223 protein-coding genes and 1 pseudogene (2 of these 224 only partly in view) are annotated in these 222793 nt (G+C 74.8%); 106 read left to right on the top strand and 118 right to left on the bottom strand.

Features of this window, described 5'->3' with window-relative positions; genetic code table 11:
• The 6 genes from ACA361_RS18790 to ACA361_RS18765 form a co-directional block, all read left to right on the top strand.
• On the top strand, positions 1-127 hold the 3' portion of the coding sequence (locus tag ACA361_RS18790; protein ID WP_366617368.1) for a pseudouridine synthase. The gene continues 605 nt to the left of window position 1, outside the view; only the last 127 of its 732 coding nucleotides appear in the window; the start codon falls outside the window, past its left edge; it ends in the stop codon at positions 125-127.
• Positions 128-182: 55 nt separating this feature from the next.
• The gene (aroH, locus tag ACA361_RS18785; protein ID WP_375013325.1) at positions 183-545 is read left to right on the top strand and encodes a chorismate mutase; all 363 of its coding nucleotides are present in this window, start codon (positions 183-185) and stop codon (positions 543-545) included.
• A 60-nt stretch (positions 546-605) separates the two neighbouring features.
• Complete coding sequence (locus ACA361_RS18780) at positions 606-1697, top strand: prephenate dehydrogenase (RefSeq protein WP_375013323.1); 1092 nt, start codon at positions 606-608, stop codon at positions 1695-1697.
• Positions 1698-1823: 126 nt separating this feature from the next.
• Positions 1824-2486 carry a (d)CMP kinase gene (cmk, locus tag ACA361_RS18775; RefSeq protein ID WP_375013321.1) on the top strand — a complete coding sequence of 221 codons (663 nt, stop codon included), beginning with the start codon at positions 1824-1826 and terminating at the stop codon, positions 2484-2486.
• 94 nt (positions 2487-2580) lie between these two features.
• Positions 2581-3966: a ribosome biogenesis GTPase Der gene (gene der, locus ACA361_RS18770; RefSeq protein ID WP_375013319.1), complete on the top strand. Its 1386-nt coding sequence runs from the start codon at positions 2581-2583 to the stop codon at positions 3964-3966.
• A gap of 127 nt (positions 3967-4093) precedes the next feature.
• The gene (locus ACA361_RS18765; RefSeq protein ID WP_375013316.1) at positions 4094-4297 is read left to right on the top strand and encodes a hypothetical protein; all 204 of its coding nucleotides are present in this window, start codon (positions 4094-4096) and stop codon (positions 4295-4297) included.
• On the opposite strand, the gene ACA361_RS18760 is transcribed toward ACA361_RS18765, so the two are convergent.
• Positions 4294-4983: a hypothetical protein gene (locus tag ACA361_RS18760; RefSeq protein WP_375013314.1), complete on the bottom strand. Its 690-nt coding sequence runs from the start codon at positions 4981-4983 to the stop codon at positions 4294-4296. The two genes, ACA361_RS18765 and ACA361_RS18760, sit on opposite strands and share 4 nt — an antisense overlap.
• Before the next feature lie 196 nt (positions 4984-5179).
• Between ACA361_RS18760 and ACA361_RS18755 the strand changes: the two genes are divergently transcribed.
• The 5 genes from ACA361_RS18755 (at position 5180) to ACA361_RS18735 (ending at position 10254) form a co-directional block, all read left to right on the top strand.
• On the top strand, positions 5180-5566 hold the full coding sequence (locus ACA361_RS18755; protein ID WP_375013312.1) for a molybdopterin-binding protein: 387 nt from the start codon (positions 5180-5182) through the stop codon (positions 5564-5566).
• Positions 5563-6333 (top strand): molybdate ABC transporter substrate-binding protein, encoded by a 771-nt coding sequence (gene modA / locus ACA361_RS18750; protein WP_375013310.1) that lies wholly within the window; start codon positions 5563-5565, stop codon positions 6331-6333. Before ACA361_RS18755 ends, modA begins: the two co-directional genes overlap by 4 nt.
• Before the next feature lie 4 nt (positions 6334-6337).
• Complete coding sequence (locus tag ACA361_RS18745) at positions 6338-7153, top strand: ABC transporter permease (RefSeq protein WP_375013308.1); 816 nt, start codon at positions 6338-6340, stop codon at positions 7151-7153.
• A gap of 95 nt (positions 7154-7248) precedes the next feature.
• The gene (locus tag ACA361_RS18740) at positions 7249-8244 is read left to right on the top strand and encodes an ABC transporter ATP-binding protein (protein WP_375013568.1); all 996 of its coding nucleotides are present in this window, start codon (positions 7249-7251) and stop codon (positions 8242-8244) included.
• A gap of 171 nt (positions 8245-8415) precedes the next feature.
• Entirely contained in the window at positions 8416-10254 is a 1839-nt protein-coding gene (locus tag ACA361_RS18735) for a phosphoenolpyruvate carboxykinase (GTP) (protein WP_375013566.1), read from the top strand.
• A 58-nt stretch (positions 10255-10312) separates the two neighbouring features.
• On the opposite strand, the gene ACA361_RS18730 is transcribed toward ACA361_RS18735, so the two are convergent.
• Positions 10313-11185, bottom strand: coding sequence for a GNAT family N-acetyltransferase (locus tag ACA361_RS18730; RefSeq protein WP_375013307.1), 873 nt, complete (start codon positions 11183-11185; stop codon positions 10313-10315).
• Between the two features lie 67 nt (positions 11186-11252).
• Between ACA361_RS18730 and soxR the strand changes: the two genes are divergently transcribed.
• Complete coding sequence (gene soxR, locus ACA361_RS18725) at positions 11253-11810, top strand: redox-sensitive transcriptional activator SoxR (protein WP_375013305.1); 558 nt, start codon at positions 11253-11255, stop codon at positions 11808-11810.
• Between the two features lie 21 nt (positions 11811-11831).
• Here soxR and ACA361_RS18720 read toward each other — a convergent pair whose 3' ends face one another.
• Both ACA361_RS18720 and ACA361_RS18715 read right to left on the bottom strand, forming a co-directional pair.
• The gene (locus ACA361_RS18720; RefSeq protein WP_375013303.1) at positions 11832-14255 is read right to left on the bottom strand and encodes a glycoside hydrolase family 65 protein; all 2424 of its coding nucleotides are present in this window, start codon (positions 14253-14255) and stop codon (positions 11832-11834) included.
• Positions 14252-14998, bottom strand: a complete 747-nt coding sequence (locus ACA361_RS18715; RefSeq protein WP_375013301.1) for a beta-phosphoglucomutase family hydrolase — start codon at positions 14996-14998, stop codon at positions 14252-14254. The genes ACA361_RS18720 and ACA361_RS18715 overlap by 4 nt, the downstream gene beginning before the upstream one ends.
• Positions 14999-15138: 140 nt before the next feature.
• Between ACA361_RS18715 and gndA the strand changes: the two genes are divergently transcribed.
• The 4 genes from gndA (at position 15139) to ACA361_RS18695 (ending at position 20437) form a co-directional block, all read left to right on the top strand.
• Positions 15139-16566, top strand: a complete 1428-nt coding sequence (gndA, locus tag ACA361_RS18710) for an NADP-dependent phosphogluconate dehydrogenase (RefSeq protein WP_375013299.1) — start codon at positions 15139-15141, stop codon at positions 16564-16566.
• Positions 16567-16613: 47 nt separating this feature from the next.
• Positions 16614-16928 (top strand): hypothetical protein, encoded by a 315-nt coding sequence (locus ACA361_RS18705; protein ID WP_375013297.1) that lies wholly within the window; start codon positions 16614-16616, stop codon positions 16926-16928.
• A 178-nt stretch (positions 16929-17106) separates the two neighbouring features.
• Entirely contained in the window at positions 17107-19620 is a 2514-nt protein-coding gene (locus tag ACA361_RS18700) for a DEAD/DEAH box helicase (RefSeq protein WP_375013296.1), read from the top strand.
• A gap of 16 nt (positions 19621-19636) precedes the next feature.
• Positions 19637-20437 carry a carbon-nitrogen hydrolase family protein gene (locus ACA361_RS18695; protein WP_375013294.1) on the top strand — a complete coding sequence of 267 codons (801 nt, stop codon included), beginning with the start codon at positions 19637-19639 and terminating at the stop codon, positions 20435-20437.
• 4 nt (positions 20438-20441) lie between these two features.
• Here the strand turns inward: ACA361_RS18695 and ACA361_RS18690 are convergent, their stop codons facing one another.
• From ACA361_RS18690 to ACA361_RS18680, 3 genes are all read right to left on the bottom strand, one after another.
• Positions 20442-20612, bottom strand: a complete 171-nt coding sequence (locus ACA361_RS18690) for a hypothetical protein (RefSeq protein ID WP_375013292.1) — start codon at positions 20610-20612, stop codon at positions 20442-20444.
• A 38-nt stretch (positions 20613-20650) separates the two neighbouring features.
• Positions 20651-21139 (bottom strand): cupin domain-containing protein, encoded by a 489-nt coding sequence (locus ACA361_RS18685; protein ID WP_375013291.1) that lies wholly within the window; start codon positions 21137-21139, stop codon positions 20651-20653.
• A 65-nt stretch (positions 21140-21204) separates the two neighbouring features.
• Positions 21205-21906 carry a TetR family transcriptional regulator gene (locus ACA361_RS18680; RefSeq protein WP_375013289.1) on the bottom strand — a complete coding sequence of 234 codons (702 nt, stop codon included), beginning with the start codon at positions 21904-21906 and terminating at the stop codon, positions 21205-21207.
• Between the two features lie 74 nt (positions 21907-21980).
• On the opposite strand from ACA361_RS18680, the gene ACA361_RS18675 reads away from it, so the two are divergent.
• Positions 21981-22853, top strand: coding sequence for an alpha/beta hydrolase (locus ACA361_RS18675; protein WP_375013288.1), 873 nt, complete (start codon positions 21981-21983; stop codon positions 22851-22853).
• Here ACA361_RS18675 and ACA361_RS18670 read toward each other — a convergent pair.
• Entirely contained in the window at positions 22825-23661 is an 837-nt protein-coding gene (locus ACA361_RS18670) for an alpha/beta fold hydrolase (protein WP_375013287.1), read from the bottom strand. The two genes, ACA361_RS18675 and ACA361_RS18670, sit on opposite strands and share 29 nt — an antisense overlap.
• A 144-nt stretch (positions 23662-23805) precedes the next feature.
• Between ACA361_RS18670 and ACA361_RS18665 the strand changes: the two genes are divergently transcribed.
• From ACA361_RS18665 to ACA361_RS18655, 3 genes are read left to right on the top strand one after another with little or no spacing between them, the layout of a single operon-like run.
• Positions 23806-24282: a DUF2975 domain-containing protein gene (locus tag ACA361_RS18665; protein ID WP_375013286.1), complete on the top strand. Its 477-nt coding sequence runs from the start codon at positions 23806-23808 to the stop codon at positions 24280-24282.
• Positions 24282-24503, top strand: a complete 222-nt coding sequence (locus ACA361_RS18660; RefSeq protein ID WP_375013285.1) for a helix-turn-helix domain-containing protein — start codon at positions 24282-24284, stop codon at positions 24501-24503. Before ACA361_RS18665 ends, ACA361_RS18660 begins: the two co-directional genes overlap by 1 nt.
• Before the next feature lie 57 nt (positions 24504-24560).
• Positions 24561-25400 (top strand): alpha/beta fold hydrolase, encoded by an 840-nt coding sequence (locus tag ACA361_RS18655; protein ID WP_375013283.1) that lies wholly within the window; start codon positions 24561-24563, stop codon positions 25398-25400.
• Positions 25401-25526: 126 nt separating this feature from the next.
• Here ACA361_RS18655 and ACA361_RS18650 read toward each other — a convergent pair whose 3' ends face one another.
• On the bottom strand, positions 25527-25685 hold the full coding sequence (locus ACA361_RS18650; protein ID WP_375013281.1) for a DUF397 domain-containing protein: 159 nt from the start codon (positions 25683-25685) through the stop codon (positions 25527-25529).
• An 82-nt stretch (positions 25686-25767) separates the two neighbouring features.
• On the opposite strand from ACA361_RS18650, the gene ACA361_RS18645 reads away from it, so the two are divergent.
• A complete protein-coding gene (locus tag ACA361_RS18645; protein WP_375013280.1) occupies positions 25768-25896 on the top strand; it encodes a hypothetical protein in 129 nt (42 codons plus the stop codon).
• Between the two features lie 27 nt (positions 25897-25923).
• Here ACA361_RS18645 and ACA361_RS18640 read toward each other — a convergent pair whose 3' ends face one another.
• The gene (locus tag ACA361_RS18640) at positions 25924-26331 is read right to left on the bottom strand and encodes a RidA family protein (RefSeq protein WP_375013279.1); all 408 of its coding nucleotides are present in this window, start codon (positions 26329-26331) and stop codon (positions 25924-25926) included.
• A gap of 75 nt (positions 26332-26406) precedes the next feature.
• Between ACA361_RS18640 and ACA361_RS18635 the strand changes: the two genes are divergently transcribed.
• On the top strand, positions 26407-27048 hold the full coding sequence (locus tag ACA361_RS18635) for a TetR/AcrR family transcriptional regulator (RefSeq protein WP_375013278.1): 642 nt from the start codon (positions 26407-26409) through the stop codon (positions 27046-27048).
• Here ACA361_RS18635 and ACA361_RS18630 read toward each other — a convergent pair whose 3' ends face one another.
• The gene (locus ACA361_RS18630; RefSeq protein WP_375013277.1) at positions 27049-27930 is read right to left on the bottom strand and encodes an LLM class flavin-dependent oxidoreductase; all 882 of its coding nucleotides are present in this window, start codon (positions 27928-27930) and stop codon (positions 27049-27051) included.
• 123 nt (positions 27931-28053) lie between these two features.
• On the opposite strand from ACA361_RS18630, the gene ACA361_RS18625 reads away from it, so the two are divergent.
• Positions 28054-29370, top strand: coding sequence for a ferric reductase-like transmembrane domain-containing protein (locus ACA361_RS18625; RefSeq protein WP_375013276.1), 1317 nt, complete (start codon positions 28054-28056; stop codon positions 29368-29370).
• Between the two features lie 123 nt (positions 29371-29493).
• Here the strand turns inward: ACA361_RS18625 and ACA361_RS18620 are convergent, their stop codons facing one another.
• The 12 genes and pseudogenes from ACA361_RS18620 to ACA361_RS18565 form a co-directional block, all read right to left on the bottom strand.
• Positions 29494-29976 (bottom strand): MarR family winged helix-turn-helix transcriptional regulator, encoded by a 483-nt coding sequence (locus tag ACA361_RS18620; RefSeq protein WP_375013275.1) that lies wholly within the window; start codon positions 29974-29976, stop codon positions 29494-29496.
• Positions 29977-30038: 62 nt separating this feature from the next.
• Complete coding sequence (locus tag ACA361_RS18615) at positions 30039-30668, bottom strand: LysE family translocator (RefSeq protein ID WP_375013274.1); 630 nt, start codon at positions 30666-30668, stop codon at positions 30039-30041.
• 19 nt (positions 30669-30687) lie between these two features.
• Positions 30688-31068, bottom strand: a complete 381-nt coding sequence (locus ACA361_RS18610) for a VOC family protein (RefSeq protein ID WP_375013273.1) — start codon at positions 31066-31068, stop codon at positions 30688-30690.
• Positions 31069-31154: 86 nt separating this feature from the next.
• Positions 31155-31622, bottom strand: coding sequence for a peroxiredoxin (locus ACA361_RS18605; RefSeq protein ID WP_375013272.1), 468 nt, complete (start codon positions 31620-31622; stop codon positions 31155-31157).
• Between the two features lie 18 nt (positions 31623-31640).
• Positions 31641-32693 carry an NAD-dependent epimerase/dehydratase family protein gene (locus ACA361_RS18600; protein ID WP_375013271.1) on the bottom strand — a complete coding sequence of 351 codons (1053 nt, stop codon included), beginning with the start codon at positions 32691-32693 and terminating at the stop codon, positions 31641-31643.
• A 136-nt stretch (positions 32694-32829) separates the two neighbouring features.
• Positions 32830-33069, bottom strand: a pseudogene (locus ACA361_RS18595) (zinc ribbon domain-containing protein); the annotation flags it as partial.
• 12 nt (positions 33070-33081) lie between these two features.
• On the bottom strand, positions 33082-34011 hold the full coding sequence (locus ACA361_RS18590; protein WP_375013270.1) for an RNA-guided endonuclease TnpB family protein: 930 nt from the start codon (positions 34009-34011) through the stop codon (positions 33082-33084).
• Positions 34012-34082: 71 nt separating this feature from the next.
• On the bottom strand, positions 34083-34580 hold the full coding sequence (locus ACA361_RS18585) for a Clp protease N-terminal domain-containing protein (RefSeq protein WP_375013269.1): 498 nt from the start codon (positions 34578-34580) through the stop codon (positions 34083-34085).
• Between the two features lie 113 nt (positions 34581-34693).
• Positions 34694-35236: a Clp protease N-terminal domain-containing protein gene (locus ACA361_RS18580; protein WP_375013268.1), complete on the bottom strand. Its 543-nt coding sequence runs from the start codon at positions 35234-35236 to the stop codon at positions 34694-34696.
• 5 nt (positions 35237-35241) lie between these two features.
• The gene (locus ACA361_RS18575) at positions 35242-35475 is read right to left on the bottom strand and encodes a helix-turn-helix domain-containing protein (protein WP_366617308.1); all 234 of its coding nucleotides are present in this window, start codon (positions 35473-35475) and stop codon (positions 35242-35244) included.
• Positions 35476-35506: 31 nt separating this feature from the next.
• Positions 35507-36529, bottom strand: a complete 1023-nt coding sequence (locus ACA361_RS18570; protein WP_375013267.1) for a CNNM domain-containing protein — start codon at positions 36527-36529, stop codon at positions 35507-35509.
• Positions 36526-37911, bottom strand: coding sequence for a hemolysin family protein (locus ACA361_RS18565; RefSeq protein WP_375013266.1), 1386 nt, complete (start codon positions 37909-37911; stop codon positions 36526-36528). Before ACA361_RS18565 ends, ACA361_RS18570 begins: the two co-directional genes overlap by 4 nt.
• A gap of 184 nt (positions 37912-38095) precedes the next feature.
• Between ACA361_RS18565 and ACA361_RS18560 the strand changes: the two genes are divergently transcribed.
• The 4 genes from ACA361_RS18560 to ACA361_RS18545 all read left to right on the top strand — a co-directional run bounded on the left by ACA361_RS18560 (position 38096) and on the right by ACA361_RS18545 (position 43635).
• Positions 38096-39064 carry an MBL fold metallo-hydrolase gene (locus tag ACA361_RS18560; RefSeq protein WP_375013265.1) on the top strand — a complete coding sequence of 323 codons (969 nt, stop codon included), beginning with the start codon at positions 38096-38098 and terminating at the stop codon, positions 39062-39064.
• An 8-nt stretch (positions 39065-39072) separates the two neighbouring features.
• Positions 39073-40674, top strand: coding sequence for an FAD-dependent oxidoreductase (locus ACA361_RS18555; protein ID WP_375013264.1), 1602 nt, complete (start codon positions 39073-39075; stop codon positions 40672-40674).
• A gap of 69 nt (positions 40675-40743) precedes the next feature.
• Positions 40744-41709 (top strand): hypothetical protein, encoded by a 966-nt coding sequence (locus tag ACA361_RS18550; RefSeq protein ID WP_375013263.1) that lies wholly within the window; start codon positions 40744-40746, stop codon positions 41707-41709.
• A 129-nt stretch (positions 41710-41838) separates the two neighbouring features.
• Positions 41839-43635 (top strand): GMC oxidoreductase, encoded by a 1797-nt coding sequence (locus ACA361_RS18545; protein WP_375013262.1) that lies wholly within the window; start codon positions 41839-41841, stop codon positions 43633-43635.
• Here ACA361_RS18545 and ACA361_RS18540 read toward each other — a convergent pair.
• From ACA361_RS18540 to ACA361_RS18505, 8 genes are all read right to left on the bottom strand, one after another.
• Entirely contained in the window at positions 43591-44412 is an 822-nt protein-coding gene (locus ACA361_RS18540; protein WP_375013261.1) for an acyl-CoA thioesterase, read from the bottom strand. The genes ACA361_RS18545 and ACA361_RS18540 overlap by 45 nt on opposite strands.
• Before the next feature lie 34 nt (positions 44413-44446).
• Entirely contained in the window at positions 44447-45208 is a 762-nt protein-coding gene (locus ACA361_RS18535; protein ID WP_375013260.1) for a DeoR/GlpR family DNA-binding transcription regulator, read from the bottom strand.
• Between the two features lie 56 nt (positions 45209-45264).
• On the bottom strand, positions 45265-45546 hold the full coding sequence (locus tag ACA361_RS18530; RefSeq protein ID WP_375013259.1) for an HPr family phosphocarrier protein: 282 nt from the start codon (positions 45544-45546) through the stop codon (positions 45265-45267).
• Between the two features lie 24 nt (positions 45547-45570).
• Entirely contained in the window at positions 45571-46005 is a 435-nt protein-coding gene (locus ACA361_RS18525) for a zinc-binding dehydrogenase (protein ID WP_375013564.1), read from the bottom strand.
• Positions 46006-46016: 11 nt separating this feature from the next.
• Positions 46017-46250 carry a hypothetical protein gene (locus ACA361_RS18520; protein WP_375013258.1) on the bottom strand — a complete coding sequence of 78 codons (234 nt, stop codon included), beginning with the start codon at positions 46248-46250 and terminating at the stop codon, positions 46017-46019.
• A 266-nt stretch (positions 46251-46516) separates the two neighbouring features.
• Positions 46517-47026 carry an HU family DNA-binding protein gene (locus tag ACA361_RS18515; protein ID WP_375013257.1) on the bottom strand — a complete coding sequence of 170 codons (510 nt, stop codon included), beginning with the start codon at positions 47024-47026 and terminating at the stop codon, positions 46517-46519.
• Positions 47027-47106: 80 nt separating this feature from the next.
• The gene (locus ACA361_RS18510; RefSeq protein WP_375013256.1) at positions 47107-48321 is read right to left on the bottom strand and encodes a helix-turn-helix domain-containing protein; all 1215 of its coding nucleotides are present in this window, start codon (positions 48319-48321) and stop codon (positions 47107-47109) included.
• A 111-nt stretch (positions 48322-48432) separates the two neighbouring features.
• Entirely contained in the window at positions 48433-49185 is a 753-nt protein-coding gene (locus ACA361_RS18505; protein WP_375013255.1) for an IclR family transcriptional regulator, read from the bottom strand.
• Positions 49186-49305: 120 nt separating this feature from the next.
• On the opposite strand from ACA361_RS18505, the gene ACA361_RS18500 reads away from it, so the two are divergent.
• Together ACA361_RS18500 and dmpG are read left to right on the top strand one after the other, a co-directional pair.
• Positions 49306-50205, top strand: coding sequence for an acetaldehyde dehydrogenase (acetylating) (locus tag ACA361_RS18500; RefSeq protein WP_375013254.1), 900 nt, complete (start codon positions 49306-49308; stop codon positions 50203-50205).
• Between the two features lie 71 nt (positions 50206-50276).
• The gene (dmpG, locus tag ACA361_RS18495) at positions 50277-51290 is read left to right on the top strand and encodes a 4-hydroxy-2-oxovalerate aldolase (protein WP_375013562.1); all 1014 of its coding nucleotides are present in this window, start codon (positions 50277-50279) and stop codon (positions 51288-51290) included.
• Here the strand turns inward: dmpG and ppk2 are convergent.
• Positions 51280-52083: a polyphosphate kinase 2 gene (gene ppk2 / locus ACA361_RS18490; protein WP_375013253.1), complete on the bottom strand. Its 804-nt coding sequence runs from the start codon at positions 52081-52083 to the stop codon at positions 51280-51282. The genes dmpG and ppk2 overlap by 11 nt on opposite strands.
• Positions 52080-52748, bottom strand: coding sequence for a TetR/AcrR family transcriptional regulator (locus ACA361_RS18485; protein WP_375013252.1), 669 nt, complete (start codon positions 52746-52748; stop codon positions 52080-52082). The genes ppk2 and ACA361_RS18485 overlap by 4 nt, the downstream gene beginning before the upstream one ends.
• A gap of 72 nt (positions 52749-52820) precedes the next feature.
• On the opposite strand from ACA361_RS18485, the gene ACA361_RS18480 reads away from it, so the two are divergent.
• The 3 genes from ACA361_RS18480 (at position 52821) to ACA361_RS18470 (ending at position 54717) form a co-directional block, all read left to right on the top strand.
• A complete protein-coding gene (locus tag ACA361_RS18480) occupies positions 52821-53606 on the top strand; it encodes an ABC transporter ATP-binding protein (RefSeq protein WP_375013251.1) in 786 nt (261 codons plus the stop codon).
• Positions 53607-53628: 22 nt separating this feature from the next.
• Positions 53629-54384, top strand: a complete 756-nt coding sequence (locus ACA361_RS18475) for an ABC transporter permease (RefSeq protein ID WP_375013250.1) — start codon at positions 53629-53631, stop codon at positions 54382-54384.
• A 96-nt stretch (positions 54385-54480) separates the two neighbouring features.
• On the top strand, positions 54481-54717 hold the full coding sequence (locus ACA361_RS18470; RefSeq protein ID WP_375013249.1) for a hypothetical protein: 237 nt from the start codon (positions 54481-54483) through the stop codon (positions 54715-54717).
• Here the strand turns inward: ACA361_RS18470 and ACA361_RS18465 are convergent.
• From ACA361_RS18465 to map, 3 genes are all read right to left on the bottom strand, one after another.
• A complete protein-coding gene (locus ACA361_RS18465) occupies positions 54696-55115 on the bottom strand; it encodes a hypothetical protein (protein ID WP_375013248.1) in 420 nt (139 codons plus the stop codon). The two genes, ACA361_RS18470 and ACA361_RS18465, sit on opposite strands and share 22 nt — an antisense overlap.
• Positions 55116-55185: 70 nt before the next feature.
• Positions 55186-55854, bottom strand: a complete 669-nt coding sequence (locus ACA361_RS18460; RefSeq protein WP_375013247.1) for a class I SAM-dependent methyltransferase — start codon at positions 55852-55854, stop codon at positions 55186-55188.
• Between the two features lie 311 nt (positions 55855-56165).
• Positions 56166-56933 (bottom strand): type I methionyl aminopeptidase, encoded by a 768-nt coding sequence (gene map / locus ACA361_RS18455; protein ID WP_375013246.1) that lies wholly within the window; start codon positions 56931-56933, stop codon positions 56166-56168.
• A gap of 62 nt (positions 56934-56995) precedes the next feature.
• Between map and ACA361_RS18450 the strand changes: the two genes are divergently transcribed.
• Entirely contained in the window at positions 56996-57265 is a 270-nt protein-coding gene (locus ACA361_RS18450) for a helix-turn-helix domain-containing protein (protein WP_375013245.1), read from the top strand.
• Between the two features lie 96 nt (positions 57266-57361).
• On the opposite strand, the gene ACA361_RS18445 is transcribed toward ACA361_RS18450, so the two are convergent.
• The 13 genes from ACA361_RS18445 to ACA361_RS18385 all read right to left on the bottom strand — a co-directional run bounded on the left by ACA361_RS18445 (position 57362) and on the right by ACA361_RS18385 (position 70366).
• Positions 57362-57730 (bottom strand): group 1 truncated hemoglobin, encoded by a 369-nt coding sequence (locus ACA361_RS18445; RefSeq protein WP_375013244.1) that lies wholly within the window; start codon positions 57728-57730, stop codon positions 57362-57364.
• A 117-nt stretch (positions 57731-57847) separates the two neighbouring features.
• On the bottom strand, positions 57848-58693 hold the full coding sequence (locus ACA361_RS18440; RefSeq protein ID WP_375013243.1) for an SMP-30/gluconolactonase/LRE family protein: 846 nt from the start codon (positions 58691-58693) through the stop codon (positions 57848-57850).
• Positions 58694-58754: 61 nt separating this feature from the next.
• On the bottom strand, positions 58755-59942 hold the full coding sequence (locus tag ACA361_RS18435) for an aldose epimerase family protein (protein WP_375013242.1): 1188 nt from the start codon (positions 59940-59942) through the stop codon (positions 58755-58757).
• Positions 59943-59984: 42 nt separating this feature from the next.
• Entirely contained in the window at positions 59985-61241 is a 1257-nt protein-coding gene (mmsB, locus tag ACA361_RS18430) for a multiple monosaccharide ABC transporter permease (RefSeq protein WP_375013241.1), read from the bottom strand.
• Positions 61238-62830, bottom strand: a complete 1593-nt coding sequence (gene mmsA / locus ACA361_RS18425) for a multiple monosaccharide ABC transporter ATP-binding protein (RefSeq protein ID WP_375013240.1) — start codon at positions 62828-62830, stop codon at positions 61238-61240. Before mmsA ends, mmsB begins: the two co-directional genes overlap by 4 nt.
• Positions 62831-62836: 6 nt before the next feature.
• Complete coding sequence (chvE, locus tag ACA361_RS18420) at positions 62837-63964, bottom strand: multiple monosaccharide ABC transporter substrate-binding protein (RefSeq protein WP_375013239.1); 1128 nt, start codon at positions 63962-63964, stop codon at positions 62837-62839.
• 73 nt (positions 63965-64037) lie between these two features.
• The gene (locus tag ACA361_RS18415) at positions 64038-65015 is read right to left on the bottom strand and encodes a hypothetical protein (protein WP_375013238.1); all 978 of its coding nucleotides are present in this window, start codon (positions 65013-65015) and stop codon (positions 64038-64040) included.
• On the bottom strand, positions 65015-66028 hold the full coding sequence (locus ACA361_RS18410; protein ID WP_375013237.1) for a zinc-binding dehydrogenase: 1014 nt from the start codon (positions 66026-66028) through the stop codon (positions 65015-65017). The genes ACA361_RS18415 and ACA361_RS18410 overlap by 1 nt, the downstream gene beginning before the upstream one ends.
• The gene (locus ACA361_RS18405; RefSeq protein WP_375013235.1) at positions 66025-67185 is read right to left on the bottom strand and encodes a mandelate racemase/muconate lactonizing enzyme family protein; all 1161 of its coding nucleotides are present in this window, start codon (positions 67183-67185) and stop codon (positions 66025-66027) included. The genes ACA361_RS18410 and ACA361_RS18405 overlap by 4 nt, the downstream gene beginning before the upstream one ends.
• Positions 67186-67302: 117 nt before the next feature.
• Positions 67303-68286 carry a LacI family DNA-binding transcriptional regulator gene (locus ACA361_RS18400; protein WP_375013560.1) on the bottom strand — a complete coding sequence of 328 codons (984 nt, stop codon included), beginning with the start codon at positions 68284-68286 and terminating at the stop codon, positions 67303-67305.
• Between the two features lie 266 nt (positions 68287-68552).
• A complete protein-coding gene (locus ACA361_RS18395; RefSeq protein ID WP_375013234.1) occupies positions 68553-68840 on the bottom strand; it encodes a hypothetical protein in 288 nt (95 codons plus the stop codon).
• 102 nt (positions 68841-68942) lie between these two features.
• Positions 68943-69797, bottom strand: coding sequence for a M23 family metallopeptidase (locus tag ACA361_RS18390; RefSeq protein ID WP_375013233.1), 855 nt, complete (start codon positions 69795-69797; stop codon positions 68943-68945).
• A gap of 26 nt (positions 69798-69823) precedes the next feature.
• The gene (locus ACA361_RS18385) at positions 69824-70366 is read right to left on the bottom strand and encodes an ArsR/SmtB family transcription factor (RefSeq protein ID WP_375013232.1); all 543 of its coding nucleotides are present in this window, start codon (positions 70364-70366) and stop codon (positions 69824-69826) included.
• 154 nt (positions 70367-70520) lie between these two features.
• On the opposite strand from ACA361_RS18385, the gene ACA361_RS18380 reads away from it, so the two are divergent.
• The 14 genes from ACA361_RS18380 (at position 70521) to ACA361_RS18315 (ending at position 89822) form a co-directional block, all read left to right on the top strand.
• Positions 70521-74828 (top strand): tetratricopeptide repeat protein, encoded by a 4308-nt coding sequence (locus ACA361_RS18380; RefSeq protein ID WP_375013231.1) that lies wholly within the window; start codon positions 70521-70523, stop codon positions 74826-74828.
• A gap of 89 nt (positions 74829-74917) precedes the next feature.
• Positions 74918-77263 carry a phosphoketolase gene (locus ACA361_RS18375; RefSeq protein ID WP_375013230.1) on the top strand — a complete coding sequence of 782 codons (2346 nt, stop codon included), beginning with the start codon at positions 74918-74920 and terminating at the stop codon, positions 77261-77263.
• A gap of 55 nt (positions 77264-77318) precedes the next feature.
• Complete coding sequence (locus tag ACA361_RS18370; RefSeq protein WP_375013229.1) at positions 77319-78407, top strand: acetate/propionate family kinase; 1089 nt, start codon at positions 77319-77321, stop codon at positions 78405-78407.
• Positions 78408-78514: 107 nt separating this feature from the next.
• Positions 78515-79465 carry an ATP-binding cassette domain-containing protein gene (locus ACA361_RS18365; protein WP_375013228.1) on the top strand — a complete coding sequence of 317 codons (951 nt, stop codon included), beginning with the start codon at positions 78515-78517 and terminating at the stop codon, positions 79463-79465.
• A complete protein-coding gene (locus ACA361_RS18360) occupies positions 79462-80634 on the top strand; it encodes an ABC transporter permease (RefSeq protein ID WP_375013227.1) in 1173 nt (390 codons plus the stop codon). Before ACA361_RS18365 ends, ACA361_RS18360 begins: the two co-directional genes overlap by 4 nt.
• The gene (locus ACA361_RS18355; RefSeq protein WP_375013226.1) at positions 80631-81806 is read left to right on the top strand and encodes an ABC transporter permease; all 1176 of its coding nucleotides are present in this window, start codon (positions 80631-80633) and stop codon (positions 81804-81806) included. The genes ACA361_RS18360 and ACA361_RS18355 overlap by 4 nt, the downstream gene beginning before the upstream one ends.
• A gap of 119 nt (positions 81807-81925) precedes the next feature.
• The gene (locus ACA361_RS18350; RefSeq protein ID WP_375013225.1) at positions 81926-82273 is read left to right on the top strand and encodes an NADH-quinone oxidoreductase subunit A; all 348 of its coding nucleotides are present in this window, start codon (positions 81926-81928) and stop codon (positions 82271-82273) included.
• Positions 82264-83457: a hypothetical protein gene (locus ACA361_RS18345; protein ID WP_375013224.1), complete on the top strand. Its 1194-nt coding sequence runs from the start codon at positions 82264-82266 to the stop codon at positions 83455-83457. Before ACA361_RS18350 ends, ACA361_RS18345 begins: the two co-directional genes overlap by 10 nt.
• Complete coding sequence (locus tag ACA361_RS18340; RefSeq protein ID WP_375013223.1) at positions 83450-84355, top strand: NADH-quinone oxidoreductase subunit H; 906 nt, start codon at positions 83450-83452, stop codon at positions 84353-84355. The genes ACA361_RS18345 and ACA361_RS18340 overlap by 8 nt, the downstream gene beginning before the upstream one ends.
• Before the next feature lie 14 nt (positions 84356-84369).
• Positions 84370-84876, top strand: a complete 507-nt coding sequence (locus ACA361_RS18335) for an NADH-quinone oxidoreductase subunit J (protein ID WP_375013222.1) — start codon at positions 84370-84372, stop codon at positions 84874-84876.
• Positions 84873-85178 carry an NADH-quinone oxidoreductase subunit NuoK gene (gene nuoK / locus ACA361_RS18330; protein WP_375013221.1) on the top strand — a complete coding sequence of 102 codons (306 nt, stop codon included), beginning with the start codon at positions 84873-84875 and terminating at the stop codon, positions 85176-85178. Before ACA361_RS18335 ends, nuoK begins: the two co-directional genes overlap by 4 nt.
• Positions 85175-87001 carry a proton-conducting transporter membrane subunit gene (locus tag ACA361_RS18325; protein ID WP_375013220.1) on the top strand — a complete coding sequence of 609 codons (1827 nt, stop codon included), beginning with the start codon at positions 85175-85177 and terminating at the stop codon, positions 86999-87001. The genes nuoK and ACA361_RS18325 overlap by 4 nt, the downstream gene beginning before the upstream one ends.
• Positions 86998-88470 (top strand): NuoM family protein, encoded by a 1473-nt coding sequence (locus tag ACA361_RS18320; RefSeq protein ID WP_375013219.1) that lies wholly within the window; start codon positions 86998-87000, stop codon positions 88468-88470. The genes ACA361_RS18325 and ACA361_RS18320 overlap by 4 nt, the downstream gene beginning before the upstream one ends.
• On the top strand, positions 88467-89822 hold the full coding sequence (locus ACA361_RS18315; protein WP_375013218.1) for an NADH-quinone oxidoreductase subunit N: 1356 nt from the start codon (positions 88467-88469) through the stop codon (positions 89820-89822). Before ACA361_RS18320 ends, ACA361_RS18315 begins: the two co-directional genes overlap by 4 nt.
• 10 nt (positions 89823-89832) lie before the next feature.
• Here the strand turns inward: ACA361_RS18315 and ACA361_RS18310 are convergent, their stop codons facing one another.
• The 5 genes from ACA361_RS18310 to ACA361_RS18290 form a co-directional block, all read right to left on the bottom strand.
• The gene (locus tag ACA361_RS18310) at positions 89833-90261 is read right to left on the bottom strand and encodes a ChaB family protein (RefSeq protein ID WP_375013217.1); all 429 of its coding nucleotides are present in this window, start codon (positions 90259-90261) and stop codon (positions 89833-89835) included.
• A gap of 78 nt (positions 90262-90339) precedes the next feature.
• Positions 90340-90843 (bottom strand): flavin reductase family protein, encoded by a 504-nt coding sequence (locus ACA361_RS18305; RefSeq protein ID WP_375013216.1) that lies wholly within the window; start codon positions 90841-90843, stop codon positions 90340-90342.
• Between the two features lie 85 nt (positions 90844-90928).
• Positions 90929-91918, bottom strand: a complete 990-nt coding sequence (locus ACA361_RS18300) for a zinc-binding dehydrogenase (RefSeq protein WP_375013215.1) — start codon at positions 91916-91918, stop codon at positions 90929-90931.
• A gap of 210 nt (positions 91919-92128) precedes the next feature.
• Positions 92129-93889: an ABC transporter ATP-binding protein gene (locus ACA361_RS18295; protein WP_375013214.1), complete on the bottom strand. Its 1761-nt coding sequence runs from the start codon at positions 93887-93889 to the stop codon at positions 92129-92131.
• Positions 93886-95562 (bottom strand): ABC transporter transmembrane domain-containing protein, encoded by a 1677-nt coding sequence (locus ACA361_RS18290; RefSeq protein ID WP_375013213.1) that lies wholly within the window; start codon positions 95560-95562, stop codon positions 93886-93888. The genes ACA361_RS18295 and ACA361_RS18290 overlap by 4 nt, the downstream gene beginning before the upstream one ends.
• 111 nt (positions 95563-95673) lie before the next feature.
• On the opposite strand from ACA361_RS18290, the gene ACA361_RS18285 reads away from it, so the two are divergent.
• Positions 95674-96171, top strand: coding sequence for an HIT family protein (locus ACA361_RS18285; RefSeq protein WP_375013212.1), 498 nt, complete (start codon positions 95674-95676; stop codon positions 96169-96171).
• Between the two features lie 43 nt (positions 96172-96214).
• Entirely contained in the window at positions 96215-96820 is a 606-nt protein-coding gene (locus ACA361_RS18280) for a TetR/AcrR family transcriptional regulator (RefSeq protein WP_375013211.1), read from the top strand.
• Positions 96821-96854: 34 nt separating this feature from the next.
• Here the strand turns inward: ACA361_RS18280 and ACA361_RS18275 are convergent, their stop codons facing one another.
• The 3 genes from ACA361_RS18275 to ACA361_RS18265 are packed head-to-tail and all read right to left on the bottom strand — an operon-like array spanning position 96855 to position 100158.
• Complete coding sequence (locus tag ACA361_RS18275; RefSeq protein ID WP_375013210.1) at positions 96855-97682, bottom strand: enoyl-CoA hydratase-related protein; 828 nt, start codon at positions 97680-97682, stop codon at positions 96855-96857.
• Between the two features lie 14 nt (positions 97683-97696).
• Complete coding sequence (locus tag ACA361_RS18270; protein ID WP_375013209.1) at positions 97697-98905, bottom strand: DegT/DnrJ/EryC1/StrS family aminotransferase; 1209 nt, start codon at positions 98903-98905, stop codon at positions 97697-97699.
• Between the two features lie 14 nt (positions 98906-98919).
• Positions 98920-100158 (bottom strand): amidohydrolase family protein, encoded by a 1239-nt coding sequence (locus ACA361_RS18265; RefSeq protein ID WP_375013208.1) that lies wholly within the window; start codon positions 100156-100158, stop codon positions 98920-98922.
• 127 nt (positions 100159-100285) lie between these two features.
• Between ACA361_RS18265 and ACA361_RS18260 the strand changes: the two genes are divergently transcribed.
• Entirely contained in the window at positions 100286-102397 is a 2112-nt protein-coding gene (locus ACA361_RS18260; protein WP_375013207.1) for an acyl-CoA dehydrogenase, read from the top strand.
• Here the strand turns inward: ACA361_RS18260 and ACA361_RS18255 are convergent.
• Both ACA361_RS18255 and ACA361_RS18250 read right to left on the bottom strand, forming a co-directional pair.
• Positions 102394-103245: a DUF72 domain-containing protein gene (locus ACA361_RS18255; protein ID WP_375013206.1), complete on the bottom strand. Its 852-nt coding sequence runs from the start codon at positions 103243-103245 to the stop codon at positions 102394-102396. The genes ACA361_RS18260 and ACA361_RS18255 overlap by 4 nt on opposite strands.
• Positions 103246-103255: 10 nt before the next feature.
• Entirely contained in the window at positions 103256-104488 is a 1233-nt protein-coding gene (locus ACA361_RS18250) for a cytochrome P450 (RefSeq protein ID WP_375013205.1), read from the bottom strand.
• Positions 104489-104568: 80 nt separating this feature from the next.
• Here ACA361_RS18250 and ACA361_RS18245 point away from each other — a divergent pair, with 80 nt between their 5' ends.
• From ACA361_RS18245 to ACA361_RS18235, 3 genes are all read left to right on the top strand, one after another.
• Positions 104569-105483 carry a polysaccharide pyruvyl transferase family protein gene (locus tag ACA361_RS18245; RefSeq protein ID WP_375013204.1) on the top strand — a complete coding sequence of 305 codons (915 nt, stop codon included), beginning with the start codon at positions 104569-104571 and terminating at the stop codon, positions 105481-105483.
• A gap of 44 nt (positions 105484-105527) precedes the next feature.
• Entirely contained in the window at positions 105528-106271 is a 744-nt protein-coding gene (locus tag ACA361_RS18240) for a ZIP family metal transporter (RefSeq protein WP_375013203.1), read from the top strand.
• 109 nt (positions 106272-106380) lie between these two features.
• Positions 106381-107499 carry a S1 family peptidase gene (locus ACA361_RS18235; RefSeq protein WP_375013202.1) on the top strand — a complete coding sequence of 373 codons (1119 nt, stop codon included), beginning with the start codon at positions 106381-106383 and terminating at the stop codon, positions 107497-107499.
• A gap of 2 nt (positions 107500-107501) precedes the next feature.
• Here ACA361_RS18235 and ACA361_RS18230 read toward each other — a convergent pair whose 3' ends face one another.
• From ACA361_RS18230 to ACA361_RS18220, 3 genes are all read right to left on the bottom strand, one after another.
• Positions 107502-107951 (bottom strand): protein-tyrosine phosphatase family protein, encoded by a 450-nt coding sequence (locus tag ACA361_RS18230; RefSeq protein ID WP_375013201.1) that lies wholly within the window; start codon positions 107949-107951, stop codon positions 107502-107504.
• Positions 107948-108535: a CGNR zinc finger domain-containing protein gene (locus ACA361_RS18225; RefSeq protein WP_375013200.1), complete on the bottom strand. Its 588-nt coding sequence runs from the start codon at positions 108533-108535 to the stop codon at positions 107948-107950. Before ACA361_RS18225 ends, ACA361_RS18230 begins: the two co-directional genes overlap by 4 nt.
• Positions 108536-108606: 71 nt before the next feature.
• The gene (locus ACA361_RS18220) at positions 108607-109422 is read right to left on the bottom strand and encodes an SAM-dependent methyltransferase (RefSeq protein WP_375013199.1); all 816 of its coding nucleotides are present in this window, start codon (positions 109420-109422) and stop codon (positions 108607-108609) included.
• Between the two features lie 120 nt (positions 109423-109542).
• On the opposite strand from ACA361_RS18220, the gene ACA361_RS18215 reads away from it, so the two are divergent.
• The 3 genes from ACA361_RS18215 to ACA361_RS18205 all read left to right on the top strand — a co-directional run bounded on the left by ACA361_RS18215 (position 109543) and on the right by ACA361_RS18205 (position 113229).
• Positions 109543-110376: an MOSC domain-containing protein gene (locus ACA361_RS18215; RefSeq protein ID WP_375013198.1), complete on the top strand. Its 834-nt coding sequence runs from the start codon at positions 109543-109545 to the stop codon at positions 110374-110376.
• Between the two features lie 82 nt (positions 110377-110458).
• Complete coding sequence (locus ACA361_RS18210; protein ID WP_375013197.1) at positions 110459-111427, top strand: TIGR03557 family F420-dependent LLM class oxidoreductase; 969 nt, start codon at positions 110459-110461, stop codon at positions 111425-111427.
• Between the two features lie 191 nt (positions 111428-111618).
• A complete protein-coding gene (locus tag ACA361_RS18205) occupies positions 111619-113229 on the top strand; it encodes an SLC13 family permease (RefSeq protein ID WP_375013196.1) in 1611 nt (536 codons plus the stop codon).
• A 22-nt stretch (positions 113230-113251) separates the two neighbouring features.
• On the opposite strand, the gene ACA361_RS18200 is transcribed toward ACA361_RS18205, so the two are convergent.
• The gene (locus ACA361_RS18200) at positions 113252-113776 is read right to left on the bottom strand and encodes a TrmH family RNA methyltransferase (protein WP_375013195.1); all 525 of its coding nucleotides are present in this window, start codon (positions 113774-113776) and stop codon (positions 113252-113254) included.
• Between the two features lie 307 nt (positions 113777-114083).
• On the opposite strand from ACA361_RS18200, the gene ACA361_RS18195 reads away from it, so the two are divergent.
• From ACA361_RS18195 to ACA361_RS18170, 6 genes are all read left to right on the top strand, one after another.
• Positions 114084-116606 (top strand): ATP-dependent Clp protease ATP-binding subunit, encoded by a 2523-nt coding sequence (locus ACA361_RS18195; protein ID WP_375013194.1) that lies wholly within the window; start codon positions 114084-114086, stop codon positions 116604-116606.
• Between the two features lie 51 nt (positions 116607-116657).
• Complete coding sequence (locus tag ACA361_RS18190; RefSeq protein WP_375013193.1) at positions 116658-117323, top strand: TetR/AcrR family transcriptional regulator; 666 nt, start codon at positions 116658-116660, stop codon at positions 117321-117323.
• A gap of 68 nt (positions 117324-117391) precedes the next feature.
• Entirely contained in the window at positions 117392-118009 is a 618-nt protein-coding gene (locus ACA361_RS18185) for a TetR family transcriptional regulator (protein WP_375013192.1), read from the top strand.
• Positions 118006-118215, top strand: a complete 210-nt coding sequence (locus ACA361_RS18180) for a ferredoxin (RefSeq protein ID WP_375013191.1) — start codon at positions 118006-118008, stop codon at positions 118213-118215. Before ACA361_RS18185 ends, ACA361_RS18180 begins: the two co-directional genes overlap by 4 nt.
• A gap of 1 nt (position 118216) precedes the next feature.
• Positions 118217-119488, top strand: coding sequence for a cytochrome P450 (locus ACA361_RS18175; RefSeq protein ID WP_375013190.1), 1272 nt, complete (start codon positions 118217-118219; stop codon positions 119486-119488).
• A 35-nt stretch (positions 119489-119523) separates the two neighbouring features.
• Positions 119524-120141 (top strand): TetR/AcrR family transcriptional regulator, encoded by a 618-nt coding sequence (locus ACA361_RS18170; RefSeq protein WP_375013189.1) that lies wholly within the window; start codon positions 119524-119526, stop codon positions 120139-120141.
• Between the two features lie 15 nt (positions 120142-120156).
• On the opposite strand, the gene ACA361_RS18165 is transcribed toward ACA361_RS18170, so the two are convergent.
• The gene (locus tag ACA361_RS18165; protein ID WP_375013188.1) at positions 120157-120843 is read right to left on the bottom strand and encodes a TetR/AcrR family transcriptional regulator; all 687 of its coding nucleotides are present in this window, start codon (positions 120841-120843) and stop codon (positions 120157-120159) included.
• Between the two features lie 124 nt (positions 120844-120967).
• Here ACA361_RS18165 and ACA361_RS18160 point away from each other — a divergent pair, with 124 nt between their 5' ends.
• From ACA361_RS18160 to ACA361_RS18135, 6 genes are read left to right on the top strand one after another with little or no spacing between them, the layout of a single operon-like run.
• Positions 120968-121885, top strand: coding sequence for an SDR family oxidoreductase (locus tag ACA361_RS18160; protein WP_375013187.1), 918 nt, complete (start codon positions 120968-120970; stop codon positions 121883-121885).
• Entirely contained in the window at positions 121882-122736 is an 855-nt protein-coding gene (locus tag ACA361_RS18155; protein WP_375013186.1) for a MaoC/PaaZ C-terminal domain-containing protein, read from the top strand. Before ACA361_RS18160 ends, ACA361_RS18155 begins: the two co-directional genes overlap by 4 nt.
• A gap of 27 nt (positions 122737-122763) precedes the next feature.
• Positions 122764-123936 (top strand): acyl-CoA dehydrogenase family protein, encoded by a 1173-nt coding sequence (locus ACA361_RS18150; RefSeq protein ID WP_375013185.1) that lies wholly within the window; start codon positions 122764-122766, stop codon positions 123934-123936.
• A complete protein-coding gene (locus ACA361_RS18145; RefSeq protein ID WP_375013184.1) occupies positions 123933-125099 on the top strand; it encodes an acetyl-CoA acetyltransferase in 1167 nt (388 codons plus the stop codon). The genes ACA361_RS18150 and ACA361_RS18145 overlap by 4 nt, the downstream gene beginning before the upstream one ends.
• The gene (locus ACA361_RS18140) at positions 125096-125500 is read left to right on the top strand and encodes a Zn-ribbon domain-containing OB-fold protein (protein WP_375013183.1); all 405 of its coding nucleotides are present in this window, start codon (positions 125096-125098) and stop codon (positions 125498-125500) included. Before ACA361_RS18145 ends, ACA361_RS18140 begins: the two co-directional genes overlap by 4 nt.
• Positions 125497-127608 (top strand): acetate--CoA ligase family protein, encoded by a 2112-nt coding sequence (locus ACA361_RS18135; protein WP_375013182.1) that lies wholly within the window; start codon positions 125497-125499, stop codon positions 127606-127608. The genes ACA361_RS18140 and ACA361_RS18135 overlap by 4 nt, the downstream gene beginning before the upstream one ends.
• Positions 127609-127635: 27 nt before the next feature.
• On the opposite strand, the gene ACA361_RS18130 is transcribed toward ACA361_RS18135, so the two are convergent.
• Positions 127636-128265 carry a TetR/AcrR family transcriptional regulator gene (locus tag ACA361_RS18130; RefSeq protein WP_375013181.1) on the bottom strand — a complete coding sequence of 210 codons (630 nt, stop codon included), beginning with the start codon at positions 128263-128265 and terminating at the stop codon, positions 127636-127638.
• A 97-nt stretch (positions 128266-128362) separates the two neighbouring features.
• On the opposite strand from ACA361_RS18130, the gene ACA361_RS18125 reads away from it, so the two are divergent.
• Positions 128363-129394, top strand: coding sequence for an oxygenase MpaB family protein (locus ACA361_RS18125; RefSeq protein WP_375013180.1), 1032 nt, complete (start codon positions 128363-128365; stop codon positions 129392-129394).
• Positions 129391-130296, top strand: coding sequence for an oxygenase MpaB family protein (locus ACA361_RS18120; protein WP_375013179.1), 906 nt, complete (start codon positions 129391-129393; stop codon positions 130294-130296). Before ACA361_RS18125 ends, ACA361_RS18120 begins: the two co-directional genes overlap by 4 nt.
• Here ACA361_RS18120 and ACA361_RS18115 read toward each other — a convergent pair.
• Genes ACA361_RS18115 through ACA361_RS18100 form a run of 4 tightly spaced genes read right to left on the bottom strand, consistent with a single transcriptional unit; the run spans position 130269 to position 132988 of the window.
• Complete coding sequence (locus ACA361_RS18115; RefSeq protein WP_375013178.1) at positions 130269-130712, bottom strand: DUF3237 domain-containing protein; 444 nt, start codon at positions 130710-130712, stop codon at positions 130269-130271. The two genes, ACA361_RS18120 and ACA361_RS18115, sit on opposite strands and share 28 nt — an antisense overlap.
• Positions 130713-130725: 13 nt before the next feature.
• The gene (locus tag ACA361_RS18110) at positions 130726-131181 is read right to left on the bottom strand and encodes a MaoC family dehydratase (protein WP_375013177.1); all 456 of its coding nucleotides are present in this window, start codon (positions 131179-131181) and stop codon (positions 130726-130728) included.
• Positions 131178-132062: an amidohydrolase family protein gene (locus tag ACA361_RS18105; protein ID WP_375013176.1), complete on the bottom strand. Its 885-nt coding sequence runs from the start codon at positions 132060-132062 to the stop codon at positions 131178-131180. The genes ACA361_RS18110 and ACA361_RS18105 overlap by 4 nt, the downstream gene beginning before the upstream one ends.
• A gap of 2 nt (positions 132063-132064) precedes the next feature.
• Positions 132065-132988 carry an SDR family oxidoreductase gene (locus tag ACA361_RS18100; protein ID WP_375013175.1) on the bottom strand — a complete coding sequence of 308 codons (924 nt, stop codon included), beginning with the start codon at positions 132986-132988 and terminating at the stop codon, positions 132065-132067.
• Positions 132989-133074: 86 nt separating this feature from the next.
• Between ACA361_RS18100 and ACA361_RS18095 the strand changes: the two genes are divergently transcribed.
• Positions 133075-133548 (top strand): MarR family winged helix-turn-helix transcriptional regulator, encoded by a 474-nt coding sequence (locus ACA361_RS18095; RefSeq protein WP_375013174.1) that lies wholly within the window; start codon positions 133075-133077, stop codon positions 133546-133548.
• Here ACA361_RS18095 and ACA361_RS18090 read toward each other — a convergent pair.
• Positions 133545-134960, bottom strand: a complete 1416-nt coding sequence (locus ACA361_RS18090; RefSeq protein WP_375013173.1) for an Nramp family divalent metal transporter — start codon at positions 134958-134960, stop codon at positions 133545-133547. The two genes, ACA361_RS18095 and ACA361_RS18090, sit on opposite strands and share 4 nt — an antisense overlap.
• Positions 134957-135898, bottom strand: a complete 942-nt coding sequence (locus ACA361_RS18085; protein WP_375013172.1) for a shikimate dehydrogenase — start codon at positions 135896-135898, stop codon at positions 134957-134959. The genes ACA361_RS18090 and ACA361_RS18085 overlap by 4 nt, the downstream gene beginning before the upstream one ends.
• Before the next feature lie 94 nt (positions 135899-135992).
• On the opposite strand from ACA361_RS18085, the gene ACA361_RS18080 reads away from it, so the two are divergent.
• On the top strand, positions 135993-136667 hold the full coding sequence (locus ACA361_RS18080; RefSeq protein ID WP_375013171.1) for a TetR family transcriptional regulator: 675 nt from the start codon (positions 135993-135995) through the stop codon (positions 136665-136667).
• A gap of 24 nt (positions 136668-136691) precedes the next feature.
• On the opposite strand, the gene ACA361_RS18075 is transcribed toward ACA361_RS18080, so the two are convergent.
• The 8 genes from ACA361_RS18075 to ACA361_RS18040 form a co-directional block, all read right to left on the bottom strand.
• Positions 136692-137729: a hypothetical protein gene (locus tag ACA361_RS18075; protein ID WP_375013170.1), complete on the bottom strand. Its 1038-nt coding sequence runs from the start codon at positions 137727-137729 to the stop codon at positions 136692-136694.
• Between the two features lie 52 nt (positions 137730-137781).
• Complete coding sequence (locus tag ACA361_RS18070) at positions 137782-139272, bottom strand: cytochrome P450 (RefSeq protein ID WP_375013169.1); 1491 nt, start codon at positions 139270-139272, stop codon at positions 137782-137784.
• A gap of 2 nt (positions 139273-139274) precedes the next feature.
• Positions 139275-139907 (bottom strand): ATP/GTP-binding protein, encoded by a 633-nt coding sequence (locus tag ACA361_RS18065; RefSeq protein WP_375013168.1) that lies wholly within the window; start codon positions 139905-139907, stop codon positions 139275-139277.
• On the bottom strand, positions 139888-140259 hold the full coding sequence (locus tag ACA361_RS18060) for a DUF742 domain-containing protein (RefSeq protein WP_375013167.1): 372 nt from the start codon (positions 140257-140259) through the stop codon (positions 139888-139890). Before ACA361_RS18060 ends, ACA361_RS18065 begins: the two co-directional genes overlap by 20 nt.
• Complete coding sequence (locus ACA361_RS18055) at positions 140256-140681, bottom strand: roadblock/LC7 domain-containing protein (protein ID WP_375013166.1); 426 nt, start codon at positions 140679-140681, stop codon at positions 140256-140258. Before ACA361_RS18055 ends, ACA361_RS18060 begins: the two co-directional genes overlap by 4 nt.
• 4 nt (positions 140682-140685) lie before the next feature.
• Positions 140686-142113 carry a sensor histidine kinase gene (locus ACA361_RS18050; protein WP_375013164.1) on the bottom strand — a complete coding sequence of 476 codons (1428 nt, stop codon included), beginning with the start codon at positions 142111-142113 and terminating at the stop codon, positions 140686-140688.
• A 263-nt stretch (positions 142114-142376) separates the two neighbouring features.
• Positions 142377-143711, bottom strand: a complete 1335-nt coding sequence (locus ACA361_RS18045; RefSeq protein ID WP_375013163.1) for a cation:proton antiporter — start codon at positions 143709-143711, stop codon at positions 142377-142379.
• A 6-nt stretch (positions 143712-143717) separates the two neighbouring features.
• Positions 143718-144851: a 3-deoxy-7-phosphoheptulonate synthase gene (locus ACA361_RS18040; RefSeq protein ID WP_375013162.1), complete on the bottom strand. Its 1134-nt coding sequence runs from the start codon at positions 144849-144851 to the stop codon at positions 143718-143720.
• A gap of 276 nt (positions 144852-145127) precedes the next feature.
• On the opposite strand from ACA361_RS18040, the gene ACA361_RS18035 reads away from it, so the two are divergent.
• The gene (locus tag ACA361_RS18035; RefSeq protein ID WP_375013161.1) at positions 145128-146558 is read left to right on the top strand and encodes an NAD(P)/FAD-dependent oxidoreductase; all 1431 of its coding nucleotides are present in this window, start codon (positions 145128-145130) and stop codon (positions 146556-146558) included.
• A gap of 15 nt (positions 146559-146573) precedes the next feature.
• Here the strand turns inward: ACA361_RS18035 and ACA361_RS18030 are convergent, their stop codons facing one another.
• The 10 genes from ACA361_RS18030 to ACA361_RS17985 all read right to left on the bottom strand — a co-directional run bounded on the left by ACA361_RS18030 (position 146574) and on the right by ACA361_RS17985 (position 157251).
• A complete protein-coding gene (locus ACA361_RS18030) occupies positions 146574-147890 on the bottom strand; it encodes an AMP-binding protein (protein ID WP_375013160.1) in 1317 nt (438 codons plus the stop codon).
• A complete protein-coding gene (locus ACA361_RS18025; RefSeq protein ID WP_375013159.1) occupies positions 147887-149107 on the bottom strand; it encodes a cytochrome P450 in 1221 nt (406 codons plus the stop codon). Before ACA361_RS18025 ends, ACA361_RS18030 begins: the two co-directional genes overlap by 4 nt.
• Before the next feature lie 26 nt (positions 149108-149133).
• Positions 149134-150213, bottom strand: a complete 1080-nt coding sequence (locus ACA361_RS18020; RefSeq protein WP_375013158.1) for an NAD(P)/FAD-dependent oxidoreductase — start codon at positions 150211-150213, stop codon at positions 149134-149136.
• Positions 150210-151115 (bottom strand): hypothetical protein, encoded by a 906-nt coding sequence (locus tag ACA361_RS18015; RefSeq protein ID WP_375013156.1) that lies wholly within the window; start codon positions 151113-151115, stop codon positions 150210-150212. The genes ACA361_RS18020 and ACA361_RS18015 overlap by 4 nt, the downstream gene beginning before the upstream one ends.
• 132 nt (positions 151116-151247) lie before the next feature.
• On the bottom strand, positions 151248-152192 hold the full coding sequence (locus ACA361_RS18010; RefSeq protein WP_375013155.1) for a fumarylacetoacetate hydrolase family protein: 945 nt from the start codon (positions 152190-152192) through the stop codon (positions 151248-151250).
• 18 nt (positions 152193-152210) lie between these two features.
• The gene (locus ACA361_RS18005) at positions 152211-153149 is read right to left on the bottom strand and encodes a VOC family protein (protein ID WP_375013154.1); all 939 of its coding nucleotides are present in this window, start codon (positions 153147-153149) and stop codon (positions 152211-152213) included.
• A complete protein-coding gene (locus tag ACA361_RS18000) occupies positions 153146-154153 on the bottom strand; it encodes an amidohydrolase family protein (protein ID WP_375013153.1) in 1008 nt (335 codons plus the stop codon). The genes ACA361_RS18005 and ACA361_RS18000 overlap by 4 nt, the downstream gene beginning before the upstream one ends.
• Positions 154150-155277, bottom strand: coding sequence for an FAD-dependent oxidoreductase (locus ACA361_RS17995; RefSeq protein WP_375013152.1), 1128 nt, complete (start codon positions 155275-155277; stop codon positions 154150-154152). The genes ACA361_RS18000 and ACA361_RS17995 overlap by 4 nt, the downstream gene beginning before the upstream one ends.
• A gap of 7 nt (positions 155278-155284) precedes the next feature.
• A complete protein-coding gene (locus ACA361_RS17990) occupies positions 155285-156244 on the bottom strand; it encodes a cyclase family protein (RefSeq protein ID WP_375013151.1) in 960 nt (319 codons plus the stop codon).
• Positions 156244-157251, bottom strand: coding sequence for a fumarylacetoacetate hydrolase family protein (locus ACA361_RS17985; RefSeq protein ID WP_375013150.1), 1008 nt, complete (start codon positions 157249-157251; stop codon positions 156244-156246). The genes ACA361_RS17990 and ACA361_RS17985 overlap by 1 nt, the downstream gene beginning before the upstream one ends.
• Before the next feature lie 84 nt (positions 157252-157335).
• Between ACA361_RS17985 and ACA361_RS17980 the strand changes: the two genes are divergently transcribed.
• Positions 157336-158268 (top strand): LysR family transcriptional regulator, encoded by a 933-nt coding sequence (locus ACA361_RS17980; RefSeq protein WP_375013149.1) that lies wholly within the window; start codon positions 157336-157338, stop codon positions 158266-158268.
• Here ACA361_RS17980 and ACA361_RS17975 read toward each other — a convergent pair.
• From ACA361_RS17975 to ACA361_RS17955, 5 genes are all read right to left on the bottom strand, one after another.
• Positions 158265-159011: an IclR family transcriptional regulator gene (locus ACA361_RS17975; RefSeq protein WP_375013148.1), complete on the bottom strand. Its 747-nt coding sequence runs from the start codon at positions 159009-159011 to the stop codon at positions 158265-158267. The genes ACA361_RS17980 and ACA361_RS17975 overlap by 4 nt on opposite strands.
• Before the next feature lie 24 nt (positions 159012-159035).
• Entirely contained in the window at positions 159036-160007 is a 972-nt protein-coding gene (locus ACA361_RS17970) for a PDR/VanB family oxidoreductase (RefSeq protein WP_375013147.1), read from the bottom strand.
• Complete coding sequence (locus ACA361_RS17965) at positions 160004-160195, bottom strand: hypothetical protein (protein WP_375013146.1); 192 nt, start codon at positions 160193-160195, stop codon at positions 160004-160006. Before ACA361_RS17965 ends, ACA361_RS17970 begins: the two co-directional genes overlap by 4 nt.
• Before the next feature lie 20 nt (positions 160196-160215).
• Positions 160216-161253: a Rieske 2Fe-2S domain-containing protein gene (locus ACA361_RS17960; protein ID WP_375013145.1), complete on the bottom strand. Its 1038-nt coding sequence runs from the start codon at positions 161251-161253 to the stop codon at positions 160216-160218.
• Positions 161254-161392: 139 nt separating this feature from the next.
• Positions 161393-162754, bottom strand: coding sequence for an MFS transporter (locus ACA361_RS17955; RefSeq protein ID WP_375013144.1), 1362 nt, complete (start codon positions 162752-162754; stop codon positions 161393-161395).
• A gap of 136 nt (positions 162755-162890) precedes the next feature.
• Between ACA361_RS17955 and ACA361_RS17950 the strand changes: the two genes are divergently transcribed.
• The 6 genes from ACA361_RS17950 to ACA361_RS17925 all read left to right on the top strand — a co-directional run bounded on the left by ACA361_RS17950 (position 162891) and on the right by ACA361_RS17925 (position 169850).
• The gene (locus ACA361_RS17950) at positions 162891-163634 is read left to right on the top strand and encodes an IclR family transcriptional regulator (protein ID WP_375013143.1); all 744 of its coding nucleotides are present in this window, start codon (positions 162891-162893) and stop codon (positions 163632-163634) included.
• A 116-nt stretch (positions 163635-163750) separates the two neighbouring features.
• Entirely contained in the window at positions 163751-164713 is a 963-nt protein-coding gene (locus ACA361_RS17945) for a PDR/VanB family oxidoreductase (RefSeq protein ID WP_375013142.1), read from the top strand.
• A 17-nt stretch (positions 164714-164730) separates the two neighbouring features.
• Entirely contained in the window at positions 164731-165924 is a 1194-nt protein-coding gene (locus ACA361_RS17940; RefSeq protein ID WP_375013141.1) for a cytochrome P450, read from the top strand.
• Positions 165925-166027: 103 nt separating this feature from the next.
• Complete coding sequence (locus ACA361_RS17935) at positions 166028-167854, top strand: glycoside hydrolase family 3 protein (RefSeq protein ID WP_375013140.1); 1827 nt, start codon at positions 166028-166030, stop codon at positions 167852-167854.
• Between the two features lie 225 nt (positions 167855-168079).
• On the top strand, positions 168080-168601 hold the full coding sequence (locus ACA361_RS17930) for a lytic polysaccharide monooxygenase auxiliary activity family 9 protein (protein ID WP_375013139.1): 522 nt from the start codon (positions 168080-168082) through the stop codon (positions 168599-168601).
• A 73-nt stretch (positions 168602-168674) separates the two neighbouring features.
• Positions 168675-169850, top strand: coding sequence for an NADH:flavin oxidoreductase (locus ACA361_RS17925; protein ID WP_375013138.1), 1176 nt, complete (start codon positions 168675-168677; stop codon positions 169848-169850).
• Here ACA361_RS17925 and ACA361_RS17920 read toward each other — a convergent pair.
• Positions 169832-170455, bottom strand: coding sequence for a TetR/AcrR family transcriptional regulator (locus ACA361_RS17920; protein WP_375013137.1), 624 nt, complete (start codon positions 170453-170455; stop codon positions 169832-169834). The two genes, ACA361_RS17925 and ACA361_RS17920, sit on opposite strands and share 19 nt — an antisense overlap.
• A gap of 88 nt (positions 170456-170543) precedes the next feature.
• Here ACA361_RS17920 and ACA361_RS17915 point away from each other — a divergent pair, with 88 nt between their 5' ends.
• Together ACA361_RS17915 and ACA361_RS17910 are read left to right on the top strand one after the other, a co-directional pair.
• Complete coding sequence (locus ACA361_RS17915; RefSeq protein ID WP_375013136.1) at positions 170544-171491, top strand: ABC transporter ATP-binding protein; 948 nt, start codon at positions 170544-170546, stop codon at positions 171489-171491.
• The gene (locus ACA361_RS17910; protein ID WP_375013135.1) at positions 171488-172267 is read left to right on the top strand and encodes an ABC transporter permease; all 780 of its coding nucleotides are present in this window, start codon (positions 171488-171490) and stop codon (positions 172265-172267) included. The genes ACA361_RS17915 and ACA361_RS17910 overlap by 4 nt, the downstream gene beginning before the upstream one ends.
• A gap of 11 nt (positions 172268-172278) precedes the next feature.
• Here the strand turns inward: ACA361_RS17910 and ACA361_RS17905 are convergent, their stop codons facing one another.
• Complete coding sequence (locus ACA361_RS17905; RefSeq protein WP_375013134.1) at positions 172279-172596, bottom strand: DMT family transporter; 318 nt, start codon at positions 172594-172596, stop codon at positions 172279-172281.
• A 167-nt stretch (positions 172597-172763) separates the two neighbouring features.
• Positions 172764-173780 carry a S1 family peptidase gene (locus tag ACA361_RS17900; RefSeq protein WP_375013133.1) on the bottom strand — a complete coding sequence of 339 codons (1017 nt, stop codon included), beginning with the start codon at positions 173778-173780 and terminating at the stop codon, positions 172764-172766.
• Between the two features lie 334 nt (positions 173781-174114).
• Here ACA361_RS17900 and ACA361_RS17895 point away from each other — a divergent pair, with 334 nt between their 5' ends.
• The 6 genes from ACA361_RS17895 (at position 174115) to ACA361_RS17870 (ending at position 179958) form a co-directional block, all read left to right on the top strand.
• Complete coding sequence (locus ACA361_RS17895) at positions 174115-174927, top strand: SAM-dependent methyltransferase (RefSeq protein ID WP_375013132.1); 813 nt, start codon at positions 174115-174117, stop codon at positions 174925-174927.
• A 283-nt stretch (positions 174928-175210) separates the two neighbouring features.
• Positions 175211-175798: a hypothetical protein gene (locus ACA361_RS17890; RefSeq protein WP_375013131.1), complete on the top strand. Its 588-nt coding sequence runs from the start codon at positions 175211-175213 to the stop codon at positions 175796-175798.
• On the top strand, positions 175795-176703 hold the full coding sequence (locus ACA361_RS17885) for an ABC transporter ATP-binding protein (RefSeq protein WP_375013130.1): 909 nt from the start codon (positions 175795-175797) through the stop codon (positions 176701-176703). The genes ACA361_RS17890 and ACA361_RS17885 overlap by 4 nt, the downstream gene beginning before the upstream one ends.
• Positions 176693-177499, top strand: a complete 807-nt coding sequence (locus ACA361_RS17880) for a hypothetical protein (RefSeq protein ID WP_375013129.1) — start codon at positions 176693-176695, stop codon at positions 177497-177499. The genes ACA361_RS17885 and ACA361_RS17880 overlap by 11 nt, the downstream gene beginning before the upstream one ends.
• Positions 177500-177661: 162 nt before the next feature.
• Positions 177662-178897, top strand: coding sequence for an aromatic acid exporter family protein (locus ACA361_RS17875; RefSeq protein ID WP_375013128.1), 1236 nt, complete (start codon positions 177662-177664; stop codon positions 178895-178897).
• 185 nt (positions 178898-179082) lie between these two features.
• The gene (locus tag ACA361_RS17870; protein ID WP_375013127.1) at positions 179083-179958 is read left to right on the top strand and encodes a hypothetical protein; all 876 of its coding nucleotides are present in this window, start codon (positions 179083-179085) and stop codon (positions 179956-179958) included.
• 36 nt (positions 179959-179994) lie between these two features.
• Here the strand turns inward: ACA361_RS17870 and ACA361_RS17865 are convergent, their stop codons facing one another.
• Complete coding sequence (locus tag ACA361_RS17865) at positions 179995-181338, bottom strand: sensor histidine kinase (protein ID WP_375013126.1); 1344 nt, start codon at positions 181336-181338, stop codon at positions 179995-179997.
• A gap of 60 nt (positions 181339-181398) precedes the next feature.
• On the opposite strand from ACA361_RS17865, the gene ACA361_RS17860 reads away from it, so the two are divergent.
• The gene (locus tag ACA361_RS17860; RefSeq protein WP_375013125.1) at positions 181399-181914 is read left to right on the top strand and encodes a hypothetical protein; all 516 of its coding nucleotides are present in this window, start codon (positions 181399-181401) and stop codon (positions 181912-181914) included.
• A 15-nt stretch (positions 181915-181929) separates the two neighbouring features.
• Here the strand turns inward: ACA361_RS17860 and ACA361_RS17855 are convergent, their stop codons facing one another.
• From ACA361_RS17855 to ACA361_RS17835, 5 genes are all read right to left on the bottom strand, one after another.
• Positions 181930-182607 carry a response regulator transcription factor gene (locus ACA361_RS17855; protein ID WP_375013124.1) on the bottom strand — a complete coding sequence of 226 codons (678 nt, stop codon included), beginning with the start codon at positions 182605-182607 and terminating at the stop codon, positions 181930-181932.
• 59 nt (positions 182608-182666) lie between these two features.
• On the bottom strand, positions 182667-183290 hold the full coding sequence (locus ACA361_RS17850) for a DUF305 domain-containing protein (protein WP_375013123.1): 624 nt from the start codon (positions 183288-183290) through the stop codon (positions 182667-182669).
• Positions 183275-184063, bottom strand: a complete 789-nt coding sequence (locus ACA361_RS17845) for a lytic polysaccharide monooxygenase (protein ID WP_375013122.1) — start codon at positions 184061-184063, stop codon at positions 183275-183277. The genes ACA361_RS17850 and ACA361_RS17845 overlap by 16 nt, the downstream gene beginning before the upstream one ends.
• A 121-nt stretch (positions 184064-184184) precedes the next feature.
• On the bottom strand, positions 184185-184592 hold the full coding sequence (locus ACA361_RS17840; RefSeq protein WP_375013121.1) for an STAS domain-containing protein: 408 nt from the start codon (positions 184590-184592) through the stop codon (positions 184185-184187).
• A gap of 222 nt (positions 184593-184814) precedes the next feature.
• The gene (locus ACA361_RS17835) at positions 184815-185702 is read right to left on the bottom strand and encodes a LysR substrate-binding domain-containing protein (protein WP_375013120.1); all 888 of its coding nucleotides are present in this window, start codon (positions 185700-185702) and stop codon (positions 184815-184817) included.
• A 77-nt stretch (positions 185703-185779) separates the two neighbouring features.
• Here ACA361_RS17835 and ACA361_RS17830 point away from each other — a divergent pair, with 77 nt between their 5' ends.
• Together ACA361_RS17830 and ACA361_RS17825 are read left to right on the top strand one after the other, a co-directional pair.
• A complete protein-coding gene (locus ACA361_RS17830; RefSeq protein WP_375013119.1) occupies positions 185780-186490 on the top strand; it encodes an aspartate/glutamate racemase family protein in 711 nt (236 codons plus the stop codon).
• 79 nt (positions 186491-186569) lie between these two features.
• Positions 186570-188099: a HEAT repeat domain-containing protein gene (locus ACA361_RS17825; RefSeq protein WP_375013118.1), complete on the top strand. Its 1530-nt coding sequence runs from the start codon at positions 186570-186572 to the stop codon at positions 188097-188099.
• Between the two features lie 7 nt (positions 188100-188106).
• Here ACA361_RS17825 and ACA361_RS17820 read toward each other — a convergent pair whose 3' ends face one another.
• Both ACA361_RS17820 and ACA361_RS17815 read right to left on the bottom strand, forming a co-directional pair.
• Positions 188107-188574 carry a hypothetical protein gene (locus ACA361_RS17820; RefSeq protein ID WP_375013117.1) on the bottom strand — a complete coding sequence of 156 codons (468 nt, stop codon included), beginning with the start codon at positions 188572-188574 and terminating at the stop codon, positions 188107-188109.
• A gap of 26 nt (positions 188575-188600) precedes the next feature.
• Positions 188601-189806, bottom strand: a complete 1206-nt coding sequence (locus tag ACA361_RS17815; RefSeq protein ID WP_375013116.1) for a low temperature requirement protein A — start codon at positions 189804-189806, stop codon at positions 188601-188603.
• 197 nt (positions 189807-190003) lie between these two features.
• Between ACA361_RS17815 and ACA361_RS17810 the strand changes: the two genes are divergently transcribed.
• The 6 genes from ACA361_RS17810 (at position 190004) to ACA361_RS17785 (ending at position 194271) form a co-directional block, all read left to right on the top strand.
• Positions 190004-190753, top strand: a complete 750-nt coding sequence (locus ACA361_RS17810; RefSeq protein ID WP_375013115.1) for an SDR family oxidoreductase — start codon at positions 190004-190006, stop codon at positions 190751-190753.
• 37 nt (positions 190754-190790) lie between these two features.
• The gene (locus tag ACA361_RS17805) at positions 190791-191411 is read left to right on the top strand and encodes an ATP-binding cassette domain-containing protein (protein WP_375013114.1); all 621 of its coding nucleotides are present in this window, start codon (positions 190791-190793) and stop codon (positions 191409-191411) included.
• Positions 191408-192889, top strand: a complete 1482-nt coding sequence (locus ACA361_RS17800) for a DUF6297 family protein (RefSeq protein WP_375013113.1) — start codon at positions 191408-191410, stop codon at positions 192887-192889. The genes ACA361_RS17805 and ACA361_RS17800 overlap by 4 nt, the downstream gene beginning before the upstream one ends.
• A gap of 60 nt (positions 192890-192949) precedes the next feature.
• Positions 192950-193366, top strand: a complete 417-nt coding sequence (locus ACA361_RS17795; RefSeq protein WP_375013558.1) for a helix-turn-helix domain-containing protein — start codon at positions 192950-192952, stop codon at positions 193364-193366.
• A 9-nt stretch (positions 193367-193375) separates the two neighbouring features.
• Positions 193376-193786 (top strand): VOC family protein, encoded by a 411-nt coding sequence (locus tag ACA361_RS17790; RefSeq protein ID WP_375013112.1) that lies wholly within the window; start codon positions 193376-193378, stop codon positions 193784-193786.
• Positions 193787-193914: 128 nt separating this feature from the next.
• Positions 193915-194271 carry a hypothetical protein gene (locus tag ACA361_RS17785; RefSeq protein WP_375013111.1) on the top strand — a complete coding sequence of 119 codons (357 nt, stop codon included), beginning with the start codon at positions 193915-193917 and terminating at the stop codon, positions 194269-194271.
• A gap of 33 nt (positions 194272-194304) precedes the next feature.
• Here the strand turns inward: ACA361_RS17785 and ACA361_RS17780 are convergent, their stop codons facing one another.
• The 4 genes from ACA361_RS17780 to ACA361_RS17765 all read right to left on the bottom strand — a co-directional run bounded on the left by ACA361_RS17780 (position 194305) and on the right by ACA361_RS17765 (position 202845).
• The gene (locus ACA361_RS17780) at positions 194305-199785 is read right to left on the bottom strand and encodes a biotin carboxylase N-terminal domain-containing protein (RefSeq protein ID WP_375013110.1); all 5481 of its coding nucleotides are present in this window, start codon (positions 199783-199785) and stop codon (positions 194305-194307) included.
• Positions 199786-199962: 177 nt separating this feature from the next.
• Entirely contained in the window at positions 199963-201102 is a 1140-nt protein-coding gene (locus tag ACA361_RS17775; protein ID WP_375013109.1) for a hypothetical protein, read from the bottom strand.
• A 61-nt stretch (positions 201103-201163) separates the two neighbouring features.
• A complete protein-coding gene (locus ACA361_RS17770; RefSeq protein ID WP_375013107.1) occupies positions 201164-201928 on the bottom strand; it encodes an ABC transporter permease in 765 nt (254 codons plus the stop codon).
• Positions 201925-202845, bottom strand: a complete 921-nt coding sequence (locus tag ACA361_RS17765; RefSeq protein WP_375013106.1) for an ABC transporter ATP-binding protein — start codon at positions 202843-202845, stop codon at positions 201925-201927. Before ACA361_RS17765 ends, ACA361_RS17770 begins: the two co-directional genes overlap by 4 nt.
• A gap of 143 nt (positions 202846-202988) precedes the next feature.
• Between ACA361_RS17765 and ACA361_RS17760 the strand changes: the two genes are divergently transcribed.
• The 3 genes from ACA361_RS17760 (at position 202989) to ACA361_RS17750 (ending at position 205143) form a co-directional block, all read left to right on the top strand.
• Positions 202989-204101, top strand: coding sequence for a sensor histidine kinase (locus ACA361_RS17760; protein WP_375013105.1), 1113 nt, complete (start codon positions 202989-202991; stop codon positions 204099-204101).
• Between the two features lie 14 nt (positions 204102-204115).
• Complete coding sequence (locus ACA361_RS17755) at positions 204116-204754, top strand: response regulator (RefSeq protein ID WP_375013104.1); 639 nt, start codon at positions 204116-204118, stop codon at positions 204752-204754.
• Positions 204755-204837: 83 nt separating this feature from the next.
• Positions 204838-205143, top strand: coding sequence for a hypothetical protein (locus tag ACA361_RS17750; RefSeq protein WP_375013102.1), 306 nt, complete (start codon positions 204838-204840; stop codon positions 205141-205143).
• 30 nt (positions 205144-205173) lie between these two features.
• On the opposite strand, the gene ACA361_RS17745 is transcribed toward ACA361_RS17750, so the two are convergent.
• Entirely contained in the window at positions 205174-206037 is an 864-nt protein-coding gene (locus ACA361_RS17745) for an alpha/beta fold hydrolase (RefSeq protein ID WP_375013101.1), read from the bottom strand.
• 332 nt (positions 206038-206369) lie between these two features.
• On the opposite strand from ACA361_RS17745, the gene ACA361_RS17740 reads away from it, so the two are divergent.
• Entirely contained in the window at positions 206370-206786 is a 417-nt protein-coding gene (locus ACA361_RS17740; protein WP_375013100.1) for an STAS domain-containing protein, read from the top strand.
• A gap of 74 nt (positions 206787-206860) precedes the next feature.
• Here the strand turns inward: ACA361_RS17740 and ACA361_RS17735 are convergent, their stop codons facing one another.
• Positions 206861-207469, bottom strand: a complete 609-nt coding sequence (locus ACA361_RS17735) for a DUF488 family protein (protein WP_375013099.1) — start codon at positions 207467-207469, stop codon at positions 206861-206863.
• Positions 207470-207947: 478 nt separating this feature from the next.
• Here ACA361_RS17735 and ACA361_RS17730 point away from each other — a divergent pair, with 478 nt between their 5' ends.
• Positions 207948-208871 carry a hypothetical protein gene (locus ACA361_RS17730; protein WP_375013098.1) on the top strand — a complete coding sequence of 308 codons (924 nt, stop codon included), beginning with the start codon at positions 207948-207950 and terminating at the stop codon, positions 208869-208871.
• Here ACA361_RS17730 and ACA361_RS17725 read toward each other — a convergent pair.
• Both ACA361_RS17725 and ACA361_RS17720 read right to left on the bottom strand, forming a co-directional pair.
• Positions 208840-209640 (bottom strand): ABC transporter permease, encoded by an 801-nt coding sequence (locus ACA361_RS17725; RefSeq protein WP_375013097.1) that lies wholly within the window; start codon positions 209638-209640, stop codon positions 208840-208842. The genes ACA361_RS17730 and ACA361_RS17725 overlap by 32 nt on opposite strands.
• Positions 209633-210649, bottom strand: coding sequence for an ABC transporter ATP-binding protein (locus ACA361_RS17720; RefSeq protein ID WP_375013096.1), 1017 nt, complete (start codon positions 210647-210649; stop codon positions 209633-209635). The genes ACA361_RS17725 and ACA361_RS17720 overlap by 8 nt, the downstream gene beginning before the upstream one ends.
• 100 nt (positions 210650-210749) lie before the next feature.
• Here ACA361_RS17720 and ACA361_RS17715 point away from each other — a divergent pair, with 100 nt between their 5' ends.
• The gene (locus tag ACA361_RS17715; protein WP_375013095.1) at positions 210750-211457 is read left to right on the top strand and encodes a TetR/AcrR family transcriptional regulator; all 708 of its coding nucleotides are present in this window, start codon (positions 210750-210752) and stop codon (positions 211455-211457) included.
• Between the two features lie 39 nt (positions 211458-211496).
• On the opposite strand, the gene ACA361_RS17710 is transcribed toward ACA361_RS17715, so the two are convergent.
• The 3 genes from ACA361_RS17710 to ACA361_RS17700 form a co-directional block, all read right to left on the bottom strand.
• A complete protein-coding gene (locus tag ACA361_RS17710; RefSeq protein ID WP_375013094.1) occupies positions 211497-213149 on the bottom strand; it encodes an alkaline phosphatase D family protein in 1653 nt (550 codons plus the stop codon).
• 118 nt (positions 213150-213267) lie between these two features.
• Positions 213268-217644 carry an HAD-IC family P-type ATPase gene (locus ACA361_RS17705; RefSeq protein WP_375013093.1) on the bottom strand — a complete coding sequence of 1459 codons (4377 nt, stop codon included), beginning with the start codon at positions 217642-217644 and terminating at the stop codon, positions 213268-213270.
• 28 nt (positions 217645-217672) lie between these two features.
• Positions 217673-218368, bottom strand: coding sequence for a TetR/AcrR family transcriptional regulator (locus ACA361_RS17700; RefSeq protein WP_375013092.1), 696 nt, complete (start codon positions 218366-218368; stop codon positions 217673-217675).
• An 81-nt stretch (positions 218369-218449) separates the two neighbouring features.
• Here ACA361_RS17700 and ACA361_RS17695 point away from each other — a divergent pair, with 81 nt between their 5' ends.
• Entirely contained in the window at positions 218450-219430 is a 981-nt protein-coding gene (locus ACA361_RS17695) for an alpha/beta hydrolase (RefSeq protein WP_375013091.1), read from the top strand.
• On the opposite strand, the gene ACA361_RS17690 is transcribed toward ACA361_RS17695, so the two are convergent.
• Complete coding sequence (locus tag ACA361_RS17690; protein ID WP_375013090.1) at positions 219324-219641, bottom strand: putative quinol monooxygenase; 318 nt, start codon at positions 219639-219641, stop codon at positions 219324-219326. The genes ACA361_RS17695 and ACA361_RS17690 overlap by 107 nt on opposite strands.
• A gap of 184 nt (positions 219642-219825) precedes the next feature.
• Here ACA361_RS17690 and ACA361_RS17685 point away from each other — a divergent pair, with 184 nt between their 5' ends.
• A complete protein-coding gene (locus tag ACA361_RS17685; protein ID WP_375013089.1) occupies positions 219826-221103 on the top strand; it encodes an MFS transporter in 1278 nt (425 codons plus the stop codon).
• Positions 221104-221169: 66 nt separating this feature from the next.
• On the opposite strand, the gene sigJ is transcribed toward ACA361_RS17685, so the two are convergent.
• Positions 221170-222108, bottom strand: a complete 939-nt coding sequence (gene sigJ, locus ACA361_RS17680; protein WP_375013088.1) for an RNA polymerase sigma factor SigJ — start codon at positions 222106-222108, stop codon at positions 221170-221172.
• Between the two features lie 151 nt (positions 222109-222259).
• On the opposite strand from sigJ, the gene wrbA reads away from it, so the two are divergent.
• Positions 222260-222793, top strand: the 5' portion of a protein-coding gene (gene wrbA, locus ACA361_RS17675; RefSeq protein ID WP_375013087.1) for an NAD(P)H:quinone oxidoreductase. 75 nt of this gene lie beyond the right edge of the window; the window shows 534 of its 609 coding nt (coding positions 1-534); the start codon lies at positions 222260-222262; the stop codon falls past the right edge of the window.

Raw genomic sequence — 222793 nt, 5'->3', positions numbered from 1 at the left:
GTTTCCGGTCCAGCAGCTGGCCCGAATAGAGTTCGGGCCGATCAAGCTGGGCCAGCTGAAGCCCGGCGGGCTGAGGGCGCTGACCGTGAAAGAGGTCGGCGAGCTGTACAAGGCCGTGGATCTGTAGGCGAGCTGTACAAGGCCGTGGATCTGTAGGGCGGAAGAGCGGGGAGGACGAGAACGTGGCGGTACGCGCGGTCCGCGGGGCGACGCAGGTCGACGCCGACGACCGGGACCAGATCCTGGCGGCGACCACCGAGCTGGTCAGCGAGGTGATGAGCCGGAACGGGCTCACCACCGACGACGTGATCAGCGTGCTGTTCACCGCGACACCGGACCTGGTGTCGGAGTTCCCGGCGCTTGCCGCGCGCAAGCTCGGCTTCCACGAGGTGCCGCTGCTGTGCGCGTCCGAGATCGCGGTGCCGCACGCGCTGCCGAGGGTGATCCGGCTCATGGCGCACATCGAGACGGCCCGGCCGCGGGCCGAGATCCAGCACGTCTACCTGCGCGGGGCCACCGCGCTGCGGCTCGACATCGCCCAGTAGGGCGCCCGACGGGTCCCGCGGCCGGACGGGGCCGTACGCCCGGGCCGCTACGCTGGTGGGGTGGCTGAAAAGGGCATTCCAGCGCGCGTCACCGTGATCGGGACGGGCCTGATCGGCACGTCGATCGCCCTGGCGATGCGCGAGCGCGGCACCGAGGTGCTGCTGACCGACCGGGACGCCGCGTCGCTGGCGATGGCGGTGGAGCTGGGCGCGGGCGAGGCGCTGCCGGACGGCGCGGCCGGCGCGCCCGCCGACCTGGCCGTGCTGGCGGTGCCGCCGGCGGCCGTCGCGGTGACGCTGCTGGACGCGCAGAAGCGCGGCCTGGCCACCGCCTACACCGACGTCGCCAGCGTCAAGGCGCTGCCGCTGCGGCAGGCCGCCGAGCTGGGCTGCGACCTGAGCACGTTCGTGGCGGGCCATCCGCTGGCGGGCCGCGAGCGGTCCGGGCCGGCGGCGGCCCGCGGCGACCTGTTCCTGGGCCGGCCGTGGGCGCTGTGCCCGACCGAGGCCGCGGCGCCCGAGACGATCGAGGCGGTCACCGCGCTGGCCCGCGCCTGTGGCGCCGAGCCCGTCGTGGTGGACGCCGAGCACCACGACCGCGCCGTCGCGCTGGTCTCGCACGGCCCGCACGTGGTGTCGGCCGCCGTCGCGGCCCGGCTGACCGCCGCCGACGACGTGGCGCTCGGCCTGGCCGGGCAGGGCGTGCGGGACGTCACCCGCATCGCCGCCAGCGACCCGCGGCTGTGGATCGGGATCCTGTCGGCCAACTCCGCGCCGGTCGCCGACGTGCTGGAGGCGGTGGCCACCGACCTCGCGGTCGCGGCCTCGCTGCTGCGCGACGGCAGCGAGGAGGCCGCCACGCACGTGGCGGACCTGCTGCTGCGCGGCAACGCCGGCCGGGCGCAGATCCCGGGCAAGCACGGCGGCGAGGCGTCCTCCTACAGCGTCGTCCAGGTCGTGATCCCGGACCGTCCCGGCGAGCTGGCGATGATCTTCCAGGCGGCGGGGATCGCCGGGGTCAACATCGAGGACGTGACGATCGAGCACTCGCCCGGCCGCCCGCTGGGCGTGCTGGAGCTGTCGGTCAAGCCCGACGCGGCCGAGAAGCTGGCCGCGGAGCTGCGCGCCCGCGGCTGGTCCGTACCGGCCTGAGGCCCGCCGCGCGCGGGCCCCGGCGGTGCCGCGGCAGCGGTAGCCTGGCACGTCGGGAGCCGCTCGGTTCCCGCATGATCTCCGGGCCGCCAGGTGCCCGCCCCCGCCGCTGAGAAAGGGAGCATCGTGCCGCTCGTCATCGCCATGGACGGCCCCTCCGGGTCGGGCAAGTCCAGCGCCTCCAAGGGAGTGGCCCGCGCGCTCGGCCTGCGCTACCTCGACACCGGCGCGATGTACCGCGCCATGACGTGGTGGATGCTGAACGCGGGCGTTCCGGTGGAGGACGCGGCGGCCGTCGCGGCGCGGGCGGCCGAGCCGGTGATCGAGTCCGGCACCGACCCGGACGGCCCCACGATCACCGTGGACGGCGCGGACGTGTCGGCCCCGATCCGTACCCGCGAGGTGACCAACGCGGTCAGCGCGGTCAGCTCGGTCCCCGAGGTGCGGGCGCGGCTGGTGGAGCTCCAGCGTGAGATCATCGGGGCCGGGGGCATCGTGGTGGAGGGCCGCGACATCGGCACGGTCGTGGCGCCGGACGCGGGGGTCAAGGTCTACCTCACCGCGAGCGAGGAGGCGCGGGCCGCGCGGCGGGCCAGGGAGCTGGCCGCGGACCCGGGCGCGTCGGTGACGGTGACGCAGGCCGAGCAGGCCCGCCGGGACCGGCTCGACTCCACCCGGAAGGCGTCCCCGCTGGCCAAGGCCGGCGACGCCGAGGAGATCGACTCGACCGAGCTGAGCCTCGGCGAGGTCATCGAGGCGGTAGTCCGCCTCGCCAAAGAGCGCGACTGAGACGCCGGGCGGCGCCGGATCCGGTGCCTGAAGGCGTTCCCGCAGGTGGCGGGATTCATCGTGCTGCGGGGCTTGCCCCCGCGGGTACACGGAGATGACGAAGACAGTGAGCGAGTACGAGATCGAGACGGCCGCCGCGCCGGAGGCCGAAGAGGCGCCGGCGCCGGTGGTGGCCGTGGTCGGGCGGCCCAACGTCGGCAAGTCGACGCTGGTCAACCGGATCATCGGGCGGCGCGAGGCGGTCGTGGAGGACGTGCCGGGGGTGACCCGGGACCGGGTGGCCTACGACGCGACGTGGAGCGGGCGCCGGTTCACGGTGGTGGACACCGGCGGGTGGCTGCCGGACGCGTCCGGGCTGGCCGCCGCGATCGCCGAGCAGGCGCGGCTGGCGGTGGACCTGGCGGACGCGGTGATGTTCGTGGTCGACGCGACCGTGGGCGCCACCGACGTCGATGAGGCCGTGGTGGAGATCCTGCGCCGGTCCGGCAAGCCGGTGGTGCTGGTGGCCAACAAGGTCGACGACGTGGCCGCCGAGGCGGACGCGGCGATGCTGTGGGGGCTGGGCATCGGTGAGCCGCACCCGGTCAGCGCGCTGCACGGGCGCGGCAGCGGCGACCTGCTGGACGCGGTGCTGGAGGCGCTGCCCGAGGAGGCGCCGGCCGAGTCGTTCGAGGAGTACGCGGGGCCGCGCCGGGTGGCGCTGCTGGGCCGTCCCAACGTCGGCAAGTCGAGCCTGCTCAACCAGCTGGCGGGGGAGAACCGCGCGGTGGTGGACGCGGTCGCGGGCACCACCCGGGACCCGGTCGACGAGATGATCGAGCTGGGCGGGAAGACCTGGCGGTTCATCGACACCGCGGGGATCCGGCGGCGGCACCGGGAGAACCAGGGCGCCGACTTCTACGCCACGCTGCGGACCCAGTCGGCGCTGGAGCGGGCCGAGGTCGCGGTGGTGCTGATCGACACCACCGAGCCGCTGGCCGAGCAGGACCTGCGGATCATCTCGATGGTGATCGATTCGGGCCGCGCGCTGGTGATCGCGTACAACAAGTGGGACCTGCTGGACGAGGAGCGCCGGCACTACCTGGAGCGCGAGATCGACCGGCAGCTGCACAACGCGCGCTGGGCGCCGCGGGTGAACATCTCCGCCCGTACCGGGCGGCACATGGAGAAGCTGGTGCCGGGCATCGAGACGGCGCTGGAGGGCTGGGGGCACCGGGTGCCGACGTCCAAGCTCAACCAGTTCTTCGCCGACCTGGTGAACTCGCACCCGCACCCGATCCGGGGCGGCAAGCAGCCGCGGATCCTGTTCGCGACGCAGGCGGGCGTGCGGCCGCCGCGGTTCGTGCTGTTCACCTCCGGGTTCCTGGAGGAGGGCTACCGCCGGTACATCGAGCGGCGGCTGCGCGAGGAGTTCGGGTTCGAGGGGACCCCGCTCGACATCACGATGAAGATTCGCGAGAAGCGCGGCAAGCGCAAGTAGCGATGATCGTTCGGCCCGCCCGGTCTTCCCCGGGCGGGCCGACTCGTGTCACCATGCAGTAATCGTCCGTGGTGTAACCTACCGCTTACTTGGTTCGGTGTTGCGGGTCGCGCTGTCGAGGGGTGCCATGAAGCTGCTGCTGCTGATGACGGTCGCACTGGGGTGCCTGGCCCTGGCCTTCGTCTGGAAGGAGCCGTGGATCGGCGGCGTCGGCCTGCTCGTGGCGTTCGTCGCGATGTTCACCGACCGCGACGACGTGCGGCTGGACGACGAGCGCGGCACCTACGAGACCCACAAGTCCGTCCGCAACATGCGCTCCAGGAATCGCTAGCGCGGCTCCCTGCGCTCCCCGGCGACGCGCTGGTCGTACGGGTCCGGCTCCTTCGGCTCGAACGGCCCCCGCTCCTCCCGGGCGTGCCGCGCGTAGCGGCCCTGGGCCGGGATCGGCTGCGTCGTGCCGCTTGAGCCGTCCGTACCGTCCGTACCGTCCGTGCCGTCCGCGGGGGCGCGCCCGCCGTACGGCTCGTGCGCGCCGTGCGGCGCGGCCTCGCGCATCCCGGCCTCGCGCACCCCCACCACGGCCATCCGGCCCAGCGCGAGCGCGGCGAGGAACACCACGACCACCCCGAGCCCGGTGAAGCCGGCCAGCTGCTCGGCCAGCCGCCGCCCCTCGCCGGTGCCCAGCGGCGCGCCGGCGCCCTGGACGTCCCAGAGCGCGGCGACCGGGCCGCCGACCGCGAACCAGGCGCCGCCCAGCGCGGCCAGCCAGGCGCCCACCATCGCGACCGCGCGGTTGGCGACGGCCAGCACGATCAGGCCGCCGAGCACGGTGGCCGCCGCCGGGGCGATGCTCAGCTGGAGCCGGTCGGTGGTGTAGACCCACGGCTCGTCGGGGGTGAAACCGAAGTCCACGTACGGGCCGGCGAAGGGAAGCAGCCCGCCCCACAGGCCGAGCAGCACGAGCAGCGTCCCGCTGAGGGCGCCGCGGCTGCGCGGTACCCGCATTGTCCCAGTCATGACCCTTTCCTCCTGACCGGGTGATGTATTGGATTTGGCGGCCCTTTACCCGCCTCGTACCGCCTCAAGCGCCCCGCGTGCGAACGTGCCCGTATCCGCGCGCCTTGCTGTTGCGATGGTTTCGGCCGAGCCTCCTTGCAAGTGCAAGGCTTTATTCGCTCTGGAGCTTGCGGATGCGGCACGCTAGGGTGGCCCGGTGACGACCTTCAGGATCAGCGAGGCGGCCGCGCTGCTCGGGGTGAGCCCGGACACCGTCCGCCGCTGGGTGGACGGCGGGCGGCTGCCGGCCGCCCGCGACGCGCACGGGCACCGGATCGTCCCGGCCGCCGAGCTGGCCGCGTTCGTCCGCGCCGAGGCGGGGCAGGCGGAGCTGCGCGCGTCCTCGGCGCGCAACCGGATGCGCGGCATCGTCACCGAGGTCGTCAGGGACGGCGTGATGGCCCAGGTCGAGATGCAGGCGGGGCCGTTCCGGGTGGTCTCGCTGATGAGCCGCGAGGCCGCCGACGAGCTGGGGCTGGCGCCCGGGGTGGTCGCCGAGGCCGTCGTGAAGTCCACCAACGTCGTCGTGGAGGTGGCCGGATGAGGAGCGTCCCCCTGGGTGCCGCGGCTCTCGCGGCGCTGCCGCTGGCCCTGGCGGGGTGCGGTGACACCGGTACGGCCCGGGAGGGCGCGGGCGGCGGGACCCTGACGGTGTTCGCCGCCGCGTCGCTGACCGAGGCGTTCACCGCGCTGGGCAAGGCGTTCGAGAGCGACCACCCGGGCGTGAAGGTCCGCTTCAACTTCGGCGGCAGCTCCGCGCTCGCCCGCCAGATCACCGAGGGCGCCCCGGCGGACGTGTTCGCCGCCGCCGACACCGCCACGATGGGCCGCGTCGTCGGCGGTGCCGTCAAGGCGGGCGGGACGCGGGTCTTCGCGCGGAACCGGCTCGTCATCGCGGTGCCCAGGGACGGCGGCACCGGGGTGCGCGGCCTGCGCGACCTGGCCCGGCCCGGCCTCAAGGTCGTGGTCTGCGCCGAGCAGGTCCCGTGCGGCGCGGCGGCCGGGAAGGCGCTCGGGGCCGCCGGGGTACGGCTGCGTCCCGCGTCCCAGGAGCAGGACGTCAAGGCGGTGCTCACCAAGGTCAGGCTGGGGGAGGCCGACGCGGGCCTGGTCTACCGGACCGACGCGAGGTCGGCGGCCGGCGAGGTCCGGGGCGTGGAGTTCCCCGAGTCGGCCAGGGCCGTCAACGACTACCCGATCGCCGCGCTGGACAGGGCGCCGCGGCCGGAGCTCGCCGCGGACTTCGTCCGGCTCGTACGGTCCGAGCAGGGCCGCGGCGCCCTCGCGCAGGCGGGGTTCGAGACCCCGTGAGGCCGTGCGCCGCCCGCTGAGGGAGGGCCCGCCCGGGCGCCCGCCGTGGATCCTGCTGGTCCCGGCGCTGGCCGGGCTGGCCTTCCTGGTGCTGCCCCTCGCCGGGCTGCTGTTCCGCGCGCCGTGGTCGACGCTGGGGACGCGGCTGGCCGAGCCGCACGTCCTGGAGGCGCTGCGGCTGTCGCTGGTCAGCGCCACCCTGGCCACCGCGCTGTGCCTGCTGTTCGGCGTCCCGCTGGCCTGGCTGCTGGCGCGGGTGCCGTTCCGGGGCGCCCGGCTGGTGCGGGCGCTGGTGACCGTGCCGCTGGTGCTGCCGCCGGTGGTCGGCGGCGTGGCGCTGCTGATGGTGCTGGGACGCCGCGGGCTCGCCGGGCAGTGGCTGGACGCCGCGTTCGGGATCACGCTGCCGTTCACGACCGCCGGGGTGGTGCTGGCCGAGACGTTCGTCGCGATGCCGTTCCTGGTGATCAGCGTGGAGGGGGCGCTGCGCGCCGCCGACCTGCGGTACGAGGAGGCGGCCGCGACGCTCGGCGCCGACCGCTGGACCACGTTCCGCCGGGTCACGCTGCCGCTGGTCGCGCCGGGCGTGGCGGCCGGAGCGATCCTGTGCTGGGCGCGGGCGCTGGGGGAGTTCGGCGCGACGATCACGTTCGCGGGCAACTTCCCGGGCCGGACGCAGACGATGCCGCTGGCGGTCTACCTGGCGCTGGAGTCCGACCCGCAGGCCGCCATCGTGCTGAGCCTGGTGCTGCTGGCGGTCTCGGTGCTGGTCCTGGTCGCGCTGCGGGACCGCTGGGTCGGCGCGGGAGGCTCGGCGTGAGCGGCGAGCCGGCGCGGCGGGGCGGACCCGACGAGAGGCTGGACGAGGGGCTGGACGCGCGGCTCGTCGTCCGGCGCGGGACGTTCGACCTGGACATGGAGCTGGCCGCCGCGCCCGGCGAGGTCGTCGCGCTGCTCGGCCCCAACGGCGCCGGCAAGAGCACCGCGCTGCGCGCCCTCGCGGGCCTGACGCCGATGGCGGGCGGGGCCGGGCGCGTCCGGGTGGACGGCGCGGCGATCCACGCGCTGCCGCCCGAGAAGCGGGGGATCGGCATGGTCTTCCAGGACTACCTGCTCTTCCCGCACCTGAGCGCCCTGGAGAACGTCGCGTTCGGGCTCCGCGCCCAGGGGACCGGCCGCCGCGAGGCGCGCCGGCAGGCCGCCGGATGGCTGGAGCGGGTCGGCCTCGCCGAGCACGCGGCCGCCCGCCCCCGCGCGCTCTCGGGCGGGCAGGCGCAGCGGGTCGCGCTGGCGCGGGCGCTGGCCGTGCGGCCGCGCCTGCTGCTCCTGGACGAGCCGCTGTCGGCCCTGGACGCCCACACCCGGCTGGAGATCCGGGCGGCGCTGCGGCGGCACCTGGCCGGATTCGGCGGGGCGGCCGTCGTGGTCACGCACGATCCCCTGGACGCCATGGTGCTCGCCGACCGGCTGGTGGTGCTGGAGGGCGGCCGGGTCGTGCAGGAGGGGGAGCCCGCCGAGGTGGCCCGCCGGCCCCGTACCGGATACGTCGCGCGGCTGGTCGGCCTGAATCTTTACCGTGGCCATGCCTCGGACGGCACCGTCACCCTCCGTGACGGCGGTGGCCGCCTGGATACCGTGGATCGCCTTGAGGGTGAGGTTTTCCTGGCCTTCGCGCCATCGGCGGTGGCGCTCTACCGCTCCCGGCCGGACGGCAGTCCCCGCAACCTGTGGCGGGCCCGGGTGGCGGCCGTGGAGCGCCAGGGCGACCGCGTCCGGGTCCGTCTCGACGGCCCGCCGCTCGCCGCGGCGGCGGACGTGACGCCCGGCGCGGTCGCCGAACTCGAATTGACCGAAGGAAGCCGGGTATGGGCCACGGTCAAGGCAACCGAAACGCACGTTTACCCCGCGTGAACTTCGTCATACCCCGGTCATGGGCAGGTCACCGCTTCAAGACCCGGACCGGTGATGTCAGTCACATAAGGCGGGCGCAAGGCCCGAAAACCGTCCCGATTGGTCCAGACCAAATGGCAAAGACGTCGCCTTTTGTTCATGATGCAGAGATCCTGCGAAGAGCTGAAGGAGTTGCCCGTGTCCAACCAGGTCACTGCGTCGTCGGCCCCCGGTCGCGACCAGGCCCCCACCAGTCACGCCGCGCTGCTTGACTGGGTGCGCGGGATCGCCGAGCTGACCCAGCCCGATCGGATCGAATGGTGCGACGGGTCCGAGGCCGAATGGGAGCGCCTCACCGGCCTCCTCGTGGAGCAGGGCACGCTCAAACGCCTCAACCCCGAGAAACGGCCCAACAGCTTCTACGCCGCGTCCGACCCGAGTGACGTCGCGCGAGTAGAGGACCGGACCTACATCTGCTCCGAAAAGGAAGCGGACGCCGGCCCCACCAACAACTGGATCGCGCCCGCCGAGATGCGCGAGACGTTCGGCGAGCTGTTCAAGGGCTGCATGAAGGGCCGCACCATGTACGTGGTGCCGTTCTGCATGGGCCCGCTGGGCGGCAAGATCTCCCAGCTCGGCGTCGAGATCACCGACTCCGCCTACGTGGCGGTCTCGATGAGGATCATGACGCGGATGGGCGCCGAGGCGCTGCGCCTCATCGAGGAGCGCGGCCAGTTCGTCAAGGCCGTCCACTCGGTCGGCGCGCCGCTGGAGCCGGGCCAGGCCGACGTGCCCTGGCCGTGCAGCTCCACCAAGTACATCTCGCACTTCCCCGAGACCCGCGAGATCTGGTCGTACGGGTCCGGCTACGGCGGCAACGCGCTGCTGGGCAAGAAGTGCTACGCGCTGCGCATCGCCTCGACCATGGCGCGGGACGAGGGCTGGATGGCCGAGCACATGCTCATCCTCAAGCTCACCCCGCCGCAGGGCGAGACCCGCTACGTCGCCGCCGCGTTCCCGTCGGCGTGCGGCAAGACCAACCTCGCCATGCTGGAGCCGACCATCCCGGGCTGGAAGGTCGAGACGATCGGCGACGACATCGCGTGGATGCGGTTCGGCGAGGACGGCCGGCTGTACGCGATCAACCCCGAGGCCGGGTTCTTCGGCGTCGCGCCGGGCACCGGGGACTCCACCAACGCCAACGCGGTCAGGACGCTGTGGGGCAACAGCATCTTCACCAACGTCGCGCTCACCGACGACGGTGACGTGTGGTGGGAGGGCCTCACGGACGAGCCGCCCGCGCACCTCACCGACTGGAAGGGCAACGACTGGACGCCGGAGTCCGGCGTCCCCGCCGCCCACCCGAACGCGCGCTTCACCACCCCCGCCGGCCAGTGCCCGATCATCGCCGACGAGTGGGAGGACCCCAAGGGCGTCCCGATCTCGGCGATCCTGTTCGGCGGCCGCCGGGCCACCGCGGTGCCGCTGGTCACCGAGTCGTTCGACTGGCAGCAGGGCGTGTTCCTGGGCGCCAACGTGGCGTCCGAGAAGACCGCCGCCGCCGAGGGCAAGGTCGGCGAGCTGCGCCGCGACCCGTTCGCGATGCTGCCGTTCTGCGGCTACAACATGGGCGACTACTTCGGCCACTGGCTGAAGATCGGCAAGTCCACCGACGCCGAGAAGCTGCCCCGCATCTACTACGTGAACTGGTTCCGCAAGGACGCCGACGGCCGGTTCATCTGGCCCGGCTTCGGTGAGAACAGCCGCGTGCTCAAGTGGATCGTGGAGCGCCTCAACGGGCAGGCCGACGCCGTCAAGACGCCGATCGGGCACCTGCCGACCAAGGAGGCGCTCGACACCGACGGGCTGGAGCTCGCCGACGCCGACCTGGAGATGCTGCTCTCGGTCGACACCGAGGTCTGGAAGGAGGAGGCCGCGCTGGTGCCCGGCCACTTCGAGACCTTCGGCGACCACCTGCCCAAGGAGCTGTGGGACGAGTACAACGCCCTGGTGAACCGCCTGGGTCACTGAGTCCTTCGCAGGGGGAGCGGGCCGTGCCGGGGGCGACCGGCACGGCCCGCTCCGCGTCTTACCGTACGTAGGTCACGTTACGGCCCGCACGGCGGAACCCCACGGACGCGTACGTGGCGCGCGCCGACGGGTACGCGTCGTCGCCGCGCGCCGCGACCCGGGCCGTCTCCATCCCCAGGTCGCGGGCCGTGCGCAGGGCCGCCAGGATCGCGGCGCTCGCCAGGCCGCGCCGCCGGTGGCCGGGATCGGTCCCGACCGGTTCGAGGACGGCCTCCCGGTTGTGCTCGTCCGCCCAGACCAGGCAGAACGCGGCGGGCGTGCCGCCGGGCGCCTCGACCAGCCAGTCCAGCTCGTTCCGGTACGGCCAGATCCCCATCAGCCGCTCGTACGCGGCGCCGGTGACCTTCGACGGCGCGCCCGGCCGCGAGAACGCCGCCCGGTGCGCCGCCGCCCGGATCCCGGCGTCCCGCGCGTCCCGTACGTGGCGGAGCGTGTAGCCGGCGGGCACCCGCGGCTCGGGCAGCGCGGCCAGGGCGCGGCGCAGGTGGACGAAGAACGGGCCCGGGGCGGTGTCCTCGCGGTATCCGTGCCGCCGCAGCGTCTCGATGAGGCCGGTCTCGGCGTCCAGCACCACCACGGTGCGGCTGTCGCCTTCGGCCACCTCGTCGAACCAGCGCAGGACGTCCTCCACCAGGCCGGGGTGCGCCGGGTCGTGGTGCAGCTTGAGCTCGGCGGGCCGCTCCAGCCACGCCCAGGCGGCGACCTCGCCGTCCCGCTCCCAGAGGGCGGTCGGCAGGGACGCGTCGCGGCCGGGGTGCTGGTGCCGGTCCCAGACCAGCTCGCCGATGTGCCAGCGGGAGCCGCGCGGGCCGAGGCGCTGGGTGAGGGCCTGCATCGCGCGCAGGTCGGAGGGGCCTGAGTAGGAGCGCATGGCGCGGACGGTATTCGATCACCCTCGCGACCTCAACCATAATTGAGGATGGGCTAGGCTGCCCGGCATGACGCGCTTGGAGTTCAGGGTGCACGAGCTGACGGTCGGTCAGCTCGCCGAACGCAGCGGGGTGGCGGTCTCCGCGCTGCACTTCTACGAGTCCAAGGGGCTGATCAGCAGCCGCCGCACCGCCGGCAACCAGCGCCGCTTCACCCGCGACACGCTGCGCCGGGTCTCCTTCATCAAGATCTCGCAGCGGGTCGGGATCCCGCTGGCCGAGATCAAGAAGGCGCTCGCCACGCTGCCGGAGGAGCGCACCCCCACGGTGGACGACTGGGCGCGGCTCTCCGAGACCTGGCGGGCCGACCTGGACACCCGCATCGCCCAGCTGGAGCGGCTGCGCGACGACCTCACCGACTGCATCGGCTGCGGCTGCCTGTCGATCAACAAGTGCGCGCTGGCCAACCCCTACGACGAGCTGGGCGACCAGGGCCCCGGCCCCCGCCGCCTCATGGTCGAGTGCGCCCGCCCGGACGACGGCGACCCGTGCGCCGGGAGCGGGAAGGCGGGCGGGGGCGGGACGGTCGCCGCGGACGCCGGCCCCTGCGTGCCCGCGGACCGCTGACGGCCCGGCGGCCCGGCGGTGTCAGGCCGCCGGGCCGCGCGCCGGGTCGTCCTGCCCGTCCCGCGTGTGCGGGTCCGACCGGCGCGGGATCGGCTCGCGGCCGTGCGGCTGCGCCACCCGCGGCGGCGCCGGCGGCTGCTTGATCGGCCGCTCCGCCGGCTCGCCGGGCGCCAGCGTGAACTCCTCCCCGTGGTGCCGCAGCCGCAGCCCCGGGCCCTCGCGCAGCTCGTACACCGCGCTCTCCGGCCGGACGGTCACCCGCAGCCGGTTGCCCCGGTAGCGCATCCGGAACGCCAGCCGGCTGATCCCCTCGGGCAGCCGCGGCGCGAATGCCAGGCACCCGTCGGCGGCCCGCATCCCGCCGAACCCGGCGACCAGCCCGCTCCACGCCCCGGCCATCGAGGCGATGTGCAGCCCGTCGCGGGTGTTGCGGTTCAGGTCGTGCAGGTCCATCAGCGCGGTCTCGCCGAGGTAGTCGTGCGCCAGGTCCAGCTGCCCCACCTCGGCCGCCAGCACGGCCTGCGACTGCGCCGACAGCGAGGAGTCCCGTACGGTCAGCGCCTCGTAGTACTCGAAGTTGCGGCGCTTCTGCTCAGGCGTGAACGCCTCCCCGCACAGGTGCATCGCCAGCACCAGGTCCGCCTGCTTGACGACCTGCTTCCGGTAGAGGTCGAAGTACGGGAAGTTCAGCAGCAGCGGGTAGTGGTCGGAACTCGTCCCGGGGAAGTCCCACTTCGCGTAGTTGGTGAAGCCCTCGCTCTGCGGATGCACGCCCAGCCGGTCGTCGTACGGGACGAGCATCGCCGCCGCCGCGTTCCGCCACGACGCCGCCTCCTCGGTGGTCACCCCGAGCCGTTCGGCCAGGTCGGGGTGGCGCATCGCCATCCGCGCCGCCTCCTGCATGTTCCGGCGCGCCATCAGGTTGGTGTACACGTTGTTGTCGACGACGGCGGTGTACTCGTCCGGGCCGGTCACGCCGTCGATCCGGAACACGCCCTCCACGTCGTGGTGGCCGAGGCCGCGCCACAGCCGGGCCGTCTCCACCAGCAGCCGCAGCCCGATCTCGCGCTCGAACCGGTCGTCCTGCGTGGCGTCCACGTACCGGACCACCGCGTCCGCGATGTCGGCGTTGATGTGGAACGCGGCCGTCCCGGCGGGCCAGTAGCCCGAGCACTCCTGGCCGCGGATCGTCCGCCAGGGGAACGCCGAGCCGCTCAGGCCGAGCTGCCGGGCGCGCTCGCAGGCCATCGGCAGCGTCATGTGCCGCCAGGCCAGCACGTCCGCCGCGGCCGCCGGATGGGTGTACGTCAGCACCGGCAGCACGAACGTCTCGGTGTCCCAGAACGTGTGCCCGTCGTACCCGGGGCCGGTGAGCCCCTTGGCGGGGATCATCCGCCGCTCCGCCCGGGCGCCCGCCTGGAGCACGTGGAACAGCCCGAACCGGACCGCCTGCTGGATCTCGGCGTCCCCGTCCACCTCCACGTCGGCGCCGCGCCAGAAGTCGTGCAGGTACTCGCTCTGCTGCTCCAGCAGCCCGTCCCAGCCGGTGTGCCGCGCCGCCGCCAGCGCCCCCACGACCTGGTCGTGCAGGGCGGGGCGGGACCGCCGGGAGGACCAGCCGTACGCGATGTACTTGACGATCCGCAACCTCTGCCCCGGCTCCAGCTCCGTCGCCACCGTCACCCGGCCGACGTCCGGCGAGCTCTCGGCGTCGACCGCCATGCGCTCCGGCCCGTCGATCTCGTGGCTCATCGCGGCGGCCATCCGGAGCCCGCTCCCCTTGGTGGCGTGCACGAGGACGACCTTGGTCCCGTTGTGCACGTGCTCCTCGCCGACCAGCGGGCTCTCCAGCACGGCCGCCACGCGCGGGTCGTCGCCGAGGTCGGGCAGCGTCTCGTTCGCCACCAGCTCCGACTGGATCACGATCCGGACGGCCTCGTTCACCGGCTCGACCTCGTAGCGGATCGCCGCCACCGCCCGCTGGGCGAGCGACACGATCCGGGTCGAGGTGATCTTGACCCGGTCGTCGGCCGGCGAGCTCCACTCCACCTCGCGGGTCAGCGTCCCCGCCCGCATGTCGAGCACCCGCTCGTGCCGGTGCAGGCGCCCGTACCGGACGTCGAACGGCTCGTCGTCCACCAGCAGCCGGATCAACTTGCCGTTGGTGACGTTGATGACCGTCTGGCCCTCCTCCGGGTAGCCGTACCCGGCCTCGGCGTACGGCAGCGGCCGGTTCTCGAAGAACGAGTTGAGGTACGTGCCGGGCAGCCCGTGCGGCTCGCCCTCGTCGAGATTGCCGCGCAGCCCGAGGTGCCCGTTGGACAGGGCGAACACCGACTCGCTCTGCGGCAGCCGGTCCAGCCGCAGCTCCGGCTCCCGCACGCACCACGGGTCCACCGCGTACACGGGGCGCTCGGCGGCGGTCCGCGACTCCGGCTCGGTCATCGGGCCTCCCTCTCCAGCAGCTCCGCGAGATCGTCCACGACCACGTCCGCGCCGCGCTCGGCCAGCGCGGCGGCGTGCCGCCGGTCCACCCGGTTGACGCCCACCACGTACGCGAAGCCGCCGGCACGGCCGGCCTCCACGCCGGCCAGCGCGTCCTCGAAGACCGCGGCGCGTTCGGGGGCCGTCCCGACCGCCTCGGCGCCCGCGACGAACATGTCCGGGGCGGGCTTGCCGGGCAGGTCCCGCTCGGCGGCGATCACCCCGTCGATCCGCGCGTCGAACAGGTCGGTGATCCCCACCGCCCGCAGCACCTGGACGGTGTTGGCGCTGGACGACACCACGGCCGTCCTGAGCCCGGCCGCCCGCGCCCGGCGCACGTAGTCGATCGAGCCGTCGAACGTCTCCACGCCCTGCTCGTCGATCAGCTTCAGCACGAGCGCGTTCTTGCGGCTCCCCAGCCCGTGGATCGTCTCGCTCTCCGGCGGGTCGCCGGGCGTCCCCTCCGGCAGGACGATCCCGCGCGACTCCAGGAAGGACCGCGTCCCGTCCTCGCGCCGCTTGCCGTCCACGTAGGTCGCGTAGTCGGTGACCGGGTCGAACGGCACGAAACCGGCGCCGTCCCGTTCCCGCAGGTAGCCGTCGAACATCTCCTTCCACGCCGCCGCGTGCACCGCGGCGGTGCGGGTCAGCACCCCGTCGAGGTCGAAAAGGCATGCCTCGGTCTCATCCGGCAATCCCAGCATCGCTCCCCTTTTTTCGCGATACACGTGAGCTATCCACGATCCGTGCACTTCCCTGACGGAACAAGGGCATGCACGGGCCGAACGGAGCAGTGTTGCCCCTCGTACAACCGGGGTAGGGCCCCGATCAGGGAGGAATCCACATGGAAAAGGCGCGCATCGGTGTGACCGGGCTGGCGGTCATGGGCCGCAACCTCGCCCGCAACCTGGCCCGGCACGGCCATCCGGTCGCGGTGCACAACCGCACCCCGGCCCGGACCAAGGCCCTGGTGGAGGAGTTCGGCGGTGAGGGCACGTTCGTGCCGGCCGAACGGCCCGAGGACTTCGTCGCCGCCCTGGAACGGCCCCGCCGGCTGGTGATCATGGTGAAGGCCGGCGAACCGACCGACGCGGTGATCGAGGAGTTCGCGCCCCTCCTGGAGCCCGGCGACATGATCGTCGACGGCGGCAACGCCCACTACCTCGACACCCGCCGCCGCGAGGCCGCCCTCCGCGAGCGCGGCCTGCACTTCGTGGGCACCGGCGTCTCCGGCGGCGAGGAGGGCGCCCTGAACGGGCCCAGCATCATGCCCGGCGGCTCGCCCGAGTCGTACGAGGCGCTCGGCCCCCTCCTGGAGGACATCTCCGCGCACGTCGACGGGACGCCGTGCTGCGCCCACGTCGGCCCCGACGGCGCCGGCCACTTCGTGAAGATGGTCCACAACGGCATCGAGTACGCCGACATGCAGCTGATCGCCGAGTCGTACGACCTGCTGCGGCACGCCGCCGGGCTGTCCCCGGCCGAGATCGCCGAGGTCTTCCGGACCTGGAACACCGGCCGGCTGGAGTCGTACCTGATCGAGATCACCGCGGAGGTCCTGGCGCACACCGACGCCGCCACCGGGAAGCCGTTCGTGGACGTCGTCCTCGACCAGGCCGAGCAGAAGGGCACCGGCCGCTGGACCGTCCAGTCGGCCCTCGACCTCGGCGTCCCGGTGGGCGGCATCGCCGAGGCCGTCTTCGCCCGCTCGGTCTCCGGCCACGCCGGCCTGCGCGAGGCGTCCCGCGGCCTGCCGGGCCCGTCCCGGTCGGGCGCGCCCGACGCCGCCGGCCTTCCGGCGGCGATCGAGCAGGCCCTCTACGCCTCCAAGATCGTCGCGTACGCGCAGGGCTTCCACCAGATCCAGGCCGGCAGCGCCGAGTACGGCTGGAACATCGACGCGGGCGCCATGGCCACCATCTGGCGCGGCGGCTGCATCATCCGGGCCCGCTTCCTCGACCGGATCCGCGCCGCCTACGAGCGCGACCCGGAGACGCCCACGCTGCTGACCGACGACGACTTCGCCGAGGCCCTCGGCGCCGCCCAGGATTCCTGGCGCAACGTCGTCGCCACCTCCGCGCGCCTCGGCATCCCGGCGCCCGGCTTCTCCACGGCCCTGGCCTACTACGACTCGCTGCGCGCCGACCGCCTGCCCGCCGCGCTCACGCAGGGCCAGCGCGACTTCTTCGGCGCCCACACCTACCGGCGGACCGACCGCGACGGGTCGTTCCACACCTTGTGGGGAGGAGACCGGACGGAGACCCCGGCCTGAGCCGTACTTGCCGAGATGATCAGCAGTCCGGCTCCGCGGGGGCGCGCATGAGCCAGGTCCTCAAGATCGCCTACCTCACCGCGCACGTGGCCGCCTCCGCGTTCACGCTCGCCCTGATCTTCATGGGCTTCGAGATGGTCCACATGCGCGACGGCAGCGACAACAACCCGGGCGCCACCATCGCCGGCTTCCTGACCCTGCTCATCAGCGCCCTGACGGCCATCCCCCTGATCGCCGCCGTGGCCACGAAATGGGTCAACCGCTGGTGGCTGGCGGCCCACTGGGTCCTGGGCGCCGCCGCCGTGCTCCTCACCGTCTACGCGATCCTCTTCGAGGAGCCCGGCTCCGCCGACCGCGGCTGAGGCCGGGCCGTCGGCCACCATGATCAGCGGAGCCAGCGGGGCCAACGGGGTCAGCGGAGGGTCCAGAGGAGGGGGCGGAGCTCTCCGGCGGGGGAGGTGGCGCGGCCGACGGCCTGGCCGCGGTCGTTGATCGCCAGGGACGGTACGGGCAGTGTGCGATCGGGGGCAGGATGGAGGGGTGAACCTTCTCGATCTGCTTCCCTCCGGTACCGACGCCGATCCCGACTCGCTGTACGAGGCGTTCGAGCGATGGGTGTCCGGGCGCGGGATCACGCTGTACCCGGCCCAGGAGGAGGCGCTGATCGAGGCGGTCTCCGGCGCGAACGTGATCCTCGCGACGCCGACCGGGTCGGGCAAGAGCCTGGTCGCGGCCGGGGCGCTGTTCGCGGGGCTGGGGCGCGACGAGGTCGGGTTCTACACGGCGCCGATCAAGGCGCTGGTGTCGGAGAAGTTCTTCGACCTGTGCGAGATGTTCGGCCGCGAGAACGTCGGGATGATGACCGGCGACGCCAGCGTCAACGCGGACGCCCCGATCATCTGCTGCACCGCCGAGGTACTGGCCAACATCGCGCTGCGGGACGGCGCCCAGGCCGACATCGGCCTGGTCGTCATGGACGAGTTCCACTTCTACGCCGAGCCCGAGCGCGGCTGGGCCTGGCAGATCCCGCTGCTGGAGCTGCCGCAGGCGCGGTTCCTGCTGATGTCGGCGACGCTGGGCGACGTCACGTTCTTCCAGAAGGACCTGACGCGGCGGACCGGGCGGCCCACGGCGCTGGTGACCTCGGCGGAGCGGCCCGTACCGCTGATCTACGACTACCGCCTCACGCCGCTGCACGAGACCATCGAGGAGCTGCTGGGCGAGCGGAAGGCCCCGATCTACCTGGTGCACTTCACCCAGGCGGCGGCGATCGAGCGGGCGCAGGCGCTGATGAGCATCAACGTCTGCACCAAGGAGGAGAAGGCCCGGATCGCCGAGCTGATCGGCGGCTTCCGGTTCACCACGAAGTTCGGCCGCAACCTGTCGCGGTTCGTCCGGCACGGGATCGGCGTCCACCACGCCGGGATGCTGCCCAAGTACCGGCGGCTCGTCGAGCGGCTCGCGCAGGCCGGCCTCCTCAAGGTCATCTGCGGGACGGACACGCTGGGCGTCGGGGTGAACGTCCCGATCCGCACCGTGGTGTTCACGGCGCTCAGCAAGTACGACGGGCACCGCGTGCGGCGGCTGCGGGCGCGGGAGTTCCACCAGATCGCCGGGCGCGCCGGCCGGGCCGGGTTCGACACCGTCGGGTACGTGGTGGCGCAGGCCCCCGAGCACGTCGTGGAGAACGAGAAGGCCCTCGCCAAGGCGGGCGACGACCCCAAGAAGCGGCGCAAGGTGCAGCGCAAGAAGCCGCCGGAGGGCTTCGTCGGCTGGGACGAGGACACCTTCCGCAAGCTCCAGGAGGCCGAGCCGGAGATGCTGAGGTCCCGGTTCCAGGTCAGCCACGCGATGCTGCTGTCGGTGATCGCCCGGCCCGGGAACGCGTTCCAGGCGATGAAGCGGCTGCTCACCGACAGCCACGAGGACCGCGCGGCGCAGCGCCGGCACATCTCCCGGGCGATCGCGATCTACCGGTCGCTGCTGGCCGGGGGAGTGGTCGAGGTCCTGGACGAGCCGGACGAGCAGGGCCGGTACGCGCGGATCACCGTCGATCTCCAGGAGGACTTCGCGCTCAACCAGCCGCTGTCGACGTTCGCCCTGGCCGCGTTCGAGGTGCTGGACCCGGCCTCGCCGAGCTACGCGCTGGACGTCCTGTCGGTGATCGAGGCGACCCTGGACGACCCGCGCCAGATCGTCGCCGCGCAGCTCAACAAGGCGCGCGGCGAGGCCGTCCAGGAGATGAAGGCCGAGGGCATCGAGTACGAGGAGCGGATGGAGTTGCTCCAGGACGTCGACTACCCCAAGCCCCTCGAAGAGGAGCTGGAGGCCGCGTACGAGATCTACCGCGCCGGCCATCCGTGGGTCGGCGACCACCCGCTGCGGCCCAAGTCCGTCGTGCGGGACATGTACGAGCGGGCGATGACGTTCACCGAGTACATCGCGTACTACGAGCTGGCGCGCGGCGAGGGCCTGGTGCTGCGCTACCTGTCGGGCGCGTACAAGGCGCTCCAGCAGACCGTCCCCGAGTCGATCAAGACCGACGACCTGATCGACCTGATCGAGTGGCTGGGCGAGCTGGTCCGCCAGGTCGACTCCAGCCTGCTGGACGAGTGGGAGCAGCTCGCCAACCCGGCCGACGGGCCGGACGCGGAGAACGCGGTCATCGAGGAGCGGGTCACCAAGGTCACCGCGAACGCCCGCGCGTTCCGCGTCCTGGTCCGCAACGCGCTGTTCCGCCGCGTGGAGCTGGCCGCGCTGGAGCGGTACGGCGACCTCGGCGAGCTGGACCCCGAGTTCGGCGCCGACGGCTGGCGGGAGGCGATGGAGGGGTACTGGGAGGAGCACGACGAGCTCCGGACCGGCCCGGACGCGCGCGGCCCGAAGCTGCTGCAGATCGAGGAGGTCCCCGAGGACGCGCTGTGGCGCGTCCGGCAGGTCTTCGACGACCCGGAGGGGCACCGCGACTGGGGCATCACCGCCGAGGTCGACCTGGCGGGCTCCGACGAGGCGGGCGAGGCCGTCATCAAGGTCGTGTCGGTCGACCGCCTCTGACCACCGAGGAGGACACATGGTGCAGATCGCCGTGGCGCAGCTCGCGCCCGGGCAGGACAAGGAGCGCAACCTCGCCGACGCGGCCCGCCTGGTGGCCGACGCCGCCGGGCGCGGCGCGCGGCTGGTGGTCCTCCCCGAGTACGCGATGTTCACCGCGCCCAAGATGGACGAGCGCTTCGCCGAGACGGCCGAGCCCTTGGACGGCCCCTTCGTCAGCGGCCTCCTGCGGCTGGCGCGCGAGCACGGCGTCCACGTGGTGGCCGGCGTCAACGAGACCGTGGACGTGCCGGGCCGCGCGTCCAACACCCTCGTCGCGGCGGCCCCGTCCGGCGAGATCGCGGCGACGTACCGGAAGCTGCACCTGTTCGACGCGTTCGGGTACACCGAGTCGGACTTCGTCCATCCCGGCGACACCGCGGCGGCGCCCGAGACGTTCGAGGTCGGCGGTGTCGTGTTCGGCCTCCAGACCTGCTACGACGTGCGCTTCCCCGAGGTCACCCGGCGGCTGGTCGACGCCGGGGCCGACGTCCTCGCGCTGCCCGCCGCCTGGGTGCCCGGCCCCCTCAAGGAGGACCACTGGCGCACCCTCGTCCGCGCCCGCGCCATCGAGAACACGATCTACGTCGCCGCCGCCGGCCAGTGCGCCCCCACCGGCGCCGGAAACAGCATGATCGTCGACCCGATGGGCGTGACCGTGGCGTCCCTGGGCGAGGGCACCGGCATCGCGGCCGGCGAGATCTCCGCCGCCCGCGTCGCCGAGGTCCGCAAGAAGAACCCGGCCCTGACCCTCCGCCGCTTCGGCGTGTCCCCGCTCTAGACGGTCAGACCGGGTACCGGGTGGCCTCGTCCAGCGGGGTGATGCCCGGTTCGGCCACGGCCTGGGGCGTGGGCGGAACCTCGTGCCCGGCCACCAGGTCCTCCAGGGGTGTGCGCGGCGGCAGGGCCCGCCACTTGGCCTCCGCCGCGCGCTCCGGGTGCTGATCGTCGCTCATGCGTCCATCATGCACGGACATGTCCGGAGTCGACAGGCTCAGACCATGTACTGGTCGTGGCGGCGCCAGAACTCGGTCCACTCCTCGTCCGAGAGCTCACGGCCGGACGCGGCGATCTCGGCCATCCCCTCGAAGTACGCCTCGCGCGGGGCGCCGGGCGCGAACATCAGCAGCATCGACGCCGGCTCGCCCGACTCGTTGCGGAACGCGTGGATCCCGCCCTCGGGAACGTGGAGGAAGTCGCCGGGCCTGGCGTCCACCCACCCGTTGCCGTCGTACAGCCGTACCGTCCCCGAGAGGACGAAGAACGACTCGGTGATCGTCCGGTGGAAGTGCGGCGCCGGCCCGGACGGCCGCGGCCCCATGTCCCACCGGTAGAGCCCGAACTTCCCGTCCGTCGACGCACCGGTCCTGAGGTAGTGCACCTCGGTGGTCGACGTCGTCAGGTCGGGAGCGGCGTCGGCCCGCCGCAGCACCCCGCTGGTCTCACCCTCATCGCCGAAATAACGAGCCTCCGGATATGACATGCGTTCCACCCTAGAACGGCGTCGCGCGGCCTGGAACCGGACGTCTCAGAACCTGCGTCTCAGAACTAAGTTTTGAGAATTCGGTAGACGGTGGCGCGGGAGACGGCGAAGCGGGCGGCGAGCTCGGCCGGGGAGTGGCCGGCGGCGTGCAGGGCGCGGGCCTGCTCGGCCTGGGCCTCGGTCAGCGCCGGCGGGCGGCCGCCGCCGGTGCGGGCGGCGGGGCGGGACGGTTCGGGCGAGGCGTCCAGGAGCGTCCACGCGCCGTCCAGGATCAGGCGCCTGAGTTTGGGCGCCGGCACGTCGTGGAAGGCGACGATGGGGTCGCCCAGGCCCGCCACCACCTGGGCCGCGCGCACGCGCCGCTCCAGGCGCCGGTCGGGCCCGCAGACCAGGTCGTTCGCCAGGAGCAGGACGGCCTTGAAGCGTTCCGCGACCGGGGCCTGGACGAGCAGCGTCATGTCCCGGACGAGCATGACGAGGGTCTGGCGGTGGCGGAGGCTGACGTCCACGTAGCCCTCGATGGCGCGGCGCCGCACCGTCTCGGGGTCGTCGTGCCGCTCGGCCTCGGCGAGGACGGCCTCCAGCTCGTCCAGCAGGGGAAGGGTGAGGTCGCGCAGGAGCTCGTCCTTGGACCCGAAGTGGTAGTAGAGGGCGGCCTTGGTGATGCCGACCTCGTCGGCGATGGCCTGCATCGAGGTCGCGCGGTAGCCGCGCTGGGCGAACAGGGTGCTCGCCGCGTCCAGGATCCGCCGTGGCGTCTCGGTCACTCGCACTCCCCTTACCGCTGGTCTAAAACGATGCTAATCTCCTGACCATCGGTAAGGGGACGGGGAGGTCCGGCATGGCGGAACGCATCACCTTCGACGGGCGCGCGGGGCGGCTCTTCCTCCCGGAGGGCCGTACGGGGAGCGTTCCGTGCGTGGTGCTGTGCCACGGGTTCAGCGGCACGATGGACCGGCTGTTCCCGCAGGCGGAGGGGTTCGCGGCCGCCGGGTTCGCGGCCCTGGTGTTCGACTACCGCAACTTCGGGGAGAGCGAGGGCGAGCCGCGGCAGCTGGCCGACATCGACGGCCAGCTGGAGGACCTGCGGGCGGCGGTCGCGTACGCGCGCGGGCGCGCGGAGATCGACCCGGACGGCATCCTGCTCTGGGGCAACTCGCTCGGCGGCGCCCACGCCATCAACGCCGGAGCGGACGATCCGCGCGTCGCCGCGGTGGTCGCGCAGATCCCGTTCAACGGGTTCCCGCGCAAGGTCGAGGGCCGGACGGCGTGGCAGACGCTCCGCCTCCAGGGCGCCATCCTCCGGGACGCCCTGCGCGGGCGGCTCGGCCTGAGCCCGTCCTACATTCCGATGGTGGGCGCGCCCGGCACGCTCGCCGTGGTCGCGACCCGCGAGGCCGAGCAGCACATCAGGACGCTGTCCGGGGACGGCGGCCTGTGGCGCAACAGCGTCGCGCCGCGCGCGTTCCTGCGGATGGCGCGCTACCGCCCGGCCCCCGAGCGGCTCCGCGTCCCGCTGCTGGTCTGCATCGCCGCCGACGACCGCGAGACGCCGGAGGAGACGACGCGCGTGCTCGCCGAACGCGCCCCGGACGGCGAGCTGAAGCGCTACCCCGGGACGCATTTCGGCTTCTACGACGACCCCGCGACGAGGGAACGGGTCATGGCCGACCAGATCGCGTTCTTCACCGCCCGCCTGAGAGAAAGGCGCTGAGCGCGGGCGCGAGCCTCTTCGGGGCCATCGCGACCGCGCCGTGGTTGAGGCCGGGCAGCGTACGGTGCTCGGCGTCCGGCAGCACCTCCGCCAGCGCCCGCGCGGCGGCGTGGAAGCCGGCGGGGCTCTTCCCGCCGGTCAGCACCAGGGCCGGGCAGGCCGCCGACGACCATTCCGCGGGGTCCAGCGGGCGGCCCCGCTGCGTGTCGCCCATGACGGCGATGTCGTACGGCAGCGTCCGCGCCATGCCCTTCATCGCCGCCCAGGGGCCGGGGATCAGCCGCATCGCGTTCACCATCAACGCGGGCATGCCCTGCGCCTCGGTCATGAACGCCTTGACGGCCCGGCCGTGCTCGCCGCGTTCGAGGAGCGCCCCGATGCGGTCGCCGAAGCCCTCCGGCGGCCCGAACCCGGACGCGTCCACGGCGAACGGCGGCTCGTACAGCGCGAGCCGTTCGACGTCCAGTCCGGCCGCCGCGGCGCGCAGCGCGAGCACCGCGCCGGAGGAGCTCCCGAAAAGCGCCGCCGGGCCGCCCGCGTGCCCGATCAGCGCGGCGATGTCCTCGATCTCGCGCTCCACGGCGTACCCGGCCGCGTCCCCGCTCGCGCCCCGGCCCCGCCGGTCGTAGTTGATCACCGTGCGGCCGGCCGCCGCGAGCAGGCGCGCGAGCCGCCGGGCGTCGGACCGGTCGGCGAGCGCCGAGGCCACCAGGATGACCGCCGGCCCGCTGCCGAGCCGCTCGAACGCGATCTCCGTCCCGTCCGCGGAGGTCACCGTCGTGTCCGTCATGTGGCCGGTCTCAGGCATGGTCGTACTCCGTTCCTTGATGCTGACGGTCGTACGACGGCCCCGGCACGAAAAAGGAATCGGTCCCGCCCGTGCGGGGTGAGCGCTTGCCTCGCCTATCGTTTCTCGATAGATTTCGATCGTGCCTCGATCGTAGGAGAGACGATGGGAAAGCTGACGGTCCTCGCGCTGCGCGCCGTGCTCGTGATGCTGCTCGCCGGTTCGGTGTTCGTCCAGGCGGTGATGGTGCCGCTGCTGGGCCGCGACCTGGAAGGGATCGGCGAGGACCTCGCGTACCCGCCCGCCGCGTTCCTCATTCTCGTGATCCTGGGCGTCGGAACGGCCCAGATCGTCCTGGTCTGCGTGTGGCGGCTGGTGACGATGGTGCGGCGCGGGACCGTGTTCTCCCACGCCGCGTTCCGGTACGTGCACATCGTCATCGGCGCGATCGTGGCGGCGGCCGTCCTGCTGTTCCTGCTCGGTGTCTTCCTGGCACCCGGCGAGGCCGTCGCGCCCGGTATCGTCCTCTTGATCGGCGGAGGTGTCGTGGCGGTACTGGGGGTCGCGCTCGTCGTGCTCGTCCTGCGGATGCTGCTCGCCCAGGCGGCGCGGATGCGGGCCGAGCTGGACGAGGTGATCTGATGCCGATCGTCGTCGACATCGACGTCATGCTCGCCAGGCGGAAGATGTCCGTGGGGGAGCTCGCGGACCGCGTCGGCATCACCCCCGCCAACCTGGCCGTACTGAAGAACGGCCGCGCCAAGGCCGTCCGCTTCGCGACCCTCGCGGCGCTCTGCGAGGCGCTCGACTGCCAGCCCGGGGACCTGCTGCGCTGGGAGAACGGCACCGCCCCCGACGCCTGACACGGGCTCCCCGCCGTGCCCCGGGTACGGCCGGGCGCGACGGGAAGAGGCTCCCGCATGGACCAGTGGACTCTGCGCAACGCCTACGACAGCACCCTGGGCGAGGTCCGATGGGACCGCCTCGGAGATCCCGGCGCGCACCCCGTCGTGCTGCTGCACGGGACGCCGTTCTCCTCGTTCATCTGGCGCGACATCGCCCCCGCCCTGGCCGCGACCCGTTCGGTGTACGTCTTCGACCTGCCCGGCTACGGCACCTCGGCCAAGCACGAGGGCCAGGACCTCTCCCTGGACGCGCTCGCCGGCGTCTTCACCGAGCTGGTCGACCATTGGAAGCTGGCCTCTCCGGACGTTGTCGCGCACGACTCCGGCGGCGCCGTGGCGCTCGGCGCCCACGTGGACCGCGGCGTCCCGTACCGGCGCCTGGCCCTGGTCGACGCCGTGTCCCTCGCCCCCTGGGGCAGCGAGTTCTTCGCCGTGGTGGGGGAGCACCCCGACGTCTTCCGGCGCCTGCCGGAACGCCTCCACCGGCTCATGCTCCGCGAATACGTGGCCACGGCCAGCTCGCCCGGCCTGCGCCCGGTCGTGCTGGACGCCCTGACGGCCCCGTGGCTCGGCCCGGACGGCCAGGCGGCGTTCTACCGCCAGCTCGCCCAGCGCCGCGCCGACCGGTCGTACACCGACCGCATCCAGCCCGGCTACGCCGCCATCGCCGTGCCCGTACTGGTGTGCTGGGGCGCCGACGACACCTGGGTCCCGCCCGATCGCGGCCGCGAGCTGGCGGCCCTCATCCCCGGCGCCGCCTTCGAAGTCTTCGCCAACGCCGGCCACCTGCTCCCCGAAGACCGCCCCGCCGAACTCACGGCGGCCCTGCACACCTTCCTGCACCCCTCCGGCTGACGCGCCCCTCGATCACCCGCGCCCCGCCGTGTCGACTCGTGGCGTGTCGCCCCTCTTGCACGCCCGCCGGACGGCGACACGCCACGAGTCAACACGCTGCGCGTCCCGGCCGTCGGCTATGGCCGTTCAGCTGCGGAGGTCGTAGTCTCCGGCCTTGATCCGCGTGAAGAACGCGCCCCACGCGTCCCGGCCGAAGCAGAGGACGGGCCCTTCTGGATCCTTGGAGTCCCGAGCAGCCACGACCCGCCCCACAGCCGGCGCCGTCGCGGACGCGGGAATCGGCATGCGCGTCTGGGCGGAGTTCGACGGGAGCCCGCCCCTTATCCGCATGTAAACGCGCGGGGGCGGCGCGCTGTTGCGTCCCGAGGTGACCATCGCGGATCCCGGCCGTCTCGACCGGGCGGCCGAGCTTCACGGCGAGGCGCACCGGATGTGCTTCATCGCCAACTCGGTCAACTTCCCCGTTCGCTACGAGCCCACCATCAAGGCCACCTGACCGGACCGGCCACCTCGAACGAGGCGGCTAATCGAGGACGGCGGTGGCCTCGACCTCCACCAGGAGGTCCGGTTCGCCCAGTGCCGCGACGCCCAGCAGGGTGATCGGTTTGACCGGGTCGACGCCCAGCTTCGCCGCCGCCCGGCTCACCCCTTCGCCCAGCAGCGGCATCTTCTCGGGGCTCCAGTCGACGACGTAGACGGTCAGCTTCGCCACGTCGTCGAACGATCCGCCGACCTCGGCCAGCGCCGTGCCGATGTTGAGGTAGCACTGCTCGACCTGGGCGGCGAAGTCCCCTGCGCCGACGGGCCGGCCCTCGGCGTCCCGGGCGACCTGCCCGGCCAGGAACACCAGCTTCGTTCCGCTGGCGATCGACAGCTGACGGTAGACCTCGGGCTTCGGCAGCCCGTCGGGGTTGACCAGCGTCACGGCCATGACCACTCCTCCTCGCGCCGGGTACGGCAAGATCGGCTTTCCTCGAAGCATAGCGTTGTTATGTATTGTGGTGCCATGGCGAGGACGAAGGATCCGGCGGTCCGGTCCCGGCTGCTGGACCGGGCCGCGCACATGCTCCGCACCCGGCAGCCGGTCACCCTCCGCGCGCTGGTCGCCGGGACCGGCGTCTCGACGATGGCCGTCTACACCTATTTCGACGGCATGGACGGCCTGTGGAAGGCACTGCGCCAGGAGGGCTTCACCCGCCTCGCGGCCAAACTCGCGGCCGTCCCGATGACCGCGGACCCCGTGCGGGACCTCGCCGCCCTGGGAGCCGCCTACCTGGCCAACGCCCTGGAGAATCCCGACCTGTACCGCGTCATGTTCGACGCGGGCTTCGAACTCGAGGACGCCGCCGCCGCGGACGACACCCTGCACCACCTCGTCCGCGCCGTGGAACGGGCCAAGACGGCCGGCCGCTTCCGCGACGACGTCGACCCTCCGGAACTGGCCACACGGAGCTGGGCGATCGGCCACGGGCTCGCCTCACTCGTCGCCACCGGCCCCCTGCCGCACCAGGCGCTCACCCACGCCGTCCCGATGCTGACCGCGCAGTTCGTCAGCGCCGGCGACGACCCCGGGAGATGCCGCCGATCGGTCGAGCGCGGCTGGGGATCAACGCTTCCGGCGGCGCCCCAGGGCGGTACGTGCGTGTGATCAGTTCTCGGCGGCGATGGCCTCGAACGTCTTCATGTCGGCGGCCCACGGGCTGTCGGGGCGGGGCCAGTGGACGGCGATGTCGGTGATGCCCAGGGCGGCGTACCGGCCGGCCAGGTCGCGGAACGATTCCAGCGAGGCGCGCCACGGCTCGTCGGTGAAGCCCGTCAGGAACAGCCGCCGCAGCTCGCCGGGGTCGCGGCCCTCGGCGCGGCACGCCTCGTCCAGGGCCGCGAGCTGTTTCCGGACGGCGGCCTCCGCGTCGCCGGAGCCGCCGAGGTCGCCGTACGTGATCCACATGTCGGCCGTGCGGGCGGCCAGCCGCATCCCGCGGGGCCCGGTGGCGGCGATGGCGAACGGCACGCGCGGCCGCTGCACGCAGCCCGGCCCGCTGAGGACGTCCCGCGCCGAGTAGTACTCGCCCCCGTAGGTCGTCTCGGGGCCGCGCAGGAGCCGGTCGAGCAGGTCCGTCCACTCGGCGAAGCGGTCGGCGCGTTCACGGGGCGTCCAGTCGTCGCCGCCGAGGCTGCCCGCATCGGACGAGCGCGCGGTGCCGCCCGCGCCGATGCCCAGCACGAGCCGCCCGCCGCTGACGTGATCGACGGTCTTGGCGGCGTGGGCGGTCGGTACGGGATGGCGGAAGTTCGGCGAGGTCACCAGCGTCCCGAGCCGGATGCGCGACGTGACCGCGGCGACGGCGGCGAGCGTGGTGTACGCGTCGTACCAGGGCGTGATCCGCCGCCAGGCGAGATGATCGGAGATCCAGGCCGTATCGAAGCCGAGCTCCTCGGCCCGGCGCCACAGCTCGCCGGTCTCCGGCCAGGACTGCGCGGCCCACATGAGCGTGCCGATCCGCGGCTTCGTCGGCTCCGATGCGTTCATCCCCCGACGATAGCCCCCGGTTCATGCGGACTTGGGGCTCGCTTTGGACCCGGCGGGGGGAGTGGTGACGCGGCCCGGGTATTGCGCCCAGGGAGCCGAGCCGGGCAGGGAGGGTGGCGCGCGATGTCGCTGGCAGTCAGAGGGGCCTTCTGGATCGGCGTGTACGTCGCCGTGACGGTCGTCCCCCTGGTCTTCGCGGTGCTCGGCGCGATACCGCCCCCGGGCGGATTCCTCGTCGACCTCTCGGTGGCGCTGGGCTTCATCGGGCTGTCGATGATGGGGCTGCAGTTCGCTCTCGTCGCGCGCTTCCAGAACATGGTCGCGCCCTTCGGCGAGGACGCGGTGGTGCGGTTCCACCGGCAGATAGCGTGGGTCGCGACGGCGTTCATCCTGGCCCATCCGCTGCTCCTGCTGGTCCAGGACGCGAGCGTGCTCGAACTGTTCAATCCGGCCACGGCGCCGTGGCGGGCCCGGTTCGCGGTCCTTTCCACGGTGTGCCTGCTGGCCATCATGGCCACCTCCGTCTGGAGGCGCCGGCTGCGCATGCGCTACGAGGTGTGGCACGGCCTGCACGCGGTGCTGGCCGTCGCGTCGGTGCTGTTCGCTCTCGCGCACATCGTCCTGGTGGGCCGGTACGTCGACACGGCGTGGAAGCAGGCGCTGTGGACGGTGATGACGGCCGCCTTCGTCGGCCTGATCGTCTGGGTGCGGGTGGTGCGGCCCGTGCGGCGGCTCCGGCGGCCGTGGGAGATCACGCGGGTCGACGCCGAGCGGGGCGCGACCACGACCATCACCCTGCGCCCCGTAGGCCATGACGGGTTCGGCTTCGCGCCGGGACAGTTCGGGTGGATCTCGGTGGGGCGTTCGCCGTTCGCCCTCACCCAGCACCCGTTCTCGTTCTCGTCGAGTGCGGAGGCCGATGGCAGCGTGCAGATGAGCATCAAGGCGCTGGGCGACTTCACCGGGACCGTCGCGGAGCTGCGGCCCGGCACCCGGGCCTACCTGGACGGCCCGCACGGGGTGTTCACCCCCGACCGCAACGAGGGGCCGGGCTTCGTGCTGATCGCGGGCGGGGTCGGCATCGGCCCGGTCATCAGCATGCTCCGCACCTTCGCCGACCGCGGCGACCGGCGGCCCTGCGTCCTGTTCTACGCGAGCCGGACACTCGAGGACACCACGTTCCTCGAAGAGGTCTGCGCCCTGGAGGAGCGCCTCGACCTCACCCTGGTGCTCGTACTGGAAGACCCGCCTCAGGACTGGACGGGTGAACGCGGACGGGTCGACGGCGCGCTGCTCCGGCGGTGGCTGCCCGAGCGGCACCGGCGGATGCAGTTCTTCATCTGCGGACCGCCGCCGATGCTCGACGCCATGGAGTCCGCCCTGGCCGGCGCCGGTGTCCCGGCGGCACAGGTGCACACCGAACGATTCGTCTTCGTCTGATCGGAGCTTCGCCGATGCGGCACGTCTACACCACCCGCGCGGTCTTCCTCATCGGCGCCCTGCTGGTGCTCGCCGCACTGGTCTTCGCGGCCGCGCGGAACGCCTGAACGCCCCGGCGGGCTCTCAGGGCTCGCGGTCGCCGGTGGACTCCTCGCTCCGTTCCACGAAGACGACGGGGACCTCGTTGTCCTGGACGACCCGGGCCAGCAGGGCGGCGAGGGTCTCGCGTTCGTCGGCGGTGAGGCCGGACGGGAGCTCGTCGACGCGGCGGCAGGTCTCGGCGTAGAACGCCTCCGCCAGCCGGCCGCCCCGCGAGGTGAGGGTGACCCGGACCGCGCGGGTGTCGCGCGGGTCCGGCTCGCGGCGGACCAGGCCGTTGCGCTCGGTACGGTCCACCAGGCCGGTGAGGCTCGACTTGGCCAGCCTCAGGACCGCTCCCAGCTCGCTCATTCCGTACGGCCGCGCCATCAGCACGCACAGCAGCTGGCCCTGCTGCGCGGTCACGCCGTGCTCGCGGGCCGACTCGGCGTACACGGCGTTCACCAGGAAGGTGGAGCGGACCAGCGCGGACACGACCCCCAAAGGGCCGTCGGAAGGCTTTCCCACCCGGTCAGGGTAGCACCGGAAAGGCGTGCAGTTCGTAGAGCGAACTGTACGGGTAATGCGCGTCAGCTCTCGGTGGCGAGGGTCACGCCGAGGCCGATGAACACGCCGCCCGTCGCGGCGTCCACGCGGCGGCGGATCGTGCGGCGCGAGCGCAGCCAGCCGCCGATGCGGCCGGCGAGCACGCCGACCGCGCCGTCGGCCAGGGCCTCCAGGGCGATCATGACGGCGCCGAGGATGGCGAACTGGACCCAGACCGGCCCCAGCGCCGGATCGATGAACTGCGGCAGGAACGCCACCGTGAACGTGATCGTCTGCGGGTTGGCCATGGTGGACACCAGCCCGTTGGCGTAGGCCCGGCGGCCCGAGAGCCCGCCGCCCGCGGCGCCGTCGCCGTCGCCGGCGCCGCGGCGGCGGATCAGCTGGACGCCCAGATAGATCAGGTAGGCGGCGCCGGCGATCCGGACGACGGTGAACGCCACCGGCGCCGCCGTCAGGAGCGCCGCGAGGCCCGCGGCGGCCACGGCGACGTAGATCGCGTCGCCGGTGATCACGCCCGCGGTGGCGAGCAGGCCGGCGCGCGGCCCGCCCCGCACGCCGCAGCCGAGGACGAAGAGCATGTCCGGGCCGGGAGTGACCATGGCGACGATCGTGGCCAGGGTGAACGCGGCGAGGAGGTGCGGGTCGATCGGCATTCCAAGATCATCGCACAGTTCAGGACCAGCCGCCGTACGGGACGGTCAGCACCTCCATCGCGTGGCCGCTGGGGTCGTCGAAGTAGACGCCGCGGCCGCCGTCGCGGGTGTTGATCTCGCCCTCGCCGCTGCCGTCGGGGTTGGCGTAGTAGCGGGCGCCGGACTCCTCGATCCGGGCGAAGATCGCGTCCCATTCGGCGGCCGGGACGAGGAACGCGCAGTGGTGCTGGCGGAAGTCGTCGGAGTCCATGAAGTCGAGGGTCACGCCGTTCCCGGTCGTGACCGGGATGAACGGGCCGAACTGCGGCTTCGTCTCAAGGCCGAGGATCCGGGCCAGGAACTCGGCCGAGGTCTTCTTGTCCCTGGCCGGGACGATGATGTGGTCGAGGCGGATGGACATGTGAACCTCCTGGGCCAGGGCCCGGCGGTTCCGGGCCGCTCCACCTCAGAGCGTGCGCCCTCGACCGCGGTTGAGGTCAAGGGCCCTCACTCCAGGGCCGCCAGGGCCTCTCTCCACCGGTCCTGGTCGCGGGGCTCGGCCGGGGCGTGGACTTCGGTGAACCTCGTCGTTCCCCGTTTGTCGACCAGGAACGTGCCCCGCAGGGCCATGCCGCGGTCCCGGTCGAAGACGCCGTAGCGGTCGGCCACCTCGCCGTGGGGCCAGTAGTCCGACAGGAGCGGGAACGAGTAGCCCTCGTCCAGTGACCACGCCTTCAGGGCGAAGACGTGGTCGGCCGAGACTCCGAGTATCTGCGTGCCGTCGTTCTGGAAGGTGCCGATGTCGTCCCGCACGGCGCACAGTTCGCCGGTGCAGATCCCGGAGAAGGCGCAGGGGTAGAAGACGACGAGTACGTTGCGTACTCCGCGGAAGGCCGAGAGCGTCACCTGCCGGTTGTTCTGGTCCGGCAGGGTGAAGTCCGGGGCCTCGGTGCCGACCTCGGGGACGGTGCGCATGCCGGCACCCTAGTGCCCCTAGGGGCGGCGGCCGACGCCGGTGAGGAGTTCGCGGAGGCGGAACGGGCCGCTCGTCTCCGGGGCCAGCGGCGGCGTGGCCATGCCGGCGCCGCTGCGCAGCCCGCCGAGGAACGCGCGCATCGCGTCCATGCTGGTGTGCTCGGGCGCCCAGCCGAGCTCGGCGCGGGCGCGGGAGGTGTCCATGACGGGGATGTGCAGGGCCAGGTCGAGCAGGTCGGGCGAGGCGGGGACCATGCCCAGCGTCCAGGCGGCGCGCAGGGCGGCGCGCGCCCCGCGGGCGGGCAGGGAGAGCTTGCGGGCCTTGAGCAGCTCGGCCAGCTCGTCGACGCCGATCACGGGCTCGGCGGCGATGTTGTACGCGCCGCGCGCGTCCTCGTCGGTCACCGCGAGCCGGAACGCCTGCCCCGCGTCGGCGGAGTGCAGGGCCTGGAAGCGCAGCCCGGGAATGTCCGGAACGACCGGGATCAGGCCGGGCCGGACCAGCTGTCCGGGCAGGAACGGCCCCGCGAACAGCCGGCGCTGCTCGGCGGCGGCCTCCCGCTTGAAGATGAAGCCGGGGCGCAGCCGGGCGACGCGGCACTCGGGATGCTCGGCCTGGAAGATGTCCAGCAGCCGCTCGACGTACGACTTCTCGCGGCCGTACGACGCGGCGGGCCAGCCGTGGGTGGGCCACGTCTCGGCGACGGCGCGGTCCTTGGGGCCGGGGGAGTACGCGCCGACCGACGACGAGTAGACGAGGGCGGGGACGCCCGCCTCCCCGACGGCGGCGAAGACGCGCGAGCTGCCGATCACGTTGGCTCGCCAGGTGGTCATGGGCGCGTGCGTCGGCTGGAACAGCCAGGCCAGGTGGACGACCGCGTCCGCGCCCCGGAAGTGCGGCACCAGGTCGGTGCCGCGCACGTCCGCCACGGCCCACTCGGTCTTGTCGATCTCCAGTTCGGGGCGGCGGCGGGCCAGCCCCCTGATCGAGGTGATCGCGGGATCGGCGGCCAGCGCCTGGACGGTGCTGGTGCCGACGTTGCCGGTCGCGCCGACGACCACGACGCGCATGGTGTGCCTCCCCAGGTAGGTCTGCGCGTCGCCTTACCCGGCAGGCCGCCCGGCATGCGGCTCAGGCGGCCGGGTCGCCGAAGACTTTGCCGGGGGTCAACTGCCTGTCTCTGGGAGTTGGAGGCAAGCTTGCTGCTCATGACTGCCCTTCACCCGAGGACGGTGACATGGCCGCATGGGGCGTGTTGACGAAAGCCCACGCCGTGCGTGCCCGTCTGGTGACGTTCACGGCGGCGATGTGATCGGCCGAGCCAGCGAGCCCGCAAACCACACAGTGGAAGGTGTCCCGCACGGGACGGTTCTTTCGGGAGACGTGCCTGCAGCGTGGACATGTCTGGGAAGTGTAGGCCGGGTCTACCGTCAGTATTGGCACACCAGCACGGCGTGCTTAATAGGCGAAGAATTCACCTAGTTGGTGGAACGGCCAAGATGAGAGTGAGGCCCGCTGGTGCCGCGTGAGCCGTACCCGGTCGCGGATACCCTGGAGATCCTCCAGAGCGATACCGCGTCCGGTGCGTTGGGCATCGGCCACTACAATCTTGGTGATTATGTGGTTGATTTGCGCTGCGTGCCGTGCTTCCCGGCGTGCACGCTGTTTGAGTTTTCGTTTGGCGGACTTGGTGCCTTTTGCTTGCAGTTGGGCGCGTACATGGGCCATGCGGCGTCGATAGCGTTCCAGTCCGTGGCCTTGGTGGTGGTCGCCATCACTGGTGGTAGCGAGGTTGGCGATACCTCGGTCGACTCCGATCCAGTCGTTGGGGCAAGTATTGAGAGGTGCCTCCGGGACCTCGCAGGTGGCCATCAAGAACCATTTGCCGTCACGGTGTATCAGGTCGCTTTCGCCCTGGCGGCATTCGGTCAAGACCTTGATTCGTGATGCTTCTCCCGTGAAACGGAGATGCTTCATCCTGCCGCGCGTGGTCCAGATCGAGACCGTGCGCGCATCTGGTTGCCATGAGAGGCAGCGATCATCGAAGGGATGCGCGGCGTTCGATCGAAAGGTGATCGGCTTGCTTTCTGCCTTGGTTCGGCGGGCGGAGCCGTTCTTTCCTAGGTGTCCGGCTTCTATCTGAGCATGGAGGACGCCGTAGGCGTCGGCGGCCTTGCGGATCACGTGAAGCGCAGGCTGTGCTGACAGTCCTAGTGCCCTCACCTCGGTGTAAAGAGTTCGCTGCAGCCGGGCACGCGAGAACACTTTCCGCTCAAAAGCGACTTTTGCGGCCATATTGGCTGCCTTATTGCAGGTGTGCAGAGTCTCAGCTAATGCTGCCGCCTGCTCGGGGGACGGCAGCAGCCTGATCTGTACCACCAGTTTCATGGGCCCGATACTAGGCCCGTACTTATCGAAGAGGGGACGTTATCGCGTTGTTGATGGGACCGTCCGTGCCTCTAAACGGCTCCCGGCTCCGCCCCCTGGCCCGGCGGAACGGGGGCGTTCACGATGAGCTTGCGGCTGACGGCCGAGCGGAAGGCCGCGATGTCCACGCCGAGGTCCGCCAGGACCTGGGCGGAGGTGAAGCCGTCGTGCGTGAGGGCGAGGAGGGCGTGCCCGCTGTCGATGGCGTCGGGGCTGCCGAAGCGGAGGGAGTACTGCTCGAACAGGTCGAGGGCCTGGGCGGCGTTCCCGGTCCAGCCCAGGTGCCCCTGAGGCGCGGAGCCGGGCGGCGCGGCGGGCGCCCGGCGGGCGGCGGCGGCGCGTACGGCGTCGGGCTGGAGGCCGTGCTCGGCCAGCACCGTGGCCGCGGTGCCGGTCTCGTACATGCCGAGCAGGAGGTGCTCGGTCCCGATCGCCGGCCGGGACAGGGCCCGGGCCTCGTTCTGGGCGCGGACGAGTGCCATCCGCAACTGCCGGGTGAACCGCATGACCGCTTCCGTCTTCAGCGCCATCCTCGCTCCCTCTGCCTCATGGCCGCCGTCGGCGGGCGCCCCGGCCGGGGCGCCCGCCAAAACAATCATGGAACGGCCCCCGGCGCGAACTCGCGGTGCGGACCCGGCCGGGGTCAGGCGGCGTCGGCGTCGAGCATGCGGGTGATGTCGCCGCGCAGGCCGTCGAGGTCGACGCCCATGTCCGTGAGGATCTGCGCGGAGGCGAAGCCCTCGTCGTGCAGGAGGCCGAGCAGGATGTGCCCGTCGGCGATGCGGTCGTGCTTGAGCCGGACGGCGTGCCGCAGGGACAGCTCCAGGGCCTTCTTGGAGTCCCTGGTGAACGGGATGTGCCCCTTGCGGAAGCGGCCGGCGGGCGCGTCGAGGGCGCCCTCGCCGAAGGTCTCCTCGGCGGCCTCGCGGACGGCGTCCAGGTCGATGCCGAGGGTGCGGAGGGCCTCGGCGTCGAGCGGGCCGGTGCCGGCGCGGCGGGCGACGGCGGTGCGCAGGGCGACCGGCCAGACGCCGTGGTCGCGGAGGGCGTGGGCGGCGGGGCCGCCGCCGTCGAGGAGGCCGAGCAGGACGTGCTCGGGCCCGATGGTCCGGTGCGCCAGGGCGCGGGCCTCGGCCTGCGCCTGGACGACCGAGTTCCTGGCCTCCTTGGTGAATCGCTCGAACATCCCCGTCACCGCTCTTTCTTCAGGATCCCACGGCCGCCGCCGTGCTTCTTGTGGACGGCCTGCCGGCTCACGCCGAGGCAGACCGCGATCTCCTGCCAGGACCAGCCCTTCTCGCGCGCGCTGGCGACCTGGAGCGCCTCCAGGCGCTCGGCCAGTTCGCGGAGCGCGCGGACGGCCCGCAGCCCGATCGCGGGGTCCCGGCTGCCCGCCTCTTCGGCGAGCTTCACTCCATCAGCCATGCTGTCAATGTAGGTTGACAGAGCCCGGGTGTCAATCTGGGTTGACGATCAGGGTGCTGAGCAGGTCGTCCAGGTTGATCAGCCCGGCGATCCGGCCGGCGTCGTCGCGGACCAGCCCCAGATGGCTGTGGCGGGCGCGCAGCGTCGCGACCGCCTCGGCGACCGGGGTGCGGGCCGCCAGCTCCGGCACCGGGTGCGCCAGCCCGCGCGCGGTGGTGTCCAGCCCCCGGGCCCGCGCCAGGTACGCGTCCCGCACGTGCACCATCAGCGGCGGCTCGCCCGCCGCGGCGCCCCGCAGCATCAGCCGCAGCCGCCCGGTACGGGCCGACGCCTCGACGATGTCCTGCGGGGTCGCCGAGGGCGGCAGCGCCACCACGTCCGCCACCGGGACGACCAGGCCCGCCAGCGGCGCGCGCGGCGCGTCCAGCGCGGCCGTGAGCAGGTGCAGGTCGGTCTCCTCGATCAGGCCGAGCCGCCGCGACTCCACCGCCAGGTTGCGCAGCTGGTCGGGCGTGCGCGAGACGCTCATCGCGTCCCGCGGCGGCACGCCGAGCATCCGCAGCAGCAGGTTCGTGGTCGCGTTCAGCGCCGCCAGCACCGGCCGCACCACCGTGGTGAACGCCCGGAACGGCACCGCCAGGATCATCGCCGACCGCTCCGGCCGGATGATCGCCCACGACTTGGGCGCCATCTCGCCCACCACCATGTGCAGGAACGTCACCAGGCCCAGCGCCAGCACGAACGCCACCGCGTGCGCCGCCGACTCCGGCAGCCCGAGCGCGTGGAACGGCGGCGTCAGCGTCTCGGCGATCAGCGGCTCGGACACCAGCCCCAGGCCGAGCGAGCACATCGTGATGCCCAGCTGCGCCCCGGCCAGCGTCAGCGACAGCTCGGAGATCGCCCCCACCGCCGACGCCGCCGTGCGGCTGCCGCGCGCGGCGGCGCGCTCCAGCCGCGGCCGCGCGGCCGCCACCATCGCGAACTCGGCCGCGACGAAGAAGCCGTTGGCCGCCAGCAGCGCGGCGGTGAGGGGGATCCCGGTGGCCAGGTTCATCCGCCGTCCTCCCCGGGACCGGCGGCCGGAACGCGCCGCAGCCGGATCGTCTCCGGTACGCGGCGGTGCACCGACAGCACCTCGACCACGGCCCGGCGCGGCGGGTCGCCGGCCCGTACCGGGGCCAGGTCGACGGTCACCGTGTCGCCCGGCTCGGCGACCCGGCCCAGCAGCTTCAGCAGCAGCCCCGCGACGGTCTCGTAGTCGCCCTCGGGCAGCGCGATGCCCGTCTCGTGCGCGACCTCGTCGACCCGCAGCCCGGCGTCGGTGGTCCACCAGTCGCCGTTGCGGATGGCGAGGTCCTCGTCCGGGTCGCTCTCGTCGGCGATCTCCCCGACCAGCTCCTCGGCCACGTCCTCCCAGGCGATCAGGCCGGCGAAGCCGCCGTACTCGTCCACCACGCAGGCCACCGCGCTGTCGGGGCCGGGCCCGCCGTCGCCGTCCGCGCCGTCCCCGCCGTCCCCGCCGCGCAGCCGGGCGACCACCTCCGGCAGCGGCAGCGTCCACGGCACCAGCGGCGCGGGCCGGGCGATGTCGCGCACCCGCGTCCGGCCCGCGTCCTCGGGCCGCACCCGCACCAGCTCCTCCAGCCCCACCACGCCGATCACGTCGTCGACGCCGGCGCCGACGACCGGGTAGCGGCTGTGCCCGTGCGCGGTGATGACCTCGCTCAGCTCGGCGGCGAACGCCGTGTCCGGGACGGTCACCACGTCCACCCGGGGCACCATGACCTCCTCGGCCGTACGGTCGGAGAACGCCAGCGCGCGTCCCAGCAGGTCCGCCTGGCCCTCCTGGAGCTCCTCCTCCGACTCGCCGATGATGTGGCCCAGCTCCTCCAGCGTCGCGCCGTGGTGCAGCTCCTCGACCGGCTCGATGCCGGCGGCGCGCAGCAGCCGGTCGGCGGCCGCGTCGAACAGCCGGATCAGCGGCGCCGCGACGGTGAGGTAGACCAGCGCCGAACGGGCCAGCGCCCGCGCCATCGGCTCGGCCTTCGCCAGCGCCAGGTTCTTGGGGAACAGCTCGCCCAGCACCATCTGGACGATCGTCGCCAGCGCGAACCCGGCCGCGACCGCGATCCCGCCGACCGCCGCCGCCGGTACCCCGGCCGCCTCCAGCGCGGGCGCGACCAGGTCGGCGAGCGCGGGCTTGGCGATGAACCCGACGACCAGCGCGGTCACCGTGATGCCCAGCTGCGCGCCCGACAGCATGAACGACAGCCGCTCCATCACCCGCACGGCGCGGGCGGCCTTCGCGTCGCCCTCCCGCGCCCGCTGCTCCAGCTCGACGCGGTCCGCGGTGACGAAGGCGAACTCGACCGCGACGAACCAGCCGGTCGCCGCGGTCAGCACGAAAACGGCCAGCAACCCCAGCGCGACGTCCACCGGCCTCCGACGCTCCCTTCCGTGCTCGGGCGGGCCCCTCCATCCTTTCCCCAGACAAGATCCTTCTCACCCCGCAACGGCCGCGCCGCCGCCCGTTCCGGGGATTACCGGGCACACCGGGGTGGAATGAACCCCGCACGTGATCCCACGCGACCCGCCGCCCACGAGTGCGAGGAGGGCAACGATGCCCGGAGCGCCCAAGCCGTTCGCGTCGTCCGCCGACCTGGGGCGCAAGGAGCGGACGCTGGAGGTGCTCGCCGACGGCGTGTACGCCCTGACGGCCGAGGGCGACCCGAACGCCGGGGCGATCGAGGGCGAGGACTTCCTGGTCTGCTTCGAGGCGCTGGCCACGCCCGCCGCCGCGCGCGACTGGCTGGCGCTGCTGCGCGAGCACACCGACAAGCCGATCCGCTACCTGGTGCTCTCGCACTACCACGCCGTCCGCACGCTCGGCGCGAGCGCGTTCGGTGACGCGGTGATCATCGCGCACGACCGCACCCGGTCGCTGATCCGCGAGCGCGGGCGGCAGGACTGGGAGTCGGAGTACGGCCGCATGCCCCGGCTGTTCAAGGAGCCGGCGGGCATCCCGGGACTCACCTGGCCGGCGGTCACGTTCTCGCAGACCCTGACGATCGACCTGGGCGGCGACCGCGGCGACCTCGATCTCGCGTACTGCGGGCGCGGCCACACGGAGGGCGACATCGTGGCGTGGCTGCCCCGGAAGCACATCCTGTTCGCGGGCGACCTGGTCGAGACCCAGGCCGCGCTCTACACCGGCGACGCGTTCCACCGCGAGTGGGCGACCGGCACGCTCGACCACGTCGACTCGTTCGGCGCCCGCACGCTCGTCGGCGGGCGCGGCGCGGTCGCGCACGGCCGCGAGGCGGTGCGCGCCGCCATCGCGCAGACCCGCGACTTCCTCGAAGTGCTGATCGCCGAGACCGCGCGGGTCCGGGACCGCGGCGGCACGCTCAAGGACGCCTTCGCCGCCGTGCACGCCGCGCTCGCGCCCGCCTACGGCGGCTGGCCGATCTTCGAGCACTGCCTGCCGTTCGACGTCAGCCGCCTCTGGGACGAGCTGGAGGGCGTCGAACGCCCCCGGATCTGGACCGCCGAACGCGACCGCGAGGTCTGGGCCGAGCTGCAGGGCTGAGGGCGACCATGGAGACCGCGGACCCCGTCGTGGTGATCGGTGCCGGGCCGGTGGGGCTGACCGCCGCGCTGCTGCTCGCCCGCTGGGGACTGCCGGTGACGGTACTGGAACGGCATCCGGCCCGCGCGCCGGTCGGATCGCGCTCCATCTGCCAGCAGCGGGACGTCCTGGACATCTGGTGCCACGCGGGCGCCGGCCGGATCGCCGAGGAGGGGCTGGCCTGGACGACGGCGCGCACGTACTACCGCGACCGCGAGCTGTTCTCCTGGCGGTTCGACGACTCCGGCACGCTGCCGCCGTGCGTCAACATCTCCCAGGCGCGCACCGAGGAGATCCTGGACGGGTGCGCCGCCGCCCGCCGCGACCTGATCGACGTCCGGTGGGGCCGCGAGGTCGCGGGCCTCGACCAGGACGACGAGGGCGTGACGGTGCGGTGCTCGTCCGGCGAGCCGGTCCGCGCCTCGTACGTGGTCGCCTGCTCGGGCGGCGGCCGGGCGGGCGCCGCCGTCCGCGACGGCCTGGGCATCGGCTTTCCCGGCGAGAGCTTCGACGACGAGTTCCTGATCGTCGACCTGGAGGCCGACCTGCCCGGCTGGGAGCGCGAGCGCCGCTTCTACTTCGACCCGCCCTGGAACCCCGGCCGCCAGGTGCTCATCCACCCGTGCCCCGGCTCGCGCTACCGCATCGACTGGCAGGTGCCGCCCGGGTTCGCGGTGGAAGGGGAGGGCGCCGGCGCGCTCGACCGGCGGGTCCGGCAGATCATCGGCGACCGCCCGTACGAGATCGTCTGGCACTCGGTGTACCGGTTCCAGTCCCGCGTCGCCGACCGGCTGCGGGCCGGGCGGGTGCTGCTGGCCGGGGACGCCGCGCACCTGTACGCGCCGTTCGGCGCCCGCGGGCTCAACTCCGGCGTGCCCGACGCCGAGAACGCCGCCTGGAAGATCGCGTTCGTGGCGCGCGGCTGGGCGCCGCCGGAGCTGCTGGAGACCTACCACCTCGAACGGCGCGCCGCCGCCCTGGAGAACCTCGACGTCACCGCCGCCACCATGCGCTTCCTCGTCCCGCAGGGGGAGGAGGCGCGGGCCCGCCGCGCGGCCGCCCTCGAACGCGCCGCCGCCGACCCGCGCGAGCTCGGCGGCATCGACTCCGGGCGGTTCGCCGAGCCGTTCTGGTACGGGGAGTCGCCGCTCACCACGCCCGAGCCGTCCCGTCCGCTCACGGGCCGCCCGCCCAAGGGCGCCGTGCACCCGCCCGCCCCCGGCGTGATCGTCCCGGACGCGCCGGTCGAGCTCCCGGACCGGCCCGGCGTCACCCGGCTGCGGCAGCTGCTCCGCGACGGCCTCACGCTCATCCTCCCGCCGGGGAACGACGACTGCGCCGCGGCCGCCCGCGCCGCGGCCGCCGCGCCCGTCCGGGTGCTGGACGCGGCCGGAAACCTGGCCGGGGCGCTCGACATGCGTCCCGGCGAAGTCTGGCTGGTCCGACCCGACGCGCACTTGGCCGCGACCCTGCCGGGTCCCGATCCTGGATCGGTGGCCGCGGCCGTCCGTACCGCGCTGGCGGGGGGTCCGGGCGGGCCGGGCGGGCAGGGCGGCGGCCGATCCGGATAGCCGTATGGAGCGCGCCCGGCCCGCGTGATAGCACGGAAGGGCGACGCCCGCGACCCCCCAGGAGCGCGCATGACCGACGACAGCCGCCCCCGCCCCGTCTTCGACCCCGCACTCCCCGCCGCGGACCGCGCCCTGCTCGCCGCCGCGCCCGAACGGCTCGTCGCCGCGACGCTGCCCCCGCCCCCGGCGGCCCGGCCGGGCGCCGCCACGATCGCCGTGCGGGCGATCTGGATCCCGCTGTTCGCGTTCTTCTACGGCGTGCTGCCCGGCGGCTGGATCCGGGTGTTCTTCCTGGCCTCGCTCGACGAGGACGACATGCTCGACAGCGTCTTCCGGTGGGGCCGCGGCGCGGTGGTCGCCATGATGGCGACGCCGTTCCTCCAGATCGCGCTGATCCTGCTCGGCCAGGGCGAGGCGGCGGTGCTGCTGGCCGCCGCGAGCTTCACCGGCTGGGTGGCCGGCGCGCTGCGGCACGTGCGCGAGCCCGCCGCCGCCCGCGCCGCCCGCGAGCACCACGGCCGCTACCTGCTGCCCGCCGACCTCGACCGGCCCGCGGCCGGGCTGCTGCGGCGCGCCCAGCGGGCCGTGGACGCCGTGCTGGCCTCGGAGTCGCACGCCGCCGGGCTGCTGGACGAGGTCGGCAACGCGGTCGCGCTCCCCGAGCAGGAATGGGCGATCGCGGTCGCGCTGGCCGAGCACACCCGGCTGCGCCGCGAGCGCGCCGCCCAGCGTCCCGAGCGGCTCTCCGAGCGGGTGCGCGCGATGCTGGAGCCGCAGGAGCGCGCCCTCGACCTGTCGGTACGGTCGGTCACCGAGCGCGTCGAGGCCCTGGAAGCCTACGCCCGGCACGCGCGCGAGACCGACGACGCCTACCACGAGTGGCAGGTCGTGCGGCGCATCCCCGAGCAGAACGCGCGCTACCGCGACCTGCTCGCCGCGACCGTCCGCGACGACCTGGCCCGCGCGGAGATCGACCGGCTCGCCGGCGACGCCCGCCGCGCCCGCGCCGCCCTCGGCCGGCCGCCGGAGGAGTAGCGGGGGGTGTTGTCATCCGCCTGACAAACCGCGCCGCGAAGTGATCACACCGGTACATGGCGTCGTGCGGGCCGCGGGTCGATAGTCGGTCGTCCAGCACTCGTCGGGGGAGACGGGAGGCGTCCTGCCATGGCGGGAACGGACGGGCGGCACCGCCCCGACGGCCATGGCCACGATTACGACGTGATCGTGGTCGGTTCCGGGTTCGGCGGCAGCGTGGCGGCGCTGCGGCTGGCGGAGAAGGGCTACCGGGTCGCGGTCCTGGAGGCGGGCCGCCGGTTCGACGAGGACACGCTGCCGAAGACGAACTGGCGGCTGCGCAGGTACGTGTGGATGCCGCGGCTGGGGATGCGCGGCATCCAGCGGTTCCACCTCGTCCGCGGCGAGGCGAAGGTGCTCGTGCTGGCCGGGGCCGGCGTCGGCGGCGGCTCGCTCGTGTACGCCAACACGCTGTACGTGCCGCCGCGCCCGTTCTTCACCGACCGGCAGTGGGGGCACATCACCGACTGGCAGGCGGAGCTGGAACCGTTCTACGACCAGGCGCGGCGGATGCTCGGCGTGACGCCCAACCCGATCATCACCCCGGCCGACGAGGCGATGCGCCGCGTCGCCGAGCGGATGGGCGCCGGCGACACCTGGCACGCGACGCCCGTCGGGGTCTTCTTCGGCGGCGAGGGGACCGCGCCGGGGGAGGAGGCGGACGACCCGTACTTCGGCGGCGCCGGCCCGCGCCGCAACGCCTGCGTCGCGTGCGGCTCCTGCATGGTCGGCTGCCGCTCGAACGCCAAGAACACCCTCACCAAGAACTACCTCTACCTGGCCGAGCGCAAGGGCGTGGCCGTCCTGCCCGACACCACCGTCACGGCGGTCGCGCCCAGGGGCGGCGGCGGGAACGGCGGGTACGAGGTGGAGGTCGTGCGGACGGGCGCGCTCCCGTTCCGGCGGCGGCGCCGGCTCACCGCCGGGCAGGTCGTCCTGGCGGCCGGGACGTACGGGACGCAGTCGCTCCTGCACGAGATGCGCCGCACGGGACGCCTCCCGAACGTGTCCGCGCGGCTGGGCGAGCTGACCCGCACCAACTCCGAGGCCCTCCTGGGCGTGGAGCGCATGACCGTGTGGCACCGCCGGAAGGACGTGGACCACAGCACCGGCCTGGCGATCACGTCGTCGTTCCACCCGGACGAGAACACCCACATCGAGCCGACCCGGTACGGCGTCAACGGCAACGCGATGGGCGCCATCCGCACCCTGCTCGTCGACGGCGGCGGCCGCTTCCCCCGCTGGGCGAAGTTCCTCGGGCAGAGCGCGCGGCACCCCACCGTCATCCTGCGCGGGCTGTCGCTGAAGGACTGGGCCAAGCGGACGATCATCGCGCTGGTCATGCAGACCCACGACAATTCGCTCACCGTGCGCGCGCGGCGGAGCCTGTTCGGGCGGCGGCTTCTGACGGCCCGGCAGGGCACCGGCGAGCCCAACCCCACCTGGATCCCGGTCGGGCACGAGGCGACCCGCAAGCTGGCCGAGGAGCTGGGCGCCACCCCGGGCGGCACCTGGTTCGACCTGTTCGACATCCCGACGACCGCGCACTTCATCGGCGGCTGCGTCATCGGCGACTCGCCGGAGAACGGCGTCATCGACCCGTACCACCGGGTGTTCGGCCACCCCGGCCTGCACATCGTGGACGGCTCCGCCGTGACGGCCAACCTCGGCGTCAACCCGTCGCTCACCATCACCGCGCAGGCCGAGCGCGCGATGGCGTTCTGGCCCAACCGCGGGGAGCCCGACCCGCGGCCCGAACCGGGCGCCGCGTACCGGCGGCTGGACTGGATCGCGCCGAAGGACCCGGCCGTGCCGGCGGGCGCGCCCGCCGCGCTGCGCCTGTCAGAACGCGCCGGCCGGCCGCAGGAGGGCCTCCTGAGCGATTGACGCGACCAGCGCCCCGTCCCGGGTGTGCAGCGTCCCGCGGGCCAGGCCGCGGGCGCCGTAGTTGGCCGCGGAGTCCACGGAGAACAGCAGCCACTCGTCCACCCGCGCCGGCCGGTTGAACCACAGCGCGTGGTCGAGGCTGACCGCCGCCGCCAGGTCGCGCGGCGCGCCCGGTGCCCGCGCGCTGCTGACCACGGCCATGTCCGACAGGTACGTGATCAGGCACGCGTGCAGCGACAGGTCGTCCCCGACGGGCTCGCGGGACCGGATCCAGAACGGGTGCCGCATCGGGAACTCGCCCGGCCCGGCCGGGGTCACGATCCGGACGTCGAAGCCGGGCGGGTGCCGGAAGAACTTCGGCATGTCCGGCGGCTTCAGCTCCTCCGGCTGCCGCACCTCGGCGGTCGGCGCGGGCGGCTGCCAGTCGTAGCCGGGCTCCTCGGCGTGGAACGAGGCGATCATCTCGAAGATCGGCCGGCCGCCCTGGCTCGCCGTCACGTGCCGGGTGGTGAACGTGCGGCCGTCCCGGGTCCGCGCCACGTCGAACCGCAGCTCCTCGCCGGGCCGCCCCGGCCGGATGAAGTAGGCGTGCAGCGAGTGCGGGAGCCGCTCCGGCCCCACCGTCAGGCACGCGGCGCGCAGGCTCTGCGCCGCCACCTGGCCGCCGAAGAGCCGTTCCCGCCCGATCGTCGAGGCGGCCGTGACGACGAAGGCGTCCCCCTCCCGCTCCTCCAGGTCGAACAGGCTCAGGATCCCGGGCGGGGCGGCGTCGCTCATGGGGGTCACCGTACAGGGACCGCGGCGGCCCGCCTCAGGCGCGGACGACCTCGGGGCCGGCGGCGGCGAGCTCGGCGGCCGCCTCGGTGTCCAGGCCGGTGTCGGTGATCAGCACGTCGATCTCCGGCAGCGCGGCGAACCGCACCAGGTTGTCGTTGCCGATCTTGGTGCGGTCGGCCAGCAGCACCCGCCGCCGGGAGGAGGCGATCATCGCCCGCTTGACCGCCGCCTCCGCCTGGTCCGAGGTCGTCAGCCCGTGCGCCGCCGAGCAGCCGTTCGTCGCCATGAACGCCACGTCCGCCCACAGGTCGGCCAGCGGCCGCAGCACCCAGTCGTCCACCGTGGCCAGGGTGCGGGGACGGACCCGGCCGCCCAGCATGATCACGTTCAGGTTGGTGCGGGCGGCCAGCGCGGCCGCGTGAGGCGGCGAGTTCACGATCACCGTCAGCTCGCGGTCGGTCGGCATCAGCTGCACCAGCCGGGCGGTGGTGGTCCCGGCGTCGATGATGACCGAGCCCTCGGCGGGCAGCTCGGCCAGCGCGGCCTTGGCGATCCGCTCCTTCTCCTCGGTCAGCACCGCGTCCCGGGCGGCCAGCGCCGGCTCGAAACCCAGCCGCTCGACCGGGATCGCGCCGCCGTGCACCCGCCGCAGCGTGCCCGCCCGCTCCAGCACCGTGAGGTCGCGCCGGATCGTCTCGGTCGTCACCGAGAACTCCTCCGCCAGCGCGACCACGTCGACCCGGCCGGCGGCGCGGGCCCGGTCCAGGATCGCCTGCTGCCGTTCCTCGGCGTACATGGTCGTGGTCCCACCCGTCCTGGACGTCCTCCTGCCGCGACCATTGTCGTACACCGTCAAGCCGGGTCGGGCTCGGCGTCCAGATCGCGGGCGAGCAGCCCGGCCAGCTCGTCCAGCGCCCGCTCCGCCAGCTCGCCCTCGGCGCTCAGCGTCACCTCGGCGCCCCGCTTCGCGCCCAGCGCCAGCACGCCGAGGATGCTCGCGGCCGGTACGGGCGCCTTGCCGCCGGCGCTGATGAGCACCGGCACGGGCTGCCGCACCGCCTCCTGCACGAAGATCTTCGCGGGCCGGGCGTGCAGGCCCTGCGCGGACGCGATGACGACGGTGCGTTCGGGCATGTCCACTCCTGAGTTCTCTGAGTCCTAAGGCTCGACGGTCACCTTGATGGCCTCGCCGCGGGCGACGAGGTCGATCGCGTCGCCGATGGCGTCCAGCGGGACGTGGTGGGTGATGAGGTCGCGCACGGGCACCTCGCCCGACGCGATCAGGTCCAGCGCGCGGGCGTTGTGCGCGGGGCTGGAGCCGTTGGCGCCGACGATCGTCAGCTCGCGGTAGTGCACGAGGTTGGAGTCGCACGAGATGACCGGGTCGTCCTTGGGCAGCCCGCCGAAGAAGCTGATCCGGCCGCCCGGCGCCGCCATCCGCAGCGCCTGCTCCTGCGGGGCGTGCGCGGCGGTCGCGGTGATGACCACGTCCGGGCCGCGCCCCCCGGTCAGCTCCCGCACCGCCTCGACCACGTCGGTCCCCTCGGCCAGGATCGCCGCGTCCGGCTTGACGACCTCGGCGGAACGGGCCAGCCGCTCGGGGTTCAGCCGAGTTCGGCGCCGGTGAGCGCGGCGCCGGGCTCGTTGAGCTTGGTGACCACCCCGCCGGGCTCGGCGATCGTGACGTTGGAACGGGTCCGGCCCGCGACCGGCACGGCCCGTACCGCCAGGCCCTCGGCGCGCAGCAGGCCGTGCAGCTGGTCGCCGTCCGGGCCGCCGACGGTGACGACGGCGGTGGACGGGACGTGCCCGGCGAGCAGCGCCCGCGAGACGTTCACGCCCTTGCCGCGGGGTCCAGCCGCGCCGAGCGCGCGCGGATCATCTCGCCCCGGGTCAGGACGTCCACCTCGATCGTCCGGTCCAGGCTCGGGTTGAGGGTCACCGTGACGATCATGCACGCACCCGCCGCATGTTGTTTCCCTCCCGTTTGAGTGGTTTCTCCTTTGTTTGCGCCCGTACGGGTGGGCGGGGCAAGAGGTGCGGCGAAGAAAAAGCGCCCCGCCGGTTCGGCGGGGCGCTCGGGTGCGCGCGGATGTTCGGAGTGTCAGCGGGCCTTCGCGGCCTTCTTGCCGGAAGCGGCCTTCTTCTTCCCGCCGGCCTTCTTGCCGCCGTTCTTCCTGGCGGCGGCCTCCTTGGCGGCGGCCTCCTTGCTCTCCTTCTTGCCCTTCTTCGGCTTCTCGGACTTCTCCGTCTTCTCGGCCTTGCGGGCCTTCTTGCCCTCCGTGGCCGGCGCGGCGGGCTCGGGGACCGCGGCTCCGGCCGGCGCCGGGGCGCCGTTGCCCTGGGCGACGCGGTTCTTGAAGGTCTGGCCGACGCGGAAGCGCGGCACGTCGGCCGCCGCCACCTCGATCGCCTGGCCGGTACGGGGGTTGCGGGCCGTGCGCGCGGGCCGGGCGAACCGGTCGAAGGTCCCGAACCCGGTCACCAGCACGCGATCACCGGCGGTGACCGTGTCGATGATCGCCTCGAACACCGCGTCCACATGGCGGCGGGCCACCGCGCGGTCGGTGCCCGCCCGTTCCGCCACGGCCTCCACGAGCTCGCTCTTGTTCATCCCGGGTTCCCTTCCGTGGCGTGGCGCCGTCAGTGCTGGTCAGGCTAGACCAGCGGGAACGCGTTGACCACGGAAGCGGATTAATCGGCGGCCGGTTCGAGCAGCCGCTGCCAGCTGTGCAGCAGCAGGAGCAGCTCCAGATGCCGCTCCGGATCGGTCAGCTCGCCGGAGAAGAGGTCCTCCAGGCTGGACAGCCGGTAGCGGACGGTCTGCGTGTGGACGTTGAGCCGCTGCGCCGCGGCGGCGGCGTTGCGGCCGTTCTCCAGGTACGTGAGCAGCGTGGACACCAGGCGGCGGCGCTGGTTCGGGTTGAGGTCCATCAGCGGCGCCAGCCGCTGCGGGATCGCCGCCTCGATCAGGTCCAGCCCCATCGAGGCGACCAGCGTGGGCAGGTGGTCCACGCAGCGGATCACCCCGCCCACCGGGATCTTGCCGGTCTCGGCCAGCTCCAGCGCCCGCCGCGCCCACATCAGCGAGACGTTGCCGCGCGAGAGGTCGACGGTCGGGCCCACGGCGGCCGGCAGGTCGCCCAGCCCCGCGAGCAGGTGCCGGTGCCCGGGGCTGTCGGGGTCGGGCAGCACCAGCGAGGGGACCTGGCTCTGCCAGTCGGCCAGGACCGGCGGCGGCAGCAGCGGCGGCGCCTGCCCGGCCAGCCCGCGCACCGCCACCACGGCGATCGAGGACGGCGTGCCCCAGCCGGTGGAGCGTGCCAGCTGGGTGATCGCCACCCGGTCGGCCAGCCCGTCCCCGGTCAGCATCGCGTGCAGCCGGGCGCGCAGGTGCTCGCGCTGGCTGCCGGGCCGGTCGTGCACCCGCGCGTACCCGTCGGCGGCCGCCGCGGAGATCGCGTCCAGGTAGGCGAACAGCGACTCGATCAGCCGGCCGAGCGTCTCGTGCGGCCAGTCCAGCCGGGCCGCGGTCTGGGTGAACAGCCGCGCGGCGACCTGGCCGCACAGCCGCATCGCCGTCTGCAGGCTCTCCAGGCTGCGGCCCTTGCGGGCCTCGTACGCGCCGATCCCGGCGTAGATCTCGCGCACCGGTTCCCAGGAGGCGTCGGGGCTGGACACCACGACCAGGAAGTCGGAGACCGCGCGCCGGACGGAGCCGTACATCTTCTTGCCGTAGCTGCTGCCGAACGGCCGGGCGTACTCGGGGATGCGCTCGCGGATCCACTCGATCATCTCGTGGGCGACGTCGTCCACGTACGGGTACAGCGGCTCGACCACCTCCACCGGGAGCGTTCCCCAGAAGGGTTCCGGCGGTTTCCTGACCCCGGTTCCCGATCGCTCGCTCAAGATCGCCTCCTGGGTGGACGGGCCGTTTACTGGCAAGTAACCCAATAGTGATATTAGCCGCATGGAATCTCCGATGGCCCGCTACCCGGACAACCCGCCCCTGAGCGGCGGCTAGGCGTCGCGGTGGCCCAGGGCCCGGGAGAGGGCCAGGGCGGCGGTGTGCACGGCGGGGGAGACGTGGTCCAGCCGCATCCGGCTGCTCCAGCCCGAGATCGACAGGGCGCCCAGCACCTCGCCGTCGACGCCCAGCACGGGACTGGCCGCGCAGACCACGCCCAGGCCGGACTCCTCGTGGTCGTACGCGACCCCGGCGCGGCGGATCCCGGCCAGCTCGCGCGCAAGCAGGCCGGGCGCGACCGTGCTGCGCTCGCTGAGCCGCGGCAGGTCGCCCTCCAGTACGGCCCGCACGGTCTCCTGCGGGGAGAACGCCAGGATCGCCTTCCCGACGCCGGTCGCGTGCGCGGGCAGCCGGCCGCCCACCCGGGACGGCAGCGGCGGGCCGCCGGCGGAGGCCAGGATGTCCACGTACACGACCTCGCTGCCCTCCAGCACCGCCAGGTGGATCGTCTGCCGGGTCGCCTCGCGCAGGTCGTACATGTACGGGCGGGCCGCGTCGCGCAGCGCGCGCTGGCGCGGCACCCGCTGCCCGATCTCGAACAGCCGCAGCCCGAGCCGCACCTCCGGGCCGTGCCGCTCGAGCAGCCCCTCCTCGACCAGCGACAGCACGATGCGGTGCACGGTCGACCTGGGCAGCCCGGTACGGCGGGCCAGCTCGGCCGCGCCGACCGCGTTCTCCTCGCCCTTGAACGCGCCCAGCACCGCCACCACCCGGTGCAGGTAGGTCTCGTCCGTCGCCGCCGCCACGGGACCAGCCTATGCAGGCGATTCCGGTGCCCGTCCCGTGACGTGGGACGCGTTCCTTGGCCGCCGCCGCCCGCGCGGCGCAGGATCGCCGGCGGAAACGGAACGAAGGACGGAGGGCTCATGAGCAAGGCGACGGCCGCGATCGTCGGCCCCGGCAACATCGGCACGGACCTGCTGGTCAAGCTGCTGCGCAGCGACGCGATCGAGGTCCACTCGATGGTGGGCGTCGACCCGGCCTCCGACGGGCTCGCCCGCGCCCGCGAGATGGGCGTGGAGGCGTCGGCGGGCGGCGTGGACTGGCTGCTGGAGCGCGACGAGCTGCCCGACCTGGTCTTCGAGGCCACGTCGGCGAAGGCGCACCTGGCCAACGCGCCGCGCTACGCCGCGGCCGGGATCCAGGCGATCGACCTGACCCCGGCGGCGGCGGGCCCGTTCGTGTGCCCGCCGGTGAACCTGGACTCCCTCGCCGGCGCGCCCAACCTCAACATGATCACCTGCGGCGGGCAGGCCACGATCCCGATCGTGCACGCGGTGTCCTCGGTGGTCCCGGTCGCGTACGCGGAGATCGTCGCGTCCATCGCCTCCCGCTCGGCGGGACCGGGGACGCGGGCCAACATCGACGAGTTCACCCAGACCACCGCCCGCGCGATCGAGCGGGTCGGGAACGCCGGCCGGGGCAAGGCGATCATCATCCTGAATCCGGTGGACCCGCCGATGATCATGCGGGACACGGTGTTCTGCGCGATCCCGGCGGACGCCGACACCGCCGCCGTCGCCGCGTCCGTGCACGCGATGGTGGAGAAGGTGGCCGCGTACGTCCCCGGCTACACCCTGCGCGCCGAGCCGCAGTTCGACGGCCCGCGCGACATCTGGAACGGCAGCGCCCGCGTCGCGGTGTTCCTGGAGGTCCGCGGCAACGGCGACCACCTGCCGCCCTGGGCCGGCAACCTCGACATCATGACCGCGGCCGCCGCCTCCGTCGGCGAGCGGCTGGCCGCAGGAAGGAAGGTGACCGCGTGACCGAGAAGATCAGCGCACTTCCTGGGGGCGGACGCCCAGACCCCCAGGGCTCCCGCCCGGAGGGCGTCAGGATCACCGACTCGACCCTGCGCGACGGCAGCCACGCCATGGCGCACCGGTTCACCGAGGGCCAGGTCCGCGGCGTCGTGCACGCCCTCGACAGCGCCGGGGTGGAGGTCATCGAGGTCGCGCACGGCGACGGCCTCGGCGGGTCGTCGTTCAACTACGGCTTCTCGCTGGAGGACGAGATCAAGCTGATCGGCGCCGCCGTCGACGAGGCGGCCCGGGCGAGGATCGCGGTGCTGCTGCTGCCCGGCCTGGGCACCGTCGAGGACCTGCGGCACGCCCACGGCGCGGGCGCGTCCGTCGCGCGGATCGCCACCCACTGCACCGAGGCCGACGTGTCGGCGCAGCACTTCGCCGCCGCCCGCGACCTCGGCATGGAGACCGTCGGCTTCCTGATGCTCTCGCACCGCATCGGCCCGGAGGCGCTGGCCGCGCAGGCGCGGATCATGGCGGACGCGGGCGCGCAGTGCGTGTACGTCGTCGACTCGGCCGGCGCCATGGTGCTCGGCGACGCGCAGGCCCGGGTCGCGGCCCTGGTCGAGGAGGTCGGCGCCGAGGCGGAGGTCGGCTTCCACGGCCACCAGAACCTCTCCCTCGGCGTGGCCAACTCCGTCCTCGCCGTCCAGAACGGCGCCCGCCAGATCGACGGTGCCCTGTGCGCGCTCGGCGCCGGCGCCGGCAACGCCCCCACCGAGATCGTCGCCGCCACGTTCGAGCGCATGGGGATCGGCACCGGCGTGGACGTGCAGGGCGTGATGGCCGCCGCGCAGGACGTCGTCCGGCCGTTCCTGCCGCGGCTGCCGTTCGCCGACCGGTCGGCCATCACGCAGGGGTACGCCGGGGTCTACTCCAGCTTCCTGCTGCACGCCGAGCGCGCCGCCGAGCGCTACGGCGTCCCGGCGCACGCCATCCTGCAGAAGGTCGGCGAGGCCGGCTACGTCGGCGGCCAGGAGGACATGATCATCGACGTGGCGCTCCAGCTGGCCGCCGAGCGGGACGGCGCCCCGGTCAGCCGCTGACCGCCGCCGCGTGGTCGGGCACGTAGTGCTGGGTGTCCCGGGACGGCCGCTCGTACCCCGTGGACGGCGGCCGTTCCGGCAGTTCCAGCGCCGGCTCGGTGACGTCCTGGTACGGCACCGTCGACAGCAGGTGCGCCATCATGTTGATCCGCGCCGTCCGCTTGTCGTCGCTGTCGACGACGTACCAGGGCGCCTCCGGGATGTCGGTGTGCACGAACATGTCGTCCTTGGCGCGGGAGTAGTCCTCCCAGCGCGTGATCGACTCCAGGTCCATCGGTGACAGCTTCCAGCGCCGCATCGGGTCGTCGGCCCGCTTCTGGAACCGCCGCGCCTGCTCCTCGTCGCTGACCGAGAACCAGTACTTGCGCAGCAGGATCCCGTCCTCGACCAGCAGCCGCTCGAACACCGGGCACTGGTGCAGGAACCGCCGGTACTCGTCGTCGGTGCAGAACCCCATCACCCGCTCGACCCCGGCGCGGTTGTACCAGGACCGGTCGAACAGCACGATCTCCCCGGCCGCGGGCAGGTGCTGGACGTACCGCTGGAAGTACCACTGCGACGCCTCGCGGTGGGTCGGCGCGGGCAGCGCCGCGATCCGCGCGAACCGCGGGTTGAGGTACTGCGACACCCGGCGGATGGCGCCGCCCTTGCCCGCCGCGTCCCGCCCCTCGAACACCACCACCAGCCGGGCGCCCTCGGCGCGCACCCACTCCTGGAGCTTCACCAGCTCGCCCTGCAACCGGTACAGCTCGCGCTCGTAGATCTTGCGGGGCATCCTGCCGTCTTTGCTCATAACCGATTTGTACCGCCTCCGGGCGGCCGGAACGCCTGCCCGGGGTAGTCCAGAACGCGCTCGCCGAGCAGGCCCTCGATGACGTCCAGCAGGGCGAGCACGGCCGCGGCGATCGTGTCCGGGTCCTCGCCGGCGGCGGTGCGGCGGCCGATCTCGCCGAAGACCTGCGCGTGGCACCAGCCGATCTGGGCGGCGACCAGGCGGGGGAGCGGGTCGTCCGGGGCGGCGCCGGCCTCCTCGGCCAGGACGGCCGCGAGCTCGGCGACCATCTGCTCGCCGAGGTCCTCCAGCCGCGCCATCAGCGTGGGCGCGGCCCGCATCATCTCGAACACGCGCCCGAAGCCCTCGCTCAGCCCCAGGGCGCGGTCCCGGGCGCGGATCTCCGCGCGGAGCCGGGCCAGCACGGCCCGCGCGGGGGACGTGCCGGCCGGCCGCTCACGCACGATGGCGGCCAGCCGCGCGGCGGACGCCTGGTCCGGCGGCAGGACCAGGTCCTCCTTGGACTCGAAGTAGTTGTAGAGGGTGTTGACCGACACGTCGGCGGCCGCGGCGACCTCCGCGATCGTCACCTCGGCGAAGCCGCGCGCCACGAACAGCTCCGTGGCGGCCGCGGTGATCCGCTGCCGGGTCGCCCGCTTCTTGCGCTCGCGCAGCCCCTCCGTCATGGCAGTAGTCTAACCGCACTGCAAACTTTAAGTCGATTGCAAATTTGGAACGCGTTGTGGTTTTCTGGGGCCATGCCACCACCAGCCATCCGGACCCGGGGCCTGACCCGGACGTTCTCCCTCAAGAGCGGGCCCGTGCACGCCGTGCGCGGCATCGACCTGACCGTGGAACCGGGCGAGATCCTCGGCCTCCTCGGCCCGAACGGTGCCGGCAAGACCACCACCCTGCGGATGCTCACCACGCTGCTGCCGCCGACCGGCGGCACGGCCGAGGTCGCCGGCCACGACCTGCTCCGCGAGTCCGCGAAGGTGCGCGAGCGGATCGGGTACGTCGCCCAGTCCGGCGGCCTCGACCCCGCGTGCGCCGCCCGCGAGGAGCTCGTCACCCAGGCGCGGCTGCACCGGCTGCCCAGGGCCGCCGCGCGGGAGCGCGCCGAGGAGGTCGCCGCCGCGCTCGACCTCACCGGACTGCTCGACCGGCCCACCGCCGCGCTGTCCGGCGGGCAGCGCCGCCGCCTGGAGATCGCGCTCGGCCTGGTCAACCGGCCCGCGATCCTCTTCCTGGACGAGCCCACGACCGGACTCGATCCCGGCGCCCGCGCCGACCTGTGGGACCTCGTCCGGCGGATCCGCGGCGAGCGCGGCACCACGATCTTCCTGACCACGCACTACCTGGACGAGGCCGACGCGCTCGCCGACCGGGTGGTGGTCGTGGACGCCGGCGCCGTCGTGGCCGAGGGCCCGCCCGCCGACCTCAAGCGGCGGTACGCGGGCGACCCGGCCGCCAGCCTCCAGGACGCCTTCCTCGCCATCACCGGACGCGACGCCCCCGCCGCCCCGGCGCCCGTCGCGATCTGACCCGTACCCGAAAGCAGGACCGATGCCCCGCCTTCTCGCCGACACCGGCGTCGTCTTCGGCCGCTACGCGCGCGCCACGCTGCGCTCGAAGACGAACATGTTCTTCGGCATGCTCCAGCCGCTGCTGTTCCTGGGCCTGTTCGGCCCGCTGCTGACCGGGCTCGGGCTGGGCGGCGCCGCCGGCTCCTCCTGGCAGGTCCTCGTGCCCGGCCTGCTCGTGCAGCTCGCGCTGCTGGGCGGCTCGTTCGTGGGCCTCGGGATCATGATGGACCGGACGCTCGGCGTCATCGACCGCATGCGGGTCACCCCGGTGAGCCCGCTGGCGCCGCTCCTCGGCCGCACCCTGCGCGACACCGTCCAGCTGGTCGTCCAGGCCGTGCTGCTGGTGCTGCTCGGCCTGGCGCTCGGCCTGCGCGCCCCGCTGCCCGGCGTCCTGCTCGGCCTCGCGTTCGTCGCCGTGCTGTCGGCGGCGCTGTCGGCGCTGTCGTACGGGCTGGCGATGCGCGTCCGCTCCACGCCGGAGTTCGCCGCCATCACCAACACCGCGATGCTGCCGCTCATGCTGCTGTCCGGCGTCCTGCTGCCGATGAGCCTGGGGCCGGGCTGGCTGGACGCGGTGTCGCGCGCCGTCCCGTTCCGCTACACGGTCGACGCCGTGCGCGAGGCGTTCCTCGGGCACTACGCGTCCGGGACGGTCGCGCTCGGCGCCGCCGTCACGCTGATGACGGCCGCGCTCTGCCTCGTCGCGGGAGCGAGGATGTTCCGCTCCGCGCCATGACGGACCCGTAACTGACGGATTCGTGTCAGGAAGGCCCTCCGCCGCTGGCCCGGGCGGCGGCTCACCCTGACCGCGCCCGGGACCGGGCCGCTGGCCGTGGACGTCGACCTGGACGCCGCGCGCGGCGCCGTCACGATGGTCGACCGGCGGCGCGGCGCGAAGGCCGGCCCCGAACCGCTGCGGACGCTCGCCGCGTACCGCCGGGCGGACGGCGGCGGCGTCGCGTTCGGCGCCGAGTTCTCCGTCGTGCGGCCGGGCGCGCTGGCCGTGGGCGACGGGTTCCGGGTGACCGGGCGGAGCCGGGAGGCCGTTCAGGCCCGCTCGGGCGCCTGAACGATCGCCGCGGCCGCGGCGTCCCACTCGGCGGCGTTCGCCAGGTAGCGGTTCACCGGCAGCTTCTTGCGCTTCCCGTCCGCCCGGACGAGCACGATCCGCTTGCCCTCGACGGCGAGCGACTCGCCCGCCTCCGGCCGGAACGTGCGGCGCGTGCCGATGGGCGCGATCACCTCGACCGTCCGGGTGTGCGCGGTGTACGTGAAGTACGGCCGGCCGAGGTAGAGCGCGCCGAGCACGACGAACAGCACGCCGAGCACGAGGTTGATGATCCGGCCGCTGCCGTTCGCGAGGATCAGCAGCCCGCCGAGCAGGTTGAAGATCCCGACGGCGAGGAACGTCCACGCTGCGGGCCGGCTGTAGCCGACCGGCAGGGTCCTGCGGGGAGGAGTCGCCACGCGCCGATCATTCCACCGGCGGCGTCCCCCGCCCAGGTCCGGATCCGGCCGGGGCGGGGGCGCCGGGACGTCAGCGCCGGACGCCCTGGATGAACGCGAAGCGGTCGGTGTAGGTGATCTCGTGTTCCGGGTGCAGCAGCCGGATCGTCTCGATGCCCTCGTCGATCTCCCCGGCGGAGAAGGTCGACAGCACCGACATCCACCGGTTGCGGACCAGGTCGATCCACTGCTCCCGGTCGATCGTGACGGCGTACTCCTCGGACCGGTGCTCGGTCTCCAGCCCGGCCGCCGCCATCGCCGCCGCGATGAGGCCCGGCTCGGGCTGGTTGGCGGCGAAGCGGTCCAGCGCCGCGGGGAACAGCGGGTACTCGAGCCGCCGCGGGAGCGTGACGACCAGGATCCGGCCGCCGGGCGCGAGCCGCCCGGCCAGGCCGCTCAGCGTGGCGGGGATGTCCTTGACATGGTGGATCGCCTCCTTGAAGACGAACGCGTCCACCTTCTCGTACGGCATCGCCACCTCGCCCGCCGCGATCTGCTCGGCGGTCGCGCGGACGGGGGAGAGGCGGGGGTCGGCGGGCAGGAGGTCGAGCATGTGCTGGGACGGGTCCACGCACAGGATGGGAGTGCCGTCCGAGGCCGCCTCCAGCAGCCTGCTCAGGAAGAGCCCGGTGCCCGAGCCGATGTCGGCGACCCGGTCACCGGGCAGGGGGTCGAGCCAGGACATGATGCGGTCGGCCATCCAGGCGACGTACTCCGGACGGTCCGCCCAGTTCCTCTCGTAGGTCCTGGCGAGTCGCTGGTAGTGCTCGTCGTTGGTGAGGTCGATGACGCGATCCCTTCTGGCGCCCCGATCCGCGCATCCGGCCGCGCTGCCGGGGCCGCGCGGCCGGGGGTACCGGCGCGGCCGGGCCGTGATCTCTCGGCCACCTCCCTTCCCACGGTCCCGCGCGCGACAAACCTTCGCCTGTTCCGGCGCCCGCCGGGCCCGCGCCGTCCACGGCCGGCCGCCGCGGGCCGGTGCCGGCGGGCGCGCCGGCGTGCGCGGGGGTTTCACGGCAGGGTCAGCACTCGGGGCCCGTCCTCGGTGACGGCGATCGTGTGCTCGATGTGCGCGGCGCGGCTGCCGTCGTCGGTGTAGAGCGTCCAGCCGTCGCTCCCGGCGTGGTAGCCGTCGCCGCCGCCCGCGATGAACATCGGCTCGATGGCCAGCGTCAGGCCGGGCCGGAGCGGGAAGCCGCGGCCCGGGCGGCCCCGGTTGGGGACGTGCGGGTCCTCGTGCATGGTGCGGCCGATCCCATGCCCGCCGAAGTCGGCCGGCATGCCGTACCCGCCCGCCTTCGCGGCCGTGCCGATGGCGTGCGAGACGTCGCCGAGCCGGCCGCCCGCGACGGCCGCCGCGATGCCCGCCTCCAGCGCGTTCCGGGTCGCGGCGACCAACTCCGCGTCCCCGGGGCGGCGCGTGCCCACCGAGAACGTGGTCGCGGCGTCGCCGGTCCAGCCGTCCAGCGTGGCCCCGCAGTCGATGCCGACCAGGTCGCCGTCGCGCAGCCGGTAGTCGTTCGGCACGCCGTGCACGATGGCGTCGTTCACCGACGCGCAGATCACCCCGGGGAACGGGGTGGGCGCGAAGGACGGCCGGTAGCCCAGGAACGGCGAGCCCGCCCCCGCCTCCCGCAGGACGTCGCGGGCCACCTCGTCCAGGTCGCGCAGCGTCACCCCGACGGCGGCGGCCTTCTCCACGGCGGCCAGGGCGTTCGCCACCACGCGGCCGGCCTCGCGCATCGCCTCGACGGCCGTCCGGTCCTTGATCTCCACCATGCCGTGCTCCCTTCTCCGCAATTCTTATACCGGTATAAGTATCACGGTATTAGTATCGAGGCATGGTGAGGACTCCGTTGACCCCGTCCGAGCGCGCCCGCGGCGAGCGGCTGGGCGCGCTGCTGCGGCAGGCCCGCGGCTCCCGCAGCATGGTGGAGGTCGCCGCGGCGGCCGGGCTGTCGGCCGAGACGCTGCGCAAGATCGAGACCGGCCGGGCGCCGACGCCGGCGTTCTTCACCGTCGCCGCCCTGGCCACGGCCCTGGACCTCTCCCTGACCGACCTGGCCGAAGCGTGCGCCGCCCCGGAGCCGGACCAGGCCCTGACGGCCTGACCCTGCGCGCCCCGCCCCGGCGTCGACTCGTGGCGTGTTCCCCCGTTTCGCGGCGCGCTGGGGCCGGACACGCCACGAGTCGACGTCTTGGGAGCGTCAGGTGGCGGGCATCCGGCCGGCCACGATGTCGGCTTTGAGGGGGAGCACCAGGTCCGCGATCTCGCTGATCGTCTCCCCGGGGACTCCCGCCGCGGCGAGCGCCGCCACCAGATGGCCTGCCACCAGGTCGAAGTCCGCGGAGCCGATGCCGCGGCCCAGATGGGCGTCCTTCATCGTGCGGCCCTCGTAGCGGGCCGGGCCGCCGAGCGCCTGCGCGAAGAACTCCACCTGGCGGCCCTTGAGGCGGTGGATGCCGGACCCCTCGAAGAACGGCTTCAGCGCGGGGTCGGCCAGGATCCGCTCGTACAGGTCGTCCATCACCGCGACCAGGGCCGCCTCGCCGCCGATGGACTCGTAGATGCTCATGTCACCCTCCAGGGATCGACGCGTTCCCCGCCACGGTCCTGGATTTCCGCCGCGAACACCAGCCCTCTTGGCGCAGTGCCAATAATTGTCGGCGGGCCGTGATCGGCGGTACGGTGCTCAGCCGGGGAACGCGGGCGCGGGCAGCCCCTCGCCCGCGTCCGGGACGACGAACAGCGCGCCCGCGTGCGCCGCGCCGTCCGTTCCCACCGCGGCGCTGGTGACGTACAGGTCGCGCAGCCCGGGCCCGCCGAACGCGCACGCCGTCGTCTGCGCCGCCGGGAACTCGATCGTTGCCTCCTGCTTCCCGGACGGATCGAAGCGCAGCACCCGGCCGCCGCCCCACAGCGCCACCCACACGCGGCCGGCGGCGTCCACGGTCAGCCCGTCCGGGCTCCCGGGCCCCGCCACCTCGGCGAACGGCCGCCGCTCGGACACCCGCCCCTCGGCGGGATCGAAATCGAGCACGTCGATCCGCCCGGTCGGCGTGTCGACGTAGTACATGAGCCGGCCGTCCGGGCTCCACGCCACGCCATTGCTGATCGTCACGCCGTCCAGGACCGTCGCGACCCGCCCGTCCGGCCGCACCCGGCGCAGCACGCCCGCGCCCGGCCGCTCGTCGTAGGCCATCGTCCCCGCGTACAGCGCGCCGTCCGGGCCCACCGCCGCGTCGTTGCCCCGGCACCCGGCCGCAGGCAGCTCCGCCAGCCAGCGGAACGACCCGTCCGGGCCGTACAGGCCCACGCCGTCGCGCAGGTTGGCCACCAGGCCGCCGCCCGCCCGCGGCCGGGCCGCCCCCACGTGCTGCCCGGTCCGGCGGACGAGCGCGTCGGCGCCCGTGGCCGGGTCGTACGCGCGCACCTCGCAGGCCAGGATGTCCACCCACAGCAGCCGCTCCGCGACCGGGTCCCAGACCGGGCCCTCGCCCAGGGTGGCGCCCGCGGCCGCGGCGATCTCGTACCTCAACGTCATGCTCCCAACAGGGGCCGGGGGCGGCCGGTCGCCCGGCCGCCCCCGGAAGGCGTGGTCAGCGCGCGGAGAACGCGTAGACCGTGGTCGTGTCGTACACCTGCCCCGGCCGCAGCGTCGTGGACGGGAACCGCGGCTGGTTGGGGGAGTCGGGGAAGTGCTGCGTCTCCAGGCAGAACCCGTCGCCCTGCCGGTAGACCTTCCCGCTCGTCCCCTTCAGCGTGCCGGTCAGGAAGTTACCCGAATAGAACTGGAGACCGGGCTCGGTGGTGAGCACCTCCATCGTCCGCCCGCTGGACGGCTCGGTGACCCGCGCGGCCCGTGCCAGGCCGGAGCCCGCGCGGTCCAGGACGTAGTTGTGGTCGTAGCCCTGGCCGATGAGGATCTGCGGGTGCCCGTCGCGGATCCGCTCGCCGATGGCGTGCGGGCGCGTGAAGTCGAACGGCGTGTTCCGCACGGGCGCCAGCTCGCCGGTCGGGATCAGCGTGGCGTCCACCGGCGTGTAGCGGCTCGCGTTCACCTGGAGCCGGTGGCCGTAGACGTCGCCGGACCCCTCGCCGGCGAGGTTGAAGTAGGTGTGGTTGGTCAGGTTGACGACCGTCGGCCGGTCGGTGGTCGCCCGGTACGCGATGCGCAGCTCGCCGCGCGCGGTGACGGTGTAGGTGACCGCCGTCTCCAGCGTGCCCGGGTAGCCCTCCTCTCCGTTCGGGCTGGTACGGGTCATGCGCAGGCCGACGTTCCCGTTCTCCCGGACCGGGACGGCCTTCCAGACGCGCTCGTCGAAGCCCTTGTCGCCGCCGTGCAGGCTGTTCGGCCCGTTGTTGGCGGCCAGCTCGTACGTCGTGCCGTCGAGGGTGAACCTCGCGCCGCCGATGCGGTTGCCGTACCGGCCGATGATGGCGCCGAAGTACGGGTTCGCGGCCGTGTACGCCTCGCTGGTGTAGCCGTCCAGCGAGGCGAAGCCGAGCGCGACGTTGCCGGGTCTGCCGCGCCGGTCGGGCACCTCCAGGCTCTGGACGATCCCGCCGTACGTGAGCACCCGGACGCGCATCCCGCGCCCGTTGCTCAGCGTGTACCGCTCGATCGCGGTGCCGTCGGCGAGCCGGCCGAAGGGCTCCTTGGAGATCCCCGGCGCGCCGCCCGGCGCCGCGGGCGCGGCGCCCGCGGCGGCCGGGACGGAGCCGGCGGCCAGTGCGGCGGCGAGGACGGCGCCCGCCGCGGCGGCTCGGGGTCGGATGTACCTCATGGACTCTCTCCTCTCGGGACGGAGGTGGAGCTGTCGGAGGATCTAGCGGAGGATGGGAGCGCCGGAGCGGCGCTTGGTCCAGACGTCGAAGGCGACCGCGGCCAGCAGGACGATGCCCTTGACGAGCATCACCCGCTCGCTGGGCGCCCCGATCAGCGACATCCCGTTGTTGATCACGCCCATGATGAGGCCGCCGGTGATCGCGCCGACCACCTTGCCGACCCCGCCCTGAACGGCCGCGCCGCCGATGAACGCCGCCGCGATGGCGTCCAGCTCGAACGCGTTGCCCGCGGTCGGGCCCGCCTGGTTGAGCCGGCCCGCGAAGATCACGCCGGCCAGGGCGGACAGCACGCCCATGTTGACGAAGATCCAGAAGACGACCGACTTCACCTTCACGCCGGACAGCGTCGCGGCCTGGAGGTTGCCGCCCACCGCGTAGATCCGGCGGCCGAACACCGCGCGGTTGGTCAGCAGCGAGTAGCCCAGGACCAGCGCGGCCAGCAGCACCAGCACCCACGGCAGGTTGCGGAACCGGGCGAGCTGCATCGTCACCGCCATGATCAGCGCCCCGGCGGCGGCGATCTTCAGCAGGAAGACCGGCATCGGGTCGACGGTCTGCTTGTAGCCGAGCCGCGCCTTGCGGGTCCGCCACTGCGCGACCGCCAGCCCGGCCACCGCCGCGATCCCGGCCAGCAGGCTGACCAGGTCGGCGCCGCCCAGCGCGCCGAGCCCGACGTTGCCGAGGTAGCCGCCGGTGAAGCCGTTGGACAGCGTGCGGATCTCGTCCGGGAACGGGCCGATGCCCTGGTTGCCCAGCACGGTCAGCGTCAGCGCGCGGAACAGCAGCATCCCGGCCAGCGTCACGATGAACGACGGGATGCCGAAGTAGGCGATCCAGTAGCCCTGCCACGCCCCGATCAGCGCGCCCGCGCCCAGCGTCAGCAGCAGCGCGAGCGGCCAGGCCACGTCGTGGTTCACCATCAGCACCGCCGCCACCGCGCCGGTGACCGCGACGACCGAGCCCACCGACAGGTCGATGTGCCCGGAGATGATGACCAGGATCATCCCGATCGCCAGGATCAGGATGTAGCTGTTCTGCACGATGATGTTCGAGATGTTCTGCGGCTGCAGCAGGTCGCCGCCGGTCAGCACCGTGAACAGCGCCACGATCAGGGCGAACGCGATGTAGATGCCGCTCTGCCGGACGTTGACGGTCAGCCGGACCGGGGACCGGCCGTTCGGCGGGCCCGACCCGGCGCCGTTCCCGCTCCTGGCCACGGCGGGTGCGGTACTGCTCATCCGGGCTGCTCCTGTCCTCTGGTCATGAACGTCATGAGGCGCTCCTGGGTGGCCTCGGCGCGGGGGACCTCGCCGGTGATCCGGCCCGCCGCCATCGTGTAGATCCGGTCGCACATGCCGATCAGCTCCGGCAGCTCCGAGGAGATCAGCAGGATCGCCTTCCCCTCGGCGGCCAGCCGGTTCACGATCGCGTAGATCTCGTACTTGGCCCCCACGTCGATGCCGCGGGTGGGCTCGTCCAGGATCAGCACGTCCGGATCCGTGAAGATCCACTTGGACAGCACGACCTTCTGCTGGTTGCCGCCGCTGAGCTTGCCGGTCTCGCTCAGCACGTCCGGCGCCTTGATGTTCATCCCGGCGCGGAACTCCTCGGCGACGCGGTACTCCTCGTTCCCGTTCACCCAGCCGCGCCGGGCCAGCCGGCCCAGCCCGGCGGCCGACACGTTGCGGCGGATGTCCTCGATGAGGTTGAGGCCGTACCGCTTGCGGTCCTCGGTCGCGTACGCGATGCCGTGTCCGATCGCCTCCCGCACGGTCCGCGCCTCGATCTCCTTCCCGTCCTTGAAGAGCCGGCCGGTGACGCCGGTCCCGTACGAGCGGCCGAACACGCTCATGGCCAGCTCGGTACGGCCCGCGCCCATCAGCCCGGCCAGCCCGACGATCTCGCCGCGGCGCAGCGTGAGCCCGGCGCCGGACACGACCCGGCGGGAGTGCTGGGACGGGCTGTGCACCGTCCAGTCCTCGATCCGCAGCACCTCGCCGCCGATGTCGGGCTCGCGCGGCGGGTAGCGGTGCTCCAGGTCGCGGCCCACCATCCCGGCGATGATCCGGTCCTCGGTGACGTCGGTCCGGGCCGGGTCCAGCGTCTCGATCATCCGGCCGTCGCGCAGGATGCTGACGCGGTCGGCGATCGCCAGCACCTCGTTCAGCTTGTGCGAGATGATCACCGAGGTGATGCCCTCGTCGCGCAGCCCGCGGACCAGGTCGAGCAGGTGCGCGGAGTCCTCGTCGTTGAGGGCGGCGGTGGGCTCGTCCAGGATCAGCAGCCGCACCCGCTTGGACAGCGCCTTGGCGATCTCGACGAGCTGCTGCTTGCCGACGCCGAGCTCGGCGATCGGGGTGACCGGGCTCTCCGGCAGTCCGACCCGGTCCAGCAGCCGGTCCGCCTCGTGGTTGGTGCGGTTCCAGTCGACCAGGGCCAGCCCGCCGAGCCGCCGCTTCGCCGGGCCGCCGGTCCGCTCGTTGCCGAGGAAGATGTTCTCGGCGATCGACAGCTGCGGGCACAGCGCCAGCTCCTGGTGGATGATGACGATGCCGCGCTCCTCGCTGTCCCGGATGCCGGCGAACCGGCACGGCTCGCCCGCGAAGGAGATCTCCCCCTCGTACGAGCCGTGCGGGTACACCCCGGACAGCACCTTCATCAGCGTGGACTTGCCGGCGCCGTTCTCGCCGCAGATCCCGTGGATCTCGCCGCGCCGCACGGTCAGGTCCACTCCGGACAGCGCGCGGACGCCGGGGAACGTCTTGGTGATCCCCCGCATCACGAGGATCTCGTCCCCGTCGCCGGTGGTTCGGGTGTCGTCGGCCATGGCGGATCAGCCGAGCTGCGCCTGCGTGTAGTAGCCGCTGTCCAGCAGCGCCGACTTGACCGCGGACTTCTCCACGATCACCGGCTGGAGCAGCTGCGACGGGACCACCTTCACGCCGTTGTTGTAGTCCTTGGTGTTGTTCACCTGCGGCTTGCCGCCCTTGAGGACGGTGTCGGCCATCTTCACGGTCTCGGCGGCCAGCTGCCGGGTGTCCTTGAAGATGGTCGAGTACTGCTCGCCCGCCATGATCGACTTCACCGAGGCGACCTCGGCGTCCTGCCCGGTCACCACCGGGTACGGCTGGCCGCCGGTGCCGTAGCCGTTGCTCTTGAGCGCCGACAGGATGCCGATCGACAGCCCGTCGTACGGTGACAGCACGCCCTGCACCTTCGCGCCGCCGCTGTAGGTCTTGGTGAGCAGGTCCTCCATCCGCTTCTGCGCGGTCGCCGGGTCCCAGCGCAGGATCGCGATCGTCTTGAAGTCGGTCTGGCCGCTGGCGACCTTCAGCGTTCCCTTGTCGATGTACGGCTTGAGCACCGACATCGCGCCGTTGTAGAAGAACGTGGCGTTGTTGTCGTCCGGCGAGCCGCCGAACAGCTCGATGTTGAACGGGCCCTTCGCGGTGCCCTCCGAGCCGTCGGCGTTCTTCAGCTTCAGCCCGATCAGCAGCGACGTCGCCTGCTGCACGCCGACCTTGTAGTTGTCGAACGTGGCGTAGTAGTCCACGTTCGGGCTGTTGCGGATGAGCCGGTCGTAGGCGATGACCGGGATCTTCTTGTCGCCGGCCTGCTGGAGCTGGGTGGTCAGCGCGGTGCCGTCGATCGAGGCCACGACCAGCGCCCGGGCGCCCTTGGTGATCTGGTTCTCGATCTGGCTGACCTGGGTGGGGATGTCGTTCTCGGCGTACTGGAGGTCCACCTTGTAGCCGAGCTTCTCCAGCCCGGTCTTGAGGTTGTTCCCGTCGTGGATCCAGCGCTCGGACGACTTGGTCGGCATCGTGATCCCGACCAGCGAGCCCTTGCCGGCGGCGGACCTGGCCTCCTTGTCGACCGTCTTCTCGGCCGAGCCGCAGGCGGACACGGCGGCGGTCAGCGCGAGCGCGGACAGGACGGTGGTGAGGCGCCCGAATCTCATGGGGTGCTCCTTGGGGGTGAAGGAGTGGCTGTACGGAGTGGGCTGAAAGGGGTGGGCTGAAAAGAGTGGGCTGTCAGGACATGACCGGCGCGGGCTCGTCCGGGAACCGCCGCAGCGGCCCCGGATCGCGCGCGCCGACCGGGGACATCCCCTCGTCCGCCCCGAGCCGGGCGAGGGTGTCGAGGACCAGCCGGCCGCGCCGCACGCGCTCCCGGCCGGACTCGACGGCGGCGGGCAGCAGGTGCCGTCCCGCCGGGTACAGGGCGGGCGCGTTCCGCAGCCCGAACTTCAGGTAGATGGGGGCGCCGCAGCGGACCAGCTCGGCCGCGTCGTACATGCGGACGAAACCGCCCAGGTCGTCGGGCGCCTCCACGTAGAAGTCGATCGGTGCCGCGCTCACCGACCGGATCTCGGCGAGCTGCGCGACGGTCAGGTCGCTGGGCACGTTCAGCGAGTCGGCCCCGAGCCGCTCCCACACCGCGAACGCGGCGGGGTTCACCGGCCCGACCAGCGCCGACACCTTGAACGTCACGCCGGCGGGCAGCCGCCCGGCGGCGCGCATCCGGTGCAGCGTCCACAGCACGCCCTCGTCGGCGACCAGCAGCGACCGCACGCCGAGGCCGGTGGCGCGCTCGGCGTCCTCGACGCACTGGGCGAGCTGGTCGCGGCCGCGGGCGCGCGGCCCGGACGAGGCGTACGCGCGGCCGCCCGCGCCCGGCTCCCACGAGCCCCGCGGCCCGAGGAACAGGCTCAGCTCGACGCCGCGCGCCGCGCAGGCCGCGACCATCTCGCCGATCTCGGCGTCGGTGAGCATCCACACGCCGCTGCCCTGGCTGATGCGGTGCAGCGGGACGGCCAGCCGCTCGCTCTCGGTGAGGACCGCGTCCAGCACGGCCGGCCCCTCGCAGGACGGCAGCTCGGTGCGCCACGTGCCGCCGTCGGGGAAGCGCGCCACCGACGACGGCACGAGTTCGGCGCGCGGCGGGAACCCCAGGTCGCGCAGCGCGCGCTCGCCGGGATGCCGGGGGCGGGACGGAGGAAGGGGGTCCATCACTTCTCCTGCGGGTCGGGACGGAGCAGGACCTTGCCCGCGTCCGGGGAGGCACTGAGCTTGAGCGCCCGCTCGTAGTCGTCCAGCGGGAGCTCGTGGGTGATCAGGGCGGCCGGGCGCAGCACGCCGGCGCCGAACGCGCGCACCGCGTACGCCCAGTCGGCCGGGCCCGCGCCGAACACGGTGTGGAGCGAGAGCGCGCGGGTGACCAGCAGCGTGGTCGGGACCGCGTCGGCCGGGTCGGCGGGGATGCCGGTGAGCACGACCCGGCCGCCGCGCCGGGCGAGCGCCACCGCCGCGTGCGCGGTGCCGGTGACGCCCGCGGTCTCCACGACCACGTCGAACGCGCCCTCCGCGGCCTCGCCGGGCGGGTGGACGGCGGTCGCGCCGGCGGCCAGCGCGGGCCCGGCGCGCTCGGTCCGCGGATCGATCGCGACCAGCCGGGACGGGGACGCGGCGGCCAGGTACTGGAGGGCCAGCATGCCGAGCGTCCCGGCGCCGACCACCGCCGCCGTCTCGCCCGGCCGCAGCGCGGCCAGCCGGGTCGCGGCGGCCATCACCGCGGCCGGCTCCAGCAGCGCCGCCGCGCGCAGGTCGGCCCCGTCGGGCAGCACGTGCAGCAGCCGCGCCGGGACCAGCAGGTGGTCGGCGAACGCGCCCGGCCGGGTGAAGCCGGTCTCGTCGTAGCCGCCGGAGCACAGGTTGGGGGCGCCGTCCCGGCAGTACGGGCAGCGCCCGCAGCCCCGGTAGCCCTCGCCGACCACCTTGACGCCGACCAGGTCCGGGTCCGCGCCGGGGCCGACCGCCTCGACCGTTCCGGACCATTCGTGGCCGGGGGTGACGGGGTAGCCGGCGAACCCGGCGGGGCGGGCGCCGTCGTACAGCTCGCGGTCGCTGCCGCACAGCCCGGCGGCGGCCACCCGGACCAGCGCCTCGCCGGGGCCCGGCTCGGGCGGCTCGCCCTGGACGACCCGGAACCGGCCGGGCCGCTCCACCACGACGCGTCGGCTCACCGGCGCACCCCGGTGCCCTCGCGCTTGTGCCAGTCCTCGGCGAACAGGTCGAAGTCGGCGGTGCGGCGGGGGAACGCGGCGACCGCGTCCAGGTCCAGCTCGACGCCCAGCCCGGGCGCCTCCGGCACCGCGAAGTGGCCGTCCACGACCTCGGGCCCGCCGCGCGCGACGCTCTTGACCTCGGCGTCGGCGAAGTCGTTGAAGTGTTCGAGGATCTTGAAGTTGGGGACGCAGACGCCGAGCTGGAGGCTGGCGGCGGTGAGCACGGGGCCGCCGACGTTGTGCGGCGCGAGCTGCACGTAGTACGTCTCGGCGGCCGCGGCGAGCTTGCGCGTCTCGGCGATGCCGCCGAGATGGCCGACGTCGGGCTGGATGATGTCGGCGGCCTGGAGCTCCAGCAGCTCGCGGAACTCGATCCGGTCGTGGATGCGCTCGCCGGTCGCGATCGGCAGCCGGGTGTGCGCGGCGATCTTCGCCAGCGCCTTGAGGTTCTCCGGCGGGCAGGGCTCCTCCAGCCAGGCCGGGTCGTACGGCTCCAGCAGCCCGGCCAGCCGGATCGCGGTGGCGGGGGAGAAGCGGCCGTGCATCTCCACCAGCAGCTCGCACTCCGGGCCGACGGCGTCCCGCACGGCCTCGACCAGGGAGACCGAGCGCATCGTCTCGCCGTGGTCGAGCTCCATCCGGCCCGCGCCGAACGGGTCCAGCTTGAGCGCCCGGTAGCCGCGCTCGACCACCCGCCGGGCCGCGGCGTGGAACTCCTCGGGCGTGCGGTCGACGGTGTACCAGCCGTTGGCGTACGCCTTGACGCGGTCGCGGACCTTCCCGCCCAGCAGCCGCCACACGGGCTGGCCGAGCGCCTTGCCGACGATGTCCCAGCAGGCCGTCTCCACGCACGCGATGCCGGACATCACGATCTCGCCGGCCCGCCCGTAGTCGCCGTACTTCATCCGCTGGACGAGGTCCTCGATGTCGAACGGGTCGCTGCCGGCGACGTGCCGCCGCTCCGCCTCGGCCAGGTAGCCGAGCAGCGCGTCGGTGTGGCCGAGCATGCGGGCCTCGCCGACGCCGGTGAGCCCTTCGTCGGTGTGCACGGTGACGAACGTGAGGTTCCGCCAGGGCGTCCCCACCACATGGGTGCCGATCTTGGTGATGCGCACGGATCGCTTCCTCGGGTCGAGATGGTCTAACGCTTGCTTGTGTTAGCGCTAACAAAATTGAGAGCGAGGCGGACAGGGACGGGGACGGACGGGATGGACGGAACGGACGGGGACGGGTCAGCCGGGACGGGCGGCGGTGCTCTCCCGGACCACCAGCTCGGGTTCGACGGTGCGGCGCGGCGCGCCCTCGACGCCCGCGATGCGGTCCATGAGGAGCTGGAACGCGTGCCGCCCCACCTCGCCGAACGGCTGCCGGACGCTGGTCAGCGGGGGTGCGAAGTACGGCGCCTCCGGAACGTCGTCGAAGCCGGCCACGCTCACCTCCTCGGGGACGCGGCGGCCCGCCTCGCGCAGCGCGCGCAGCAGCCCCAGCGCCATCGGATCGTTGGCGGCGAACACCGCCGTCACCTCGGGGTCGGCGGCCAGCCGCCGCCCCTGCTCGTATCCGGAGCGGGCGCTCCAGTCGCCCGGCAGCGGCTCGGGCGCCGGGCGGCCGGCGGCCTCCAGGACCGCGCGCCAGCCCGCGACGCGCTCGCTCGCGTCGATCCAGTCGCCGGGCCCCGCCACGTGGTGCACCGTCGCGTGCCCCAGGCTCAGCAGGTGCCGGGTCACCCGCGCGGCGCCCGCCCGGTGGTCGACCGCGGCCACCGGGACCGGCAGGTCGTCGCCCGCGCCGACCACCACGGCGGGGAAGTCGGGCGGCAGCCCGCGCAGCCCCTCGGCCGCCGACCGGTGCGGCGCGATGACGACGATGCCGTCGACCGACTGCGCGCGCAGCCGTTCCACCGCGTCCTGCACGGACCGGCGGGTCAGCGAGCTGAGGCTGGCGATGCTGACGGTGTGCTCGGCCCGCCGCGCGGCCCGCTCGATGCCGTAGAGCGTCGAGGCGGGGCCGTACAGGGTGGTGTCGAAACTGACCACGCCGAGCACCCGGGACCGGCCGGTGACCAGCACCCGGGCCGCCGAGTTGGGGCGGTAGTCGAGCTCGCGCATCGCCGCGAGCACCCGGGCGCGGGTCGCCGGGCGGACCTTCTCGGGGGTGTTGAGGACGCGGGAGACCGTCATCGCCGACACCCCGGCCCGCGCCGCCACGTCCTCCATGACCGCCGCCCGGGGCCGGGCGGCCGGGGCGCCGGGGGCGTCCGGGACGCCCGCGCCCGCGCCGCCGGCGGGAGAGGGGGCCGGGGGGACGGTCATGTGATCTCCTGCACACCGGGGTGGGTGGCCTCGATGTTTGCGCTAACGCGCGATGGTGTCAAGACCCATGGCCAGACCCGTGGTAGCGCGAACATCGCCCGCCGCACCCCGGCCCAGGTCACGTGCGGGCCGCCCGCTCCCGGACGGCCCGCGCGGCCGGGCCCGGACGGTCACCCGCTGACCGGCATGGCCTCCCGCGCCCGCTCCCGCGACTCCATCATCTGCTCGTGCACCCCGCGCGAGCCCCACTGCTCCTCCATGCGCATCGCGCACCCCAGAGCGAAGAACGTCGGCGCCCACTGGCCCACGAAGATCCCCCAGTGGTCGGCGCGGTCGATCCCGGCCGCCTCGGCGTTGCGGGAGATCGCCCACGACGCGAACGAGGCGCCGATCGACGCGATGCCCATCCCGTACATCATGTTGGACGACAGCCCCATCTTGCGCAGCATGCCGAGCATGTGCCCCCCTTGGAAACCCGTTTCAGGTCGGTCCTTGCTGGAACGTCCCTTCCCGGGCCGCGAACCGCTATGGCAATGCGCGTGCCAAGAAATGCGCACCGGTCAGGAGCGTGCGCCGTCACCGGCCGGGACGTCGGTGCGCGCCACGAACGCGCGCCGCCCGCCCGGCACGCCGGTGCGGAGCTCGCCGTCGGTCTCGTACGGGAAGGCGAACGGGATCCCGGCGGCCACGAGCGGCCGGGGGCCGTCCATCAGGTGGAAGTGCAGGTGCGGCTCGGAGCTGTTGCCGGAGTTGCCGACCTCGCCGAGCGGGTCGCCGGCCCGGACCCGGTCGCCCTTGGCGACCCGGAGCGAGCCGCGCCGCAGGTGGGCGAACACCGCGTACACGCCGTCGCCGATGTCGAGGATCACGTGGTTGCCGAGGATGAACCGGCAGGACGACAGCGTCAGGAACGACCCGATCTGCCGGAAGATCATGCCTTCGACCAGCAGGTAGACCAGGCCGGGCCAGGAGTTGCGGCTCCAGTGGTCGCGCTGCCGGCCGCCCGCGGCGACCACGACGCCGTCGGCGGGCGCCGAGACCGGCCGCCCGAACGCCGGGAACGTCTCCGGCCGCGCCGCGAGCCGGCCGCCCGGCAGCGGCTTCCACTCCACCGCCGGGTCGGGCGCGTACACGAGGTCGATCGCGTACGTCTGGCCGGCCTCGTGGGTGCCGTGGCTGGGGACCTTGTCGGCCGGGCTGTTCACCGGGATCCAGCGCCCCTCCAGCGGGCTGCGCACGACGACCGGCTCCCGGTCCGAGGCGCCGGCCGGGACGAAGAACAGGACCAGGCCGAGGACGACGAGGAACGTCCCGGCGTAGAACACCGCGCGGACGTCGTGCAGGTTCATGCTCAGCCCGAGGGCGATGCCCAGCAGCAGGACCGGGGTCCTGAAGCGGGCGATCTTCTTGAGCATTCCGCCTCCCTGTGCGGTCGGGGGCGCTAGCGGCGGGCGGCCGCCAGCACCGTGAGGATCGGGACCACCCGCTCGCCCGGCACGGCGTACCGGCCGCGGGCGGTGGTGCGCAGCCAGCCGGCCGCGACCAGCTGGCGCAGGTGGTGGTAGAGCTGCCCGGTGGTGCCGAGCCGCTCGTGCGCGGCGAGTTCGGCGGTGGTGGAGGCGCCGTGCAGGATCTCCCGCAGCAGCAGCAGCCGGACCGGGTGGGCCAGCGCCGAGAGCGTGTCGGCGGCCTGCGCCCAGTCGTCGTCCAGCAGGTCCGCCGCCGGGTGCCCCTGCTGCCACTCGTAATGCTCGCCGGCCGGCAGGGTCACGCTGCCCGTGAACAGCACCGCGCCCTGGTCGCCCGCGCGCTCCTTCAGCCCGTTGAGGGCCCAGAACGTCTCGCCGTCCGGCACCGGGCCGGCGGCGGTCCCGCTCCCGGTCGCGGGGGCGGCGGTGTCCGCGGCCTCTTCTTCGAGCCGCGCCACGCGCTCCTCGAGCCGTGCGAGCCGCTCAGCGAGCGTGCCGTCTCTCTCCGCTGTCACGGTTCCATAATTACGTAGAAACGTAATTTCATCAAGGCGGGCCGTGCGGAGCTTGTGTGGACTTATACGAACAACGCCGTGTTTCGGGGCGTTCGGGGGTGGCCGGACGGCCGGGTTGGACATATATCGCCATAGCGGGCGAAACGGGGTAGCCATGGCGGGAGCGGCCGACTTCCACGACGCGGTCGAGGTCGGGGGCGACCTCGTCACCGGCGACAAGGTCACGGTGGTGATCCACGAGGCGGGGCCGCGGCCCGTACCGCCGGTCCGGCAGCTGCCGCCACCGCCGCCCGCCTTCGTCGGCCGGGCGGGCGAGCTGGCGGCGCTGGACGGCGCCCTCGCGGCGGCCCGGGACGCCGGCGGCGAGGGCCCGGCCACGGTGGTGCAGGTCCACGGCCTGTCCGGGGTCGGCAAGACCTCGCTCATCCTGCACTGGGCCGACCGGCGGCTGGACGACTTCGACGACCACTTCTTCCTCGACCTGCACGGCTCCTCCCGCGAGCACGCGGTGCCCGCCCGCAAAGCGCTGTACGGCCTGCTGCGCGCGCTCGGGCGGCGGACCGCCGAGATCCCCGCCGACGCGGCCTCCCGCGCCGCCCTCTTCCGGTCGCTGGTCGCCGGCCGCCGGGTCCTGCTGGTGCTGGACGACGCCGCCGGCGCCCGGGAGATCGAGCCGCTGGTGCCGCGCGGCCCGGGCACCCTGGTCGTGGTGAGCGCCCCGGCCCACCTCACCGGGCTGGGCACCCGCTTCCGCGTCGTGCAGGTGCCGGTCGGGCCGCTGCCGGCCGCCGAGTCCCGCGAGCTGGCCGCGCGCACGCTCGGCGCCGAGCGCTGCGCGGCCGAGCCCGCCGCGGCCGCCGCGCTCGCCGAGGCTTCCGGCGGCTGGCCGTTCCGCATCCAGCTCGCGGCCGAGGGGCTCGCGGTCGCGCCGCTGGGGTCGGTGACCGAGACGATCGCCGAGCTGCCGGAGGCCGGGCTGGGCGCCCGCCGCGCCGTCGAGCTGGCCTACGGCGGCCTGGACGCGGCCGAGCGGCGGGCGTTCCGGCTGCTCGGGCTGCTGCCGGGCCCCGACTTCGGCGCGGAGGCCGCCGCCGCGCTGCTCGGCCTGCCCGTCCAGGAGGCCCGCCGCCTGCTGCGCGAGCTCACCCGCCGCCGGCTCGTCGACCCGGGCATGGTCGGCCGGCTGCGGCTGCACGACATGGTGGCCGGGTACGCGCGCGACCGGCTCCGCGCCGAGGACGGCGCCGACGGCAAGGACGCCGCGGCCGCCGCCGAGCGCCTGTGGGACTGGTACCTGGAGTCGCTGCGCGCGGAGGGCGCCGACCGGCAGGCCTGGTTCGAGACCGAGCGGCCCGGGCTGGTCGCCGCCGTCCGGCAGGCCGCCGACCGCGGCGAGCGCGCCCGCGCGTGGGAGCTCGCCGACGCGCTCGGCCCGTTCCTGCGGCGCGGGCGGCACGCCGGCGACAACCTCGCGGTGCACGAGACCGGCCTGCGCGCGGCCCGCGCCGCCGGCGACGAGCGGGCCGCCGCGCTGATGCTCGACCGGCTCGCCGTCGTCCGCTGCGACCTCGGGCACCACGCGGAGGCGGCACGGGACGCCCGCGCCGCGTTCGAGATCTTCGACCGGCTCGGCGACCGGCACCGCGCCGGCTGGGCGCTCATCACCCTGTCCCGGGTCGAGCGGCTGCGCTGCGAGTACGACGACGCCCTCGCGTACGGCGAGCACGCGCTGGCGATCCTGGACGGCGACCCGCACGGCGTCGGCGCGGCCCGCGAGAAGATCGCGCAGGTGCACTGGCGGCGCGCCCGGTACCGCCCGGCGCTGCACCACGCCCGCGAGTCGCTGCGGGTGCACCGGGCCCTGGGCGACCGGGAGGGCGAGGCCGAGGCGCTGGAGATGCTCGCCCGGATCCTGCGCCGGATGGGCCACTCCCGCAAGGCGCTGGACTACGCCGGCCGCGCGCTGGAGGTGCGCACGGCGCTGGGCGACCCGCGCGGCCAGGGCGAGGCCCTGGACATCGTGGCCCGCATCCTGCGCCGGGCGGGGCGGCCCGCCGAGGCGCTGCGGTACGCCGACGCCGCGCTGCGCGTCCGCGAGGACGTCGGCGACCTCGCCGGCCGCGCCATGAGCCTGAACAGCCGGGCCCGCATCCTCCAGCTGCGGGGCGACAATCCGGGGGCGCTGGCCGCGGCGCGGCACGCGCTGGCCCTCTCCCGCGAGATCGGCGACCGGCACCAGGAGGGCGAGTCGCTGGCGACCATCGGGCACCTGCTGCACGACTGCGGCCACTACGAGGACGCCATCCGGCACGCGCGCCAGGCGCACGCGCTGCAACTCCGGCTCGGCGACCGGCACGGCGCGGGCTCGACGCTCAACCTGATCGCCATGGTGGAGCGGCGGCTCGGCCGGCCGGCCGACGCCCGCCGGGACGCCGGGCGCGCCGTGGCCCTGCAGACGCGGATCAAGGACGACTACGGCCGCGGCACCTCGCTGAACAACCTCGCCGAGATCGAGCGCGGCGCCGGCCGGTACGACGCGGCGCTCGGCCACGCCCGCGCCGCGCTGGAGGTGCGCCGCGCGGCCGGCGGGGGCGGCGACCGGTTCGGCGTGGGCGAGAGCCTGGCCACCATCGCCCGGATCCAGGCCCGGACCGGCCGGCACGCCGAGGCGCTCGGCCACGCCACCGCGGCGCTGGAACTCCAGCGCGAGATCGGCGACCGGCCGGGTGAGGGCGTGACGCTGGACGTGCTGGCCCGCATCCACATCCGTACCGCCCGCTACGAGGAGGCCGTCCGGTACGCCGAGGAGTCGCTGCGGATCCGGCGCGGGATCGGCGACCGCCGCGGCGTCGCCGAGAGCATGTCCAAGATCGCGCTGGCCCGCTGGCACCAGAGCGGCTACGAGGAGGCGCGCGAGCGGGCCACCGAGGCGCTGGCGATCCAGGAGGAGATCGGCGACCTGGCCGGCGCCAGCCACACCCTCTACATCCTGGCCCGCATCCATTCCCGCACCGCCCGGTACGAGGAGGCGCGCGAGTGCGCGCTGCGGTCGCTGGACATCTGCCGCCGCACCGGCGACCGGCACGGCGAGATCGACGACCTGCTCACCCTCGCCCACAACGACCGGCGGCGCGGCGAGTACGCCCGCGCGCTCGGCACCGCCCGCCGGGCGCTGTCGGCCCGCCGGGCGCTGGACGACCGCGCGGGCGAGGCGGAGGCGCTCACGCTCATCGGCCGCGTCCAGGGGCATCTGGGCCACCACGAGGACGCGCTGCGCCACCTGGACGAGGCGCTGGCCGTGCAGCGCGCGGCCGGCGACCGGTACGGCGAGGCCGAGACCCTGCACACGGTCGGGCTCGTCCGCTGGTGGCTGGCCGAGTACCCGGCCGCGCGGCGCACCCTCAAGCGGGCGCTCGGCATCCAGCGGACGATCGGCGACCGGGCCGCGGAGGGCCGCACGCTCACGCTGCTCGCCCGGGTGTGCCGGCACCGGTCGGCGTTCCAGGACGCGATCCGGCACGCCGGCAAGGCGATCAAGATCCAGCGGCAGATCGGCGACCGGGACGCCGAGGGGGAGGCGCTGGACGAGCAGGCCCGCGTCCACCACCTGCTCGCGAACTACCCGAAGGCGATCCGCCGGGCCGAGGAGGCGCTGCGCATCCGTACCGGCATCGGCGACCGGCGGGGCCAGGCCGAGACGCTGGACACGCTGTCGCGCAGCCACCGCAAGCTCGGCCGCAACGACGTGGCCGCCGACCTCGCCGGGCGGGCGCTGGCGCTGCACCGGGAGATCGGCGACCGGCGCGGCGAGGGCGAGAGCCTGTGCACGCTCGCGCACGCCCGCTGGCGGCTCGGCGACGAGGAGGCGGCGCTGGCCATCGCCGGGGAGTCGGTGCGGATCCGGCGCGAGGTCGGCGACCCGTTCGGGGAGGCCGAGAGCCTGGACCTGCTGGCCGGCATCCACCGCTTCTACCTGCGGCTGCCCGAGGCGTACGACCTGGCGACCGAGGCGCTGGCGCTGCGCCGCGAGATCGGCGACCGGCGCGGCGAGGGCGACTCGCTCAACACGCTGGCCCGGACCATGCGCCGGTTCGGGGACGTCGAGGCCGCGCTCGACTACGCGCGGCGGGCGCTGGTGATCCGGTACGAGATCGACGACCGGCGGGGCGCCGCCGACACCCTGGACGCCCTGTCCCGCACCTACTTCCAGGCCGGGGACCCGGCCGAGGCGCTGCGGCACGCGCGGTCCGCGCTGGCCGTCCAGGCGGAGATCGGCGACCAGTGGGGGCGCGGCGCGAGCCTGCTGCACCTGGGGGAGATCCACGCGGCGACGGGGGACCGGGAGCGGGCGCGCGAGCTGTTCGCGCAGGCGGCGGTCGTCTGCCGCAGGACCGGGCACGCGGCGGGCGCCGTCCAGGCCCGGCTCTGGCTGGGGCAGCTCCCGCTGGGGCCCGGCCGGTAGCGGGCGGCCGCCGCAGGGTTCCGGCCGCTCCCGGCGGGAAGGCTCGCCTCTGTCCTCATACGGATCGTCCCTGATCGGAGGTACGCGACGTGCTGGACGACGCCGAGGCGGCGCGGATCGACGCCTGGTGGAGGGCGGCCAACTACCTGTCGGCCGGGCAGATCTACCTGCGCGCCAACCCGCTGCTGCGCGAGGAGCTGCGGCCCGAGCACATCAAGCCGCGGCTGCTGGGCCACTGGGGCACCTCGCCGGGGCTCAACTTCTGCTACGCCCACCTCAACCGGGCGATCCGGGACCGCGACCTGGACATGATCTACATCATGGGGCCGGGGCACGGCGGCCCCGCCGCGGTGGCCAACGCCTGGCTGGAGGGCACGTACAGCGAGGTCTACCCGGACGTGTCGCGGGACGGGGCCGGGATGGCGCGGCTGTTCCGGCAGTTCTCCTACCCGGGCGGGATACCGAGCCACGTGGCGCCGGAGACGCCGGGCTCGATCCACGAGGGCGGCGAGCTGGGCTACTCGCTGGCGCACGCGTACGGGGCCGCGTTCGACAACCCGGACCTGGTGGTGGCGTGCATCGTGGGCGACGGCGAGGCCGAGACCGGGCCGCTGGCGGCGAGCTGGCACTCGACGAAGTTCCTGGACCCGGTGCGGGACGGCGCGGTGCTGCCGATCCTGCACCTGAACGGCTACAAGATCGCCAACCCGTCCGTGCTGGCCCGCGTCCCCGAGGAGGAGCTGGCGATGCTCCTGGAGGGGTACGGGCACCTGCCGTACCTGGTGAGCGGCGACGACCCCGCCTCGATGCACCGCACGATGGCGTCGGCGGTCGACCAGGCGCTGGACGAGATCCGCCGCATCCAGGCGGGCGCCCGGGAGGGCGGCGGCGCGGAGCGCCGCCGCTGGCCGATGATCATCCTGCGCACGCCGAAGGGCTGGACGGGCCCGAAGGAGGTCGACGGCGTTCCGGTCGAGGGCACCTGGCGCTCGCACCAGGTGCCGCTCTCGGGCGTGCGCGACCGGCCCGAGCATCTCGCGCAGCTGCGGGACTGGCTCCTGTCGTACCGGCCGGAGGAGCTGTTCGACGACGCCGGCCGCCCGCGCCCGGAACTCGCCGGGCAGGCGCCCGCGGGGAAGCGGCGGATGAGCGCCAACCCGCACGCCAACGGCGGCGAGCTGCTGCGCCCGCTGGTCCTGCCGGACTTCCGCGACTTCGCCGTCGCGGTCGACAAGCCGGGCGCCGGCACCGCCGAGCCGACCCGCGTGCTGGGCCGCTACCTGCGCGACGTCGTGGCCGCCAACCCGGACAACTTCCGCATCATGGGCCCGGACGAGACCGCCTCCAACCGGCTGGACGCGGTCTTCGAGGTCACCGACCGCGTCTTCACCGGCGAGCGGCTCGGCACCGACGAGCACCAGGCGCCGCACGGCCGGGTCATGGAGGTGCTCAGCGAGCACCTGTGCCAGGGCTGGCTGGAGGGCTACCTGCTCACCGGGCGGCACGGGCTCTTCAACAGCTACGAGGCGTTCATCCACATCGTGGACTCGATGTTCAACCAGCACGCCAAATGGCTGAAGGTGACCCGGCACCTGCCGTGGCGGCGGCCGATCGCCTCGCTCAACTACCTGCTGTCCTCGCACGTGTGGCGGCAGGACCACAACGGCTTCACCCACCAGGATCCCGGCTTCCTGGAAGTGGTGCTGAACAAGAAGCCGGAGATCGTCCGGGTCTACCTGCCGCCGGACGCCAACACGCTGCTGTCGGTCGGCGACCACTGCCTCCGCTCGCGCGACTACGTCAACGTCGTCGTCGCCGGGAAGCAGCCCACGCCCGCCTGGCTGCCGATGGACGAGGCCGTCGCGCACTGCACCCGCGGCATCGGCATCTGGGAGTGGGCGAGCACGGACGGGGGAGCGGACCCGGACGTGGTCCTGGCCTGCGCGGGCGACGTCCCCACGCTGGAGACGCTCGCCGCCGCCGACCTGCTCCGGCAGTACTTCCCCGAGCTGCGCGTGCGCGTGGTGAACGTCGTCGACCTGATGCGGCTGCAACCCGACACCGAGCATCCGCACGGGCTGCCGGACCGCGACTTCGACGCGCTCTTCACCACCGACAAGCCGGTCATCTTCGCCTTCCACGGCTACCCGTACCTGATCCACCGGCTCGCCTACCGCCGCCACGGCCACGCCAACCTGCACGTGCGCGGCTACAAGGAGGAGGGCACCACGACCACGCCGTTCGACATGGTGATGCTGAACGACCTCGACCGCTTCCACCTGGTCATGGACGTCATCGACCGCGTACCGGGGCTGGGCGGGCGGGTCGCGCACATCCGGCAGCGGATGGCCGACCGGCGGCTGGAGCTGCGCGCGTACACCCGCGAGCACGGCGAGGACGCGCCGGAAGTGCGCGACTGGACCTGGCCGTACTGAGCCGATCAAGCCGTACCGAGCCGATTCGAGCCGTACCGAGCCGAGAGGGGACCCGATGCGGGTGCTGACCGTCAACCCGGGATCCAGCAGCCTCAAGCTGAGCCTGCTCGACCACGACGACACCGTCCTGAACACCCTCGACCTGGACTCCGGGCCGGCGGGGCGGGAGGCCGAGCGGCTGGCCGCGGCGGTGGCGGAGATCCCGGCGCCGGACGCGGTCGGGCTGCGGTTCGTGCACGGCGGCCGGGACTTCACGCACCCGGCCGTGGTGGACGACGAGGTCGCCAAGCGGCTGCACGGCCTGATCGACCTCGCGCCGCTGCACCAGCCGCAGTCGCTGTACGCGCTCGGCGAGCTGCGCCGGGCGATGCCGGGCGTGCCGGTCGTGGCCTGCTTCGACACCGCGTTCCACGCGGGCCTGCCGGAGGCCGCGGCGGCGTACGCGGTCCCGGTCGAGTGGCGGGAGCGGCACGGGCTGCGGCGGTACGGGTTCCACGGCCTGTCGTACGCCTACGCGCTGCGCCGCGCCGGCGAGCTGCTCGGCACCGACCCGGCCGGGCTCCGCCTCGTGCTGTTCCACCTCGGGTCGGGCGCGTCGCTGGCGGCGGTCGCCGGCGGCCGGCCGGCCGACACCACGATGGGGTTCACGCCGCTGGAGGGGCTGGTCATGGCCACCCGCGCCGGGAACCTCGACCCCGGCATCCCGCTGTGGCTGTGCAAGCACGGGGTGCCGGAGGGGGAGATCTCCGACGCCCTGGAGCACCGGTCCGGGCTGCGCGCCCTGGCCGGCACCGGCGACATGCGGGAGATCCGGGACCGGGCGGGCAAGGGCGACGAGGTGGCCGCGTTCGCCCTGGACGTCTACCACCACCGGCTGCGGGGCAGCGCTGCCGCGATGGCCGCCGCGATGGGGGGCGTCGACGTGCTGGTGTTCACCGGCGGCGTCGGCGAGCACGACGCGGCCGTGCGCGAGCGCGCCGCCGCGGACCTCGCCTTCCTCGGCGCCGCCGTCGACACCGCCGCCAACGCCGCCGCCCGCGGCGACACCGAGGTCACCGCGCCCGGCGCGGCCGTCCGCACGCTGGTGGTCACCGCCCGCGAGGACCTGGAGATCGCCGCCGGCGTCCGCGCCGCCCTCGCCTGACGGGCCCGGCCCGCCCGGAGTGCCCGCAGGGCCCAAAGGGCCCTGGTGCGGCCCCGCCACTCCGCCGATGCTTGAGGCGCGTGTTCGCCGAGCGTACGGAGGGATCGATGGCGGGATCTGCCGTGCTGCGGTGCACGGGGCTGCGGAAGAGGTTCGGGGAGCTCCAGGCGGTGGACGGCCTGGGCTTCCACATCGCCGAGGGCGAGACCTACGGGCTGCTCGGCCCCAACGGGGCGGGCAAGACCACCTCCATCTCCATGATCGCCGGGATCCTGGCCCGCGACGGCGGCGAGATCCTGCTCGACGGCGTCCCGCTGACGCCCGCGAGCGTCGGGCCGAAGGCCGGGATCGGGTACGTGCCGCAGGAGCTGGCGATCTACCCCGACCTGTCCGCCGCCGAGAACCTCGCGTTCTTCGCCCGCCTGTACGGCATGTCGCGCGGCGAGGCGCGGCGGCGGGTGGCCGAGGTCCTGGAGACGGTCGGGCTGGCCGACCGCGCGAAGGACCGGGCCGGGACCTACTCGGGAGGCATGAAGCGCCGGCTGAACATCGGCGTCGGGATGCTGCACCGGCCGCGGCTGCTGATCCTGGACGAGCCCACGGCGGGCGTGGACCCGCAGAGCCGCAACGCCATCCTGGAGAGCGTCGGGCGGCTGGCCGGCGGCGGCATGGCCGTCCTCTACACCACGCACTACATGGAGGAGGCCGAGCGCCTCTGCGACCGCGTCGGGATCATCGACGCAGGGAGCCTCAAGGCCGAGGGCACCCAGCGGGAGCTGGTGGCGCTGGTGGAGGAGCGCGACCGGGTCGCGCTGGGCGCGAGCGGCGACCTCGCGGCGGCGGCCGCCGCGCTCGCCGGGATCCCCGGCGTCGAGCGCGCCGACCGGCGGGAGGACGGCCTGGAGCTGGCCCTCGACGACGCCCGCGACCGGCTGCCGGAGATCCTGCGGGTGGCGGCCAAGGCGGGCGCCGCCGTGCGGTCGGTGTCGGTGACCGAGCCCGACCTGGAGACGGTGTTCCTGCACCTCACCGGCAAGGCGCTGCGGGACCGCGCATGAGGACGGCGCTGCTCATCACCGCCAAGGACCTCCGGCAGCGCACCCGCGACCTGTCCCTGCCGATGTACGCGCTGCTGCTCCCCCTGGCGCTGGCGTTCGTCTTCGACCTGACCATGGGCGCCGCCGCGAACGGCGAGCGGTTCCGGTACGTGGTCGCCGACGCCGACGGGGGCCCGGCGGCGGCGCGGTTCGTGGACGCCGTGCTGCGCCCGGCCGAGCGGGCGGGCGTGCTGGAACTGCGCACCGCCCGTACCGCGGAGGAGGCCCGCCGGATCGTCGGCGACGGCGACGCGGCGGCCGCGTTCGTGGTCCCCGCCGGGTTCTCCGCCCAGGTGGCGGCCGGGCGGGCCGCGGAGCTGGAGGTGATCGGCAGCGCCGAGTCCACCACCGGGACGCAGGTGGCCCGCTCCCTCGCCACCGCCTACGCCGCCGAGGTGCGCGCCGTGCGGCTGGCAGTCGCCGTCGCCGCCGGAGGCCGCCCCGACCCCGCGCGGGCGGGCGAGCTGGCGGCGCGGGCCGGCGCCGTGCCGGCACCGGTGGCCGTCGAGGCCCGGACCGCCGCGGACCACCAGCTGAGCGTCGCGACGTACATGGCGGCGGGCATGGCGGTGTTCTTCCTCTTCTTCACCGTGCAGTTCGGCGTGACCGGGCTGCTGGAGGAGCGCGCGAACGGCACGATGCCGCGGCTGCTGGCGGCGCCGGTACGGCCGGTCGCCGTGCTGGCGGGCAAGATGCTCACCAGCGTGCTCGTCGGGCTGGCGAGCATGGCGGTGCTGGTCGCCGCGACGACGCTGCTGCTGGGCGCGAGCTGGGGCGATCCGCTCGGCGTCGCGCTGCTGGTGGCCGCCGGGGTGCTCGCCGCAACCGGGGTCATGGCGATCCTGGCCGCGGTGGCCCGTACCCCGGAGCAGGCCGCCGGATGGCAGGCGGCCGTCGCGGTCTCGCTGGGCGCGCTGGGCGGCGCGTTCTTCCCCATCGCGCAGGTCGGCGGGATCGTGGCCGCGCTCGGCCTGCTGACCCCGCACCGCTGGTTCATGCGGGGGCTGGCGGACCTGGCCGGCGGCGCGGGCGCGGCGGCGGCGCTGCCCGCCACCGGCGCGCTGCTGCTGTTCGCGGCCGCGACCGGCGGCCCCGCCCTGCTGCTCCTGGGAAGGACGCTGCGCCCATGAAGGCCCTCGCGATCGCCGGGACGGAGCTGCGCATCCTGCTGCGCGACCGGAGCAGCCTGTTCTTCCTGTTCCTGCTGCCGATGGGCCTCATCCTCGTGCTCGGCGCGACGTTCGGCGGCTCGGCCGAGCCCCGCCTGGGCGTGGTCGACCAGGGCCGCGGCGCGCTGTCGGGCGCGCTGCTCCGCGAGCTGGAAGCGATCGACGACGTGCGCGTCGAGCGGCTCGGCGGCGCGGCGGAGCTGCGCACCGCCGTGGAGCGTGGCCGGTTCCAAGCCGGGGTGATCGTCCCGGCCGGGTACGACGCGTCCCTGCGCGGGGGCGGCCGTACCGCGGTCGAGCTGCTGGCCCGGCCGGACCAGGACGGCATGCGGCTCGGCCCCACCGTGCGCGCCGCCGTGGCCCGCCAGGGCGAGCGGCTGCGCGCCGCGCGGTTCGCGCAGGGCGAGCGGAACGTGCCGCTGCCCCAGGCGCTGGCGGAGACCGACCGCGTCGCTCCCCACGTGCCCGGCGTCGAGGTCCGTACCGTGGCCGCGGGCGAGGACCCGTTCCCCGCGACGATGGGCCGGTTCACCGAGGGCGCGGCGGGACAGCTGCTGCTGTTCGTCTTCCTGACCTCGCTCACCGGCACCGTGGTGCTGATCCAGGGCCGCCGCACGGGCGTGCTCCGCCGGATGCTCGCCACCCCGACCCCGGTCCGCACGATCCTGTTCGGCGAGGCGCTCGGGCGGTTCGGCATCGCGCTCCTGCAGGGCGTGTTCATCATGGCCGGCTCGGCCCTGCTGTTCGGCGTCGACTGGGGCGCCCCGCTGCCCGCCGTCCTGGTCGTGCTGATGTTCTGCCTGGTCGGCAGCGGCGCCGCGATGGTCGCGGGCGCCGTGCTGCGCACCGAGCAGCAGGCCGGGGCGATCGGCGTGCTGCTCGGCCTCGGGCTGGCCGCGCTCGGCGGCTCGATGATGCCGCTGGAGTTCTTCTCGCCCGCCATGACGGTCGTCGCCCACCTCACCCCGCACGCCTGGGGCAACGAGGCCCTCGCGGAGCTGACCCGGCACGGCGCCGGGCTCGCCGACGTGCTGCCGGAGCTGGCCGTCCTGGGCGGCTACGCCCTCGTCCTCTTCGCGGCGGGGACGTACCTGCTGCGCCGTTCCCTGACGCGCGACTCCGCCCCCGGCTGACACCCGCCCGGGCCGCCCGGGCCGCCCGGCACGGCGGGCGTTCGCGTCCGCCGCGGCCGGTTCCGGCGTGGTGGAACGGACGGGGTGATGTCCCGCCGTGTACGGGGTAGGCCCCTCGCGTGCAGTCGTACGTGGCGGTGCTCGCCCTGCTGGGGCTTCTCGGCGCCCTGATCTCGGCGGTCCACGCCCTCGGCGCGCTCGTCGCGGCGGGCGGGCCGCTGCGCGCCGCCCCGTACCTGTCGGGCGGCCGCCCGGCCGAGCACGCCGTGTCGCGCTACCACGTGCGCTGGTACGCGGTGACGACGGTCTTCCTGGCCTTCGACATGGAGATGATCTTCATGTACCCGTGGGCGCTGGTCGTGGCGTCGGTCGGCACCAAGGCCGTCGTCGAGATGTTCCTGTTCCTCGGCCTCCTCCTGGTGGGCGTCCTGTACGCCTGGCGCGAGGGGGCCTTCCGGTGGGCCTGACCGGCCGCCTGGCCGCCTACGCCGCCGGGCGCCCGCGGCCGTTCACGGTGCCCGTTCCCGGCGGGACGCGGGCCCGGCTCCTGGTGGAGGCCGAGCTGCGCCGCCGCGCCTGGACCCCGGCGCCCGGCCCGGTCGAGTCCGGCCTCCTCGTCGTCTGCGGCGATCCGGGCCCGGAGCTGGCCGAGGCCGTGGACGCGGTCTGGGCCGGCCTGCCCGCGCCCCGGGCCAGGGTCGCGCTGCCGCCGCACGCCACGGAGGCGGACGTCCGCGCCGCCCTCGACCGTGCCGCCCGCCACCTGGGCGACGTCCCGGCGCAGCGCGCCGGCCTCGCCGAGGACCACGCGGCCGAGCACGCGGACGAGCACTCCGGGCACGCCGGGCAGCCGGAACACGGGCACGGCGAACACGGGCACCACATGACGGGCTCCCCCGGCGGGGTGGCGATGGCCGAGCGGGCGCCCGACCGGGACGGGCTGAAGCTCGACGTCCTGCACGTCCCGCTCGGGCCGGTCCTGGCGGACTGGCCGGCGGGGCTGCGGGTGCGGGTCGCCATGCAGGGCGATGTCGTGCAGGACGCCGAGTGCGAGGTGCTGGGCGGGACGGGCGGCGGGAGCTTCTGGGACGGGCCGTGGCTCGCGGCCGCGGCGGGGGAGCGGGTGACGCGGGGCGAGGCGGAGCGGCGGCGGGCGGCGTCCCATCTCGACGGGCTCGCCCGGTTCCTCGCCGTCGCGGGGTGGCGGGGCCAGGCCGAACGCGCCCGGCGGCTGCGCGACGGCGTGCTGGCCGGGGCGCCGGAGGAGGAGCTGAGCGCGGCCTTCGCGCGGTTCGCCCGGCGCACCGGGCGCTCGCGGACGCTGCGCTGGATGGTCCGCGGGCTGGGCGTCGTGGATCGCGCGGCCGTGGAGCGGTACGGGCTCGCGGGGCTCGTCGCGCGGCATCCCGGCGACGCGGTGACGCGGCTGCGGGCCCGCCTCGCCGAGACCGGCGCGGCCCTCAAGAGGGCCGGTGACCGTACGGCGCTCGGGGACGGCGAGGGCCCGCGCGGCCCGGCGGGCGGCGCGCCGAGCGCGGCGACCCTGCGAGCGCTGCCCGGGCTGCTGGCGGGCGCGGAGCTGGCCGCGGCGCGGCTGATCGTCGCCGATCTCGACCCCGACCCCGACCCGATCGGGGCCGCCGATGCGTGAGACGCCGGTGTGGGCGGTGGCCGCGCTGCCGGTGGCGCTGGGCCTGCTCGCGTACGCGGCGGCCGTGCTGGACGCCGCGTTCCGCGTCCCGCCGCTCGCCGCCCTGGACGCGCCGCTGCGCGGTACCGCCCGGCTGCTCGTCCAGCAGCGCCGGGCGACGCTCGCCGCCGACCGGCTCCTGGCGCGCGCCGGGGCGGCCGTGCTGCCCGCCGCCGCGCTGCTGGCCGCCGTGGTGATCCCGATGGGCACGGTCGCGGTGGCGCCGATGACCGCCGGCGTCGTGTGGTTCAACGCGATGGAGGTCGCGGTCTGGGCCGCGGTGTGGCTGGTCGGCTGGGGCACCAACTCGGCGTACGCGCTGGTGGGCGGCTACCGCTTCCTCGCGCAGGGGCTGGCGTACGAGCTGCCGCACATGTTCGCCCTGATCACCGCGGCCCTGGGCGCGGGCTCGCTGGACCTGTCGCGGGTCGCCGCCGCCCAGCACGGGCTGTGGTTCGCGGTCTGGATGCCGGTCGCGTTCGCCGTCTACCTGGTCTCCGCTCTGGCGATCGCGTTCTGGGGCCCGCTGGGGCACCCGGTGGGGGACGACATCGCGGGCGGGGCGGCGGTGGAGCTGTCCGGCCCCGACCGGCTGGTGTGGACCGCCGGGCGGTACGCACTGCTCGCGGTGGTCGCGGCGGCGGCCGTGCCGCTGTTCCTGGGCGGCGGCGCCGGCCCGCTGCTGCCGCCGCCCGCGTGGTCGCTGGTCAAGACCCTCGCCGTGCTGGCCCTGCTGGTGTGGGCGGCGCACCGGCTGCCGGTGGTGCGCGCGGACCGGTTCATGGGGTTCGCGTGGACGGTGCTCGTCCCGGCCGCGCTGCTGCAGATGCTCGTCGTCGGAATCGTCGTCCTGGACTGAGGGGGTGAGGGCGGGTGGAGGTGGTCGCGTTCTGGGCGCTGGCGGTGGCCGCGGTCGCGAGCGGGGTCGCGGTCTTCGTGGTGGACTCGATGGCGCGCGCCACGTTCGCGCTGCTGGTCTCGTTCCTGTGCGTGGGGCTGGAGCTGCTGCTGATCGACCTCCAGTACCTCGGGGTGCTGGTGGTGCTGATGATGATCATGGAGATGCTGGTGATGGCGGTCTTCATGATCATGTACATGATGAACCCGGCCGGGCTGATGCCGATGACGATGGTCCACAACAGGCGCGGGGCCCTCGCCATCGCGGGCGGGACGTTCGCCGTCCTGGCCGCCGGGATCTTCCTGGTGCCCTGGCCCGAGCGCCGGGGCGTCCCGCCGCCCGACCCGACCCGCGCGCTGGGCGAGGCGATCATGGGGCCGAAGATGCTGGTGATGATGGTGATCGGCGCGGCGATCCTGGCCACGATGATCGCCTCGGTGGTGCTGGCGACCCACCGCGGCCGGTACGGGAGCGCGCGGTGACCCTGGAGGCGTTCCTGCTGCTGGCCGCCGCGCTGTTCGCGGTGGGGCTGTTCGGCGCGCTGTCCCAGCAGTCGGTCGTGATGCTGATGATGGGCCTGGAGCTCATGGTCAACGGCCTGCTGGTCGCGGGCGCCGCGTTCTGGTTCCACCTGGCGCCCGGCGCGGCGGACGGGCAGGTCCTCGTGCTGGTCGCGGTCACCGTGATGGCGCTGGAGATGGCGATGGGCTTCGCCGTCGTCACCGCGCTGTTCCGCGCCCGGGACGTCGACACCACCGACGACGCGCGGGACCTCCGGGGATGAGCGCGCTGGGCTGGGCGCTGCCCGGGCTGCCGCTGGCGGCCGGGGCGCTGCTCCTGCTCGCCGGGCGGCGCGCGGACCGCCTCGCCCCGGCGCTCGGCGTCGCGGCGGCGGCGGCGACGCTCGCCGCCGCGATCGGCGCGGCGGCCGCGCGCCCGGCCGTACGGTTCCCGCTGTTCGAGGGGATGCCCGGCGGCCTCGCGGTGGACGGCCTGTCGGCCGCGCTCGCGGTCACGGCCGCCGCCGCCACGCTCGCCGTGCTGGTCTTCGCCGCCGGGGACATGCCGGCCGCGGCGGCGCGCGCCCGCTTCTCCGGGCTGATGCTGGTGTTCTCGGGCGCGATGCTGGTCACGGTCACCGCGACCGATCTCGCCGTGCTGCTCATGGGCTGGGAGGTCATGGGCGCGATGTCGTACGCACTGATCGGCTTCCGCTGGCGGGACCCCCGCCGGGCCGGCTCGGGGAGCGCCGCGTTCCTCACCACCCGCGCGGGCGACCTGGGCCTGTACGCGGCGGCGGGCTGCGCCGTGGCGGGCACGGGCGCGCTCTCCCTGGACGGGCTCGCGGCCGCCGCGGACCCGTGGCGCGACCTGATCGCCGCCGGGATCGTCGCCGCGGCGCTGGGGAAGTCGGCGCAGCTGCCGTTCTCGTTCTGGCTCTCGCGCGCGATGGACGGCCCCAGCCCCGTCTCGGCGCTGCTGCACTCGGCGACGATGGTCGCCGCCGGCGCGTACCTGCTGCTGCGCCTGGAGCCGCTCCTCGCCGCCACCGGCTGGGCGGGCCCGCTCGTCGCCTGGACCGGCGCCCTCACCGCACTGCTGCTCGGTGCCGTGGCCCTCGCCCAGCGCGACCTGAAGCAGCTCCTCGCCGCCTCGACCTGCGCGCAGGTCGGGTTCATGGTGCTCGCCGCCGGCGCGGGGGCGATCGCGGGCGGCGCCGCCCATCTGGTCGCGCACGCCGCCGTGAAGAGCCTGCTGTTCCTGTGCGCGGGCGCGTGGCTGACCGCGCTCGGCACCAGGGACCTCGGCGGGCTGCGCGGCGCGGCCCGCCGCCACCGGCTGGTCGGCGCCGCGTTCACCGTGGGCGCGCTGGCCCTGGCCGGCCTGCCGCCGCTCTCGCTGTGGGCCACGAAGGGCGCGATCCTGGCGGCGGCCGCCGAGGAGTCACCGCCGCTGTACGCGGCGGGCCTGGCCGCCGCCGTCCTGGCCACCCTGTACGCCCTCCGCGCGCTCCTCGCCGTATGGGGCCCCGCCGCCGACTCCAGAGACATCGGCCTACTGGAGAGACTCCCGCTGCCGCCGCTCGCCGCCGCCGCTGCCGTCCTGGGAGCGCTGACCCTCCCCGGCCTGGCGGCCCCGTGGCGGCACCTTCTCGGCGCCCCCGCCGGAAGCGGCGCGCTCCTCCCCGAGCTCCTCGTCTCCGGCGTTCTCGCGGCGGCCGCGGCGGCCGCGCTCCTCCTCGCACGGCACCGCCGGTCCGGGCGGGCCGCGGGCGTGGTGTTCGGGGAGTGGCTTCATCTCGAGCGGATGGCCGTGCGGGGTTTGGTGCGGCCCGTCATGCGGGTCGCGCACGGGCTGGCCCGGTTCGATGACCGGGTGGTCGACGGTGCCGTGCGGGGGGCGGCGGCGGGCGGGCGCCGGGCCGGCCGGGTCGCGGCGCGCCGGGGCGAGGGCGCCGTGGACGGGGCCGTCGAGGCCGCCGGGCGGGCGGGGCGGCGGCTCGGGCGGCTCGCGCGGCGGCCGCAGACCGGTCTGGTGCACACCTACTACGCGCAGGCCGCCGTGGCGTTCGTCCTGCTGGTCCTCGTCGTCGTCCTGGCCGGGTGAACGTGCTCTCACTACTGATCTTCTGGCCGCTCGCGGTGGGGCTCGCCCTGCTCGCGCTGCCGCGGCTCGCGGACCGTACCGTCGCCGTGGTCTGGATCGCGGCCGCGGCCGCGGACCTGGCGCTGGTCATCGTGCTCTGGGCCCGGTACGGCGGCGGCATCGGGTACGAGACCCGGCTGCGCTGGATCCCGTCCGTGGGGGCCGGCTACCACGTCGGCGCCGACGGCCTCTCGCTGCCGCTGCTCGCGCTGACCTGCGTGCTCTTCCTGTGCTGCGCGGTCTACTCGCTGCGGCTCGCGCACCGGGTGCGGGCGTTCGCCGCGCTGTTCCTGTTCCTGCAGACCGTCTGCCTCGGCGTGTTCGCGGCGCTGGACCTGCTGCTGTTCTTCGTGTTCTTCGACCTGTCGATCGTCGGCATGTACTTCGTGATCGCGGGCTGGGGGCACGGCGGCCACGTCCGGTCGGCGCTGAAGTTCTTCCTCTACACCTTCCTCGGGTCGCTGGTGCTGCTGCTCGGCTTCATCGGCCTCTACCTGGGCGCCGAGCCGCACACGTTCGACCTGGTCGAGCTGATCCGGACGCCGCCGCTGGAGGGCGGGGCGGCGGGGCTCGCGCTGCTGGCGATCGGCCTCGGGTTCGCGATCAAGACGCCGGCGGTCCCGTTCCACACCTGGCTGCCCCCGGCGCACACCGACGCGCCGGCCGCCGGGTCGGCGATCCTGGCGGGCGTCCTGCTGAAGATGGGCGGGTACGGCCTGCTCCGGATCGCGATGCCGGCGCTGCCCGACGCGTGGCGCCGGTACGCCTGGGCGATCGTCGTGATCGGCCTGGTGAGCGTCCTGTACGGGGCGCTGGTCGCGCTCGCGCAGCGGGACCTGAAACGGCTGATCGCCTACACGTCGGTCAACCACATGGGGTACGTGGTGCTGGCCGCCGGCGCCGCGGGCCTGGCCGGCGACGCCGCCGCCCGGCGCCTCGCCGTCACCGGCGCGGTCACGCAGATGGTCAGCCACGGGCTGCTGACCGGCGCGCTGTTCCTGCTGGCCGGGGTGCTGTACGACCGCGCCCGCACGTACGACATGGACCGCTTCGGCGGGATCGCCGGCACGGCCCCGGCCTTCGCGGCGCTGACGGCGGTCGCGGCGTTCGGCTCGCTCGGCATCCCCGGGCTGTCCGGCTTCATCGCCGAGTTCCAGATCTTCGCCGGCGCGATCGGCGGCGGCGCCCCGGTCGCGGGGGCGCTCGCGGTGCTCGGCATCCTGATCACCGCCGCGCTGTTCCTGGCCGTCCTGCACCGCACGCTGCTCGGCCGCCCCGGCGAGCTGGAGGTCACCGACCTGCGCGGTTCCGAGCGCGCCGCGATCGTCCCGCTGCTGGCGCTGTCCCTGGTCATCGGGCTGGCCCCGCGCTTCCTGCTCGACCTGATCGAGCCGGCCTCCGCCGCCCTGGTCGCGCTGGTGGGCCGATGAGCGAGAACCCGGCCGACCTGCTGCCCGAGCTGTGCGCGCTGCTCGGCGCCGTCCTCGGCCTGGTCGCGGGCCTGTTCCTGCCCCGGACGCGGCAGTGGATCGCCGTCCTCGGCTGCGCCGCCGGCCTGGCCGCCGGACTCGTCTTCGCGGTGCTCGCGGCGGGCCGCCCGGACGCGATGACGTTCGACGCGTTCATGCTGGACCCGGTCACGCACGTCACCCGCGTCACCGTCCTGGCGGGGACGCTGGCCGTCCTGGGGCTGGCCGCGGGGCCGGTGCGCGGGCACCCGCGCGAGACCGAGTTCGCGGTGCTGACCGTGCTCGCCGCCCTCGGGACCATCCTGCTGGGGGCCTCGTCCGACCTGCTCGTGCTGGTGGCGGCGTACCTGCTGGCGAGCATCCCCGCGTACGCGCTGGCGGGCTTCGGCAAGGACGCCCCGGGCACCGAGGCGGCCCTGAAGTACTACCTGCTGGGGGCCTTCTTCGGGATCTTCATGCTGACCGGCGTGACCCTCCTGTACGGCCTGGGACGCGCCACCGCCTACGAGGCGGTCGCCCTCCCGGACACCCCGGCCGTCACGATCGCCGCCGCCCTCCTCCTGCTCGGCCTGCTCTTCAAGGCGGGTGCCGTGCCGGGCCACTTCTGGATCCCGGACGTGGCCGAGGGAGCGCCGCCAGTGGTGGCGGCGTTCGTCACCACCGTGCCCAAGATCGGCGCGTTCGCCGCCCTCTACCGGCTGGGCACGGAGCTGGACGTACCGGACTGGACGCTGCTCGTCGCCCTGATCGCGGCCGCGACGATGACGCTGGGCAACCTCGCCGCCTTCGGCCAGCGGAACGTCCGCCGGCTGCTGGCGTACTCGACCGTCGGCCAGGCCGGATACCTGCTGGTCCCGGTCGCGATGGCGGGCCGCACGGGCCTGGCCGAGCCGGCGCTGCTGTTCTACCTGGGCGCCTACGCGATCACCAACCTCGGCGCGTTCGCCGTGGTCGTCGCCGCGGGCGAGGACGACCTGCCCGCCTACGGCGGCCTGGCCCGCCGGTCGCCCGCCCTCGCGCTCGCCCTCGCGGTCTGCCTCCTCGGCCTCGTCGGCACGCCGCCGACCGCCGTGTTCGCCGGCAAGCTGCTGATGTTCGGCGCCGCGATGGACGGCGCGTACGCCTGGCTGGCCGTCGCCGCCGCCGTCAACTCGGTCGCCAGCGTCTTCTACTACCTGCGCTGGATCGTCCCGGTGTTCGGCCGCGGGCAGGGACCGCCGGCCCCCGTGCGGACGGGGGCCGCGGCGATCGCCTGCGCGGCCGCCCTCGGCTCGGTCGCCATGGGCGCGGCCGCCGGCCTCCTGCTCGGCTGAGGCCGCGCGGTCAGCGGGACCGGGAGCGCGCGGTCTCCCGCTTGTTGGCCTTCTCGATGGCCTTGACGAGCTCGCTCTTGCTCATGCTGGACCGGCCGGAGATGTCCAGCCGCTTGGCGACGCCGTACAGGTGCTGCTTCGAGGCGTTGGCGTCGACGCCGCCCGCGGTCTTCCGGGACGTGTTCCGCCCGCCCTTCGCCTGCGCGTCCGAGGGGCCCTTGCCGCCCCCGGCCTTCGGCTCCCAGTGGTCGCCGACCTTCTCGTGCGTGTGCTTGAGCGCGGCGTACGCGACCTGGTGCGCGCGCCGGCCCTCCCCGTACTCCTCGGCGGCCGAGTCGTGCGCCTTGGCGAAGGTGCGCTGCGCCTTGGCGTCGGAACGCTTCAGCGTGTCGGGCAGCTCCGCCTTCCTGGCCTGCCCCTTGCGGTCGCTCTTGGGCATCTGCCAGCACCCCCTCATGTCGCTGCGGTGCCTTCCACTAGGGGTTGTGCACGCCATGAGCCGCTCGAAACACGGCGGCTAGCGCTCCGGGTGGAAGCGGCCGAAGCGGCCGCGGTGGTAGAGGAGGGGCCGGTCGTCGCGCACGGCGGCGCCGGTGACCCGGCCGACGGCGAGGACGTGGTCGCCGATGGCGATGGTGTCGTACGGGACGCAGAGGAGGTGCGCGCACACGCCGTCCAGGAGGGGCGTGCCGTGCTCGTCCGGGTGCCAGCGGGTGGGCGGGGCGAAGCGGTCGACTCCCCGCCGGGCGAACCGGGCGGCGAGCGCGGACTGGTCGCCGGCCAGGATGTTGACGGCGAACCGGCCGGCCTCGCGCAGCGCGGGCCAGGTGGTGGAGGAACGGTCCACGTAGAACGAGACGAGGGGCGGGTCGAGGCTGACCGACGAGAACGACGTCGCGGTGAGCCCGGCCGGTCCACCGCCGGCGGCGGCGGTGACGACGACGACCCCGGCGGCGTGCAGGGCGAGCGCCCGGCGGAAGCGCGCGGGGTCGAGCGCCAGGTCCGGCACGGTCTCGGTCATGGAGCACCTCCCTTTCCAGGAATTTCCTACCTACATTATAGGAAATATGCTCCATCGGGCCAGGACGGTCCCGGCCCGGGGGCGATCAGGCGCCGGGCGTGACCACGACCTTGCCCGTGACCGTACGGTCCGCGATGGCCGCCAGCGCCTCGGCGGCCCGTTCCAGCGGGTAGCGCGCCGTCACCGTCGCCCCGATCCCGCGCTCCTGGAGGGCGGCCAGCGCGGCGGCGTCCCGGGCGGCCTGCTCGGGCTCGTGCTCGGCGAACCCGCGCAGGTCGAACCCGAGCACCCGCACGTCCTTGAGCAGCACCAGGTTGAGCGGGATCCTCGGGATGGTCCCGGACGCGTACCCCAGCGTCACGAACCGCCCCCGCCGCCGCGTCGCCCGCAGCAGCGTCTCGGCGAGATCGCCGCCGACGACGTCCAGGACGACGTCCGCGCCGCCGCCCGTGATCTCCCGTACCCGCGCCTTGACGTCCGGGGCACCCGACAGGTCGAGCACCGCGTCGGCCCCCAGGCTCTCGCAGAACGCGGCCTTCTCCGGGCCGGAGACGACCGCCAGCGAGCGGGCGCCGAACTCCCGCGCCAGCGTCACGGCAGCCGAGCCCACCCCGCCGGCCGCGCCGGTGATCACGACCCACTCGCCGGGCCGGACCCCGGCGGTCGTGCGCAGCGCCGAGTACGCGGTGGTGGACGCCACCCCGCTCGCCGCCGCGACCGCCAGGTCGGCGCCCGCCGGCAGCCGCCGTACCGCCGCGGCCGGGACCAGCGCCTTCTCAGCGAACCCGCCCGCGAACGTCGACGCGACGACCGGGTCGCCCGCGGCGACCGCGGTCACGCCCGGCCCGACCTCGGCCACCACCCCGGCGACCTCGCTGCCGGGCGTGAACGGCAGCGGCATGCTCACCTGGTAGCCGTCGCCGACGAACAGCACGTCGGTGAAGTTGACCGCCGCCGCCGCGACGGCCACGACGACCTGCCCCTCCCCGGGCACCGGATCGGGCAGCTCCTCCACCGCGAGGACGTCGGCGAGTTCGCCGGGGGAGCCGTACCGGTGGCAGCGGACCGCTTTCATGCGTCACCTCGGGAACAAGATCGTCAATTCGGCAGAACGCGATTCTAGACGTCGCGGCGCCGGCTCCGCCGGCCGACCTCGGCCTCCTGGCCGCCGGTGACCTGGACGGCGAGGGTGGCCCCGGCCACGACGCCGACCAGCGCCCACTGCCAGGCGGTGACCCGGCGCCTCCCGCGGATCCAGGTGCCGGCCGTGGCGGGCCGCCGGCGGTCAGTGGTCGCGGGTCCCGGACCACGCCTTCCACAGCGCCGCGTACGGGCCGCCCGACCGGCTGAGCTCGGCGTGCGGCCCGCTCTCGACGATCCGGCCGGCGGCCATCACGACCACGCGGTCGGCGGCCGCGGCCTGGGTCAGCCGATGCGCCACGATCAGCGCCGTGCGGCCCTCGATCGCGCCGGCGGCGGCCCGCTCCAGGGCGCGGGCGCCGGTGCTGCCCGCCTCGGCGGTGGCCTCGTCCAGGACCGCCACCATCGGGCCGGCGAGGACGAGCCGGGCCAGCGCGAGCTGCTGGGACCGGGCGCTCGACAGGCGGTGGCCGCCGGCGCCGACCACGGTGGCCAGGCCGTCCGGGAGGGCCTCCGCCCAGCCGAGGGCGCCGACGCGTTCCAGGGCGTCCCTGACCTCACCGTCGGAGGCGTCCGGGGCGGCCAGCCGGAGGTCGTCGGCCAGCGGCCCGGCGAAGACGTGGACCTCCTGCGTCACCAGGGCGACGTGGCGGCGGGCCGCGGCCGGGCCCAGCTCGTCCAGGGGCGTCCCGCCCAGGAGGACCCTTCCAGAGGTCGGGGCGTGGACGCCCGCGACGAGCTTGGCGAGCGTCGTCTTCCCCGCGCCGCTGGCGCCCACCAGCGCCACCCGCTCACCGGGCCGGACGTCCAGGTCGACGCCGTGCAGGACGGGCCGCCCGGGCAGGTACGCGTGCGCCAGGCCGGCCGCGCTGACCGAGGCGTCCCGCGGCGCCGCGGGACGCGGCGGCTCCGGGGCGGGCCGGTCGGCGACCCCGACCAGCCGGGCGAGGCCCGCGCCCGCCGCCTGGGCGTCGTCGATCAGCGCGAGCGCCGTGTTCATCGGCGTGAAGAGGTTGTGGAAGTAGAGCGCCGCCGCCGTCGCGGTGCCGATGGAGGCGGACCCGTTCCGGACGAGGAGGTACCCGGTGACCAGGACGGCGGCCAGCCCGGTGAACTCGGCCACGTGCAGCCGGGTGTAGAAGCGCAGCACGAGGTGGATGCCGCGCATCGTGATGTCCACGACCGATCGCGACCGCCGGGAGACCTGCTCGGTGTGCTCGGCCTCCAGCCGGAACGCGCGCACGGTCGCACCGCCGCCGATGCTGTCGAGCAGCTGCTGCTGCTGGGCGCCGTTCTCGATCCGCTGCTCGCGGTAGAGGGGCGTCGCGCGCCGCACGTACCAGCGGGCCGTGTACGCCTGGACGGGCGCCGCGAGCAGCGCCGCGAGGAAGAACCGCCAGTCCAGCAGCGCCAGCGCGCCCAGCGTCAGGACGATCGCCAGCAGCGAGCGGACCAGCTCGGGCAGCGCCCGGCGCACCGCCTCGGCGATCAGCGACACGTCGCCGGTCACCCGCGCGACCAGGTCCCCCGAACCGGCCCGCTCCACCTCGTCCAGGGGGAGGCGCAGGGCCCGGTCGACGAACCGCTCGCGCAGCCGGGCCAGGACCGTCTCGCCCAGCCGGGAGACCAGCGACAGCCCCAGCGCCGTCGACAGCCCCTGGACCAGCGCGACGGCCACCAGAAGCGCGACGACCCAGGTGATCGCGCCGGTGTCGCGGCCCGCGGCGACCACGTCCACGATCCGGCCGAGCAGCGGAGCGGTCAGCAGGCCGACGGCGGTCGCCGCCGTCATCGTCAGGAACGCGGCGGCGGCCAGGCCCCGGTGCGGCCGCAGCAGCTCGCCGAGCATCGCCCGGATCCGGGCGCCGTCCGCCGTGGGGAGCAGTTCGGGAGGCCGGGAGGTCATGACAGCACCGCCGTCCGGTAGTCCGCGCGGCGGCGCACCAGCTCGGCGTGCGGCGCGTCGTCGACCGCCGCGCCGTCCCCGAGGAGCACCACCCGGTCGGTGACCGCCAGCAGCGCCGGGCTGCTCGTCACGATGATCGTCGTACGGCCGTGCCGGAGCGCGGCGATCCCGTCGGCGATCCGCGCCTCGGTGACCGCGTCGACCGCCGTCGTGGGGTCGTGCAGGACGAGCACGGGCGCGTCGGCGGCCAGCGCGCGGGCCAGCGCGACCCGCTGCCGCTGCCCGCCCGACAGGGAGCGGCCCCGCTCGCCGACGTCCGCCGACCGGACGACCTCGTCCGCGCCCGCGGCTGCCAGCGCCTTGGCCGGGTCGGTGCCGGGCGGCGCGGCGGCCGCCACGTTCGCGGCCGGATCGCCCGCGAACAGCTCGGCGTCGTGCGGCGCCACCAGGATCGCCTCCCGGACGGTCCCGGGGGCCAGCGTCGCGAGCGGCACGCCGTCCAGCTCCACGGCGCCGTCCTCCGGATCGGCCTCGCGGCCCAGCAGGCGCAGCAGCGCCGCCGCGGCGGCGGGATCGGCCGCGACGACGCCCAGCAGCTCGCCGGGCGCCGCCTCCAGGTCCAGGCCCCGCAGCGGCCCGTACGCGACGCCGCGCAGCCGGACGCGCCCGTCCAGCGGCGCCGGCGCGGCGGTGCCGCCGCCGGTCACCGCCTCGGGCGCGGCGAGCACCTCGGCGACGCGGGCGGCCGACGCGCGGCCCTGGGCCAGCTCGGCGGTCACCCACAGCAGCACCGACAGCGGCCCGAGCAGCAGCAGCGCCAGCCCGACGGCCGACACCAGCTGGCCCAGGCTGATCGTCCCGGCGGCGGCCAGCCGGCCGCCGACCAGCGCGACGATCGCGATGAAGATCCCGGTGAGGGCGAGGACGGTGCCGTTCTGCCACGCCTCCGCGCGTGCCGCCCGCAGCGTCGCCTCCAGCGAGTCGCGGCTGGTCCGCCGGTACCGTTCCACCGCGGCGGGCTCGGCGCCGATGCCCTTGAGGACGCGCAGCCCGTTCACCAGGTCGGCGGCGACGGCCGAGGCGTGCGCGCCGCGCTCCTGCTCGGCCCGGCTGCGCCGTTCCAGCGGCCTGCTCAGCAGGTGCCCGAGCCACAGCAGCGCGGGCGTGCCCAGCAGCACGAGCAGGCCCAGCGGGACGGACGTCCGCAGCAGCACCACGGCGGCGACCGCCAGCCCGACCAGGGCCGCGATCCCGGCCATCAGCGCCACGTTCACGGCGCCGACCCGGCGCGCGTCCTCGGTCGCGATGGTCGCCAGCACGCCCGGCAGCCGCCCGTCCTCGGCGCCGCCCCGCGGGTCCAGGACGCGCGCGACCAGCGTCATCCGCAGCGCGTGCGCGGCCCGTACCCCGGCCCGCTCGCCCCGGTAGGCGCCGATCCGGAATGACCAGGACAGCGCGAGGTACACCACGGCCAGGACCGCCAGCCACATCAGCAGCGCCCGGCCGTCGCTCTCGCCGATGGCGCGGTCGATCGCCACGCCCAGCAGCACCGGCACGAGCGTCTCGCCGATCTGGTGGCCCGACGCCAGCGCCGCGGCGACCGAGAGATCGCGCCGCTGCCCCCGGACCGCCCCCCAGAGCACGCCGCGTCCCGGCGGCTTGCCAGCCTCCACCCGTCCTCCATCGATCAAACTCAGGTAAGGCAAGGCTAATCTCACCTTGACCGGCCAGATCCTAGGTGATCGTCATGGCGGCACCGTCCGGCGGCCCCTAGCGTCGGGCCCATGACCTCCATGAGTCCGGAATGCCTCACCTGCGAGCACAACGCGCGGATCGGGTCGCTGCCCCCGCGCGAGCGCGTCGCGGCCGACGAGCACTGGCGGGTGGCGCACGCGTTCGGCACCGCCCTGCCCGGCTGGCTCGTCCTCGTGCCCCGGCGGCACGTGACCGCCGTCGCCGACCTGACCGATGCCGAGGCCGCCGCCCTCGGCCCCTGGCAGGTACGGCTGTCGCGGGCCCTGCGGGACGTCACCGGCTGCGCCAAGACCTACGTCGCGCAGTTCGCCGAGGCCGAGGGCTTCGCCCACGTGCACTTCCACGTCGTCCCGCGGATGGCCGGGCTCTCGCCGGACCTGCGCGGCCCGCGGATCTTCGGGCTGCTCGGGGCGGACGGGGTGACCACCGCGGAACGGGACCGGCTGTCCGTGCTGATAGGGGAGCGCCTCGCGACCGCCCTCGGGTTCGCGATCGGTCGCGACCGAGCCGCGCGCCGCGGCGGCTAAACTGGATCCCGGTTCCAGTTTCCGGTGCGGGAGGGGCACAGGCATGGGCTCGGAGCGGTCTGGGCTGCCCGCGTACCAGCAGGCCCGCAGGCAGCGCATCGTCGAGGCCGCCTCGGCGATGCTGGAGGGCCAGGAGTACGAGCGGATCGCGATCCGCGAGGTCGCCGAGCGGGCGGGCGTCGCGCTCGGGACGCTCTACCGCTACTTCTCCTCCAAGGAGCACCTGTACGCGGCCGTGATGCTCGACTGGGCCGAGCCGTTCCGCGAGGCCGGCCGGCAGGACGGCGCGGAGCGGCCGCCGCAGGAGCGGATCCGGCGGCGGCTGCACCTGACGATCCGCGCGTTCGAGAAGTATCCCAACTTCCATGCGCTCGAATCGGTCATGCAGGGCACGTCGGACGCCAACGCGGCGCAGCTGTTCGCCGAGTTCAACGACCGCAACATGGCCGCCTACCGGGCCGAGCTGGCCGGGCTGGGGGACGAGCTGGCCGCCGACATCAGCGCGGTGCTGACGGCGGTGATGGCGCGCGAGCTGATGGCGTTCATCCTCGGCTGGAAGCCGATCGGCGACGTGTACCGGCTCGTCGACCGGGCCGTCGACCTCGTCTTCTCGCCGCTGCCGGTGGAGCCCGGGACCGGCCGGGCCTGAGGGCCGCGCCCCGCTCGGGCGCGGCCCCCGCCGGTCAGCCGGCGGCCGTCCGGCCGTCGCCGAACGCGCCGTCGCGCGCGCTGAGCGCCTTCGTCAGCCCGCCCTCCCCGGCGGCCTCCATGAACGCGCGGAACCCCTCGGTGTGCGTGGCCAGCGCGCACGCCTCGGTGCCCGCGCGCAGCGCCCCCCGCAGCCCCATGTGCTCCATCGCCCGGTGCACCGTGCGCTTGTTGAGCTGGAGCACGTCCGGCGGGATCCGCGCCACCCGCTCCGCCATGGCCAGGACGTCCCCGTCCAGGCTCGCCGCGGGGAACGCCCGGTTGGCGAAGCCGCTCTCCACCGCCTCCAGCCCGGTCATGCTGTCGCCGGTGAGGACCAGCTCCATCGCCCTGCGCATGCCCAGCAGCCAGGCGTGGTACTGCATGTCCGGGACGCCGAAGCGCACCGCCGGGTAGCCGATGAGGGCGTCCTCGGCGACGTACACCAGGTCGCAGCCGGTGGCCAGCTCGCTGCCGCCGGCCAGGCAGTGGCCGTGCACCTGGGCGACGACCGGCTTGGCCAGGTCCCAGATGCCCGTCCAGCCGTCGACGACGTCGCGCTGGAACGCCCCAGGCCCCTGCCCGCCGCGGCCCTTGTCCTCGGCGGAGATGCCGGGGGTGAGGTCGTACCCGGCGGAGAAGCACTTCCCGGCGCCGCGCACGATCGTGACCCGCACGCCGGGGTCGGCGTCGGCCTCGCGGAGCGCGGCGAGGATGTCCGCGCGCAGCGGGGCGTGCATGGCGTTGCGCTTCTCCGGGCGGTTCAGCGTCACCCGCCGGACGTAGGGGGCGGGATCGTCGGTCAGTACGTGCTCGTATTCCATCGGCGGGCCAATCGTCAGGTGCGGGAACGGGCGAAGGCGTGGATCGCGTCCACGATGTGCCGTACTTCGTCGTCGGACAGGCCGTGGCTCATCCCGAGGGACATGCCGCGCTCGAAGACCTCGTCGGCGGCGGGCAGCCCGCCGGCGGGCTGCCGGTACGTCACGCCCGCCATCATCGGATGCCGGGTGACGTTGCCGCTCCACACCGTGCGGGTGTCGATCCCGGCGGCCTCCAGGGACTCCTGGAGGTCGCCGCGCGCGAACCCGGCGTCCTTCCTCACCAGCACCGGGTAGCACAGCCAGGCCGTGTCCAGGCCGGCGAGCGGGCGCGGCAGGTCGAACAGGTCCGGGTACGCGCCGAACGCCGCCGAGTACGCCGCGAAGATCTCCGCGCGGCGCCGGTAGTTCCGGCCGAGCTTGTCCAGCTGCCTGAGCCCGAACGCCGCGCCCAGCTCCGACGGCTCGAAGTTCCACGGCAGCACGTCGAAGATGAAGTCGTTGTCGTAGGCGACGCCGTCCAGGTCCTCGCGGAACACCCGGCCCGTGCCGCCCGACCCGTACAGGTTGGGTTCGGAGCGCCGCCCCCAGCGGCGCAGCATGAGGCCCTTGTCGCGCAGCCGCTCGTCGTCCAGGCACACCATCCCGCCGTTGCCGGCGCAGGTGATGATGTGCGCCATCGCGAAGCTGGTGACGCTGATGTCGGCGCGGGCGCCGGTCGGGGTGCCGCGCAGGGTGGCGCCCAGCGCGTCGCAGTTGTCCTCGATGATCCGCAGGTCGTGCCGGTCGGCGATCGCGCGGATCGCGTCCCAGTCGGGCGCGTTCCCGGCCAGGTTCGGGAACAGCAGCGCCCGGGTGCGGCCGGTGACCATCTCCTCGATCCTCGTGACGTCGATGTTGAAGGTGCCGGGCTCGACGTCCGCGAAGACGGGCACCAGCCCGGCCCGGACCAGCGGCGCGACGTCGGTGGAGAACGTCAGCGGCGAGGTGATGACCTCCGCGCCCGCCGGCAGGTCGAGCAGCTCGACCGCGAGGTAGAGCGCCGACGAGCCGGAGTTGCACATCAGCCCGAGCCGCTTGCCCGACAGCTCGGCGACGCGGCGCTCCATCTCGGCCACGTTCTTCCCGATGCGCAGCGCCTGGTGGTCGCCGTTCAGCACCTCCAGGACGGCGTCGATCTCGGACTGGTCGTGCACGCTGCGCGCGTACGGGATCCGCTTCTGCATGCGCTGCTCTCCGTTCAGCCGCGGGCCGCGGCGTGGGCGACGCTGTCGGCGACCTTGGCGAGCGCGTCGTCGGCGCCCGCGGGCAGGTCGGCGGGGGACAGGGGGACGGCGACCTCGTCGACGCGGGGCCCGACCCGGGCGGCGAGCGCGTCCAGCTCGGCCAGGTCGAAGCCGAACAGCCGGGCGGGGTTCTCCCCGAGCACCCTGCGCAGGTCGGCCTCGTTCCAGCCGGCGAACGCCAGCCGCAGGTGCTCGCGGGTGAACGGGTACGTGCCCTCGTTGTGCGGGTAGTCGCTGCCCCACATGACGCGGTCGAGCCCGATCCCGTGCATCGCGGCGGTGTCGGCGGCGTCGGGGAAGCTGACGCCGAGCCAGACGTTCTGCCGGAAGTACTCGGTGGCGGTGCGCGGCAGGATCTGGTCGGGGCCGAACGACAGCTCGCCGATGCGGCCGTTCGCCCGCATCCTGGTGACCAGCGAGTCCAGCTGCGCCAGGACGTCCGGGACCCACGCGCAGCCCTGCTCGGTCATCACGAACCGGAGCCCGGGGAAGCGCTCGAACACGCCCGACAGCAGCAGGAACAGCAGCGGCCTGCGGGCGTACGACGGCCCCTCGGCCAGCTGGACGACGCCGGACGACGGCAGCTCGGCGTACCGGGGGCCGCCGGTGCCGCCGTGGTTGTGGACCGGGACCTGGAGGTCCTGGCAGACCTCCCAGAGGCGGTCGAAGTCGGGGTGGTTGAGCGGCTTCACCCAGTGCGCGTCCGGCGGGAACGGCGGCAGCAGCACGCCGCCGCGCAGCCCGTTCTCCGCGATCCACCGCACGTCCTCGATCGCGTCGTCGACGTCGTTCATGAACATCTGCCCGATGCCGGCGCGGCGCCCCGGGCGCTCGGCGCAGAAGTCGGCCAGCCAGCGGTTGTGCGCGCGGATCCCGGCGCGGCGCAGCTCGTAGTCCTCCGCCGTGGGCGGCCCGGCGAAGAACACGAAGCTGGGGAAGAACGGCGGGATCGTGTTGGGGAACAGCACCTCGCCGACGACCCCGTCGGCCTCCTGCTCCGCGTCGCGCAGCTCGTTGTCCCAGTTGCGGAGCTTGCGCGGGTTCTCCTCCTTCAGGTCGCGCCAGGGGTTCTTGTGGGCACCGCGCCACTCGTCGAAGCGCTCGCGGTACTGGGGATCGAGGTACTCGCGGTACGCGGCGTGGCTCCCGCCCGCGTGCGTGTCCACCGAGATCACGGTGTAGCGGTCCGGCATCGTCCGGCCTCCCAGGTCTGGACCCGTCGCAAAAACTAGAACTAGAATTCAGTCCTACTATGATGGACGTGACCGGCGCAAGCGGACGCGAAGGTCGTCCTCGCCGGCGTGACCCCGGGAGTAGCGGATGTCGATCGCCGTCACCGACGAGCAGGCCGAGCTGCGCGACGCCGTACGCGGCTGGGCCCGCAGGCACGGCCTGCGCGCCGCCGCCCGCGAGGCCGCCGACGCGCCCCGCCCCCATCCGAAGATCTGGCGCGGCATCACCGGACTCGGCCTGCCCGGCCTCCACCTGCCCGAAGAGGCCGGCGGGGCGGGCGCGACGCCCGTCGAGCTGGCCGTGGCCGTGGAGGAGCTCGGGTACGCCCTCGACCCGTCCCCGTTCCTGCCGACCGCGCTCGCCGGCCTGGTGATCTCACGGGCCGGGGAGCATCCGGCGCTGCCCGGTCTCGCGTCCGGCGCGACCACGGCCGCCGTCGCGCTCGACCCGTTCGAGAACCCGGGAGGCACGCTGCGCGGCACGGCGCCCGCGGTCCTGGGCGCCCCCGGCGCCGACCTGCTCGTCGCCGGCTCCGCCGACGGCTGGCACGTGCTCGCCGCCGCCGACGCGACGATCACTCCCGTACCCGGCCTCGACCCGACCCGCGCCATCGGCGAGGTCCGGCTGGACGGCACGGACCCCGGGCCCGCGCTCGCCGGGATCGGCACCGGGACCGTCCGCGAGCTGGCCGCCGCGCTGTTCGCCGCCGAGGCCGCCGGGCTCGCCGCCTGGTGCCTGGACGCCGCCACCGCCTACGCCAAGGCGCGCCGGCAGTTCGGCCGCCCGATCGGCGCGTTCCAGGCGGTCAAGCACGCCTGCGCGGACATGCTCGTCCAGGTCGAGCAGGCCCGCGCCGTCGCCTGGGACGCCGCCCGCGCCATCGGCCAGGGGGAGCAGTCGTCCATGGCCGCCGCCGTCGCCGCGGCCGTCGCGCTCGAAGCGGCCGTGGACTGCGCGAAGACCTGCGTCCAGCTGCACGGCGGCATCGGCTACACCTGGGAGCACGACGCGCACTTCTACCTCAAACGGGCCGCCGCCCTCCGCCAGCTGATCGGCGGCCGCGACCGCTGGGCCCCGCGCGTCACCGCCGCCGCCCTCGCCGGCACCCGCCGCGACCTGGGCATCGACCTGCCCGAGGAGGCCCGCGCCGGGATCCGCGCCGAGATCTCCGGCCTCGGCGACCGCCGGAGCATCGTGGACGCCGGGCTGCTGATGCCGCACTGGCCCCGCCCGTACGGCCGCGCCGCCGGCCCCGCCGAGCAGCTGGCCATCGACGAGGGCTTCCGCGCCGCCGGGATCGAGCGCCCCGACCTCGTCGTCGGCGACTGGGCGCTGGCCACGATCATCGAGCACGGGACGGACGCGCAGCGCGACCGGTTCGTCCTGCCGACCATGTACGGCGAGCTGCGCTGGTGCCAGCTGTTCTCCGAACCCGGCGCCGGCTCCGACCTGGCCGGCCTCGCCACTCGCGCCACCCGGGCGGACGGCGGCTGGCGGCTCACCGGCCAGAAGGTCTGGAACTCCTTCGCCGCCACCGCCGACCGGGGCATCTGCCTCGCCCGCACCGGCCCGGACGGCTCCCGGCACCGCGGCATCACGTTCTTCCTCGTCGACATGCGCGCCCCGGGCGTCGAGGTGCGCCCGCTGCGCGACATCACCGGCGACGACGGCCACTTCACCGAGGTCTTCCTCACCGACGTGTTCGTCCCCGACGACTGCGTGGTCGGCGACATCGACGGCGGCTGGCGGCTCGCCCGCACCACCCTCACCGCCGAACGCGTCGCCATGGGCGCCGGCTCCTCGATCGGCTACGGCGCCGAGGCCGTCATGGACCTGCTCACCCCCGAGCGCGCCGCCGACCCCCTCGTCCGCCTCCGCGCCGGCGTCCTGCTGTGCGAAGGCCAGGCCAGCGTCCTGCTCGGCTTCCGCACGACCCTGCGCCGGCTGGCCGGCGCCGACCCGGGCCCCGGCGCGAGCCTCCGCAAGCTCGCGTACGGCCTGCACGTCCAGGACGCCTTCGAGTACGCCCTCGAACTTCACGGCCCCGCCGGCGCCGCCGCCACCGGCCCCGCCGCCGCGGCCGTCCAGGGCTTCCTCAGGCGCCGCCAGCTCACCATCGGCGGCGGCACCAGCGAGGTCCAGCGCAACGTCATCGCCGAACGCGTCCTCGGCCTCCCCCGCGACCCCGCGCCGTCCTAGAAGAGGGTCGGAGGCTCGGCCGGGGCCGGTTCGGGAAGCGAGGCGACTTCCGGGAGTTCGGCCCTCACCTCGGCGTGGAAGCGGCGCGCCAGGTCGAGGGCCTCGGCGTTGTCGGGCGTGTGGACGAACACCGTGGGGGAGCGGCCCTCGCGGAGCCAGCCGGCGACCGTCTCCACCCAGAACCTCCAGCCTTCGACCGTGCGGTCGGCGTCGTCGCGGCCCAGGTAGCGGACGATCGGGTGGCCGGTGAGGGCACGGGAGCGGCGCGGCAGGCGCGGCTTCTTCGTCCACGCCTCCCGTTCGGCGTCGGTGGTGGGCGGGCTCTGGAAGAGCGTGACGGTGTCGAACGGCACCCACTCCGCGGCGGCGGCGTCCAGCGCGCGCTCCAGCGCCCGCGCCTCGCGCTCGTCCTCGAAGAACGCCCGGTGGCGGACCTCGACGGCGTACCGGTACGAGTCCGGAAGCCGCCGCAGGAACGCGGCGAGCGTACCGACGTCGGCCGGCCCGAACGAGCCCGGAAGCTGCACCCACAGGACCCCGGCGCGCCGCCCGAGCGGCTCGATCGCGTCCAGGAACGCCCGCAGCTCCGCGTCCCCGCCCGCCAGCCGGTGCCCGTGCGTGACGGGCTTGGGGAGCTTCGCCAGGAAGCGGAAGTCGGCGGGGATCTGCGCCGCCCACGACTCGGCCGTGCTCCTGGACGGAGTCGCGTAGAACGTCGTGTTCCCCTCGACCGCGTTGCACCAGGTCGCGTACGCCCGCAGGCGCTCCCGCGGAGGGAGCGGATGAGGCAGGTAGCGCCCCTGCCACGGCGCGTGCTGCCACATCGCGCATCCAACGTGAAGCCGCATGAACGCGACGTTAGCCGACTTCCGCCATCACGAAGCCGCTGTGCGGGCGGGCGGGGACGCGGCGCAGGGAGATGGACAGGTCCTGCTCGGGGACCTCGTAGCGCAGCCGGGACAGGCCGGTCGCGAACTCCTTGAGCAGCGCGACGGTGATCAGCTCGCCCGGGCAGCGGTGGCCCGTGCGCGGGTCGCCGCCGCCCTGCGGGACCAGCAGGTCGGGGTCGACCTCGCGGCCGAGGAAGCGGCCCGGGTCGAAGGTGTACGGGCGCGGCCACAGCGAGCCGTCGTGGTCCTGCCCGTACAGGTCGAGCAGGACCGTCGCCCCGGCCGGGATCGGCTCGCCTCGCCAGGTCAGGTCGCGGACGGCCTGGCCGCCGACGAACGGCGCGAACGGGTAGAAGCGGCGGACCTCCTGCGCGAACGCCTCCGCGTAGGCCGGGTCGCCGGCCGCGAGTCGCGCCCGGTGCTCGGGCCACAGGTGCAGGGCGTGCGCGGCGAACGCGGCGAACCACGCGACGGCCGTGGCGGGGCGGATGACGTTCAGCACCTCCACCGCCGCGACCCGCGGATCGAGCGTCCGGCCGTCGGCGTCCCGGTGCCGCGCGACGGCCGCGGCCGCGGAGTCGGGCGGGACGCCGAGCGCGCCGTTCCTGACGTCCTCGATGAGGCCCGCCAGCCACTCCTCGCGGCGGCGTCGGGCGGCCCGCGCCCGCCAGTGCCGCGGGCCCGCGGTCGCGAAGCCGTCCACCATCGCGACCAGGTCCCGGGAGAGGGGCCCGGCGTCGTCCGCCGGCACGCCGGCCCAGCGGCACACCGCCCGCGTGAGCACCTCGGCGGCCTCGTCGAACAGCACGATCGACGGGCGCTTGCCCCAGGAGGCGGCGGCCTCGTCCCAGGCGGTGCGGAACTGCTGGACGAGCCGGGCGATGCCCTCGGAGTCCATCAGCAGCGACACGAAGAGCGCCTTGCGGGCGCGGTGCGCGTCCCCGTCCAGGGTGTGCACGGCGCCGTGGCCGAACAGCGTGCTCAGCACGGGCTCCGGCAGGGCCGGGCCGCGGCGGACGTGGTCCTCGTCGTAGAAGAACCGCACCGCGTCCGGGCCGCGCAGCGCCACCGCGTGCCGGCCGAGCAGGCGGGTGCGGACGAGCGGCCCGCCGGTGCGCCGCCAGAGATCGGGCAGCCATGCATAACCCCTGGCCAGCAGGGCAGGCGAACTCTCGACGATCGGGCGGTTTCGTAGCAGCATGTGGCGCCGCATGCCCCCAGGTCCGCCGGGCAAACGTGCCCGGCCGCCGGTGTGGGCGGGCGCACGGCGGGGAGGTCGCGGTGCGGGTGCTGGTCACAGGGTGGCCGAGTTTCGTGCACGGGGAGGCGACGGCGGGGGACGTCATGGCGATGGAGGCCGTGCGCGGCGCGCTGGCCGGGGCGGGGGCCGGGTGCGACGTGGCCTGGAGCCCGGTGCTGCGCCCGGACGGCCTCTCCCTGGATCGCGCCGACCCCGCCCGCTACACCCATCTGGTCTTCGCGTGCGGTCCCGTCCACGGCGACCAGGTGGAGTCCTTGCACCGCAGGTACGCGGGCTGCCGCCGCGTCGCGGTCGGCGTCTCGGTGATCGACCCGGACTCGCCCGCGGTGACCGGCTTCGACGTGGTGCTGCCCCGCGACGCGCCCGGCGCCGAGCCGCGCCGCGACCTGTCGGCCGCCGCCCGCGGGCCGGCCGGCGACCTGCCGGTCGTCGGCGTCGTGCTGGCGCCGGGGCAGGGCGAGTACGGCGCGCGCGGCCGGCACGGGCGGATCGAGGCGGAGCTGACCGGCCGGATCGCCGCCCGCGACTGCGCGCGGGTGCCGCTCGACACCCGCGTCGACCCGCGCGACTGGCGGCACCCGGCCGCGCCGGAGGAGCTGGAGGCCGTCATCCGGCGGCTGGACCTCGTCGTCACCACCCGGCTGCACGGCCTCGTGCTCGCCCTGCGGAACGGGGTGCCGGCGCTGGCCGTCGACCCGGTCGCCGGCGGCGCCAAGGTCACCGCGCAGGCGCGCGCCTGGGACTGGCCCGCGGTCATCACCACGGCCGAGCACGCCGAACCGCCCTACCTGGACACCGCCGCCGTCGACCGCTGGTGGGACTGGTGCCTGTCGCCCGAGGGCGGCCGGCGCGCGGCCGGGGCCGGGTCACCGCCGCCTTCCCTGCTCGCCGACCTCGCCGCCGCCCTCGGCATCGCGCCGCCGCCCGCCCGGTAGCCGGTTTACCGCCCGCCTCCGAGGGGGAGACGTGGCTGGTGGGCATGGCGGTGCAGGCTGGGGCGTGGGGGCTGCTGGCGGGCTCGGCGCTCCTGCTCGGGGCGCTGGCCGGGTACGGCCTGCGCGTTCCCCGGTGGGCGATCGCGTCGGTGATGGCCTTCGGTGCCGGCGTGCTGCTCTCGGCGGTCTCGTTCGAGCTGCTGCAGGAGGCGTACGACCAGGCCGGGATACTGCCGGCCGTGGTCGGGACGCTCGGCGGTGCCGTCGCGTACACGGCGGGGAACGTCGTGCTCGCGCGCCGCGGGGCGCGCCACCGCAAGCGGTCCCGGGACCGGCAGCCGTCCGAGGCGCAGGCGGCCGGGTCGGGGCTGGCGCTCGCGCTGGGCGCGCTGCTGGACGGGATCCCCGAGTCCGCCGTCATCGGCGTCGGCCTGCTCGACGGCGGCACGGTCAGCGCGGTGACCGTGATCGCGGTGTTCATCAGCAACGTGCCCGAGGGGCTGTCCAGCTCGGCGGGCATGCGGCGGGCCGGGCGCGGCCCGGCGTACGTGTTCGGCGTGTGGGGCGCGATCGCGGCGGCGAGCATGGTCTCGGCCGTGCTGGGCTACACCGTGGTCGGCGGGTTCCCGCCGAGCGCCGTGGCGGCGGTGACGGCCGTCGCGGCGGGCGCCATCCTGGCGATGATCGCGGACACGATGATCCCAGAGGCGTTCGAGGACACCCATCTCGCGATCGGCCTCATCACCGTCGCCGGCTTCCTGGTCTCGTTCGGGCTCTCGCACGCCTGAGCCCGTCCGCCTTCTCCCGTTCCCGCGGATTCGTCCCGGGGCTGAACTCCCCCCGGCGGCGCTCCGTACCACCGACACGTAGATCGGATGTCGGAGCCGGGGAGGGCTCATGAGGAGAAGCCGTCTGCGCACGACGGTACGGGTCGCCGCCGCGGCCGCCGGGTCCGCCGGCCTGGTGGCCGGCGGGCTGTACGCGGTGGACGCCGGCGGGCCGGGCGGCCCGCAGGAGGCCAGGCTCGCCGGCCGGGCCGACGCGGGCCGCGCGGCCGCCGCCGCCCCGAGGACGACGGCCGCCGACCGGGCCGCCGCGCTCGCGGACCGGCTCGGCGCCCGCACGGCGGGCGCCTACATCGATTCCGCGGGCCGTCCCGTCGTCACCGTCACCAACGCCGCGGACGCCGCGACGGTCCGCGCCGGGGGAGCCGTGCCGAAGACGGCGCGGCGCAGCCCGGCGGCGCTCACCCGGGTCACCACCGCGCTGCGGCGGTCGATGGGGAGCGTGCCCGGCACCGGCTGGGCGATCGACCCCGCCACCTCGCAGGTGGTGATGTGGACCGACGCGTCGGTCACCGGCACGCGGATGGCGGCGGCCCGCCGGACGGCGCGGCAGCAGGGCGCCGCGGTGCGGATGGTGCGCATCCCCGGCCGGCTCAGCGCCCGCGCCCTCGGCGGCGACGCCATCTTCGGCGGCGGCTCGCGCTGCTCGCTGGCGTTCAACGTCAAGCGCGGCGGCCAGGACTTCTTCCTGACCGCCGGGCACTGCGGCAACGCCGTCCGGGAGTGGACCGCCGGCCAGCAGGGCGGCCAGGTCCTCGGCACCACGGTGGAGAGCAGCTTCCCGGGCGACGACTTCGCGCTCGTGCGGTCCGAGCCGGGTGCCGCGGGGGAGGGCGAGGTCAACCTGTACAACGGCCAGACCCGGGACATCACCGAGGCCGACGAGGCGGTGGTCGGCCAGCAGGTCGTCAAGAGCGGCAGCACCACCCAGATCTCCACGGGCGAGGTCACCGCGGTGAACGCGACCGTGAACTTCCCCGAGGGCACGGTCACCGGCATGATCCAGACGACCGTCTGCGCCGAGCCCGGCGACAGCGGCGGCCCGCTGTTCAGCGGGACCACCGCGCTCGGGATCGTGTCCGGCGGCGCGGGCGACTGCCAGGGCGGCGGCGTCACGTTCTTCCAGCCGGTGACCGAGCCCCTCGAAGCCTTCGGCGCCGAGGTCTTCTAGACCTACAGGGCCCCGGCGGGGAAGCGCTCCACCCAGCGGCGCTGCCACGGGGTCTCGACGGCCCGGGCGTGGTGGTGCGCGCGCGCCCAGGCCACGGCCTCGGACGGGGCCGTGCCGGCCAGGATCGCGAGGCAGGCGATGACGGTGCCGGTACGGCCGACGCCGCCCCCGCACGCGACCTCGGCCGCCGCGCCGGCCCGGGCCCGCTCGTACAGCGCCCGGATCTCCCGCACGGCCAGGTCGCGGTCGCGCGGGAGGCGGAAGTCGGGCCAGTCGAGCCAGGTCGCCGGCCAGGTCAGCGCAGCCTCGTGGCGCTGCCGGAGGCGGCCGGAGCCGAGGTAGAGGCCCGCGTCGGGGAGCGGGCCCTCGGGCATCGGGTCGCGCAGTCCGCGGCCGCGGATCCAGGTGCCGTCCGGGAGGAGGACGGCGCCGGTGAGCGGCGGCGCGCTCACCGGGTCACGCTCCCGGCCCGGCGGGCGCGGTGGTTGGCGACGTTGAGCCGGTTGCCGCACTGGTCGGGCATGCAGTAGCGGCGCCGCCCGGCCCGGCTGGTGTCGACGAAGACGCCGCGGCAGTCGGGGGCGGCGCAGGAGCGGAAGCGCTCGTGGCCGAGCGCCAGCACGGTGCCGAGCAGCCCGACGCCGAGGAGCGCGGCGAGCTCGCGGTCGAGGGGCGCGTCCGGCGCGGTCGGGACGTACCACTGCCACCGGCCGCCGGAGTCGCGTTCCAGGACCGGGGCGAGGCCGGCGCGGCCGGTGAGCACGGTGCCGCCGGCGACGGCCTGCTCCTCGGTCTCGGTCTCGATGACGCCCCGCACCTCGCGGCGCAGCAGGTGCACCTGGAACAGGTCGTCCTCGGTGGGTTCCCGGCCGTCCGCCAGGGCGTCGGCGCGGACGCCGTGCTCGGCGAGGAAGTCCGCGAGCGCCGCCGGGCCGGGCAGGGCCTCGCCCCCGGTGGTGCGCACGGTCGGTGAGGTGTTGACGAGGGCGGTCGCGACCGCCGCCCCCGTTCTGTAATCGGAAAGAGGTATGTACACGCCTTACAGACTACCCCAGTAAGGGGTGTAAGGCACGTATACCCGCTACTTGTTCGCTGCCCGCTCGCGGCTCAGGGCTTCCGGCCGACGCCTCCGGTCATGAACCGCACGTCGATCGTGCTGGCGTCCAGGACCGGCTCCTCCGGCCGCCACAGCGGCAGCGGGACCAGTCCGGGCGGCAGCACCTCCAGGCCGTCGAAGAACGCGGCCAGCTCGGCGGGCGTCCGGACCCGGCCGCTGCCGAGCTGCTCCAGCAGCTGCCGCTCCAGCTCCACCGACTCCGGCGCGTCGCCCAGGCGGGTGAAGTTGGTGATGAAGAAGTACGACCCGCTCGGGACGGCGTCGCGCAGCACCTCGACGATGCGCCCCGGCTCGTCCTCGTCCGCCAGATGGTGCAGGATGCCGACCAGCATCACGCAGACGGGCCTGGAGAAGTCGATCAGCCGCTGGACGTCCGCCGCCTCCAGCACCGCGCGCGGGTCCCGGATGTCGGCGGTCACCACGGTGGTGTTGGGGTTGTCGGCCAGGATCGCCCGCCCGTGGGCCAGCACGATCGGGTCGATGTCCACGTACACCACGTGCGCGTCGGGGTTCACCTCGTGCGCGACCTCGTGGGTGTTGCGGACGGTCGGCAGCCCGGACCCCAGGTCGAGGAACTGGGTGATGCCCTCCTCCGCCGCCAGGTACCGGACGACCCGGTGCAGGATGGCGCGGTTGTGCAGGGCGATGTCGCGCAGCTCCGGCATGATCGCCAGGCTGGCCGCGGCGACCTCGCGGTCGATGGCGTAGTTGTCCTTGCCGTTGAGCATGACGTCGTAGACGCGGGCGGCGGTCGGCACGCCGGTGGGGACGATGTCGGGGGAGATCTCGGGGGACACGTCGGCCATGCACGCCTCACTCGTTATGGAAATGAATTTCCGCTGATCCTAGTCCGAAGACGATCGCCGCACGTGCCGGTTCCGGCGGCCCGTACGATCTTGGTCGGGATCCGTGACGGAGGGGGAGCCATGCCGGAACCGCTCGGGACGCTGGAGAGCCTCTGGCGGTACCCGGTCAAGTCCATGCTCGGCGAGGAGGCGGCCGAGGCGGACGTGGCCGTCGAGGGCCTCGACGGCGACCGCCGGTGGGCGCTGATCGACCGCGGGACCGGCCGGGTGGCCAGCGCCAAGAACCCGCGGCTGTGGCGGTCGCTGCTCACGCTGGCGGCGGCGGCCGACGGCGATGCCGCGCGGATCACGCTGCCCGGCGGCAAGGTCGTCCGCAGCACCGACGCCGACGCCGACGCGTCGCTGTCGGACCTGCTCGGCCGGCCGGTCACGCTGACCGACGTCCTGCCCGAGGGCGCCACCCTGGAACGGGCCGTACCCGACGAGGTGCTCGCCGCCGGCGTCACCGCCGAAGTGGCCGTGGAGGAGGGGACCGTCGGGGCGGCGGCGCCCGGCCGGTTCGTCGACTTCGCCCCGGTGCACCTGATCGGGACCGCGACGCTGGACGCGATCGGCGCCGCGAGCCCGCGCGGCCGCGTCGAGGCCGCCCGCTACCGGCCCAACCTGATCGTGCGCACCGCCGGGCCCGGCTACCAGGAGAACGGCTGGGTGGGCCGGGACCTGGCGGTCGGCGACGAGGTCGTGCTGCGCGGGATGGCGCCGACCCCCCGGTGCGCGATCCCGACCCTCGAACACGGCGACCTGCCCCGCGACACCGCCGCACTGCGCGTCCCGGCACAGGACAACCGCGTCGAGCCGCTTCCCGGGTTCGGCGAGCGCCCGTGCGCCGGCCTCTACGCGCAGGTCGTGCGCCCCGGCCGCGTCCGGCGCGGTGACACCGTCCGCCTGCTCTGAACGCCGCGGCGGTACGGAGTTTTCACCCCCGCCTGGAACGGCGGAGGGCTTCCGCCGCGGGCGGCGGGGTACGCGGGCGGGCATGGACTTCGGATACACGCTGCTCTGCGAGCAGACACCGCCCAAGCAGCTGGTCACCGACCTCGTCGAGGCGGAGCGGATCGGGTTCGACTACTCGGTCATCTCCGACCACTACTTCCCGTGGCTGGAGGAGCAGGGCCACTCCGCCTACGTCTGGTCGGTGCTCGGGGCGCTGGCGCAGGCCACCGAGCGCATCCCGCTGATGACGTTCGTGACCTGCCCGATCATGCGCTACCACCCGGCGGTGGTGGCGCAGAAGGCCGCGACCATGGGGGTGCTGTCGGACGGCCGGTTCACGCTGGGCCTGGGGGCGGGCGAGAACCTCAACGAGCACGTCGTGGGGCGCGGCTGGCCGTCGGCGGACGTCCGGCACGAGATGTTCGCCGAGGCGGTGGAGATCATCAAGAGGCTGTTCGGCGGCGGTTACGTCAACTACCGGGGCACGCACTTCACCGTCGACTCGGCCAAGCTCTACGACCTGCCCGAGAACCCGGTGCCGATCGCCATGGCGGCCTTCGGGGAGCGCGCCGCCGCGCTGGCGGCCGAGCACGCCGACGCGCTCGTCTCCGACCAGCCGGTGGCCGAGGTGGTCCGCCTCTTCGGCGAGCGCACCGGCGGCGGCCGCCGCGTGTACGGGCAGATCCCCGTCTCGTACGGCACCGACGAGGACGAGGCCGTGCGGAACGCCTACCGCCTCTGGAAGCACGGCACCACCGGCTGGAAGGTGATGGCCGAGCTGCCCGGCCCGGTCAACTTCGAGGCCAGCGCGAAGACGGCCCGCCCCGAGGACGTCGCCGAGGCGGTGATCTGCGGCGCCGACACCGGCCGGTACGTGGACGCGGTCGGGCAGTGGGCCGACGCCGGCTTCACGCACGTCTCGTTCCTCCAGATCGGCGCGGACCGGCAGGACCGGTTCCGGGACTGGGCGGCCGCGGAGCTGCTGCCGGCCCTGCGCGAGCGCTTCGCCTAGCGCGCCGCGGCGGCCCGCCGGAGGCCGCCGCGCGCAGCGGGCTCGGGCGGTTCCCTGGGACGCGTCGGCCGATACGCCGCCGGAAGGCGGCCTCCGGCTCTGGAAACGGCGGCGGTACGGATCTTAAATGTGACCAGTGCCACTCACGCGCCCGCCGCCGCGGCGGGCCGACGCTCCCAGGGGGTGGTCCGATGTCCTCCGACGAGACCGTGCCGCGTACCAGAACCGATGTGACCGCCGCCCTGCTCGGGCAGGGCACCTACCGCAGCCTGGGGGAGCAGCGGCTCTCCCCGGCCGAGGAACGCTTCGAGCGCGCCCGCCGCACCACCGGCCTGTGGCTGGCGCCGCTCGTCACTGCGGCCTTCCTGATCCTGCCGCTGGACATGCCGCCCTCCCAGCAGACGCTCGCCGGCATCCTGCTCGGCGTCATCGTCATGTGGGTCACCGAGCCGGTGCCCATCCCGGTCGGCGGGCTGATCGGCGTCGGCGCCATCGTGGTGTTCGGCGTGGTGCCCGCCGACGACGCGCTGGAGCCGTTCGGCTCCACCACGATCTTCACGTTCATCGGGGCGTTCATCCTCGCCCAGGCGATGCTGAAGCACGGCGTCGCGCGCCGCTTCGCGTTCTTCATCCTGTCGCTGCCCGGCGTCGGCCGCTCCACCTTCCGGCTGATCGCCGTCTTCGGCCTCATCACCTGCATGCTGTCGGCGTTCGTGTCCAACACCGCCACCGTCGCGATGCTGCTGCCCACCGCGCTGGGCATCCTCACCGTCATCGCCAAGATGCTCCAGGACCGGGGCCAGGTCCCCGAGGACTTCGACCCCACCCGGCTGCGGGTCGGCGCCGCGCTGGTGCTGATGCTCGCGTACGGCGCCAGCGTCGGCGGGCTGCTCACCCCGGTCGGCAGCCCGCCCAACCTGATCGGCCGCGGCCTGATCGAGGAGGCCACCGGCGAGCGGATCTCGTTCGCGCAGTGGACGCTCACCGCCATCCCGCTGTGCGCGGTGATGTTCGCCGTGCTCGCCGTCGTCCTGCTGCTGCTCAACAAGCCCGAGCTGCGCCGGATCGAGGGCGTGGAGGAGTACGTCCGGCAGGAGCGGGCCGGCCTCGGCCGGATGTCGCGCGCGGAGAAGAACACCCTGGTCGCCTTCGCCGTCACCGTCACCCTGTGGATCCTGCCGGGCGTCGTCGCCCTGGTGGCCGGCACCGACGCGGCGATCTACGAGACGGTCGGCGACCGGCTCAACGAGGGCATCGTCGCCGTGCTCGGCGCGTCCCTGCTGTTCCTGCTGCCCACGAACTGGGCCAGGCGGGAGACCACCCTCAACTGGAGCGACGCCGCGCGCATCGACTGGGGCACCATCCTGCTCTTCGGCACCGGCATCGTCTTCGGCGCGCTGCTCGCCGACACCGGGCTGGCCAAGACCATCGGGACCGAGGCGTCCGAGGCCCTCGGGCTGACCAGCATGTTCGCCATCACCGCCTTCGCCGTCGCGCTGGCCATCGTGATCTCCGAGACCACCAGCAACACCGCCTCGGCCGCGGTCGTGGTGCCCATCATCATCCCCGTCGCGACCGCGGCCGGCGTCGATCCGTTCGTGCCCGCGCTGGCGGCCACCTTCGCCGCCTCGTTCGGGTTCATGCTGCCGGTCTCCACCCCGCAGAACGCCATCGCGTACGGCTCCGGCGTCGTCCCCATCACCACCATGATCCGGTCCGGCTTCGGCTTCGACGTCATCGGCGCCCTCCTCATCATCTTCGGGCTGCCGCTGATGGTCGCGCTCACCGGCATCGGCGGCTAGGCGGCCGGGTCGTCCCGGGCGGCTAGAGGAGGCCCGCCAGCTTGTAGAGCACCAGGGACCCGGCCACGGCCACGTTCAGGCTGTGGCCGTGGCCCACCATGGGGATCTCCACGGCCTGGTCCAGCAGGTCCAGGGCGTCCGGCGGGATGCCGTGCCGCTCGTGGCCCAGCACCGCGACGGTCCGCCGCCGCGCGGCGGGCAGGTCCGCGAGCCGGACCGCCTCGTCGGCCAGCTCGACGCCGACCACGCGGCTGCCCTCCGCACGCTGCCGCTCCAGCCAGCCCCGCGGGTCGTTCACCCAGTGGACGCACGAGGCGCGGCGCAGCGTGTTGCCCCGTTCCAGCGCCTCGGGCACCCAGGAGAAGCGCGGGACGGCCAGGCAGGCGCCCACCGCGTCGCAGGTGCGCAGCAGCGTCCCGAGGTTGGCGCCGTGCAGCGGCCACAGCGGTGCCGCGATCAGATGGTCCCAGCAGGAATGCGCCCGGCGGCGCCGGGACCTGCGGATCTCGCGACGCGGCCGCGTCCGGATCCCGCCGCCCGCCGTCACCGGCCCGGGGCGGCCGGGCCCCCCTTGCGAATGCTCATGTGCGGCCCGCTTGTCGGTGCGGGCGGACCATCACCGAAGACACGATCATCTCCACTGTACGGCCATCCCCGCCCCGCCGCGAGGGCCGCCAGGCCGATTCGGGTAGGTGCGGCGCCGGGGACAAGCGTGTCGCGCACCTCTACCCCACGGCCGCCGCGGGCGGCGGGCGGCCCGGCACGTGGTCGTTCACCTGGGTGTTTCCGGTGGAACGGGACGGGCACCACCCTGATCGTTGCTCTGAACAGACCGCCGACGAGGAGGTTCGGAGATGGCATCGGGGTGGTACGGGCCCGAAGGCCCCGGAGGCATGGACCCGTTCGAGGAGATGCTCGCGCGGTTCTTCGGCGCGCGGGCGCACCGCCGCCCGATGGAGCGGATCAGCGTCGCCCGGCTGATGAGCGAGCCCGCCCGCGAGCTCGTCCGGGACGCGGCGGCGCAGGCGGCGCAGTGGGGGAGCGTCGACCTGGACGCCGACCACCTGCTGTGGGCGGCGACCCGCCAGCAGGGCACGCGGCAGTGGCTGCGCCGGGCCGGCGCCGACCCCGACGCGATCAAGGAGGAGATCGAGGGCGAGGCGCACCGCGGCGAGCCCCGGGACGTCCCGCCGGAGCTGACGCCGGCGGCCAAGCGCGCGCTGCTGGACTCGCACCAGGTCTCGCGCGCCCTGGGATCGTCGTACATCGGGCCCGAGCACGTGCTGTTCGCGCTCGCGCTCGACCGCGGGTCCAGCGCGGGCCGCATCCTGGACGGCGCCCACGTGACGCCCGAGTCGCTGCAGTCGGCGGCGTCCGGCGGCGGCGGTGGCGGGCAGCAGCCGCCGAGCGGCGGGCAGCCGTCCGAGACGCCCACCCTGGACGAGTTCGGCCGCGACCTCACCGAGCTGGCGCGGGAGGGCCGGATCGACCCGGTGATCGGCCGCGAGCGGGAGATCGAGGAGACCGTCGAGGTCCTGTCCCGGCGCACCAAGAACAACCCCGTACTGATCGGCGACCCGGGCGTGGGCAAGACGGCGATCGCGGAGGGGCTCGCCCAGCGGATCGTGGACGACGAGGTCCCCGTCACGCTGCGCGGCAAGCGGGTCGTCCAGCTCGACCTCAGCGGTGTCGTCGCCGGCACCCGCTACCGGGGCGACTTCGAGGAGCGGATGAAGAAGGTCGTGGACGAGATCCGCGAGCACGCCGACGAGCTGATCGTGTTCATCGACGAGATCCACACCCTGGTCGGCGCCGGCGGCGCGGAAGGCGGGATGAGCGCCGGCAACCTGCTCAAGCCGCCGCTGGCCCGCGGCGAGCTGCACGTGATGGGTGCGACCACCGTCGACGAGTACCGCCGCAACATCGAGAAGGACGCCGCGCTGGAGCGCCGGTTCCAGCCGATCCTCGTCCCGGAGCCGAGCATCGACGACAGCGTCGAGATCCTGCGCGGGCTGGTGGACCGCTACGAGGCGCACCACCAGGTGCGCTACTCCGACGAGGCGCTGGTCGCGGCGGTGGACCTGTCCAGCCGCTACCTCACCGCCCGGTTCCTGCCGGACAAGGCGATCGACCTGATCGACCAGGCGGGCGCGCGGGTGCGGCTGCGCTCCGGCGCCCGCGACGGCGGCCGCCGCGAGCTGGAGGACCGCCTCGAACGCCGCCGCCGGGAGAAGGACCAGGCAGTCGCCGACGAGGACTACGAGAAGGCGTCCGCGCTGCGCGACGAGATCGCCCGGCTGGAGAGCGACCTCGACCACCGCGACGACGGCCATCCCGCCGCGGTGCCGCTGGTGACGACCGAGGACATCGCCGAGGTGGTGTCGCGGATCTCCGGCGTCCCGGTGACGCAGCTGACCCAGGCCGAGCGCGAGCGGCTGTCCAACCTGGAGGAGCACCTGCACGAGCGGGTCGTCGGCCAGGACGACGCCGTGGCCGCGGTCGCGCGCGCCGTCCGGCGGTCCCGCGCCGGCATGGGCGACCCGGACCGGCCGATCGGCGGCTTCCTGTTCCTCGGCCCGACCGGCGTCGGTAAGACCGAGCTGGCCAAGGCCCTCGCCGAGGCGCTGTTCGGCAGCCGGGACCGGATGATCCGGTTCGACATGAGCGAGTTCCAGGAGCGGCACACCGTCAGCCGGCTGATGGGCGCGCCGCCCGGGTACGTCGGCTACGAGGAGGCCGGCCAGCTGACCGAGATGGTGCGGCGGCAGCCGTACTCGGTGATCCTGCTGGACGAGATCGAGAAGGCCCACCAGGACGTCTTCAACGTCCTGCTCCAGCTGCTCGACGACGGGCGGCTCACCGACGCCCAGGGCCGCACGGTCGACTTTCGCAACACCGTCGTGATCATGACGAGCAACCTGGGCTCGGACCTGATCACCGGCCAGAACGAGATCGGCTTCGGCACCGTCGGCGACGGCCGGGACAGCGCGCTGAGCGACCGGATCATGCGGCGGCTGCGCGAGTCGTTCCGGCCCGAGTTCCTCAACCGGATCGACGAGATCATCGTCTTCCGCCGCCTGGAGGAGACCCAGCTCCGCCAGATCACCGACCTGGTCCTGGACGAGACGCGCCGCCGCCTGCGGGCCCAGGACGTCTCGGTGTCGTTCGACACCGCGGCCGTCGACTGGCTCGCCCGCCGCGGCCACCAGCCCGAGTTCGGCGCCCGGCCGCTGCGCCGCACGATCCAGCGGGAGGTCGACGACCGGCTCTCCGACCTGCTGCTCTCCGGCGACCTGCCGCCGGGCCACCATGTCGAGGTCACCGCCGGGGCCGAGGGCCTGGACTTCCACGTCACCGAGCCGGTGCCCGCGCCGTGACGATGTGACCGGCGGGTCGCCCGGCGTCCGGCCGATCGTTACAGTGGGCTGATGCCGGAAACACAGCCCCGCCGGTTGCCTCGGGGGCGCCATGCGCTGGCGCGCGAGGAGGTCCGGCGCATCCAGCGCTCGCGGTTGTGCGCGGCGATGGCCGAGGTCATGGCCGAGAAGGGGTACGTGGCCACGTCGGTGGCGGACGTGCTCCAGCGCGCGGTGGTGTCGCGGCAGAGCTTCTACGAGCTGTTCGACTCCAAGCTCGACTGCTTCATGGCCGCGTTCGACTGCGCGGGCGAGCTGCTGCTGGAGCGGCTGGCCGGGGACGTCGGCGACGCGCCGAAGGTCGGGGACGTCATCGCCGGGGCGGCGCCGGGCGACCGGCTGGAGCTGGCCGAGCGGGCGATCACCGCGTACCTGGCGGCGCTGGCCGCCGAGCTGCCGTACGCGCGGCTGTTCCTGGTGGAGGTGTACGCGGCCGGGCCGGAGGCGATCCGGCGGCGCGGCGCGATCCAGGAGGTGATCACCGAGGCGCTGGCCGGGCTGGTCGGCGGCGGGGACGAGGCGGCCCGCTTCGCCTGCCGGGTGATCGTGGCGGCGACGAGCGCGATGGTGACGCCGGCGGTGGCCGAGAACGACGCGGACGCGCTGCGGGCGCTCGGGCCGCCGCTGATCGAGCACGTCCGGCGGCTCTGGGACGCCGGCATCCTCAGCGGTTCCTGACACCGCCGCGGGCGGCGGGCGGCCGCGGGCCTATTGACCCGTCAAATGAACGGTCTTTTAATTCCCGTATGGGCCGCATCGCGGGCGTGACCGCCGCCGAGACGCGCGAGCGGCTGCTGCGCGCGGCCGCCCACGCGTTCGCCCGGCGCGGGTACGACGGGACGCGCGTGGCCGACATCGCGGCCGCGGCGGGCGTGAGCAACGGCGCGCTGTACGCCCACTTCGGCTCCAAGGGCGAGCTGCTGGTGGCGGCGCTGCGCGCGCACGGGCGGCGGATGCTGGCCGACCTGCTCGCCGCCGAGCCGGACCGGCCGATCACCGAGCTGCTGCTGGTCGTCGGCCGCCTGCTGCCGCGCCGCCGGGACGCCGGCGGCCACCTCGTCGTGGAGGCGCTGGTCGCGGCCCGGCGGGACGAGGACGTGGCCGGCCCGACGCGCGACTACATGGGGGAGCGCGCGGCCTGGATGGCCGGGCTCGTGGAGGCCGCCCAGCGGGGCGGCGAGCTGGACCCGGCGCTGTCCCCGGACGCGGTCGCCCATTTCTGCTTCCTGCTGGCGATGGGCAGCGCGCTGGTCACCCCCGACATGCACGCGGTCGGCGAGGAGGAGTGGGCCGCGCTGCTGGCCCGCGTCGTGGAGGCGCTGGCCCCGGCCGGCCCTCCGGTACGGACGGGAGGAACGCCGTGAAGGTGCGGATCGACACCGGGCGCTGCCAGGGCCACGGCCGCTGCTACGACCTGGCGCCCGAGCTGTTCGGCGAGGACGAGGAGGGCTACGGGACCGTCCTGGGCGGCGGGACCGTCCCGCCGGGCGGGGAGGACGGCGCGCGCAGGGCGGAGGCCAACTGCCCGGAACGCGCCGTCGACGTCCTCAAGGAAGGGCAGGAGGGGTGAGATGACCGCCGACGAGCGCTTCGTCCGGGACTTCCGCGAGATGCAGGAGGGCCGGCCGGACGGGACCCGCAACGAGATCGTCACCGGCCCGGTCGCGGACTGGGCGACCGACTTCTCCCACCTGGAGGAGGAGTGGGCGGCCGACCCGTACCCGATCCAGGACGACCTGCGCGAGCGCTGCCCGATCGCGCGCACCGGCCGGTTCGGCGGCGGCTGGCTGCCCACCCGGTACGAGGACGTCGCGGCGATCGCCTACGACACCGACCGGTTCAGCTCGCGGTCGATCATCATGAGCAACTTCCGGCCGCCGCGCGAGGTGGCCCCGGTCGGCGGCGTCCCGCCGATCTCGTCCGACCCGCCGTTCCACCGCGACGCGCGCAGGATCCTGCTGCCGGCGTTCACGAAGTCGGCGGTGGGGCGGCTGGAGCCGGCGACCCGGGCGTTCTGCCACTCGCTGGCCGACGGCTTCGCGGGCCGGGACGTGGTCGACGCGGCCCGCGACTACGCCCAGCACATCCCGATGCGCGTCATCGCCGACATGCTGGGCTTCCCGCCGGAGGACGGGCCGCGCTTCCGGGAGTTCGTGGAGAACGCGCTCGAAGGGATCAACCGGCCGCCCGAGGAGCGGATGGAGCGCATGGCGCTGCTGTTCGACTACCTCCTCGCGCAGATCCGCGACCATGTCGCCGAGCCGCGCGACGACCTCACCACGTACCTGATCAACGCCGAGCTCTACGGCCGCAAGCTGGAGCCGTCCCACGTCGCGGGCACGATGGCGCTGCTGCTCATCGCGGGCATCGACACGACGTGGAGCGCGATCGGCGCGTCGCTGTGGCATCTGGCCCGGACGCCCGCCGACCGGGAGCGCCTGGTCGCCGAGCCCGGCCTGCTGCCGACCGCGATGGAGGAGTTCCTGCGCGCCTACGCGCCCGTCACGATGGCGCGGCTGGTCAAGGAGGACATGACCTGGAACGGCGTGGAGATGAAGGCCGACGACTGGGTGCTGCTGTCGTTCCCGGCGGCCAACCGCGACCCGGCGCAGTTCGAGCGGGCCGGGGAGGTCGTCATCGACCGCGAGGTGAACCGGCACGCGGCGTTCGGCCTCGGCATCCACCGCTGCGTCGGCTCCCATCTCGCGCGGATGGAGCTGCGCGTCGCGCTGGAGGTCTGGCTGGAGCGGTACCCCTCGTTCACGCTGGACGACCCGGCCGCGGTGACGTGGGCGGCGGGCCAGGTCCGCGGGCCGCGCACGCTCCCGCTCCGGGTCGGCTGAGCGCGGGGCCGGCGGCGCCCGCCTACACTTGCCGCATGCCCAAGCGCGCGCCGGAACGGGTGATGCGGGTCGTGCTCACCCGCGACCTCATCGTGCACACCGCCGTCGGCCTGATCGAGCGCGAGGGCCCGCAGGCGCTGTCGATGCGCGCGGTGGCCGCCGAGCTGGGCGTGACGGCGATGGCGATGTACAACCACGTGCCCAACAAGGACGCGCTGGTCAGGGGCATCGCCGAGTACGTGATGAGCACCCTCGAACTGCCCGCGGCCGAGCCTGCGGACTGGCGCTCGGGGGCGCGCGACCTGGTGCGGGCCTTCCGCCGGACCGCCGAGGAGTACCCGCGCTGCATGTCGCTGGTGGTGGCGAGCAAGAGCGGGATCCCGGTGGGGCTGCGCGCGATCGAGCGCGCCCTCTCCCTGTGCGCCCGGGCGGGCCTGGACGGGCCCGCCTCGGTCCGCGTGATGCGCGCGCTGATGGCGTACACGCTGGGCTTCCAGCTGCGCGAGGCCGGCCTCAGCAAGCTGCTGCGCGAGCCGGACGCCGGCCCGGCCGGCGCTGACGCGCTGACGCGGCCGGACCCCGAGGGCGACTTCGAGTTCGGCCTCGACCTGTTCCTGTCCTCGGTGGAGGAGATGGGGCGCCGCGCGACCTGAGCCGGCCGCCGGCGCTCAGGAGCCCGCCGGCCCGGCCGCGCGGGGGAGCCGGTCCAGCGCGGACAGCAGCATCTCCAGCCCGCACTCGAAGTCCGCCTCGTGGTCGTCCCGGACCAGCTCGTCGGCCAGGGCGACGACGTGGGGCAGCTCGCCGAGGTCCACCGCCGGCAGCGTCCCGGTGACGTCGGGCGGCAGGCCGTGCGGCATCCGGAGGGCGCCGCCCGCCATCATCTGGGCGCCCATCACGTACGACATGAGCGCCCGCAGCGCGCGCACCGACGTCGCCGGGTCGAACCCGGCGGCCTCGAACAGCGCCAGCGCCCGGTCCGCCGTGCGCCGGCCGAACATCTGGCCGCTCCGGCCGGTCAGCACCAGGTGCATGCTGCGCGGGTGGCGGTGCGCGGTGGCGCGGAACGCCGCGACCATGGCGCGGGCGTTGAGCTTCCAGTCCCGGCCGGGGTTGGCGTCGGCCTCGGGGACGTCCAGCCCGGCGAGGACGTGCTCGGCCACGGCCTCCAGCAGCGCGTCCTTGTTGGGCACGTGGTTGTAGAGCGACATCACCCCGACGTCGAGCTCGGCGGCGATCTTGCGCATGGACAGCGCCCGGGCGCCGTCCCGCTCGATGATCGCGATGGACGTGCGGACGATCCGGTCGCGCGTCAGGGGCCGCCGTTCGACGCGGCCGGCCGGGGTCTTCGCCACGCGTAGAGCGTATCGGCCCTTGACAGCGGAGGGTGATGCGGCGCACATTGCCTTAGAAGGAAATTCTAGAAGCTCCTTCTAAGTCTGTTCCGAGTCTGTTTCGTCCAGGGTGGGAGGGAACGACATGTCCGCGCTCGCCGATGGAAGAGTCGTCATCGTGACCGGCGCGGCCCGCGGCATCGGCCGCGAGCACGCGCTGGCGTTCGCCCGGCACGGGGCCAGGGTGGTCGTCAACGATCTGGGCGCCGAGGTGGACGGCACCGGCTCCTCGGCCGGCCCCGCCGGGGAGGTCGTGGAGGAGATCCGGGCGATGGGCGGCGAGGCCGTCGCCGACGGCACCGACGTCTCCGACTTCGACGCGGCCCGGCGGATGGTGGAGTCGGCCGTCGAGCGCTTCGGCGACCTCCACGTGCTCGTCAACAACGCCGGCATCCTGCGCGACCGGATGCTCGTCAACATGACCGAGGACGAGTGGGACGACGTCGTCCGCGTCCACCTGCGGGGCACGTTCGCGCCGCTCCGGCACGCCGCCGCGTACTGGCGGGAACGGCACAAGGCCGGCCACGGCGTGGACGCCCGGGTCATCAACACCAGCTCATCCTCCGGCATCTACGGCAATCCCGGCCAGGGCAACTACGGGGCCGCCAAGGCCGGGATCGCCTCCCTCACCGTCATCGCGGCCCGCGAGCTGCGCAGGTACGGCGTGACCGTGAACGCGGTGGCGCCGGCGGCGCTGACCCGGATGACCGAGGGGCTGGTCGCCGGGCGCGAGCGGCCGGCGGGCTTCGACCAGGCCGACCCCGGCAACATCGCGCCGCTGGTGGTGTGGCTGGCGAGCCCGGAGGCCCGCGACGTCACCGGCCGGGTCTTCAACGTCCGCGGCGGCGCGATCAGCGTGGCGGAGGGCTGGCGGGCCGGGCCCTCGGCCGACAAGGGCGCCCGCTGGGAGCCGCACGAGCTGGGCGAGGTCGTGCCCGCCCTGCTGGCGAAGGCCCGCCCGAACGTCCTGACCGACGGGGTGACCCCGGAGGAGCCGAAGTGACCCTCGACCACTCCCTCGTCGGCGTTCCGTCCGAGCCCGCGCTGCGCGAATGGACGTCCGCCGACACCCTGCTGTACGCGCTCGCGGTGGGCGCGGGGCTGGGCGACCCCTCCCGCGAGCTGGCGTTCACCACCGAGAACTCGGCGGGCGTGCCGCAGCGCGTGCTGCCGACCTTCGCCATGCTTGCGGCGCGCGCCGCCGCCCGCCGCAGGCTGGGCGACTTCGACCCGGCGATGCTCGTCCACGCCGAGCAGTCGTTCGAGCTGCACCGGCCGCTGCCGCCGGCCGGCTCGGTGCGCGTCACCACCACCGTGACCGGGATCCACGACAAGGGGAGCGGCGCGCTCGTCGTCACCGAGACCGCCGCCGCCGATCCCGGCACCGGCGAGCCGGTGGTGGACGCGCGCAGCTCGGCGTTCATCCGCGGCGAGGGCGGCTTCGGCGGCGGCCGGGGGCCGCGCGACGACTGGCGCCGCCCCGACCGGAAGCCGGACCACGTGGTCACCTGTCCCACCCGGCCCGAGCAGGCGCTGATCTACCGGCTCACCGGGGACCGCAACCCGCTGCACTCCGACCCGTCCTTCGCCGCCCGCGCCGGGTTCGACCGGCCCATCCTGCACGGCCTGTGCACGTACGGCGTGACCGGCCGGGCCCTCCTGCACGCCGCCGCCGGCTCCGACCCGGCACGGTTCGCCGCGATGTCGGGCCGGTTCAGCAGCCCGGTGTACCCGGGCGAGGAACTGACCGTCGCGATGTGGCAGGACGGCGAGACGGTCCTCTTCCAGACGGCGAAGGCCGACGGCACCGTCGTGATCGACCGCGGCCGCGCCCGCGTCCGCCCCTCCTCCTGACCCTCCCGCGCGAACGGAGCGACGACCATGGTGGACTTCTCCCTCACCGACGAGGAACGGCAGATCCGCGACACCGTGCGCGCGTTCGTCGAGCGCGAGGTGATGCCGCTCGAACCGGACGTGCTGCGCAGCGAGCGCGCCGGCGGTCCCGGCCTGGACCCGGACGTGCTGCGCGAGCTGCGCGCCAAGGCCCGCCGGGCCGGGTTCTGGGGCGTGAACACGCCCGAGGAGTACGGCGGCATGAACCTCGGCGCGGTCATGTCGGCGATCCTGGCGATGGAGACGGGGCGCACGTTCGTCCCGTTCAGCTTCGGCGGCTCGGCCGACAACATCCTGTACGCCGGGAACGACGAGCAGAAGCGCCGCTACCTGGTCCCCACGATCGAGGGCGAGCGGCGGTCCTGCTTCGCCATCACCGAGCCGGGCGCCGGGTCGGACGCCCGCAACATCCGGACGCGCGCCGTCCGGGACGGCGGCGACTGGGTGATCAACGGCGAGAAGACGTTCATCACCGGCGGCAACGAGGCCGACTTCGTCATGGTGTTCGCGGTGACCGACCCGGACAGGGGCGCGGACGGCGGCGTGACCTGCTTCCTCGCCGACCGCGACATGGGCTGGAAGTCCGAGCCGATCCCGACGATGGGCCAGTGGGGGCCGGCCGCGCTGGTCTTCGAGGACGTCCGCGTCCCGGACGGGAACGTGCTGGGCGAGGTCGGCAAGGGGTTCGAGCTGGCGATGCGGTGGATCGGCCAGGGCCGCTTCATGATCCCGGCCCGCGCGATCGGCTCCGCCGAGCGGATGCTCCAGATGGCCGTCGACTACGCCCGCATCCGCACATCGATGGGCCATCCGATCGCCGAGTACCAGGCGATCCAGTGGATGATCGCCGACTCCCAGGTGGAGATCGAGGCGGCCAAGTGGCTCACCCTGCACGCGGCCTGGCAGGTCCAGCAGGGGCGGGACGCGCGGCACGCCTCGTCCATCGCCAAGCTGCACGGCGCCGTGATGGCCAACCAGGTCGTCGACCGCGTCCTGCAGATCCACGGCGGCATGGGCTACACCAAGGAGCTGCCGATCGAACGCTGGTACCGCGAGCTGCGGCTGCTGCGGATCTTCGAGGGCACCGACGAGATCCAGCGCCGCACCATCGCCCGCAACCTCATCAAGGGCCATGTGCGGCTCGGCGGGATCGGCGAATGAGCGCGGGCCGCGCCCGCCGTGCCAGGGGCCGGCGGGCGGCGATCGTCGGGGTCGCCGAGTCCGACATCGGGAAGACGCCGCACCTGACCGTCCTGTCCCAGCAGGCGCTTGCCGCCCGGGACGCGCTGGCCGAGGCCGGGCTGGGCCGCGGCGACGTGGACGCGCTGTTCACCGCCGGGGCCTGGGGCTGGGCGCCGACGATGACGCTCGCCGAGTACCTGGGCATCCAGCCGCGGTACACCGACTCCACCAACATCGGCGGCTCGTCGTTCGAGGCGCACGCCGGCCACGCCGCCGCGGCGATCGAGGCGGGGCTGATCGATGTCGCGCTGATCACCTACGGCAGCACGCAGCGCACCCAGCGGTCCCGCGGCCGGCCGCGGCCCGCCGACCTGACCGCGCAGTTCGAGGCGCCGTTCGGGCTGCCGCAGCCCGTCGGGGCGTACGCGCTGGCGGCGATGCGGCACATGCACGAGTACGGCACCACGCCCGAGCAGCTCGCCGAGGTCGCCGTCGCCGCCCGCGAGTGGGCCCGGCTCAACCCGCGCGCCCCGTACCGCGACCCGCTCACCGTCCAGGACGTCCTCGGCTCGCCGATGATCTGCGAGCCGCTGCGCAAGCTGGACTGCTGCCTGGTCACCGACGGCGGCGGCGCGGTCGTGATCGCCGCCGAGGACCGGTTCGCGGACGTGGCCACCGTCCCGGTCGAGGTGCTCGGCCACGGCGAGACCCACACCCACGCCACCATCTCCAACATGCCGGACCTGACCGTGACCGGCGCCGCGCGGTCGGGCCCGGCGGCCCTGGAGATGGCCGGGGTGGGCCTGGACGACATCGACGTGGCGGAGATCTACGACTCGTTCACCATCACCGTGCTGCTCACCCTGGAGTCGCTCGGCTTCTGCAAGCCCGGCGAGGCCGGCGACTTCGTGTCCGGCGGCCGCACCGCGCCCGGCGGCGCGCTCCCGATGAACACCAACGGCGGCGGGCTGTCGTACACCCATCCCGGCATGTACGGGATCTTCCTGCTCATCGAGGCGACCCGGCAGCTGCGCGGCGAGTGCGGCGACCGCCAGGTGCCGGGAGCCGAACTCGCCCTGGTGCACGGCACCGGCGGCGTGCTGTCGTCCACGTCCACCGTCATCCTCGGGAGGCACCGGTGACGATCCGGCCCGTACCCGACGCCGACACCGCCCCGTACTGGGACGGCCTGGCCGCCGGGGAGCTGCGGCTGCAGCGCTGCGGCGGCTGCGGCCGCACGGTCTTCTACCCGCGGGCGGTGTGCCCGCACTGCTTCGGAACCGACCTGTCCTGGCAGGCCGCCTCCGGCCTCGGGACGATCTACTCGTTCACCGTCGCGCACCGCGCCTTCGGCGACTTCGCCGGCCAGGTCCCGTTCACGGTCGCGCTGGTCGACCTGGACGAGGGCGTCCGGATGATGACCCGGATCACCGGCCCGGACCGGCCGGCGATCGGCGACCGCGTCCGCCTCGCCGTCACCGCGGTCGCCGACGACCTGCGCCTGCCGTACTTCACCCGTACCGGCGAGGGCGGGACCGGATGACGCGGCTGCGCGGGCTGTTCGAGCCGGCCTCCATCGCCCTGGTGGGCGCGACCGACAAGTCCGGCTGGTCACGCAGCACGTTCGCCAACCTGCGCAGGCACGGGTTCGCCGGGCGCGTCCACCTGGTGAACCCGCGCGGCGGGACGGTGCACGGCGAGCCGGCCCACAAGTGCCTGTCCGACATCCCCGAACCGGTCGACCTCGCGTACGTCATGGTCCCGACCGCGGCCGTCGCCGCCGTGCTGGAGGAGGGCGCGGGCCGCGGGATCCGCAACTACGTCGTGCTCACCGCCGGGTTCGGCGAGACGGGCGAGGAGGGCCGGCGGCGCGAGGAGGAGATCGCCGCGCTCGCCCGCCGCCACGGGCTGACCGTGCTCGGCCCCAACGGCAACGGCTACATCAACACCGCCGCGGGCGCGACGCCGTACGGGCTGCCCATCCCGGAGCCGCTCGTCGCGGGCTCGGTCGGGGTGGTGCTGCAGAGCGGCGCGCTGGCCACGTCGGTGCTGGCGTACGCCCAGGCCCGCAACGTGGGCGTCAGCCTGCTGACGGCCATGGGCAACGAGACGGACGTGGCCGTGACCGACGTGATCGACCACCTGGTGGACGACCCCGCCACCCGGGTGATCGCGCTGTTCCTGGAGTCGGTGCGGCGGCCCGCCGAGTTCGGCCGGGTGGCGCGGCGGGCGCTGGAGGCGGGCAAGCCGATCGTGGCGCTGAAGATCGGGCGCAGCGCGGTCGCCTCGCGCGCCGCGCGGGCGCACACCGGAGCGCTGGTGGGCGACGACGCCGTGGTGGACGCGGTGTTCCGGCGGCTCGGCGTCCTCCGGGTCGGCTCGCTGGAGGACCTGATCGTCACCGCCGGGCTGCTCGCCGCGACCGGCCCGCTGCCCGGGCCGCGGCTCGGGGTGGTCACGCCCTCCGGCGGCGCCTGCGAGATCATCGCCGACCGCGCCGAGGAGGAGGGCCTGCGGCTCCCGCCGCTGGCGCCCTCGACCGTGGCGCGGCTGGCGGAGATCCTGCCCGCCTTCGCGACCCCGCAGAACCCCCTGGACGTGACCGGGTACGTCGTCGTCGACCGCACGCTCCTCGGCCGCGCGATGGAGATCGTGGCGGCGGACCCCGGTATCGACGCGGTCGTCGGCCTCGCCGACCTGCCGCGCTCGGCGCCGCCGGACCCGGCGCCGCTGCTGCGGCTGTACGAGGAGAACGCCCGCCGCATCGCCGCGTTCCCGCTGCCGACCGTGCTGATGAGCAACGTGCCGCTGGACGTCACCGCGTTCGGCCGCACCGTCCAGGAGACCACCGGGTACCCGCACGTGGTGGGCGGCATCGAGCACGGGATGCGGGCGCTCGGGGCGGCCGTGGCCTGGTCGCGGCACCGGTCCCGCGCGCTCGCGGAACCGCCGCCCGCCGCGCCGCCCGTACCCGCCGTGCCGGGCGGGCCCGGCGAGCCCGGCGGCGTCTGGGACGAGCACCGCGCCGCGCGGCTGCTGGCGGCCAACGGCGTCCCGGTCGTTCCGGGCACGCTCGCGGCCGGCGCGGAGGCCGCCGTCGCGGCCGCGGAACGGCACGGCTACCCGGCGGTCCTCAAGCTCGCGGCCGACGGGCTCGCGCACAAGAGCGACATCGGCGGCGTCCGGCTCGGCCTGCGCTCGGCCGCCGAGGTGCGCGCGGCGCACGCGGAGCTGCTCGCCGCCGCCGCGGAGGCCGGGATCGGCCCGGCCGCGACGCTCGTCCAGCCGCAGCGCGAGGCGGGGATCGAGCTGCTCGTCGGGGTGGTCCGCGACCCGGCCTGGGGCCTGGTGCTCGCGGTCGCGCTCGGCGGCGTCTGGGTGGAGGTGCTGAACGACTCCGTCCTCCGGCCGCTGCCCGCGGCCGCCCCGGAGATCCGGCGGGCGCTGGAGGAGCTGCGCGGCGCGGCCGTGCTGCGGGGCGCGCGCGGCGGCGAGCCGGCCGACCTGGACGCGGTCGCGGAGGCGGTCGCCGGGGTGGGCCGGCTGGCCGTCGGCCTGGGGGACCGGCTGGAGTCCCTGGAGATCAACCCGCTGCTCGTCCGCGGCTCCCGCGTCGAGGCCCTGGACGCGCTGGTGACCTGGCGGGGCTGACACCCGCCGCGGCCGGGCCGGCGGGTGTCAGGAGAGGTGGTCGGCGGCCCGGTCGTACATGGCGAGCGCCAGCTCGACGGCGCTGTCGACGACCGCGTCGAGGTCGTCGCCGAGCCGGCCGTCGGCCCACCGCTGGGCCAGCTCGGTCATCGCGCCGGTGAACATGGTGGCCGCGATGACCAGCGGGAGCCGCGGGCTCTCCACCCGGCTCATCGCGAGGACCCCGTCCAGGAGGGCGGTCTGCGCGGCGCGGCGGCGCTCGGCCAGCACCTCGTTGCCGCGCGCCTCGGCGAACAGGACGCGGCCCCGGCGGGGGTCGTCGCTGATGAACCTCAGCACGGCGCGGACGCCGGCGCGGGTGCGGGCGTCCGGGCGCGGCCCGGCCTCCTCCAGCGCGCGGGCCAGGACCTCGCCCAGCGTGGTCGCCGCCTGGTCGTGGACGGCCGCGAGCAGCTCCCCGGTGTCGGCGAAGCTCTCGTAGAAGTAGCGGGTGTGCAGCGCGGCCTCGCGGCACACGGCGCGGACCGTCAGCGCGGACTCGCCCTCGTCCCCGAACAGCCGGTACGCGGCCCGGACGAGCATGTCGCGCCGCTCGTCCCGGCGCCGGGACGCGGGGACCCCCGCCCACCGGGTCGGGGCCGGACGCGCGCTCACCATGGCCGCCACCCTACCCATCGCACCGCCCCAAGTCTGGACACGCCCGTACCCAGATGCCTACTCTGGACACAGCCGTAGCCAGAACGGGAGTGCCGGAATGCCATCGAGAACCCACGTCCTCGCGTCCCGCTTCGAGCGGGCCTTCGACGCCGAGATCCGCTCCAGGTTCTTCAAGGGCCTGGACTTCGCGGGCCCGGAGGGCGACCCGGGATGGTTCGGTCCCGGCAGCGCGGTCTGGTACGTCCACTCGCACCTGCCCACCCTCGTCCTCGGGCTCGTCGGCGCCGCCTACATCGAGGGGCTCGACCCGAGCATCAGCTGGATGGGCTACGACCACTCCCGGCTGGCCGAACGCGTCGACGGCGTCCCCACGGGCAACGTCGACCCCGAGGGCGGCGCGGTCCGGCTCGCGCACTCGATCTCGTTCTTCATCGGCACCGCCTACGGCTCCACCGAGACCGCCGAGCGGCTGGCGCGCACCGTGCGCGCCATGCACCACACGGTCAAGGGCACCCGGCCGGACGGGCTGCCGTACGACGCCGACGACCCCGAATGGCTGCGCTGGAACTACGCCACCGTCGTCTGGGGGCTCGCGACCGCGCACGAGCGCTACCACCGCCGCCCGCTGCGCGGCGCCGGCCTCGACCGCTACTACGGCGAGTTCGTCCGGGTCGGTGAGGCCCTGGGCGGGACGGACCTGCCCGCCACCAAGGCGGAGGTCGCCGACTGCCTGGAGTCGTACCTGCCGCGGCTGGCGCTGACGCCCATCAAGGCGTTCGCCACCGGCCCGAACCTGCGCGGCAGCAAGAGCCGCCCGTGGGAGCCGGGCAGCGCGTTCATGGATTGGGCGGCCCGCGACATGCTCCCGAAGTGGGCGCAGCGGCTGGCCCTCTACCAGCCGCCGAACCCGGTGACGCTGCGCCTGCGCCGCACCTCCCTGTGGGTGGTGCTCAACGCGCTGCACGACAGCGCGGGCCCGCTGCCCGAGTACCGGCAGGCCGAGGCCCGCGTCGCGGCGGGCACCCGGTCCGCTCCGGTCGCCTCGACCGCGCCCGCCGCCCCGGACCCGGTCCTGACGCGCCGCGAGGTGGAGGACGCGGACCTGCTCACGGCGGGGGACCCGGCATGACCGGCACCGGCCCGGACGCCCGCGGCGCGATCCCCGGTGCGGCCCCCGGGCGCGGCTCGCTCGTCTGGCGGTACGCGGGGGACTGGCGGGGCGGCCTCGGCAGCCGCGCGATCCTGCTCCTCCAGGTGGCCCACCCCGTCGTCGGCGCGGGCGTGGCCGACCACTCGGACTTCCTGGAGGACCGCTGGGGACGCCTCCTGCGCACCATGGAGTCCACGTTCGACTTCCTCGGCTACCGGGGCGAGGAGCGCGGCCGGCTGGAGGCGGCCCGGCTGCGCGAGATCCACAAGGACATCAAGGGCGTGGACGCGCAGGGCCGCCGTTACCACGCGCTCAACCCCGAGGCGTACCTCTGGGTGCACGCCACCCTGCTGCACGGCATGGTCCACACGCAGCGGCTCTTCGGCACGCCCATCCCGCCCGGCAGGGAACGGGCCCTGTACGACGAGTGGGTGGAGCTGGCGCTGGCGCTGGGCATCACCGAGCGCCACATCCCCGCGGACCCCGCCGCGTTCCGGGACTACTTCGACACGATGGTGGAGGAGCGGCTGGAGGACAACGCCACCGTCCGGCTGCTCATCGGCCTGGACAGGGAGCCGCTGCCGCCCCCGCCGCGCTGGCCGCTGCCCCGGCTCGCCTGGACGGGCGCCATGGCGCCGCCGGCGGCGGTGCTGCGCCGGATCGGCATCGGCTTCCTGCCGCCCGTGCTGCGGGAGCGGTTCGGCCTGCCGTGGACGGCCGCCGACGAGCACGGCTTCCGGCTGTTCTCCCGCGCGATGCGGACGGCCGACGGCGCGCTGGTCGATCCGCTGCGCCTGACGCCGATCGCGGCCCGCGCGCTGTGGCGGGCCCGGCGCGAACGCCGGGCCGCGCCTCAGGAGGTGCCGGCCCGCACCGTGTAGAACCTCAGGCGGACCGCGGGCCGCTCCTCGCCGAGGGCGAGCACGAGCGAGCCGACCACCGGGGTGTCGTTGAGGTACGCCCACGGCCCCTCGGGCGCCTCGACGCGGATCGCGGTCAGCCCGAGGGGAGCGCCGTCGTGGGCGGCCACCGTCCCCCGGTTGGTGATGGTCAGGACGGTCCCGTCGGTGAGCCGTACGGGGTAGGTCGCGCTGACCGTCCCGGTGCCGTCGCCGCGCTGGAGGCTCCAGTCGGCGCCGCCGGGGACCACCGTGCCCTCCAGCAGCCCGCTGACGGTGCCGCCGGTGATGGGGATGATGCGCCGCCGGCCTCCGGGGACCGGCCCGGCGTCGATGGGCTCGCCGATCTCGACGCGGAGTTCGGCGAGCGGTTCGAGGACGAGCGGCGGGTGGCTCACGGCGCTCCCCGGTTCAGGCGTAGTGGCGGTAGATGGGCCGGGCGACGCAGGCGGGCTTGCCGGCGCCCTCGATCTCGACGGTGAAGTCGCAGGCCATCTGGACGCCGTCGCCGGCCACGTCGGTGACCTCGGCGACGCTCGCGGCGAGCCGGATCTTCGCGCCGACCTTGACGGGGCTGGGGAAGCGGACCTTCTCCAGGCCGTAGTTGATGCTCATCTTCATGCCGCGGATGGCCAGCAGGTCGTTGAACAGCGGGATGACCAGCGACAGGGTGAGGTACCCGTGGGCGATGGTGCCGCCGAACGGGCCGTCCTTGGCCTTCTCGGCGTCGGTGTGGATCCACTGGTGGTCGTCGGTGGCGTCGGCGAAGGTGTTCACCCGGTCCTGGGTGATCTCCAGCCACTCGCTGTGGCCGAGGTCCTTGCCGGCCAGGGCCCTGATCTCGTCCAGGCCGGTCACGGTGATCATTCGTTCTCCTTCGTGGGGGTGAGGCCGAGCAGCCGGGCGGCGTTGTCCTTGAGGATCTTCGGCCGGACCTCGGGCTTGATCTCCAGCTTCTCGAAGTCGGCCAGCCACCGGTCGGGGGTGATGACGGGGTAGTCCGAGCCGAACAGCACCTTGTCCTTGAGCAGGCTGTTGGCGTACCGGACGAGCTGGGGCGGGAAGTACTTGGGCGACCAGCCCGACAGGTCGATGTAGACGTACGGCTTGTGGTTGGCGACGGCGAGGGCCTCGTCCTGCCAGGGGAAGGACGGGTGCGCCAGGATGATCCGCAGCTCGGGGAAGTCCACCGCGACGTCGTCGATCAGCATCGGGTTGGAGTACTTCAGCCGGATGCCGCCGCCGCCGGGAACGCCCGCGCCGATGCCGGTCTGGCCGGTGTGGAACAGCGCCGGGACGCCCAGCTCCTCGATCGCCTCGTACAGCGGGTAGGCCATCGGGTCGTTGGGCGCGAAGCCCTGGATGCTGGGGTGGAACTTGAACCCCCGCACCCCGTGCTCCTCGACCAGGCGGCGGGCCTCGCGCACGCCCGCCCGGCCCTTGTACGGGTCGATGCTGGCGAACGGGATCAGCACGTCGGGGTGCGCGGCGCAGCCCTCGGCGACCTCCTCGTTGGCGATGCGCGGCCAGCCGGTGGCGTGCTCGGCGTCCACGGTGAACACCACCGCCGCCATCTTCCGCTCCCGGTAGTAGGCGGCCATCTCCTCGATCGAGGGCTGCCGGTGCCCGTGCGCCTTGAAGTATTCCTCCGAGGCGCCGAACAGCTCCGGGCTCAGCGACAGGTGGCCGTCCTTGCTGATCTCCGAGTGGGTGTGGACGTCGATGGCGACCAGGTCGTCCAGGTTCATGGCTACTTCTCCGGGATCTTGGGGGCGGGGATGCCGTAGGTCTCGGGCTCGGCGCCCACGCCGGTGGCCCACTGCTCGGCGATCGCGTCCGCGCTCCAGCCGCCCTCGGCGAAGGCCACCGCCTTCTCGGCCGGGTGCGACCACAGCGCCAGCCGGTCGCCGCCGATCCCGATCGCCTGCCCGGTGATGCCCTTGGAGGCGTCGGAGGCCAGGAACGTGATCACGCCGGCGACGTCCTCGGGGGTGCCCAGGCCCTCGTCCTTGCGCAGCCAGTCGGGGAACGGCTTCCCGGTCCGCTCGGACTCCTCGATCACCGGCGCGAACGCCGGGATCGTCTTGGTCATCTCGGTCGCCGCGACCGGCACCACCGCGTTCACGGTGATCTCGGCGCGGGCCAGCTCCATCGCCCAGGTCCGCGCCATCGCCACGATCCCGGCCTTGGCGGCGGCGTAGTTGGTCTGCCCGAAGTTGCCGCGCTGCCCGGCCGGGGAGGAGATCAGCACGATCCGGCCGCCGGTGCCCTGCTCGCGCATCCGCACCGCCGCCGCCCGCGCGCAGGTGAACGTGCCGCGCAGGTGGACCCGGACCACGTCGTCGAAGTCCTCGTCGGACATCTTCCACAGCACCCGGTCGCGCAGGATGCCCGCGTTGGTGACCATGACGTCCAGCCGGCCGAACTCCTCGACCGCCGCCGTCACCAGCTTCTCGGCCGACTCGGTGTCGCCGACCGCGGCCACCACGCCGGCCGCCCGGCCGCCCGCACCGGTGATCTTCTCCACCGCCGCGTCGACCGTCTCCCGGTCGACGTCGTTGACCACCACGGCGGCGCCCGCGGCGGCGAGCGCCTCGGCGTAGGCGAGGCCCAGCCCCCGCCCGCTCCCGGTGACGATCGCGACCTTGCCCGTCAGCTCCATGAACCCACCCATCCGGCTAATTAACAGGAATCCTGGCAATCGCAGTGTGCTGGAGTGACAGGTTTCCTGTCAATGCGCGGGTGCTCTAGCCTGGGCCGATGACCACCACGCCGATCGGCCGCGAGCGCGACGGCGACGGCGACGCCAAGGCGCCGCCGTCGCTGCTGTACCTGGTCAAGCGCCTGGAACTGGCCGTCCGGTCGCACCTGGAGGAGGTCGTCCGGCCCGCCGGGATCACCGCCCTGCAGTACACGGCGCTCACCGTCCTGGAACGGCACGACGGGGTGTCCGCCGCGCAGCTCGCGCGCTCCTCGTTCGTCACCGCGCAGACGATGGCCGACATGGTCCGCGCCCTGGAGAAGCGCGGCCTCATCCGCCGCGAGCCCAACCCGGCCAGCCGCCGCGAGCGGCTGATCCTGCTGAACGACGCGGGCCGCGAGCTGCTGGCCGCGTACGCCGAGCCCGTCCGCCGCGTCGAGGAGCGGATGACGGCCGAGCTGACCGCGCGGCAGGCCGACCAGTTCCGCGCGGCGCTCGGCACCTCCTGGCGGGCCCTCGCGCGCGAGGGCTAGAGGTCCTGGATCTGGGTGACCAGCATGGCCAGGGCGAAGAAGCCGTAGAAGCCGATCGCGATGACCATGGCCACGAGCCGCACGCCGCGCATCCTGATGGCGGCGGGCAGGTCCCGGATGTTCAGGCGGACCAGCAGGATCGAGTAGAGCAGCGTGACGACCGACGCCGCGCAGGTGGAGACCAGCAGCAGCGCGATCGGCTGGTCGAAGCCGGCCAGCAGGATCGCCGACCCCAGGACGATCTCGGCCCACACCACCGCCAGGTAGATGCGCGCCTCGGTCCAGCGGGCGGAGTCCTGGAGGTAGTTGCGCCTGAGGAAGTCGCTCGCGACGCGGCCGATGACGTCCAGCAGGCCCATCGCCGCCGCCCACAGCGACACCGCGGCGATCGCGAAGAACAGCAGCTTCAGCCACGTCCCGACCTCCGCCTCGAGGACGTCGCCCTCGATGCGCAGGAACGTCGGGTCGGACTCCAGGTCGTCGCGCCCGAACAGCGTCTCGTAGGCCAGCAGGCTCATGACGCCGATCGTGACGATGCAGACCAGCACGAACGTGGCGAGGTGCTCGATGTTGGCGCGCTTCCACCAGACCCGCCAGCGGGCGAGGTTGGCCTCGTCCTCGGGGAAGGCGTAGCGGTCGCCGCCGGCGGCCTCCTCGCGGCCGGTGATGGGGGAGACCAGGCGCGGGACGTGCGCGCCCATGCCGTAGCCCTTGTCCCGGATCCAGTTGCTGAGCACGAGGTTGTGCACGCCGCCCGCGCCGGCCGCGCCCAGCGCGCTGAGGATCATCGTGAACGTGATGCCCTCGGGAATCCGCCCGAAGCCCGTCACCGTCTTCTCCGCGCCCTCGCCCCAGGTCGCCAGCGAGATGACGAACACGGCCGCCACGGCCAGGAAGAACAGGGTGAGCGCCACCTTGGCGAACTCCACCCGCTCCACCGTCGTGTAGATCACCTTGGAGAAGGTGAGCAGCACCCCGATGACGACCAGGGTGCCGACCGAGATCCAGACCGGGTCGCCGCCGCCGACGAGGTAGGTGAACACGGTCGAGCCGCTGGTCGCCCATCCGGGCCACACGTACTGGAACGCGCCGGCCAGGCAGATCAGCACGCCCCAGCCGCGCCACCAGCGGGAGAAGCCGGCGACGACCGTCTGGCCGGTGGCCAGCGTGTAGCGCTCGATCTCCATGTTGATCACGTACTGGACGACCAGCGTGGTCAGGGCCAGCCACAGCAGCCCGAGCCCGCCGATCGCGGTGAGGTACGGCCAGAGGATGATCTCGCCGGCGGCGAGGCCGATGCCGATGGCCACGATGCCGGGGCCGACCATCCGGCGCAGCGGCATGGGTTCGGGGAGGTCCCGTACGGGGCCGGAGTGCGTCGCGGGGTCCGGTGGCCTGGTGTGCTGGCTCATGTGACTCTCCGGGATTCGGTGGGGGGTGGGCCGGCCCGGCCGTCCCGGCCGCGCCGCGCGAGCAGGCGGTCCAGATGGCCGAGCATCCGGCCGGTGTCAGGGGTCCGGCCGGTGATCAGGGCGAAGCTCTCGGCGGCCTGGAACACGCACATGCCCGCGCCGCCGATGGCGCGCAGGCCGCGGGCGCGCGCCGCCGCGAGCAGCGGCGTCTCCAGCGGCATGTAGACGATGTCGACGAGCCACTGGCCGGGGCGCAGCAGCGCGGGGGGCACCGGCGTGCCGGGGTGCGAGCGCATGCCGACCGGGCTGGCGTTCACCACGCCGTCGGCGGAGGCGAGCGCCTCGTCCAGGCCGTCCGGCGCGATGCCGGCGATCCGCTCGCCGCCGAACCGCGCCGCGAACGTCCCGACGAGCTCCGCGCGCCGTGCCGGGTCGGGATCGGCGACGGTCAGCCGCCCGGTTCCCGCCGACAGCTGGGCGTACGCGCAGGCCGCCCCGGCGCCGCCCGCGCCGAGCTGGACGACATGGCCGGACGCGGCGCCGGGCAGCCCGTGCCGGAACGACGCGGCGAACCCGGACGCGTCGGTGTTGTGCCCGATCCGGCGCCCGCCGTCGAACACGACCGTGTTCACCGCGCCGATGTCGGCCGCCTGCGGGGAGAGCCGGTCGAGCTTCGCGATCACCCGCTGCTTGAACGGATGGGTGACGTTGAGGCCGGCGAAGCCCGCCGCCTCGGCCTCGTCCAGCAGCCGGCCGAGGTCGTCCGGGACGCCCGGGCGCGCGGTGTCGATGAGGGCGTACGAGACGTCGAGGCCGTGGTGCGGCCCCTCGGCCTCGTGCAGGGGCGGCGACAGCGACGTCGCTATGCCCGAGCCGATCAGGCCGTACCGGCAGGGCCGCATGTTCGGCGATTCGCTCCTCGCTGTGGCTTGGCTCACAGCGGTAATGTACGAACTAGTACGTCCTTTAACAAGAGCCGCCGGGCCGCCCTAGTATGGGTGTCCTCCGGTAGGCCCGCTTCCGTGGAGTCAGATGTCGACGCAGCCCCTCCCGTCCGCCCCGGGCGGGCGCCGCCGCGATGCCGGCCGTACCCGGGCCGAGATCCTGGAGGTGGCGCAGCGGGAGTTCGCCCGGCACGGCTACGCCGGTGCGCGGGTGGACGAGATGGCCGCGCTGATGCGCACCACCAAGCGGATGATCTACTACTACTTCGGTGCCAAGGAGAAGCTCTACATCGCCGTCCTGGAGAAGGTCTACTCCGAGGTCAGGGCGGCCGAGTCGGCCATCGACGTGGAGCACCTGGCCCCGGTGGAGGCGATCCGCACGCTGGCCGAGCTGACCTTCGACCACCACGACGCCCACCCCGACTTCATCAAGCTGGTCAGCATCGAGAACATCCACCACGCCGAACACCTGCGCAAGTCCGAGATCCTGACCAACCTCGGCGGGCCGATCACCGGGCTCATCTCCCAGATCCTGGACACCGGCCGCGCCCGCGGCGACTTCGTCACCGACGCCGACGCCGTCGACGTGCACATGATGATCAGCGCCCTGTGCGTCTTCCGCATCTCCAACCAGCACACCTTCGGCGCCCTGTTCGGCCGCGACCTCACCGCCCCCCAGCACCGCACCCGCCACCGCCAGATGACCGGCGAAGCCGTCGTCGCCTACCTCACCGGCCACGGCCGCCGCGCCGCCCGCGACTAGCCGGGGCGCGGCGCCGGCCTCCGTTCAGGCGTCGGCGAGGGCGACGGCGCGGTCCAGCGCCCGGGCGGCGTCCTCGGGGGAACGGCGGCCCAGGCCGCAGGCGGTGGAGACGGCGACGGTGCGGCCCAGGAGCGACTCCACGATGCCGAGGATCCGGCGCTGCTCGGCCAGGTCCTGGTTCTCGTGGGCCAGGCCCGCGACGAACCGGACGTCCGGCGGCATGTCCCGCAGCCCCGCGAGGTCCCGGTAGAAGCGGAGGTCCGTGACCGGCGGGTGCTCGCCCGCGGCGAGCGGGACGTGGACGTACTCCAGGTCGCGGCCCGCCGGCCAGGCGCGCAGCACCGCGCGGGCCAGGGCGACCAGCGGCGCGGTGGTGCGCATGCGCTTCAGCGCCCGGTTGTTGAGGTCGCCGACGCACAGGTGGACGCCGAACCGGGAGCCCGGCGGCGCCTCGGCGGCCGGCCGGGCCATCCCGCCCGCCATGAACCGCGCCGCCGCGCCGCGCAGCGGCCCCGGCGCCGTCGTCACCATGACCAGCTCCACCGGGAACTCCAGCTGGAAGAGCACGTCCCGGCCGCCCCACCGGGCGACCTCGTCGATCTCCCGGGCCAGCGCCTCCCGGAACGGCCGCCGGTACCGGAACGCGCCGGCCGGGCCGAACGAGAAGAGCGCGAGGTCCAGGTCGCCGGGGATGCCGACCTGGAAGGACAGCCCGTCCAGCCCGTGCGCGGCGCGGATCTCCCGGAACGCGGCGTACCCGTCCGCCGCGCTGCGGGCGTGCCCGAGATCGAGGGCCGCGGCGGTGAGCCGGTGCCCCCGCCGCACCCGGAACACCGGCCGGTCGTCGTAGCCCGACCAGCCGCCGTTCCTGCGCAGCTCCACGTCGGGATGGTCCCGGAAGCCCTCGATGATGTGCTGGACCCAGTTGCGGCGCTCGCCGACCTCGCCGTCGGACAGCGTCCGCAGGCGCGGGCCCGCCGCCCGCACGGCCGCGGTCATCGCCTCGCTCGCGCCGGCGGCCGGATAGCTGCCGACTAAGTGGACATCCCGCTTGGTGGACATGCGCGCACCTCCGGAGCCCGGAAGCCCTGCCGCTCCCGGGCCGCGACGTACCTCAAGGGTGCCACCGGCCGTCGCTTCCGGACAGGTGCGCCAGGTGCCTCCGCAGCGACGTCCACCTGGACGCGGCGGGCGCGGGCGGCGCCGCCGGCGGCGGCCAGGGAGGCAGATCCGGCCCTCCGACCGGGTGGCCGGGCGCGGGCCGCGCGGCGGGGGCGGGCCCCGGATCCGGCGGCTCCGGGGCGGCCCGGGCCTGCGGGCGACGGGCCGTGAACGTGACGGGAAGCGCGTCCAGATGGCGGGTCACCCAGGCCGAACGCCAGTGCAGCTCGTTCTCGGGCACCGCCATCGTCACGTCGGGCAGCCGGGCGAGCAGGGTGTCGATGCCCGTCTCCGCGATGGCCCGGCTGATCTCCTGGCCGGGGCACTCGTGCGCGCCGCCGCCGAACGAGAGATGGGACCGGTTGCCGTAGAGCGGCGCGGCCGGATCCGGCCGGATGGCGGGGTCCACGTTCCCGGCGGCCAGGCCGAGCAGCATCAGGTCGCCCGCCTTGATCCGCTGCCCGCCCAGCTCGGTGTCGGTGGTGGCCCACCGCCCGACCAGAGTGCGGAACGGCGGCTCGTCCCACAGGATCTGCTCGACGGCGTCCGGCAGCGTCATGTGGCCGCCGGCCAGCGAGGCGCGGAACCGCGGGTCGGCGAGCACCATCCGCAGCGTGCTGGTGATCAGGCTGGCGGTGGTCTCGTTCCCGATCATCAGCAGCACCCGCAGGTTCTGGACGACCTCGATGTCGGTGAGCCCGGCGGGATGGGCGAGCAGCCAGGACGCGATGTCGTTCGCGGGGGCGGCCCGCTTAGCCGCCACCACCTGCCGCAGCTGCGCGACGAGGTGCTCGTTGCTGGCGACGGCCGTCTTCGCCCCCGACCCCATGTCGCGCGTCGCCGCGACCATGGACGGGCCGGCCTGGTCGGGGATGCCGATGAGCCGGCCCAGCACCAGCATGGGCAGGTGCTGGACGAACCGGCCGACCAGATCCGCCTCGCCCGCCGCGCAGAAGCCGTCGATCAGCTCGCCGGCGAACCGGGTGACGTGCCGGCGGATGCCGCGCCGGTTCAGCCGGCCGAGGCTGTCGTTGACCGCCGACCGCAGCCGCCGGTGCGCGTCGCCGTCGGCGAACCGGATCATCGGCTTCCACTCGGTCAGCGGCAGCAGCGGCGAGTCGGGGGGCACCCGCCCCTCCCGGGTCAGGTTCCAGACCCGGGAGTCGCGGGTGAAGTGGGTGGAGGTGCGGGCGACCTCCAGGTTCTCCCGGTAGCCGAGCACCAGCCACGCGGGGAGGTCGTCGGCCAGCAGGACCGGCGCCACCGGGCCGTGCTCGGCGCGGAGCCGCTCGTACACGGTCATCGGGTCGGTGACGGCCTCGGGGGAGAACAGGTTCACCAGGCCCGCCGTGCCGCGCCCGGCGTGCGCCGGGCACTCCGGCGGCGGCACGGGGGCGCCGGCCGCCGCCGGGTCGGGGAACCGGTCGGGGGGAGTGGGGGACACGTTCATCGCTCCTGGGTCGCGGCGGTGGGCGCGGCGGTGAGGGTGTAGAGGTAGCGCATCAGCGCCATCAGCGTGTCGCGGCTGGACCCGCGGTCGCGGGCGTCGCACTCGACGATCGGCACGGGGTCGGGCAGGTCCAGGGCGGACCGGATGGCGGCCAGCGGGTGCCGCGGGGCGTCCGGGAAGCGGTTGACCGCCACGATGAACGGGACGCCCTCGTCCTCCAGCCGGCCCAGCACGTCGAAGCTGACCTCCAGCCGCCGGGTGTCGATCAGGACCACCGCGCCCAGCGCGCCCTCGAACAGCCCCTTCCACAGGAACCAGAAGCGCTCCTGCCCGGGGGTGCCGAACAGGTAGAGCACCAGCTCCTCGTTGAGGCTGATGCGGCCGAAGTCCATCGCCACGGTCGTCTGCGTCTTGGTCTCCACGCCGGCGACGTCGTCGACGCCGACGCTGGCCTCCGTCATGGTCTCCTCGGTCGTCAGCGGCCGGATCTCGCTGACCGCCTTGACCAGGGTGGTCTTCCCGACCCCGAAGCCGCCGACGACCACGACCTTGACCGCCGCCGCCGTCGACGCGGGCAGGGTGTCCCGCTCCGCGGGCCCGACCCGCACGTCAGATCCTGGCAAGCCCATCCATCACCGCCTCCAAAAGCGTGACGTCCGGGCGCGCCGTCGCCGACACGGGCGCCCGCACCTCCACATGACCGCCGTCCACCAGGTCCGCGACCAGCACGGTGACCGTGCTGCACGGCAGGGACAGGTACGCCGAGATCTCGGCGACCGACAACGGGCCCGCGCACATGCGCAGGATGGCCAGGTGCTCGGGGTTCATGCCCGGCTCGGGCGCGCCCCGCGACACCACCAGCGTCACCAGGTCCAGGGGGACGCGCCGGGACGGGCGGTCGCGCCCGGCGGTGACGACGTACAGCCGCTCCGGCGCGCCCTCCTCCCAGTCCGGCCGGCCGTCCCCGGCGGGTGGCCTCACAGGGCCGGCTCGCTCGACCGCGGCGCGCTGCTCAGGTGCTCCCCGATGCGCGCGACCAGATCCCGCATGCGCTGGCCCATCAGCCCGGCGTCCACGCCCTCGTCGGCCAGCACCGCCAGGTACGCGCCCTGGCCCGCCGCCATCAGGTAGAAGAAGCCGCCGTCGATCTCGATGACCACCAGCCGCATCCGGCCGTCGCCGTGCGGGAACTCCGCGGCGATCGCGCCCGCCAGGCTCTGCAGCCCCGCGCAGGCCGCGGCCAGCCGGTCGGTGGTGTCGGTGTCGCCCTCCGGTGGCCCGGCCGTGCTCAGTTCGGCGATGCTCAGCCCGTCCGACGAGAGGACCACGACGTGGCGCGTCTGGGGGACGCCGGCCGCGAGGTCCTTGAGCATCCAGTCCATGTTCTGCCGCCGCTGTGTCATTCGACTACTCACCCTCGCCCCATGACGCGTCGTCGCCGTCCGGCCGGTCGGCGTCCGGCCCGGAGTGGTCGCCGGAGATCCCGTTGTGGAAGTCGGCCAGCCAGAGGCCGGGTTCCGCGGCCGCCTTCGCCGGCTCCCCGGGAAGCCGGGTCCCGGCCGGCGCGGGGGCCGGGCCGGCGGGCCGGGGGGCCGCGGGGACGGGCGCGCCGCGGCGGCGCCGCCGCTGGGGCAGGCCGTTGGCGTCGCGCGGGAACTCGCCCGCCGGGGCCTCCGGCTCGACCCGGACGGGCCCGCCGCCGGGCCGCGGCCGGGGCCGGGGCGGCGGCAGCGTCGCCGCGCGGGCGATCTTGCCGCCGGGGACCGGCGTCAGCGTGATCAGTTCCTTGGGCACCGTCAGCACCGCGCGCACGCCGCCGTACACGGAGGGGCGCAGCGCCACGGTGAAGTCGTTCGCCGCGGCCAGCCGGCCGACGACGGCCAGGCCGAGCCGCGGCGACTCGCCGAGGTCGTCCAGGTCGATCCCGCCCGATCCCTGCGCGAGCGCCCATTCCGCGCGGGCCCGTGCCTCCTCGGTCAGGCCCACCCCGGCGTCCTCGATCTCGACCGCCACGCCGGACTGGACCTCGGCCGCGGTCAGGTGCACGCGCGCCTGCGGCGGCGAGTAGCGGGTGGCGTTGTCGAGCAGTTCGGCGAGCGCGTGGATCAGCGGCTCCACCGCCGGCCCGACGACGGCGAACTCGGCGACCGAGTGCAGGTCGACCCGCTTGTAGTCGGCGATCCGCGACATGGCGCCGCGCAGGACGTTGAACAGCGGCACGTCCTGGCGCCACTGGCGGCCCGGCCGCGCGCCGCCGAGCACGGCGATGCTGTCGGCGAGCCGGCCGATCAGCGCGGTGCCGTGGTCGAGGTGCAGCAGGTCGCCGAAGATGTCGGGGTTCTCGCCGTGCTTGTCCTCCATCGCCCGCAGGTCCTGGGCCTGCTGGTGGACGATGGCCTGCACCCGGCGGGCGATGTTCACGAACGCCCGCTGGGCGGAGTCGTGCAGGCCCACCTGGGCCTCCACGGCGTCGATCACCGAGCGCAGCACCGCGTCGTGGGCGGCGCCCAGCCTGGGGCTGAGCCGGGGGTCGGGGGCCAGCCCGCTCAGCGCCTCCTCCGCGACCGCGCCCCGCTGGAGGCGCTCGACCGCGGCGGGCAGCAGCTCGGTGGCGAGCCGGATGGTCTCGGTCTCCTGGTCGGCCCACCGGCGCCGCAGGGCGGCCGCCTCGGCGGCCTGCCTGCGCTCCATCTCGGTGAGCGCGCGCTCCCTGCGCGTCTCCTCCCAGACGACGATCGCGGCGGCCACCGCGCAGCAGCCCGCGACCGCCACCTGCGCGTCGGCGGACACCAGCCCGGCCGCCAGCCAGGCCACGACCGCGCCCGCCAGGAGCACGAGGAGGGGAGGCAGCCATATCGGGACGCCGGATGTTCGTCTTCCGCGCGTCGTACCGGATCGAGCCATTGACACATCCTCAATTTCCATGGAGCCGAAATTCCGCCTTACGGGCGGTGCCGAAAGGGGTGGACGCTCCAGCGATTACTGACGGATGTCAATTTCGGTGACATATGAGTTCCGTGACAGGGCGGCTAGGTTATAGCCGGTTCCGTGAGGCGTGCAAGCGTTCATGGGAATCGATCATAAATGCGGTGAATGATCTATCCAAGAATTCGCGTATCCGACATTAGCCGCAATTCCTCTTCGCGCTTCAGTTCGATTCTGGGGACGGCGCGGCGCAGCACGGGCGGCGCCATGAGCGACGTCACGATCGCCACCAGGACGATGATCGTGTACATCGCCGGAGTGATCACGCCGAGCCGCAGCCCGGCCATCGCGACGATCACCTCGATCACGCCGCGCGCGTTCATCCCGCCGGCCAGCGCGAGCGCCTCCCACCGGTCCAGCCGGCTGAGCGTCGCGCCCAGATAGGCGCCCATGAATTTGCCCGCGATCGCGATCAGCAGGATCAGCGGGGCCAGGGCGAGAACGTCCGGGCGCGCGAGCGCGGTGAGGTCCATCCGCAGCCCGGCCGTGGCGAAGAACAGCGGCGCGAGAACCGCGAGAACGATCGCCCGCAATGGGGCGAGACGGGCCGGATCGACGTTTCCGGATGCCTTGATCAGCAACCCGCAGACGAACGCCCCCAGGATCGCCTCCAGTTCCAGGGCCTGCGTCGCGGCGGCGGAAAGGAACGTCAGCGCGACGACCGCGGCGAGCGTGACCGCCGGAGTGGACCGCCCGGCGGCCCCCAGCACCGCGCGGACGAGCGGCCGGGCGAGCAGGGCCGCCGCGGCGACCCCGGCCAGGGAGAGCAGCGACACGGCGGCGCCCGCGGCGGTGAACCCGCCGACGGCCAGGGCCGACACCAGGGACAGCAGGAACCAGCCGGCGATGTCGTCCAGCACGCCCGCGGTCAGGATGAGCTGGCCGATGTCGCGGTGCACCAGGTTCATGTCCATCAGCGTCTTGGCGATGACCGGCAGCGCGCTCACGCCCATCGCCACGCCCAGGAACAGCGCCGGGACGGTGCGCTCCGCGGCCCCCTCGCCGGGCAGCAGCGCGGCGGGCAGGACGTACCCGGCGGCCGCGCCCAGGGAGAGCGGGACCAGCAGCCCGGCCGCGCTCACCCGCAGCGCGGTCGCCCGGTTGCGCCGCAGCAGGCCGAGGTCGATCTCGATCGCGGTGAGCGCGACCAGGAGCAGCACGCCGAGCGTGGCGGCGGCGTCCAGCAGGTGCATCTGCCCGGCGTCCCGCGGCAGCAGCCACCCGGCCGGGCCCGGCGCCGCCCAGCCGAGCAGGGACGGGCCGGCGAGCACGCCCGCGCACAGCTCCCCGACCACGGCGGGCAGGCCGAACCTGGCGGCGAGCCGGCCCAGCAGCAGCGCCAGCGCCAGCAGGAGGCCGACCTGGAGCAGGAAGACGAGCAGCGCGTGCGAGCCCAGCGGCGGGACGACGCCGGGCGGCGCCGCGGCCCAGCCGGTCCAGGCGGGCACGGCCGGTCAGCCCGCGGCGCGGTCCCGCCCGCCGGCGCGGATCTCGGCCAGCGTGGCGAGGACGCAGTCGACGGTCTGGGCCGGGTTGAGGCGCGGGTCGCACAGCGTCCGGTACGCGCGGTCCAGGTCCCGTTCCTCCAGCCGCTGCCGGCCGCCCGCGCATTCGGTGACGTCCTCGGGGGCGGTCTCCAGGTGGAGCCCGCCGGGGCGGGTGCCCACCCGCCGGTGGGCGGCGAAGAACGCGCGGATCTCGGCGACGACGTCGCCGACGCGGCAGAACCTGCGCCCGGCGGCGGTGGTCCGCCCGTTGCCGTGCATCGGGTCGCACACCCAGGTGACGGGGACGCCGGAGTCGCGGCCCGCGCGCAGCAGCGGCGGCAGCAGCCGGGCCGCCCGGCCGGCGCCGACCCGGGTGATGAGCGGCGGCAGCGCGCGCAGGCGGGCCCGGCACCGGCGCAGCGCCGCCTCGTCCCGCCACGCGGGCTGGTGCCGCGCCTCCGGCGGCAGCGGCGGCGGCGACGGCCCGGAACCGGAACCGGAGCCGTCGAGCCGTTCCGCGGCCGGGCCGTGCGCGTGCCCCGTGGCGTCTCCGCCGCTGACCGCGGCGGAGACGTGGTCGGGGTTGAAGCACTCGCGCACGTAGAACGCGGGCTCGTCCTCGATCAGCATCAGGTACGCCTTCACGGCGCACGGCACGGCCCCGGTGCCGCGGCGCCAGGCGTCCCGCCCGACATGGACGATGCGGCGACGCTGGGAGAGGCCCCTGCCGAGCACGCTGTAGCCGAGCGGGGTGTGCAGGTCCAGGGCCGGATCGCCCGGCCGGTGGCGGCCGACGACGTAGTTGAGCGTCACCGGGGACGACCGCGGGTCCAGCAGCGAGGACCGGCGGACCAGGACCTCCTCGCCGGCGCCGACGCCGAGCAGCCCGGCGATCTCCGCGGGGACCGCGTCGGCGCCGGTGACCTCCTGGTGGAGCACGCGGACCCGCAGCCTCGTGTTGAGCATCGCCTCCAGCAGCGGGGTCGTCAGCCCCTCGCCCGCCAGCAGCATCCTGGTCTGCGGATCGGTGAACGCGCCGGCCGTTCCGGGAGGCTCCGGGGGCGGGGGCGCCTCCGACGGCGCGCGGCGGAGCAGGGACACGGTCCACCTCCACAGGGCCCGCGGGGCCCGTACGGGTCCCCGGTCTCGGCCGGCGGGGCGGCGGGCTCGCGGCTCGCCCGGCTGCCCACGACCGGCCGGAACGGGGCCCGGGGTCAGTCCGGAAGACCCCATCGTGAAACTCTCACGACGGATGCCGCGAGTGACGCGACCGCCACACAATCCGTGACGTGGAGCTACAGGCTCATGGCTTAGCGTCCCGGGCTTTCGGTGCTTGTCTTGCGAAATGAGCCGTTTCACCGTCACCGGAGGCAGCACATGAGCTACACCGACCACGTCCAGGTGCTGGTGATCGGCGGTGGGCCCGCGGGCTCCACCGCCGCCGCCCTGCTCGCGAAATCGGGCGTCGAGGTCCGGTTACTGGAGCGCGAGACCTTCCCCCGCTACCACATCGGCGAGTCGCTGCTCGCCTCCTGCCTGCCCACGCTCCGCCTGTCCGGGGCCTTCGACGCGGTCCAGGCTCACGGCTTCCAGACCAAGCGCGGCGGCGTCTTCCACTGGAAGGACGACAAGTGGCTGCTGGACTGGAGCCGGCTGGTCGATCCGGACGCCTGGTCGTGGCAGGTCGACCGGGCCGCGTACGACCACATCCTGCTGCGCAACGCCGCCGAGCAGGGTGCGGAGGTGATCGAGAACGCCACCGTCAAGGACGTCGCGTTCCACGGCGACCGGCCGGTGTCCGCCAGTTGGGTGGACGCCGCGGGGACCATCCAGCACACGGAGTTCGACTTCCTCATCGACGCGTCCGGGCGCGCCGGTGTCCTGTCCCGGCAGCACTTCGACATGCGCCGCCCGCACGAGGTGTTCCAGAACACCGCGATCTGGGGCTACTGGGACGGCGCCCGCGCGCTGCCCGACGGCCCCGAAGGCGCGATCAACGTCGTCTCCGCGCCCGAGGGCTGGTACTGGCACATCCCGCTCGGCAAAGGCCGGTACAGCGTCGGGTACGTCACGTACAAGCGCTGCTTCACCGAGGAGCGCCCCGCGTTCCCGTCCCTGGAGGCGTACTACCGGGACGCCCTGGGACGCTCGGCCGACATGAGGTGGCTCCTGGAGAACGCGACCCTCACCGGCCAGATACGTGCCGAGCAGGACTACTCCTACGTGTCGGAGCGGTTCTGCGGGCCCGGCCACATCATGGTCGGCGACGCGGTCTGCTTCCTCGACCCGCTGCTCTCCACGGGCGTCCACCTGGCCCAGTACGGCGCCCTGGTCGGCGCCGCCGCCGTGGCCACCACGCTGCGCAAGGACATGGAGGAGGCGAAGGCGCTGGCGTTCTTCGACTACGTCTACCGCCGCGCGTACTCGCGCTTCCTCGTCCTGGTGTCGCGGCTCTACAAGCAGTACATCGGCATGGACGAGTACTTCTCCCACGCCCACGAGCTGGTGCACGAGGACAGCCGCGCCGGCGACGAGGCGATCCAGTCGTTCACCCGCATCACCACCGGGCTCACCGACGTGCGCGAGGCCGGCGAGACCGGGCGGCGCACCACCACCGGCACGCTGGAGGCCGAGGCCGAGGACGTCCGGGACGAGGCGGCCAGGTCCAACGTCCGCTATATGGGCGGGCTCGACATGTCGCCCGTCTGGAACATCTGGCGCGACCCGCTCGGCCCGGACACCGCGATGGGCGGGATCCGCATCGTCACCTGGCCGGAGTTCGGCCTGGTGGAGGAGGGCCGGGCCTGACCGTGCGGCCCCGGCTCAGGCCGGCGCCCGGTCCAGCAGGAACAGGTAGCCGTCCTCGTCCAGCCGGCCGAGGTCGCCGGTGCGCAGCCAGCCGCCGCGCACCGCCCCGGACGTGCGTTCCGGATCGCCGAAGTAGCCGAGCATGACCTGGTCCGTGCGCGCCCAGACCTCGCCGGCCTCGCCGGGCGGCAGGTCGCTTCCCGCCGGGTCGCGGACGCGCAGCTCGACCCCCGGCACCGCCCGCCCGACCGAGGCCAGCAGGCCGGCCCGGAGGTGGTCGCCGGGGGCGAGCGCGGTCAGGAACCCGCCCTCGGTGGTGCCGTACGTCTGCGTCAGCACCGCGCCGAGCCGCCCGGTCAGCGCGGCGGTACGGGCGGGATCCGCCGGCTCGCCGCCGTAGACCAGCTGCCGCAGGCCGTTCGGGGGCACGCCGAGGTCCGGCGCGACGCCGTAGAGCCGGGACGGGCGGCCGGCCATGACATGGGTGAGGTGCTCGCGCGCGATCAGCCCCGCCAGCCGGGCGGCGCCGTCCACGGCGGGCTCCAGCACGACCGTGCCGCCGCCCGCGAGCGTCCACAGCGTGAACAGGGCCGGGACGTACTGGACGCCCGGCGCCGCCAGCAGCCGCCACGGGCCGGGCCCGAAGATCCGCCGGGCGGCCGCGAGGTGTGCGGCCTCGGTCCGGTGCCCGTAGGCCACGGCCTTCCGCGGCCCGCTCGTCCCGCTGCTGAACATCACCGCCGAGACCGCCTCCACGCCCGCCGGGTCGGCCGTCGAGGCCGCGAGCGGCCCGGTGCAGGCCGTGCTCGCCGGGCCGGTCGCCGGTGAGGCGAGCGGGTCGCCACCGGCCGTGCTCGCCGGGCCGGTCGTCGGCGGCGCCGGCGGGTCGTCGCCGGGCGCGATCGCTGGGGCCGGCGTCGGGTGCGGGGTGAAGAGGCCGGCGTTCAGAGGAGCGGCCACCGGGGTCGGGCAGGCGGCGAGTAGCGAGGCGGCGTCCTGCTCTCGGGACGGGTCCCATAGGAGCGCCGCCGCGTTCAGGGTGCGCATCACCGCGGCGGCGGGCGCCACCGGCATACCGACCGCCAGGTGGACGTAGCGGCAGCCCAGCGCGAGCGTGACCAGCCGGGCGATGGCCGACTCGGGCGCCGCGCCGTACAGGCAGGCGACGGTGTCCCCCGGCCGGACGCCGCGCGCGGCGAGGCGGGCGGCGCCGGCGGCCGCCATGGCGAGCACCTCGTCCCCGCTCAGCCGGCGCTCGCCGGCCACCAGCACGTCGCGGCCGCCTGCGGCGCGCAGCCCGGCGAGCACCGCCCGGCCGAGCGGGCCGGTCACCGGGCCCGCCGGCCGAGCAGCACCGGCAGCGTCGGGGTGCTGACGCCGATCACCGTGTTCAGCGAGCCGAGCCCGTCCAGCGGCCCGGCGGGCGCCAGGTCCGGGTACGCCGCGAACAGCCCGGCCAGCGCGATCTCCGTCTGGAGCCGCGCGAGCGGCGCGCCCAGGCAGTAGTGCGGGCCCTGCCCGAACGACAGGTGGGACGGCGCCGGCTCGGTCACCTCGAACCGCGCGGCGCGCTCCCCGTACTCCGCCGGGTCCCGCCCGGCCGCCGCGTAGCAGGCCAGGACCGCCTCGCCCTTGCGGATGAGCACCCCGTCGATGCGCACGTCGCGGACGGCGTAGCGCATCGGGAACAGGCCGATGGGGGAGTGCAGGCGCAGCGCCTCCTCGACCGCCGCGTCCCACGGCAGCTCCCCGGAGCGCAGCCGGGCGAGCTGGTCCGGCGCCGCCAGCAGCGCCCGCACGGCGTTGGTGATGAGGTTGACGGTCGTGACGTGCCCGGCGACGAACAGCGTCTCGAAGGTGTCGTGGACCTCCTCGGCGGTGAGCCGGTCGTCGCCCAGCGCGAGCAGCTCGCTGACCAGGTCGTCGCCGGGCGCGCGGCGGCGTTCGGCGATGACGTCGGCGAGCACCGCGCGGCGCCCGGCGCGCGCGTCCGCGATGCGGCGCCGGTCGGCCTTCATCTGCGTGGTCACGTGCGCGTGCTCGTACAGTTCGGGCCGCCGCTCCCGCGGGATGTCCAGGATGTCGGCGATGACCTCGCAGGGCAGCGGGTAGGCGAACTCCCGCCGCAGGTCGGCGGGACCGGGCGGCAGCTCCTCCAGCCGGTCCAGCATCCGGCCGGCCACCGCCTCGATCCGCGGCCGCAGCTCCCGGACGCGGCGCGGCGAGAACACCTTGGCCAGCGGGGCCCGCAGCCGCCGGTGCGCCGCGCCCTCGGAGTTGACCATCGAGGTGTCCCGGACGACCTGCGCGATCGACCCGCCGTCCCGCAGGTTCCGGCGGCCCTCCGCGGACCAGTGCCGGATGTCCTTGGACAGGTCGGGGTGGGTCAGGACGGCCTCCAGCGTCGCGTACCTCGCGGCGGCCCACGCCCGGACCCCCTCGATCTCCACGGGCACCAGCGGGCCGGCCTCCCGCAGCCGGTCGTTGACGGCGTGCACGTCCTCGGCCCGCGCGTCGAGCGCGACGCACGGATGCTCTGTGTCCGCCACGGATCTCACGTCCCCTCGCGTCCTGTTCACGTCCGTTGGGCGCCGACCGCGAACCGCCCCGGGTCGACGTCCGGCTCGCGCTCCAGGTACAGGTCCCGGACGAGTGCGCCGGCCGCGGGCGCGACGCACAGGCCGTGGCCCGAGAACCCGGCCGCGTACAGGAACCGCGTCGTTCCGGGCACGCCGCCGATGAACGCCGTCCGGTCGGGGCTGGCGTCCCGTACGCCGGTGAACGCGGTGCGCAGGTCGGCCCCGGCCATGCCCGGATACACCGCCGCCAGGCGGTCGCGGACCCGCGCGCGCCAGCGCTCCCGGTCGGCGTCCGCGTACCCCATGCCGATCAGCAGGCCGTCGCCGCGGCGGCGGACGAGCAGGCCGCTGCCGGCGTCCAGGGTGATCGGGATGTCGGGCAGCGGGATCCCGGACGGCGGCGGCCCGGCGGCCAGCAGCTCCTGCTCGACGGGTTCGGGCAGCGGCAGCTCCACGCCCGCCGCCCGCGCCAGCGGCGCCGACCAGGCGCCCGCGGCGCACACGATCCCGGCGGCGGTGAGGCTTCCGTCCTCGGTGTCCACGCGCCCCGCCGCGACGTCGATCCCGGTGACCGGGCTGCCGGTGCGCAGCTCGGCGCCGGCCCGGCGCGCCGCCGCGGCGAACGCGCCGACGATGGCCGCGGTGTCGGACACGTACGCCTGCGGCGACCACGCCGCCGCCAGCAGCCCGATGTCGCCCACCAGCGGGTTGAGCCGCCGGGCCTCGCCGGCGCCGACCAGCCGGACGTCCACGCCGGCGGCCCGCTGCGCGGGCAGGTCGGCCTCGAACGCGTCGATCTGCCCGGTCTCGGTGAACAGCACCAGGTAGCCGACCCGCCGCAGCGGGATCGCCGGCCCGGCCTCCCTGTAGGCGGCCAGGCTCCGCACCGCCATCGCCGAGCTGGCCGGGTTCCCGGCGAAGTAGGCGCGCAGCACGTCGGCGGTGGCGCGCGACGCGCCCGACCCGAGCCCGCGCCGCTCCAGCAGCACCGTGTCCACGCCGGCCTCGGCCAGGTGGCGGGCCACCGACAGGCCGATCACGCCGCCGCCGACGACCGCGACCCGCCCGCCGGTCACCGCGCGGCCCCGGCGCGGGCGAGATGGTCGCCGACCTGCCACGGGAACAGGTGCAGGTTCCAGCCGCCCAGGCAGTTGACGTACAGCGCCATGTGCGCCATCACGGCGGCGAAGTCGTCGCGGGTTCCGAGCCGGTCCAGGGTGTCCAGGACCCGCTCGGTGAACGTGCCGAGCTTCGCCAGCCCGCAGTACGCCAGGAACTCCGCCGGTACGGCGATCAGCGTCCGGGCCATGTGCCGCAGCGACTCCAGCGGCATCCCCTCGCCGGCGGCGCGCACCAGCCCGCTGTACGTGCAGTACCCCAGCGGGCGCGTCTCCCCGTTCACGAACAGCATCGTCGTCAGCACGGTGCCGTAGCTCCCGGCGCCCGAGGCGATGCGCCCGTCGTGGACGTCGACCAGCTCCGCGGGCGGCTCCAGCCAGATCCGCTCGGTCTCGGCGTGCAGCTCGCCGATGAGCGCGTCGGCCTCCGGGTCCGCCGCGCGCAGCCGGGGCACGCGGTGCCCGCTCGGCTCGCCTGCGCGCCGCACCTCGGCGACGACCGGCTTCTTGGACGCGTACACCGACTCCCACACCGCGCGCCCGACCTCCGCGAGCGCGTCCAGGTCGCCGGGCGCCACCCGGCCGACCGGGGTGGCCGGCATCGGCTCGGTCAGCTCCCCGTACTTGATCCCGAGATGCTGGAGCTTCGAGCAGAACACGGTGCCGTCGGGCACCGTCCGCCGGTCCACCCGGTGGGCGGCGGGCAGGTGGAGCAGGTCGTGGACGGGCGCCACGTGGAACAGGTGGTGCCCGGCCACCAGGGCGTGCCCTTGCAGGCTGCGGTAGGGCAGGGCGTCCCAGAGCGCCTCCGCCAGCTGCGGATTGCGGTCATCGAGGTCGGCCGTGACGGTGACTCCCAAACCAGGCCAGGTCACTTCAATGCGTTGTGAATCGTTCACAGTGCGCGCAGTACCCGATGACCTGCGAAAACATCTAGTCGAACGGCAAAGGTTTCCGCTCCCGGGGCCGCCCCCGGCGCGCGCCCGCGCGGCTCAGGGGCGGTCCCTCGGGCGCTCGCGGGCGCGCCCGACCGGGACGGGGGCCGTACCGGGGACGATCGTGTTGGAGACCGTGCCGATGCCCTCGACGGTGAGGGTGACGGTGTCCCCGGGCTTGAGCGGCGGCGGGTCCTGGGACCCGTTGCGGCCCCAGAGCTCGGCCAGGCAGCCGCCGTTGCCGCAGGTTCCGGAGCCGAGCACGTCGCCGGGGCGGACGCGGGTGCCCCGGGAGGCGTACGCGACCAGGTCCTCGAACGGCCAGCCCATGTTGGACAGCAGGTCGCGCCCCACGACCTCCCCGTTGAGCTCGGCCGTCAGGGCGAGCCGCAGGAAGCCGGCGGTGTCGCGGTACGGCTCCAGCTCGTCGGCGGTGACCAGCCAGGGGCCGAGGGTGGTGGCCGCGTCCTTGCCCTTGCAGGGGCCGAGGCCGACCCGCATCTCGCGGGACTGGAGGTCGCGCGCCGACCAGTCGTTGAAGATCGTGTAGCCGAAGATGTGGCCGCGCGCCTCCTCGGGGGACAGGTCGGCCCCTTCGCGGCCGATGACGGCGGCCACCTCCAGCTCGAAGTCCAGCGCGGCCGAGCCGGGCGGCACGGGCACGTCGTCGCGGGCGCCGACCATGGCGTGCGGGTTGGAGAAGTAGAACGTCGGCGCGTCGTACCAGGCGTCCGGTACGCCGCTCCGCCCGTCGACGCTGCGGCGGACGCCCTCGACGTGCTCCTCGAAGGCGACGAAGTCGCGGACGGACGGCGGCTCGATCGGCGGCAGCAGCCGGACCTCGTCCAGCGGCACGGCCGCGCCCGCCGGTCCGGCCGCCGGGACCGGGCCGCCGGCGACGATGCCGAGGAGTTCGGTGCCCTCGGGGAACGGCAGGATCCGGCCGTCCTCGACGCGGCCGCAGCGGCGCCGGCCCTGGTGGAGGTAGGTGGCGAGTCGCATCGGGTGCTCTCCTCCGGATCAGACGGGCGGGGCGACGAAGACGCCGCGGTCGGGGTCGTTGAACGACTCCTTGGCGACGAGCTCGTTCATCGGGTTGGCGGTGCCCCACTGGTCGGTGACCTCGGGCTGGGAGAAGTCGTACACGTGCGGGTGCCAGGTGTCCTCGTCGAGGTTCTCCAGCTCGGTGGTGTACTCGACGGTGTTGCCGTGCGGGTCCAGGAAGTACGAGAACGTGTTGTCCCCGGCCATGTGGCGGCCCGGCCCCCAGATGTGCCGGACGCCCGCGCGCATGAGGCGGCCGGTGCCGTACATGTACTCGTCGATCCCGCGCATCTCGAACGAGATGTGGTGCAGCGACGTGTGCGGGCCCTTGGCGAGCGCGAGGCTGTGGTGCTGGGGGTTGCAGCGCATGAAGTGCATGACCTCGCCCATGCGCGGGGACGAGAGCGTGTCCGACAGCGCGAAGCCGAGGTGCGTCTCGTACCAGCGGCGGGTGGCGTCCAGGTCGGGGCTGTTGAGGACGACGTGCGAGAGCCGGACCGGGATCGCCTCGCGCGGCTCCAGCCGCCGGTGCTCGCGGACGGCGACGCCGGCGGAGACCTCGACGGTGCGGCCGTCGATGTCGAAGAAGCGGAAGCCGTACCCGCCGCCGGGGGTGTCCAGCGCGCCGGGCTCGGTGACGAGGGTGACGCCGGCGGCGCGCATCCGCTCGGCGAGGGCGTCCACGTCGGCGGGGGTCTCCGCGCCGAACGCGACCAGGTCCAGCCGCTTCCGCTCGTCGCGGCGGAGCCGGACGACGTACTGCTCGGGCGAGCCCTCCGCCGCGAGGAAGGAGATCCCGGTGTCGGTGGCGACCTCGGTGAGGCCCCAGACGCCGGAGTAGAACTCGCGCTGCCGGTCGTAGTCGGGCACCGCCAGGTCGACGTGCCGCAGGTGGGTGATGAGTCGGTCGGTCATGCTCGCGTTTCCTTGAGGTCGAAGAGGGCCGCGGCGTTGCCGCCGCGGATCGCGTCGTGCTCGGCTTCGGGGAGCCGCGCGGCGCGGAGCCGGTCGAGCGGGTCGGGGACGCCCATGTCGAACGGGTGGTCGGAGCCGAGGACGACCCGGGACGCCCCGGCCGCGCCGACGAGGGCGCGCAGCGCCGCCGGCTCGTACACGAGGGAGTCGAACCAGATCCGCCGCAGGTAGGCGCTCGGCGGCTCGGCGCACGTCCGGGCGTCGGGACGGGCCTTCCAGCCGTGGTCGGCCCGGCCCAGGTAGGTCGGCAGGTAGCCGCCGCCGTGCGCGGCCAGCACCTTCAGCGCCGGATGCCGGTCCAGCACGCCGCCGAAGATCAGGTGCGAGAGCGCGACGGCGTTCTCGGCCGGCTGCCCGACGATGTTGGACAGGTAGAACCGGTCGAGGCGCTCGTCCAGCGTGCAGCCGAACGGGTGCAGGAACACCACCGCGCCGCGCTCCTCGGCCCGGCTCCAGAACGGTTCCAGTTCCGGGTCCGACAGCTCGCGGCCGGGCGCGTGCGAGGAGATCTCGACGCCCTTCAGGCCGAGGTCCAGGGCGTGGTCGAGCGCCCCGGCCGCCAGGTCCGGATGCTGGAGCGGAACGAGGCCGAGCCCGTGCAGGCGCCCGGGGGCCTCGGCGCAGTGCGCGGCGGTGCCCTCGTTCGCCAGCCGGTACACGGTGCGGGCCAGGTCGCGGTCAGCCCAGTAGTGGTAGTGCGAGGGCGACGGGCTGACGATCTGGACGTCGACCCCGGCGGCGTCCATGTCGGCGAGCCGCGGGTCCACGCGGGTGAGGCGCCCGATGCGCGCGCCGATCATCCGGCCGTTCTCCTCCAGGGCGGCCGGGCCGTTGCGGCGCGCCTCCAGCGCGCGGTGCTCGGCGTGGCCGGGCGCCCCGGCGACGGCCTCCTCGATCGCGGGCAGCAGCACGTGCGCGTGCGCGTCGACGGTCGGGACGGTCATGGGCGCTCCGTCACCATCGCGGCGATGCGGCCCATCAGCCCGGGGACGTCGGCGTCCGGGGACGGGTCCAGCTGCCATTCGGCCAGCTGGACCGACGCCTCCACGACGGCGCGGGCGCGCTCGTACCGGCGCTCCATGAACGCGTCGAACAGCTTCTGGCCGAGGGTGCCGGAGTCCAGCAGCAGTTCGGCCAGCACCCAGGCGTCCTCCAGGCACTGCGCGGCGCCCTGGGCGAGGGTGGGCGGGCACGCGTGCGCCGCGTCGCCGATCAGGACGGTGCGGCCGCGGTTCCAGGGCCGGTCCACGAGCAGCGACTCGAACCAGGTGTAGTTGACGCGGTCCGGGTCGGTGATGCCGGCGCGGATCTCGTCCCAGGCGCCGCCGTACCCCTCGGCGAGTTCCCGCATGTGGGCGGCCCGGTCGGCGCCGGCGACCGACTCGCGGGGCCGCGCCTTCTCCACCAGGTACGCGTACATGCTGTCGGGGCCGGTCGGGCAGTACCCGGCGATGAAGCAGGGGCCGCCGTAGACGAGGTCCGTGCGTTCGACGCCCTCGGGACGGCGGGTGTGGACGCGCCAGATGCCCATCCCGGCCGGCCGCGGCGCGACGTCGACGCCGATCAGCCCGCGCACCGCGGAGCGGATCCCGTCGGCGCCCACGACCAGGTCGTACGCGGCGCTCGTCCCGTCGGACAGGCGCGCGGTGACCGAGTCGCCGTGGTCGTCGAGCGCGGTCACGGTCAGGCCGTACCGGGTCCGCGCGCCCGCCTCGCGGACCGCGCCGGCCAGGGCGGCGGCCAGCCGCGGCCGCTCCATGCCGAGCGTCGCGGGCAGGTCGGGCCCGCCGGTGCGGGCGTCGGGGATCTCGGCGACCAGGCTCCCGTCCGGTGCCCGGATGCCCAGCGAGTCGAACGCGAAGCCGGACGCGGCGATCTCGTCGTAGACGCCGAGGTCGCGCAGCACGCGCAGGGCGTTGCCCTGGAGGGTGATGCCGGAGCCGAGCGCGGTGAGATCGGGCTTGATCTCGGCGATGTCGACGGCGACGCCGCCGCGGGCCAGGAGGGCGGCCAGGGCCGAGCCGGCCGTGCCGCCTCCGACGATGAGGACTCTCTCTACAGCTGGCACGGCGGCCTCACTTGACGGCGATGGGGTTGACGGGGGAGCCGACCGCGCCGGTGACCGGCAGCGGCGCGGCGGTGAGGAAGAAGTCGTACGCGCCGTCGGCGGCGCAGTGCGCGGCGAGCGCGTCCAGGTCCCACATCTCGCCGACCAGCAGGCCGATGTGCGGGATGGCGACCTGGTGCAGCGGCTGGAAGGCGTGGTCGAACTCGTTCGGCCGCACCTCGAAGCCCCACGTGTCGGTGGCGATCGCGGCGATCTCGGTGCGGTGCAGCCAGCGGGCCGTGGTGAACGACAGGCCGGGGGCGGGGCCGCCCGCGTAGTCGCCCCAGCCGTTCCGGCGCGCCCGGGCCAGCTGGCCGGTGCGCACCAGCACGATGTCGCCGCGGCCGACCTCGACGCCGTGCGCGGCGGCGGCCGCGTCCAGGTGCTCCGCCGTGATGGCGAAGCCGTCGGGGAGCTCGCCGTCCGTGCCGGCGACGCGGCCGACGTCGAGCAGGACGCCGCGCCCGGCGACGTGCGGCGCCATGTGCTCGATCCCGGTGACCAGGTCGCCCTCGGACGTGACGACCCGCTCGGCGGGCCGGCCGTTCCACGCCCGGCCGTGGTCGAAGATGTGGCCGAGGCCGTCCCACTGGGTGGAGCACTGGAGCGGCATCGCGATCACGTCGTCGGCGCCGCCGAAGCCGTGCGGGAAGCCCTGGGTGCCGAGCGCGGCGTCCGCGCCGGTGTCGGTCATCGTGTGGACCGGGTTGGTGCGGCGCCGCCAGCCCTTCTGCGGCCCGTCGGTGTCGAAGCTCTGGGCCAGCGAGAACGAGACGCCGTGCCGGATCAGCGCGGCGGCCTCGCGGCGCTTGGCCTCGTCGAGGAAGTTGAGGGTGCCGAGGACGTCGTCCTCGCCCCAGCGGCCCCAGTTGGAGCACGCCGCAGCGGCCTCGGCGATGGCGGCCTCCGGATCGGTGCGGTCGAGCATCACGCCCCGCCCTCCGCGACGCAGCGGTTGCGCTGGACGCCGAGCCCGGTGATCGAGCCCTCCATGACGTCGCCCGGCCGCAGCAGGCGGCCCCAGTGCATGCCGTTCCCGGCGGGGCTGCCGGTCAGCACGAGGTCGCCGGGCAGCAGCTCCACCGTCTGCGAGGCGCAGGAGACCAGCCGCGCCACGTCGAAGATCATGTCCTTGGTGGACTCGTCCTGCATGACCCGGCCGTTCAGCTTCAGCGTGACCCGCAGGTCGCCGGGGTCCCCGGCGAACGCGGCCGGCACCAGGTACGGGCCCAGCGGGGTGAACGTGGGGGCGTTCTTGGCGCGCAGCCAGTCGGTCCCGATCTCCGGCATGTCCCTGCGGAACACCGCGTCGCGCGCCGTCAGGTCGTTGGCGATGGTGTAGCCGGCGATGTGCCCGGCCGCCTGCTCGGGGGAGACCCGGTACGCCGGCCGGCCGATCACCGCGGCCAGCTCCAGCTCCCAGTCGGGCTTCGCGCACCAGTCCGGCAGGACGACGTCGTCGTACGGGCCGGTGATCGCGGACGGCAGCCCGATGAACAGGTACGGCGCGTCCTCGGCGGCGCGGCGGTCCATCATCGCCGCCGCCTCCTCGCGGACCCGCTCGGCGGGCCGGCCGCCCTCGGGCTCGTGCGCCACGGCGAGGTCGATGACGTGGGTGCGGTAGTTCGCCCCCGACTGGAGGACCTGCCGCGGCCGGACCGGCGGGAGCACCCGCAGCTCCGCCAGCGGGCGCCGCTCGCCGGTCCCGCCCGCCGCGGCCTCGCGCAGCAGCGGGAACGCCTCGTCCCACCGCTCCAGCAGGGCGCGGACGGACGGCGCGGCGGCCAGGTACGGGGCGAGCGGGCCGGCGGTGCGCAGGTCGAGGACCTGGTCGCCGATCACCAGCCCGGGGTAGGCCGCCCCGTCCCCGGCGGCGAACGTGCCGACCGCGAACGGTCCGGCGGGAGTCGCTTGGGTCACCACTGTGCTTTCCACGGCCACCACCCTGCGGCATGGATCACAATCACGGAAATCGATTGTCGATATGAAAGCCATCCGGCAGGCAGATAACCTGAGGTGGTGAATCTGTCCGGCCTCGATCTGAACCTCCTGGTGGCCCTGCGCGCGCTGCTGGAGGAACGCAACGTCACCCGCGCCGGCCTCAGGATCGGCCTCAGCCAGCCCGCCACCAGCGCCGCGCTGGCCCGCCTCCGCCGCCACTTCTCCGACGAGCTGCTGGTCAGGTCCGGCAACGCGTACGAGCTGACGCCCCTCGGCACCGCGCTCCGCGAGCCGGCCGCCCACGCGTACGCCGTGCTGGAGCGGCTCTTCACCAGCCGCGCCGACTTCGACCCGGCCACCGATGAGCGCCATTTCAGTCTGCTGGCCTCGGACTACGCGGTCGCGGTCTTCGGCGCCGGCCTGGCCCGGGTCCTGCACACCGAGGCGCCCGCCGTGCACCTGAGCTTCCAGCACCTCGGGCCGACGCTGGTGGAGGACACCGGCGCGCTGCTCAGCGGGGTCGACGGCGTGCTCACCCCGCACGGCGTGATCAGCGGCTTCCCGACGGTGGAGCTGTTCCGCGACGAGTGGGCGTGCCTGGTGGCCGACGACCACCCGGAGATCGCCGGCCGGATCACCCTGGACGATCTGGCCCGGCTGCCGTGGGCCGTCTACCTGCGCCCGTTCGACGCCCCGATCACCCGCCAGCTCAGCACGATGGGGCTGGAGCCCCGGGTGGAGATCTCGGTGCAGGACTTCCACCTGCTGCCCCACGTCGTGGCGGGAACCCGGCGCGTCGCCCTGATCCAGCGGCGGCTGGCCCGGCTGCTGGACGGCACCCGCACGCGCGTCCTGCCGCTGCCGTTCGACGCGGTGCCGCTGCAGGAGGCCATGTGGTGGCACCCCGTCCACACGCAGGACGCGGCGCACATCTGGCTGCGCGAGACGGCCGCCCGGGTGGCGGCGTCCCTCCCGTCCCTCCCCGACCTCCCGGCCCTGCCCGGCGACTAGGCGCGGGAGATCGCGCGGGCGCTGGTGCGCAGCAGCGGGGCGAGCGCGTGGGGCAGGGCGGTGCCGTGGCGGACGACGAGCGAGACCGCGGCGACGACCTCGCCGCGCGCGTCGGTGATCGGGGCGGCGACGGACAGCGCGTCCATGGTCACCTGCCGGTCGCTGATCGCGTAGCCGCGGGCGCGGGTGCCGGCCAGCGCGGCGCGGACCGCGCTCGGATCCGTCATGGTCAGTTCGGTGTAGCGCTTGATGGGCCGTGCCAGGACCTCCTCCTGGACCTCGGCGGGCGCGTACGCGAGCAGCACGAGCCCGACGCCGGTCGCGGTGAGCGCGAAGCGGCCCCCGACCCGCGTCAGCACCGGCACCGCCCGGCTCCCCGCGATCCGCTCGACGAACACCAGCTCGGTGCCCTCCCGCACGGCCAGCTGCACGTTCTCCCGGGTGACCTGGGACAGATCCTCCAGGTACGGCAGCGCCCGCTCGCGCAGGCCCAGGCCGCGCGGCGCGAGCGAGCCGATCTCCCACAGCCGCAGGCCGATGGTGTACCGGCCCGCCGCGTCGCGCTCCAGGGCGCCCCACGCCACCAGGTCCGCCGCCAGCCGGTGCACGGTCGAGACCGGCAGCCCGGCGTGCCTGGCCAGCTCGCTGAGCGTGAGCGCGCGCCGGTCGGGCGTGAACGCGCCGACGATCCGCAGCGCGCGGGCCACGACCGGCCCGGTCCGGTCGGCGGCGGATGCCGGCATGAGGTCCCCCAGGCGGTCAGAGCGTCACAGGTCGAGGAGCAGCTTCGGGCAGGCGGCGCGGGAGACGCAGACGAACATCGTGTCGTTCGCCGCCCGCTCCTCGGGGGTCAGCAGCGAGTCGCGATGATCCACCGTGCCGTCCAGCACCGCCGTCTCGCACGTGCCGCAGGTCCCCTCCCGGCAGGATGACAGGATCGGGACCCCCGCCTCCTCGGCGACCTCCAGGATCGACCGGTCCGGCGGCACGGTGAGGGTACGGCCGCTGACCGCGAGCTCCACCTCGAACGACTCCGCCCGGGCGGGATCGCCCGCGTCCCTGGGCACGAACCGCTCCACGTGCAGGGTGCCGGCCGGCCGGTCCGCGCAGAGCCGCTCGACCGCGTCCAGCAGCGGGGCCGGGCCGCAGCAGTAGACGAGGGTGCCGGGAGCCGTCCGGCGGAGGAGCCCGGCGAGGTCGAGCGGCCCGTGCCGGTCCTGCGGCCGCAGCTCCACCCGGCCGCCGTGCGCGGCCGCCAGCTCCGCGCCGAAGGCCATGGACGCGGCCGTGCGCCCGCCGTAGGCCAGCCGCCAGTCCGCGCCCGCCGCGTCCGCGGCCCGCAGCATGGGCAGGATCGGCGTGATCCCGATCCCGCCCGCGACGAACAGGTAGCGGGGCGCCGGGAGGAGCGGGAAGTGGTTGCGGGGCCCGCGGGCGAGGACCGTCACACCGGCGGGGAGCCCGTCGTGGACGGCCGCCGAGCCGCCCCGCCCGGCCGGCTCGCGCAGGACGGCGATCCGCCAGGACGTCCGGTCGGCCGGGTCCCCGCACAGCGAGTACTGGCGGACGAGGCCGTCCCCGACGACCAGGTCGATGTGCGCGCCGGGCGCCCACTCCGGCAGCGCGGCCCCGTCCGGGTCCCGCAGGTCGAGCGCCACGACGCCGTCGGCCACCCGCTCGCGGGCGTGGACGACCAGCTTCCGCTCGGTCTCGCCGGTCCCGCCGGTCCCCGCGCTCACCGGCCGGCCTCCCCGTGCCCGGCGGGGTGGGCGAGCAGCCACTCCCAGATCTCGATCGGGCCCTCGGCGACGTGCTCGGCGCCGCAGTGGCAGGTGCCCCGGAGCAGGTCGCTGCCCGGCAGCCACACCACGCGCATCACCGCGCGGCCGTCCAGCATGCGGGCGGGTTCCACGGTGTTCGTCTCCACGGGGCTCGTCTCGGCGGGGCTCATCCCTGGCCGGCCGCCATCCGCGCCAGCATCCGCCGGGCCGCCAGCCCGCCGGTGTCGATGTTGATCGACAGCTCCTGGTAGCCGGCCGGCTCGGCCGCGATCACCCGTTCCAGGACGTCGAGCGCCACCACGTCCTGGAGGACCACGGTGCGGTTGTTCTCGGCGAGGAAATCGGTCACGCCCTGGTCGTCGAGGGCGAAGTCGCGCGCCACGGCCCAGAAGTCGTGGGTGGAGTGCTCGGTCTCCGGCGTGATCGCGTACACGACCTCGACGTGGAACGCGTCCGGGTCGGTGCCGTCGGCGTTCGGCAGCACGCCCGGCGGGGCGATGCGCGAGTGCAGCTTGTACAGGCAGGGCGGGGTGTACTCGATGTCCTGCCAGCGCATGATCCGGCCGGTCAGCCCGGTCGACTTCGCGTAGAACGGCGGGCACTCGGCGTCGTCCATGTGCCGCGACACGTAGACGATCCCGGCCTCCTCGTCCACCTCGGTGGTGATCGGGGTGGCGGCGACCTCCGGCGTCCCGATGTAGCCGCCGTGCAGGTACGTCTCGTGGCTGAGGTCGAGCAGGTTGTCCACCAGCAGCCCGAACCGCGCCTGGAGCGGCTCCATCCCCGACACCGTCGTGTAGTCGGGGGAGTCCAGCCACGGCGCCCGCGGGATCCGGGCCGCGTCGGCCCTGGCGGGGTCGCCGATCCAGATCCAGACGAACGAGTCCTGCTCCACGACGGGATAGGTCTTCAGGCGGGCGGTGCGCGGCACCCGCGCCTGCCCGGGAACGGCCGCGCACACGCCGTCGGCGCCGTACGTGAACCCGTGGTACCCGCACACCACCTGGTCGTCCACCAGGCGGCTCGGGGCCTGCGACAGCGGGAAGCGGCGGTGCACGCAGCGGTCGGCCATGGCGGTGACGGCGCCCGCGGCCGTCCGCCAGAACAGGACCGGCTCGCCGCAGATGGTGCGGCCGAACAGCTCCCGGCCGATCTCGCGCCCGTACGCGGCGACGTACCACTGGTCGCGCGGGATGGTCGACACAGGCGGCTCCTTCGATGGTGGGCGGGACCGGCGCCAGGGGGCCGCCGGTGGCAACGATGGTGACCCCGGTCACGCGCCGCCCGGAACGGCGTTCCCGGATGCCGGAAAGGAATCCGGGACCGCCGCCGGGCCGCGCGGGTCAGGCCGCCGACCCCGCCGGCACCTCCGCCGCCCGCCCCACGGGCACCAGGCGGAAGGCGTTCACGGTCACCGCGCCGGCCACCAGGACGGCCGTGACCAGCAGGAACAGCTGGCCGGGCGTCCAGTCCGCGTCGAGCAGCCGCCCCGCCACCACCGGCGACAGGATGGCGCCGATCCGGCCGATGCCGATGCCCCAGCCGACGCCGGTGGCGCGGACCGCGGGCTCGTACACCGACGGGGTGAGCGCGTACAGGCCGGCGACGCAGCCGTTCACGAACACCCCGATCAGCGCGCCCAGCGCCAGCAGCAGCCCGTACACCGAGGCGGCCGGGACGAACAGCGCGAGCAGCACGGCCGTGGCGGCCAGGTAGCCGACCAGCACGTGCTTGAGGGCGAAGCGGGCGGCGAGCACGCCCAGCAGGGTGGCGCCGAAGATGCCGCCCAGGTTGAGCAGCACGCCGCCGGTGATCCCCTGGTCGGCCGACATCCCGGCCTCGACCAGCAGCTTGGGCGTCCAGCTGGTGACGAAGTAGAACGCGAACATCACCAGGAAGAAGCCCGTCCAGGTGAGCAGGGTGTTGCGGCGCAGCTCCGGCGCCAGGATCCGGCGCAGCGAGGCCGCGGGCCGCGCGCCGCCGCCGTCGCCGGGCAGCGCGGGCCGCGGCAGCGCGTCGATGCGGGGCTGCCGCATCGCCGCCAGCAGCCTGTTCAGCCGGTCGAGAGCGCCGGGGGAGCGCCGGGTGAGCAGGAAGTCCAGCGACTCGGGCAGCCGCCAGAGCACGACCGGGATCAGGAGGGCGGTGGCGACGGCGCCGAAGGCGAAGACCGGGCGCCAGCCGCCGTCGCTCTGCAGCGCCGCCGCGATGACGCCGCCCGCGGTCGCGCCGATGGCGTAGCCCGTGGAGTTGAGGCTGACCGCCAGCCCGCGCCAGCGCCGGTTCGCGTACTCGGCGGCGATCACGTTGCTGCTCGCCAGGATCCCGCCGATGCCGATGCCCGTGAGCACGCGCAGCGCGCCCAGCTGGACGGCGCTCTGGCTGGCCGCGGACAGGCCCATGCCGGTCGCGGCCAGCACCAGGCCGGTGAGGATCACCGCCCGGCGGCCGAGCCGGTCGGCCAGCGGCGCCAGGAAGATCGAGCCCAGCGCCATGCCGGCCAGGCCGGCGCTGAGGAGCAGGCCGAGCTCGGACCCGGACAGCCCCCACTCGTCCGAGACGGCGTCGGAGGTGAACGCCATGACCAGCACGTCGAAGCCGTCCAGCACGTTCAGCAGCACGCACACCGCGATGGCGGTCCACTGGATCGGCGACATCGGCGCGCCGTCCAGGCGGTCGCGCGGATCGGTACCCGGGGAACTCACGTCGAGCTCGCCTCCTCACAGGGGGTGGGATTCGGTCGCCCGAGCATGATCTGGCTCACATCGCGCGGCCATCGGCTTTCCATTCAATGGATGAGGTCGCCGCGGGCCGCGCGGCGGCGCGGTGAGGATGGGGGCCATGGCCAGGTCTTCCAGTGGAGAATCGGTCCTCACCCGGGTGGTGCGGATCCTCGACGCGTTCGGGCCCGACTCGCGGGTGCTGACGGTGGGGGAGATCGGCCGGCGGGCGGCGCTGCCGCCGGCGACCACGGCGCGGCTGGTGAAGGCGATGGTCGGGCACGGGCTGCTGGCCCGCGACGAGCGGCGCCGGGTGCGGATCGGCACCCGCATGTGGGAGCTGGCCGAGCGCGCCTCCCCGATGCAGAGCCTGCGGGAGGCGGCCATGCAGTACATGGGCGACCTGCAGTCGGTCGTCGGGCACTCCGTCCAGCTCGGCGTGCTGGACGGCCGCGAGGCGCTGTTCGTCGAGCGGCTGTCCGCGCCGGACGCGGTCGTCAACGTCACCCGGGTCGGCGGGCGGCTCCCGCTGCACGCCTCGTCCGCCGGGCTGATCCTGCTGACCCACGCGCCGCCCGCGTTCCAGGAGCAGATCATCCGCGGGCCGCTGGAGACGTTCACCCCGCACACCCTGCGGGACGGGCGGGCGCTGCGCACCGAGCTGGCGGAGGTTCGCCGCCGCGGGTTCGCGTTCTGCCCCGGCCACATCCATCCCGACGCCACGGGGCTCGCCGTGCCGGTGCGGCGGAACGGGCAGGTCGTCGCCGCGCTCGGGCTGGTGGTGCCGAACGACGGCGCCGCGTGGGCGCTGAACCGCCCGCTGCAGCTCACCGGCATGGCCCTCAGCCGCGCGCTCTCGGACTGACCGGCGCGCCCGGTGTGACCGGCGCCACCCGGTCCGCTCATTGAATGAGAAGGCCGTGGCCCGGCGGGCGGCGGCCGACCGATCCTCGGAGCACACCCCGAACCCGAGGAGAGAGCATGGCCGAGGCATCCGCCGCAGACCCGCCGGCCGAAGTGCGGGTCACGGGCAAGACGCCGGTCGCGGACGGCGTCGTGGCGCTCACCCTGGCGCGCCCCGACGGCGGCCGGCTGCCGGACTGGACGCCCGGCGCGCACATCGACCTGGTGCTGCCCGGCGGCCTGACCCGCCAGTACTCCCTGTGCGGCGACCGCTGGGACGCCCGCTCCTACCGCGTGGGCGTGCTGCGCGAGCCCGCCGGCCGGGGCGGGTCGGCGTTCGTGCACGACGAGCTGCGGGTCGGTGACCCGGTCGGCATCGGCGGCCCGCGCAACAACTTCCGGCTCGTCCCCGCCGAGCGCTACCTGTTCATCGCCGGCGGCATCGGGATCACCCCGCTGCTGCCGATGATCACGCAGGCGGAGCTGCTGGGGATCGAGTGGCGGCTGCTGTACGGCGGCCGCACCCGCGCGTCGATGGCGTTCCTGGACGAGCTCCGCCCCTACGGCGGGAAGGTCACCGTGGTGCCGCAGGACGAGCACGGCCTGCTGGACCTGGCGGCCTGGCTGCCGGAGCCCGCCGCCGGCGCCAAGGTGTACTGCTGCGGGCCCGGCGCGCTGCTGGACGCGGTGGAGCGGCGCTGCGGGGGCTGGCCCGCCGGGCTGCTCCGCACCGAGCGCTTCGTCGCCGCCGCCCGGCAGGCCGCCGCCACCGACGGCGCCTTCGAGGTGGAGCTGCGCCGCTCGGGCCGGACCCTGACCGTCGGCCGGAGGCAGTCGCTGCTCCAGGCGCTGGGCGAGGCCGGCGTCCACGTGCTGTCGTCCTGCCGCCAGGGCCTGTGCGGCACCTGCGAGACGACCGTCCTGGACGGCGTCCCCGACCACCGCGACTCCCTGCTGGACGACGCCGAGCGCGCCGCCGGCGACTGCATGTTCGTGTGCGTGTCCCGGGCCGCCGGCGACCGCCTCGTCCTGGACCTGTGACCCCGGAGGAACCCGCGATGACCACCGTGACCGTGCCGTCCCTGGACGCCGACCCGTTCGCCGCCGAGGTCCTCCGCGACCCGCTGCCCTTGCAGGCCGCGCTGCGCGACGCCGGGCCCGTCGTCCACCTGAGCCGCTACGGCGTGTACGCCCTGGCCCGCTACGAGCAGGTGCACGCCGCGCTGACCGACTGGCAGTCCTTCCAGTCCGGCGCCGGGGTCGGGCTCGCCAACTTCCGGTACGAGGAGCCGTGGCGCCCGCCGAGCCTGCTGCTGGAGGCCGACCCGCCCCGGCACGACGCGCCCCGCGCCGTGCTGGCGGGGATCCTCGGGCCGCGCGCGCTGCGGCGGCTGCGGGACGCCTGGTTCGCCGACGCCGAGGAGTTGGTCGACCGGGTGCTGGCCCAGCGGTCGTTCGACGCCGTGACCGCGCTCGCCCAGGCGTTCCCGCTGCGCGTGTTCCCCGACGCGGTCGGGCTTCCGAAGGAGGGGCGCGAGAACCTCCTGCCGTACGGCGACCACGCGTTCAACGCCTTCGGGCCGCACAACGACCTGGTCGCCAAGGGCGCGCCCCGCGTCGGTGAGCTGTCGGGCTGGGTGAACGCGCAGTGCGCCCGCGAGCGGCTGTCCCCGGGCGGGTTCGGCGCCCGGATCTGGGAGGCCGCCGACAGGGGCGACATCACCCACGAGCAGGCGCCGCTCGTCGTCCGCTCGCTGCTGACCGCGGGAGTCGACACGACCGTCCACGGCCTGGGCGCCGTGCTGTACGCCTTCGCCACCCACCCGGACCAGTGGGACCGGCTGCGCGCCGACCCGGGCCTGGCCCGCGTCGCGTTCGACGAGGCCGTCCGCTGGGAGTCGCCGGTGCAGACGTTCTTCCGCACCGCCACCGGCGACACCGAGATCGGCGGGACGGTGGTCCCCGACGGCCGGAAGATCCTGATGTTCCTCGGCGCCGCCAACCGGGATCCGCGCCGCTGGGCCGAGCCCGGCGCGTTCGACCTGGGCCGCGACCCGTCAGCCCACGTCGGCTTCGGCATGGGCCTGCACCAGTGCGTCGGGCAGCACGTCGCGCGGCTGGAGGCGGAGGCGGTGCTCACCGCGCTGGCGGCCCGCGTCGAGCGCATCGAGCTCGACGGCCCGCCCGTGCGGCACCTGAACAACACGCTGCGCGCCTGGGAGTCGATGCCCGTGCGGGTCGCCTCGGCCTGACCGTCCTCGTCGACGGTTGCCGTGGACGGGGGCGCGGGGCCGGTCTAGCGTGCGGATCAGGACGCCGAGGTTTGATCGCCTTCGGGGGCGAAAGGGAGCCGTCATGACCCGTTCCCGCGCACGCCGATTCCTGGCCTGGCTCACCGCCGCGACCCTGGTCCTGTCCGGCCTCGCGGTCCCCGGCGCGCAGGCCGGCGGCAAGGATCCGCGGCTGCTCCGGCTGCTGCGGTCGATGACGCTGGAGGAGAAGGCCGCGCAGCTGTTCGTCCTCCAGGTGTACGGCAAGAGCGCGGACACGGCCGACCCCGCGGACGTCGCCGCCAACCGGCGGCTGTACGGGGTCGACAACGCCGCCCAGGTCGTGGCCCGCTACCGCCCCGGCGGGTTCATCTACTACGCCGCCGGCCCGGCGAACGTGACGGACCCGCGGCAGCTCGCCGCGTTCTCCAACGGGATCCAGCGGGCGGCGATGGCGCAGCGCGTCCCGGTGCCGGCGACGATCGCGACCGACCAGGAGGGCGGCATCGTCGCGCGGGTGCCGCCGCCCGCCACGCAGTCGCCCGGCGCCATGGCGCTCGCCGCCGGGCGCCGGCCCGGCGACGCCCGCGCGCTCGCCCGCATCACCGGGCGGGAGCTGCGGGCCATCGGGATCAACCAGAACTACGCGCCCGACGCCGACGTCAACGTGAACCCGGGCAACCCGGTGATCGGCGTGCGGTCGTTCGGCTCCGATCCGGGGCTGGTGTCGGACATGGTCACCGCGCAGGCGGCCGGCTACCGCAGCGCGGGGGTGACCCCGACGGTCAAGCACTTCCCCGGGCACGGCGACACCACGACCGACAGCCACACCGGCGTCCCGCGGATCGGGCACACGCGGGAGGAGTGGGAGCGGCTGGACCTGCCGCCGTTCCGCGCCGCCATCGCCCGCGGCGCCGACAGCATCATGACCGCGCACATCATCGTGCCCGCGCTGGACGCCTCGGAGGACCCGGCGACCCTGTCCCGGCCGATCCTCACCGGCATCCTGCGCGAGCGGCTCGGCTACCGGGGCGTCGTCGTCACCGACGCGCTCGACATGCAGGGCGTGCGGACCAGGTACGGCGACGAGCGCATCCCCGTCCTGGCGCTCAAGGCGGGCGTGGACGTGCTGCTCAAGCCGCCGGCGGACGCGTCCGGCGCGGGCGTGTTCCCGCGGCAGCTCGCGGCGGTGGTGGACGCGGTGAGGAGCGGCGAGCTGACCGAGCGCCGCATCGACGCGTCGGTCTACCGGATCCTGGAGCTGAAGCGGCGGCGCGGGCTGTTCCGCGACCCGTACGCCGACGAGAGCCGGATCGACCGGGTCGTGGGCGCGCCGGCGCATCTCGCGGCGGCCCGGCGCGCCGCCGACCGCACGACGACGCTGGTGAGGAACGACGCCGGGCTGCTGCCGCTGGCGCCGGGGCCGCGGAACGTGCTGGTGACCGGCTGGGGCGCCGCGACGACGGCGGCGCTGGCGGGCGAGTTCGGCGCGCGCGGGGCCACGGCGGCCGTGCGGGAGACCGGGCTGAGCCCGGGGCGGGACCGTATCGACGGGGCGGTCGCGGCGGCGCGGGACGCCGACCTGGTCGTCGCCGTCACCAACCGGGCCTGGGACGTCAAGGAGGAGACCGGCCACAACGGTCCCGGCCAGATGAACCTCGTCAGGGCGCTCGTCGCCACCGGGAAGCCGGTCGTGGTCATCGCCGCCCGCGACCCGTACGACATCGCCTACTTCCCCGAGGCGCGCACGTACCTGGCGACGTTCTCCCACACCGCCGAGGCGCTGCGGTCGGCGGCCAGGGCGCTGTTCGGCGAGATCGAGCCGGCCGGGCGGCTGCCGGTGCCGATCCCGGCCCGCGACCGGCCCGGGACGCTGTACCCGTTCGGGCACGGCCTCGGCTACGGCGGCTGACCGTCGGCCGATATCGCCGACGAACGGGCCGTTCCGCGGGCGGTTGTTGCCGAATTCGCCACCGCGCGAACGCCGGTTCGGTGGACGACCTGGGCTGGTCATAACGGCGTCCAATTGATCATCAAGGAAAGGGCTTGCCGGTCGTGGGGGCGGCGTTTACCGTCGTTTAAAGATAGGAAAGTTTCCTATCAGTAAGAAGGCAGCAGGAAGGCGAGGACCCCCCGCATGAAGAACTCCACACGCCGGCTCGCCGCCGTCGCGGCGGGCGCGGCCGCCGCTCCCCTCGTCGCCGTCGCCCTCCCGGCCGCCGCGGCGAACGCCCACGGCCACGTCACCGCGCCCCCGAGCCGGCAGGCGCAGTGCGCGCAGCGCACCGTCCCCTGCGGCCCGATCCAGTGGGAGCCGCAGAGCGTCGAAGGGCCCAAGGGCCTGCTGAGCTGCAGCGGCGGCAACGCCCGCTTCGCCGAGCTCGACGACGACGGCAAGGGCTGGCACGCCGCCTCCGTCGGCCGCACGGTGGCGTTCACCTGGACGTTCACCGCCCAGCACCGCACCCGCGACTACGAGTACTACGTCAGCGGCCGCAGGGTCGCGCTCATCGACGGCGGCGACCGGCAGCCGCCGCCGACCGTGACCCACACCGTCGACCTCGGCGGCGTCACCGGCCGCCAGAAGGTGCTGGCGGTGTGGAACGTCGCCGACACCGCCAACGCCTTCTACGCCTGTATCGACGTCCAGATCGGCTGACCGCCCGCCCGTCGCGGGCCTACAATGAATCGCGTTTCAATCACTGATTGAAATACGATCCGAGGAGGCCCGCGTGGACGATCGACCGACCACTCCCGAGGTGTTCGAGCCGGCCCGGCTCGGCCCGCTGACGCTGCGGAACCGGACGATCAAGGCCGCCACCTTCGAGGGCATGGCCAAGGGCGCGCTGGCCGGCGACGAGCTGGTCGAGTTCCACCGGCGGCACGCCGCGGGCGGCGTGGGCATGACGACCGTGGCCTACTGCGCCGTCCAGCCCGAGGGCCGCACCGAGCGCGACCAGCTCTGGATGCGGCCCGAGGCGCTGCCGGGGCTGCGCCGGCTGACCGAGGCGGTGCACGCCGAGGGCGCGGCCGTCTCCGCGCAGATCGGGCATGCCGGGCCGGTCGCCAACGGCAGGTCCAACGGGCTGCCGTCGCTGGGCCCGTCCGCCTCGTTCAACCCGCAGAGCCTGCGGATGACGCGCAGGGCGACCCGCGCGGACATCGCGCGCATCACCAGGGCGCACGCCGACGCGGCGCTGCTGGCGATCGAGGCGGGGTTCGACGCGGTCGAGATCCACCTGGGGCACAACTACTTCGCCAGCGCGTTCCTCAGCCCGAAGATCAACAAGCGGGACGACGAGTACGGCGGCTCGCTGGCGAACCGCGCCAAGGTCGCTCTCGGCGCCGTCCGGGCCGTGCGGGACGCGGTCGGCGACCGCATCGCGATCCTGGCCAAGTTCAACATGGACGACGGCGTCCCCGGCGGGTTCTGGCTGGACGAGAGCCTCCAGGTCGCCCAGTGGCTGGAGCGCGACGGCGGGGTGGACGCCCTGGAGCTGACCGCCGGCAGCTCGCTGCTGAACCCGATGTACCTGTTCCGGGGCGAGGCGCCGGTCCGGGAGTTCGCGGCGACGTTCCCGCGGCCGCAGCGGCTGGGCATCCGGCTGGTCGGGGAGCGGTTCATCCGCTCCTACCCGTACGAGGAGGCGTTCCTCCTGGACAGCGCGCGGCAGTTCCGGGCCGAGCTGGACCTGCCGCTGGTGCTGCTCGGCGGGATCACCGAGCGCGCCACGATGGACCGGGCGATGGCCGCGGGGTTCCAGTTCGTCGCCATGGCGCGCGCCCTGCTACGCGAGCCCGACCTGATCAACCGCATCCGGGCCGACGCGCGGACGCGGTCGCTGTGCATCCACTGCAACAAGTGCATGCCGACGATCTTCAGCGGCACTCACTGCGTGCTCGCCTGACCCGCGGCGGGGGCCGCCAGCCCGGCGGCCAGGAAGGCGATGACGGTGCCGGTCTCCGGCAGCGCGGCGGCGGCCTGCGGGGCGCTCGCCAGCGGGCGCCCGTAGATCTCCAGCAGCAGCGCGAAGGCCAGCCGCCAGCGCTCGGCGACCTCCCGTACCGACAGGTCCGGGCGGGAGCGCGCGAGCATGACCTCGAACGGCGCCGGGCCGAACCAGTCCGAGGCGTGCGGCAGCCGCCGGGCGGGCAGCACCGAGCGGGCGAGCAGGTGGCACAGCATCCGCCCCTTGGCGGTCCGCGCCAGCTCCTCGAACGGCTCGACGAGGGCGGTCACCAGCTCGGTGACGTCCAGCGCCGCCCCGGCTGCTTCTGACCGCCGCGCCAGGCCCTCCAGCCGGTCCGCCCACAGCGGCAGGAGCTCCTGTTCGAGCAGCGCGATGACGAGGCCCTCCCGCGAGCCGAAGTGGTAGTGCACCGCGCCCGGGTTCAGGCCGGCCGCGGCGTTGACGGCCCGGACCGACACCTGGTCGGCGCCCTTCTCCATGAAGAGGCGCTCCGCGGCGGCCAGGAGCCGGGCCCGGGTCGATGGGGAGTCGTCGTCGGCCATCCGGCCATTGCACCACAGGTGCTTCAGGCACGGTCCAGTCGGTGATTGCCTCTTGGGGCGGGGCGCGTCGGGCTGAGACGATGCCCGCATGATCTCCGTCGAGGGCCTCGTCAAGCAGTTCGGCCCCGTCCGCGCCGTGGACGGGCTGAGCTTCACCGCGCGGCCCGGGATGGTGACCGGGTTCCTGGGCCCGAACGGGGCCGGGAAGACGACCACGCTGCGGATGCTGCTCGGCCTCGTGACGCCCACCGCGGGCCGCGCCCTGATCGGCGGGCGCCCGTACGCCGCCCTCGACCGGCCGGCCGCCGAGGTCGGCGCCGCGCTGGAGGCGACCGGCTTCCATCCCGGCCGCACCGCGCGCGACCATCTGCGGATCACCTGCGCGGCGGCCGGGCTGCCCGGGCGGCGGGTGGACGAGGTGCTGGAGCTGACCGGGCTCGCCGACGCCGCCGGCCGCCGCGTCGCGGGCTTCTCGCTCGGCATGCGGCAGCGGCTCGCGCTGGCCACGGCCATCCTGGGGGAGCCGCCGGTCCTCGTCCTGGACGAGCCCGCCAACGGCCTGGACCCGGCGGGCGTCCACTGGCTGCGTTCCCTGCTGCGCCACCTGGCGGGCATCGGCTGCACGATCCTGGTCTCCAGCCACGTGCTCCCCGAGGTCGAGCAGACCGCCGACCATGTCGTCATCGTCGCCCGCGGCCGGCTCGTCCGGGACGCGCCGCTGGCCGAGCTGGTCGGCGCCGGCGGCGAACTGCGGGTCCGCACCGCGCAGTCAGCGGAGCTGGCCGTGGCGCTGGAGAACGCCGGCGGTCAGGTCAGGCGCGAGGACGACCTGCTGTGGGTGACCGGGCTGGAGCCGGAGGAGGTCGGCGAGGCGGCGCTGCACGTGCGGGCGGTGCTCGGCGAGCTGGCCCGCGAGCGGTCCGGCCTGGAGAAGATCTTCCTGGAGCTCACCATGGCCGAGCTGAGCGCCCCGGACGGCCCGGGCCCGCCAGAACCCGAACCCGCGGCGGCGGCCGGAGAGGACGGCACCCGATGATCCGGCTGATCCGCGCGGAGCTGCTGAAGATCCGGTCCACCCGGATGTGGCTCGGCATGCTGGCCCTGAGCCTGGGCTTCAGCCTGCTGGGCCTCGCCGTCTACGTGGCGCTGGCCGGGGTCGAGATGAACGGGCAGCCGGGCATCCCGCCGGTGACCGACCCCGCGACCGTCCGCGCGTTCTACGCCAGCGCCGGCGGCGGGGTGCTGTTCATGATGATCCTCGGCATCATGGGGATCACCGGCGAGTACCGGCACCAGACGATCAGCGGGACGTTCCTGGTCACGCCGCGGCGCGGCCGGGTGCTGGCGGCCAAGCTGATCTCGTACTTCCTCTTCGGCGCGGCGTTCGGGCTCGCGACGGTCCTGGTGACGGTCGCGGTGGCGCTGCCCGCGCTGGCGATCAAGGGGGGCTCCACCTCGCTGCTGGACGACGACGTCCCGCTGATCCTGGGCGGCACCGTGCTGGCCATGGCGCTGTACGCGCTGGTCGGCCTGGGGCTGGGCGCGCTGATCCGCAACCAGATCGCGGCGATCATCGTCGCGGTGGGCTGGGTGCAGCTGGTGGAGGGGATCATCACCGTGGCGCTGCCCGAGGTCGGGCAGTGGCTGCCGGCCGGGGCGGTGCGCGCCATCACGCTCAGCACGTCCGCCTTCGGCGGCCCCGGCGAGCTCGCCACCCTGCCTCCCTGGGGCGGCGTGCTCCTGCTCCTGGCCTACGGAACGGCGTTCGCGGCCATCGCCACCGTCACGACCGTCCGCCGCGACATCACCTGACCCGCGCCCGGTCAGCCGGTGATGACGCGCAGCCCGACGACGCCCGCGACGATCAGCAGCAGGCAGAAGAGGCGGGCGGCCGTCACCGGGTCGTGCAGGAAGACCATCCCGTACACGGCGGCGCCGACCGCGCCGATCCCGGTCCACACCGCGTACGCGGTGCCGAGCGGCAGGGAGTGCAGCGCGTGCGCGAGCCCCCACATGCTCAGTGCCAGCGCCACGACGAACAGGACCGTCGGCCAGAGCCGGGTGAACCGGGCGGACGCCTCAAGCGCCGCCGCCCACACCGTCTCCAGCAGCCCGGCCACAATGAGGATCACCCAGACCATGCGCTCCCTCACCCGTCGTGATCGGCAAAGCGTGATCATGCTGCCCCGATCCCGGGCCCGCTAACCCGCCGTTCCCGTGCGGACAGCCTGGTGGAACGCTCGCGGTGCGAAGCCGCGCGCGAGGGATCCCCGGGGCCGGTCGCGGCGCCCGGGGATCCCCGGCCTCGCTAGTAGACGCTCACGCCGTACGCGCTGAGCGCTTCGGTGACCGGCTGGAAGAACGTGGTCCCGCCGGTGGTGCAGTTGCCGCTGCCGCCGGACGTGAGCCCGAGCGCGGCGGTGCCGGCGAACAGCGAGCCGCCGCTGTCGCCGCCCTGCGCGCAGATCGTGGTGCGGATCAGCCCGGACACGGTGCCCTGCGGGTAGCGGACGGTCTGGTTGAGCGCGGTGACCTGCCCGCTGCGCACGCCGGTGGTGCTGCCGCTGCGGCGGGCGGTCTCACCGACGACCGCGTTGCGGGCGCTCGTGATGTCCTGGGTCCCGGAGTAGAGGTAGACGTCCCCCGGCTTGGAGATCGTCGTGTTGGTGTAGCGGACGATGCCGTAGTCGTTGCCCGGGAAGCTGGAGCCCGCCCGGGTGCCGAGCACGGTACTGCCGCTGGAGTTGGCGTACCAGGTGGAGCCGATGTTGGTGCAGTGCCCGGCGGTCAGGAAGAACTGCTGGCCGGCGCTGTTGCGGACGTTGAAGCCCAGGGAGCAGCGGGAGCCTCCGGTGTAGATGGCCTGGCCGCCGGAGATGGTGGTGGTGAGCTTCCCGGCGATGTGCTCCAGCCGCACGGCCGAGCCGTGGGCCGCCGCGGCCGCCCTGGTACGGGCGAGCTTCGCGCCGGTCACGGTGTCGTCGTACGAGAGCACGACCTGGTTGGTGGCGGCGTCCACGGCCCAGGCGGTGCCGGTCGCGGTGACCGTCCGGCCGATGGCGTCGGTGACGCTCTTGAGCACCGCGCCGCTGCGGGCGACGTTCCTCGGTACGGCGCCCGCCTCGCGGACCTCACGGGCCGCGCCCGCGTCCGCGACGGTCACGACCAGCCGGCCGCCGTCCAGGTAGGAGCCGGCGGTGCGGGTTCCGAGCCGCTGCGCCAGTTCGGTGGCCAGCCGGCCCGGGTCGGGCGCGGGAGCGGGGGCCGCCGCGGCCTGCGCGGCGGGGACTGCGGTCAGCATGGCCGCGGCGGTGGCGGCCGCCATGCACACGACAGTGGCGGGACGGATGGGTCTCATCCTCACTGTGCCTCCAGCGAGTCAGGGCCGGTCCGGATGACGGGCCCTGAGTCACGTGCATCGTGAAGAAGGCGCGGTACCCCAGCAAGGGGACAGAATTGACCAATCCCCGGACCACCTTTGGCAAGCCTGCGCCCGTGCCACGTCGGCTTCGAAATGGATCGATCCAGCGCCGCGTCAACCCGAGATCTTGGCCGTATCCGGCCGTGCGGCCGGGTGCGGCCACGGCGCCCGCGGCACGGGACCGTCCCCCCACACTGATGATCGGCGTTGGACTCCCCGGTAGCTGAGGTGGCGGCGAATGAGCATGGGTCCGCAGGGCGGCCTGTCCCAGGAGATCGACATCAGCGTGCCGCACTCGGCGCGGATCTGGAACTACTGGCTGGGCGGCAAGGACAACTACGAGATCGACCGGGCGGTCGGCGCCCGGGTCGCCGAGATCTTCCCGTTCCAGCCGATGGTCGCGCGCATCTCGCGGGACTTCCAGCGGCGGGCCGTGCGGTACCTGGCGGGCGAGGCGGGCATCCGGCAGTTCCTCGACATCGGCAGCGGCCTGCCCACCGTCGAGAACACGCACATGACGGCCCAGGCCGTCGCCCCCGAATGCCGCGTCGTGTACGTCGACAACGACCCGATGGTGCTGGCCCACGCGCGGGCCCTGCTGAGCAGCAGCGCCGAGGGGGAGTGCCACTACCTGGACGCCGACCTCAACGCCCCCGGCCCGATCATCGACCGCGCCCGGGAACTGCTGGACCTCGACCGGCCGATCGCCCTCATGCTGATGGGGATCACCGGCCACATCGACCCCTACGAGCGGGCCCGCGAGATCGTGGGCACCGTCCTGGACGCCCTGCCGTCCGGCAGCTTCCTGGTGCACGCCGACGGCGACGACAGCGACGAGCGGGCGGTGGAGGCGCTGCGGCAGTACGCCCAGACCGGGGCCGTGGCGCACCACCTGCGTTCCATCGAGCAGCTCAAGGGGTTCTTCGACGGGCTGGAGCCGGTCGAGCCCGGCATCGTCCCGCCGCACCGCTGGCGGCCCGACGCCCCCGTCCAGGCCGAGCACGACACCGTGCCGAGCATCGGCGTCGCCGGCGTGGCCCGCAAGCCCTGACCCGCCGAGCCGCGGGGCGCCGCCCGCGGGCGTACGCCGTCCTACTCCCCGGAGCGTAGGGGCGCACGGCCGCGCGCCCGGCCGCCGCGGCCGTCCGGCGGGCGGTTCCGCGGCCGCGCCCCGCCGGTACGCCGCGGGGCGTACCGGGACCGCGGGCGTCCGCGCCGGACGGCGTACCGGAGAAGCCGTCCGGCAGGGGACGGAATCCGCGGCGCGAAGCGGCACCGTCGTCACGTGTGGGGCCGGCTCCCTGACCGGCCCCGGCCAGAAGGGACGTGACGAGATGGCGGTCTACGAGAGGAACCTGGCGCGGAGCACCGGCTCGCGCGCGGCACCGGCGGCGCGGCGGGCCGAGCCCCTGCTCCGCATCGGGCGGAAATGGCGCAAGACGCTCCTCATCGCGCACGTCGTCTCCGCCGGCGCCTGGATCGGGATCGACGTCATGGTGGCGGTCCTGGTCCTCACCGGGCGGTTCGGCACGACGGACGAGGTGCGCGGGCTGGCCTACCAGGCGCTGGCCGCGTTCGTCGTCTGGCCGATGCTGGTGTCGGCGCTCGCCTGCCTGGTCACCGGGGTCGTCCTGGGGCTGGGCACCCGGTGGGGCCTGCTGCGGTACTGGTGGGTCGCCGTCAAGCTCGTGCTGAACGCGGTCCTGTGCGTCCTGATCGTCGTCGCGCTCCAGCCGGGCATGGCCGAGGTCGGCGAGTACGGCCGGACGCTCGGCCCCGGCGTCCCGGAGCCGGCGGGGATCACGAACCTGTTCTTCCCGCCCGCGGTGTCGCTGACGGCGCTGACGTTCGCGACCGTGCTCGCCGTGGCGAAGCCGTGGGGCCGCGTCCGCGGCGGCCGCCGGGGCGGTGGCCCCCGATGACGGCGGCGGTGCGGACGGCCGGGCTGACCAAGCGGTACGGCCCCGTCCTGGCGGTGGACGGCCTGGACCTGGACGTGCGGGCCGGCGAGGTCTACGGGTTCCTCGGCCCCAACGGCGCCGGCAAGACGACGACGCTGCGGATGCTGCTCGGGCTGGTGCGCCCGACGGCGGGCTCGGTCAGCGTCCTCGGCGACACCGGCCGGCGCTGGCCGTCCCCGGCGCTCGGCCGGGTCGGGGCGCTCATCGAGGGACCGGCGTTCTACCCGTTCCTGTCGGGCCGGGAGAACCTGCGCGCGCTGGCGCGGCGGGCGCGGGTCCCGCGCGGCCGGGTGGGGGAGGTGCTGGAGCTGGCCGGCCTCACCGGGCGGGCCGGGGACCGGTACGCCGCGTACTCGCTGGGCATGAAGCAGCGGCTCGGCCTGGCCGCCGCCCTGCTCCGGGATCCCGAGCTGCTGGTCCTCGACGAGCCGACCAACGGGCTCGACCCGGTCGGCATGGCCGACATGCGCCGGACGATCCGCGGGCTCGCCGAGGAGGGCCGCACCGTGCTGCTGAGCAGCCATCTGCTGGGCGAGGTCCGGCAGATCTGCGACCGGGTGGGGATCGTCCACCGCGGCCGGCTGGTCTCGCAGCGGCCGATCGGCGAGCTCGGCGGCGCCGGCCGGCTGAGCGTGCGGGCCGACCCGCCGGACGAGGCGGAGGAGCTGCTGCGCCGGACGTTCGGCGCGGCCGCGGTGCTGCGCGCGGGCGAGGACCTGCACCTGGCCGTCGACGCGGGCATGGCGGCGGCGGTCAACCGCGCGCTCGTCACCGGCGGCGTCGCCGTCAGCGAGCTGCGCTGGCACGTGCCCGATCTCGAAGAGGTCTTCTTCGAGCTGACCGGGGGGAGCCGTGATGTGGTCTGACACCCGGGCGGAGATCGCGGTCCAGAGCCGCCGCACCGCCAACTGGCTGCTCCTCGCCACCGCCATGGCGCTGACGCTGACCTTCGCCTACGTCATCCCGTACGCCGGGTACAGGGGCGGCTCGGCGGAGGAGCGGCTCGCGCCGCTGCTCACCGCGGAGTTCGCCGGGTCGGCCATCGGCGGGATGCCGGCGTTCACGGGGGCGCTCGCGCTCATCTTCGGCGTGCTCGTCGCGGGGAGCGACTACGCGTGGGACGTGTGGAAGACGATCCTCGTCGTGCAGCCGTCCAGGACCCGCGTCCTGCTGGCGAAGGGGGCCACGGTGGCCCTGGGCTGCCTGCTGCTGGCGGTCGCGCTGCTCGCGGTGAGCGCGGCGGCCGGGCTGGCCGTCACGGCCGCCGAGGGCGCCGCCGTCACCTGGCCGGCCGCGCCGGACGCCGCCGCGGGCCTGGCCGCCGCGTGGCTCATCGCGTCCATGTGGGCCGCGCTCGGGATGCTGCTGGCCGTCGCCCTGCGCGCCGTCGCGCTGCCCGTCGGGATCGGGCTGGTGTGGATGCTCGCCGTGCAGAACCTGATCAGCGGGCTGGCCGCGCCGCTGCTGGGCTGGGTGGACGCCCTCCAGGCGTGGCTCCCCGGCGGCGCCGCCGGCTCCCTCGTCGCCTCCATGGGCGCGCGGGAGGACACCCCCGCGGTCGCCGAGCTCACCGGGCCCGTCCACGCGAGCCTGGTCATCGCGGCCTACCTGGCCGCGTTCGGGCTCGCGGCGGGCGTCCTGCTGCGGCGCCGGGACATGTGACCGGCACGCCAAGCGAGGGCAAAGCCATCAGCGGATCCGCGGCCGGTCCGTGGTGCTTCCGGGCCGGCCGTGAATGGAGTGGGACGACGCGGGCACACGAGACCCGTGTTCCTTCGCCGCCGCTCCGAGCCGGAGGGCCGCGCCGACCGATCGCCGCTCCGCGTGACGACGGAGGCGCGGTCCACGGTCTTCCGCATCGCCCGCCTGACGATCACCGCCACGCTGGCGTTCGTGCTCGCCCTCGCGGTGCTGCCCGAGGGCGGGCCGCAGCCGCTGCTGGCGCCGCTGACCGCGCTTCTCGTCGTCCAGTTCTCCGTCTACGGGACGATCAGGGCGGGCATCCTGCGGGTGGCCTCGGTCACCTCGGGCGTGCTGGTGGCGGTGCTGGCCGCGAGCACGATCGGGTTCTCCTGGTGGACGCTCGGCCTGACCATCCTCACCGCCCTGGTCATCGGGCACGTGCTGCGGCTGGGCGAGCACGTGCTGGAGGCGCCGATCTCCGCGATGCTGATCTTCGCGCTGGGCGCGGCCAGCGAGAGCGGCGCGATCGACCGCGTGCTGGAGACGCTGATCGGCGCCGCGACCGGGCTGGCGGCGACGCTGCTGGCGCCGTCCGTGCGGGTGCGGCCTGCGGAGGAGGCCGTCCAGGACATCGCCGAGCGGCTGCGGGCCCTGATCGCGGAGATCGCCGACGGGCTGCGCGGCGAGCCCGCCGCGCACGAGGCGGCCGGCTGGCAGGACAAGGCCGAGGAGCTGGCCCGCGAGATCGGCCGTACCGACCGGGACCTCGGCGCCGCCGAGGAGAGCGTCCGCCTCAACCCCCGGACGCGGGCGCGCCGGCTCATCGACGCCGGGGTCGCGCTGCGCAACGCGATGGAGACGATGGAGCACTTCACGCTGTCGCTGCGCGGCCTGACCCGGTCCCTCGCCGACGACGAGCGGCTGGGGCCGCGCGGCCGGCTGCTGACCGATCCCGCGCTGCGGCGCAACCTCGGCGACGCGCTCGCCGAGATCGCCGCGAGCATCGCCGCGTACGGCCGGCTGGCCCGCTCCGACCTGGCCCGCGACGCCACCCCGTTCCTCGCCGAGCAGGACCTGGAGGTGCACGTCGACGTGGCCCGCGCGCGCCGCGCCCGGCTGGCGCGGAGCCTGCACGAGCGGGCCGCGGCCGGCGACCTGTGGCCGCTGTACGGCGAGGTCTCCATGGACATCGACCGGCTCATCGAGCACCTGCGCGTCGAGCACCGCACCCGGGCCCGGCAGCGCTGGCGGCGGCACCGCGGCGCGTCGCGGCACCTGCCCGAACTGCCGATCAAGGTCGTCCAGCAGGCCAGGTACCAGCTCCGCAAGGCCGCCGAGCGGAACGCCCGCGAATCCGGCGACCCGCGCCGCCAGTGAAGCCCGCCCGCATTCCGATTAAGACCTTTTCACCGTTCCCTTAAGAGTTGAATAAGACGGCTTCTTTAGTGGACGATCCGAGTTTCCGAATGGGCGGGGACAGGTAATGTGCGGTCTCGGTCGCGCGTTCGATTCCGGCGCGGCCATTCCGGTCAGGGGCGGTTTCGGTACGGCGGGGGTTGTGAATGGCGGGGAGGGCCGGCGTCCCGGTCGTACCGGGCGGCCGTTCGCGGGGGCACGGCGGGCGCCGGCGGCGGCCCGGGACGCACCGGCTGGCCGCGCCGCGCCCGGCGCGGGCCGTTCCGGCGCACCGCCGGGGGCCGCGGCCGGCGCGGCGGACGCCCGTCCCGTTCGGGTGGGCGGCCGCCGCGGGCGGCGCGGTCCTGTGCGTGCTGTGGTCGGCGGCCTCGTGGCCCGCGCCCGAGGCGGGAACGGCGGTGGCGGCCGCGCAGCTGGCCGCGCTCGGCGCCGGCTACGGGGCGCTCCTCCTGGTGGTGCTGCTGCTCCGGGTGCCCGCGGCCGAGCGGATGCTGGGGGGCGGCCGCTCCGCCCGGCGCCGGCGGCGGGACCGCTGGTGCCGCGGCGCGGCCGCCTCGACGATCGCGCTCGTACTGCTGCACGCCGTGCCGATGACCGCCGGCCGGCCGGGTGGAACGGTCCGATTCCTGGGCTGGGCGGCGGCCGCCGCGGCGGTCCTCGGGGCGGTGCTGCTGGTCAGGGCGGGGACGGCCGCCGGTCGGGGGCCGGCCGTCCCCGACCGGGTGGCGTGCCTGGTGGCCTGCGCGGGCACGGCCCTGGGCTTCGCGCACCAGCCCGTCGGCTCCGGTGCCGGCGCCCGGACGCTGGCGGCCGCGTGGACGCTGCTGCACGTCCAGGTCCTGATCCTGGTGATCTGGTACCGGCTGCTGCCGCGGGCGACCCGCCCGGCACCGCCGCCCGTCCCCGGCCCGGGGCGGGGGCGGTCGCCCGCGGTCGCCCGGATGCGCTGCTGGGCGACGCTGGTCTGGCTGACGGACGGCGCGCTGGCCGTCACGGCGCTGGCCGTCGCCGCCCTGGCGTGAGATGCGGACCGACGGAACCGGCGCGCCCGCCGCGGATCAGCCGCGGCCGGCGCGGCGCGCGGCCCGCCGCGAGGCCGGCTTGGGAGCGGTGCGCAGCCACAGCTCGATCTGGGCGCCGCCCAGGGGCGAGGTGCCCGCGCGCAGCGACCCGCCGGTCGACTCGGCCAGCCGCCGGGCGATGTCCAGGCCCAGCCCGGTCGACCCCGCGCCGCTGACGCCGCGCCGCAGCGCCTCCTCGACGTCGGCGATGCCGGGGCCCGCGTCGCCGAAGAGCAGCCCGGCGGAATTCCGGCCGCGGTGGACGGCCAGCCGGAACGCGGTCCCGTGCGGGGTGTGCCGGAAGATGTTGCCGAGCAGCGCGTCCACGACGGCGCCCAGCTCGGCCGCCGGGACCGGGACCGGCACCGGCCCGTCGGCGCCGGCGAGCTCCCAGCCGCGGCCCTGGTCCTCGGCCAGCGCCGACCAGAACCGCAGCCGCCCGCGGACGACCTCGGCCGCGTCGCAGCCCGCGGCCGCCGCGCCGGCCGTCCCCTCCGGGCGCCGCGCGGCGGCGATGATGTCGTCGATCGCGGTCTCCAGCCGCTCCAGCGCGTCCCGGCTCTGCTCCAGCCGGCCCGGATCGCCCGGGTGGGCGGCCAGCCCGTCGATGTTGACCCGCAGCGCCGTCAGCGGCGTCCGCAGCCGGTGCGACAGGTCGGCGCCCGCCTCGCGCTCGGCCGCCAGCAGCCCGGCGAGTCGGTCGGCCATGTGGTTGAACGCCTCGCCCGCCGCGCGCAGCTCCGCCGGCCCGTGCGGCTCGACGCGCGCGCCGAGGTCGCCCGCGGCGACGCCGGTGACCGCGTGCACGAGCCGCTCGGTGGCCCGCACGACCCGGGTCGCCAGCCGGTCGGCCATCGCCACCGACACCAGGATCAGCGCGAGCGCCACCAGGGCCAGGATCGACCACGACCTGGCGACGCCCCGGCTCAGCTCCTCGCCCGGCACGTACACCTCGATGACGGCGAGCGTCCCGGCCTCCAGCAGGACCGGCCGCAGCAGCACCGTCCCGCCCGGCGCCGCGACGGTCGAGGTGCGGCCCGACCGGCGCGCCGCGGCGAGATCGGCGGCCGGCGCGTGCGGGGAGCCCAGCGCCTCGCCGGCCGGCAGGTGCAGCGCCATCCGCTCGCCCGCCCCGGCGGGCACCGAGCCGAGCGCCGCGGTGAGCGCCGCCGGGTCGCGCGTCACGGTCAGCACCGGGACGAGCGACGCGGCCTGCCGCTCGGCCGCCGTCACCGCCCGGTCCCGCGCCATCTGGCCGTTCAGCAGCCCCAGCGGCACGACGAACGACAGCGCCACCATCGCCGTGACCGCCGTGGCGATCCGCGCCAGCGCTCCTCGCATGCCCGTCCCGCCCTTCCGTCCGAGAGTGAAAGATATGTGGTCATGGCGATAATGAGGCCCGTGCGGGTACGAACCGGATTTCTCGCGGCCTGGGTCGCCACCACGGCCGCCGGGATCGCGATCAGCTGGGCGGGCGTGGGCGACGCGATGCGCGGCACCGCCCTGGCCACCCCCGAACTCGCCGCCCAGGCGCCGGTCCGGCAGGGCCGGCCGCCGGCGGGCCCCTCGCCCGAGGCCGGCGCGCCCAGCGCGCCCTCCCCGTCGCCGTCCGCGTCCCGTACCGGCACGGGCTCGCCCGCGGCCAGGTCCACCGGCGCGCGGCCCGCGCCCTCGGCCTCGGCGAAGGCGCCGAGCGGGCGGGTGCGCACCTACGTCGTCAAGTCGGGACGGGTGGTGCTGGAGCTGTCCGCCCGCTCGGCGCGGCTGGTGTCGGCGACGCCCGACAGCGGCTTCCAGGCCAAGGTGTGGCGCAGGGACGGCTGGCTGCGCGTCGACCTGACCGACGGCACCCATGGCTCGGCGGTGTTCGCGACCTGGAAGGACCATCCGCCGCTCGTCCAGGTCTACGAGTACTGACGGTCACTCCGGCGGTCACTCCGGCGCCGTCAGCATCACGCCCACGCCCCGCACGGTGTGCAGGTAGCGCGGCGCGGCGGCGCGGTCCCCGAGCTTGCGGCGCAGCCAGGACAGGTGCACGTCGATGGTCTGGTCGTCGCCGTACGGCTGCTGCCACACCTCGGTGAGCAGCTCGCGCCGGGACACCACCCGGCCGGCGTTGCGGGCCAGGAACGCCAGCATGTCGAACTCCTTGCGCGACAGCTGGAGGGGAGTGCCCTCCAGCCGCGCCTGCCGCCGCTCGGCGTCCACCTGCAGCGCCCCCACCACCAGCGGGCCCGGACGGGTGACCGTCCGGGCCCGGCGGAGCACCGCCTCGACGCGCGCGTGCAGGTGGCCGGCCGAGAACGGCTTGACCAGGTAGTCGTCGGCGCCCGAGCGGAGCAGCCGGATGATCTCCTGCTCGCCGTCCCGGGCGGTCGCCACGATCACCGGCACGTCGGACACGGCGCGGAGCATCTTCAGCGCCTCGGCGCCGTCCAGATCGGGCAGCCCCAGGTCGAGGACGACCACGTCGGGCGCGTTCGCCGACACCTCGCGCAGGGCCTCCAGCGCGAGCCCGGCACTGCGTACCGTGTGCCCGAGATCCCGCAGTTCCCGGAGGAGCGCCTGCCGGACGTCGTCGTCGTCCTCCACCAACAGCACCATAGCCACCGTGGGACCATAAACCATTATGAGCTGCCCAAAAACGGAAATCGGCTGCCGGCCACGGCTCAGCCGTTGAGCAGGCCGAGCAGCTGCCGGATCTGGTCGGTCCGCGACTCCTCGACCCGCCCCGCGAACGCCCTGGCGCCGGGATCGCGGCCCTTGCCCTTCTCCGTGCGGGCCATCTTCACCGCGTTGTGCTGATGCGCGACGAAGAGGTTGAGGAACGCGGGCTCGAACGCCGTGCCCTTCGCCGCCTTCAGCGCCCTGATCTCGTCCGCCCCCGTCGCGGGCAGCCCGCCGTGCTCGGCGTGGGCGCCCGGCGCGTGCGGGGCCCGCGTCGGCTTCGACCAGCGCCCGAGCCAGGAGCTCATCGTCCTGACCTCGTCCGACTGCGTCGCCACGACCGCCGCGGCGAGCGTGCGCACCTCGGCCCGGCGGGCCCGGGCGGCGGCGAGCCGCGCCATCTCCACCCCCTGCCGGTGATGGGCGATCATCATCTGGAGGAACATCACGTCGGCGTCGTTGTAGCCGGCCCCCGCCGGGGCGGCGCTCGCCGCGTGCGCCCCGTGCCCGGCGGCCCCGTGGTGCCCGTGGCCGCCGCCGGTGCCGCACCCCGCGAGCAGCAGCGGCACCAGCAGCGCCGGCAGGGCGCGGCGGCCCCCGTACCGGAGCCTCACAGCGGCAGCCACAGGGCCAGGGTGAACGGCGGTTCCCAGCTGCGGATCGTGGTGTGGGCCTGGCGGCAGCGGTACCGGACGCCGTCGTAGGTGACCTCGTCACCGACGCGGTACGTCGCGCCCGCCCTCCACGCCGACCCGGTCGCGGGGGAGGTGGGCCGCGCCGGCGTCGGCCGTCCCGGCGGGCGGGCGGTGGGCGAAGCCGACGCCGTGGGCCGCGCCGACGGGCCGCCCGTCGGGCCGGCCGTGGGCGACGGGGACGTACCGGAGCCGCCGCCGACGTTCAGGTCGACGCAGTTGTAGAACGCCATCGGCGTGTCCCCGATGTTCCACACCGCCAGGACGGTGCGCTTCCCGGGGAACCTGCTGAGGTCGACCTTGTGCGTGACGACCGAGTCCGGCAACCGGTTGCCGTCGTCGAACACGGCCACGCGGGTGCCGCCGACGAAGTACTCCCAGGTGCTCGTGCGGTGCCGCGCGGTGAGCGTCCAGCTGAACGACACCGTGCTCCCGACCGCCTTCGCCGGCCAGTCGCGGCTCTCGTCCGACAGCACGGCGAACTGGCCGAGGTTCGCGTGGCAGTTGCGCAGCCCCTTCGGCCCCTCGACGCTCTGCGGCTCGAACTGGATGGGCCCGCAGTCGGGCACCGCCCCCTGGGCGCACAGCGCCTGCCGGCTCGGCGGCGAGGAGATGTAGCCGTGCGCCGAAGCGGGCCCGGCGGCCACGACCACCGTCGACCCGGCGACCGCGGCGACCGCGAGTGGATAGGCGAATGTCCTGCGCATACCGACCTTCCCGGAAAGGTTCTCGGAACGGCCGCCCGGAATGGAAAGGCGGCCGCTGACTGCGGTCAGGACGGTAACGGCGAATTCCCTAAAGCCGCCTTAACAACCTCAGAAGTGATCGTCAACGTTCCTCGGGGCCGCCGCCGGCGGCCGGGAGGTCCTGCCGGACCTCGAACCGGACGGCCAGCCCGGTCACCCGCAGCACCTCGGCGATCCGCGGCCCCGGCCGCAGCAGCACCAGCCGCCCGCCGGCCGTGCCGACCCGCTTCCAGGCCCGGATCAGCGCGTTGAGACCGGAGGAGTCGAAGAACTCCACGCCCGACAGGTCCACCGCCACCAGCGGCGGGACGTGCAGCCGGACCACCTGCGAGACGTGCTCGTCCAGGCCCGGCGCGCTGGCGAGGTCCAGTTCCCCGCGCACGCTCACCACCGCCCAGCCCTCACGCCAGGCCACGCCGAAGAACGCGGGACCGACCGCCTCGCCCGCGGGCCGGGTGCCGCGCTCGAACGGACCCGCCGCCCTCCCCATCGTCCATCGCCTCCAGCCGCACGATCCACACACGATCCGCCTGGCCGGACCCTCGCACCGGCATACCCGGTGCCCGCGGGCGCGACCCCTGATGCCGGCCCCTTCCGCATGAGAAGCGGCGCGCCGTGCCGGCGCCTCGACTCCCTGACCGGCCGGGGCGCCGAGCGTCAGGTCAAGGTAGCGCCTCCCGGGGGAAGATCGCGCGGGCCGTGGCGACGAGCCCTACCCGCGGGCGTGCTCGCCGAGGACGCGGAGCGCCTGCCGTACGGCGGGGATCTGGGCGGCCTCGGGATGGTGGAGGACGTGCACCGTCCGCGGCCGGGCCTGGACGGCCTCGGCGACCACGACCTCCGGGTGGGTGTAGGCGTCCAGCGCGAGCCGGGGCAGCAGCCCCATGCCGAGGCCGCGCGCGATCAGCGCCTGGGTGACGACGTAGTCGTCGGTGCCGTGCCGCACGTCCGGCGCGAACCCGGCCGCCTCGCACGTCCGCCGCAGGTTCTCGGTGCAGTGCTCGCACCCGGCGATCCACTTCTCGCCCGCCAGCGACCGCAGGTCGACGGGCCGGCCGGCGGGCGCGCGGGAGGCGGGCAGCACCAGCCGCAGCGGGTCGTCGGCGAGCCGGACGCCGGTCAGCCCCGGCTCGTCCGGCGGCGCCTGCCCCGCGTGCGCGAAGACCACCGCGACGTCCACCTCGCCCGTCCTGAGCAGGGCGAGCGCGTCCGCGGGCTCGGCCTCGCGCAGCCGCACGTCGATGCCGGGATGGCGGTCGGCCAGGACGCTCATGGCGGCGGGCACGATGGTGGCGCTGGCGGAGGGGAAGGCGGCCAGCCGGACGGTGCCGCTGCGCAGGTCGGCGAGCGCGCCGAGGTCGTCGGCGGCGGCCTGCAGCCGGGCGGCGATGGCGTCGGCGTGGCGCAGCAGGGCCGTGCCGGCCTCGGTGAGCAGGACGCCGCGCGGGCGCCGCAGGACGAGCGGTGTCCCGGCCTGCCGCTCCAGCAGCCGCAGGTGCTGGCTGACGGCGGGCTGGGTCCAGCCGAGCGCGCGCGCCGCGCCCGCGATCGACCCGGCCCTGGCCACCTGCTGGAACACCAGCAGCCGATGAGCGTCCATGGGTATAAGTATGTCTTGGGTCAGAGCCAAGAAATACAGGACTTCCTAGGGGCATCGCGGCGCGGCACGATGGCGGCATGACAGCGACCATCGGCCTGATCGGCGGCATGGCCTGGGATTCGTCCGCCGAGTACTACCGGCTCCTCAACACCGGGAGCAGGCGCCGCCTCGGCGGCCATCGCACGGTACGGAGCATCCTGCTGACCGAGGACTTCGCCGCGATCGAGGCGCTCCAGCGCGCCGGCGACTGGGACAGGGCCGGCGAGGTGCTCGCCGCGCACGCCAGGACCCTCCAGGACGCGGGCGCCGGCCTGGTCCTGCTGTGCACCAACACCATGCACCGGGTGGCCGGCGCGATCGAGGCGGCGCTCGACGTCCCGTTCGTCCACCTCGTCGACGCCACCGCCGAGGCCGCCGCCGCGGCCGGGACGACCACGGTGGGCCTGCTGGGCTCCCGCTTCACCATGGAGATGGACTTCTACCGGGACCGGATGCGCCGCCACGGCGTGCGCGTCCTGGTGCCCGACGAGCCCGGCCGGACCACGGTGGACGACATCATCTACCGGGAGCTCACCCAGGGGATCGTCACCGACGCCTCCCGCCGGGCGTACATCGACGTCATCGCGGGCCTGGCGGACCGGGGCGCCGAGGCCGTCGTCCTGGGATGCACCGAGATCACCCTGCTCATCGGCCCGGACGACAGCCCGCTGCCGGTGCTCGACTCCACCCGGATCCACGTCGAGCGCGCGCTCGACCTGGCCCTCGACCCCGCGAAGGCGCCCGCCTGACCCGGACGGCCGCCGGAGATGGCAACCGGCGGCCCGCCTTGATCGTCTTCTCGGGGGGACCGATTGCGGGGGAGTGGTCATGATCGCCGGACACCAGGTCGCGTTCTTCCTGCGGGAGCTCGGCTCCCCCGACCCGGGGCGCCGCGCCGCCGCGGCCAAGGGCCTGGGCCGCGTCCCCGGGCACGCCGCCGAACTGGCCGCCCTCACCGCCGACCCCGCGCCGCGGGTGCGCGCGGCGGCCGCCCAGGGACTCGGCCGGCAGGGCGGCGCGGCACCGGTCGAGCCGCTGCTGGCGCTGTGCCGCGACCCCGACGCCGAGGTGCGGCGGCGCGCGGTCAACGCGCTGGACCGGCTCGGCGCCACCGGCCCCGCGGTGACGGCCGCCCTCGTCCGGCTGGCCGGGGACACCGCCCTCCGCAACCGGCCGGCCGTGCTCGGCCGGCTGCTGCGGCTGGCGGCGCCCGTCCCGGCCGGCGCGCTGGTGCCGCTGCTCGCCGACCCCGACCCGGTGATCTGGTCGCCGGCCGGATCGCTGCTGCGGCTGCTGCCCGAGGCCGACGCCGTGCTGGCCGGCCTGGCCCGCACCGCCGGGGGCGAGGTGCGGCGGCGGGCGCTGCACCTGCTGGCCCGGCCGCAGGCAGGCGTTCCCGGCATGGGCACCCCGGACGCCGGTTCAGGGGCGTACGAGGCGGCCTGGCGCCGGCTGTGGGAGCCCGTGCCGGAGGTGGCGGACGCGCTGCTGGCCGCCGTCGAGGCGGAGCACGACCCGGAGGCGCGGAGCGTCCTGCTCCGCGCGCTGGCGGCGCACCGCGTGCCCGCGGCGGTGGCGCCGGCGGCCGCCTGGCTGGCCGACCCGCGGTGCGGGCCCGCCGCGGCGGCGGCGCTGGCCGGGGCCGGCACGGCCGAGGCCGCCGGCCTGCTGCGGCGGTTCGCCACGGGCCCGGCGGCCGCCGGCCTGCGCGCCGCGGCCGTCCGCGAGCTGGGCGCCGCGGGCGGCCTGGCGGAGGCCGGGCTGCTGCTGCGGCTGCTCGACGATCCGGCCGAGCCGGTGCGCCTGGGCGCCGTCGCCGGGCTCGGCGCCTTCTTCCGCCGGTTCGACGGCGGCCCGATCGAGCGGCTGGAGCGGTGGCGGGCCGGCCGCGTCCCCGGCGTGCCCGTCCCGCCGCCCTCGGACGACCCCGCGGTACGCGACGCCGCGCGCCGCACGGCCGGGCTCCTGGCGGGCATGCTCGCCGCCGATCCGGAGCACGCCGGCGCCTACCACGACGCGCTGTGGCACGTACCGGAGGTGCGCCCGCTGCTCCCGGCGCTGCTGGAGGACCCCGACGGGCGGGTGCGCTCCACCGCGCTCCATCTCGCCGAGCGGTTCGGGGAGATGGACTTCGCCGGGCGGCTGCGGCGGCTGGACGACGCCGACGCGGGCGTCCGCCAGGGCGCGGCGCTCGCCTTCCTGCTGCTGGCGGAGGAGCGGGGGCTGGCGCCGGACGAGCGGGACGCGCTGCGCCCGCACCTCGGCCGCGCCCTGGAGGACACCGACCACTACGTCCGCACGTTCGCGTCCAGGACGCTGGCTCGCCTGGACGGGGAGCCCGCCGGGCAGCGGCCCTGACGGCGCGTCAGGAGCCGCCGGCGGGCGCGCGGTGCGGTTCGAGGGCGCGCATGTAGTCGACCATGCGCACGCCGATCTCGAACGCGACGTCGCCGCCGTCCAGATCGGGGTCGAGCCACACCTCGGAGATCCGCCGCCAGGGCGCGGGCCCGATGAACGGGCCGGCGACCGCGTCCGCGCCGAGTTCCGGGCGCCAGCGCGGCTCGGCGGCGCCCAGCCGCGCGAGCACCGCGTCGTTGTCGCTCTCGGCGCGGTGCTCGGCGTGGAAGCCGATCTCCAGCGCCCGGGTACGGGCGGCGGGGACGATGTCCGCGCCGATGACCTGGGCCTCGTAGTGCTCGCGCTGCGGCTCGGCGTCGCCGAACCACGCCTTCACCCCGTTCCGGCGCACCCGCAGGTGCAGCGGCCCCAGAGCGGCCGGCGCCGATCCCCTGACCACCTCGCCGACCTGCTCGAACAGCTCCCACTCCGCCATGGGCGCCCACCTCCCCCGAAATGATCCTAAACCGCCGGTCCGCGCGCCGGGGTGAGCACGAGGACGATCAGCAGGACGCAGCCGGCGGCGAGCGCCGCGACCACCCCGGCGATCCCGATCAGCGGCTCCGCGAGCGGCAGCAGCAGGACGGCGGCGGCGCACCCCGGAACGGCGGCGGGGTGCGCGGCGGGCTGCGCCGCGATGGGGGCGTGGACCAGCCAGAGCAGGACGATGAACGCCGCCGCCGGCACCGCCACGGCGTAGCAGATCGCGAGGGGCGACGCGGCGAGGTCGTGCCCGGTCTGCTCGACCGCGACCTCCAGGCCCGCGCCGACGGCCGCGAGGGCCGCGAAGATGCCGTAGTGGCCGTACCCCCACAGGTACGAGCGGTGGCGCCGGTCGCGCAGGCCCTGCCCGGCCGGCGCCAGGAAGTAGAGCCACCACAGCGCGAACAGCAGCACGAGGCCGGACCCCGCGACGAGGACGAACGGGCCGTCGACGGCGGACGTCTCGAGCGCGCCCGCGACGCCCCGGGACGCGGCGAGGACGCTCTCGCCGAGCAGGATGATCGTGAACAGGCCGTACCGCTCGGCGATGTGGTGGGGGTGCCAGGTGGTGCGCGCGGTCCGTTCCGCCCACAGCGGCACCGCCAGTTCCAGGACGGACAGGACGACGAAGGCGGGCACCTCGGCCGCGGCGGGCAGGTTGCCGGTCCCGGCCAGCAGGAGGCGGAGCAGCCACCCCGCCTGGAGGAGGGTGAAGCCGGCGGCGTAGCGGAACGCGGTGCGGCGCCGCGCCGGGTCCTCGATGCCGGCGCGGATCCACTGGGAGACCAGCCCGACCCGCATGAGGAGGTAGCCGAACGTGACGCCGCGGTAGTCGCCGTCCTCGGCCGCGGCGGGCACGCCGGCGGCCAGCACCAGGACGCCGGCCATCTGCACCATGGTCAGCAGCCGGTAGCCGACGTCGTCGTTGTCGTACGACGAGGCGAACCAGGTGAAGTTCATCCACGCCCACCAGATCGCGAAGAAGACCTGGAGGAACGCGACCAGCCCGGACATGGCGTGGGCGTCGGCGATGTCGTGCGCGAAGCGGGCGGTGACGGCCGCGACCGCGACCACGAAGGTCAGGTCGAACAGCAGCTCCAGGGGGCTCGCGCCGCGGTGCGGCTCGTCGATCGGGCGCGCGCGCATCCGCGCCCGGATCCCGCTTCCGGTGGTCTGTGCCGCCACTGCCCCGCTCCCGTCGCCGTGTCTTCGCCTTCCAGGACGACAGGGCGGTCCCCCGTTCTGTGACAGGGCGGCGGCCGGCCCGTGCCGCCCGGCTCCGGAGAGCGGGCCTGTCACAGACGCGGGGGCCGCCTTGTCATAGCCGGTGGAGGCGCCGTCACGGGACGGTGCCCCGCACAGGCGGCACGGAGGTACGCGCAATGAAGATCGTGGTCATCGGCGGCAGCGGGCTCATCGGCGGCAAGGTCGTCGCGAGGCTCACCGGCCAGGGGCACGAGGCCGTGGTGGCCACCCCGCGGACCGGGGTCAACACCCTCACGGGGGAGGGGCTCGCCGAGGTGCTGAAGGGCGCCGAGGTGGTGGTGGACGTGTCGAACTCGCCGTCGTTCGAGGCCGCGGCCGTGATGGAGTTCTTCACCACGTCCAGCCGCAACGTGCTGGCGGCCGAGGCCGAGGCGGGCGTCCGGCACCATGTCGCGCTGTCGGTCGTGGGCACCTCGCGGCTGCCCGACAGCGGCTACTTCCGGGCGAAGGTCGCGCAGGAGGAGCTGATCGCGGCCTCCCCGGTCCCGTACTCGATCGTGCACGCCACCCAGTTCTTCGAGTTCGCCGGCGCCATCGCGGACTCGGCGACCGAGGGCGGCACCGTACGGGTGCCGGACGCGCTGATCCAGCCGATCGCGGCCGACGAGGTCGCCGACGCGGTGACGCGGGCCGCGCTCGGCGAGCCGACCCGGGGCATCACCGAGGTGGCCGGCCCGGAGTCGTTCACCTTCGAGGAGATGATCGAGCGGTTCTTCGAGGCCCGGTCCGACGAGCGCAAGGTGGTCTCCGACCCGGAGGCGCGCTACTTCGGCGCGCGGCTGCGGGAGAGGTCGCTGCTCCCGGGCGACGGCGCCGGGATCGGTGGCGTCCGGTTCGCCGACTGGCTGCGGGCGTCCGCGAAGTGACGGCCGCCCGCCTGGACCCGTCGCGTAGGGTCGGCGGGTGAGCGAAACGATCATCGCGGTCCGGGGGCTGGCGGTGGAGCCGGGCGGCGTGCGGGTGCTGGGCGGGTTCGAGCTCGCGGCGGCCCCCGGCGACGTCGTCGCCGTCACCGGAGTGAACGGCGCCGGGAAGTCGACCCTGCTGCGCTGCCTCGCGGGCCTGCAGAGGCCGGCGGCGGGGGAGCTGGACGTGCTCGGCCGGCCGCCGGCGGACGAGCCGGCGTTCTGGCGCGACGTCGTCCTCGTCGCGGACGAGCCGGCCTGGTACCCGGGGCTGTCGGTGCGCGAGCACCTGGACCTGATGGGCGCCGTGCACGGCTCGCCCCGCATGGGGACCGGCGCGGCCCTGGACCTGTTCGCCCTGGCGGGACGCGGCGACATGGCCCCCCTGTCGATGTCGACCGGGCAGCGGCAGCGGCTGTCGCTGGCGATGGGGCTGGTCCGCCCGAGCCGGGTGCTGCTGCTGGACGAGCCGGAGCGCGGCCTCGACCCGGCGTTCCGCGGCCGGCTGGCGGACATCCTCGCCGGGTACGCGGCGGAGGGCGGCACCGTGGTCATGGCGACCCATGACCTGGACCTGGCCGGCCGCGCCCGCCGGGTGACGCTGGACGCCGCCGCGTGACCGGCGTCGCGGAGGTCCGGGCGTACGTCCGGGCGCGCGGCCGGAAGCGCGCGAGTTGGTCGGACCGGTACAGCCTGCTGGCCGGGGCGGCGGTCCTGGTGCTGCTGCTCGGGCCGCTCGCCGGCGAGGCGCTCGGGTCGATCGCGCGGGAGGCGCAGCCGGCGCGGGCGGGCGCCGGGCTGGCCCTGGCCGCGCTGGCGTACGCGGGGTACCTCGCCCTCGCCCGCATGTTCGGGCCCGTGGCGCTCCCGGCCGCCGACGCCGCCTGGCTGGTGCTCTCGCCCCTCCCGCGCCGCGGGGTGCTGGCCCGCACCGCGGCGATCCTGCTGGTGCTCGCGCTGGCCGGCGGCGTCGCCCTGGGCGTCGCGCTGCTCGCCGCCTTCGGCGCGCCCGACCACACCGCCGCGCGGCTGGCCGTCGCGGTGGCGCTGGGCGCCGCCGCCACGGCGGGCGGGACGGCGGCGGCCGTGCTGGCCCAGGCGTCGCCGTCCTGGGACGCGTGGGCGCAGGCGATGATCGCCGGGGCGGTGTCCGCGGCGGTGCTCGCGGTCGTGCTCGGCAACGGCCCCGGCCGGTCCCTGCTCGCCGCCGCGGCCGGCGCGCCGGTGTCCCTCGGCGCGGCCCTGGCGGCGGCGTGCGCGGCCGCCGCCGCGCTGCCGCTGCGGCTCGCGTGGGGAGCGCTCGACCGGGTCCCCGCCCGCTCCCTCCTGGACGCCTCCACCCGTACCGGCCATGTCGTCGCCGCGTCGGTCGTCATGGAGCCCGGCGCCCTGACCTGGATCGCCGAGGACGCCCACTGGCGGGGCCGGACCGTACGCTCCCGCCCGTGGCCCCGCCGGACGGGCGGCGCGGCGGCCATCGCCCGGCTGGACTGGCGGCGGCTGCGCCGCCGCCCCGGCCGGGTCCTCGCCGTGCTCGCCCTGGCCGCGCTGCCCGCCCTGGCCGCCCAGGCCGGACTCGGGGCCGTCGCCGCCGCCGCGGCGGCCGCCGGAGCCCTGCTCGCCGCCTCCGCCGGTACGGCCGGCGCCCGCAGGGACGCCGGGGACCCCGCCCTCGCCCGGCTGCTGGGCGCGTCCCCCCGCAGGGTGCTCGCCGCCCGCGCGGCGCTTCCCGCGCTCCTCGGCGGCGCCTGGCTCGCGCTCGCCCTGGCCGGGCTGGCCGCGGTGGACGCGCTGCCCGGCGCGGCGGGGTGGGCGCTGGGCCCGGCGGCGGCGCCCGCGCTGGCCGCCGGGGCGCTGCGGATGGCGCGGCGGCGGCCGGTCGACCACTCGATGCCGGTCATCGACACGCCCGGCGGCGCCCTGCCCACGGGCCCGCTGCTGTGGGCCCTCACCGGCGCCGACATCGCCGTGCTGGGCTGCGCCCCCGCGCTGGCCGCCCTGAACGCCCCGCCCTCGGCGGCCGGCGCGTACCTGGCCGCGCAGGCCCTCGCCGGGGCGGCGGCGCTGGCCGCCGTCGTGGCCGCCGCGCGGCGCTGACACCGGCCGGCGCCGTTCCGAGGAAGGTGACCTGCGGCATTGTGGGAAAATGGGACCGTGATGCTGGAGGACCTGGTCCGGCTGCGCCGGGCCCGCGACACGATGGACCGCGACTACGCCGAGCCGCTCGACGTCCCCGCGCTGGCGGCGGTCGCCCTCATGTCGCCGGGCCACTTCTCCCGCAGCTTCCGCGCCGCCTTCGGGGAGACCCCGTACAGCTACCTGATGACCCGCCGGATCGAGCGGGCCAAGGCGCTGCTGCGGCGCGGCGACCTGTCGGTGACGGAGGTGTGCTTCGCGGTCGGCTGCACGTCGCTGGGGTCGTTCAGCAGCCGGTTCACCGAGCTGGTCGGCGAGAGCCCCAGCGCGTACCGGGCCCGCTCCCATGACGAGGGCGCCGGCATCCCGGCCTGCATTGCCAAGATCTATACGCGTCCTGTCCGGAACGGAGAAGCCGGGCCGCCGCCCCGCACGTAGCGTGGGGGCATGGAGATCAGGCTTTCCACGTGCTTCATCGCCGTCGACGACCACGACAAGGCGCTCCCCTTCTACCGGGACGTCCTCGGCCTGGAGGTCCGCAACGACGTCGGCTTCGAGGGGATGCGCTGGGTGACCGTCGGCTCGCCGGCGCAGCCCGGCGTGGACATCGTCCTCGAACCGCCCCTCGCGGACCCGAACGCCTCGCCCGCCGACCGGGAGGCCATGGCGGAGCTGCTGGCCAAGGGCCTGCTGCGCGCCGTCATCTTCAGCACCGACGACTGCGACGCCACGTTCGAGCGGATCCGCGCCGCGGGCGGCGAGGTCCTCCAGGAGCCGATGGACCAGCCGTACGGCGTCCGCGACTGCGCCTTCCGCGACCCCGCCGGCAACATGCTCCGCTTCAACCAGGCCCGCTGACCCCTCCTTTCCCGCCCGCCCGCTCCCTCCTCCCGGCGGCCTGACCTTCCAGGGGGCAGGGGCATTACCCCTGGGGTAATCGATAACGGGTGGGGCGGGTTGAGAGGGTCGGCGGCATGGAGCGTGCGATGGAAGCGATGGCGGGCGGCCGGGTCGCCTGGGGGGCGCTGGCGCTGGCCGCGCCCGGCCTCAACGTGAAGCTGGCGGGCCTGGGCGACCGGGACACCCCCGAGCTCAGGTACATGATCCGCGTCTTCGGCAGCCGGGCGCTGGCCCTCGGCCTCGGCTACCTGCTGAGCGACCCGGCGGCGCGGCGGCGCTGGCGCCGGCTGTGCCTGGTGGTGGACGTCTGCGACACCGCGGCCGGGGCCGTCCACCTGGTCCGCGGGGACGTCCCCCGCGGGTCGGTGGCGGGACTGGTGGCGATCACCGGCGGCTACGCGGCCCTGGGGGTCCTGGCCCGGCGGAACGAGGACCCCGCCTGACCCGCCGTGCCGGGCGCCCCGCCACGGCCCTGATCAGCGGTTCAGGCCGCGCTCGATGGCCTCGATGACGCGGGGGCGCAGCTCGGCGGCGCTGATGATCGCGTCCACCGAGCCGACCTCGACCGCGCGCCGGATGCTGTGCACCCGGTCGAACTCGGCGGCGACCTCGCCGAGCTTCTCCGCCCGCACCGCCGACTGGACCTCGGCGAGCCGGGCGTTCAGCGCGGCCCGCTCCGCGCCGGTCGTCTCCGCGACCTGCGCCTGGAGCTTGGTCACCCGCGGATCGGTCGCGGTGCGGTTGTTCACCTCGCCCGAGAAGACCACGGCCGCCGCGGGAGCGCCGCCGAGCACCGAGGCGAACGAGCCCTCCAGCGCCAGCACGGTCATGTTCGGGTTGAGCGCCTTGGAGAACACCACGAACGCGCCGCCGTGGTAGCGGGAGATCACGCAGAACACGATCGGGCCGTCGAAGTTGACGATCGCCCGGCCGATCTCCGCGCCGTACTCCAGCTGGAGCTTGCGCATCGACTCCGGCGACCCGTCGAAGCCGGACAGGTTCGCCAGGACGACCAGCGGCCGGTTCCCGGACGCCGCGTTGATCGCCCGCGCGGTCTTCTTCGACGACCGCGGGAACAGCGTGCCCGCGGTGTAGGTGTCCGGGCCGTCGGTGGGCGGGAACCCGCGCCGCGGCACCGACCGCGACTCGATGCCGACCAGGCAGACCGGCCGGCCGCCGATGTGGACGTCCTGCACGGCGGACGTCTCGGCGTCGGCCATGTCCGCCCAGCGCTCCAGCACCGGGTGGTCCTGGTCGGACAGGGCGCGCATCACCGTCCGGATGTCGAACGGCTTCTTGCGGTCCGGGTTGTGCTCGGCCGAGAAGATCTCGCCGACGGTGGCGAAGTCGCTGCCGGCCAGCGCGTGCGGGAACGCGGAGACGTCGCGGTCGAACGGGTCGGCCGTGCCGGCCTTCCGCGGCCCCTCCTCACCCGGCACCACGTACGTGTGGTCGTAGTGCGCCATCAGCACGTCCCGGGCGGCCGGCAGGTCGGGCGCCCAGTACTGCGCCTGCCCGTTCGGCCCCATCACGCGGTCGTAGCCGCCGATGCCGAAGTTGTCCTCGGCCGACACGCCGCCGGAGAAGTCCAGCGACTGCTTGCCGGTGAGCACCATCGCCGAGTCCGGCGTCATCACCAGGACGCCCTTGGTGTGCATGAGCATCGTCGCCTCGGCGTTCCAGTACGGCTGGGCGCCGACGTTGATGCCGGCGACCACCACGTTGATCTCGCCGCCGGCCTGGGTGAACGTCACGATCCGCTTGAGCGCGGCCGCGACCCAGTCCATGTTCTCGGTGCCCGAGTCCATCGAGATCCGGGCGCCCGCCGACAGCGCGAACCACTCCAGCGGCACCCGCATCCGCTCGGCCAGGTCCAGCGCCGCGATCACCCGCGAGCACTCCGGCTCCGACAGCGCGCCCAGGGCCTTGGTCGGGTCGCCGAGCAGCACCACGCGGGTGACGCCCTCAGGGTGCCGCTCGGTCGGCGTCGTGACGACGCCCGCGACGATCGCCGCCGTGTTGCGGCCCTTCGGCCGGTCCACCGGGACGAGCGCGCCCCGCGCGTCGAGGTCGTGCTCGGTGAACGTGCCGTCCGGGCCGGCGAGCAGCGCGGTCAGCTCGTACGGGTACACGTTCCCGCGCCGCGCCGCGCGCAGCACCTTCTGGCGGTAGTCGTCCAGCGGCCGCACCGGTTCGGTGGACGGCCCGGCGACGTGCAGGCGCGGCCCGTGCCCCGGCTCCTGGGTGATCCGCACGGCGATCTCGGTCAGCGCGCCGGCCGGGGTGCGGCGGCGGGCCACGAACTGGACCTCCTCGAGACCGGCGCCGCCGATGGTGGGCAGCAGCCGCTGGACCAGCGCCTTCAGCTCGTCGGCGGTCAGCTCCGTCGGCGGCCAGACGTACATGAGGATCCGGTTGGTGTCGAACCTCTTGTTCTGCGGCCGCTGCGCCTGGATGTTGCGGATCGAGTCCAGGCAGGCGGTGAACACGTCCTCCGCCACCGGCAGCGCGATCAGCCGGCCGTCGGCGTCGCGCAGCGGCGTCAGGTCGCGGACCTGGCCCAGCGCGATGAGCCGCTCGTCGGCCGGGTTGCTCTTCGCGACGGCCCGGAACAGGTAGATCTCCTCGTCCGCGGACGGCAGCCGGGTGAGGTCGAACTCGCGCCACCGCTGCAACTGGAGCCGCTGCGCGATCTGCGGGTGCAGGCCGCGGATCAGCCGGTCCTCGGCGAGGCCACCGCCGTCCGGCCGGAACGTGAAGTGGTGGTGCATCACGGCGCCGCCCGTGCCGGTGACGGTGGCGGTGATCCGGCGGAGGCCCGCGGGCCGCGGCCGCTCGGCGAGGAGGCGCCCGAGCCGTTCCGCCATCGCGTCGGCGTTCGGCTGGTCCTCCCACGTCACGTACAGGTCGGCGACCACGCCGGCCGCGTCCCCGGCCTCGGCGGCGAGGGTGCCGACGGCGCCGAGGGCGTCCGGCAGGGCGGCGATGTCGACGGCGGTGGTGACCAGCCGCGTCACCTCGCCAGCGCCGGTGTGCTCCGCGGTCACGAAGCGGCAGCCCGCGACGTCCCGCGCGGTGATCCCGTCCAGCCACCGGTTGCCGTAGTAGCGGCGGGTCAGCACCTCCAGCAGCGGCGCGTGGTCCCGGCCGGGCCGGCCGATCCGCTGGCCGATCAGCCGGACGAGCGGCTCGGAGCTGGCCACCATCGCCTGGATCCGCGCGGCGCGGTCCGGCGCGTCCGGGTCGCCGTCCAGGTAGCGCAGGTCGTCGCGGACGGCGGCGTACACCTTGGCGCGCTCGCGGCGCATCAGCGGCTGGGTGAACCAGCGGAACACCACGCCGCGGGCCAGGTCGGCCACCGCGGGGAAGCGCACCTGGGCCGCCTCGACCAGGTGCTCCAGGACGGTCCCGGCGCGCTCGCCGAGCGACTCCGCCGGCGGCGGGCCGGCCAGCCACCGGCGCAGCAGCTCCGACACCAGCGCGACGCCGGTGCCGATCCGCTGCTGGGCCAGGAAGATCCGGAAGACCGCGGCCTCCAGCTCCGGGGTGCGGTCCAGATCCGTGACGCCGTAGTGGGCGAGCACCTCGCCGAGCTTGGCCTGGAAGCCCTCGGTGAGGCCGGCCCGCTCGGCGTCCAGGCTGCGCAGGTAGCTGTGGAAGAACTCGCGCGGGCTGTGCACCGGGCTGCCCGGCTCGGCGTCCGGCTCGCCGCGCGGCTTGTTGCGGCTCAGCTCGGACAGGTCGGCGAACACCGTCAGCAGGTCCAGCTCGCCTTCGAGGGGGTGCCCGCCCAGCTCGGCGCGCGCGGCCAGATAGCCCGACAGCACGCGGTCGCGGTCGTGCGGGTCGGCGTCGAAGCCGAGCAGCAGGCCGCGCAGGTCCTGGAGGCCGCGCGCGGCGCGGTCGGCCGCGGTCGCGGCGGGCTCGGCGGGCAGCTCGATCTCGACGGTCTCGGCGGCCTGCCCGGCCTCCTCGGCGCCCTCGTCGGCCAGCGGCTCCAGCCGCATCAGCGGCGCGCCCGTCTCGACCTGGGCGCCCACCGCCACCGGGCACTCGCGGACGCGGGCGCGGAACGGCGCGCGCAGCACCGTCTCCATCTTCATGCTCTCCAGCACCAGGATGGGCGCGCCCGACTCGACCTCGTCGCCCACCGCCAGCGGCGTCGCGACCACCAGCGCGGGGGCGGGGGAGCGGACGACGCCGCCCTCGTCCCGGCTGATCCGGTGCGTGACGCCGTCCACCTCGACCAGGTGGATCGGGCCGTGGGTGGCCGACACCAGCCGGAACCGGCGGCCGTTGACGACGATCTGGCCGCTGTGCGCGTCGTACCGCTCGATCTCGACGTCCGCCGGGTGGGGGTCGCCGCCGCCGGAGACGCCGACGCGGAACCGCCGGTGCCCGACCCGGGCCACGCTCACCCGGTAGCCGACGCCGCGGAGCTTGAGGTCCAGCGGGCGGCCCGCGTCGTGCTGCACCTGCGGGCGGCCGCCGCGCGCGGTCGACAGCAGCCGCCCGCGGGACACCTCCTCCTCGTCCTGGTACGCCTCGATCGCGGCCGCCGCCAGGGCGATCGCGGAGTGCCGGTGGCTGATCAGGCGGCCCTCGCCGCGCACCCGGTCGATCCAGCCGGTGTCGGCGGTGCCGTCGATCACCTCGGGCTGGTCGAGCAGGTCGAGGACGAAGCTCTTGTTGGTCGCGCCGCCCTCGATGATCACCGTGGTGCCGGCCATCGCGCGGCGCAGCCGGCCCAGCGCGTGCTCGCGGTCGCGGCCGAACGCGATGATCTTGGCGATCATCGAGTCGAAGTCGGCGGGGATCGTGTCGCCCTCGCTGACGCCGGTGTCCACCCGGATGCCGGGCCCGGCGGGCAGCACCAGCCGCGCGATGCGGCCCGGGGCGGGCGCGAAGTCGCGGTCGGGGTCCTCGGCGTTCAGCCGCGCCTCGACGGCGTGGCCGGACTCGCCCGGCTGCGGCCCCTCCAGCTTCCCGCCGCCCGCCACGTGCAGCTGGAGCCGTACCAGGTCGGTGCCGGTGGTGATCTCGGTGATCGGGTGCTCGACCTGGAGGCGGGTGTTGACCTCCAGGAACGCGAACAGCCGCTCGCCCGGGTGGTAGAGGAACTCGACGGTGCAGGCGCCGCGGTAGCCGACGGCCACGGCGAGCCGCTCGGCCGCCGCCTTCAGCTCGGCCGCCTGCTCGGCGGCCAGCACCGGCGACGCCGACTCCTCGATGATCTTCTGGTTGCGGCGCTGCACGGAGCAGTCCCGCACGCCCAGCGCCCACGCCGTCTCCCCGTCGGAGATCACCTGGACCTCGACGTGCCGGGCGCCGGTGACCAGCCGCTCCAGGAAGACCACCCCGGAGCCGAACGCCCGCAGCGCCTCCTGGCTGGTGCGCTCGTACGCCTCGGCCAGCTCCTCCTGCGAGCCGACCTTGCGGATGCCGCGGCCGCCGCCGCCCGCGGTCGCCTTGAGCATCAGCGGGTAGCCGATCGCCTCCCCGGCGCGCAGGGCGTCCTCCAGGGTGGCGACCTCGCCGCGGCTCCACGGCGCCACCGGGACGCCGACCTCCTCCGCGATCAGCTTCGCGCCGATCTTGTCGCCCAGCTTGCGCATCGCCTCCGCGCTCGGCCCGACGAACGTGACGCCCACCCGCTCGCACAGCTCGGCGAACGCCGGGTCCTCGGCGACGAACCCCCAGCCGACCCACGCGGCGTCGGCGCCGGTCTCCACCAGCGCCCGCTCCAGAACGGCCAGGTCGAGGTACGGGCGCGCCGACGCCGGGCCCAGCGGGTAGGCGACGTCCGCTTCCCGGACGAAGGTCGCGTTGCGATCGGCGTCGGTGTAGAGGGCGACCGTCTCGATCCGCGCCCCGGTCTCCGCCGAAAGGTCCCGGACGGCATGGATGAGCCGCATCGCAGCCTCTCCACGATTGACGATGGCGATACGACTGAACACCCGCTGAGCCTCCAAATAGCCGCGCACGGAAGGCGGCGTCCCGAGTACCGGCGCGCCGCCCGCACCTTCGCTCCACCCTCGTGGATGCCCGCCGTGTTCGCCAATGTCCCGCATCTCGCAGGGTGGAGCCGCTGTGTTGTAGGGACCCCACAAAAGGCGGGTCGCGGCCTTCGGGGATCAGCGGCTCGAAAGCAGGACGGGGCCGCCGATGTCGGGCGTCCCCAGCGTCCACAGGTCGCCGGAGACGGGATCGACGGTGAGGGCGCTGACGAGGATGTTGCTCCGGAACGGGACGGCGGGTGTCGGGACGCGTTCCCAGGCGCCGCCGCGGTAGCGGATCAGGCCGGGGGCGGCGGGCCGGTCGGTGGCGTGGCCGTTGGCCCACAGGGTGCCGTCGGGGGCGCGCGCGATGCGGCTGAGGGCGTTGAGCCCGGCCGGTACGGGGACGTGCTTCCAGGCGGCGCCGTCCCAGCGCAGCAGGACGGGCCGGCCGCCGCCGTCGGTCCAGTCGACGCCGGCCGCCCACGCCTCGCCGGCCGCCAGTGGCAGCACGTCGGTGATCGTCCCGAGCCGGGTGTCCTGCTCCACGGGGACGCGCGTCCAGGAGGTGCCGTCCCAGTGGTGCGCCTCGACGGTGTCGCTGTGGTCGGAGGTCTTGCCGAACAGCCACGCGTCGTCGCCCGACCGGACCTGGAGGGCGTGCCGCCGCAGGGGCGGGAGGGCGGCGACATGCGTCCACGATCCGCCGGCCCGGCGGTAGAGGTCGCCGGACGTCGACAGCCAGACGCCGGACGCGTCGGCCTGGAGGTGCGCGGAGGTGGCGCCCGGGGGCAGCGCCACCTGGGTGAACGCCGAGCCGGTGAAGTGCCCGATGTAGGGCTCCTGCGGCGAGGTGTCGGTGGCGTGCCTCGTCCCGGAGATCCAGACGTCCTCCGGGGCGACGGGCTCTACGTTGCTGATGGTGGCGTGCCGGGGCAGCCCGCCCAGTGCGTACTCGACCCAGCCGCCGTTCTTCCACCGGCGCACGACCGGGTTGCCGGGGATCTGCCGCCCGGTGCCGGGAATGGGGCCGGGGACGACGAGCTCGCCCTGGGCGCCGGCGATCCAGACGCTGTCGGGGGAGGCCGCGGCGACGTCGTAGAGGTAGTTGTTGGGCCAGAAGAAGGGCAGCGACACCTGCTTGAGGTCGCCCGAGGCGGCGCGCGCGGCGGCCGCCGCCGCGCCGGGCGCCGCCGGGGAGGCGGCGGCGGGGGAGGCGAGCCCGGCGGTGGCGAGAACGGCGGCGGCCAGCGCGCCGGAGACCGTGAGTCGGAGCATGGCCGCCAGTATGAACTGGCATGATCGAGGGTTCTTGTCACGTCCGGAACAAAACGGCCCGTCAGCTCCAGCGGAAGGTCCTCGCGGCGACCGCCGCGGCCAGGACGGCCGTCCCGGCGAGGGCGCCGAGCTGCGCCGGGTCGGGTGCCGCGCCCGTCCAGGCGTCGCTCAGCGCGTCCAGCCCGGCGCCGTACGGCAGGTGCCCGCCGGCCGCGTCCAGCCATCCCGGCAGGTTCCCGCGCCCGCCGAACCCGCCGCCGACCGCCATCGTGGCGAAGAACAGCACCAGGCCGATCGCCACCGCCGAGTTCGGTGTCGGCGCGAGCGCGGCCACGACCATGCCCAGCGCGTACATCGCCGCCGCCGCCAGCAGGAACACGCCGGCCGCGGTGAACGGGGCGCGCGGCATCGACACGCCGAACGCCAGCCGCGCCACCAGCAGGGCCAGCGCCACGCCCAGCAGCGCCTGCGCCAGGCTGACCACCACCTGGGCGGCCAGCACCGACGCCGGATGGGCCGGCGTCACCGACAGCCGCCGCAGGACGCCCGCCTTCCGGTACGAGGCCAGGAACGACGGCATGTTCACCACGCCGATCAGCGCCACCACCATCACGATCGTCAGCGGCACGACGAAGGCGTCCAGGGCGGGCAGGCCGCGGAAGTGCTCGCGCCCCTCGCCGCCGGCCCCGATCCCGTTCATCACCATGATCAGTACGGGCAGGCCGAGCGGCACCACCAGGCCGGCGGTGTCGCGGACCACCATCCTCGCCTCGGTCAGCACGAGCATCGCCCAGGCCCGCGGCGGCAGCGCGAACGCGGCGCTCATGCCGCCTCCCCGTCCCCGTAGGGCCGGCCGGTCAGGGCGAGGAAGGCGTCCTCCAGCGTGGCCCGCTCCAGCCGGGTCTCGGTGGCGACCACGCCGTGCCGCAGCAGCGCCGTGCCCACGGCGTCCAGGAGGTCGCCGGTGCCGGTGACCACGGTCTCGCCGCGCCGCGTCCGCACCTCCGTCACCTCCGCCAGGCCGGCCAGCACCGCCGGGTCGAACGGGCCCGCCGTCCGGAACCGCACCCGCCGCGGCGCGTCCAGCGCCGCGACCAGGCCGCCCGGCGTGTCCAGCGCGGCCAGCCGCCCCCGGTCGACGATCGCGACCCGGTCGCACAGCCGCTCCGCCTCCTCCATCAGATGCGTCACCAGCAGCACCGTCACGCCGGTGTCGCGGACCTGCTCGATGAGGTCCCAGGTGCCGCGCCGCGCCTGCGGGTCCAGGCCGGTGGTGAGCTCGTCCAGCACCGCGATCCGCGGCCGGCCGACCAGCGCGAGCGCGATGGCGAGCCGCTGGGCCTGGCCGCCCGACAGGTCCTCGAACGCGGTGTCGCGCTTGCCCGCCAGCCCCAGCTCGTCCAGCAGCCGCCCGGGATCGGCCCCCTCGCGGTAGAACGACCGGTACAGCGCGAGGGCCTCGCCGACCCGCAGCTTCTCCGGCAGCATCCCGCTCTGCAGCTGCGCGCCGAGGACCCGCCGCAGCCGCGCCCGGTCCCGCCGCGGGTCCAGGCCGAGCACGGAGATCCGCCCGGCGTCGGGGCGCCGGACCCCCTCGACGCACTCCACGATGGTCGTCTTGCCGGCGCCGTTCGGCCCGAGGATCCCGAAGATCTCCCCGTCCTCGACGGCGAACGAGACGCCGTCGACCGCGACCGTGTCCCCGTACCGCTTGCGCAGCCCGTCCACCTCGACCACCGCCATCGCGCCTCCTCACCGCCGTTCCGCCGCGTCCACCGGAACGCTAGGAGGCGGCCGCCCCCGCCGTCGGGTGCCGGACGTCACGACCCGCACCCGTGACTTCCGGCACGGTCGGCCCCCCGCGCGCCGGCCGTAGTGTTCCAGGCATGGCCGATTCCCACCTGGAGCGCTGGGGCGCGGCGAGCCTGCTGGCGGTGTGCGCGCTGATCGGGGTGCCGATCCTGCTCGCCGATGAGCCGCCCACCACGGGCCCGCCGTGGGTGTGGTGGTCCTGCTACCTCGGCCTCATCGCGCTGTTCGTGCTCGGTTTCCGGGAGAAGCCGCCGGAACGGGTGGTCCGCCGCCTCCAGCTGCCCGGGCTCGCGCTCACCGGCGCCGCCACCGTGCTGCTGGCCCCGCGGGCCGGCTACACCGCGATCCTGCTGGTCTTCATCACCGCCTACGCGGCGCACCTGTCCTCGTGGCGCACCGTCGTCGCCCTCCTGCTGGCCAACAGCACGGTGGCCGGCGGCGCGGCGGCGCTCGGGGAGGGCACGGTCATGGAGATCGCCCTGACCGGGCTCATCTACGCGATGCTCCAGCTCTGCACGGTCTGGGCGGTGCGCAGCGAGCAGCGCGAGGCCGCGGCGCGCCGGCGCCTCGCCGCGGCGAACACCGACCTGCGGGCCGCCACCGCGCTGCTGGCCGAGTCCAGCCGCGCGGGCGAGCGGCTCCGGATCGCCCGGGAGCTGCACGACCTCCTCGGCCACCAGCTCACCGCGCTCGTCCTGGAGCTCGAAGTGGCCTCCCACCGCAGCGACCCGGCGGCGCGCAAGCACGTCGAGCGCGCCCGCGGCCTGGCCAGGGAGCTGCTCGGCGACGTCCGCACCGCGGTCGGCGAGCTGCGCACCGGCACCCCGGACCTGCGCCGGGCGCTCGCCGAGGTCGTCGCGGAGCTGCCGTACCCCCGCGTCCACCTGGACGTCGACGCCACCCTCGAACCCGACGAGGCGTGCGCGGCCGCGCTGATCCGCTGCGTCCAGGAGGCCGTCACGAACACGATCCGGCACTCGGGCGCCGCGAACCTGTGGATCGACGTGGCCCGCTCCGGCGCCGGCGAGATCGTCCTGACGGCGCGCGACGACGGGCGCGGCACGTCCGCCCTGCGGCTCGGCCACGGCCTCACCGGCATCCGCGAACGCGTCGCGCAGCTCGGCGGGGCGGTGTCGTTCGACACCCGCGCGGGCTTCACCCTCAGCGCCCGGGTGCCGGCGCCGTGATCCGGGTGTGCGTCGTGGACGACCAGACCCTCGTCCGCCAGGGGATCCGGCACCTGCTGGAGCTGTCCCCGGAGGTCACCGTCGCCGCCGAGGCCGCCGACGGCGACGAGGCCCTGGCGATCCTGGAGGCGGCGCCGCCGGACGTCCTGCTGCTGGACCTGCGGATGCCCGGCCGGGACGGCATCGCCACCCTCACCGCCATGCGCGAGCGCGGCATCACCGTCCCCGCCCTCGTGCTGACGACGTTCGACGACGACGAGCTGGTCCTGCGGGCGCTGCGCGCGGGAGCGCACGGCTACCTTCTCAAGGACGTCACGCTCGACCAGGTCGTCGAGGCGATCCGCACGCTCGCGGGCGGCGGCACGTACGTCCGGCCCGCCCTCACCGAACGCCTCCTGCGTGCCGCGGAACGGCTGCCCGAACCCGGCGCGATCGGCGACCTCCCGCCCCCGGAGCCGCTGACGGACCGCGAGCTGGAGATCCTGCGGCTCATGGCCGGCGGCTACGCCAACCGCGAGATCGCCGCCGTGCTGCACCTGGCCGAGGGCACCGTGAAGAACCACGTGTCGAGCGTGCTGACCAAACTGTGCGTCCGCGACCGCACCCTCGCCGTCCTGCGAGCCCTCCACCACGGCCTCCTCACCGGCCGCTGAGCAGGAACAATCGTGGCTCCGGTGCTCGTTGATCCGTTCGGGACGGAGACATCACCAGGGGGAGGTAACCGGCGGTGACGGCGGTGAGCACGATCAGGAAGCAGGCCCGGCAGGCGCCCGGCGGCAGGGCGGGCACGGCACGGAGGACGCATCAGGTCCGGAAGGACGGCGCGTACCCCACCGGCCCGTCGCCCCAGACGCTGGAGGAGCTGCGCGCGGCCTACCAGGCGCATCTCGCGCAGCTGGCACGGGAACGTGACGAGGCGCGGCGCGAAGCGCGCCGCGCCAAGGCCGAGGCCGCCGTCGCCCGTGCCGACCTGGCCAGCCTGACGGCACGGGTCGACGCGCTTCTGACGGCGGCCGCGGCCCACCTCCCGCCCCAGACCTGAGCCGCGCCTGGAGTCGCGGGCCGTCGCCGGCTAGCGGACGCTCGCCCGCGCGGCCCGCTCGATCCCCCGGGCGACGGTGTCGGGTGCCGACAGCGGGCCGAGGTGTCCCGCGTCGTACTCGGTGATGGTGGAGCCGGCCCGCTGGGCCATGGCGCGCTCGGCGGCCGGCGGGATGATCTTGTCGGTCCGGCCGATGAGGTACCAGGAGCGGATCGTCCGCCACGCGGGGGCGGCGGAGGGCTCGTTGAGCGCGCCGAGGGTGGCGGGCCGCTGGGTGGCGGCCACGAGCGCCTTGTCCCGCGCGTTCAGGCCGGTGGCGAACGAGGTGAAGACGGTCGACCTCTTGAGGTACAGGTCGGTGGCCGGGGTGGGCGGCAGGGCGGCGGGCACGAAGTCGAACACGGTGGTGGGGTCCGGGACCGAGAGGGCGGAGTCCGGGCCCGCGAGCGCCGTGGCCGTCTCGCCCTCGTCCGGCGCGAAGGCGTTGACGTAGACCAGCGCCTTGACGCTGGAGTTCCCGGTGGCCGCGTTGGTGATCACCGCTCCGCCGTACGAGTGGCCGACGAGGACGACGGGGCCGGTCACGGACTCCAGGTAGGTCCTCAGGTACGCGGCGTCGCCGGAAAGCGAGCGCAGCGGGTTGGCGACCGCGGCGACGTCGTACCCGTCGTGCTGGAGCCTGGTGATGACCTTGCTCCAGCTCGACGCGTCCGCCCACGCCCCGTGGACGAGCACGATCGTGGGCCTGGTCGCCCGCTCCCGGATCTCCTGGGCGGGCGCGCTCCGCGCCAGCCCCATGGTCACCACGAGCAGGGCGACGGCGGTCAGCAGCATCACCGTGACGGTGGGCCGCCGTTTGACGTGAACGGGTGCGCCGGTTCGGGATCTGGTCATGATCCTGTCCTTTTCTGCGGGGGAGATCCGAGCCGGACCCGTGTCGGCCGGCTCAATTCCAACGACAGGACATCGGCCCGCCCTGTGACACCCGGAATCGCCGCCGCCCGCCCCGAGCAGGCCCGGCGGCCCGATCCGGCCGCGGCCGTCACAGACGGAATGGCTGCGTTGTCGTACCTGGGAATGGACGGGAAAAGCGCTACTCGCGGCGCGCTTTCCCGGCGCCGTCAACCGGTCACCGGATGGCGCTTTCACTTTTCGAACGGACGAGATGGGAAGCCGATGGACTTTTCAGGGCGGCCGACGGCCCGCGGAACGAGGGGGAAGACGCGATGACCGGCCTGGCCGTCGAACGCCCGCCCGGCCGCGGCGACCTGCGGGAGCGCAGCGCGCTGCTGCGGCTGGACGGCACCTTCGAGCCGCCGTACCTGGTCGTCGACGGGGACGTCGACATCGGCACGCTCGCCATGTTCACCGCCGCGCTGTCCCGCATGCTCGCGCACGGCTCCGGCGACGTGTGGGTCGACGCGGAGAGGCTGCGCTTCATCGACGTCGGCGGCCTCCGGGCCATCGCCTCCGCCGCGTGCCGGCTGGGACTCCAGGACCGGCGGCTGGTGCTGCGCGCGGTGGCCCCGCACCTGGTCGACCTGATGGACCTCGTGGGCTGGAGCCAGATCGCCAACCTGGTCATGCTCGCGCGCGAGCCCCGAGCCGTCAGGGAAGCTCCGCCGGCTGGTGCCGCGGGCTGATCCCGAGTTTCGCGAACACCCTGCCCAGGCGGTACCCGACCATCGGGGACGTGCCTTGCATCCGATGCGAGATCCTATTCGCCCGGCCGGGGACCCGCGCCTTCCCGCCCCGCGGCCTCCCGCTCTGCCTCGTCCTGGCCGCCGTCGTACACCAGCACCCCGTCCCGCCGGACCCGGGCCGCCGCGAACGGCGGATGCGGCGTCAGGCGCCCGTCGTGCATGAGGTGGGCGACGGGATCGTGCCGGACGAGGACGAGGTGGTCGGCGACCAGCCGGCGGTGGCAGCGCCACCAGGCGGCCTCGCTGCACATCACGGCCGTCGCGCCGCCGGCCTCGCCCGCCGCCGCCATGTCGGCCCGCAGGTCGTCGATGGCCGCCGCGAACTCCGCTGTCCGCATGTGCGCCGCGTAGCCCCGGAACATCGGCTGCCGCCAGGCCGTGTCCGGGGAGTCCGCGGCCGGCCGCCGGAAGCCGCCGAGGCGCTTGTCCCAGCGGTACCCGATCCCGTTCCCGGGCAGCCACCGCTCCAGCTCGGGCCGGGACACGTGCGGGTTGCGCCGGCTGCCGGGGGCGATCCGGATGTCCACGACCAGGCGTACCGCCGCGCCGCCGAGGAGCGCCAGGATCCGCTCCCGGTCCGCGGTGCCGTGCCCGAACGTGACCAGCCCGAACCCGCCGCTCATCCGTCCCCCGTCCCGCTCCGGTGACCTTCGTGGAGCGGGCGTACCCGATCCGGCGCCCCCGATCCGGCGCCCCCGCTCACATCTTCTCGGCGGCCGACCTGACGGCGTCGCGGATCCGGGCGGTCGCGGGTCCACTGCACGGCCACGGCCAGCGTCGGCGCGGTGACCAGGTAGCCGAGGAAGCGCCTGCGCCGCAGGCGCCCGTCCGGCTCGTCCGGTGCCTCGTCCGGTGCCTCGTCCGGTGAACGGTCGTCGTGCTCTATGGCGGTCCTCCTGGCGGTCCCGCGGTGCGGCGGGGATGGATCGCAGACCCGTGAGCTGGGTACCTGGACACTTACGTCGGGCAGCATGGCATACCGCGCCGGGTTCGCGCAGCCCCTATTGGCATGTTGCCAATAGGCGGTTAAAGTCCACTCATGCGCACCGCTGTCAGCAGCGCCGGCCCGTCATTGGCGCGCTCCACCGGCCGGGGCGGTCGATGAACACCTGGCTGGGCCACGGCCTGGCCTTCGTGGCCAGCGGCCTCTACTTCTCGGGTTTCGCGTTCTTCAAGTCCGCCGCCGCCGCGATGGAGCGGCTGGACGGCACGCGGCCGCTCCACCTGGCCGCGCGCGTCCTCGCCAGCGGCCTATGGTGGAGCGGCGTGGCGTTCATGTTCGTCGGCGTGGTCTTCCAGCTCGCCGCCCTGTCGCGTACCGGGCCCGAGACGATGACACCGGCGCTGCTGGCGGGGCTGGTCGTCCTGCTGGCCGTGGCGCGGGGCGTGTTCAAGGAGCGGGTGACCGGGCTGGAGTGGCTGGCGTTCGCGCTGCTGTTCGCCGCCGGCGTGTGCTTCGCGCAGGCGACGGCCTCCACCTGGAAGCCGCCGTCGCCGGCCGCGCTGCTCGCCATCGCCACCGCGTCGTTCGTGCTGCCCGTCGGGCTGTTCGCGCTCGGCGACCGGCAGCCCGCCGGAGCGCACGCCCGGCGCCTCAGCGGCATCGCCTACGGCATCTGCGCGGGCATCCTCATCGGCTCCGGTGAGCTGTCGCTGACGCTGTCGGTGCGCCACGGCCTCGACTGGTCGCTCCTGACCTCGACCGCCCACCCCTACCTCTTCGTCGCCGCCGTGGGCCTCGGGGTCGTCCAGCTGCAGATCGCCCTGCAGCGGTGCCGGATGGTCGTCCTGCTGTTCGTCGCGACCATCGTCGCCAAGATCTACGTGCTGCTGGCGGGTGCGTCGCCGGCCGACCCCTCGTCCTGGACGTCCGGCGCCCACCTGCTCGCCGGGACGGTGCTGCTGGTCACGGCGTTCGCCCTCGTGCCGCGCTTCGAGGCCGCGGCCCCGGAGGCCGCCCGGGCCCCCGGGGCCGCGGAGCCCCCGCGCCCGGTCAGCCGCGCCGGACGAGCGCGCGCAGGCTGACCGCCACGCCGGCCGCGCACCAGGCGAGCAGCACGGCGAGGTCGCGGGCGGCGGCCTCGTACAGGTCGGCGGCCAGCCCGGCCCGCAGCAGGTCCGCCCCGGGGCGCACGGGCAGGAAGTCGTGCAGGGCGCGGAACCAGTCCGGCAGCCGGGCCGCCGGGAACGTGACCGGCGAGAAGAGCAGGACGAAGAACACCAGCACCTGGCTGACCAGCTGCGCCAGCATCGGCTTGAGCAGCACCGCGACCGCGTACCCGACGGCCGTGGCGGTGACCGCCACGAGCAGCGCGGCGCACACCAGCAGCGGCCAGCGGAACGACAGGTCCAGGTCGAAGCGCAGCCATCCCACCAGCACGGCGACGCCCACCGACGGCACGCAGAGCGCGACCCACACCGTCAGGTCGGCGAGGAAGAGCAGCGGCCGCGCCACCGGCAGCGCCCGCATGTAGGTGAACGTGCCGTCGAGCCGCGCCCGCGCCACGCCCTGCGGCACGATGGCCAGGCCGATGGTCAGCAGCAGCACGGTCGGCGCCCCCGTCGCCAGGAACGTGGCCGTCGCGGCGTCGATGCCGGGGATGAGCAGGCCGAAGCCGATGACGATGCCCGCCGCCAGCAGCGCCTGCACCACCACGATGAGCGGCAGCAGGCCGCCGATCTGGGCGAGCTGCCACGAGAGCAGCGTGCGGTACGCCGCCCACGGGCCGATGCGCGCGGCGGCGGGTGCCGGGGGCAGGGCAGGCGCCGGGGGAGCTGCCGGGAGGTCACGCATCGCCGGCCACCTCCAGCAGCTCGGCATCGGCGCGGGGGGCGGGGGCCGAGGAGGCGGTCGCGGCGAGGTAGGCGTCCTCCAGGGTGGCGGGGGCGAGCGCGTACCCGTCGAGCATGCCCCGCTCCCGGTGGGCCGCCGCCCAGGAGACCGCGGCGGCCGCGGCGCCGGGCGGGATGGTGAGCAGGACGCGCCGCCCCGACCGGACGCGGCGCCGTACCGGAACGGGCAGCGGCTTGGGCACCGGCCCGCCCGCCGCCGCGGGACCCGGATCGGACGGGTCCGGGCCGTCCGGGACGAGGTGCAGCTCCAGGCGCAGCCCGTCGTCGCCGCGCAGCGCGGCCGGCGTGCCGGCGGCCACCACGCGGCCGGCGTCGAGCACCACCAGCTCGTCGACCACCCGTTCCGCCTCCACCACGTTGTGGGTCACCAGCAGGACGCCGGAGCCCTGGTCGGCGACCCGGCGCACCACCGCCCACAGCGCCCGGCGGCGGACGGCGTCGACGTCGTTGGTCGGCTCGTCGAGGATCACCAGCGGGGCGCCGCCGGCGACGGCCATCGCGAAGCCGGCGAGCCGCCGCACGCCTCCGGACAGGCCGCGCCCCTCGGGCAGCGCGCGCCGGTCCGCCCACGCCTCGACGTCCAGCTCGGCCATCAGCCGGCGGGCCGCCGCGGTCGCCTGCCGGGCGTCCAGGCCGCGCAGGCGGGCGGCCACCTTGACGGCCCCCGCCAGGGTGAGGCCGTCGATCGGCACGTGGGCCTGCGGCTGCAGCGCCACCCTGCGGCGGGCCGCGGCCGGCCGCGCCACCGCGTCGACGCCGGCCACGGTGATGCGCCCGGCGTCGGGGCGCAGCAGCCCGACCACCTGCGAGACGAGGGTGGTCTTGCCCGCGCCGTTGTGGCCGAGCAGGCCGACCACCTCCCCGGCGCGTACGCGCAGCGACACCCGGTCGTTCGCGACGACCGGGCCGAACCGGCGGGTGAGCCCGCTGACCTCCAGCACCGAAACCATGGCACGCCCTTCTGAGATACAAGGTGTATCCGGATACTAGCTGTTTTCAGATACAACCTGTATCCCAATGCCCTGTGTATGTGGCCCGTACAATCGGCGCGTGGACGAACACCCGGCCGAACCGCCCTCGCGCGGTGAACGGCAGCAGCAGACCCGCGCCGCGCTCGTCGACGCCGCCCGCGAGGTGTTCGCCCGGGACGGCTACCACGGCGCCGGCCTCGGCGAGATCGCGCGCATCGCCGGCTACACCCGCGGCGCCGTCTACTCCAACTTCGCCAGCAAGGCGGACCTCTTCCTCGCGGTGATGGACGCCAACCTCCGCGACATCGGCGGGCGGGCCTGGGACCCCTTCGACCCGGCGACCACCGGGGCCGGCACCGAGGTCGCCGAGGTGATCCGCGGCATCGCGCTGGCCACGCTGGAGTTCATCGCGGTGGCCGCCCGCGACGAGCGGCTGAGCGAGGAACTGGCCGGCCGCGTCCAGGTGCTCCTGGACCTCTACACGCGCATCGCCGCCGAGGCGCGCGCGGACGGCGAGCCGCTCGCCGCCGCCGAGGTGGGCGCCCTCCTCGCGGCCCTCGATCAGGGCGTGACGCTGCTGGCGCTGACCGGGCTCGCGTCCATCGACCAGCGGATGATGCGGATCGGGCTGCGCCGGCTCGTCGACCCCGCCCGCGCCGCGACCGAGGACGCGCGGGACTCCCGGGACGCGCCGGGCGGCCCGGCCGCCCTGCACGACCAGGTCATCCAGCAGCGGATCGCCGCCGCCCTCCGGGACCCGGCCCTCCCCGGCGGCGAGCGGGGGTAGCGGTCCGCGGACGGCGGCGGCGAGCGGTGCCGCCGGCCGTCAGAACTGGTCGTCGTCGACGTCGTAGCGGCGCGGGACCTTCCTGAGCGCACGCGCGTCGGCCTGCCGGTCGACCACGCCGATCCCGGGCCGTCCCGCCTCGACCCGGAACCGCGCGGCCGTGGCGATCGTGGTGCCGCCCGGAGTCCAGACCGAGCCGACGACCCGCAGCGAGGCCAGCAGCCGGGCCGGGGTGACGTCGCAGACGACGTAGCCGCGCCGGTTGCCGATGTACTTCCAGTGCGGGCTCTCCGCCATGATCGGGTCGTACGTGCGGTGGAACGCCACGGGATCGGAGTCGCCGCCGGAGCTGATCGACGTACCGGTGATCTCCGCGCCCACCACCGGCGACGCCGGATCGTCGAAGTCCGGCTTCAGGTCGCACACCCAGGTGGCGTGCCGGTCGCCGGTCAGCACGACCGGGTTGGCCGTGCGGCCGGAGCCGAAGAACTCCAGCATGCGGCGGCGCTGCACGCGGTAGCCGTCCCAGTTGTCGAAGTCGTAGACCTTCTCCGGACCCGCCCTGCGGTCGTTGGAGGCCCACATCACCTGGTTGGCCAGCAGGTTCCAGCGGGTGCCCGAGCGGGACATCCCGCCGACCAGCCACTTCTCCTGCTCCCTGCCGGTGAGGGTGCGGGCGGGGTCCTCGGCCTCGGCGAGGGTGGCGGGCTGGTCGCCGCGGTACTGGCGGGTGTCGAGCACGTGCAGGGTGGCGAGCCGCCCGAAGCCCAGCCGGCGGTGCAGCCGCAGGTCGAGGCCGTGCGGGCGGGCGGAGCGGCGCAGCGGCATGTGCTCGTAGTACGCCTGGAACGCGGCGGCGCGGCGGGCCAGGAACGCCTCGCGCGACTGCTGCGCGGGGTCCTGCGGGATCTCGTCGGCCCAGTTGTTGTCGACCTCGTGGTCGTCCCACGTCGTGATCCACGGGAACGCGGCGTGCGCGGCCTGCAGATCGGCGTCCGTCTTGTACTGCGCGTGCCGGTTGCGGTACTCGGCCAGCGAGTACGGCTCGCCGGTGCCCTCGTGGGTGCGGATCGTCGTGGTGCGCGGGACGGACTCGTAGATGTAGTCGCCGAGGAACGCGACGAACGCCAGGTCCTCGTCCGCCAGGTGCCGGTATGCGGTGAAGTGCCCGTCCTGCCAGTTCTGGCAGCTCGCGAAGGCGAACCGCAGCCGCCGGTTGACCGCTCCGCTCCGCGGCGCCGTACGGCTGCGACCGGCGGGCGACAGCTCGCCGCCGGCGCGGAAGCGGTAGTGGTACTCGCGGTCGGGCCGCAGCCCGCCGACCTCGACGTGCACGGAATGGCCGCTCTCGGGCCGCGCCACCGCGACGCCCTTCGCGCGGACGTTCCGGAAGCGCTCGTCCTCGGCGACCTGCCACGCCACCGGCACCGCCCGGTCCGGCATGCCGCCGCCGTCGAGCGGCCGGGGCGCCAGCCGGGTCCACAGGACGAAGCCGTCCGGCAGCGGGTCCCCGGAGGCCACCCCGAGGGTGAACAGGCCGCGCGGCAGGGGAGCCCCGCCGTACGAGCGGACGGCGGCCGCGGCCCCGTCCCGGCCGACCAGTGCGGGGCCGAGCACGATGTGGCCGGCGGTCAGTGCCCCGGCGGCGCCGCCGGTGGCGAGGAACCGGCGGCGCGGGAACGTTTCGGACATACACCCTCCCTTTGGCGTCACCGGAGGATGTCCGCGCACCGGTGAACGCGGGCAGGCGTCCGGGCCGAAGCCGAGGCGACGGGGGCGCGAACAACGCTCCCCGGCGCGGCGGGCAGGCTCACCGCGCGCCGGCGGCGGGGCGGGGAAGGTAGCGGCCGGCGGCCATGGCCCCGGCGATCGCCGCGGCGGCGGTGGCCCAGCCGAGCGGGTCGAGCGGGACGCAGCCGAAGAACGCTCCCACGCCCGGCGTCTGCACGATCGCCAGCAGCAGCGCGGCCGAGCCGACCGCGGTGGCCACGACGGCGCGGTCCCGGCGGCCGGTCAGCAGCGTCTGCGCCAGCTGGGTGCCGATCAGCGCGACGAGGCCGATGGTGCGGGCCCGTGCGGCGGGGCCGGTGAACCGCCCGGCGGTCCAGCCGGCGCTCGCGCCGAGCGTCGTGACGACCGCGCGCTGCGCGATGTCGCGGGTCAGCGCCGAGCCGAGGGACGACTCCGGGCCCTCGGCCAGCAGCGCCGAGGTGACCTCGCGCGACGGGGCGCGGACCGCGATGGCCAGCGCGGGCGCGAGGTCGGTGAGCATGTTCATCAGCAGCATCTGGCGGGCCGACAGCGGCGACCGCCCCGACACCAGCGAGCCGAGCAGGGTGAACCCGATCTCGCCGAGGTTGCCGCCCACCAGGATCGCCAGCGCCTCGCGCACCGACCCCCACATCGCGCGGCCCTCCACCAGCGCGGACACGATGGTCTCCAGCCGGTCGTCGGCGACGACGAGCCCGGCGGCGTCCCGGGCGGCGGCGGTGCCGCGCCCGCCGAGCGCGATCCCGACGTCGGCGAGCCGGATGCCGGCCGCGTCGTTGGCGCCGTCCCCGGTCATCGCCACGGTGTGGCCCTTGGCCTGGTACGCCCGCACGATCCGGACCTTGTGCGCGGGGGTGCAGCGGGCCACCACGTCCACCCCCTCCAGCGCCGCGCCCAGCTCCCCGTCGTCGAGATGGTCGATCTCGTCGGCGACGATCACCTGGGCCCGCTCCCCGGTCCCCGTGACGTCCCCGGCGATCGCGCCCGCGGTGGCCGGATGGTCGCCGGTCAGCATGACGATGTGGACGCCGGCGTCCCGGAGCGCGGCGACGGCGGGCGCGGCGGTGTCCCGGACGGCGTCGGCGAGCCCGAGCAGGCCGAGGAACGTCAGCCCGCCGACGTCCGCGTCGTCCAGCCGCTCGCGGGCCGGCCCGCCGCGCCGTTCGGCGACCGCCAGCACCCGGTGGCCCGCCTGAGCCAGCTCCTCCACCCGCCGCTCGACGTCCCGGCGGGCCGCGTCGTCCAGCGCGCCGCCCGCCGTGCCCGTGCAGCGCGGCAGCACCGTCTCGGGCGCGCCCTTGACGCACAGCACGGTCCGCCCCCTGCTGCGTCCCAGCGAGGCGTGGTACGAGCGGGACGGCTCGAACGGCAGGCTCGTCACGTGGTGCCAGGTCCCGCCGGTGTCGCGGCCCACCCCGGCCGCGGCGGCCCCCGCGTCCACGGCGGCGTCGGTGAGGTGGCTGTGCCCGCCGTGCCCGGCGGGCGGCGTGGCGCGCAGCGCGGCGGCCAGCACCGGCCGCGTCGACCGGTCCAGCGCGTCCACCCGGACGTCGCGGTGGCGGTCCCCGACCCGGGCCAGCCTGATCTCGCCCTCGGTGAGGGTCCCGGTCTTGTCGAAGCACAGCACGTCGACCCGGCCCAGCGCCTCGATGGTCTTCGGGTCGCGGACGTACACGCCGCGGCCGGCGAGCCGCCGCGTGGCGGCCAGCTCCGCCGCGCTGACCAGCAGCGGCAGCCCTTCCGGAACCGACGCCACGGCCAGGTTGACGCCTTCGGACAGGGCCCGCCGCAGGGCGCCGCCGCGGATCAGGCCCGAGGCGGTCACGGCGACGGCGGCGCCGAGCGCGATCGGCGTGGTCGCGCCGGTGATGGACTTCAGCCGGGCGTCCACGCCGCCGGATCCGCCCCGCCGGCCGGGCTCCGCCATCGCGCGGCCGCTCTCGGTCTCGGCGCCCAGCGCGACGACGACCGCGGTGGCCTCCCCGGCCGCGATCGTGGTGCCCTCGTACAGCATGGACGTGCGTTCGGCGACGTGCCGGGCCAGGGTCGGCGCGGCGTCCTTGCCGACCGGCAGCGACTCGCCGGTCAGCGCCGACTCGTCGGCCTCCAGGCCGCGGGCGGTCAGGATCCGGCAGTCGGCGGGGACGGCCGAGCCCGCCTCCAGCACCAGCACGTCGCCGCCGACCAGTCGGTCGGAGCCGAGCCGGCGTTCCGTCCCGCCGCGCAGGACCCGGACGGGTTCGGCCGAGCGCACCGAGATGCGCGCCAGCGTCCGCTCGGTCGCCCGCCGCTGCACGCCGCCGACCAGGCCGGACAGGCCCATCACCGCCGACGCCAGGGCCGCGTCCGCCGGCGAGCCGACCGCCGCCGCGCCCGCCGCGCCCGCGGCGAGCACCGGGGTCAGCGGGTTCGCCAGCTCCTGGCCGATCGCGCGCGGCAGCGTCAGGCGCGGCGGCCGGCTCCCCGCGGCCGCCGCCGTCCGGCGCTCGCCCGCCTCCTCGTCGGTGAGCCCCCCGGCGCGGCTCCCCAGCCGGTCCAGAACGATCTCCGCGGGCAGCGCGTGCCAGGGCGTGGCGGGCAGCGCGGGCGCGGGCTCGCGCCGCATCACCTCGCGGGCGCGCCAGGCCCCGTGCACCATGGCGGCGGCCGCCGCGCCGTGCACCGCGGACATCGCCCGGCCCGCCGCCCGCCCCGGCGGGCCGGTGAGCGCCAGCAGCGCCCCGACCCCGGCCCCGGAACGGCACAGCGTCACGCCCAGCTCGCTCACCCGGCGGGCCGTGCCCGCCGCCTCGATCACCGCGGCGGCCGCCGTACGGTCGCCGTGCACCAGCAGGTCGGCGCCCCAGGGCGGCAGGCCGTCCGGACCGGGCAGGCCCACGCCCACGTCGGCGGCGGCCAGCGCGTCCCGGTCGGCCGAGACCAGGAGCACCCCGGCCCCCTCCGACTGCAACCGGCGCACCGACGCCGCCAGCTCCGCGCCGCCCCGGACGCGGACGTCCGGACGTCCCGGCAGCTCGGCCTCGCCGCCCGCCGTCACCAGCCGCAGCCCGGCCAGGCGCACGGCAGTGACCAGCGCGTTCACCTCGGGCGCCGCCGTGCGCGCGGTGGTCAGGAACGCCTGCGCGCCGTCGCCGCGGACCAGCGCGAGCACCGGCCCTTCGGGCGGATCCACCCCGCCCCCCGCGGCCAGGACCCGCTCGGGCGGCCCGAGCCGCCACTCGCCGTCCCGCCGGACCTCGCCGGGCGCGGCCGGATCGAACAGGGCGTGCACCCGGCCGGCGACCTCCGCGTCGCTCGCGTCCCCGACGACCGTCACCTCGCCGACCGCCGGCTCGTCCGACAGCAGCACCCCGGCGTCGAGCACCACCGTGTCGATGCGATCCAGCCTGCGCAGCGCGCCCGGCACGACCGGCAGCACGCCCCGGGTCGCGAGCCGCGCCCCCAGCTCCGCGGCGAACAGCTCGCGGCCCGCCCCCGCCGCCTTCGGGAGCGCGGCCAGCCCCACCCCCAGCGCACGGCGGGCGCTCCGGGTCAGCAGCGCGCCCGCGGCCGTGCCGCCGAGCGCCAGCGGGAGGGCCTGGTCGGCGTGCCGCTCCACCGGGCCGGGCGGCAGCGGGCAGGGCCGCTCCGCCGGTACGGCCGCCGCGGCCGCCAGGGCGGGACGGCCGGTCAGCTCCTCCTCGGCCCCCGCCCACAGCCGGCCGGCCGCGGCGCGCTCGCGCCACTGCCACGCCCGCTGCGCGACGTCCAGGGTCAGGCCGGTGCCGCCCGGGGCCAGCGCCTGGACGGTGGCCTCCGCGACCGGCATCCACCGTTCCGCGAGGTTCCCGGGTACGGCGCGCACCACCGCCGAGTGCAGCCGCGGCACCGCGTCCACGAACCCGAGCAGCGCGGCCGCCTCCGCCGGCAGCGGCGACCGGCGGGCGGCCCACTCCACGCCCGTCATCGCCAGGCCCAGCAGGTCGGCGCCCAGCGTCAGCCCGGGCGGCAGCTCCCGGGGAGCCTCGTCCTCCGGGTCTTCGGGGTCTTCGGGGTCTTTCACGTCTTTCGCGGGGACGTCGATGGCCTCGACGCAGCGCAGCAGCTCTCCCGCCGCCTCGCCCGGAGGCCCGTCCCCGACGGCGACGACCAGCCGGCCCAGTGCCGCGTTCACCCGCGCCCACGCGACCGCGGGATGCCCCTCCACCGCGTCCACGAGCGCCGCGGCCCGCTTCTCGGCGCCGGGATGGTGCGCGTGCCGCAGCTCGACGTGCAGGCGTTCGCCGTACGTCCACGTCCGGCGGCCCCCGGGAATCAGCTCCGCGACCATGCCGTGCGCGGAATCCAGCGCCCCCGCGGTCGCGCGCAGCGGTGCCGCCGCCACCCGCGCCCCGGTACGGGCGAGCGCGGCGCCCCCGCGCGCCAGACTCCCCAACATGCCGCACCCCGTACCCGGGGGCCGCCCGCTACACGTCCTCCAAGGTGAAGTCTCCGCAAACGCCCGCCGCCCCGGCGGACGAACCGGCCGGTACCGCCCCGCCGGCGGACTTGTCGAGGAGAGCGGTGAGCAGGCCGACGAGCCGGTCCCGGAAGGCGGCGGCGTCCTCGGTCGGCCGGTCGGCCAGGTAGCGGTGGACGAGGGACTCGGTGGTGGCGACCAGGAACCAGGCCGTGAGGCGCGGATCGCGGACGCGCGGGCCCGGGCCGTCGCGGAGCAGGCCGCCGACGAAGTCGATCATGCTGTCCTGCAGCGCGCGCAGGTCGGCCAGCAGCGCGGGCGGCCGCGGCGACTCCTCGAACAGCACCTGGTGCAGGCGCGGGTCGCCGCTGTGGGCCCGCAGCGCCGCGTCGACCAGGACGGCGACGCGGTCGGGCCAGGCGGCGGGCACGCCGCCGCCGACGGCGGCGGCCAGGGCCGCGCGGGCCTCGTCGATGTGGCGCCGCGCGAGCTGGACCAGGATGGCGTCCTTGTTGGGGAAGTACTGGTACAGCGAGCCGATCGAGAGGCCGGCGGCCGCGGCGATGCGGTTGGTCGTCCCGGCGGCGTACCCGTGCTCGACGAAAACGCGAGCAGCCGCCCGCAGGATCTGCTCACGGGTCTCCGCGGACCGCTTCTGACGTGGGGTTTTGCGGGGTCTGAGCTGCTTGGGGGTGCCGGGCATCAAGGGGCCTAACGCGAGTAGAAAAGCGAGCAATCGCTCACTATCGTCGCGGTCACCGGACACCCGTGGCAAGGAGTGCTCATGACGGTCGACTACCTGCGGTTCTTTCCCGGCTGGGCGCGCCAGGCGGGCGGCCCGCCGCCGGTCCCGGAGTGGTGGCCGTGGCGCGGGATGCGGGTGCGGCTGGAGCGGATCACCGATCCGGCCGCGCCGGTGAAGCTGGTGGTGCTGCACGGTGCCGGCGGCCACGCGCGGATGCTGCTGCCGTACGCGCGGATGCTGGGACCGCTGGAGGTGGTGGCGCCCGACATGCCCGGGTACGGCCTGACCCGCTGCGAGGGACGGCCGGTCGACTACGCGCTCTGGGTGGACCTGGCCGCCGAGCTGATCGAGCGGGAGCGGACGCGCGACGGGCGGCCGGTCGTGGTGCTGGGCGCCAGCATCGGCGGGATGCTGGCCTACAGCGCGGTCGCGCGGGCGGGCGCGGACGGCCTGGCCGTGACGTGCCTGCTGGACGTGCGGCGGCCCGAGGCGCGGGCGGCCGCGGCGCGGTTCGCGCCGCTGGGCCGCGCCGCGATCCCGCTGATGAACGCGCTGCGCCCGGCCGGCGGGCTGCGCGTCCCGGTCCGCTGGCTGGCCAGGATGTCGGCGATGTCGAACCAGCCGGAGCTGAACGCGGCGGTGGTGCGCGACCGCCTCGGCGGCGGCGGCCGGGTGCAGCTCCGGTTCCTGCGCACCTACCTGTCCTCGGCCCCCGAGGTCGAACCCGAGGACTTCACCGCCTGCCCGGTCCTGATGGTCCACCCGGCCGCCGACCGCTGGACGCCCGCCGCGCTGAGCACGCCGTTCTTCGACCGGCTCCGTGTCGGGAAGCGCCTGGTCATGCTGGACGGCTGCGGCCACATGCCGGTCGAGGAGCCCGGCCTCACCCAGATGGCCGGCGCGCTGCGCCGCTTCACCGCGGAGACGGCGGAACGCCCTTCCCGCCCAGGAGATCCAGCTCGATCATCTCCGCCGCCGCGACGAGCTTCATCGCCGCCGCCGTCTCCGGACCGTCCTTGATCGCGTTCTGGGCGGCCGTCAGCGCGTCCCGGTCGCGCCACAGCTCGGTCACCCAGATGGTGTCGGGCGCGTCCGCCTGGCGGTTGACCAGGTAGAGCTCGCAGCCGGCCTCGCTCTCCAGGGCGATGGCCGCCGCCAGCAGCAGGTCCGCGAGCTCGGCGCCGCGGGCGGGGTGGGCGGTCAGCTTGCCGTACCGTGCGACTCGTTCCATGACCGGCAACGTTAGCCTCCGCGTCGCCTTCCGATGGGGCGGGCCTCCGGTACGGGTGCGATCGTGGCGCCGGACACATCCGGAATAACGGTCCGGGAGCCGCGGGTTCGTTCCAGGGTGCCCGTGCGCGGGCCGTGACGACGCACGCTGCGACACCCGGTTCGGGAAGGGGAGAGAACGGATCTTGACGGAGGCGACGGAGGCGACGGAGGCGACGGAGGCGGCACGGACGGCGGAGCACGGCGCCCTTGGCCGGGCGCTGCTGGCCCTGGCCCTGGGCGGCTTCGGCATCGGCACCACCGAGTTCGTGATGATGGGGGTGCTGCCGGAGGTCGCCGGCGACCTCCGGGTGAGCGTGCCGAGCGCGGGCCACCTCATCTCCATGTACGCGCTCGGCGTGGTGGTCGGCGCGCCGCTGCTGACGGCGGCCACGATGCGGCTGCCGCGCCGCCGGGTGCTGGCCGGGCTGATGGCGCTGTTCACGGCCGGCAACCTCCTCTCCGCGGTGGCGCCCGGGTACGTGACGCTGATGCTGGCGCGGCTGCTCAGCGGACTGCCGCACGGCGCGTTCTTCGGCGTCGGCGCGGTGGTGGCGGCGAGCCTGGTGGAACCGGCCCGGCGCGGCCGCGCGGTGTCGATGATGTTCCTCGGCCTGACCGTGGCGAACGTGGTGGGCGTGCCCGGCGGGACGCTGGTCGGCCAGCTCTTCGGCTGGCGCTGGACGTTCGTGCTGGTCGCCGCGATCGGCGCGGTCGCGGTCGCGGCCGTGCTGGCGCTCGTCCCCGCGCGCCCGTCCGCCGCGGAGGCGGCCCCGTCGCTGCGCACCGAGCTGCGCGTGCTGCGCCGCCCGCAGGTGCTGCTGTCGATGGGCGTGATCGTGCTGGGCTTCGGCGGGCTGTTCGCCTGCTACAGCTACGTGGCGCCGATGATGACGCAGGAGGGCGGCCTCCCGGCCGGGGCGATCACCCCGCTGCTGGTGGTCGTCGGGCTCGGCATGACCGCCGGGTCGCTGCTGGGCGGCCGGTTCGCCGACCGCGACGCCACCCGCACCACGATCGCCTGCCTGGCCGGGCTGGCCGTCGCGCTCGTCGCGCTGGCCGCCGCCGTGCCGGTGCCGTGGCTCGCGGTGCCGCTGCTGTTCGCCGTCGGGCTGTTCAGCCTGGCGCTGGGCCCGGCCGTGCAGACGCGGCTGCTGGAGCAGGCGGGCGACGCGCCCGCGCTGGTCTCGTCCGGGCTGCACTCGGGCGCCAACCTGGCCAACTCCATCGGCGCCTGGCTCGGCGGGCTGGTCATCGCCGCGGGCCTGGGCCTGCGCGCCGCCAACCTCGCGGGCGCCGCGCTGGTCGCCGCGGGCCTGAGCCTGCTCCTCACCGGCGTGGCGCTCGAAGCCAGGGGCCGCCGGCGGCGCGCGACGGCCCCGGCGCCCGCGCTTGACCGGCCCGAGCCCGCGCACCGCTCCTGACGCGGGGCTTCCGCGGGACGCCGCCGTCCCGGGGGGGGCGGGACCCGAGGGCGTGCCGGGTCCGCGTCAGCCCGGCATCCAGGGCCGCAGCTTCGCGGGGTTGAGCACCGCCCAGATGTGTCTGATCCGATCGCCGGCGATCTCGAACGCGTACACCGACACGGTGGCGCCGTCCCGCCGGGCCTCCAGGCCGGGCCGGCCGTTGACCGTGCGTTCCACGATCGTCATGCCGGGCGACGCGGCGGCCCGTTCCGCGAAGAAGCGCGCGATCCGCTCGGCGCCCACGACCGGCCGCAGCTCCGCCCTGACCCGGCCGCCGCCGTCCCCGGTCGCGGTGGCGTCCCGGTCGAGCAGGCCGATGAGGGCGCCGATGTCCTTGGCCTCCCACGCCCGCCTGAAGTCCCCGACGAGCTCGGCCTGCCGGGCCGCCGGAACCGCGGGCGCCCGTGCCGTGCGGACGCGGCGGCGGGCCGAGGACGCCAGCTGGCGGCAGGCCGCCGGGGTACGGCCGACGATCTCGGCCACTTCGGCGAAGGGATAGCGGAAGACGTCGTGCAGGACGAACGCGACGCGCTCGGCCGGGGACATCGACTCCAGCACGACCAGGAACGCCATGCTGATCGACTCTTCGAGGGTGACCCGGTCCGCCGGGTCCGCCGCGGCGGCGCCCGGCCGCCCGCCGAGCCACTCCGCCGATCCCGGCAGCGGCTCCGGGACCCATTCGCCCACGTAACGCTCGCGTCGCACCCGCGCCGACCCGAGCAGGTCGAGGCAGACGCGCCCGGCCACCTTCGCCAGCCAGCCGCCGGGTGACTCGACGGCCTCCCGCTGCCGGGGCGACATCGCGTACCAGCGGGCGTAGGTCTCCTGCACGACGTCCTCGGCCTCGGCCAGCGAGCCCAGCAGCCGGTACGCCAGCCCGAGCAGCCGGTGCCGCTCGTCCACGATCGCGCTCAGGGCGTCCGGGGCGGGCCGGCCGCCTCCCGGCTCGGATCGGCTGCTCATGGTGCCGCTGCCTCCTTGGTCGCGGGTGCCCTCACCGGTACGACGAGACGGCCGCCCGGAATGTGAGGCCGGCGCGCTCACCTCACATTCCGGCGGGCCGCGCCGTCGTACTTCCGAGACGGGCACCCGGCCCGCGGACAAGGAACCCGACATGGAACCCGTGACCACAACGATCATCTACTACAGCGCCACCGGCACCGTGCACGCGCTGGCGAGAGCCGCCGCCGAGGGCGCGGAGAAGGCGGGCGCCGACGTGCGGCTGCGGAAGGTCGCCGAGACGGCACCGCCGGAGGCGGTCGAGGCCGATCCGGACTGGGCCCGGCACCTCCGGGACACCGCCGGCGTTCCGGAGGCCACGCTCGACGACCTGGCCTGGGCCGACGTGGTGCTGTTCGGTACGCCGACCCGCTTCGGCAACCCGGCCAGCCAGCTCAGGGCGTTCATCGAGACCACCGGTGCCCTGTGGTTCCAGGGCCGGCTCGCGGGCAAGGTGTACTCGGCCTTCACCGCCAGCAACACCGCCCACGGCGGGCAGGAGTCCACCGTTCTCGCGCTCGGGAACACGTTCTACCACTGGGGCGGCGTCATCGTGCCCCCCGGCTACACCGACCCCGTCCAGTTCAAATCGGGCAACCCCTACGGCGCCTCGCACGTGGCCGGTAGCGGAGCGCCCGGGGACGTCTCC

It is taken from the genome of Actinomadura sp. 21ATH (genome assembly GCF_041951345.1).
In the GTDB taxonomy this organism is placed as follows: domain Bacteria; phylum Actinomycetota; class Actinomycetes; order Streptosporangiales; family Streptosporangiaceae; genus Spirillospora.
The sequence above is the reverse complement of the archived record's forward strand: the minus strand, read 5'-3'. Positions and strand labels throughout refer to the sequence as shown.

Excerpts from the sequence above, each read along its gene's own strand:
- ACA361_RS18090 (WP_375013173.1), bottom strand. The coding sequence starts at position 134,960 with ATGAGCCAGCACACCAGGCCACCGGACCCCGCGACGCACTCCGGCCCC.
- ACA361_RS18295 (WP_375013214.1), bottom strand. The coding sequence starts at position 93,889 with ATGACCTCCCGGCCTCCCGAACTGCTCCCCACGGCGGACGGCGCCCGG.
- ACA361_RS18485 (WP_375013252.1), bottom strand. The coding sequence starts at position 52,748 with ATGACGGAGGGGCTGCGCGAGCGCAAGAAGCGGGCGACCCGGCAGCGG.
- ACA361_RS18535 (WP_375013260.1), bottom strand. The coding sequence starts at position 45,208 with ATGTACGCCGAGGAACGGCAGCAGGCGATCCTGGACCGGGCCCGCGCC.
- ACA361_RS18635 (WP_375013278.1), top strand. The coding sequence starts at position 26,407 with ATGGCGAGGACGAAGGATCCGGCGGTCCGGTCCCGGCTGCTGGACCGG.
- ACA361_RS18235 (WP_375013202.1), top strand. The coding sequence starts at position 106,381 with ATGAGGAGAAGCCGTCTGCGCACGACGGTACGGGTCGCCGCCGCGGCC.
- ACA361_RS18675 (WP_375013288.1), top strand. The coding sequence starts at position 21,981 with ATGGCGGAACGCATCACCTTCGACGGGCGCGCGGGGCGGCTCTTCCTC.
- ACA361_RS18460 (WP_375013247.1), bottom strand. The coding sequence starts at position 55,854 with ATGGCCGACCGCATCATGTCCTGGCTCGACCCCCTGCCCGGTGACCGG.
- ACA361_RS18210 (WP_375013197.1), top strand. The coding sequence starts at position 110,459 with ATGGACTTCGGATACACGCTGCTCTGCGAGCAGACACCGCCCAAGCAG.
- ACA361_RS18340 (WP_375013223.1), top strand. The coding sequence starts at position 83,450 with ATGCGTGAGACGCCGGTGTGGGCGGTGGCCGCGCTGCCGGTGGCGCTG.
- ACA361_RS17910 (WP_375013135.1), top strand. The coding sequence starts at position 171,488 with ATGATCCGGCTGATCCGCGCGGAGCTGCTGAAGATCCGGTCCACCCGG.
- ACA361_RS18435 (WP_375013242.1), bottom strand. The coding sequence starts at position 59,942 with ATGAGGTACATCCGACCCCGAGCCGCCGCGGCGGGCGCCGTCCTCGCC.
- ACA361_RS18035 (WP_375013161.1), top strand. The coding sequence starts at position 145,128 with ATGAGCTACACCGACCACGTCCAGGTGCTGGTGATCGGCGGTGGGCCC.
- ACA361_RS18055 (WP_375013166.1), bottom strand. The coding sequence starts at position 140,681 with ATGACACAGCGGCGGCAGAACATGGACTGGATGCTCAAGGACCTCGCG.
- ACA361_RS18685 (WP_375013291.1), bottom strand. The coding sequence starts at position 21,139 with ATGTCATATCCGGAGGCTCGTTATTTCGGCGATGAGGGTGAGACCAGC.
- ACA361_RS18130 (WP_375013181.1), bottom strand. The coding sequence starts at position 128,265 with ATGGTGAGCGCGCGTCCGGCCCCGACCCGGTGGGCGGGGGTCCCCGCG.
- ACA361_RS17900 (WP_375013133.1), bottom strand. The coding sequence starts at position 173,780 with ATGGCGGCCGCCACCGCCGCGGCCATGCTGACCGCAGTCCCCGCCGCG.
- ACA361_RS18380 (WP_375013231.1), top strand. The coding sequence starts at position 70,521 with ATGGCGGGAGCGGCCGACTTCCACGACGCGGTCGAGGTCGGGGGCGAC.
- ACA361_RS17745 (WP_375013101.1), bottom strand. The coding sequence starts at position 206,037 with ATGACCAGATCCCGAACCGGCGCACCCGTTCACGTCAAACGGCGGCCC.
- ppk2 (WP_375013253.1), bottom strand. The coding sequence starts at position 52,083 with ATGAGCAAAGACGGCAGGATGCCCCGCAAGATCTACGAGCGCGAGCTG.
- ACA361_RS18280 (WP_375013211.1), top strand. The coding sequence starts at position 96,215 with ATGGGCTCGGAGCGGTCTGGGCTGCCCGCGTACCAGCAGGCCCGCAGG.
- ACA361_RS17915 (WP_375013136.1), top strand. The coding sequence starts at position 170,544 with ATGATCTCCGTCGAGGGCCTCGTCAAGCAGTTCGGCCCCGTCCGCGCC.
- ACA361_RS18005 (WP_375013154.1), bottom strand. The coding sequence starts at position 153,149 with ATGACCGACCGACTCATCACCCACCTGCGGCACGTCGACCTGGCGGTG.
- ACA361_RS18310 (WP_375013217.1), bottom strand. The coding sequence starts at position 90,261 with ATGCCCAAGAGCGACCGCAAGGGGCAGGCCAGGAAGGCGGAGCTGCCC.
- ACA361_RS18080 (WP_375013171.1), top strand. The coding sequence starts at position 135,993 with ATGTCGACGCAGCCCCTCCCGTCCGCCCCGGGCGGGCGCCGCCGCGAT.
- ACA361_RS18260 (WP_375013207.1), top strand. The coding sequence starts at position 100,286 with ATGTCGATCGCCGTCACCGACGAGCAGGCCGAGCTGCGCGACGCCGTA.
- ACA361_RS18670 (WP_375013287.1), bottom strand. The coding sequence starts at position 23,661 with ATGCCTGAGACCGGCCACATGACGGACACGACGGTGACCTCCGCGGAC.
- ACA361_RS18110 (WP_375013177.1), bottom strand. The coding sequence starts at position 131,181 with ATGATCACCGTGACCGGCCTGGACGAGATCAGGGCCCTGGCCGGCAAG.
- ACA361_RS17945 (WP_375013142.1), top strand. The coding sequence starts at position 163,751 with ATGGCCGAGGCATCCGCCGCAGACCCGCCGGCCGAAGTGCGGGTCACG.
- sigJ (WP_375013088.1), bottom strand. The coding sequence starts at position 222,108 with ATGAGCAGCCGATCCGAGCCGGGAGGCGGCCGGCCCGCCCCGGACGCC.
- ACA361_RS18240 (WP_375013203.1), top strand. The coding sequence starts at position 105,528 with ATGGCGGTGCAGGCTGGGGCGTGGGGGCTGCTGGCGGGCTCGGCGCTC.
- ACA361_RS18300 (WP_375013215.1), bottom strand. The coding sequence starts at position 91,918 with ATGAAAGCGGTCCGCTGCCACCGGTACGGCTCCCCCGGCGAACTCGCC.
- ACA361_RS17700 (WP_375013092.1), bottom strand. The coding sequence starts at position 218,368 with ATGCCCGGCACCCCCAAGCAGCTCAGACCCCGCAAAACCCCACGTCAG.
- ACA361_RS18550 (WP_375013263.1), top strand. The coding sequence starts at position 40,744 with ATGACCGACGACAGCCGCCCCCGCCCCGTCTTCGACCCCGCACTCCCC.
- ACA361_RS18265 (WP_375013208.1), bottom strand. The coding sequence starts at position 100,158 with ATGCCGGACCGCTACACCGTGATCTCGGTGGACACGCACGCGGGCGGG.
- ACA361_RS18125 (WP_375013180.1), top strand. The coding sequence starts at position 128,363 with ATGCCATCGAGAACCCACGTCCTCGCGTCCCGCTTCGAGCGGGCCTTC.
- ACA361_RS18560 (WP_375013265.1), top strand. The coding sequence starts at position 38,096 with ATGCCCGGAGCGCCCAAGCCGTTCGCGTCGTCCGCCGACCTGGGGCGC.
- ACA361_RS17935 (WP_375013140.1), top strand. The coding sequence starts at position 166,028 with ATGACCCGTTCCCGCGCACGCCGATTCCTGGCCTGGCTCACCGCCGCG.
- ACA361_RS18185 (WP_375013192.1), top strand. The coding sequence starts at position 117,392 with ATGGGCCGCATCGCGGGCGTGACCGCCGCCGAGACGCGCGAGCGGCTG.
- ACA361_RS18190 (WP_375013193.1), top strand. The coding sequence starts at position 116,658 with ATGCCGGAAACACAGCCCCGCCGGTTGCCTCGGGGGCGCCATGCGCTG.
- ACA361_RS17690 (WP_375013090.1), bottom strand. The coding sequence starts at position 219,641 with ATGGAACGAGTCGCACGGTACGGCAAGCTGACCGCCCACCCCGCCCGC.
- ACA361_RS18195 (WP_375013194.1), top strand. The coding sequence starts at position 114,084 with ATGGCATCGGGGTGGTACGGGCCCGAAGGCCCCGGAGGCATGGACCCG.
- ACA361_RS18150 (WP_375013185.1), top strand. The coding sequence starts at position 122,764 with ATGGTGGACTTCTCCCTCACCGACGAGGAACGGCAGATCCGCGACACC.
- ACA361_RS18175 (WP_375013190.1), top strand. The coding sequence starts at position 118,217 with ATGACCGCCGACGAGCGCTTCGTCCGGGACTTCCGCGAGATGCAGGAG.
- ACA361_RS17810 (WP_375013115.1), top strand. The coding sequence starts at position 190,004 with ATGAAGATCGTGGTCATCGGCGGCAGCGGGCTCATCGGCGGCAAGGTC.
- ACA361_RS17990 (WP_375013151.1), bottom strand. The coding sequence starts at position 156,244 with ATGCTCGACCGCACCGATCCGGAGGCCGCCATCGCCGAGGCCGCTGCG.
- ACA361_RS17790 (WP_375013112.1), top strand. The coding sequence starts at position 193,376 with ATGGAGATCAGGCTTTCCACGTGCTTCATCGCCGTCGACGACCACGAC.
- ACA361_RS17950 (WP_375013143.1), top strand. The coding sequence starts at position 162,891 with ATGGCCAGGTCTTCCAGTGGAGAATCGGTCCTCACCCGGGTGGTGCGG.
- ACA361_RS18445 (WP_375013244.1), bottom strand. The coding sequence starts at position 57,730 with ATGAGCATCTACGAGTCCATCGGCGGCGAGGCGGCCCTGGTCGCGGTG.
- ACA361_RS18585 (WP_375013269.1), bottom strand. The coding sequence starts at position 34,580 with ATGGCGCTGAAGACGGAAGCGGTCATGCGGTTCACCCGGCAGTTGCGG.
- ACA361_RS18305 (WP_375013216.1), bottom strand. The coding sequence starts at position 90,843 with ATGACCGAGACCGTGCCGGACCTGGCGCTCGACCCCGCGCGCTTCCGC.
- ACA361_RS17725 (WP_375013097.1), bottom strand. The coding sequence starts at position 209,640 with ATGCGTGACCTCCCGGCAGCTCCCCCGGCGCCTGCCCTGCCCCCGGCA.
- ACA361_RS18395 (WP_375013234.1), bottom strand. The coding sequence starts at position 68,840 with ATGCTCGGCATGCTGCGCAAGATGGGGCTGTCGTCCAACATGATGTAC.
- ACA361_RS17730 (WP_375013098.1), top strand. The coding sequence starts at position 207,948 with ATGAACACCTGGCTGGGCCACGGCCTGGCCTTCGTGGCCAGCGGCCTC.
- ACA361_RS18590 (WP_375013270.1), bottom strand. The coding sequence starts at position 34,011 with ATGAAACTGGTGGTACAGATCAGGCTGCTGCCGTCCCCCGAGCAGGCG.
- ACA361_RS17695 (WP_375013091.1), top strand. The coding sequence starts at position 218,450 with ATGACGGTCGACTACCTGCGGTTCTTTCCCGGCTGGGCGCGCCAGGCG.
- ACA361_RS18610 (WP_375013273.1), bottom strand. The coding sequence starts at position 31,068 with ATGTCCATCCGCCTCGACCACATCATCGTCCCGGCCAGGGACAAGAAG.
- ACA361_RS18095 (WP_375013174.1), top strand. The coding sequence starts at position 133,075 with ATGACCACCACGCCGATCGGCCGCGAGCGCGACGGCGACGGCGACGCC.
- ACA361_RS18615 (WP_375013274.1), bottom strand. The coding sequence starts at position 30,668 with ATGCCGATCGACCCGCACCTCCTCGCCGCGTTCACCCTGGCCACGATC.
- ACA361_RS18555 (WP_375013264.1), top strand. The coding sequence starts at position 39,073 with ATGGAGACCGCGGACCCCGTCGTGGTGATCGGTGCCGGGCCGGTGGGG.
- ACA361_RS18250 (WP_375013205.1), bottom strand. The coding sequence starts at position 104,488 with ATGCTGCTACGAAACCGCCCGATCGTCGAGAGTTCGCCTGCCCTGCTG.
- ACA361_RS18270 (WP_375013209.1), bottom strand. The coding sequence starts at position 98,905 with ATGCAGAAGCGGATCCCGTACGCGCGCAGCGTGCACGACCAGTCCGAG.
- ACA361_RS18120 (WP_375013179.1), top strand. The coding sequence starts at position 129,391 with ATGACCGGCACCGGCCCGGACGCCCGCGGCGCGATCCCCGGTGCGGCC.
- ACA361_RS18760 (WP_375013314.1), bottom strand. The coding sequence starts at position 4,983 with ATGACTGGGACAATGCGGGTACCGCGCAGCCGCGGCGCCCTCAGCGGG.
- ACA361_RS17975 (WP_375013148.1), bottom strand. The coding sequence starts at position 159,011 with ATGCCGGCATCCGCCGCCGACCGGACCGGGCCGGTCGTGGCCCGCGCG.
- ACA361_RS18660 (WP_375013285.1), top strand. The coding sequence starts at position 24,282 with ATGCCGATCGTCGTCGACATCGACGTCATGCTCGCCAGGCGGAAGATG.
- ACA361_RS17865 (WP_375013126.1), bottom strand. The coding sequence starts at position 181,338 with ATGCGAGGAGCGCTGGCGCGGATCGCCACGGCGGTCACGGCGATGGTG.
- ACA361_RS18475 (WP_375013250.1), top strand. The coding sequence starts at position 53,629 with ATGCCCCGCCTTCTCGCCGACACCGGCGTCGTCTTCGGCCGCTACGCG.
- ACA361_RS17830 (WP_375013119.1), top strand. The coding sequence starts at position 185,780 with ATGACAGCGACCATCGGCCTGATCGGCGGCATGGCCTGGGATTCGTCC.
- soxR (WP_375013305.1), top strand. The coding sequence starts at position 11,253 with ATGACGCGCTTGGAGTTCAGGGTGCACGAGCTGACGGTCGGTCAGCTC.
- ACA361_RS18655 (WP_375013283.1), top strand. The coding sequence starts at position 24,561 with ATGGACCAGTGGACTCTGCGCAACGCCTACGACAGCACCCTGGGCGAG.
- ACA361_RS18160 (WP_375013187.1), top strand. The coding sequence starts at position 120,968 with ATGTCCGCGCTCGCCGATGGAAGAGTCGTCATCGTGACCGGCGCGGCC.
- ACA361_RS18450 (WP_375013245.1), top strand. The coding sequence starts at position 56,996 with ATGGTGAGGACTCCGTTGACCCCGTCCGAGCGCGCCCGCGGCGAGCGG.
- ACA361_RS17795 (WP_375013558.1), top strand. The coding sequence starts at position 192,950 with ATGCTGGAGGACCTGGTCCGGCTGCGCCGGGCCCGCGACACGATGGAC.
- ACA361_RS18650 (WP_375013281.1), bottom strand. The coding sequence starts at position 25,685 with ATGCCGATTCCCGCGTCCGCGACGGCGCCGGCTGTGGGGCGGGTCGTG.
- gndA (WP_375013299.1), top strand. The coding sequence starts at position 15,139 with ATGGAAAAGGCGCGCATCGGTGTGACCGGGCTGGCGGTCATGGGCCGC.
- ACA361_RS18625 (WP_375013276.1), top strand. The coding sequence starts at position 28,054 with ATGTCGCTGGCAGTCAGAGGGGCCTTCTGGATCGGCGTGTACGTCGCC.
- ACA361_RS18665 (WP_375013286.1), top strand. The coding sequence starts at position 23,806 with ATGGGAAAGCTGACGGTCCTCGCGCTGCGCGCCGTGCTCGTGATGCTG.
- ACA361_RS17720 (WP_375013096.1), bottom strand. The coding sequence starts at position 210,649 with ATGGTTTCGGTGCTGGAGGTCAGCGGGCTCACCCGCCGGTTCGGCCCG.
- ACA361_RS17770 (WP_375013107.1), bottom strand. The coding sequence starts at position 201,928 with ATGAGCGCCGCGTTCGCGCTGCCGCCGCGGGCCTGGGCGATGCTCGTG.
- ACA361_RS18480 (WP_375013251.1), top strand. The coding sequence starts at position 52,821 with ATGCCACCACCAGCCATCCGGACCCGGGGCCTGACCCGGACGTTCTCC.
- ACA361_RS18580 (WP_375013268.1), bottom strand. The coding sequence starts at position 35,236 with ATGTTCGAGCGATTCACCAAGGAGGCCAGGAACTCGGTCGTCCAGGCG.
- ACA361_RS17825 (WP_375013118.1), top strand. The coding sequence starts at position 186,570 with ATGATCGCCGGACACCAGGTCGCGTTCTTCCTGCGGGAGCTCGGCTCC.
- ACA361_RS17710 (WP_375013094.1), bottom strand. The coding sequence starts at position 213,149 with ATGTCCGAAACGTTCCCGCGCCGCCGGTTCCTCGCCACCGGCGGCGCC.
- ACA361_RS17930 (WP_375013139.1), top strand. The coding sequence starts at position 168,080 with ATGAAGAACTCCACACGCCGGCTCGCCGCCGTCGCGGCGGGCGCGGCC.
- ACA361_RS18135 (WP_375013182.1), top strand. The coding sequence starts at position 125,497 with ATGACGCGGCTGCGCGGGCTGTTCGAGCCGGCCTCCATCGCCCTGGTG.
- ACA361_RS17705 (WP_375013093.1), bottom strand. The coding sequence starts at position 217,644 with ATGTTGGGGAGTCTGGCGCGCGGGGGCGCCGCGCTCGCCCGTACCGGG.
- ACA361_RS18370 (WP_375013229.1), top strand. The coding sequence starts at position 77,319 with ATGCGGGTGCTGACCGTCAACCCGGGATCCAGCAGCCTCAAGCTGAGC.
- ACA361_RS17885 (WP_375013130.1), top strand. The coding sequence starts at position 175,795 with ATGACGGCGGCGGTGCGGACGGCCGGGCTGACCAAGCGGTACGGCCCC.
- ACA361_RS18285 (WP_375013212.1), top strand. The coding sequence starts at position 95,674 with ATGACCTCCATGAGTCCGGAATGCCTCACCTGCGAGCACAACGCGCGG.
- ACA361_RS18355 (WP_375013226.1), top strand. The coding sequence starts at position 80,631 with ATGAAGGCCCTCGCGATCGCCGGGACGGAGCTGCGCATCCTGCTGCGC.
- ACA361_RS18415 (WP_375013238.1), bottom strand. The coding sequence starts at position 65,015 with ATGGACCCCCTTCCTCCGTCCCGCCCCCGGCATCCCGGCGAGCGCGCG.
- ACA361_RS18575 (WP_366617308.1), bottom strand. The coding sequence starts at position 35,475 with ATGGCTGATGGAGTGAAGCTCGCCGAAGAGGCGGGCAGCCGGGACCCC.
- ACA361_RS18100 (WP_375013175.1), bottom strand. The coding sequence starts at position 132,988 with ATGGGTGGGTTCATGGAGCTGACGGGCAAGGTCGCGATCGTCACCGGG.
- ACA361_RS17735 (WP_375013099.1), bottom strand. The coding sequence starts at position 207,469 with ATGAGCGGCGGGTTCGGGCTGGTCACGTTCGGGCACGGCACCGCGGAC.
- ACA361_RS18065 (WP_375013168.1), bottom strand. The coding sequence starts at position 139,907 with ATGGGCTTGCCAGGATCTGACGTGCGGGTCGGGCCCGCGGAGCGGGAC.
- ACA361_RS18765 (WP_375013316.1), top strand. The coding sequence starts at position 4,094 with ATGAAGCTGCTGCTGCTGATGACGGTCGCACTGGGGTGCCTGGCCCTG.
- mmsA (WP_375013240.1), bottom strand. The coding sequence starts at position 62,830 with ATGGCCGACGACACCCGAACCACCGGCGACGGGGACGAGATCCTCGTG.
- ACA361_RS17765 (WP_375013106.1), bottom strand. The coding sequence starts at position 202,845 with ATGGCGGTGGTCGAGGTGGACGGGCTGCGCAAGCGGTACGGGGACACG.
- ACA361_RS18325 (WP_375013220.1), top strand. The coding sequence starts at position 85,175 with ATGAGCGCGCTGGGCTGGGCGCTGCCCGGGCTGCCGCTGGCGGCCGGG.
- ACA361_RS18390 (WP_375013233.1), bottom strand. The coding sequence starts at position 69,797 with ATGCTCAAGAAGATCGCCCGCTTCAGGACCCCGGTCCTGCTGCTGGGC.
- ACA361_RS18400 (WP_375013560.1), bottom strand. The coding sequence starts at position 68,286 with ATGGAGGACGTGGCGGCGCGGGCCGGGGTGTCGGCGATGACGGTCTCC.
- ACA361_RS18360 (WP_375013227.1), top strand. The coding sequence starts at position 79,462 with ATGAGGACGGCGCTGCTCATCACCGCCAAGGACCTCCGGCAGCGCACC.
- ACA361_RS18105 (WP_375013176.1), bottom strand. The coding sequence starts at position 132,062 with ATGAACCTGGACGACCTGGTCGCCATCGACGTCCACACCCACTCGGAG.
- der (WP_375013319.1), top strand. The coding sequence starts at position 2,581 with ATGACGAAGACAGTGAGCGAGTACGAGATCGAGACGGCCGCCGCGCCG.
- ACA361_RS18605 (WP_375013272.1), bottom strand. The coding sequence starts at position 31,622 with ATGCGCACCGTCCCCGAGGTCGGCACCGAGGCCCCGGACTTCACCCTG.
- ACA361_RS18500 (WP_375013254.1), top strand. The coding sequence starts at position 49,306 with ATGAGCAAGGCGACGGCCGCGATCGTCGGCCCCGGCAACATCGGCACG.
- ACA361_RS17740 (WP_375013100.1), top strand. The coding sequence starts at position 206,370 with ATGACCGGCCTGGCCGTCGAACGCCCGCCCGGCCGCGGCGACCTGCGG.
- ACA361_RS18600 (WP_375013271.1), bottom strand. The coding sequence starts at position 32,693 with ATGCGCGTCGTGGTCGTCGGCGCGACCGGCAACGTCGGCACCAGCACC.
- ACA361_RS18215 (WP_375013198.1), top strand. The coding sequence starts at position 109,543 with ATGCCGGAACCGCTCGGGACGCTGGAGAGCCTCTGGCGGTACCCGGTC.
- ACA361_RS18000 (WP_375013153.1), bottom strand. The coding sequence starts at position 154,153 with ATGACCGTCCCGACCGTCGACGCGCACGCGCACGTGCTGCTGCCCGCG.
- ACA361_RS17835 (WP_375013120.1), bottom strand. The coding sequence starts at position 185,702 with ATGGACGCTCATCGGCTGCTGGTGTTCCAGCAGGTGGCCAGGGCCGGG.
- ACA361_RS18530 (WP_375013259.1), bottom strand. The coding sequence starts at position 45,546 with ATGCCCGAACGCACCGTCGTCATCGCGTCCGCGCAGGGCCTGCACGCC.
- ACA361_RS18075 (WP_375013170.1), bottom strand. The coding sequence starts at position 137,729 with ATGTCCACCAAGCGGGATGTCCACTTAGTCGGCAGCTATCCGGCCGCC.
- ACA361_RS17895 (WP_375013132.1), top strand. The coding sequence starts at position 174,115 with ATGAGCATGGGTCCGCAGGGCGGCCTGTCCCAGGAGATCGACATCAGC.
- ACA361_RS18740 (WP_375013568.1), top strand. The coding sequence starts at position 7,249 with ATGGAGCTGGCCGCCGCGCCCGGCGAGGTCGTCGCGCTGCTCGGCCCC.
- ACA361_RS17785 (WP_375013111.1), top strand. The coding sequence starts at position 193,915 with ATGGAAGCGATGGCGGGCGGCCGGGTCGCCTGGGGGGCGCTGGCGCTG.
- map (WP_375013246.1), bottom strand. The coding sequence starts at position 56,933 with ATGGTGGAGATCAAGGACCGGACGGCCGTCGAGGCGATGCGCGAGGCC.
- ACA361_RS18720 (WP_375013303.1), bottom strand. The coding sequence starts at position 14,255 with ATGACCGAGCCGGAGTCGCGGACCGCCGCCGAGCGCCCCGTGTACGCG.
- ACA361_RS17845 (WP_375013122.1), bottom strand. The coding sequence starts at position 184,063 with ATGCGCAGGACATTCGCCTATCCACTCGCGGTCGCCGCGGTCGCCGGG.
- mmsB (WP_375013241.1), bottom strand. The coding sequence starts at position 61,241 with ATGAGCAGTACCGCACCCGCCGTGGCCAGGAGCGGGAACGGCGCCGGG.
- ACA361_RS17890 (WP_375013131.1), top strand. The coding sequence starts at position 175,211 with ATGGCGGTCTACGAGAGGAACCTGGCGCGGAGCACCGGCTCGCGCGCG.
- ACA361_RS17840 (WP_375013121.1), bottom strand. The coding sequence starts at position 184,592 with ATGGGGAGGGCGGCGGGTCCGTTCGAGCGCGGCACCCGGCCCGCGGGC.
- ACA361_RS18145 (WP_375013184.1), top strand. The coding sequence starts at position 123,933 with ATGAGCGCGGGCCGCGCCCGCCGTGCCAGGGGCCGGCGGGCGGCGATC.
- ACA361_RS18255 (WP_375013206.1), bottom strand. The coding sequence starts at position 103,245 with ATGCGGCTTCACGTTGGATGCGCGATGTGGCAGCACGCGCCGTGGCAG.
- ACA361_RS18275 (WP_375013210.1), bottom strand. The coding sequence starts at position 97,682 with ATGGAATACGAGCACGTACTGACCGACGATCCCGCCCCCTACGTCCGG.
- ACA361_RS18205 (WP_375013196.1), top strand. The coding sequence starts at position 111,619 with ATGTCCTCCGACGAGACCGTGCCGCGTACCAGAACCGATGTGACCGCC.
- ACA361_RS17775 (WP_375013109.1), bottom strand. The coding sequence starts at position 201,102 with ATGCTCCGACTCACGGTCTCCGGCGCGCTGGCCGCCGCCGTTCTCGCC.
- ACA361_RS18715 (WP_375013301.1), bottom strand. The coding sequence starts at position 14,998 with ATGCTGGGATTGCCGGATGAGACCGAGGCATGCCTTTTCGACCTCGAC.
- ACA361_RS18220 (WP_375013199.1), bottom strand. The coding sequence starts at position 109,422 with ATGGCCGACGTGTCCCCCGAGATCTCCCCCGACATCGTCCCCACCGGC.
- ACA361_RS18515 (WP_375013257.1), bottom strand. The coding sequence starts at position 47,026 with ATGAACAAGAGCGAGCTCGTGGAGGCCGTGGCGGAACGGGCGGGCACC.
- ACA361_RS17870 (WP_375013127.1), top strand. The coding sequence starts at position 179,083 with ATGGCGGGGAGGGCCGGCGTCCCGGTCGTACCGGGCGGCCGTTCGCGG.
- ACA361_RS18315 (WP_375013218.1), top strand. The coding sequence starts at position 88,467 with ATGAGCGAGAACCCGGCCGACCTGCTGCCCGAGCTGTGCGCGCTGCTC.
- ACA361_RS17920 (WP_375013137.1), bottom strand. The coding sequence starts at position 170,455 with ATGGCCGACGACGACTCCCCATCGACCCGGGCCCGGCTCCTGGCCGCC.
- ACA361_RS18730 (WP_375013307.1), bottom strand. The coding sequence starts at position 11,185 with ATGCGCTCCTACTCAGGCCCCTCCGACCTGCGCGCGATGCAGGCCCTC.
- ACA361_RS18170 (WP_375013189.1), top strand. The coding sequence starts at position 119,524 with ATGCCCAAGCGCGCGCCGGAACGGGTGATGCGGGTCGTGCTCACCCGC.
- ACA361_RS18570 (WP_375013267.1), bottom strand. The coding sequence starts at position 36,529 with ATGAACCTGGCCACCGGGATCCCCCTCACCGCCGCGCTGCTGGCGGCC.
- ACA361_RS17905 (WP_375013134.1), bottom strand. The coding sequence starts at position 172,596 with ATGGTCTGGGTGATCCTCATTGTGGCCGGGCTGCTGGAGACGGTGTGG.
- ACA361_RS18705 (WP_375013297.1), top strand. The coding sequence starts at position 16,614 with ATGAGCCAGGTCCTCAAGATCGCCTACCTCACCGCGCACGTGGCCGCC.
- ACA361_RS17760 (WP_375013105.1), top strand. The coding sequence starts at position 202,989 with ATGGCCGATTCCCACCTGGAGCGCTGGGGCGCGGCGAGCCTGCTGGCG.
- ACA361_RS18640 (WP_375013279.1), bottom strand. The coding sequence starts at position 26,331 with ATGGCCGTGACGCTGGTCAACCCCGACGGGCTGCCGAAGCCCGAGGTC.
- ACA361_RS18630 (WP_375013277.1), bottom strand. The coding sequence starts at position 27,930 with ATGAACGCATCGGAGCCGACGAAGCCGCGGATCGGCACGCTCATGTGG.
- ACA361_RS18545 (WP_375013262.1), top strand. The coding sequence starts at position 41,839 with ATGGCGGGAACGGACGGGCGGCACCGCCCCGACGGCCATGGCCACGAT.
- ACA361_RS18690 (WP_375013292.1), bottom strand. The coding sequence starts at position 20,612 with ATGAGCGACGATCAGCACCCGGAGCGCGCGGCGGAGGCCAAGTGGCGG.
- ACA361_RS17880 (WP_375013129.1), top strand. The coding sequence starts at position 176,693 with ATGTGGTCTGACACCCGGGCGGAGATCGCGGTCCAGAGCCGCCGCACC.
- ACA361_RS18010 (WP_375013155.1), bottom strand. The coding sequence starts at position 152,192 with ATGCGACTCGCCACCTACCTCCACCAGGGCCGGCGCCGCTGCGGCCGC.
- modA (WP_375013310.1), top strand. The coding sequence starts at position 5,563 with ATGAGGAGCGTCCCCCTGGGTGCCGCGGCTCTCGCGGCGCTGCCGCTG.
- ACA361_RS18540 (WP_375013261.1), bottom strand. The coding sequence starts at position 44,412 with ATGAGCGACGCCGCCCCGCCCGGGATCCTGAGCCTGTTCGACCTGGAG.
- ACA361_RS18695 (WP_375013294.1), top strand. The coding sequence starts at position 19,637 with ATGGTGCAGATCGCCGTGGCGCAGCTCGCGCCCGGGCAGGACAAGGAG.
- ACA361_RS17940 (WP_375013141.1), top strand. The coding sequence starts at position 164,731 with ATGACCACCGTGACCGTGCCGTCCCTGGACGCCGACCCGTTCGCCGCC.
- ACA361_RS18365 (WP_375013228.1), top strand. The coding sequence starts at position 78,515 with ATGGCGGGATCTGCCGTGCTGCGGTGCACGGGGCTGCGGAAGAGGTTC.
- chvE (WP_375013239.1), bottom strand. The coding sequence starts at position 63,964 with ATGAGATTCGGGCGCCTCACCACCGTCCTGTCCGCGCTCGCGCTGACC.
- ACA361_RS17820 (WP_375013117.1), bottom strand. The coding sequence starts at position 188,574 with ATGGCGGAGTGGGAGCTGTTCGAGCAGGTCGGCGAGGTGGTCAGGGGA.